The organism is Kocuria sp. LHG3120, from assembly GCF_049897445.1.
GTDB classification, from domain to species: domain Bacteria; phylum Actinomycetota; class Actinomycetes; order Actinomycetales; family Micrococcaceae; genus Kocuria; species Kocuria rosea.
The window spans coordinates 403780-617001 of sequence record NZ_JAFCWG010000001.1; the positions used below are offsets into that span (position 1 = coordinate 403780).

General features: G+C 74.0%; 185 protein-coding genes, 2 tRNA genes, 1 other RNA gene and 6 pseudogenes. 74 read left to right on the forward strand and 120 right to left on the reverse strand.

From position 1 onward, the window contains the following. Window positions 1–139: 139 nt before the first annotated feature. Complete coding sequence (locus tag ACP7CD_RS01870; RefSeq protein ID WP_031283102.1) at window positions 140–739, forward strand: GDSL-type esterase/lipase family protein; 600 nt, start codon at window positions 140–142, stop codon at window positions 737–739. A gap of 136 nt (window positions 740–875) precedes the next feature. Then, on the forward strand, window positions 876–950 hold the full coding sequence (locus ACP7CD_RS01875; protein WP_095343185.1) for a 50S ribosomal protein bL37: 75 nt from the start codon (window positions 876–878) through the stop codon (window positions 948–950). A 114-nt stretch (window positions 951–1064) separates the two neighbouring features. On the opposite strand, the gene rsrA is transcribed toward ACP7CD_RS01875, so the two are convergent. Next, the gene (gene rsrA / locus ACP7CD_RS01880; RefSeq protein ID WP_133411264.1) at window positions 1065–1331 is read right to left on the reverse strand and encodes a mycothiol system anti-sigma-R factor; all 267 of its coding nucleotides are present in this window, start codon (window positions 1329–1331) and stop codon (window positions 1065–1067) included. A 2-nt stretch (window positions 1332–1333) separates the two neighbouring features. Then, window positions 1334–2002, reverse strand: a complete 669-nt coding sequence (locus ACP7CD_RS01885) for a sigma-70 family RNA polymerase sigma factor (protein WP_035927301.1) — start codon at window positions 2000–2002, stop codon at window positions 1334–1336. A gap of 309 nt (window positions 2003–2311) precedes the next feature. Here ACP7CD_RS01885 and ACP7CD_RS01890 point away from each other — a divergent pair, with 309 nt between their 5' ends. From ACP7CD_RS01890 to hisN, 4 genes are all read left to right on the forward strand, one after another. Further along, window positions 2312–2851, forward strand: coding sequence for a DoxX family membrane protein (locus ACP7CD_RS01890; RefSeq protein ID WP_017833665.1), 540 nt, complete (start codon window positions 2312–2314; stop codon window positions 2849–2851). A gap of 20 nt (window positions 2852–2871) precedes the next feature. Then, complete coding sequence (aroA, locus tag ACP7CD_RS01895) at window positions 2872–4251, forward strand: 3-phosphoshikimate 1-carboxyvinyltransferase (RefSeq protein ID WP_426119034.1); 1380 nt, start codon at window positions 2872–2874, stop codon at window positions 4249–4251. Further along, window positions 4241–5350, forward strand: a complete 1110-nt coding sequence (gene rsgA, locus ACP7CD_RS01900) for a ribosome small subunit-dependent GTPase A (RefSeq protein WP_426118631.1) — start codon at window positions 4241–4243, stop codon at window positions 5348–5350. The genes aroA and rsgA overlap by 11 nt, the downstream gene beginning before the upstream one ends. A 71-nt stretch (window positions 5351–5421) precedes the next feature. Next, window positions 5422–6219 (forward strand): histidinol-phosphatase, encoded by a 798-nt coding sequence (gene hisN, locus ACP7CD_RS01905; protein ID WP_426118633.1) that lies wholly within the window; start codon window positions 5422–5424, stop codon window positions 6217–6219. Window positions 6220–6300: 81 nt separating this feature from the next. Here hisN and ACP7CD_RS01910 read toward each other — a convergent pair whose 3' ends face one another. The 3 genes from ACP7CD_RS01910 to smpB all read right to left on the reverse strand — a co-directional run bounded on the left by ACP7CD_RS01910 (window position 6301) and on the right by smpB (window position 8235). After that, on the reverse strand, window positions 6301–7113 hold the full coding sequence (locus tag ACP7CD_RS01910) for a DUF4190 domain-containing protein (protein ID WP_426118635.1): 813 nt from the start codon (window positions 7111–7113) through the stop codon (window positions 6301–6303). Window positions 7114–7275: 162 nt separating this feature from the next. Then, window positions 7276–7670, reverse strand: a transfer-messenger RNA (tmRNA) gene (gene ssrA / locus ACP7CD_RS01915). Window positions 7671–7758: 88 nt separating this feature from the next. Continuing rightward, window positions 7759–8235, reverse strand: coding sequence for an SsrA-binding protein SmpB (gene smpB, locus ACP7CD_RS01920; RefSeq protein WP_017833660.1), 477 nt, complete (start codon window positions 8233–8235; stop codon window positions 7759–7761). A gap of 178 nt (window positions 8236–8413) precedes the next feature. On the opposite strand from smpB, the gene ACP7CD_RS01925 reads away from it, so the two are divergent. Beyond that, on the forward strand, window positions 8414–9649 hold the full coding sequence (locus ACP7CD_RS01925; RefSeq protein WP_426118638.1) for a polysaccharide pyruvyl transferase family protein: 1236 nt from the start codon (window positions 8414–8416) through the stop codon (window positions 9647–9649). A gap of 75 nt (window positions 9650–9724) precedes the next feature. Here ACP7CD_RS01925 and prfB read toward each other — a convergent pair whose 3' ends face one another. Continuing rightward, window positions 9725–10846, reverse strand: coding sequence for a peptide chain release factor 2 (gene prfB / locus ACP7CD_RS01930; protein WP_017833658.1), 1122 nt, complete (start codon window positions 10844–10846; stop codon window positions 9725–9727). A gap of 88 nt (window positions 10847–10934) precedes the next feature. On the opposite strand from prfB, the gene ACP7CD_RS01935 reads away from it, so the two are divergent. Further along, window positions 10935–12095 carry a glucose-1-phosphate adenylyltransferase family protein gene (locus ACP7CD_RS01935; protein WP_426118640.1) on the forward strand — a complete coding sequence of 387 codons (1161 nt, stop codon included), beginning with the start codon at window positions 10935–10937 and terminating at the stop codon, window positions 12093–12095. 113 nt (window positions 12096–12208) lie between these two features. Here ACP7CD_RS01935 and ACP7CD_RS01940 read toward each other — a convergent pair whose 3' ends face one another. From ACP7CD_RS01940 to ACP7CD_RS01980, 9 genes and pseudogenes are all read right to left on the reverse strand, one after another. After that, window positions 12209–13354 carry a glycerol dehydrogenase gene (locus tag ACP7CD_RS01940; protein WP_133411270.1) on the reverse strand — a complete coding sequence of 382 codons (1146 nt, stop codon included), beginning with the start codon at window positions 13352–13354 and terminating at the stop codon, window positions 12209–12211. Window positions 13355–13536: 182 nt separating this feature from the next. Further along, on the reverse strand, window positions 13537–14430 hold the full coding sequence (locus ACP7CD_RS01945; protein WP_426118643.1) for a LamG-like jellyroll fold domain-containing protein: 894 nt from the start codon (window positions 14428–14430) through the stop codon (window positions 13537–13539). Between the two features lie 354 nt (window positions 14431–14784). After that, window positions 14785–15324 carry a pilus assembly protein TadG-related protein gene (locus tag ACP7CD_RS01950; RefSeq protein WP_426118645.1) on the reverse strand — a complete coding sequence of 180 codons (540 nt, stop codon included), beginning with the start codon at window positions 15322–15324 and terminating at the stop codon, window positions 14785–14787. Continuing rightward, the gene (locus ACP7CD_RS01955; protein WP_251356529.1) at window positions 15321–15746 is read right to left on the reverse strand and encodes a hypothetical protein; all 426 of its coding nucleotides are present in this window, start codon (window positions 15744–15746) and stop codon (window positions 15321–15323) included. Before ACP7CD_RS01955 ends, ACP7CD_RS01950 begins: the two co-directional genes overlap by 4 nt. A 121-nt stretch (window positions 15747–15867) precedes the next feature. Next, complete coding sequence (locus ACP7CD_RS01960; RefSeq protein ID WP_426118647.1) at window positions 15868–16275, reverse strand: TadE/TadG family type IV pilus assembly protein; 408 nt, start codon at window positions 16273–16275, stop codon at window positions 15868–15870. 2 nt (window positions 16276–16277) lie between these two features. Beyond that, on the reverse strand, window positions 16278–16502 hold the full coding sequence (locus ACP7CD_RS01965) for a hypothetical protein (RefSeq protein ID WP_284563569.1): 225 nt from the start codon (window positions 16500–16502) through the stop codon (window positions 16278–16280). A gap of 53 nt (window positions 16503–16555) precedes the next feature. Further along, the gene (locus tag ACP7CD_RS01970) at window positions 16556–17500 is read right to left on the reverse strand and encodes a type II secretion system F family protein (protein ID WP_133411275.1); all 945 of its coding nucleotides are present in this window, start codon (window positions 17498–17500) and stop codon (window positions 16556–16558) included. Further along, window positions 17497–18354, reverse strand: coding sequence for a type II secretion system F family protein (locus ACP7CD_RS01975; RefSeq protein WP_426118650.1), 858 nt, complete (start codon window positions 18352–18354; stop codon window positions 17497–17499). The genes ACP7CD_RS01970 and ACP7CD_RS01975 overlap by 4 nt, the downstream gene beginning before the upstream one ends. Further along, window positions 18351–18986: pseudogene (locus tag ACP7CD_RS01980) on the reverse strand (CpaF family protein); the annotation flags it as partial. The gene ACP7CD_RS01975 and the pseudogene ACP7CD_RS01980, both read right to left, overlap by 4 nt. Window positions 18987–19002: 16 nt before the next feature. Here ACP7CD_RS01980 and ACP7CD_RS01985 point away from each other — a divergent pair. Continuing rightward, window positions 19003–20409, forward strand: a complete 1407-nt coding sequence (locus tag ACP7CD_RS01985) for a recombinase family protein (RefSeq protein WP_426118652.1) — start codon at window positions 19003–19005, stop codon at window positions 20407–20409. Between the two features lie 184 nt (window positions 20410–20593). Here the strand turns inward: ACP7CD_RS01985 and ACP7CD_RS01990 are convergent, their stop codons facing one another. Next, window positions 20594–21373 carry a rolling circle replication-associated protein gene (locus tag ACP7CD_RS01990; protein WP_426118654.1) on the reverse strand — a complete coding sequence of 260 codons (780 nt, stop codon included), beginning with the start codon at window positions 21371–21373 and terminating at the stop codon, window positions 20594–20596. Between the two features lie 582 nt (window positions 21374–21955). On the opposite strand from ACP7CD_RS01990, the gene ACP7CD_RS01995 reads away from it, so the two are divergent. Then, on the forward strand, window positions 21956–22747 hold the full coding sequence (locus tag ACP7CD_RS01995; protein ID WP_426118656.1) for a hypothetical protein: 792 nt from the start codon (window positions 21956–21958) through the stop codon (window positions 22745–22747). Between the two features lie 292 nt (window positions 22748–23039). Here the strand turns inward: ACP7CD_RS01995 and ACP7CD_RS02000 are convergent, their stop codons facing one another. Beyond that, the gene (locus ACP7CD_RS02000) at window positions 23040–24281 is read right to left on the reverse strand and encodes an HNH endonuclease (RefSeq protein ID WP_426118658.1); all 1242 of its coding nucleotides are present in this window, start codon (window positions 24279–24281) and stop codon (window positions 23040–23042) included. A gap of 599 nt (window positions 24282–24880) precedes the next feature. Further along, a pseudogene (locus tag ACP7CD_RS02005) lies at window positions 24881–25516 on the reverse strand (ATPase, T2SS/T4P/T4SS family); the annotation flags it as partial. Window positions 25517–26024: 508 nt separating this feature from the next. Here ACP7CD_RS02005 and ACP7CD_RS02010 point away from each other — a divergent pair. Continuing rightward, window positions 26025–26252 (forward strand): annotated as a pseudogene (locus ACP7CD_RS02010) (glycerophosphodiester phosphodiesterase); the annotation flags it as partial. A 44-nt stretch (window positions 26253–26296) separates the two neighbouring features. Further along, window positions 26297–26803, forward strand: a pseudogene (locus tag ACP7CD_RS02015) (glycerophosphodiester phosphodiesterase family protein); the annotation flags it as partial. Window positions 26804–26819: 16 nt separating this feature from the next. On the opposite strand, the gene ACP7CD_RS02020 reads toward ACP7CD_RS02015, so the two are convergent. Beyond that, a complete protein-coding gene (locus ACP7CD_RS02020) occupies window positions 26820–27236 on the reverse strand; it encodes a DUF2304 domain-containing protein (RefSeq protein WP_336649728.1) in 417 nt (138 codons plus the stop codon). Between the two features lie 40 nt (window positions 27237–27276). After that, the gene (locus ACP7CD_RS02025) at window positions 27277–27921 is read right to left on the reverse strand and encodes a glycosyltransferase family 2 protein (protein ID WP_426118660.1); all 645 of its coding nucleotides are present in this window, start codon (window positions 27919–27921) and stop codon (window positions 27277–27279) included. A 164-nt stretch (window positions 27922–28085) separates the two neighbouring features. Here ACP7CD_RS02025 and ACP7CD_RS02030 point away from each other — a divergent pair, with 164 nt between their 5' ends. Beyond that, window positions 28086–30137, forward strand: a complete 2052-nt coding sequence (locus ACP7CD_RS02030; protein ID WP_426118662.1) for a DUF6541 family protein — start codon at window positions 28086–28088, stop codon at window positions 30135–30137. A 106-nt stretch (window positions 30138–30243) separates the two neighbouring features. Here the strand turns inward: ACP7CD_RS02030 and ACP7CD_RS02035 are convergent, their stop codons facing one another. From ACP7CD_RS02035 to ACP7CD_RS02060, 6 genes are all read right to left on the reverse strand, one after another. After that, window positions 30244–31011 (reverse strand): ABC transporter ATP-binding protein, encoded by a 768-nt coding sequence (locus tag ACP7CD_RS02035; RefSeq protein ID WP_133411281.1) that lies wholly within the window; start codon window positions 31009–31011, stop codon window positions 30244–30246. 2 nt (window positions 31012–31013) lie between these two features. Beyond that, window positions 31014–31874, reverse strand: a complete 861-nt coding sequence (locus ACP7CD_RS02040; protein ID WP_368796853.1) for an ABC transporter permease — start codon at window positions 31872–31874, stop codon at window positions 31014–31016. After that, window positions 31874–33877, reverse strand: a complete 2004-nt coding sequence (locus tag ACP7CD_RS02045) for a glycosyltransferase (protein ID WP_426118665.1) — start codon at window positions 33875–33877, stop codon at window positions 31874–31876. Before ACP7CD_RS02045 ends, ACP7CD_RS02040 begins: the two co-directional genes overlap by 1 nt. Continuing rightward, complete coding sequence (glf, locus tag ACP7CD_RS02050; RefSeq protein WP_133411283.1) at window positions 33874–35061, reverse strand: UDP-galactopyranose mutase; 1188 nt, start codon at window positions 35059–35061, stop codon at window positions 33874–33876. Before glf ends, ACP7CD_RS02045 begins: the two co-directional genes overlap by 4 nt. A 104-nt stretch (window positions 35062–35165) precedes the next feature. Then, a complete protein-coding gene (locus ACP7CD_RS02055) occupies window positions 35166–36344 on the reverse strand; it encodes a glycosyltransferase family 4 protein (RefSeq protein ID WP_426118667.1) in 1179 nt (392 codons plus the stop codon). Window positions 36345–36501: 157 nt separating this feature from the next. Beyond that, window positions 36502–36900: a hypothetical protein gene (locus ACP7CD_RS02060; protein ID WP_368796856.1), complete on the reverse strand. Its 399-nt coding sequence runs from the start codon at window positions 36898–36900 to the stop codon at window positions 36502–36504. A 312-nt stretch (window positions 36901–37212) separates the two neighbouring features. On the opposite strand from ACP7CD_RS02060, the gene ACP7CD_RS02065 reads away from it, so the two are divergent. Beyond that, window positions 37213–37461, forward strand: a complete 249-nt coding sequence (locus ACP7CD_RS02065; protein ID WP_017833636.1) for a WhiB family transcriptional regulator — start codon at window positions 37213–37215, stop codon at window positions 37459–37461. Window positions 37462–37534: 73 nt separating this feature from the next. Here ACP7CD_RS02065 and ACP7CD_RS02070 read toward each other — a convergent pair whose 3' ends face one another. Genes ACP7CD_RS02070 through ACP7CD_RS02080 form a run of 3 tightly spaced genes read right to left on the reverse strand, consistent with a single transcriptional unit; the run spans window position 37535 to window position 41174 of the window. Next, a complete protein-coding gene (locus tag ACP7CD_RS02070) occupies window positions 37535–39088 on the reverse strand; it encodes a sensor histidine kinase (RefSeq protein ID WP_426118670.1) in 1554 nt (517 codons plus the stop codon). 50 nt (window positions 39089–39138) lie between these two features. Then, window positions 39139–40521 carry an AAA family ATPase gene (locus ACP7CD_RS02075; RefSeq protein ID WP_426118672.1) on the reverse strand — a complete coding sequence of 461 codons (1383 nt, stop codon included), beginning with the start codon at window positions 40519–40521 and terminating at the stop codon, window positions 39139–39141. Further along, window positions 40521–41174 carry a hypothetical protein gene (locus ACP7CD_RS02080; protein WP_426118674.1) on the reverse strand — a complete coding sequence of 218 codons (654 nt, stop codon included), beginning with the start codon at window positions 41172–41174 and terminating at the stop codon, window positions 40521–40523. Before ACP7CD_RS02080 ends, ACP7CD_RS02075 begins: the two co-directional genes overlap by 1 nt. Before the next feature lie 240 nt (window positions 41175–41414). On the opposite strand from ACP7CD_RS02080, the gene ACP7CD_RS02085 reads away from it, so the two are divergent. Continuing rightward, window positions 41415–41630: a helix-turn-helix domain-containing protein gene (locus tag ACP7CD_RS02085; protein WP_017833632.1), complete on the forward strand. Its 216-nt coding sequence runs from the start codon at window positions 41415–41417 to the stop codon at window positions 41628–41630. A gap of 27 nt (window positions 41631–41657) precedes the next feature. On the opposite strand, the gene ACP7CD_RS02090 is transcribed toward ACP7CD_RS02085, so the two are convergent. Further along, window positions 41658–42221, reverse strand: a complete 564-nt coding sequence (locus tag ACP7CD_RS02090; RefSeq protein WP_426118676.1) for a hypothetical protein — start codon at window positions 42219–42221, stop codon at window positions 41658–41660. 210 nt (window positions 42222–42431) lie between these two features. Between ACP7CD_RS02090 and ACP7CD_RS02095 the strand changes: the two genes are divergently transcribed. Next, the gene (locus ACP7CD_RS02095) at window positions 42432–43256 is read left to right on the forward strand and encodes a LysM peptidoglycan-binding domain-containing protein (protein ID WP_426118678.1); all 825 of its coding nucleotides are present in this window, start codon (window positions 42432–42434) and stop codon (window positions 43254–43256) included. 64 nt (window positions 43257–43320) lie between these two features. After that, entirely contained in the window at window positions 43321–43842 is a 522-nt protein-coding gene (locus tag ACP7CD_RS02100; RefSeq protein ID WP_017833629.1) for an Rv3235 family protein, read from the forward strand. 103 nt (window positions 43843–43945) lie between these two features. Here the strand turns inward: ACP7CD_RS02100 and secA are convergent, their stop codons facing one another. The 10 genes from secA to ACP7CD_RS02150 form a co-directional block, all read right to left on the reverse strand. Beyond that, window positions 43946–46660 (reverse strand): preprotein translocase subunit SecA, encoded by a 2715-nt coding sequence (gene secA, locus ACP7CD_RS02105; RefSeq protein ID WP_109222181.1) that lies wholly within the window; start codon window positions 46658–46660, stop codon window positions 43946–43948. 190 nt (window positions 46661–46850) lie between these two features. Continuing rightward, window positions 46851–47537 (reverse strand): ribosome hibernation-promoting factor, HPF/YfiA family, encoded by a 687-nt coding sequence (hpf, locus tag ACP7CD_RS02110; protein WP_017833627.1) that lies wholly within the window; start codon window positions 47535–47537, stop codon window positions 46851–46853. Window positions 47538–47626: 89 nt separating this feature from the next. Further along, entirely contained in the window at window positions 47627–48421 is a 795-nt protein-coding gene (locus ACP7CD_RS02115; protein WP_109222101.1) for a ComF family protein, read from the reverse strand. A gap of 95 nt (window positions 48422–48516) precedes the next feature. Then, the gene (locus ACP7CD_RS02120) at window positions 48517–50211 is read right to left on the reverse strand and encodes an LpqB family beta-propeller domain-containing protein (protein ID WP_017833625.1); all 1695 of its coding nucleotides are present in this window, start codon (window positions 50209–50211) and stop codon (window positions 48517–48519) included. Beyond that, entirely contained in the window at window positions 50208–51962 is a 1755-nt protein-coding gene (gene mtrB, locus ACP7CD_RS02125; protein ID WP_017833624.1) for an MtrAB system histidine kinase MtrB, read from the reverse strand. The genes ACP7CD_RS02120 and mtrB overlap by 4 nt, the downstream gene beginning before the upstream one ends. Next, entirely contained in the window at window positions 51959–52642 is a 684-nt protein-coding gene (gene mtrA, locus ACP7CD_RS02130) for an MtrAB system response regulator MtrA (RefSeq protein WP_017833623.1), read from the reverse strand. Before mtrA ends, mtrB begins: the two co-directional genes overlap by 4 nt. A 184-nt stretch (window positions 52643–52826) precedes the next feature. Beyond that, entirely contained in the window at window positions 52827–53879 is a 1053-nt protein-coding gene (locus ACP7CD_RS02135) for a hypothetical protein (RefSeq protein WP_017833622.1), read from the reverse strand. Next, on the reverse strand, window positions 53876–54277 hold the full coding sequence (locus tag ACP7CD_RS02140) for a chorismate mutase (protein WP_017833621.1): 402 nt from the start codon (window positions 54275–54277) through the stop codon (window positions 53876–53878). The genes ACP7CD_RS02135 and ACP7CD_RS02140 overlap by 4 nt, the downstream gene beginning before the upstream one ends. Window positions 54278–54287: 10 nt before the next feature. Then, a complete protein-coding gene (gene mnmA, locus ACP7CD_RS02145) occupies window positions 54288–55490 on the reverse strand; it encodes a tRNA 2-thiouridine(34) synthase MnmA (RefSeq protein WP_081615777.1) in 1203 nt (400 codons plus the stop codon). Between the two features lie 160 nt (window positions 55491–55650). Next, window positions 55651–56856 (reverse strand): cysteine desulfurase family protein, encoded by a 1206-nt coding sequence (locus ACP7CD_RS02150; protein ID WP_095650626.1) that lies wholly within the window; start codon window positions 56854–56856, stop codon window positions 55651–55653. 58 nt (window positions 56857–56914) lie between these two features. Between ACP7CD_RS02150 and ACP7CD_RS02155 the strand changes: the two genes are divergently transcribed. Next, window positions 56915–57382 (forward strand): tRNA (cytidine(34)-2'-O)-methyltransferase, encoded by a 468-nt coding sequence (locus ACP7CD_RS02155; protein WP_017833618.1) that lies wholly within the window; start codon window positions 56915–56917, stop codon window positions 57380–57382. Window positions 57383–57416: 34 nt separating this feature from the next. On the opposite strand, the gene ACP7CD_RS02160 is transcribed toward ACP7CD_RS02155, so the two are convergent. Continuing rightward, a complete protein-coding gene (locus ACP7CD_RS02160) occupies window positions 57417–58892 on the reverse strand; it encodes a S1C family serine protease (protein ID WP_109243507.1) in 1476 nt (491 codons plus the stop codon). Between the two features lie 279 nt (window positions 58893–59171). Between ACP7CD_RS02160 and ACP7CD_RS02165 the strand changes: the two genes are divergently transcribed. Both ACP7CD_RS02165 and ACP7CD_RS02170 read left to right on the forward strand, forming a co-directional pair. Continuing rightward, entirely contained in the window at window positions 59172–61223 is a 2052-nt protein-coding gene (locus tag ACP7CD_RS02165) for a TPM domain-containing protein (RefSeq protein WP_109268249.1), read from the forward strand. Between the two features lie 154 nt (window positions 61224–61377). Then, window positions 61378–62121, forward strand: a complete 744-nt coding sequence (locus tag ACP7CD_RS02170) for a PspA/IM30 family protein (RefSeq protein ID WP_017833616.1) — start codon at window positions 61378–61380, stop codon at window positions 62119–62121. A 121-nt stretch (window positions 62122–62242) separates the two neighbouring features. On the opposite strand, the gene ACP7CD_RS02175 is transcribed toward ACP7CD_RS02170, so the two are convergent. From ACP7CD_RS02175 to ACP7CD_RS02185, 3 genes are all read right to left on the reverse strand, one after another. Beyond that, a tRNA-Met gene (locus ACP7CD_RS02175) sits at window positions 62243–62319 on the reverse strand. 46 nt (window positions 62320–62365) lie between these two features. Beyond that, window positions 62366–65353 carry a UPF0182 family protein gene (locus tag ACP7CD_RS02180; protein ID WP_426118685.1) on the reverse strand — a complete coding sequence of 996 codons (2988 nt, stop codon included), beginning with the start codon at window positions 65351–65353 and terminating at the stop codon, window positions 62366–62368. A gap of 157 nt (window positions 65354–65510) precedes the next feature. Then, window positions 65511–66590, reverse strand: a complete 1080-nt coding sequence (locus tag ACP7CD_RS02185) for a YlbL family protein (protein ID WP_017833447.1) — start codon at window positions 66588–66590, stop codon at window positions 65511–65513. Window positions 66591–66806: 216 nt separating this feature from the next. Between ACP7CD_RS02185 and ACP7CD_RS02190 the strand changes: the two genes are divergently transcribed. Then, entirely contained in the window at window positions 66807–68279 is a 1473-nt protein-coding gene (locus ACP7CD_RS02190) for a zinc-dependent metalloprotease (protein ID WP_426118687.1), read from the forward strand. Here ACP7CD_RS02190 and ACP7CD_RS02195 read toward each other — a convergent pair. After that, a complete protein-coding gene (locus ACP7CD_RS02195; RefSeq protein WP_035927587.1) occupies window positions 68255–68824 on the reverse strand; it encodes a M48 metallopeptidase family protein in 570 nt (189 codons plus the stop codon). The two genes, ACP7CD_RS02190 and ACP7CD_RS02195, sit on opposite strands and share 25 nt — an antisense overlap. 163 nt (window positions 68825–68987) lie before the next feature. Between ACP7CD_RS02195 and ACP7CD_RS02200 the strand changes: the two genes are divergently transcribed. Beyond that, window positions 68988–69809 (forward strand): hypothetical protein, encoded by an 822-nt coding sequence (locus ACP7CD_RS02200; RefSeq protein ID WP_426118689.1) that lies wholly within the window; start codon window positions 68988–68990, stop codon window positions 69807–69809. Here the strand turns inward: ACP7CD_RS02200 and ACP7CD_RS02205 are convergent. After that, on the reverse strand, window positions 69800–71632 hold the full coding sequence (locus ACP7CD_RS02205; RefSeq protein ID WP_017833443.1) for an ATP-dependent helicase: 1833 nt from the start codon (window positions 71630–71632) through the stop codon (window positions 69800–69802). The genes ACP7CD_RS02200 and ACP7CD_RS02205 overlap by 10 nt on opposite strands. Next, window positions 71626–72711: an NAD(+) diphosphatase gene (nudC, locus tag ACP7CD_RS02210; protein ID WP_232035276.1), complete on the reverse strand. Its 1086-nt coding sequence runs from the start codon at window positions 72709–72711 to the stop codon at window positions 71626–71628. Before nudC ends, ACP7CD_RS02205 begins: the two co-directional genes overlap by 7 nt. Window positions 72712–72814: 103 nt before the next feature. Here nudC and ACP7CD_RS02215 point away from each other — a divergent pair, with 103 nt between their 5' ends. Continuing rightward, window positions 72815–74008: a phosphotransferase gene (locus ACP7CD_RS02215; protein WP_172604858.1), complete on the forward strand. Its 1194-nt coding sequence runs from the start codon at window positions 72815–72817 to the stop codon at window positions 74006–74008. On the opposite strand, the gene ACP7CD_RS02220 is transcribed toward ACP7CD_RS02215, so the two are convergent. Together ACP7CD_RS02220 and ACP7CD_RS02225 are read right to left on the reverse strand one after the other, a co-directional pair. Further along, window positions 73984–77472, reverse strand: a complete 3489-nt coding sequence (locus ACP7CD_RS02220; protein WP_126346221.1) for an ATP-dependent helicase — start codon at window positions 77470–77472, stop codon at window positions 73984–73986. The genes ACP7CD_RS02215 and ACP7CD_RS02220 overlap by 25 nt on opposite strands. Window positions 77473–77531: 59 nt before the next feature. Continuing rightward, window positions 77532–80966 carry an ATP-dependent helicase gene (locus tag ACP7CD_RS02225; protein ID WP_017833439.1) on the reverse strand — a complete coding sequence of 1145 codons (3435 nt, stop codon included), beginning with the start codon at window positions 80964–80966 and terminating at the stop codon, window positions 77532–77534. 145 nt (window positions 80967–81111) lie between these two features. On the opposite strand from ACP7CD_RS02225, the gene ACP7CD_RS02230 reads away from it, so the two are divergent. Then, window positions 81112–81966 (forward strand): 3'-5' exonuclease, encoded by an 855-nt coding sequence (locus ACP7CD_RS02230; RefSeq protein WP_095650633.1) that lies wholly within the window; start codon window positions 81112–81114, stop codon window positions 81964–81966. Between the two features lie 43 nt (window positions 81967–82009). On the opposite strand, the gene hemL is transcribed toward ACP7CD_RS02230, so the two are convergent. From hemL to hemE, 8 genes and pseudogenes are all read right to left on the reverse strand, one after another. Further along, window positions 82010–83326, reverse strand: coding sequence for a glutamate-1-semialdehyde 2,1-aminomutase (hemL, locus tag ACP7CD_RS02235; protein WP_017833438.1), 1317 nt, complete (start codon window positions 83324–83326; stop codon window positions 82010–82012). A gap of 52 nt (window positions 83327–83378) precedes the next feature. Next, window positions 83379–84377: a porphobilinogen synthase gene (hemB, locus tag ACP7CD_RS02240; protein WP_031283009.1), complete on the reverse strand. Its 999-nt coding sequence runs from the start codon at window positions 84375–84377 to the stop codon at window positions 83379–83381. A 180-nt stretch (window positions 84378–84557) separates the two neighbouring features. After that, a pseudogene (locus ACP7CD_RS02245) lies at window positions 84558–85466 on the reverse strand (uroporphyrinogen-III synthase); the annotation flags it as partial. Between the two features lie 5 nt (window positions 85467–85471). Further along, window positions 85472–86431, reverse strand: coding sequence for a hydroxymethylbilane synthase (gene hemC / locus ACP7CD_RS02250; RefSeq protein WP_017833436.1), 960 nt, complete (start codon window positions 86429–86431; stop codon window positions 85472–85474). Next, a complete protein-coding gene (locus ACP7CD_RS02255) occupies window positions 86422–87630 on the reverse strand; it encodes a ferrochelatase (protein WP_284563539.1) in 1209 nt (402 codons plus the stop codon). Before ACP7CD_RS02255 ends, hemC begins: the two co-directional genes overlap by 10 nt. Beyond that, complete coding sequence (gene hemQ / locus ACP7CD_RS02260; protein WP_095650638.1) at window positions 87627–88379, reverse strand: hydrogen peroxide-dependent heme synthase; 753 nt, start codon at window positions 88377–88379, stop codon at window positions 87627–87629. Before hemQ ends, ACP7CD_RS02255 begins: the two co-directional genes overlap by 4 nt. A gap of 3 nt (window positions 88380–88382) precedes the next feature. Then, window positions 88383–89921 carry a protoporphyrinogen oxidase gene (gene hemG, locus ACP7CD_RS02265; protein ID WP_241975588.1) on the reverse strand — a complete coding sequence of 513 codons (1539 nt, stop codon included), beginning with the start codon at window positions 89919–89921 and terminating at the stop codon, window positions 88383–88385. Continuing rightward, a complete protein-coding gene (gene hemE / locus ACP7CD_RS02270; protein WP_017833432.1) occupies window positions 89918–91123 on the reverse strand; it encodes a uroporphyrinogen decarboxylase in 1206 nt (401 codons plus the stop codon). The genes hemG and hemE overlap by 4 nt, the downstream gene beginning before the upstream one ends. Before the next feature lie 149 nt (window positions 91124–91272). On the opposite strand from hemE, the gene ACP7CD_RS02275 reads away from it, so the two are divergent. From ACP7CD_RS02275 to ACP7CD_RS02295, 5 genes are all read left to right on the forward strand, one after another. Beyond that, window positions 91273–92598, forward strand: coding sequence for a glutamyl-tRNA reductase (locus ACP7CD_RS02275; protein WP_017833431.1), 1326 nt, complete (start codon window positions 91273–91275; stop codon window positions 92596–92598). A 50-nt stretch (window positions 92599–92648) separates the two neighbouring features. Continuing rightward, complete coding sequence (locus ACP7CD_RS02280) at window positions 92649–93266, forward strand: TetR/AcrR family transcriptional regulator (RefSeq protein WP_017833430.1); 618 nt, start codon at window positions 92649–92651, stop codon at window positions 93264–93266. Window positions 93267–93318: 52 nt separating this feature from the next. Then, window positions 93319–93555, forward strand: a complete 237-nt coding sequence (locus ACP7CD_RS02285; protein ID WP_017833429.1) for a DUF3107 domain-containing protein — start codon at window positions 93319–93321, stop codon at window positions 93553–93555. A gap of 349 nt (window positions 93556–93904) precedes the next feature. Next, complete coding sequence (locus ACP7CD_RS02290) at window positions 93905–95614, forward strand: DEAD/DEAH box helicase (protein ID WP_426118697.1); 1710 nt, start codon at window positions 93905–93907, stop codon at window positions 95612–95614. Further along, on the forward strand, window positions 95611–96468 hold the full coding sequence (locus ACP7CD_RS02295) for a DNA-methyltransferase (RefSeq protein ID WP_017833427.1): 858 nt from the start codon (window positions 95611–95613) through the stop codon (window positions 96466–96468). The genes ACP7CD_RS02290 and ACP7CD_RS02295 overlap by 4 nt, the downstream gene beginning before the upstream one ends. 31 nt (window positions 96469–96499) lie before the next feature. Here ACP7CD_RS02295 and ACP7CD_RS02300 read toward each other — a convergent pair whose 3' ends face one another. Next, window positions 96500–97351 carry a PHP domain-containing protein gene (locus tag ACP7CD_RS02300; RefSeq protein WP_031283018.1) on the reverse strand — a complete coding sequence of 284 codons (852 nt, stop codon included), beginning with the start codon at window positions 97349–97351 and terminating at the stop codon, window positions 96500–96502. A gap of 81 nt (window positions 97352–97432) precedes the next feature. Here ACP7CD_RS02300 and ACP7CD_RS02305 point away from each other — a divergent pair, with 81 nt between their 5' ends. Further along, window positions 97433–99007, forward strand: coding sequence for an aminopeptidase P family protein (locus tag ACP7CD_RS02305; RefSeq protein WP_035927404.1), 1575 nt, complete (start codon window positions 97433–97435; stop codon window positions 99005–99007). Between the two features lie 18 nt (window positions 99008–99025). Here the strand turns inward: ACP7CD_RS02305 and ACP7CD_RS02310 are convergent, their stop codons facing one another. Further along, window positions 99026–99901: a general stress protein gene (locus tag ACP7CD_RS02310; protein WP_426118700.1), complete on the reverse strand. Its 876-nt coding sequence runs from the start codon at window positions 99899–99901 to the stop codon at window positions 99026–99028. A 106-nt stretch (window positions 99902–100007) separates the two neighbouring features. Here ACP7CD_RS02310 and ACP7CD_RS02315 point away from each other — a divergent pair, with 106 nt between their 5' ends. From ACP7CD_RS02315 to ACP7CD_RS02325, 3 genes are read left to right on the forward strand one after another with little or no spacing between them, the layout of a single operon-like run. Beyond that, window positions 100008–101309: a magnesium transporter MgtE N-terminal domain-containing protein gene (locus ACP7CD_RS02315; RefSeq protein WP_017833422.1), complete on the forward strand. Its 1302-nt coding sequence runs from the start codon at window positions 100008–100010 to the stop codon at window positions 101307–101309. Next, window positions 101302–101931 carry a DUF1003 domain-containing protein gene (locus ACP7CD_RS02320; RefSeq protein WP_017833421.1) on the forward strand — a complete coding sequence of 210 codons (630 nt, stop codon included), beginning with the start codon at window positions 101302–101304 and terminating at the stop codon, window positions 101929–101931. The genes ACP7CD_RS02315 and ACP7CD_RS02320 overlap by 8 nt, the downstream gene beginning before the upstream one ends. Then, window positions 101924–103111, forward strand: a complete 1188-nt coding sequence (locus ACP7CD_RS02325) for an Mrp/NBP35 family ATP-binding protein (RefSeq protein WP_109268080.1) — start codon at window positions 101924–101926, stop codon at window positions 103109–103111. The genes ACP7CD_RS02320 and ACP7CD_RS02325 overlap by 8 nt, the downstream gene beginning before the upstream one ends. 40 nt (window positions 103112–103151) lie before the next feature. Here the strand turns inward: ACP7CD_RS02325 and ACP7CD_RS02330 are convergent, their stop codons facing one another. Both ACP7CD_RS02330 and ACP7CD_RS02335 read right to left on the reverse strand, forming a co-directional pair. Then, the gene (locus tag ACP7CD_RS02330; RefSeq protein ID WP_017833419.1) at window positions 103152–103505 is read right to left on the reverse strand and encodes a hypothetical protein; all 354 of its coding nucleotides are present in this window, start codon (window positions 103503–103505) and stop codon (window positions 103152–103154) included. 37 nt (window positions 103506–103542) lie between these two features. After that, entirely contained in the window at window positions 103543–104214 is a 672-nt protein-coding gene (locus ACP7CD_RS02335) for a hypothetical protein (protein ID WP_017833418.1), read from the reverse strand. A gap of 247 nt (window positions 104215–104461) precedes the next feature. Between ACP7CD_RS02335 and ACP7CD_RS02340 the strand changes: the two are divergent. Then, window positions 104462–105088 (forward strand): annotated as a pseudogene (locus ACP7CD_RS02340) (O-methyltransferase); the annotation flags it as partial. 8 nt (window positions 105089–105096) lie between these two features. Here the strand turns inward: ACP7CD_RS02340 and ACP7CD_RS02345 are convergent. The 3 genes from ACP7CD_RS02345 to ACP7CD_RS02355 form a co-directional block, all read right to left on the reverse strand. After that, entirely contained in the window at window positions 105097–105264 is a 168-nt protein-coding gene (locus ACP7CD_RS02345) for a DUF3117 domain-containing protein (RefSeq protein WP_017833415.1), read from the reverse strand. A 122-nt stretch (window positions 105265–105386) separates the two neighbouring features. Further along, window positions 105387–106610, reverse strand: a complete 1224-nt coding sequence (locus ACP7CD_RS02350) for a hypothetical protein (RefSeq protein ID WP_017833414.1) — start codon at window positions 106608–106610, stop codon at window positions 105387–105389. Further along, window positions 106607–106915, reverse strand: coding sequence for a DivIVA domain-containing protein (locus ACP7CD_RS02355; protein WP_035927412.1), 309 nt, complete (start codon window positions 106913–106915; stop codon window positions 106607–106609). The genes ACP7CD_RS02350 and ACP7CD_RS02355 overlap by 4 nt, the downstream gene beginning before the upstream one ends. Window positions 106916–107103: 188 nt before the next feature. Here ACP7CD_RS02355 and ACP7CD_RS02360 point away from each other — a divergent pair, with 188 nt between their 5' ends. The 4 genes from ACP7CD_RS02360 (at window position 107104) to ACP7CD_RS02375 (ending at window position 110433) form a co-directional block, all read left to right on the forward strand. Next, window positions 107104–107832, forward strand: a complete 729-nt coding sequence (locus tag ACP7CD_RS02360; protein ID WP_031282997.1) for an amino acid ABC transporter ATP-binding protein — start codon at window positions 107104–107106, stop codon at window positions 107830–107832. Window positions 107833–107885: 53 nt separating this feature from the next. Further along, entirely contained in the window at window positions 107886–108740 is an 855-nt protein-coding gene (locus ACP7CD_RS02365; RefSeq protein ID WP_017833411.1) for a glutamate ABC transporter substrate-binding protein, read from the forward strand. A gap of 134 nt (window positions 108741–108874) precedes the next feature. Continuing rightward, window positions 108875–109561: an amino acid ABC transporter permease gene (locus ACP7CD_RS02370; RefSeq protein ID WP_017833410.1), complete on the forward strand. Its 687-nt coding sequence runs from the start codon at window positions 108875–108877 to the stop codon at window positions 109559–109561. After that, a complete protein-coding gene (locus ACP7CD_RS02375; protein ID WP_017833409.1) occupies window positions 109561–110433 on the forward strand; it encodes an amino acid ABC transporter permease in 873 nt (290 codons plus the stop codon). Before ACP7CD_RS02370 ends, ACP7CD_RS02375 begins: the two co-directional genes overlap by 1 nt. 6 nt (window positions 110434–110439) lie before the next feature. Here the strand turns inward: ACP7CD_RS02375 and dapE are convergent, their stop codons facing one another. Next, entirely contained in the window at window positions 110440–111549 is a 1110-nt protein-coding gene (gene dapE, locus ACP7CD_RS02380) for a succinyl-diaminopimelate desuccinylase (RefSeq protein WP_017833408.1), read from the reverse strand. Window positions 111550–111600: 51 nt separating this feature from the next. Here dapE and dapD point away from each other — a divergent pair, with 51 nt between their 5' ends. The 3 genes from dapD (at window position 111601) to galE (ending at window position 114681) form a co-directional block, all read left to right on the forward strand. Beyond that, on the forward strand, window positions 111601–112566 hold the full coding sequence (dapD, locus tag ACP7CD_RS02385; RefSeq protein ID WP_031282996.1) for a 2,3,4,5-tetrahydropyridine-2,6-dicarboxylate N-succinyltransferase: 966 nt from the start codon (window positions 111601–111603) through the stop codon (window positions 112564–112566). Between the two features lie 133 nt (window positions 112567–112699). Next, a complete protein-coding gene (locus ACP7CD_RS02390) occupies window positions 112700–113623 on the forward strand; it encodes a hypothetical protein (RefSeq protein ID WP_426118706.1) in 924 nt (307 codons plus the stop codon). Between the two features lie 35 nt (window positions 113624–113658). Continuing rightward, window positions 113659–114681 (forward strand): UDP-glucose 4-epimerase GalE, encoded by a 1023-nt coding sequence (gene galE / locus ACP7CD_RS02395; protein ID WP_426118708.1) that lies wholly within the window; start codon window positions 113659–113661, stop codon window positions 114679–114681. 21 nt (window positions 114682–114702) lie between these two features. Here galE and ACP7CD_RS02400 read toward each other — a convergent pair whose 3' ends face one another. From ACP7CD_RS02400 to fdxA, 4 genes are all read right to left on the reverse strand, one after another. Further along, the gene (locus tag ACP7CD_RS02400) at window positions 114703–115068 is read right to left on the reverse strand and encodes an A1S_2505 family phage non-structural protein (protein WP_426118710.1); all 366 of its coding nucleotides are present in this window, start codon (window positions 115066–115068) and stop codon (window positions 114703–114705) included. Between the two features lie 100 nt (window positions 115069–115168). Further along, on the reverse strand, window positions 115169–116467 hold the full coding sequence (locus ACP7CD_RS02405) for a citrate synthase (protein ID WP_017833403.1): 1299 nt from the start codon (window positions 116465–116467) through the stop codon (window positions 115169–115171). A 164-nt stretch (window positions 116468–116631) separates the two neighbouring features. After that, complete coding sequence (dapC, locus tag ACP7CD_RS02410; RefSeq protein ID WP_426118712.1) at window positions 116632–117777, reverse strand: succinyldiaminopimelate transaminase; 1146 nt, start codon at window positions 117775–117777, stop codon at window positions 116632–116634. Beyond that, complete coding sequence (gene fdxA / locus ACP7CD_RS02415) at window positions 117774–118106, reverse strand: ferredoxin (RefSeq protein ID WP_017833401.1); 333 nt, start codon at window positions 118104–118106, stop codon at window positions 117774–117776. The genes dapC and fdxA overlap by 4 nt, the downstream gene beginning before the upstream one ends. Before the next feature lie 71 nt (window positions 118107–118177). Between fdxA and ACP7CD_RS02420 the strand changes: the two genes are divergently transcribed. Further along, window positions 118178–118468, forward strand: coding sequence for a hypothetical protein (locus ACP7CD_RS02420; RefSeq protein WP_241482874.1), 291 nt, complete (start codon window positions 118178–118180; stop codon window positions 118466–118468). A 35-nt stretch (window positions 118469–118503) separates the two neighbouring features. Here the strand turns inward: ACP7CD_RS02420 and ACP7CD_RS02425 are convergent, their stop codons facing one another. From ACP7CD_RS02425 to ACP7CD_RS02450, 6 genes are all read right to left on the reverse strand, one after another. Beyond that, entirely contained in the window at window positions 118504–119859 is a 1356-nt protein-coding gene (locus tag ACP7CD_RS02425; protein WP_232035273.1) for a PIG-L family deacetylase, read from the reverse strand. Between the two features lie 37 nt (window positions 119860–119896). Further along, on the reverse strand, window positions 119897–121810 hold the full coding sequence (typA, locus tag ACP7CD_RS02430) for a translational GTPase TypA (RefSeq protein WP_017833398.1): 1914 nt from the start codon (window positions 121808–121810) through the stop codon (window positions 119897–119899). Between the two features lie 274 nt (window positions 121811–122084). After that, entirely contained in the window at window positions 122085–122507 is a 423-nt protein-coding gene (locus ACP7CD_RS02435) for a glutaredoxin domain-containing protein (protein ID WP_251355351.1), read from the reverse strand. Next, window positions 122504–123202: a maleylpyruvate isomerase family mycothiol-dependent enzyme gene (locus ACP7CD_RS02440; RefSeq protein ID WP_095651615.1), complete on the reverse strand. Its 699-nt coding sequence runs from the start codon at window positions 123200–123202 to the stop codon at window positions 122504–122506. The genes ACP7CD_RS02435 and ACP7CD_RS02440 overlap by 4 nt, the downstream gene beginning before the upstream one ends. A gap of 75 nt (window positions 123203–123277) precedes the next feature. Continuing rightward, the gene (locus ACP7CD_RS02445; RefSeq protein WP_115162861.1) at window positions 123278–124384 is read right to left on the reverse strand and encodes a winged helix DNA-binding domain-containing protein; all 1107 of its coding nucleotides are present in this window, start codon (window positions 124382–124384) and stop codon (window positions 123278–123280) included. Next, complete coding sequence (locus ACP7CD_RS02450) at window positions 124381–125772, reverse strand: MFS transporter (protein WP_115162862.1); 1392 nt, start codon at window positions 125770–125772, stop codon at window positions 124381–124383. The genes ACP7CD_RS02445 and ACP7CD_RS02450 overlap by 4 nt, the downstream gene beginning before the upstream one ends. A 124-nt stretch (window positions 125773–125896) precedes the next feature. On the opposite strand from ACP7CD_RS02450, the gene ACP7CD_RS02455 reads away from it, so the two are divergent. Next, window positions 125897–127480, forward strand: a complete 1584-nt coding sequence (locus ACP7CD_RS02455; protein ID WP_426118716.1) for a cation:proton antiporter — start codon at window positions 125897–125899, stop codon at window positions 127478–127480. A 30-nt stretch (window positions 127481–127510) separates the two neighbouring features. Here ACP7CD_RS02455 and ACP7CD_RS02460 read toward each other — a convergent pair whose 3' ends face one another. After that, entirely contained in the window at window positions 127511–130306 is a 2796-nt protein-coding gene (locus ACP7CD_RS02460) for a cation-translocating P-type ATPase (protein ID WP_426118718.1), read from the reverse strand. 77 nt (window positions 130307–130383) lie between these two features. Here ACP7CD_RS02460 and ACP7CD_RS02465 point away from each other — a divergent pair, with 77 nt between their 5' ends. Then, window positions 130384–131136, forward strand: coding sequence for a YoaK family protein (locus tag ACP7CD_RS02465; RefSeq protein ID WP_017833390.1), 753 nt, complete (start codon window positions 130384–130386; stop codon window positions 131134–131136). Window positions 131137–131158: 22 nt separating this feature from the next. On the opposite strand, the gene ACP7CD_RS02470 is transcribed toward ACP7CD_RS02465, so the two are convergent. Beyond that, the gene (locus ACP7CD_RS02470) at window positions 131159–132046 is read right to left on the reverse strand and encodes an aminoglycoside phosphotransferase family protein (RefSeq protein ID WP_172604372.1); all 888 of its coding nucleotides are present in this window, start codon (window positions 132044–132046) and stop codon (window positions 131159–131161) included. Window positions 132047–132135: 89 nt separating this feature from the next. On the opposite strand from ACP7CD_RS02470, the gene zupT reads away from it, so the two are divergent. Next, the gene (zupT, locus tag ACP7CD_RS02475) at window positions 132136–132921 is read left to right on the forward strand and encodes a zinc transporter ZupT (protein WP_017833388.1); all 786 of its coding nucleotides are present in this window, start codon (window positions 132136–132138) and stop codon (window positions 132919–132921) included. Window positions 132922–132946: 25 nt separating this feature from the next. On the opposite strand, the gene ACP7CD_RS02480 is transcribed toward zupT, so the two are convergent. Further along, window positions 132947–133555 carry a mismatch-specific DNA-glycosylase gene (locus tag ACP7CD_RS02480; protein ID WP_051063768.1) on the reverse strand — a complete coding sequence of 203 codons (609 nt, stop codon included), beginning with the start codon at window positions 133553–133555 and terminating at the stop codon, window positions 132947–132949. Between the two features lie 6 nt (window positions 133556–133561). On the opposite strand from ACP7CD_RS02480, the gene ACP7CD_RS02485 reads away from it, so the two are divergent. The 5 genes from ACP7CD_RS02485 (at window position 133562) to arfB (ending at window position 136482) form a co-directional block, all read left to right on the forward strand. Continuing rightward, complete coding sequence (locus ACP7CD_RS02485; RefSeq protein WP_426118722.1) at window positions 133562–134302, forward strand: alpha/beta family hydrolase; 741 nt, start codon at window positions 133562–133564, stop codon at window positions 134300–134302. A 92-nt stretch (window positions 134303–134394) separates the two neighbouring features. Next, window positions 134395–134838, forward strand: coding sequence for a LapA family protein (locus ACP7CD_RS02490; RefSeq protein ID WP_426118723.1), 444 nt, complete (start codon window positions 134395–134397; stop codon window positions 134836–134838). Between the two features lie 131 nt (window positions 134839–134969). Then, window positions 134970–135263: a hypothetical protein gene (locus ACP7CD_RS02495; protein WP_035927458.1), complete on the forward strand. Its 294-nt coding sequence runs from the start codon at window positions 134970–134972 to the stop codon at window positions 135261–135263. 194 nt (window positions 135264–135457) lie between these two features. Further along, window positions 135458–135901 carry a hypothetical protein gene (locus ACP7CD_RS02500; RefSeq protein WP_426118725.1) on the forward strand — a complete coding sequence of 148 codons (444 nt, stop codon included), beginning with the start codon at window positions 135458–135460 and terminating at the stop codon, window positions 135899–135901. Between the two features lie 140 nt (window positions 135902–136041). Next, window positions 136042–136482 carry an alternative ribosome rescue aminoacyl-tRNA hydrolase ArfB gene (arfB, locus tag ACP7CD_RS02505; protein WP_035927467.1) on the forward strand — a complete coding sequence of 147 codons (441 nt, stop codon included), beginning with the start codon at window positions 136042–136044 and terminating at the stop codon, window positions 136480–136482. A gap of 29 nt (window positions 136483–136511) precedes the next feature. On the opposite strand, the gene ychF is transcribed toward arfB, so the two are convergent. Then, on the reverse strand, window positions 136512–137597 hold the full coding sequence (gene ychF / locus ACP7CD_RS02510; RefSeq protein ID WP_017833381.1) for a redox-regulated ATPase YchF: 1086 nt from the start codon (window positions 137595–137597) through the stop codon (window positions 136512–136514). 126 nt (window positions 137598–137723) lie between these two features. Here ychF and ACP7CD_RS02515 point away from each other — a divergent pair, with 126 nt between their 5' ends. From ACP7CD_RS02515 to ACP7CD_RS02525, 3 genes are all read left to right on the forward strand, one after another. Beyond that, entirely contained in the window at window positions 137724–138665 is a 942-nt protein-coding gene (locus ACP7CD_RS02515) for an ABC transporter ATP-binding protein (protein WP_017833380.1), read from the forward strand. A gap of 64 nt (window positions 138666–138729) precedes the next feature. Beyond that, window positions 138730–139491 carry an ABC transporter permease gene (locus ACP7CD_RS02520; protein WP_017833379.1) on the forward strand — a complete coding sequence of 254 codons (762 nt, stop codon included), beginning with the start codon at window positions 138730–138732 and terminating at the stop codon, window positions 139489–139491. Between the two features lie 89 nt (window positions 139492–139580). Beyond that, entirely contained in the window at window positions 139581–140915 is a 1335-nt protein-coding gene (locus ACP7CD_RS02525) for a DNA recombination protein RmuC (protein WP_031282984.1), read from the forward strand. A gap of 47 nt (window positions 140916–140962) precedes the next feature. Here ACP7CD_RS02525 and ACP7CD_RS02530 read toward each other — a convergent pair whose 3' ends face one another. Then, window positions 140963–142045, reverse strand: coding sequence for a 4-hydroxy-3-methylbut-2-enyl diphosphate reductase (locus ACP7CD_RS02530; RefSeq protein ID WP_017833377.1), 1083 nt, complete (start codon window positions 142043–142045; stop codon window positions 140963–140965). A 10-nt stretch (window positions 142046–142055) separates the two neighbouring features. Then, window positions 142056–143036 carry a hypothetical protein gene (locus tag ACP7CD_RS02535; RefSeq protein ID WP_426118731.1) on the reverse strand — a complete coding sequence of 327 codons (981 nt, stop codon included), beginning with the start codon at window positions 143034–143036 and terminating at the stop codon, window positions 142056–142058. A gap of 65 nt (window positions 143037–143101) precedes the next feature. Here ACP7CD_RS02535 and xseA point away from each other — a divergent pair, with 65 nt between their 5' ends. Both xseA and ACP7CD_RS02545 read left to right on the forward strand, forming a co-directional pair. Continuing rightward, the gene (gene xseA, locus ACP7CD_RS02540) at window positions 143102–144403 is read left to right on the forward strand and encodes an exodeoxyribonuclease VII large subunit (protein WP_017833375.1); all 1302 of its coding nucleotides are present in this window, start codon (window positions 143102–143104) and stop codon (window positions 144401–144403) included. Window positions 144404–144461: 58 nt separating this feature from the next. Beyond that, window positions 144462–144737 (forward strand): exodeoxyribonuclease VII small subunit, encoded by a 276-nt coding sequence (locus ACP7CD_RS02545; protein ID WP_017833374.1) that lies wholly within the window; start codon window positions 144462–144464, stop codon window positions 144735–144737. 31 nt (window positions 144738–144768) lie between these two features. Here the strand turns inward: ACP7CD_RS02545 and ACP7CD_RS02550 are convergent, their stop codons facing one another. From ACP7CD_RS02550 to ACP7CD_RS02565, 4 genes are read right to left on the reverse strand one after another with little or no spacing between them, the layout of a single operon-like run. After that, complete coding sequence (locus tag ACP7CD_RS02550) at window positions 144769–145638, reverse strand: PPK2 family polyphosphate kinase (RefSeq protein ID WP_109222037.1); 870 nt, start codon at window positions 145636–145638, stop codon at window positions 144769–144771. A gap of 49 nt (window positions 145639–145687) precedes the next feature. Next, window positions 145688–146905 carry an aminotransferase class I/II-fold pyridoxal phosphate-dependent enzyme gene (locus tag ACP7CD_RS02555; RefSeq protein WP_031282983.1) on the reverse strand — a complete coding sequence of 406 codons (1218 nt, stop codon included), beginning with the start codon at window positions 146903–146905 and terminating at the stop codon, window positions 145688–145690. Between the two features lie 56 nt (window positions 146906–146961). After that, window positions 146962–147987: a glycine betaine ABC transporter substrate-binding protein gene (locus tag ACP7CD_RS02560; RefSeq protein WP_035927497.1), complete on the reverse strand. Its 1026-nt coding sequence runs from the start codon at window positions 147985–147987 to the stop codon at window positions 146962–146964. Beyond that, window positions 147984–148457 (reverse strand): NUDIX hydrolase, encoded by a 474-nt coding sequence (locus tag ACP7CD_RS02565; RefSeq protein ID WP_426118736.1) that lies wholly within the window; start codon window positions 148455–148457, stop codon window positions 147984–147986. The genes ACP7CD_RS02560 and ACP7CD_RS02565 overlap by 4 nt, the downstream gene beginning before the upstream one ends. An 89-nt stretch (window positions 148458–148546) precedes the next feature. Between ACP7CD_RS02565 and ACP7CD_RS02570 the strand changes: the two genes are divergently transcribed. Continuing rightward, the gene (locus ACP7CD_RS02570; protein WP_017833370.1) at window positions 148547–149587 is read left to right on the forward strand and encodes a magnesium and cobalt transport protein CorA; all 1041 of its coding nucleotides are present in this window, start codon (window positions 148547–148549) and stop codon (window positions 149585–149587) included. A 9-nt stretch (window positions 149588–149596) separates the two neighbouring features. On the opposite strand, the gene ACP7CD_RS02575 is transcribed toward ACP7CD_RS02570, so the two are convergent. Then, window positions 149597–150352 carry a DedA family protein gene (locus ACP7CD_RS02575; RefSeq protein WP_017833369.1) on the reverse strand — a complete coding sequence of 252 codons (756 nt, stop codon included), beginning with the start codon at window positions 150350–150352 and terminating at the stop codon, window positions 149597–149599. 123 nt (window positions 150353–150475) lie between these two features. Here ACP7CD_RS02575 and ACP7CD_RS02580 point away from each other — a divergent pair, with 123 nt between their 5' ends. Next, window positions 150476–151486, forward strand: coding sequence for a mechanosensitive ion channel family protein (locus ACP7CD_RS02580; protein ID WP_017833368.1), 1011 nt, complete (start codon window positions 150476–150478; stop codon window positions 151484–151486). Next, the gene (locus ACP7CD_RS02585; protein ID WP_017833367.1) at window positions 151483–151815 is read left to right on the forward strand and encodes an antibiotic biosynthesis monooxygenase family protein; all 333 of its coding nucleotides are present in this window, start codon (window positions 151483–151485) and stop codon (window positions 151813–151815) included. Before ACP7CD_RS02580 ends, ACP7CD_RS02585 begins: the two co-directional genes overlap by 4 nt. 6 nt (window positions 151816–151821) lie before the next feature. On the opposite strand, the gene ACP7CD_RS02590 is transcribed toward ACP7CD_RS02585, so the two are convergent. Continuing rightward, window positions 151822–152715: a LysR family transcriptional regulator substrate-binding protein gene (locus ACP7CD_RS02590; RefSeq protein ID WP_426118739.1), complete on the reverse strand. Its 894-nt coding sequence runs from the start codon at window positions 152713–152715 to the stop codon at window positions 151822–151824. A 120-nt stretch (window positions 152716–152835) separates the two neighbouring features. Between ACP7CD_RS02590 and ACP7CD_RS02595 the strand changes: the two genes are divergently transcribed. After that, window positions 152836–152908 (forward strand) — tRNA-Ala (locus ACP7CD_RS02595). An 88-nt stretch (window positions 152909–152996) separates the two neighbouring features. On the opposite strand, the gene ACP7CD_RS02600 is transcribed toward ACP7CD_RS02595, so the two are convergent. The 5 genes from ACP7CD_RS02600 to galU form a co-directional block, all read right to left on the reverse strand. Beyond that, a complete protein-coding gene (locus ACP7CD_RS02600) occupies window positions 152997–153899 on the reverse strand; it encodes a tachylectin-related carbohydrate-binding protein (protein ID WP_144836057.1) in 903 nt (300 codons plus the stop codon). A gap of 299 nt (window positions 153900–154198) precedes the next feature. Next, window positions 154199–155845: a CYTH and CHAD domain-containing protein gene (locus ACP7CD_RS02605; RefSeq protein ID WP_017833364.1), complete on the reverse strand. Its 1647-nt coding sequence runs from the start codon at window positions 155843–155845 to the stop codon at window positions 154199–154201. 168 nt (window positions 155846–156013) lie between these two features. Then, window positions 156014–156916, reverse strand: coding sequence for a hypothetical protein (locus tag ACP7CD_RS02610; protein ID WP_426118742.1), 903 nt, complete (start codon window positions 156914–156916; stop codon window positions 156014–156016). Between the two features lie 155 nt (window positions 156917–157071). Then, complete coding sequence (locus ACP7CD_RS02615; RefSeq protein WP_017833362.1) at window positions 157072–157704, reverse strand: GNAT family N-acetyltransferase; 633 nt, start codon at window positions 157702–157704, stop codon at window positions 157072–157074. Between the two features lie 14 nt (window positions 157705–157718). Then, a complete protein-coding gene (gene galU, locus ACP7CD_RS02620) occupies window positions 157719–158633 on the reverse strand; it encodes a UTP--glucose-1-phosphate uridylyltransferase GalU (RefSeq protein WP_031282980.1) in 915 nt (304 codons plus the stop codon). Between the two features lie 161 nt (window positions 158634–158794). Here galU and ACP7CD_RS02625 point away from each other — a divergent pair, with 161 nt between their 5' ends. The 3 genes from ACP7CD_RS02625 to cpaB all read left to right on the forward strand — a co-directional run bounded on the left by ACP7CD_RS02625 (window position 158795) and on the right by cpaB (window position 160678). Next, window positions 158795–159436 (forward strand): 5-formyltetrahydrofolate cyclo-ligase, encoded by a 642-nt coding sequence (locus ACP7CD_RS02625; protein WP_426118744.1) that lies wholly within the window; start codon window positions 158795–158797, stop codon window positions 159434–159436. Window positions 159437–159499: 63 nt separating this feature from the next. Continuing rightward, complete coding sequence (locus tag ACP7CD_RS02630) at window positions 159500–159832, forward strand: FmdB family zinc ribbon protein (RefSeq protein WP_426118746.1); 333 nt, start codon at window positions 159500–159502, stop codon at window positions 159830–159832. Between the two features lie 129 nt (window positions 159833–159961). After that, on the forward strand, window positions 159962–160678 hold the full coding sequence (gene cpaB, locus ACP7CD_RS02635; protein ID WP_052132814.1) for a Flp pilus assembly protein CpaB: 717 nt from the start codon (window positions 159962–159964) through the stop codon (window positions 160676–160678). Here cpaB and ACP7CD_RS02640 read toward each other — a convergent pair. From ACP7CD_RS02640 to groES, 12 genes are all read right to left on the reverse strand, one after another. Beyond that, on the reverse strand, window positions 160647–160928 hold the full coding sequence (locus ACP7CD_RS02640) for a hypothetical protein (RefSeq protein WP_035924770.1): 282 nt from the start codon (window positions 160926–160928) through the stop codon (window positions 160647–160649). The genes cpaB and ACP7CD_RS02640 overlap by 32 nt on opposite strands. Next, window positions 160918–164712, reverse strand: a complete 3795-nt coding sequence (locus ACP7CD_RS02645; protein ID WP_109222030.1) for a hypothetical protein — start codon at window positions 164710–164712, stop codon at window positions 160918–160920. The genes ACP7CD_RS02640 and ACP7CD_RS02645 overlap by 11 nt, the downstream gene beginning before the upstream one ends. A gap of 132 nt (window positions 164713–164844) precedes the next feature. Then, on the reverse strand, window positions 164845–166452 hold the full coding sequence (gene guaA, locus ACP7CD_RS02650; RefSeq protein WP_051063763.1) for a glutamine-hydrolyzing GMP synthase: 1608 nt from the start codon (window positions 166450–166452) through the stop codon (window positions 164845–164847). 23 nt (window positions 166453–166475) lie between these two features. After that, entirely contained in the window at window positions 166476–167060 is a 585-nt protein-coding gene (locus ACP7CD_RS02655) for a DUF3817 domain-containing protein (protein WP_017833355.1), read from the reverse strand. Beyond that, the gene (locus ACP7CD_RS02660; protein WP_109243776.1) at window positions 167053–168027 is read right to left on the reverse strand and encodes an SURF1 family protein; all 975 of its coding nucleotides are present in this window, start codon (window positions 168025–168027) and stop codon (window positions 167053–167055) included. Before ACP7CD_RS02660 ends, ACP7CD_RS02655 begins: the two co-directional genes overlap by 8 nt. A 101-nt stretch (window positions 168028–168128) precedes the next feature. Beyond that, window positions 168129–169250 (reverse strand): GuaB3 family IMP dehydrogenase-related protein, encoded by a 1122-nt coding sequence (locus tag ACP7CD_RS02665; RefSeq protein ID WP_017833353.1) that lies wholly within the window; start codon window positions 169248–169250, stop codon window positions 168129–168131. 34 nt (window positions 169251–169284) lie between these two features. Next, entirely contained in the window at window positions 169285–170847 is a 1563-nt protein-coding gene (gene guaB / locus ACP7CD_RS02670) for an IMP dehydrogenase (RefSeq protein WP_109243775.1), read from the reverse strand. Between the two features lie 42 nt (window positions 170848–170889). Next, the gene (locus tag ACP7CD_RS02675) at window positions 170890–172989 is read right to left on the reverse strand and encodes an acyltransferase family protein (protein ID WP_426118751.1); all 2100 of its coding nucleotides are present in this window, start codon (window positions 172987–172989) and stop codon (window positions 170890–170892) included. A gap of 203 nt (window positions 172990–173192) precedes the next feature. Beyond that, window positions 173193–175295: an acyltransferase family protein gene (locus ACP7CD_RS02680; protein WP_426118753.1), complete on the reverse strand. Its 2103-nt coding sequence runs from the start codon at window positions 175293–175295 to the stop codon at window positions 173193–173195. After that, a complete protein-coding gene (locus ACP7CD_RS02685) occupies window positions 175292–177361 on the reverse strand; it encodes an acyltransferase family protein (RefSeq protein WP_426118755.1) in 2070 nt (689 codons plus the stop codon). Before ACP7CD_RS02685 ends, ACP7CD_RS02680 begins: the two co-directional genes overlap by 4 nt. A 172-nt stretch (window positions 177362–177533) precedes the next feature. Then, on the reverse strand, window positions 177534–179141 hold the full coding sequence (gene groL, locus ACP7CD_RS02690) for a chaperonin GroEL (RefSeq protein WP_035924783.1): 1608 nt from the start codon (window positions 179139–179141) through the stop codon (window positions 177534–177536). Window positions 179142–179299: 158 nt separating this feature from the next. Beyond that, window positions 179300–179596, reverse strand: coding sequence for a co-chaperone GroES (groES, locus tag ACP7CD_RS02695; RefSeq protein ID WP_017834525.1), 297 nt, complete (start codon window positions 179594–179596; stop codon window positions 179300–179302). A gap of 431 nt (window positions 179597–180027) precedes the next feature. Here groES and ACP7CD_RS02700 point away from each other — a divergent pair, with 431 nt between their 5' ends. From ACP7CD_RS02700 to ACP7CD_RS02730, 7 genes are all read left to right on the forward strand, one after another. Then, the gene (locus tag ACP7CD_RS02700) at window positions 180028–181023 is read left to right on the forward strand and encodes a siderophore ABC transporter substrate-binding protein (protein ID WP_095650567.1); all 996 of its coding nucleotides are present in this window, start codon (window positions 180028–180030) and stop codon (window positions 181021–181023) included. Window positions 181024–181104: 81 nt separating this feature from the next. Continuing rightward, window positions 181105–182091: an ABC transporter permease gene (locus tag ACP7CD_RS02705; RefSeq protein WP_109268102.1), complete on the forward strand. Its 987-nt coding sequence runs from the start codon at window positions 181105–181107 to the stop codon at window positions 182089–182091. Beyond that, complete coding sequence (locus ACP7CD_RS02710; protein WP_017834522.1) at window positions 182084–183151, forward strand: iron chelate uptake ABC transporter family permease subunit; 1068 nt, start codon at window positions 182084–182086, stop codon at window positions 183149–183151. The genes ACP7CD_RS02705 and ACP7CD_RS02710 overlap by 8 nt, the downstream gene beginning before the upstream one ends. Then, window positions 183148–183903, forward strand: a complete 756-nt coding sequence (locus ACP7CD_RS02715; RefSeq protein WP_017834521.1) for an ABC transporter ATP-binding protein — start codon at window positions 183148–183150, stop codon at window positions 183901–183903. The genes ACP7CD_RS02710 and ACP7CD_RS02715 overlap by 4 nt, the downstream gene beginning before the upstream one ends. 46 nt (window positions 183904–183949) lie before the next feature. Further along, the gene (locus ACP7CD_RS02720; protein WP_426118759.1) at window positions 183950–185221 is read left to right on the forward strand and encodes a THUMP-like domain-containing protein; all 1272 of its coding nucleotides are present in this window, start codon (window positions 183950–183952) and stop codon (window positions 185219–185221) included. Window positions 185222–185271: 50 nt separating this feature from the next. Then, the gene (locus ACP7CD_RS02725; RefSeq protein ID WP_035924797.1) at window positions 185272–186417 is read left to right on the forward strand and encodes a glutamate--cysteine ligase; all 1146 of its coding nucleotides are present in this window, start codon (window positions 185272–185274) and stop codon (window positions 186415–186417) included. 59 nt (window positions 186418–186476) lie between these two features. Further along, window positions 186477–187472 (forward strand): 2-hydroxyacid dehydrogenase, encoded by a 996-nt coding sequence (locus tag ACP7CD_RS02730; RefSeq protein ID WP_109268104.1) that lies wholly within the window; start codon window positions 186477–186479, stop codon window positions 187470–187472. Between the two features lie 15 nt (window positions 187473–187487). Here the strand turns inward: ACP7CD_RS02730 and tsaD are convergent, their stop codons facing one another. From tsaD to alr, 5 genes are read right to left on the reverse strand one after another with little or no spacing between them, the layout of a single operon-like run. Further along, on the reverse strand, window positions 187488–188585 hold the full coding sequence (gene tsaD / locus ACP7CD_RS02735) for a tRNA (adenosine(37)-N6)-threonylcarbamoyltransferase complex transferase subunit TsaD (RefSeq protein ID WP_426118763.1): 1098 nt from the start codon (window positions 188583–188585) through the stop codon (window positions 187488–187490). Continuing rightward, window positions 188582–189061 (reverse strand): ribosomal protein S18-alanine N-acetyltransferase, encoded by a 480-nt coding sequence (gene rimI, locus ACP7CD_RS02740; RefSeq protein ID WP_426119037.1) that lies wholly within the window; start codon window positions 189059–189061, stop codon window positions 188582–188584. Before rimI ends, tsaD begins: the two co-directional genes overlap by 4 nt. A 32-nt stretch (window positions 189062–189093) precedes the next feature. Continuing rightward, a complete protein-coding gene (gene tsaB, locus ACP7CD_RS02745; RefSeq protein WP_426118765.1) occupies window positions 189094–189771 on the reverse strand; it encodes a tRNA (adenosine(37)-N6)-threonylcarbamoyltransferase complex dimerization subunit type 1 TsaB in 678 nt (225 codons plus the stop codon). Between the two features lie 40 nt (window positions 189772–189811). Further along, a complete protein-coding gene (tsaE, locus tag ACP7CD_RS02750; protein ID WP_017833346.1) occupies window positions 189812–190351 on the reverse strand; it encodes a tRNA (adenosine(37)-N6)-threonylcarbamoyltransferase complex ATPase subunit type 1 TsaE in 540 nt (179 codons plus the stop codon). Further along, window positions 190348–191598 (reverse strand): alanine racemase, encoded by a 1251-nt coding sequence (gene alr, locus ACP7CD_RS02755; protein WP_426118767.1) that lies wholly within the window; start codon window positions 191596–191598, stop codon window positions 190348–190350. Before alr ends, tsaE begins: the two co-directional genes overlap by 4 nt. Window positions 191599–191659: 61 nt before the next feature. Here alr and ACP7CD_RS02760 point away from each other — a divergent pair, with 61 nt between their 5' ends. Both ACP7CD_RS02760 and ACP7CD_RS02765 read left to right on the forward strand, forming a co-directional pair. Further along, window positions 191660–192952: a glycosyltransferase gene (locus tag ACP7CD_RS02760; protein ID WP_237740437.1), complete on the forward strand. Its 1293-nt coding sequence runs from the start codon at window positions 191660–191662 to the stop codon at window positions 192950–192952. Beyond that, a complete protein-coding gene (locus ACP7CD_RS02765; protein WP_109268107.1) occupies window positions 192949–193737 on the forward strand; it encodes a phosphatase in 789 nt (262 codons plus the stop codon). Before ACP7CD_RS02760 ends, ACP7CD_RS02765 begins: the two co-directional genes overlap by 4 nt. A 67-nt stretch (window positions 193738–193804) precedes the next feature. Here ACP7CD_RS02765 and ACP7CD_RS02770 read toward each other — a convergent pair whose 3' ends face one another. The 11 genes from ACP7CD_RS02770 to ACP7CD_RS02820 form a co-directional block, all read right to left on the reverse strand. Then, window positions 193805–194890 (reverse strand): inositol-3-phosphate synthase, encoded by a 1086-nt coding sequence (locus ACP7CD_RS02770; RefSeq protein ID WP_272026017.1) that lies wholly within the window; start codon window positions 194888–194890, stop codon window positions 193805–193807. Window positions 194891–195006: 116 nt separating this feature from the next. Further along, on the reverse strand, window positions 195007–195684 hold the full coding sequence (locus ACP7CD_RS02775; protein WP_095650576.1) for a LysE family translocator: 678 nt from the start codon (window positions 195682–195684) through the stop codon (window positions 195007–195009). Window positions 195685–195703: 19 nt separating this feature from the next. Next, window positions 195704–196729, reverse strand: a complete 1026-nt coding sequence (locus tag ACP7CD_RS02780; RefSeq protein ID WP_051063761.1) for an aldo/keto reductase — start codon at window positions 196727–196729, stop codon at window positions 195704–195706. 107 nt (window positions 196730–196836) lie between these two features. Further along, a complete protein-coding gene (gene treZ, locus ACP7CD_RS02785; RefSeq protein WP_272026018.1) occupies window positions 196837–198711 on the reverse strand; it encodes a malto-oligosyltrehalose trehalohydrolase in 1875 nt (624 codons plus the stop codon). Window positions 198712–198716: 5 nt separating this feature from the next. Beyond that, the gene (treY, locus tag ACP7CD_RS02790) at window positions 198717–201074 is read right to left on the reverse strand and encodes a malto-oligosyltrehalose synthase (protein ID WP_109268110.1); all 2358 of its coding nucleotides are present in this window, start codon (window positions 201072–201074) and stop codon (window positions 198717–198719) included. Between the two features lie 84 nt (window positions 201075–201158). Further along, window positions 201159–203345: a glycogen debranching protein GlgX gene (gene glgX, locus ACP7CD_RS02795; protein WP_017833337.1), complete on the reverse strand. Its 2187-nt coding sequence runs from the start codon at window positions 203343–203345 to the stop codon at window positions 201159–201161. Window positions 203346–203480: 135 nt separating this feature from the next. Further along, a complete protein-coding gene (locus ACP7CD_RS02800; RefSeq protein ID WP_426118773.1) occupies window positions 203481–205049 on the reverse strand; it encodes an NAD(P)H-hydrate epimerase in 1569 nt (522 codons plus the stop codon). After that, entirely contained in the window at window positions 205046–205417 is a 372-nt protein-coding gene (locus tag ACP7CD_RS02805) for a holo-ACP synthase (RefSeq protein ID WP_035924832.1), read from the reverse strand. The genes ACP7CD_RS02800 and ACP7CD_RS02805 overlap by 4 nt, the downstream gene beginning before the upstream one ends. 77 nt (window positions 205418–205494) lie before the next feature. After that, entirely contained in the window at window positions 205495–207381 is a 1887-nt protein-coding gene (gene glmS, locus ACP7CD_RS02810; RefSeq protein ID WP_095650580.1) for a glutamine--fructose-6-phosphate transaminase (isomerizing), read from the reverse strand. A 124-nt stretch (window positions 207382–207505) separates the two neighbouring features. Beyond that, window positions 207506–208651, reverse strand: coding sequence for a mannitol-1-phosphate 5-dehydrogenase (locus ACP7CD_RS02815; protein WP_426118776.1), 1146 nt, complete (start codon window positions 208649–208651; stop codon window positions 207506–207508). Continuing rightward, complete coding sequence (locus ACP7CD_RS02820) at window positions 208651–210726, reverse strand: PTS mannitol transporter subunit IICBA (RefSeq protein WP_426118778.1); 2076 nt, start codon at window positions 210724–210726, stop codon at window positions 208651–208653. The genes ACP7CD_RS02815 and ACP7CD_RS02820 overlap by 1 nt, the downstream gene beginning before the upstream one ends. A 172-nt stretch (window positions 210727–210898) precedes the next feature. Between ACP7CD_RS02820 and coaA the strand changes: the two genes are divergently transcribed. Genes coaA through mscL form a run of 3 tightly spaced genes read left to right on the forward strand, consistent with a single transcriptional unit; the run spans window position 210899 to window position 213099 of the window. Then, on the forward strand, window positions 210899–211855 hold the full coding sequence (coaA, locus tag ACP7CD_RS02825; protein WP_031282962.1) for a type I pantothenate kinase: 957 nt from the start codon (window positions 210899–210901) through the stop codon (window positions 211853–211855). Beyond that, entirely contained in the window at window positions 211855–212697 is an 843-nt protein-coding gene (locus ACP7CD_RS02830) for a M15 family metallopeptidase (RefSeq protein ID WP_426118780.1), read from the forward strand. The genes coaA and ACP7CD_RS02830 overlap by 1 nt, the downstream gene beginning before the upstream one ends. 9 nt (window positions 212698–212706) lie before the next feature. After that, window positions 212707–213099: a large conductance mechanosensitive channel protein MscL gene (gene mscL, locus ACP7CD_RS02835; protein WP_031282960.1), complete on the forward strand. Its 393-nt coding sequence runs from the start codon at window positions 212707–212709 to the stop codon at window positions 213097–213099. Window positions 213100–213222 lie beyond the last annotated feature (123 nt).

Below are 213222 nucleotides of genomic sequence, written 5' to 3' on the forward strand. Positions count from 1 at the left end.
CCGCCCCCCGGCCGGGGGGGGGGGGGGCCGGCCCCCCGCCCCCCCCCCCCGCCCCCCGGGCCGCCGGGCCCGCCCCCCCCCCCCGCCCCCCCGCCGCTCGTCCCCCCGACATCCCGCACCCCCGACCAGAAAGAACGACGTGGAGCAACGAAGGATCAGAATTGTCGCAGTCGGTGACGAGCTGCTGGCCGGCGAGGGCGACCCCCGGGGCCTCGGCTGGTTCGGGCGGGTCATGGCCCGGACCCCGCACCACGTGGCCCCCGTGTCCGCCTACAACCTGGCGGCCCCCGGCGAGGGCAGCGAGTCGCTCAACGAGCGCTGGTTCGAGGAGGCGGCCCGCCGCTTCTCCCCCGGCCACGACAACCGCCTGGTCATCGCGCCCTCCACCCTGGACATCGACCTGTCCATCACGAGCGCGCGCTCCCGGCTGAACATGGCCAACATCATTGACACCGCCTCCCAGCACAACGTGCGGGTCCTCGTGGTCGGCCCCCCGCCCACGATGGACGCCGAGCGCAACCGCCGGATCGCGGACCTCTCGGCCGCCTACGCGGACGTCACGACCCGGCGCAACCACGTCTACGTGGACACGTTCAACCCCCTGCAGCACCACGAGCAGTGGCGCAAGGACCTCGCGGCCAACCACGGACACCCCGGCCAGGCCGGCTACGGGCTGATGGCATGGCTCGTGCTGCACCGCGGCTGGTACGACTGGCTGGACCTGCCCGAGCCCCGGTGAGCCCCGCCCGTCCCGCGTGTGAGAGAATGGCGGGCAGTGCCTCGTCCGGCCGCCGCTGACATCACCAGACCACGCGGGAACGGACGCCGACACCCACGATCCGCCGCGGGCGACCGCGGACAGACAGGAGGCTCGCATGAGCAAGCGCGGACGCAAGCGCAAGGACCGCCGCAAGGGCGGCGCCAACCACGGCAAGCGCCCCAACGCCTGAGGTCCTCCCCGGACCCCGGCGACGCCGTGACGGAAGGGCCCCGGACCGCGTCAGCGGTCCGGGGCCCTTCCGTGTGCCCGGGGGTCCTGCCGTGCGGGAACCGGGGCGCCGCGCTCAGGCGGCGGGCGGGTCCTGGCGCGCGCCGTGCAGCCGGGCGAGGATCGAGACCCGCAGGTCGGCGGGCGCGGTCTCCGCGCAGGACCGCCGGACCACGGAGCGGATCACGCACTCCAGGTCGTACTCGCGGGCGCACTCCGGGCACTCGAGGAGGTGGCCGTGGATCTCGTCGAGGTCCTCCGCCGGGAGCACCCCGTCGAGGTACTCGTAGATCAGGCGGATCCTCTCGTCCGTGCAGCATCCGAGGCTCTCGCAGTCGGCCATGTCTACTTGTCCTTTTCCTTCTTCTTGTCGCCGGTCACCCTGGACGTGTCGAAGCCGCGCTCGGCGGCGTAGTCGGCGAGCTTCTCGCGCAGCAGCTTCCGCCCGCGGTGCAGGCGGGACATCACCGTCCCGATCGGCGTGTCCATGATCTCGGAGATCTCCTTGTAGGCGAAGCCCTCCACGTCGGAGAAGTACACCGCCAGCCGGAACTCCTCGGGCAGCTCCTGCAGGGCGCGCTTGACGTCGCTGTCCGGCAGGTGGTCCAGCGCCTCCACCTCCGCGGAGCGCAGCCCCGAGGACGTGTGGGACTCGGCGCGGTGCAGCTGCCAGTCCTCGACGGTGTCGGTGTTCGCCTGCAGCGGCTCGCGCTGCCGCTTGCGGTAGAGGTTGATGTACGTGTTCGTGAGGATGCGGTACAGCCACGCCTTGAGGTTCGTGCCGGGCTTGTACTGGTGGAACGCGGAGAACGCCTTCGTGTAGGCCTCCTGCACGAGGTCCTCGGCGTCGGCCGGGTTGCGAGCCATGCGCAGGGCGGCGGCGTAGAGCTGGTCCACGTACTCCATGGCGTCCTGCTCGAAGCGCGCCTTCCGGTCCTCGGGGGACTCGGTCTCGACGTCGACGGGCGGCTCGGTGCGCTGGGGGGCGGCCCCCTGCTGGTTCTGCTCGTTCATCACGGACCAGTCTACGGGGACGCGCGCGCGGGCCGGGGCGGGCTCGAGAACGCTCGTGGGGGCGGTGATGACTGCTCCTCTCCCCCGCCGTGCGGGTCCCTCCGAAAACCTGTGCCGGTGACCTGCCCCGGACGGGGCGGCCGCTGTCCTGCACAACGGGTGTCACCGTCGCACCTATTCCCACCGCGCCCGGCCCGTGCTCGCCCCGGGCGCGGTCCCCGTGGCTAGGATGGGACGAGCGGCGCCGTCCGCCGATCCAGACCCGCCCGACACAGCCCCGCGGTACCGTCTGCCGCCGAGGAGGAACCCATGAGCATCGTCCGTCGCATCGCCCGCCCGCTGCTGGCCACCGGTTACGTCGCCAACGGGGTGGAGAGCTTCCGCAACTCGTCCCAGGCCGCCCAGCACCTCGCCCCGGCGATCTCCGCCGCCACGAAGGCCTTCCCCCAGGCCGGACCCGCGCTGCAGAACCACGCCGTGGTGGCCCAGGGCCTGGCCGCGGCGCAGCTCGGCGCCGCCGTGCTCTTCGGGCTGGGCAAGCTGCCCCGCCTCTCGGCCGGCGTGCTCGTCACCACCACCGCGCTCAACGCCTACGCCGACTACCGCGCCGCGGAGGCGAGCACCCCGGAGCAGAAGGCCGCCCGCCGCTCCACCGCCTTCAAGAACTCCTCCCTGGTGGGCGCCGTCATGCTCGCCGCCGTGGACACCGAGGGCAACCCGTCCCTGCTGTGGCGTGCCGAGCACCTCGCCGGGGACGTCCGCAAGAACGCCTCCAAGCTGGGCAAGGACACCCAGAAGCAGGTGGCCAAGGCCGAGAAGGCCCTCCAGCACGCCGTCAAGCAGGGCTAGGCCCCGGTCCCCCTGTCGTGATGCCGCCGGAGTCCTCCGCCCCCGCAGCCCGTCCCGACGCCGCGGAGCCGGCCCCGCAGCACGAGCTGTGGCCGGCTCCGTTCGTCGGGCCCCGTCCCGTCGTCGCCGAGCTGACGGTGCCGGGCTCGAAGTCCCTCACCAACCGGTACCTGCTGCTCGCCGCCCTGGCGGACGGTCCGTGCCGGTTGCGCTCGCCCCTGCACTCCCGCGACTCGCGGCTCATGGTCGAGGCCCTGCGGGCCCTCGGGGCCCGGGTCGAGGAGGTGGCCGGGGACGGCGGCTTCGGCCCCGACCTGCTCGTCGAGCCCGCCCCGTGGGACGCCACCGAGCCGGTCACGGTCGAGTGCGGGCTGGCCGGGACCGTGATGCGCTTCGTGCCGCCGGTCGCCGCCCTCGCACGGCGTCCCGTCACCTTCGACGGCGACCCGGGCGCCCGGGTGCGCCCCATGGGGCCGGTGATCGACGCCCTGCGCGCGCTCGGCCTGCGGGTCGAGGACGACGGCCGGGGCCGGCTGCCGTTCACCGTGCACGGCACCGGCGGCGTGCGCGGCGGGGAGCTGGAGATCGACGCCACCGGCTCGAGCCAGTTCGTCTCGGCCCTGCTGCTCGCGGGCGCCCGGTTCGGCGACGGGCTCGTGCTGCGCCACCGCAGCGCCGACGGCTCGGGGCGCGGTGTGCCGTCCATGCCGCACGTCGAGATGACCGTCGAGGTGCTGCGCGGCCTCGGCGTCTCCGTGGACGACTCCGTGCCCGACGAGTGGCGGGTCTCCCCCGGGCCGGTGCGGGCCTTCGACGTGACCATCGAGCAGGACCTCTCCAACGCCGGCCCCTTCCTGGCCGCGGCCGTGGTGACCGGCGGACGGGTCTCGGTGCCCCGCTGGCCCGACCGCACCACCCAGGGCGGCGACCACTGGAAGCACATCCTCCCGGCCTTCGGCGCGGCGGTGGAGCTCACGAACGGGACCTTCACCGTCACGGGACCGGACGCGGTGACCGGGGTCGACCTCGATCTCGGCGAGGCCGGGGAGCTCGCGCCCACCGTCGCGGCCGTGTGCGCGGTCGCCGGCACGCCCTCGCGGCTGCGCGGCATCGCCCACCTGCGCGGCCACGAGACCGACCGGCTCGCCGCGCTCGTCACGGAGATCAACCGGCTCGGCGGCGACGCCGAGGAGACCGCGGACGGGCTGCTGATCCGGCCGGCCCCCCTGCACGGCGGGACGTTCCACAGCTACGAGGACCACCGGATGGCCACCGCCGGCGCCGTGATCGGCCTCGTGGTCCCGGACGTCCGGGTCGAGAACATCGCGACCACCGCCAAGACCCTCCCCGAGTTCCCCCGGCTGTGGGCGGAGCTCACGGGCACGAGCCGTGACGCGTAGGGACTCCGTCCGGCGCGACTGGGACGAGTCGGACGTGCGCGTCCGTCCCAGCAAGACCGGCTCCCGCCCGCGCACCAAGGAGCGGCCGGCGCACGAGGACGCCGTCACCGGCCGCATCGTCACCGTGGACCGCGGCCGCTACACCGCGATCCTCGAGGAGGACACCCCCGGGGAGCGGCTGGTCGTGGCCGTGCGCGCCCGGGAGCTGCGCCGCCGGCCCGTGGTCGCGGGCGACCTCGTGGGTCTCGTCGGCGACGTCAGCGGCGCCCCGGACAGCCTGGCCCGCCTCGTGCGGATCGAGGAGCGCTCCACCGTCCTGCGCCGCAGCGCGGACGACACCGACCCGGTCGAGCGGGTCGTGGTGGCCAACGCCGACCAGCTCGTGGTCGTCGTGGCCGCCGCCAACCCCGAGCCCCGCACCGGGTTCATCGACCGCTCCCTCGTGGCCGCCTACGACGCCGGCATCGAACCGCTGCTGTGCATCACCAAGACCGACCTGCGGGACCCCGCCGAGCTGATCTCCCACTACACGGCGCTCGAGCTGCCCGTGCTCGTCTCGGGCCCCGCCCACGACGTCCCGGCCGACGACGACGGGACCACGCTGCCCCTCGACCCGGCGCTCGTCGAGGCCCTGCGCGAGCGTCTCGACGGCCACGTCTCGGTGCTGCTGGGCCACTCCGGCGTGGGCAAGTCCACCCTCGTCAATGCCCTCACGGGTGCCGACCGGGCCACCGGCGGGGTGAACGCGGTGACCGGACGGGGCCGGCACACGTCGTCGTCGGCCCTCGCCCTGAAGATCGAGGACGCCTCCCCCGGGTCCTGGATCATCGACACCCCGGGCATCCGCTCGTTCGGTCTGGCGCACGTGGACCACGACCGGATCGTGGAGTCCTTCGACGAGCTCGCCGAGGCGATCGCCGAGTGCCCCAAGGGCTGCCGGCACACGGGGACGTCCCCCGGCTGCGCCCTGGACGCCTGGGTGGCGCAGGGCCGCGCCGGGGAGGCGGGCGAGTCCCGGCTGGTCTCCCTGCGCCGGCTGCTCGGGGCCGGTGAGCGCCCCGGGGAGTCCCGCGAGGACAAGGAGCTCGGCGTCCAGTGAGCCGCCGGGCAGGGTGTCTCGCACCCCCGCCCGACCAGGCCCGGGACCGCGGTTCGGGGTAGGTTGGACCAATGCGCAGCCCCAGCAACTACACCGACGACCTCCGCCTCGCCCACATCCTGGCCGACGCCGTGGACCGCCTGACCATGCGCCGGTTCAAGGCCCAGGACCTCACGGTGGAGACCAAGCCCGACCTCACGCCCGTGACGGACGCCGACCGCGAGGCCGAGCAGCTCATCCGCACCCAGCTGGGGCGCGCGCGCAACCGGGACGCCGTGATCGGCGAGGAGTACGGCGCCACCGGCAGCGGCGCCCGGCAGTGGGTCGTGGACCCCATCGACGGCACGAAGAACTTCGTGCGCGGCGTGCCGGTGTGGGCCACCCTGATCGCCCTCGTCGACGAGGGCCGGCCGGTGGTCGGCGTGGTCTCCGCGCCGGCGCTCGGGCGCCGCTGGTGGGCGGCGGCCGGCACGGGCGCGTTCACCGGCAAGTCCCTGGCCAACGCCCAGCGGATCCACGTCTCCCAGGTGGGGCGGCTGTCCGACGCCTCGCTGTCCTACTCCTCGCTCACCGGGTGGCGGGACCGCGGGGTGCGCGAGCGTTTCCTGGAGCTCACCGACGAGGTCTGGCGGACCCGGGCCTACGGCGACTTCTGGTCCTACTGCCTCCTCGCCGAGGGCGCCGTGGACATCGCCTGCGAGCCCGAGCTCAGCCTGCACGACATGGCCGCGCTGGTGCCCGTGGTCGAGGAGGCCGGCGGCCGGTTCACGTCCCTCGAGGGCGAGCCCGGGCCCTTCGGCGGCAACGCGCTGGCCACCAACGGCCTGCTCCACGACGAGGTGCTGGGGATGCTGGCCACCGGTTCCTGAACCGCCGGCACCACGACGGGGGCCCGCACCGGCCGGTGCGGGCCCCCGTCGTCGTCAGTCGGCGTCCGTCGCCGGCAGGGGTCAGAGGTCCTGGCCGGTGAAGCCCATCTCCCGCTCGATGCACTGCTGGAACGCCGCCTGGTCCGAGGAGTACTGCGAGCAGGCCTCCATGGCCGGCCCGAACTCCCCGAACAGCGCCCCGAAGAGCACCAGGAAGAGGATGCTCGCCAGGATCGCCAGGACGCTGAGCACGATGCCGATGATCGGCAGGGCCTTGGACGCGCCGGGCGTCCTGCCCAGCTTGCGCAGCGCAACGATGCCCAGTACCAGGCCCACGAGGCCCGGGACGATGCCGAGCACGAACCAGCACGTCAGCAGCGCCACGATGCCCAGCACCAGGGAGGCGATGCCCAGCCCCGTGCCGGCGGGCCGCGGGCTCGCGCCGTACTGGTTCATGTCGTACTGCCCCTGGTAGCCCTGCTGCCCCTGGTAGCCCGGGCCGCCGTACTGGCCCTGGTCGTACTGGCCCTGGCCCTGGTAGCCCTGGCCGCCGTACTGGCCCTGGCCGTACTGACCCTGGTCGTACTGGCCCTGGCGGTACTGGTCCTGGTAGCCCTGCTGCCCCTGGCCGTAGGAGTCCTGGCCCTGGTGGCCCTGGCCGCCGTACTGGCCCTGGTCGTACTGGCTCTGGTAGCCCTGCTGCCCCTGGCCGTACTGCGGCGTGGCGTACGGGTCGCCGGCGCCGCCCTGGCCGGAGCGCGGCGGCTCGTAGGAGGGTCCCGAAGGCGCTCCCTCGACGCGCTGACCGTACTCGGGCGGGTCGTGGCGACCGGAGCTCGACGACCCGCCGGCACCGGTGCCGCTCTGGTCTGGCGTGTTGTCGTTGTGGCTCATGGCGTTGCCCTTTCGGTCGTCTGCGGTACGCCACCAGCTTGTCACACGGCCCGCCGGGACGTGCCCCTTCTGCGGGCGGCGGCACGGCGCCCGCCCTGCCCCGGAACGATCCGGGCACGAAAAAACCGGGGAGCGCCTCGCGGCGCTCCCCGGTCAGGGATCTCGTGGAGATGGGGGGAATTGAACCCCCGTCCGATGCAGCATTGTCAGGGCTTCTCCGGGTGCAGTCTGCGTGGCGTTTTCTCAGTCCCGGCCCTCGTGCAGACACGTGGCCGACGGACTCAGTCGCGAAAGTGTTCTCCAGACGCCCGCGACGAACGGCTGGAGCAGTGGCCTCCTGATTGATGCCAGACCCCGGGTCGAAGGCGAACCCGGGCCGACAGTCACCTAAGTAGTCTGGTTGCGCTTACGCCGCGAGGGCGAAGGCGTTCTGAGACTTGGCGACGTTGCTCTGAGAATTGGCAACTATTGTTTTACAGAGAGCGTTTACGAGATAACTCTGCGTCCTCGACCCGCTTCCCCTGTCTCAACTCACATCGTCGAAACCGATCATCCCCGTATTTTGTTGTCAAGCATCCCGCCGCAGCGGGATACACCACTCTACCGCGCGGTACTCGCCGACCGCAAGCATTCGCCCCGGGACGCTCAGCCCAGGTTCTTGTAGCGCATGGCCCGCTGGGCCTCGCGGTTGTCCTGCTGCTCCCGCAGGGTCTGGCGCTTGTCGTACTCCCGCTTGCCCTTGGCCACGGCGATCTCGACCTTGGCCTTCTTCCCGTCCACGAAGTAGAGGGACAGCGGCACAATCGTGAAGCCGGACTCCCGCGTCTTCTGCTGGATCTTGTCCATCTCGCTGCGGTGCAGGAGCAGCTTGCGGCGGCGGCGGGCGGAGTGGTTGGTCCACGACCCCTGCAGGTACTCGGGGATGTGGACGCCCTCGAGCCACAGCTCGCCGTCGGTGAACTGGCAGAACCCGTCCACGAGCGAGGCGCGCCCCATGCGCAGGGACTTCACCTCGGTGCCCATGAGCGCGAGACCGGCCTCGTAGGTGTCGAGGATGTGGTAGTCGTGCCGGGCCTTCTTGTTGTTGGCGACGACCTGGCGACCGGTGTCCTTCTTGGCCATGGGCCTCCTCCCTGGGGACGGTGCGGACGGAAACGCGCCGCGCACCGGGGCACGCGGCGGATCCTCCATCCTACGCCACGGCCGTCGCGCGGGACCACGGCCGGCACCCGGACCCGGCGGCGCCCCGCCCAGGAGCGTCGCCCCAGGTCACCCCCGCCGCACCCGGTAGGCTGGGCGGATGCTGGAGCCAGTCCCCACCGAGCGCCCGCCCGCCGCGGACGTCCTGTACCTCGTCGGCACGAGCGGTCACCCGAACTTCGGCGACGAGTTCATCGCCGCCTCGTGGCTGCGCTTCCTCGCCCGCGCCCGGCCCGGCGCCGAGGTGTGGCTCGACTGCCCCCACCCGGGGCTGGCGTCTCACCTCTTCGACGGCCTGCACCCGGGGCTGCGGACCACCGACACCCTGTGGCGGCTCGCCTTCGAGACGACCGGGATGGACCCGGCCGCGGCGGACGCCCACGTGGACCGGGTGGTGACGCACCTGGGGTCCCCGCGCTACGACCTCGGCCTGCTCGGCGCCCGTCGCGCGGGCTCCGTGCACTTCCTCGGGGGCGGGTACCTGAACTCCATCTGGCCGCACCACGCGCGCCTGCTCCGGGCGGCGCTGCGGCTGCGCGAGGTCTCCGGGGCGCGGCTGGCCGCCACCGGCCTGGGCCTGGCCCCCGCCACCGACGCCGAGGGCCTGCGCGCCGCGCTCGGCGCCTTCGACCACGCCACGGTCCGTGACGCGCCCAGCGCCCAGCTCGCCCGCGCCGACCGCGCCCCCGACGACGCCTTCCTCGGCCTGCCCGGCCTCGCGGGCTTCACCGGCGCGCCCGCCGAGGGGGCGGACGACGGCGACGTGTGGGTGTGCCTGCAGAGCGACATGACCGAGCCCGGGATCCTCGACGGCGCCGTCGCCGCCGTGCGGGCCGCGCTGACGGGTCCGGCACTGGCGGGCCGGACCGTGCGCTACCTCGAGGCGATCCCCGGCGCGGACCGCACGGCCCTCGACCGGCTCGCCGACCTCGTCCCCGAGGAGAACTTCGTGCCGTTCACGCGGCTCTGGCAGGAGGGCTTCCCGGCCCGGCCGGGTCAGACGTGGCTCACCTCGCGGTTCCACTTCCACCTGCTCGCCGCCGCGTGCGGCGCGGAGGGCACCGCGCTGGAGGTCAGCCCCGACTACTACCGCGTCAAGCACCAGTCGCTGCTCGAGGCCGGCACGGGGTGGTCCGTCACGCCCACCGGCGCCACGGAGCCGTCCCCGCCCGCCCGGTCGCACGCCTTCCCGGCCACGGCCGCGCGGCTGCACCGCACCAAGCTGCGGGAGGCGGAGGAGCTGTACCCGGCGGCAGCGGCCCCCGAGGACGGCCCCGCCGGGACGGAGCCCCGCACCCGGCCGGGACGGACGGTGGCGCGCTTCCTGCGCCGCTGAGCGCCCGCCCGCCAGAGCACGGGCCCCGGCCGGTCGCGGGACCGGCCGGGGCCCGGGCAGAAGTCCCGCAGGAGCTCAGGCGTCGGCCGGGGCGTGGCGCTGGTCGGCGCGCCAGCGGATCCCGGCGTCGACGAAGCCGTCGATCGCGCCGTCGAAGATCGCGGAGGGGTTGCCCTCCTCGTGGTTGGTCCGCAGGTCCTTGACCATCTGGTACGGGTTCAGGACGTAGGAGCGCATCTGGTCGCCCCAGGACGCCTTGACGTCCCCGGCCAGCTCCTTCTTCTTGGCGCTCTCCTCCTCCTGGCGCTGCAGGAGCAGCCGCGACTGGAGCACGCGCAGCGCGGCGGCGCGGTTCTGGATCTGGGACTTCTCGTTCTGCATGGACACGACGATGCCCGTGGGGATGTGGGTCATCCGCACGGCGGAGTCCGTGGTGTTCACGGACTGACCGCCGGGGCCCGAGGAGCGGAAGACGTCCACCTTGATCTCGGACTCGGGAATCTCGATCGAGTCGTCCTGCTCGATGAGCGGGATGACCTCCACCGCCGCGAACGAGGTCTGGCGCCGCCCCTGGTTGTCGAAGGGGGAGATGCGGACGAGCCGGTGGGTGCCGGCCTCGACGGACAGGGTGCCGAAGGCGTAGGGGGCCTTGACCTCGAAGGTCGCGGACTTCAGGCCCGCCTCCTCCGCGTAGGAGGTGTCCAGGACGGTGGTCGGGTAGCCGTGGCGCTCCGCCCAGCGCAGGTACATGCGCATGAGCATCTCGGCGAAGTCGGCGGCGTCCACGCCGCCGGCGCCGGAGCGGATGGTCACCACGGCCTCGCGCTCGTCGTACTCGCCCGAGAGCAGGGTCTGGACCTCCAGCCGGGAGAGCGCCTTCTTGACCGCGGCGAGCTCCTCCACGGCGAGCTCCAGGGTCTCCGCGTCGTCCTCCTCGGCGGCCAGCTGCACCATGACCTCGATGTCGTCGATGCGGCCGCCCAGCTTCTCGAGCCGCTCGAGGTCGGACTGCTTGTGGGAGAGCTTGGAGGTGATCTTCTGCGCCGCGGCCTGGTCGTCCCACAGGTCCGGGGCGGTCGCCTGCTGCGAGAGCTCGGCGATGTCCCGCTTGATGGCGTCGACGTCGCTCACGGCCTCGATGGACGCGAACGTGGAACGGAGGGCGGAGATCTCTGCCGGGAAGTCAAGGGAGGCCATGGAAGCCAAGATTATCCCATGGGGGCAAATCGCCCCGGCCCGGCCCGGCGCCCCTCTGGCAGGATGGTGCCGAGAGGAAGGAAGCACGATGCGCATCCCTCGCACGCTGGCCCTGGTCCTCGCCGGCGGGAAGGGCTCCCGGCTCGGCGCCCTGACCGAGAAGAAGGTCAAGCCCGCCCTCCCCGTGGCGGGCACCTACCGGCTCATCGACGTCGCCCTGTCCAACCTCGTGCACTCCCACCTCTCGGACGTGTGGGTCGTCGAGCAGTTCCTCCCGCACAGCCTCAACCAGCACCTGGCCAACGGGCGCCCCTGGGACCTCGACCGCACCCACGGCGGGCTCCAGGTCCTCCCCCCGTACCAGGGCACCGAGGGCGAGGGCTTCGCCGAGGGCAACGCGGACTCGCTCTACCGGCAGAAGGACCTGATCCGCGACTTCGCCCCGGACCTGGTCCTGGTGCTCAGCGCCGACCACCTGTACACGCTGAACTTCCTCGACGTGATCGACACCCACCTCGAGCGGAGCGCCGACCTGACCGTGGTCACCACGCTGGTCGACGAGGACCCCTCCCGCTACGGCGTGGTGCAGGCCGACGACGGCGGCCGCGTCACCGGCTTCGACTACAAGCCGGACGAGCCCCGGGGGCGGCTGGTCGCGGCCGAGATGTTCCTCTACGACGCGGAGAAGCTGCTGGAGGCCCTGGACCTCGTGCACGAGCAGGAGGGCGGGCTCGAGGACTACGGCAACGACCTGGTCCCGTGGTTCGTGGCGCACCGCACGGTGGTGGAGCACCGCCTGGACGGGTACTGGATGGACCTGGGCACCCTGCAGTCCTACTGGACCGCCCACATGCAGATGCTCGACGGCGACGGCGTGGCCCTGGACGACCCCGGCTGGCCGATCCTCTCGGCCCAGCCGCAGCGGGTGCCCGCCCGGATCGCCGGCAGCGCCGAGCTGCGCGGGTCGATGGTCGCCGCGGGCGCGACCGTGCGCGGCGCCGTGGAGCACTCGGTGCTCGGCCCCGGCGTCGTCGTCGAGGAGGGCGCCACGGTGCGCAGCTCGGTGCTGCTGGACGGCGTCCGGGTGGGGCCCGGGGTGACCCTCGAGAACGTCCTGGCCGACACGGGAGCCGACATCTCCGCGGGTGCGCACGGCGCCGCGGGCGCCGTGACCCTGATCGACGGCACGGGCTCCGTGGCGGCCACCGAGGAGTTCGACCGCGGGGCGGTCCTGCCCCGCGGTCACTGAGCCCTCCGCGGGGGGTCCTGCCCCGCGGTCACTGAGCCCTCCGCGGACCGGTCCCCCGGGGCGGGACCGGTTCGGGACGGAACCGCCCGGACGGATCGTGTCCGGACAGGACGCTAGTGGGCGTGGCGGTAGGGCTGCGGCTCGGGCAGGCCGGCGCGGGCACGCACCCGCCGGCCGAGGCGCTCGATGGAGGTCAGCGCCGCGGCGACGTCGTCCGCCCGCACGGTGAAGGGCATGCTGTGGATGGTCTCGCTCTCCACGGTCGCGGCCCGCGCCACGGCCCGGATCTCCTCGGTGTCCTCCGCGCGCAGCCCGATCTCCGTGAGGGTGGTCGGCAGCCCGACCCGGGTGGTGAACTCGATGAAGTCCACGATCTCCGAGCTCGGCGCGCCCTCCAGCACGAGCTGGGTGATGGAGCCGATGTTGACCTTCTGCCCGTGGGCCAGGCCGTGGGTCTGCGGCGCCGCGGTCAGGCCGTTGTGGACGGCGTGGGCCGCCGCCAGTCCGCCGGACTCGAAGCCGAGCCCGGAGAGCAGGGTGTTGGCCTCGATGACCTTCTCCAGTGCCGGGGTCACGACGTGGTCCCGGGCGGCGTCCATCGCCACGAGGGCGTTGTCCCACAGGACGTCCCAGCTCAGCCGGGCCAGGGCGGTGCCCGTGAGGGTGGCCGTGCCCCCGGCCATGGTCAGCGACCCCGAGGCGGCGGTGGCCCTCGCCTCGAGCCAGGTGGCCAGGGCGTCGCCGACGCCCGCCGCCAGGAACGTCGCCGGCGCGTTGGCCACCAGCTGGGAGTCGACGAGGACGAGGTCGGGGTTGCGAGGGAAGAACCGGTACTCCTCGAAGACGCCCTCGTCGGTGTAGACGACCGCCAGCGCCGAGGTCGGCGCGTCGGTGGAGGCGACGGTGGGGACGCTGACCCACCGGATCCCGGCGAGGAACCCCGAGGCCTTGACCGCGTCGATGGTGCTGCCGCCGCCCACGGCCACGGCCACGTCGGCCCCCGCCGCGCGGATGACCGCCGTGAGCCGGTCGATCTCCCCGGCCGAGGGGATGCCGTTGAAGGTCTCGCGCGTGGTCGCCATGCCGGCCCGCGTCAGGGACGCCTCCACGTCGTGGCCCACGAACCCCCAGACGACGTCGTCGGCCACCACCAGGGGTGTCTGCCCGACGGCGGCGAGATACTCTCCCAGGCGTGCGATGGCGCCCGGTCCCTGGACGTAGCGTCCTGGGCTGATGACGGAGCGGACGGGAGCGTCCATGGCCTTCTCCTTCGACGACGGGGCCGGCAGGTCGTTCCCCCTGCCGCCCGGGATGATCTCCCGGGTGCCCGCCAGCGTAGGAACGTCCCCGCGGCCGGCACCAGGGACGTTCTCGCCGGCTGAGAAACCGGGGACGCGTCGCGGTCGCCTCCCGCCGTCCGGGCCGAGCCGCGTCCCGGCCCTCACCGCGTGGTCATCACCCGGTAGTGCTCCTCCACCTGCCTCCTGGGCAGCTCCTTGGTGTAGACCGCCACCTTGCCGACGGCCCCGTCGAAGAACGACCTCAGGTCCCGGGTGCCCACGCGGAACGGCGCGCTGCCGCGCCGGGGCACGACGACCGTGCCGTCGTGCTTCAGGTCGTCCTGGTCCATGCGCTGCCCGTTGCGGTAGATCTTCGTGTAGCCGTTCGGATAGTCCCCGCCCTTGACGTCGGCATTGATGACGAGCACGTAGTGGATCCACTCCCCCTTGCGCACCGGTACCTGGAAGTAGGAGCCAGGCCCCTCTCCTCCGGACGGGTTGAACGCGTAGCCGGAGATGCGGTTGGGCCGGTTCTCGGAGTTGCTCTTCGAGTACATCCGCGCCACGTACTCGTGGTTCCTCGGCGCGCCCTTGCCCATCCAGTGCACGTACCCCGAGCCCTCCTGGGACCGGAAGTCCAGCGCGTCGGGGCGCATCCACGCCTCGACGGTGAGCACGCCGCGCGTGCCGGCGCTGACGGCTGCGGCGTCGGGCACCTGGAGGTACTGACCGGTGCCGTCGAAGTCCGCGGCCGTGTCGCCGTTGGGCAGGGTCGCCCGCTTCGGCTTGCCGTGGTAGCTGCCGTGGAGCCTGCCCACCAGGTCCTGCTCCGTGCCCGCACCGGGGCTGCGCATGGCCCAGTACGCGGCGGGTCCGTCCTTCCGGACGGTGTCGTCGTAGGAGAGCGGGCGGGCCGCGCTCCGCAGGACGTCCCCGGGATCGTCCCGGGCGGCCGACGGCGGAAGCCCTGCGATGCCCGGCGCCAGCGCGAGCAGCAGCGTCAGCACGCCCTGCACCGGCGCGCTCCACCGCCCCCGCGCGCGAACAGTGCTCATGTCGAGACCTCGATGTGGTGTCGGACGGGACCGCACGCACCGGTTGCTCCCGTGGTGCGCGTCCCGCTCACTGCGGTGCCGGCCGTGCGGCCGCACCGGACGTCGTCGCGACACCTCCTCCCCACCAGGATGGATGCGATCGTGCGGACCGGTCCGGAGGAACGTCCCTCGGCACCAGCGTGCGCTGCCGCGCCCGGCCGGTCAATGAGATCGCGCCGAACAGCACCCGAACGGTGATCATCCCCGGCGCCTGGTCCGGGGTCGGCCCTGACGCCCGGGCGGGCACCGTGCCTGCTGCGCCGGCCGTGCCGCCCCCCGGAGCGGCCGCGGGTCGGCGGGACCGGGTGGGCCGCGTCATCGCCCCAGTCGCGCGCGGGCCTCGCTCGTGGCGGTGATCGGGATGCCGTCGGGCACCAGGAGGTTGACCACCGGCGGGTGCACGACGGCGGCCAGGCTCACCTCGGCGGTCCGCCCGTCCGGGCTCCCGGTGGGTGCGGCCAGGGCCAGGCCCGGCGTCCCGGCCCAGGCGCTGACGGTGTCGAGGTAGGCGGTCGCGGCCCCCGCCACGGCGTCGTCGTCCAGGACCGTGACGGGCGGGGCGCCGTCCGTCCCCGGCTCCAGCGCCACGAACGTGTCGGCCGCGGCGAGCGCTGCGTTGTCGGCCAGCACCTGCAGCTTGCGCTCCCCCACGTAGACCGCCGTGACCCCCATGACCACGACCGTGAGCAGGAGCAGCACGACCGCGAAGCCGATGACCAGGATCGTCACCTGCCCGTCGTCCCGGTCCTCGCCCCGGTCAGTGCCCCAGTCGTGGTGCCGGGCGTGGTCCCGGTTCTGGCCCCGGTTCTGGTCCCGGCTCCTGTCCCGGCGCGGGCCGGCGGTCCGCCCGCTCATCCGTAGCGGCCGATCACGACCGTGGCCGAGGACGTCAGCACGGCCACGTCCAGATCGGTGAACCCGGGCACCAGCGGCAGCGGGACCTCCAGGGTGGCGTGCACCGTGGCCACCGCACCGGGCTCCGCGCAGGCCCCGTCGGAGCACTCGAGGCGGAGCGCCAGCCGGTCGGGGGCGAAGCCCTGGTCCGCGGCCGCCAGCTGCGCCGCCGCGGTCAGCCCGGTGTCCGAGAGCGCACCGGGCTCGGCCCGGGCCAGCACCTGGGACGCCTGCTGCGCGGCGGCCACCACCCCGAAGGCCCCGGCCTGGACCTGGGCCACCGCGAGCACGAAATAGACCACGGGGACGAGCAGCAGCGTGCCCAGCGCCACGAACTCCACGACCGCGCTGCCCTCGTCACCGCCCGCAGTCCTCCCGAGCACATCGGGCGGCCCGGCCGCACGGGCCGCCCCGGTCGCTCCGGTCGAGGCGGTCGAGGCGGTCGAGGCGGCCGTAGCCGTAGCCGTAGCCGTCGAAGCGGTTGCCCCGGTGGAGGCAGTGGCCTCAGTCGCCGAGGACGGCATGGCCGCGCACCTCCAGGGAGTCGGACGGACCGAACAGCGCCACCACGGGCAGGGGCGAGACCACCGTGATCTCCAGGGTCCGCAGCTCGCCCACCGCCGCGGTGGTCGCGACGACGTCCTGGGCGTACCGGGGGCCGAGGGCGCCGGTGACGATCCGGCGGGTCCGCTCGACCCCGTCCTCGGGCGAGCGGTCGGCCAGGGTGCCGTACCGGGCGCCCGCCGCGGCGGCGTCGATCAGCGTGTTGCGCACGTGCAGGGCCAGGGCCAGCTGCAGCGTGGCCGCGAAGATCATCGCCACGAGGCCGGCCACCATGACGTACTCGACCACCGCACTGCCCCGGTCCGTCTCCGGGGGCCCGGCGCCCGGCCGGGCGCGCTCCTCGTCCATCCTCAGTTCTGGCTCACGCGCGCCATCGCGTCCTGGAAGAGCCCCTCCAGGGCCGGCTGCGCCACCAGCAGCAGCCCGGCCACGAGCACCGCGGACATCAGGGTCAGCATCACCCAGCCGGGGACGTCCCCGCGGTCCGGATCATCGGCGGCGAGCCGCTCGCGCAGCGCGGCGAGGGCCAGGGCGAGGACGCCGAGCAGGGCGGCGAGCCGGTGGAGGTGTGTCATGGGGTGTGTCCTTTCCTGGAGGGCTGCCGGTCCCCGGCCGCCCGGATGAGAGGTCAGAAGCCGAGCTCCAGCACGGCGATCCCGGGGAACACGGCGAACACGACCGTCAGCGGCAGCACGCAGAACACGAGGGGCACCATCATGGCGATCTCCTTGCGCCCGGCGGCCTCCATCAGCTCGCGCTTGTCGTTGTCCCGCACGTCCTGGGCCTGGGCCCGGAGCACGTCCGCCAGGGGCGTGCCGCGCTCGATGGCCACGACGATGCCGTCCACGAACCGCCCGATGGGCGCCACCGGGGTGCGCGCGGAGAAGTCCTGGAGGGCGTGCACGAGTCCGGCGCCGGACCGGGTCTGTGCGAGCACCGCGCGGAACTCCGCCGTGAGCTCTCCCTCGGCGACCCGGCACACCCGCTCGAGCGAACCCACCGCGCTCTCCCCTGCGCCCACCGACAGCGCCATCAGCTCGGCGACGGCGGGGAACTCGGCCAGCATCCGGGCCTCGCGGAGCCGGATCCGCCGGCTCAGCAGGTGCCCGCGCAGCAGGTGCCCGGCGGCCGTGGCCGCGCCCACGGCCAGCAGCACCCCGCCGGGGCCCGTGCCCCAGCGCGCCTCGGCGGCCACACCGAGCAGGACGCCCAGCAGCAGGCCCCCCGTCGCGCACAGGAGCTGCTCGGCGCGGAAGTCCGCCGCCGTGGTGCTGACGCCCGCCCGGACCAGGCGTCCCTCCAGGGCCGCCGAAGGGGCGGCGTGCCGGAACACGCGGTGGGCCAGCCCGCGCACGACCGGGTCCAGCCCCGCTGCGGCCCGGCCGGGTGTCCGGGCGGAGCGGCGCCCGGGGCGGGCGAGCAGCGCCGACTCGACCTCCACGGAGCGCAGCTGCGGGGCGATCCGGGTCGCGAAGGACGGCCGGCCGGTGACCCGGGCACCGGTGAGCACCAGCCACAGCCCGGCGGCGTGCACCAGGCCGAGGAGCACCAGCAGGGCGGGGGAAGCACTCACCGCAGCACCCGCTCGGGCTCGGGCAGCGCCCCGATCCGCAGCATGAGGCGGTAGGCGATCGTGGAGACGAGCAGCCCGCCGATCAGCACCAGGGCGCCGGCCGGGGTGTCGTAGGCCCGGATCGCGGCGGGCTGGGTGGCCATCAGCGCCAGCACGATCCACGGTGCGGCCACCGCCAGCCGGGCGGCGTTGACCGTCCAGGACTGCCGGGCCTCCAGCTCTCCGCGGGTGCGGGTGTTCTCCCGCAGGAACTCGGACAGCGTGCCGAGCAGCCGGCCGAGGTCGGTCCCGCCCACCTCCCGGGTCACCCGCAGGGCCTCCACGATGTTGTCGGCCACGGGGTCGGCCAGCCGGTCCTTGAGCAGGGTGAGCGCGCCCTGCAGCTGCCCCGAGGCGCGGTAGTCGGCGGCGAACCGGGCGAAGGCCGGGCGCACCGGCTCGGGTCCGCGGTACTGCAGCTGGATCAGCGCCTCAGGCAGGGACATCCCGGCCCGGATCGCCGAGCGCAGGTGGTCGACCACGTCGGGCCACACCTCGCGCAGGGCGGCCGCCCGGCGCCGGGCCCGGTGCTGGACCACCGCCAGGGGAACCCATCCGCCCAGGACGGCGGCGCACAGGCCGAGGACCGCCGCGCCGGTGACCGCGGCGACGAGCAGTCCGCTCAGCGTCCCGGCCGCGGCGCAGGCCGCCAGCAGTCCCGCCGGACCGACCCGGGCCAGGTCCGCGCGCAGCAGCAGCTCGCGCAGCCGGCCGGGCCGGCGCGGGCCGGCCGCGCGCGGCGCCTCCTCGGCCCAGCAGGACCACCAGAGCAGGAACACGCCCGCCCCCAGCAGCACGCCCAGCGCCGCGCTCACCGCGCTGCTCCGGTCGGGCCGTCGTCCGCCAGCAGCTCGCTCACCCGGTGCCCGGCCCGCTCGAACTTCCACGCCGCCGGCGCCTCGGCGGCCACTGCCAGCAGGGCGCCGTCCGTCTCGGCGAAGACCGGGTACGTCTCGATCACGCCGTTCTCGACCCGGTTGCCGATCGCGAGGATCTCGCTCACCCGGCGGCGGCCGTGCCGGTCCCGGTGGCAGTGCACCACGAGGTCGAAGCACGAGGCCACCGTGGGCACCACGAACCCGGAGCTGATGTTCTCCCCCGCCAGCAGCGGCAGGGTGCAGATCTTGGTCACGGCGTCCCGGGCGGAGTTGGCGTGCAGGCTGCACATCCCCGGGAGTCCGCTGTTGAGCGCGATGAGCATGTCCAGGCTCTCCGCCTCCCGGACCTCCCCGACCACGAGCCGGTCCGGGCGCATCCGCAGCGCCTCCTTGACGAGCCGGCGCAGGGGGATCTCGCCCGTGCCCTCGAGATTGGGCTGCCGGCACTGCATCCCCACGACGTCGCGCAGCGGGACCTGCAGCTCGAAGATCTCCTCGACCGTCACCACCCGCTCCCGAGGGCCGATCGAGGCGCACAGACAGTTCAGCAGCGTAGTCTTGCCCACTTGACGCTAATCTACCCCCATGACCAAGACGCGCAGCGCTGTGGCGATCTACGCCCGCATCTCCCAGGACCGGACCGGCGAAGAGCTGGGGGTGAAGCGCCAGCTAGCGGATTGCCGGGCTGAGGCCGAGCGGCGCGGCTGGGTCGTGGCGCAGGAGTACGTGGACGACGACATCAGCGCCTACTCGGGCAAGACGCGCCCGGAGTACGAGCGGATGCTGCGCGACATGGAAGAGGGCCACCGAGACGGGGTGATCGTGTGGCACATGGACCGGCTGCACCGCCGCCCTGTGGAGCTGGAACGCTTCGTGGAGGTCTGTACCCGCGCCAGAGTGCGAGACGTGGTGACGCTGTCCGGGGACGTGGACCTGGTCAACGGCGACGGGCTGCTCATGGCCCGCCTGCTGGCGGCGGTGGCGGCGAACGAGTCCGACGCCAAGCGCCGTCGCGGGGCACGCAAGGCCCTGGAGATCGCCGAGGACGGCAAGCCCATGATGGGCGGGCCGCGCCCATTCGGATTCCTGGACGACCGCGTGACACACCATCCGGCCGAGGCGCCGGTGATCCGTGAGCTGGCCCGCCGCGCCCTGAGCGGGGAGACGCTGATCTCCCTGGCGACCTGGTTGCAGGACCAGGAAGTCACCACCTCCCAGGGCAAGGAGTGGCGCACGAACACGCTGCGGACGATGCTGACCAATCCGCGCATGTGGGGCATGCGGGTGCATCAGGGAAAAATCATCGGTAAGGCCATATGGGAGCCGATCATCACGGAGGATGAGGGAGAGCGATTGCGCCGGAAGCTACTGGACCCCGCGCGCCGGACCAACCGCAGCGCCCGCCGCTACGCGCTGAGCGGGATGCTGGTGTGCGGCAAGTGCGGCAACCGCCTGTACTCCCACCCGCGCGGGCAGTACCGCCGATATGCCTGCCTGAAAGGCCCGGACACGGGCGGTTGCGGCGGCATCTTCATCTACGCCGAGAAGCTGGAAGAATTCGTCGCCGAGGCCGTGCTGTACCGGCTGGACTCCCCCGAGCTGCACCAGGCACTCACCGAGGACACCTCCACCCCTGAACAGGTCCGCGCGTTGCGCGAGGCCATTGAGGCCGACACGACCCGGCTGGATGAACTCATGGAGATGTGGGCTGACGGGGACCTGACCCGCAAGCAGTTCAAGGATGGGCAGGACCGGCTGACTCGTCGCCTGGAGGAGAACACCCGGGAGCTGTCTCGGCTAACCCATCCGGCCGATGCTGCCGAGTACATCGGACACGGTGCCGAGCTGCGGGAGAAGTGGCAGACCCTGAACTTGTCCCAACAGGTCGCGATCATCAAGGCCGTCCTGCACAAGGCCACGATCATGCCCGCCACCAAGACCGGGGGACACGGATTGGACCCGTCCCGAGTCGTGCCCGAGTGGCGGCTGTAGGGGCCGGGGCGGGGCGGTTGCGTGCTCGGCGCCGGGGCGCCGTGCGCGCGCTACCGCTCCGCCCCTGCCCCCAACAGGGCACCAATCTGGCGCAGCGCGGCCGGATCGCTGACCTTCTCCGGCACTCCCTGGGCTTCACAGGAGGCACGCACCCACGCGGCGAGCACCTCAGGATCGACCCGGTTCACCGTTCACCGTCCCACTGCACCCAGATGGCCGGCGCGCCCGCCCACTGCTCCACCTCATCGGAGTTCCACCGCACCGCCGGCGCAGCCCCGAATACTGCCGAGGCTTGCTCAATGACGGACTCGGAGGTCGGCCCGAAGAACGGCATCATCTTCGGCTGGAAGCCCTGGGCCACCTCATAGCGGTGCATCCCGGGCACCCGGACCGTGGGATCGTCGAAGGTCTTGCCGACGTACTTGGACAGATAGCGGGACGCGATCCGCGCCTCCCCCAGCGCACCGGAGCCGATCGGCCCGCTCCCGAGGCGCTTGATGTGCACGAACCCACGCCCCCAAATGGCTTTGAGGCGAGGTTGTGCCACATAGCGGCCAATGGCGAAGTGGACGTGGAAGTGCACCCCGTCCTTGTGCAGCTCGGGCACCCAGACATAGGGCAAGGGGTCACCGCCCAGCTCGGCCCGCAGGTCTCGGAAGAACAGCCCGACATGCGCGCGCAGCTCTCGGGGATCGCTGCAACGCGGTTCGCCGTAGGTCAGGGTGCCCAGCCGGTTGAGCCGGTTTGCCGCGCAGTAGCGGCGCAGCTTCGCCCGCGCCCGCCGCGCCGCTTCCTCGGCGGCTCGTTTGGGATCGCGCCCCTTCCCCGGGGCGACATAGGAGCGATCGGGCTGGTAGGAGGAGACGAAACAGCCTCCACCTTCCCCGGCATCGGGATACAGGGACAGGCGCCACCCCGCACGAGGGGCAGCCAAAGCAGAAGAGGACTCGACAGAAACGGACACAGCACCTCCACAGACGGACACCAACAAGGGACCGCCGAGGGCTGTCGATCAAGAGAACAGGTCAAGCAACCGGACAGCACTCAGCATCCGGTCTCGCTCCGGATGGGCAACTAACTGGGGTGAGCTGTCGGTCTTGGTTATCCCCTGTGGTGGTTAAGGTGCTGTGCCTACCGCATCCACCGGCCCCCGGGAGACAGGGGCCACCAACCGCACCAGGAACAGGGACTACCCTGCCACCTCATGCGATTGCATTAGTAATACCACACGTGCACGCATGTCGTCTCGCCTACCTGCCCCGCCGTGGTCAAGTCGGTGCCCCGTGTCGCCGTCCCGGCTGCCGCGGGACCGTTCGTCCTCGCCCGCGGGGCGGGCTGCGGGCGCTGCGTCCCTTGCCCACGGGGCTCCGGCCTCGCCTCACAGCCCCACCAGAACCCCCGCGAGTTACGTTGCTAGTTCAAGTCAAGTGCGCGCCGCTACGCGCCGCGCCGCGCGCGATCCAACCATGCCAAACTCGGAACCATGCGAATTGCCAGGCGAAGGATCGTCCAGTTCAGAAGCTACCGAGAACACACGAGTCAACGGGTGGAGACCAACGACACCGTTATGGGTCTTCTTGCAGGCTCCAAGCTCGCTGCTCAGACGCTAAAGATAACGGAAGGTTCTCAACTTCAGTTGAGCAAAATATTCCCCCGTGTCGAACATATAGAAAGATTCAACCTGACAACTGACCACGCCCGCATCATCTTAGAAAATGCGGAAACACTATTGGGCACTATGGCAATACCCCAGATCTTGGCTCTCCACGAAGACATGATGATTGACATGCTACGGATGCTGGAGTTAGACAACCCATCCCGTGGAGATTTGTCCAAAGACGCAAAATCCGCCAACGTTCATGAACGCTTCATGGCCGCAACTGGCATCGAGTTCCAAGAAGATGTTCTCAAGCTTTTCCATCTCGTCCGACAGGCGCGCAATACTCATATTCACGAGGGACGCCGTGCGGACAGACGGCTCGTAAATGGCCTTAACAGCACCAAGCGCTCTGCATTGGAACTTTGGGCCATGATTACCAAGGAGGAATTCCCTAGATATAAGGTCAACGATCTCGTCCGTCTGGGGCTGCCGGAGCTAATTGGCATTCTGGCACTTACAAAAGTTTTGGCTGAGGAGGCCAACGAAGCTCTTCAATCAAGCATTTCGCACCAGACTTGGGCTGACACAATTGTTGCGGACTGGAAGGTCGATAAACGGCCAGGAAATCCCGACCAGCAGTTTAGGCAAATCACAGGACTGACCCGTCGAGAGTACAGCGTGTTAGAGATTCCTGAAGAAGAATTACGGGACGCTATGGTACGTGCGGGATTAAAGTAAAAAATGGGAGGGACTGACCTAAAGAGTCAGTCCCTCCCTACAAAGCGGGGGGCTCTGCCGATTGAGCTACGTCCCGACTGAGCCCGTGGACTCAGTGGGGCCGCCAGGAGTCGAACCTGGACCTACCCGTTCCGCGAAACGTCCGGTCACGAACCGGGAGTGGCCATAAACCATACGTTTCCTAACGCCTATCATCAGGCGCCATAACCGTAGCACACAGCGGCTCACCCTGGAAGTGCTGGCCATACATAAGACGAGTTAGCGTCGGCTTCGTTTGGCGACCCTCTTCCCGCTACGCGCTTCGATTCAGAGAGGACGCGTGTGCCATCTTCGCGACTCGCGCAAGCTCTCGGCGCCATCGCATGCTGTTGGCGCCGCGCGTCTTGGTTGCATGGCAGTTGGGACAGAGCGCAACCATGTTTATGGGGTGGTCATCTCCTCCAAGCGCCAGGTCTATCACGTGGTCTACATCCAGGATTGGCTCACCCCGACGATTAAGTTCGGCTGGCATGCCCGTGCATCGATCGCTCTCGCAGACTCCACCGCAGCGCACGAGCACCGCTCTACGAGCCGCCGCACTGCGTACAAAGTCAGTTCGTACCACTCCCGTGGGACGCTTCTTCTGTCCTCGACTCTCTACACGGCCGACTAAGTCAGCATATGAAGCATTGGCATTTGCCTCAGGAACGTTAGGTTCGTCTTCCGACGTACCGGCTACGTCCCGCAGTGATGATTCAACGTCATCAGGCCATTCGCTCTGCTCAGGGTTGTGCACGGGGCGCAGGTGCCAGTCGATTTCGCTCCTCAACTGCCCATCCTTGCCAACGCCAGGTGTCCAGCTTCGACCGAGGACCGCCGCCCATGTGAGGAACGTGAAATCGCCACCTTGAGGACGATACCAAAATCGAGCGGCTGTCTTGGTCTTCCAAGCATCCTCAAGGCGTGCGTTTCCGCCAAACTCCACTCGTTGATTCCCATTTAGTCCTTGACCGCGGTACCCAAAAGTTTCCGTGAGAGTCGGTGGATCGTCCGCATATGGGCCTTTAGCGTCCGAAAACATGTTGACCACACGTTCGCCAGGGAAATATATAATCCCCCCAACCTTATCTCCGCCGTATGCCTCGGAGATGGCAGTCCGATTGGCGTACTCGTCTCCGAGTCGCGGCGGCAGCAGCTGGACGCGCGTACCCACACGAAACCCGAGACGTTCTAGGACAGGAACAGCACCCGCCCGACCGCCGGAAAAATCCTTCCACGTCAAAGGTCCTCGTTCAGGGTATTGGAATCCGTAGGCAGCAGCAACAACGGGTTTCGTGTCGATAAGTGTATCGCCGTCTAGCAAGAAATACTCGGTACTTGCACTGAACCCATACTTTGTAAGGAAATCATCACGACCCAATTGCCGGAACTCCGCGATGGCGGTGGAGACGGCACCACGGTCCGAGATATCGGTAAGTTTCGCCAAGTTTCCCTCTTCCAGCATTCCAATTATTGGAGACGGGCCGACCAATTCGGAACAGCTCATGGTGTTCATGTCCGGGACCCCAGGAGCGCACGGAGCTTCAAGTCCCACTCTATTAGCGCACTTACACTCTAGGCCCAAAGGCAAGCCAAATGCACACAGCTAAATCGCGCCGGGCAACGCCTAGGCTTGCGCGTCTGGAACGATCACGAGGCAGAGTCTTGACGTCTTGTGGGATTGTCGTAGCGAGTGACTTGGACATTCCTCGATCAGCCCTGGGCTCGTGCCTTCTTCCACGGTGGGGTCTGCACACCGACCTTGGACGTGAGATGCCAGCATCGGCACGAGTTGCAGAAATACGCGCCCCTGGGCCCAACGAGGCCGCGTTTCGCATAGCTGCGGGCTATCGCTCGCATGGAGATCACGGCGGTCCGACGGCTGGCATAGGGCATTTTTGAGCATTCCGACATGTCGATCTTCCTCGACTTGTCGCACTCGGCGGGCTCATATCCTGCCCGGTGCGCGGTTCACGCCTCAAAGCGATCGACCACGAAGGAACCTGAGGGTTCCGATTGCTAACCACCATAGCCAAACAAACGCGTACATGCCGCCGGCTACTGATTACTACGAGGCACGGGCCATCAGACGGTGTCTTGGGGACTAGCGGGGTTGCCCGCCTGCGTGGCGCCGGAGACGAGGATGTTGAGCCCGCTGGCCACGGCCGCGTCGAGGAAGCGCGCGGCGCGCGGCGGCAGCGCGCCCAGCTCCACGAGGTCGTCCAGGCGCCGGGCCCGGGCCACGAACTTGCGGATGTTCACGGCCCAGTGCCGGCGCGTCACGTCCGGGATCACCACGTGCAGCCGGGACCCGTCCGGCAGCGCCGCGTCCACGAACGGGGAGGACAGGTCCAGGCGCCGGCCCGAGGACTTGAGCATCCGCTCCACCAGGTTGCGGATCTGGGCCTCGGTCAGCACGAGGCTCGTCAGCTCGGACTCCCCGCCGCGGGCGGCGTAGACCTCCGCGGGGCCGTTGATCCAGATCTCCTCGATCCGCGGGTCGTCGAGCAGCGGCTGCAGCGGGCCGAACCCGGCGACCAGGTCCAGCAGCACCCGCCGGGCGGCGTCCAGGTCCGCCAGGGCCGGCAGCACCCCGCGCGCCGAGCGCTGGTCGTAGTCGCGCACCGCGGCGTCCACCAGCTCCCGGGTCCGCTCCAGCTCGAGCACCGGGTCCAGCCCCCGGCGCCGGATCAGCTCCCGCACCTCGGCCTCGACCAGCCCGAGCGCGTCCTCGGAGAGCAGTGCCGTCATCCGTCCCCCTGTGCGTTCCCCGGCGCGGGATCCGCGCCGGCGGCGCTCCCCCCGGAGCGCATGCACAGGAACATAGGCCGATCCCATGTCGTCCCCACAACCCCCGTGCGGGCTCCTGTGGACAGCCGTCGCTGACCTGCAACGTTGTTCCCGTCCGGAAACACATGAAGTGTCACAGGATGCGGGCGCATGAAACCAGGTCGGCGAGGGCGACGTCCGGAGAGGGCGTGCAGGCCGGGCCGCCTGGCCGTAGGGTGGCGGGCGAACACGCTCCCCACCGGGCGTCCCCGTCACGGCACCGCCCGTGCCGCACGCGCTGCCCCCGATCGCAAGGACCGCCGTGACCCATGTGACCACCGAGCAGGATGGCACACGCCCCGCCGTCGCCGCTCGTCTCCGGGCGCTGCTCCGCGCGGGCGTCCCCTTCGCCGGGAACCTGCTCACGAGCGCGGCCGGAGCGGCCCTCGGCCGGCACCTGGTGGCCCCGTCGCCGATCCCGAGGGCAGCCGTGCCCCGGGACTGGCCGGCCGTCTTCGCGCACCGGGGCGGCGCCGAGGTCGCCCCGGAGAACACCCTCGAGGCGTTCCGGGCCGCCGCGGCCCTCGGGGACGTGGTGCTGGAGCTCGACGTGCAGGCCTCCGCCGACGGCACGGCCGTGCTGATGCACGACCTCACGGTAGACCGCACCACGGACGGGACCGGCGCCGTCGCGCTGATGTCCACCGCGGAGCTCCAGCGCCTGGACGCCGGGCACGCGTTCACCCTCGACGGCGGACCTTCCCGTGGCGGGGGCGCGGGGTGCACGTCCCCACGCTCGCGGAGGTCTACGAGGCGTTCCCCGAGCACCCCGTGGCGATCGAGCTCAAGGGCAACCGTCCCGGCGCCGAGGAGATCGTCTGGCGGGCCGTCCGGGCGGCGGGTGCCCAGGAGCGCACGCTCGTCGCGACGAACCGCACGGCCTCGATCCAGCGGTTCCGCCAGGTCTCGGGCGGGGCGGTGCCCACGGCGGCCTCCCCCACGGAGTTCGCGGCCTTCCGGCTGCTGTGCCTGCTGGGCCGGCACCAGCACCACACGCTCCCGTTCCAGGGCCTGCAGCCGCCGGACTCGCTCCTGGGCCTGCGCGTGCTCACGCCCGCACTCGTGCGCAGCGCCCAGCAGGCGGGTCTGCGGGTGGACGTCTGGACCATCGACCGGGAGGACGACATGCGCCGCCTGCTGGGGTGGGGGGTGGACGGCGTCATGACGGACCGGCCGGACCTGCTGTCCCGGGTGCTCCGGGAGGCCTGACCTGCGCCGGGGCCGGTCAGGCCGCGGGGCGCTGCGCCGGGGAGGTCTCGGCGAAGTCCTGCACCGAGGCGCGCTGGGCGTGCTCCGGAGCCGGGGCCCAGGGCCGCTCCGCCTCGGCGACGGCGATGTGCCGGGCCAGCCGGGTCACGTTGACCTCCTGCTGGCGGTTGCGCAGCGCGGAGGTGGCCTGGGTGATCATGAAGATCACCACGAAGCCGTACAGGACGAGGTCGGTGCCGCGTCCGATCCCGAAGAAGTGGGCCACGCCCGTGAGCAGGTCGGGGAAGAAGATGGACAGCGCCGCGAAGACGAAGAAGGCCAGGCCCACCACGCGGCGGATCGCCTGGTGCTTCGCGTTGGCCCCGCCGCGGATCAGGGCGAGCGCGCCGTAGCCCACGGCCAGGACCAGCAGGATCTGGACGGCGTAGATCATCGGACGGCTCTTCCCTTCGACGGTGCGGACTGGGTGCGGACTACTTGACGAACAGCTCGGCGAGGATGTTCACGCCGTTGAGCAGCGACTGCCCCTTGGACTTCGAGTAGTCCGTGTAGATGATCTCGACCGGGTGCTCGACCCAGCGGGGCCGGATGTCGGCCAGCTGGTCGACGATCTCCGAGGCGTGCGCCATCCGGTTCTGGGTCAGCCGGATCCGGGACAGGGTGCCCCGGTCGATGGCGCGCAGCCCGTTGTGGGCATCGGAGAGGTCCATGCCGGTGGACAGCTTCGAGAAGAACGCGGCGGTGCGCAGCACGACCCGCTTGAGCGGGGAGATCCGGGTGCGCCCGTCGAGGAAGCGGGAGCCCAGCACGACCTCGGCCTCGCCCGAGCGGATCCGCTCGACCATGTCCCACGCGTCGGTCACGCGGTGCTGGCCGTCGGAGTCGAAGGTGACCACGCAGTCCATCCCGGGGTCCTGCAGGGCGTACTCGAAACCGGTCTGCAGCGCCGCTCCCTGCCCCAGGTTGATGGGGTGCTGGACGACGACGGCGCCGGCCTCGGCGCAGATCCGGGCCGAGTCGTCGGAAGATCCGTCGTCGACGCAGACGACGTGCGGGAAGGTCTTCCGGAGCTCCTTCAGCACCTCTCCCACGACGGCCGCCTCGTTGTACACGGGCATGACGATCCACGAACGACTCACCCGGACATTCTCGCACAGCTCGCCGGACCCGCCCGTCAGGTCGGCGGCCGGACCCGGGCAGACCGCTATGATCGACCCGACCCTTCCCCCCACCGTGAGGACAAGACCGTGCCCGCTGCCAGGCAGAGCCCCGCAGGACCGACGTGCTGACGGACTGGGGACCCCATCTGCCGGCGTTCCTGGTCCTGCTGGCGTTCCTGTGGCTGCCGGGGCTGGCGCTGCTGTGGGCCTTCGGGCAGCGCGGGGGCCGGATCCTGCTGACGGCACCGGTCTTCAGCGTCGCCGTCGTCGGGCTCACGGGCGTGGTCCTGGACCTGGCGGGCATCCCCTACGGCGCGCTCACCCAGGTGGCCGCCGCGGTGGTGCTGGCGGTGCTGGCGTGGCTGGTCGGCCGGCTCCTCCCCCGGGGCGGCCACGTGCCCGGCTCGCACGGCGCCGGGGTGGACCCGGCCGGCCCGGCGGAGCGCTCCGGCGGCGCGGGCCGCTGGCTCTTCCCGGCGGGCGCGGCCGCCGGGCTGGCGATCGGGGCGGTGCTGCTGGTGCGCCGGATGGCGTCCGTGATTGGGCACCCGGAGGCGATGGCCCAGCGCTGGGACAACATCTTCCACCTCAACGCCATCCGCTACGTCGTCGAGACCGGCAACGGCTCGACCCTGACCCTGAACCGGATGGTCAGCCCGGAGAGCACCATCGCGCTGTACCCCGCGGCGTGGCACCAGCTGGCGTCCCTCGCGGTGCCCCTGGCCGGGGACAGCGTGCTCGTGGCCCACAACCTGACGCTGCTCGCTGTGGGCGGGCTCGTCTGGCCCGCCTCGTGCATCTTCCTGGTCCGCTGCCTCGTCGGCCCGTCCCCCGTGGCGGCCGTGGTCGCCGGCACGGCCGCCGCCGGGTTCAGCGTCTTCCCGCTGGGCCTGATGGCCTGGGGGCCGCTCTTCCCCAACCTCCTCGCCCTGGCGCTCGCCCCCGTGTCCCTCGGCCTGCTCGTACGGCTGCTCGGCCCCGGGGTGAGCGCGGACCGGACGGCGCGCACCCCGGACACGGCCGGACGGGTCCGGCTGGCCGCCAGCCTGGTGGTCACCCTCGGCGCGCTGTTCGTCTCCCAGCCCAACGCGTTCCTCGCCCTGCTCGTGGTCGCCGTCCCCCTGGCGGCCACGGCGTGGTGGCTCGGGCTGCGGGCGGCCGCGGGCGCCCGGCACCGTGGTCCCACCCTCGGGCTCGTGGCGGTCGCGGTCGTCGTGGTCACCACGTGGCTGCTCCTGTGGAACGTCCTGACCACGGACCGCGCGTGGGACCCCTTCACGTCCTTCGGCCGGGGCGTGGGCGAGGCCGTCATGTTCACGGCGAACGGCCGCGACGACGTCCCGTGGGTGCTCGTGGTGCTGACCGCGGCGGGGGTCTACGCCGCGATCAGCCGCCGCCGGCTGCGCTGGCTCGTGCTGGGGCACCTGTCGCTCGTGCTCCTGTACGCGGTCTCCGCCGGCGGGGAGGAGGGCCCGTGGCGGGAGTGGCTGACGGGAGGGTGGTACGTGGACTCCTACCGCCTGGCTGCGACCCTCCCGCTGACCGCGGTCCCCCTCGCCGCCCTCGGCACCGCGCACGTGGTGGAGGGCCTGGCGGCCGGCGCCACGGCGCTCGCCTCGTTCGCCGGCCGGCCCCGGGCCGCCCGCGCCGCCCTTCCCGTCGCGGCCGTCGTGGTGCTCGCCCTCGTGGTCCCCTACTCCCAGGTCGGGTCCCTGACCCAGGCCACGCGGTGGGGCAAGCAGTACTACGCGTGGGAGGGCGCCGAGAGCGTGCTGACCCGGGACGAGTACGAGCTCCTGGAGGACCTCGACGAGCTCACGGACCCCGAGGACGTCATCGCCGTCAACCCGTGGAACGGCGGCTCCCTGGCGTTCGCGGTCGGTGAGCGGCCCGTCACCCAGTACCACGTGGGGACGCCCGGCCCGGAGGTGCGGGAGATCGTGACGGGCATCGACGCCGCCGTCCCCGGCAGTCCCGCCTGCGAGGCCGCCGAGGAGCTCGACGTCCGCTACGTCCTGGACTTCGGGACCCAGTTCATCATCCCGGACGAGCCGTCCGCCCTCGCCTACACCGGGGTCAACGCCGTGGACCCGGCCGTGGACCTGAACCTGGTGCTGGTCGAGCGCAACGGGCAGGCCGCGCTCTATGAGATCGTCGGCTGCGACGGCGCCTGATCCTGCTGCGGCGGGACCCCCGTCCAGCGACGGACGACGGGCCGCCCGGTTCCTCGCGGAGCCGGGCGGCCCGTCGTCGTCCGCGGGGCGCGGGCAGGAAGGATCGTCAGCCGGCGTTCTCCGCGGCGCGGAACTGCTCGATCACCTCGTCGATGGGCCCGTCGCTGCGGACCCGGCCGTGCTCGATCCACACCCCGCGGTCGCAGACCTTGCGGACCACGTCGAAGTCGTGGCTGACGACGAGCAGCGTCTTGCCCTCCTCGGAGAGCTCCTTGACCCGGCCCAGGCTCTTGCGCTGGAAGGGCTCGTCGCCCACCGAGAGGATCTCGTCGATGATGAAGATGTCCGGGTCGGTGAACACCGCCACGGCGAAGGCCAGGCGCAGGTACATGCCGGACGAGTAGAACTTCACCTCGGTGTCGATGAACTGCTCGATCTCGGAGAACGCCACGATCTGGTCGAACTTCCGGTCGATGTCCTCCTTGGACATGCCGAGGATCGCGCCGTTGAGGTACACGTTGTCGCGGCCGGTGAGGTCGGGGTGGAAGCCGGCGCCGACCTCGATCAGCCCGGCCACGCGCCCGTTGACCACGAGCGAGCCCCCGTCGGGGCTCATCACGCCGGAGACCAGCTTGAGGAACGTGGACTTCCCGGAGCCGTTGAGTCCCACGAGCGCCACGCTCTCCCCCGGCCGGATGCTGAGGCTGAGGTCCTCGAGGGCGCGGAAGCGGTTGGAGATGTCCTGGCGCCGCCCCCGCGCGAGCCACATCACCGTCTCCTTGAGGGAACGGGCGTGGCGGAGCGAGAACTCCTTGGCCAGGTGCTCGGCCACCACGGCGGGCTCGGCCGGCGGGGTGGTGCGGTCGGTGCTCATCGTCACAGCTCCTGCGCGAATCGGCCCTCGAGGCGACGGAACAGCAGGTCGCCCAGGAACATGACGACCGTGACCACCAGCAGCGCCACCGGCGTCCAGAGGGAGAACAGGTGGGGCGGCACCTCGTGGGCGCCGGGGGTGGTGGTCGGCAGCCAGAACGCCGCGTGCGAGAGCTCCACGGCCACGGTCAGGGGGTTGAGCATGAACCCGGCGAACCACACCGGGCCCAGGACGTCCCGGACCATCGTCCACGAGTAGAGCACCGGGGCGGACCACGTGCTGACCATGACGATCAGGTCCACGAAGTTCTCGGCGTCGCGGAAGAACACGTTCGCCGCGCCGAAGAGCATGCCCAGCCCGGCCCCCAGCAGACCCACGATCAGCAGCGCCGCGGGCACGGCCAGCAGCGAGATCCACGTGGGCGACCAGCCCACGACGAGGGCGGCCAGGAGCATGACCACCAGCTGCGGCATGAGGTGCACGCCGGCGACCCACACGGAGGCCACCGGGAACATCTGCCGGGGCAGGTAGATCTTCTTGATCAGGCTCGCGTTGGCCACGATCGAACGCGCCGCGTTGCCGAAGGACTCCGAGAAGAAGTTGATCAGGATGATCCCGGAGAACAGGTACACGGCGTAGTTCTCCATCCCGCGCTCCAGGCCCAGGAAGATGCCCAGGGCCACGTAGAAGACCACGAACTGGATCCCCGGCTTGACGTAGGACCACAGCAGCCCGAGGACCGTGCCCCGGTAGCGGATCTGCAGCTCCTTGTCGACCAGCAGCTTCAGCAGGTAGCGCTGGCGGAACACCGCCGGCAGCCCCGTCCCGGGAGACGGCCTCCGGACGACCGTGGCAGCCGGCATCAGGCGCCGATCTCCGAGTGCTCGCGGAAGGTCGCCTCCCAGGCCGCCATGGAGGTGACCTCCGGCAGGGCGGCCCGGTAGCGGCGGGACAGCTCCGGCCAGCGCAGGGCCAGCTGGGCGTGCAGCCGCAGGGACTCCGCCATCAGGGCGCGGGCCTCCCGGGGCGAGCGCTTGTACCAGGTGTAGCCGGTGCCGTCCGAGGCGGAGACCAGGGCGCTGTCGTAGCGGGCGAGCCGCCACCACCGGGCGTCCTGGTAGGGCAGGTGCACCTGCGGGTGCTGCTCGGCCTGCTCCTGCGGGCGCACGGCGAGGTGGCGGACCACGGCGGTGGTCGCGGAGGTGAGCACCTTCAGCCCGTGCGGGGCGGAGAGCCGCCGGGTCCGCAGGGGCTTCGCCGACGCGACCGTGGGGTAGGCGTCGAGGTCCGCCTCGTAGACGGCGTCGGAGTGCTGGGTCATCATCCGGCGCACGTCGCGGATCCGCTGGGGCAGCAGCTCGTGCAGGGCCTCGGGCCCGGCGAGGACGTCCCGCAGGGCCAGGACCCGGGCCTCCTCCGCGAAGTACTGCATGGACAGCAGGTGCCGCAGGTCCTTGATCCCGTTGCGCCCGAGCACCTCGCCGCCGCGGTCGAACGGGGAGTGCAGCAGGGCGGCCACGAGCTGGTTGCGCTTGTGGAAGTACGCCTGCCAGCTGATGGTGTCGTCCTTGTCCGCCCAGGCCAGGTGCCACACGGCCACGCCGGGCAGGGACACGGTGCGGTAGCCGGCCGCCTTGGCGCGGATGCCGTACTCGACGTCGTCCCACTTGATGAACACGGGCAGCGCCAGGCCGATCTCGCGGACGACCTGCGTGGGGATGAGGCACATCCACCACGCGTTGTAGTCCACCTCGATGCGGCGGTGCATCCACGCGGTGCTGCGCAGGTTGCTGCGGCGGAAGTCGTGGCCGATCTCCACGCCCTCGCCCGCGGGGCCGTACTGGAAGCTGTACGGGTCCATGGCCTCGCCGAAGTTGTGGATCTTCGTCGGGTTGAGCAGGTCGATCATGTGCCCGCCGACCAGCGTGGGCCGCTTGCAGAAGTCGGCGAACACGCTGATCCGGCGCACGGCCTCGGGCTCGATCTCGACGTCGTCGTCCATGAGCAGAACGTAGGTGCTGTCGGCGCGCACGGCCTCGTACATGCCGCGGGCGAAGCCGCCGGCCCCGCCCAGGTTGCCCTGGTCGATGACGCGCAGCCGGTCGCCGAAGCGCTCCTGGACCTCGCTGAAGCCCGGCTCGTCGACGACCTTCTGGTTGCCCTGGTCCACGATCACGACCTGCGCGACCTGCGGCAGGTGCTCGCGCTGCTCGTCCAGGAGGCGGGCGTTGGTGAGGCAGTAGGAGGGCTTGTTCATGGTCGTGATCTGGAGGGTCACGGACCCCTCCGTGGTGCCCGTGCCGTCGCCCAGCCACTGGGCGCCCAGGACCTCGAGCTCCTGGTCCGCCGCGGTGGCGTCGAACCAGTACCACCCGCCGTCGGCGAAGGCCTTCAGCGGCAGCACGACCTCGGTCAGCCGCTCGGCGCCGGAGACCTCGTGCACCGACACGGGCACGGACTCGCCGCGCGCGTTGGAGCTGTGCACGTTCACCGAGCCGCGGCCCGTGGTGCGCACGCGCAGCACGACCTCGCGCAGGTGGGTGTTGTGCCGCCAGTAACTGGCCGGGAACGCGTTGAAGTACGTGGCGAAGGACACGGTGCTGCGGGCCGGCACGCGCACGGAGGTGCGGCCGAGGATCGCCACGCCGTTGGCGGTCCCGGTGTCGGAGGCCACGTTGACCACGATCTGGGGCCGCTGCTCCTTCGTGTCCTCCTGCTGGGCGGCGGTGCCCGTGTCCGCCCGGGAGTCCAGGTAGAGGGGCTGGGTCGGGAAACGGTCCTTGGCCGGGAAGACGAGCTCCTGCAGCACCCGGTAGGAGGTGCCCTCGGTGCCGGTCCGTTCGGTGTCCTGGGTCGTCGCGGTCACGCGTCCACTCCCCCGCTCTCGATGGTGGCCCCGCCGGTGAAGTGGGGCTTGAGCTTGTTGTCGACCATGGACAGCGCGGCCCCGATGGCCATGTGCATGTCCAGGTACTTGTAGGTGCCGAGGCGGCCGCCGAACAGGACCTTGTCCTCGCCGCGGGCGAGGTCGCGGTACTTGAGCAGCTTCTCGCGGTCCACCGAGGTGTTGACCGGGTAGTACGGCTCGTCGCCCTTCTCCGCGAAGCGGGAGAACTCGCGCATGATCACCGTGGCGTCCGTGGTGTAGTCCCGCTGCGGGTAGAAGTGGCGGAACTCCAGGATCCGGGTGAAGGGGACGTCGGGGTCCGGGTAGTTGATCACCGGGGCGCCCTGGAAGTCCTCGATCGGCAGGACCTCCTGCTCCAGGTCGATGGTCCGCCACGAGAGGTCGCCCTCGGCGTAGTCGAAGTACCGGTCCACGGGGCCCGTGTAGACGACCGGGACCTGCCCGGAGACGGCGGAGCGGGAGTAGTCGTGGCCCTCGTCGAAGAAGTCGGTGTCCAGCCGGACGTCGATCTTGGGGTGGTCCGCCATGCGCTCGAGCCACGCGGTGTAGCCGTCCACCGGCAGGCCCTCGTACTTGTCGTTGAAGTACCGGTTGTCGTAGGTGTAGCGCACGGGGAGCCTGTTGATGATCGAGGCGGGCAGGTCCTTGGGGTCCGTCTGCCACTGCTTGCCCGTGTAGTGCTTGATGAACGCCTCGTAGAGCGGCCGGCCGATGAGCTGGATGCCCTTGTCGTTGAGGTTCTGCGGGTCCGTCCCCGCGAGCTCCCCGGCCTGCTCCTGGATCAGCGCCCGGGCCTCGGCCGGCGAGTACGCCGCGCGGAAGAACTGGTTGATCGTGCCGAGGTTGATCGGCATGGGGAAGACCTCGTCGTGGTGCCGCGTGTAGACCCGGTGCACGTAGTCCGTGAAGTCGGTGAACCGGTTCACGTAGTCCCAGACCCGCTCGTTGGAGGTGTGGAACAGGTGGGCGCCGTAGCGGTGCACCTCGATCCCGGTCTGGGGCTCGTTCTCCGTGTAGGCGTTGCCACCGATGTGGGGCCGCCGGTCGATGATGGCCACGTCGAGGCCCAGCTCGTTGGCGGCCCTCTCGGCCACGGTCAGGCCGAACAGGCCGGACCCTACGACGACGAGATCTGCGTTCACGGGCTAACTCCTGGGGTTGGTGTCCTGGTGGGCCCGGCCGGCGTCCGGCCGGTGAGGGGGCGGCACGGGCGCGCCGGGCGTGCGCTGCGTACCAAAGTACCTGATCAGTCGGGGAAGCCCTGGAGCAGCCACTCGGCGGCGAGGCGACCGGAGGCCGCCAGGGAGGCGTTCTCGGCCGCCCACGCGGCCCGGCGGCGGCGCTCCCGGTCGTTGTCCTCGGCCAGCGCCGGGTCGAGCCGGCGGTCGAGGGCGGCGATCATGGCCTCGGCCACCGCGTCGGCGTCGTGGTCGACGGCCGCGCCCAGGCCGTTGTCCTGCACGAGCTCGGCCGCGACCCCCGCCCCCGCGTAGACGACCGGCGTCCCGCACGCGGCGGCGGCGTAGATCTTGGTGGGCTTGGTGAAGTCGTAGCCGATGCCCGGGAGCACCGCACCCAGGGCTGCGACGGACCCCCGGGTCCACTCCGCGGTCTCGGCGGCGGGGCGCAGCCCCTCGAAGATCACGCTCCCCGGGGCGAGCCGCTCGGCGATCTCCTGGACGCGGTCGATGTCGGAGCCCCTGCCGAAGAAGCGCAGGCGGGCGTCGGGGTGGGCCTCGAGGACGCGGGGCATGGCGCGGACGAAGACGTCGGCGCCCTGCCACTCGGACATCGACCCGGCGTAGACGAAGTAGGGGGCGCCGGGCTCGGCGACCGGTCCGTCGGGGCGGAAGACGTCGGTGTCGATGCCGTTCTCCGCCACGAGCACCTTCTCCCAGGCCACGCCGGTGACGGACTGCAGCTCGCGGCCCATGGCCTCGGACACGGTGAGCACGCCCGCGGCCCGCCGGGCCGCGAGGGTCTCCATGACGCGCATGGCCCGCTTCACCGGCGCGGAGACCTCCATCTTCTCGGCGGCGGTGGTCCAGATGTCGGGGGCGTACCAGATGTAGGGACGGCCCCGCAGGAGCGAGGAGACGAGCACGGCCATTCCCGTGGTGGGGGGCGGTTCGCTGACCACGAGGTCGGCCCGGGTGGCCAGCAGCCGGAAGAGGACGGGGACGTCGAAGCTGAGGTACTGGACGATCCCGCGCACGTAGTCGAACCGGTCGCGCAGGACGGGCCACCGGCGCACGTCGTAGGGCTCCGGCTCGATGACGGACCCGGCGGGCGGACGCGTGGTGAGGACCGTGACCTCCGCCCCCGCCTCGGTCAGGCCACGGGCCAGGGCCCGCAGCCGGAAGGACGCGGCCGCCGGCTCGGGGGCGAAGATGCGGCTGACGATGACGATGCGGCGGGGAGTCACGGGACCACCTGTTCGGAGCTGCTCGACGGGAGGGGACGAAACGGACGGGGCCCGGGCACGACGACGGCGGGCACGGGCGCTCCAACTGTACTGGTCCTGCCCGGCCGTCCCGGGCGGGCGCGCCCCGGGGCCGCGGGGGCCGGCCGGGCGGACCCGCTCACCGGACGGTGCGGCTCGTCCACGCCAGCACGCCCGGCCGGAAGAGCAGGACGAGCACGACGAGGGCCGGCACCGCCGTCGCGAGCCCGGGCCCCCACTGCCCCGACCGGAGCAGGGGGTAGGCGAGCACCAGGAGGAAGAGCTGGACCACGAGCGCGGCCGCGCGGGGCCACCGGAAGCCGCGCCAGAGGCCCCGGCCCACGCGCAGCAGCCACAGGGCGCCCCCGGCGAAGACCGCCGCGAGGAAGACCGTTCCGCCCACGGTCAGGGGCTCCTCGAACAGGAGGGACCAGACCAGCCGCAGGGCGGCCCCGGCGAGGACCAGGGCCTCGAGCAGCACCACGCCGGTCAGGACCGCGACCGCGCGGGGCCGGGCGTCCCGGGAGGGGGTGGGCATGGGGTTCTCCTTCCGGCCGGGCGGCGGGCCCCGGCGCTCCCCGCCACCCTAGTCCGCCCGCCGCCGGCGCGGCCCGCCGTGCGGATCGTGCGGCGGCCCGTCCCGGGCGTCCTGTGAGCAACGCCTCACCGACCCGGCTGTGACGCGCCACCCAAAGCCCTTGTCCGCACCCCTCCGGCGTGGGAAGGTGGACGTCAGTTCTTCACAAGGCCCGTGCGAATGGGCCTTTTCTCTTGTCCCGGACGCGGCCGCCGCAGGATCCTTCTGCCCTGCCCCGACGGGACCCACCCTTGAAAGGAGCGATCGCTGACCATGGATTGGCGTAGTCGCGCAGCATGCCTGGAGAAGGATCCCGAGCTATTCTTCCCCGTGGGCAACACCGGACCTGCTCTCCTGCAGATCGAGGAGGCGAAGGCCGTGTGCCGCAGCTGCCCGGTGATGGACACCTGTCTGCAGTGGGCCCTCGAGTCCGGCCAGGACGCGGGCGTCTGGGGCGGGATGAGCGAGGACGAGCGCCGCGCCCTCAAGCGCCGCGCCGCCCGCGCCCGCCGCGCCTCCTGAGCGCTCCGCTCGCACCGAGGACCGGGAACCCTGCGGGGTCCCGGTCCTCGCCGCTTCCCGGGCCCTCGCCGGATCAGTCGTCGAGGCGGGCGCACACCGTCACCTCGGTGCCCCCGCCCTGCCGCGGTTCCCAGCGGATCCAGCCCCCGAGCTCGCCCGCCACGAGGGTGCGCACGATCTGCATCCCGAGCCCCTCGCCGCCGCCCGCCCTGCGGAAGGCGCCGACCCCGGACTCCTCGATGACCACGTCGCCCATCCCGGCGCCGTCGTCGCTCACCACCACCTCGAGCAGCTGACCGGCGCCGTCCTCGTCCTGCACCCTGGACGCCTCCAGGGTGACCGTTCCGGTCCGCCCGGCGAGGCCGTGCTCGACCGCGTTCGTGACGAGCTCGTTGATCACGAGCGCCAGCGGGGTGGCCAGGCGGGTCGGCAGCTCCCCGAACTCCCCGATGATCCGCGTGTGCACCGTCTGCTCGGGCGCGGCCACCTCCGCCGCGAGCCGGAACTGCCGGGCGATGAGCTCGTCGAAGTCCACGTTCTGCGTGAACCCCTGGGAGAGCGTCTCGTGCACCATCGCGATGGTCGCGACCCGGCGCATGGCCTGCTCCAGCCCGTGCCGCGCCTCGTCCGTGGTCATCCGCCGGGCCTGCAGGCGCAGCAGCGCGGAGACCGTCTGCAGGTTGTTCTTGACGCGGTGGTGGATCTCCCGCACGGTCGCGTCCTTCGAGACGAGCTCCAGGTCCCGGCGGCGCAGCTCGGTGACGTCCCGGCAGAGCAGCACCGCGCCGAGCCGTCCGGACCGGTCCCGCAGCGGGACGGAGCGGAAGTTCACGCTCACGCGCGCGCCCTCCACCTCGCTGCGCCACGCCGTCCGTCCGCTGAGCACGGGGGCGAGGGTCTCGTCCGAGTCCGCCCCCGGCACCAGCACGGGAGGCACGAGGTCCATGAGCCGCTCCCCGAGCAGCTCCCCGTCGATCCCCAGCCGGCGCAGCGCCGACTCCGCGTTGGGCGAGACGTAGGTCACGCGGTCCTCGGCGTCGAGCCGGATCGCCCCGTCCCCGACGCGCGGGGCGCCGCGGCGCGAGCCCGTCGGGGCGGAGAAGTCCGGCCACAGGCCCTCGTTGGCCATCCGCAGCAGCGCGTCGGTGGTCTCGCGGTAGACGATCTCCTGCCGGGAGACCACCTGACCCGGTGCCCGTCCGGCGTGCAGGGTCAGCAGGGCGAGCGTCCGCCCCTTGCGCACGAGCGGGACCACCTTGACCGGGCCGGAGGCACCGGCCCCCTCCCCCGACGGGCGCACCCGCTCGATCCGCCGGCCGACCCAGGCGGCACGCAGGGGCCCGCTCAGTTCGTCGGGCAGCAGCTCGCCCACCATGTCCTTGTGGAAGACCGTGGGACCCGTTGCCGGCCGCACGTGGGCGAGCACCCGGAACGAGCTGCCGGGGACCGGCATGCCTCGCCCGTTGCCGCTGCCCGCGGCCGGGATGTAGTCGGCCGGGAAGCTGAGGATCAGGTCGCCGAAGGCGAGGTCGGAGATGAGCTGCCAGTCCCCCACGAGCAGGTGGAGCCACTCGTAGTCCCCGGGCCCGAAGTCCTTGGTGTCCCTGAGCGGTTCCGTGAACGCCACGTCGCCTCCGGTGGTCGCAGGTGGGGAGGGGCCGGACGGCGCCCCCGCGATCAGCGCCGCAGCCAGGCCCCGATCCTGCCGCCCAGCCTAGTACCGCGCACGAGCGGGCCCTCGTCCGCCCCCGCCTCCCCTGGCTCGGCGAGCACCCGGCCGGCCAGCTCCCGGAGCGCGGCCCGCACGGAGGATCCCGCCGCGGTCTCCGCGAGGACGGCCCCGGCCAGCAGCGCCTCGTCGCAGGCCTCCGGGTCCCACGGCACGAACAGCTCGACCGACGGGCCGGAGCCGAACCGCGCCCACGCCTCCCGGACCCCCAGCTCGGGTGAGCGTCCCGCCGCCGAGCGGCGCAGCTTGTTGACGGCGACGACGAGCCGGGCCCCGGGCGCGGCCGCGGCGACGTCCGGCAGCGCCTTCAGCAGCCTCGGCACGCCGATGGTGTCCGCGGCGCCCACGGCCACCACCACGTCGGCGCGCTCCAGGACCGTGAGGGCCGCCGCGTGCCGGCGGGGAGCCATGGTGTCGACGGTGAGCTCCTCGTCGGCCTCCAGCGCGAAGCCGCAGTCCACCACCGTGGTGCCGAACTCCTGCACCGAGCGCTCCAGCACCGCCGCCACGGCGCTCGAGCGAAGCTCCGGCCAGCGGTCCTGACGGGTCAGCCCCGTGAGCACCCGGACGGTGCGCCCGGCGACGGCCACGTCGGCGGCCGTCCGCCGCAGGTTTGCCCCGTCCAGCCGCCCCTGGTCGGCGAGCCGGCACGCCTGGGCGAGACCCGCCGCCTCGTCCAGCATCCCGAGGGCCGCGGCCACCGAGGGGCCGTAGGTGTCCGCGTCGACGAGTGCCGTGTCCTGCCCCAGGAGCGCGAGCTCCGCGGCGAGGTTGACGGCCACCGTGGTCCGGCCCGGTGCCCCGGTGGGCCCCCACACCGCCACGATCCGCCCGGCGCCCCGGGGAGCCGGGGACTCGGCGCCATCGTCGTCCTCCCCCTCCTGCGGGTGCCCGCCGGCCGCGGGGGCGGGCGCGCCGGGCACGGCGGCGGTTCCGTCGGCGCGGCCCGCCGCGACGACGTCGGCGTAGCCCACCCCGCTCGGTGCGCCCGACGCGGCGGCGACGGCCTCCTCGACGAGGCGGGCGGCGTCCTCGGGGGCCGCTCGCTCCGGGACGACCACGGCGCCGAGACCGGCGAGGCGGCGGTGGTCGTGGCCCTCCAGCACCAGCAGCGCCGCGCCGCCGAGCCGGATCTGCTCGAGCAGGCTCGCCGTGAGGTCCTCGGCGCCCTCCGCCACGAGGGCGGCCCGGCCGAGTCCGGCGCGCGCCGCGGCCAGCAGCTCCGTGAGATCGAGGCAGCGGCGGACCACCGTGACCGGTCCGTGCAGCCGTTCGATGCCGTCGACGAGGGGCCAGGTGGAGACCCCCAGGGCCATGACCGGGAGGACCATCACCGGCCGCTCGCGGGATTCCACACGAGCGTGACGCGGGCGTCGTTGCCGAGCGCGTCCACGAGCTCCTCCATCGGGTCCTCCTCGACCAGGACGTGCACCACGGTGCCGCGGCCCGCGCCGAGGGCGGTCTGCTCCGTCTGCACGCCGGCGATCTCGGCCGCCGGGAGCAGCAGGCGGGCCGGCTCGTGGCCGCGGCCGGAGGGCTTCTGGGCGGCGACCCAGACGTCCACGCGCGTCCCCGCCCCGGCGTCCTGGGGCAGCGGATGGTCCACCGGGACGGCGACCGGCTTGCGGTCCAGCCGGTCCGCGGTGCCCAGCGCGGACCCCGGCAGCAGCTGGCCCGCCGGGATCCGCTGCGTCGCGACCGTGCCCGGCCCCGGTGCCGCGTCCGCAGGGACGTAGTGGTCCGCCGCGTCCTGCAGCCGGACGTCGACGGCCATCAGGTCCTCCCCGGTCACGTCCTGGCCGACCTCGATGTCCCGGGCGGCCGCCAGGTAGGGGTCCGTGCGGTTCGTGGCGGTGACCACGGCGGTCACCCCGGCGACGGAGAGCAGCACGAGCAGCAGCCCGGTGAGCAGCCTCGGGTCCCGCCAGGTCGGTCTCCGGAACCGGGCCGACGGGGCGTCCGTGCCCCTGACCGTGCCGCTCATCGGCGACCGCCTCTCTCGTTGCCCGCACGGCCGTGGGGACCGTGCTCGTGGCCCACATTCTGCCCGCGGCCGTGGTGCCCCGGGAACCGGTCGGTGCACAACTGGGGACAGGATGCGCGCCCCGCCCCCCCGTGCCCGCCCGGGGCGGGCGGTGGCGACGCCGCATGTGGACGGGGAGCCGTTGCGCCTCTTCGGTGGCAGACTGGAACGGGAGAGCAACCACGAGCAAGGAGGCGGAGGATGGCGCAGCAGCGCTTCCTGACCTTGGCGGACGTCGCCGAGATCCTCAACATCTCGGCGACGCAGGCGAGGGCTCTCGTGCGCAGCGGGGAGCTGCCCGCTATCCAGGTGGGCGGCCGCGGCCAGTGGCGGGTCGAGACCGCCAAGCTGGAGGAGTACATCGCCCGCGGCTACGAGCGGACGGCGGAGGCGGTGCGCTCGGGCGCGCTCGACTGATCCACCGGGACGCCGCCGCCGACCGTCTCACCCCGCCGTGAGCGAGGAGACGCAGACCAGCGCGGGGAACGGCACGGCGCGCAGCGCGGTCACGCTGCCCCGTCTGCGGTAGTCGTCGTCGGGGTGCAGGGCCAGGTCGAAGAAGTCCGCGCCCACCTGGTCGACCGTCCCCTCGAGCTCGCCCAGCGGTCCACCGCCGGCGAGCCGGATCCGCACCCCGGCCCTGGCCCGGGCCAGGGCGCGCAGCGCGTGCCCCAGGCCGAGCCGCAGGGCCAGCAGGTCGTCACCGGGCGCCCACCCCCGGCCGAGGGACTCCCACCACAGGACGGCTCCCAGCGGCACCAGGTGCTCGGTGCCCCGGTCCTCGAGGACGACCCAGCCGGCGCCCACCGTGCGCACCCGGCCCTCGAGCGGGACGGCACCGGTGAGCAGGGCCCGAACGGGTTCGCCCTGCCGAAGGCGCAGCCGGTCGGTCAGGCGCACCCGGGAGTACTCCGCGCGGGCCTGCTCCGCCGCCTCCTCCTCCACGCCCTGCTGGTGCGCGGAGGCCAGCTGCGCCTCCAGGTCCGCGAACAGCTGCTCCCAGCGCACTGCAGGGCCTCCCCTTCCGGCTCCCGGGCCGTCCGGTCGCGCAGGGCCTCAACGTAGGCGTCCGCCCTGCCCTCGTCAAGGAACGTCATGTCCACCGCGGGCCGCTGAGACCTTTACACCGGCACCCAGGGGGTGCTAGCAATGCTTAACGACGTCAAACAGCAACAAATGCTGTCAAACGACATGAAGGCTCACTTTCAGGGAGATCAGATGATCGGCACCCCAGGATCTGCGAGCACCGCGTCCGCTCCGCTGTGGTCTGTGCTCCTGGTGCCCGCCCTGGGTGCGGCCACCGCGGCCTGCGGCGCAGCCCTGGCCGGTGCGGGCGGCGTCCGCACCGGCGGGGGCCCGGACACCGGGGCGCTGATCGGGCTCGCGGCGGCCGTGCTCGGCTGCGCCGTGGTGGCGGCCTGGATCCTGGCCACCGCCCTGGCGGTGCTCGCGGTGCTGGCAGGTCACCACCGCTGGGAGCGCCTGGCCGGGATCTGCGGGCGGTGCTCCCCCGCCCTGCTGCGCCGCGCGGCGGCCACGGCACTGGGCCTGCAGCTGCTCGCGGCCCCGGCGGCGGTCGCCGTCGATGCCCCCTCCCCGTTCTGGGGCGCCGGGGCGTCCGCGCAGGAGTTGGCCCCCGCCGCGGAGGGGACGACGTCCGCCCCGGAGGAGACGACCCCCGCCCCGGAGGCGCCGGGCCCGGCGCCCGCCCCCGGTGCCGGACCCCGGCCCGGCCCCGACCGCGAGCCCGCCCCGGGCGGGGAGTCCGCCCCCGCGCCGTCGACGGATCCGGATCCGGATCCCTGCTTCCCGCGGACCGGCCCCTCGGTGGCGGAGCGCACAGTGGACGGCGCCGTCACGGTCGTGCGCGGGGACACCCTGTGGTCCCTGGCCGCCGCCCACCTGGGCCCGGAGGCCTCCGACCAGCAGGTCGCCCGTGCATGGCCCCGCTGGTACGAGCTGAACCGGCCGGTGCTCCCGGACGGACCGCACCGGCTCCTGCCGGGTCAGCGGCTCGTCGTGCCCGGCGCCGGGGGGCCCTGACCCGCCCCGGCTCCGCGGCACCCCACCATCGACCCACCGCAGCACCGTTCCCAGGAGGCCCGTCATGAACGCACCCACCGCCGGTTCCGACCCCGTTGCCCGTCCGCTCGCGCCCGAGCGCGGACGCCCGGCGGCCGGGCCCTCCGCCCGCCGGGGGCGCCCGGCGCCGCCCACGGCCCCCGGCGGCTACACGTGGGGCGCCACGCGTGTGCTGGGCCACGACGCCGAGGACGAGCTGGGCCGGGTGACGGCCCTGGCCCGTTCCATCGGCCAGGCGGCCGTGGAGGTGCTGGGCGGGAGCCGGCCGGCGGCACAGCTGGGCCGCTGGACCACCCCGGAGATCGTGGAGCGCTTCCAGCAGCGCGCCGACATGCTCCGGCTGCTCCAGGAGCAGTTCGAGGGCAAGGCCGCGCTGCAGGAGCTGCACCGGAACCCCCACGTGCGCAGGTGCCGGGTCTGCCGGGTGGGCCGCGGGGTCTACGAGGTGGCCCTGGTGGTGGTGGAGCCGAGGCGCAGCCGGGCCGTGGCCATGCGGGTGGAGCGGCTGGGGCGGGGCTGGAGCGTGACGCAGCTCGAGGTCGGCTGACCCCGCCTCCCCGCCCCGGCGCGTTCGACCCCGGCGGACCGAGTCCCCGGCAGGCTCAGCCCCCGGCGGACTCAGCCTGGGGAGGAACCTGTCCTCGGCGGGCTCAGCCCTCCGCGGACTCGGCGCTGGCGGCCCGGGCGCGGGCCCGGCGCCCGGCCCGGTTGGCGGACGCCGCGGCGGCGTCCGCGTCGTCCTCGCCGCGGCCCGCCGCGGTGGGCTCCGTGCGGGTCTGCGTGCCGCCGGTCTCAGCGGGCGCGGTGTACTGCAGGAAGCTGGGCTGGCGCGGGATCTGCAGGTCGACGGGCCCGCCGTCGGCGCCCACGCGCTGGCGGCGGATCTCCATCCGGTACAGGGTCGAGACCGTCTCCTCGCGGATCGCGCCCATCATCTCCTGGAACATCGCGTAGCCCTCGCGCTGGTACTCCACGAGCGGGTCGCGCTGGGCCATCGCCCGCAGGCCGATGCCCTCCTTGAGGTAGTCCATCTCGTAGAGGTGCTCGGGCCACTTGCGCCCGATGACCGACAGCAGCACGCGCCGCTCCAGGTTGCGCATGGCCTCCGCGCCCACCTCCTCCTCCCGCTGGTCGTAGACGAGGCGGGCGTCCGAGAGGATCTGCTCGCGCAGGAACTCCGCCGTGAGCCGCGTGCGGCCCCCGGCCTCCTCCACGACCTCGTCGACCGACAGGGTCACGGGGTAGATGGTGCGCAGGGACTCCCACAGGCCGTCGAGGTCCCAGTCCTCGGGGTGGCCGACCGCCGTGCGGTCCTGGACCGTGGAGGTGACCACCTCGTCGACGAACTGGACGATCTGCTCCTGGAGGTCGTCGCCCTCGAGGACCCGGCGGCGGTCGCGGTAGACCGCCTCGCGCTGGCGGTTGAGGACGTCGTCGTACTTGAGGACGTTCTTGCGCTGCTCGGCGTTGCGCCCCTCGACCTGGCTCTGCGCGGAGGCGATGGCGCGGGAGACGATCTTGTGCTCGAGCGCGGTGTCGTCCGGCGCCCCCGCCATGAGCCGCTGGGCGGCACCGGCGTTGAACAGCCGCATGAGGTCGTCCGCGAGGGAGAGGTAGAAGCGGGACTCGCCCGGGTCCCCCTGCCGCCCGGAGCGCCCGCGCAGCTGGTTGTCGATGCGCCGCGACTCGTGGCGCTCCGTGCCCAGGACGTAGAGACCGCCGACGTCGACCACCTCCTGGTGCTCGGCGCGGGTCTCCTCCTCGCAGCCGGCCACCACGTCCGGCCACACGCGCTCGTACTCCTCCGCGTCCCGCTGCGGGTCCAGGCCCTTCTCCCGCATCCGGTCCACGGCGTTGAACTCGGCGTTGCCGCCGAGCATGATGTCGGTGCCGCGGCCGGCCATGTTGGTGGCCACGGTCACCGCGCCCTTGCGGCCGGCCTGCGCGACGATCGCGGCCTCCCGGGCGTGGTTCTTCGCGTTGAGGACCTCGTGGCGGACGCCGCGCTGGGCGAGCAGCTTGGAGAGGTACTCGCTCTTCTCGACCGACACGGTGCCCACGAGGACCGGCTGGCCCTTCGCGTGCCGCTCCTCGATGTCCTTGACCACCGCGGCGAACTTCGCGACCTCGTTCTTGTAGACGAGGTCGGGGCGGTCGATGCGGACGAGGGGGCGGTGCGTCTCGATGGACACGACGCCCAGCCCGTAGGTGTTCATGAACTCCGCGGCCTCGGTCTCGGCGGTGCCGGTCATGCCCGCGAGCTTCTCGTAGAGGCGGAAGTAGTTCTGCAGGGTGACCGTGGCGAGGGTCTGGTTCTCCGCCTTGATCTCGACCCCCTCCTTCGCCTCGATGGCCTGGTGCATGCCCTCGTTGTAGCGTCGGCCGGCGAGGATGCGCCCGGTGTGCTCGTCGACGATCATGACCTCGCCCTTGAGCACCACGTAGTCCTTGTTGGCGCGGAAGAGCTCCTTGGCCTTGATGGCGTTGTTGAGGAAGCCGATGAGCGGGGTGTTCTGGGCCTCGTAGAGGTTGTCGATGCCGAGCCAGTCCTCGACCTTCTCGATCCCGGACTCGAGCACGCCGACGGTGCGCTTCTTCTCGTCCACCTCGTAGTCGGTGCCCGCGTCGAGCCGCTGCACGAGGCGGCCGAACTCGGTGTACCACCGGTTGGCCTCGCCGGAGGCGGGCCCGGAGATGATCAGCGGGGTGCGGGCCTCGTCGATGAGGATGGAGTCCACCTCGTCGACGATCGCGAAGCTGTGGCCGCGCTGCACGAGCTCGTCGGGGCTCCACGCCATGTTGTCGCGGAGGTAGTCGAAGCCGAACTCGTTGTTCGTCCCGTACGTGATGTCGGCGACGTACTGCTGGCGGCGGGTCGCCGGGTCCTGGTTGGCCAGCACCACGCCGGTCTCCATGCCCAGGAACCGGTAGACGCGCCCCATGAGGTTGGCCTGGTACTCGGCCAGGTAGTCGTTCACGGTGACGACGTGGACGCCCTTGCCGGAGAGGGCGTTGAGGTAGGCGGGGGCCGTCGCCACGAGGGTCTTGCCCTCGCCGGTCTTCATCTCGGCGATGTTCCCGAGGTGCAGGGCGGCGCCGCCCATGAGCTGGACGTCGTAGTGGCGCTGGCCCAGGGTGCGGGACGCGGCCTCCCGGACCACGGCGAAGGCCTCGGGCAGCAGCCGGTCCAGGGACTCGCCGTCGGCGACCCGGGCGCGGAACGCGTCCGTCTCGGCGCGCAGCTCCGCGTCGCTGAGCTCCCGGAAGCCGTCCTCGAGGCTGTTGATGGCGGTCGTGTAGGACCGCAGCCTCGTCAGGACCTTCTTGTCTCCGGTCCTGAGGACTTTCTCCAGGAATGACGCCACGTGCACACGCTCCTCGTGTTCGACTGCCGTGCTGGGACTGATGGGGGGGGTGTCCGGCACCCGCTCCAGTCTACGGGAGCCGGTGCCGGTCTCCGGGCGCGGACGAGCCCGGTGGCCGCGACCACCGGGCTCTTCCGGGGCGGGACCCGGCCGGCACCCAGCCGGGCGGGCCCGCCGTCACGGGGTGGGGTCAGCCGGCGGGCTCGGGCTGGTAGGCCCGGACGCTCTCCTCGGACTCCTCGCCGTTCTCGCTCAGGCTGATGACGCCGTAGCTCCAGCCCTTGCGGCGGTAGACCGCGGAGGGCTCGCCGGTCTCCTTGTCGACGAAGAGGTAGAAGTCGTGGCCGACGAGCTCCATGTGGTCGACGGCCTCGTCGACGCTCAGCTCGGAGGCCGGGAACCGCTTGCGCCGGATCTCGACGGGGGTGACCGCGTCGGTGAGGCTCACGCTCTGGTCGAACGCCTCCTGCTCGGCGGTCGCGAGCTCCGCGGCGGTGGTGTAGATGGGCCCGGAACTGGGGACCACGGGCAGGGCGCCGGTGGCCTCGTGAACGGCCGTGGGACGGTGGGCGCCGCGGTGCACCTTGCGGCGGTCGCGGGCCCGGCGAAGGCGCTCGAGGAGCTTGCTGTAGGCCTCGTCGAAGGCGGCGAACTTGTCGTCGCCGCGCGCCTCGGCCCGCAGGACGGGGCCGCGTCCGGAGACCGTGATCTCCACGCCCATCCCCTGGTGGCCGGGCAGCGCGTGGTCCTTGGTGACCTTGACATCAATGCGCTGGACCTTCTCGCCCAGCTCCTCGAACTTGACGACCTTCTCGGCGGCGTACTCCTTGAACCGCTCCGGTACGGCGACGTTGCGCCCCATGACGTTCAGTTCCATGATGCCCTCCAAATCTCGGGGGTGACGTGGGCGGATGGGGCCGCCCACCCGGGAGGATTGTTGCGTCCCGTGACTCAACGTTAGTTGAATCACACGGGATATTCACCCGGCCGGGCCGGACCCGAATCAGCGGTGAGCGGAACTGCCGGCGGCCGCACGGCGGCGAGCACCACCGCCCCGAGCACCTCGGCCCCGCCGGCCCGCAGTGCGCGGGCCGCCTCGCCGAGGGTCGCCCCCGTGGTGAGCACGTCGTCGACGACGACGCACCGGGCGCCGGGGGCCGCGGCGGCCCGCATGGACCCCGCGGGGCGGGCCCGCCGGCCCGCGGTGCCCAGCCGCTTCTGCGCCGGCCCGGTCAGCGAGGCCCCGGCCGCCCGGTGCCGCAGCCCGCGGCTGACGAGCGTGCCGGCAGGGAGCGCGCCGCGGCGCGCGCAGTCCTCGAGCAGCAGCCGCACGGGGTCGAACCAGCGCCGCCGCAGGGCCGCGGGGCTGGTGGGCACCGGGACGAGCAGCACGGGCCCCGCCGGCCAGCCGGGGGCGGCCGCGTGCAGGGCCGTGGCCAGGCAGGCGGCGAGCACGGGGACCAGGTCGGTGCGCCCGGTGCTCTTGAGCGCGAGCAGACAGGTGGCGAGTCCGTGGGCGTAGCGGCCGGCGGCGACGACGGACAGCGGCGGGTCGAGCAGCGGTGCGGCCGAGGACGCCTCGAAGGGGCGGGCGCAGGACCGGCGCAGCACCAGGCGGCAGGCACGGCACAGCGCGGTGCCCGGGGCGCGGCACACGGCGCACTCCACGGGCAGGAGCACCTCGGCGGCCTCGGCCAGCCGGTCGAGGGCGCGTGCGGCCGCCCGGTCGAGGGCGCGGGCGGTGGGCGGGGTCGCGGGCATGCGGCCATGCTGGCCCGTGCCGGACGGCCCGGCCGGGGTGCGGCCGAGGATCCGGACGGCCGGGGCTGTGGACCGCGGTCGGGCCCGGCGGGTGGTCAGCCGGCGAACGCCGTGTCCAGGACGTCCTCGCTCTGCGGCGCCCAGGCGTTGCCGGTGAGCATGTGCAGCGTGCCGCCGGCCACGGCGTAGACGGAGGACGTGCCGTTGCCCCCGCTGAGCCCGGTGAGGCCCTCGATGCCGGGCAGCTCGCGGAAGCGCCCGGACACGTCGTAGACGCGGGGCCGGACGGAGCCGGTGCCGCCGAGCGGGGCCGCGACGAACTCGCGGTCGCTGAGCCACAGGGCCGCGTCCGCGTCGACGTCCGCGGCCACCCGGAACGGCTCGTTGAGCCGGCGGGGCGTGCCGTCTGGCTCGCGCACCACACCGGTCAGCCAGATCTGGGAGACCCCTTCGTCCTCGGTGACGACGAGCGCCCGGGTGCCCCCGCGCGAGACCCGCAGGGACGTCACGGTCCGCGCGGCGAGCCACGATGCCTCGACGCGGACCGGGCTCCCGGCGCCCGGGACGGCGCGCACGGCCCGGACGGTCCCGGCGGAGTCCCCGGTCCACACCCACCCGTGCTCGTCGAAGCTCGGTCGGGTCAGGCCGGTCCCGCTGAACTGCTCCACGGGCTCCTCCTCCCGCGCCACGGTCACGAGCGAGCCGGTGCCCGTGTCCACGAACGCGAAGTGCTCGGCGGCGGCGTCCATCGCGGGGCTGGACGGGTGGTGGCCGTCCAGCGGCGGGATCCCGTCCACGTTCTCGGTCTGGCCGCCCTGGTAGAACACGAGGTCGCCCTCGCGCAGCCCGACCTGGCGGGACGGGACGGTGACGTCCTGGACGGGCGCGGCGTCCGTCCACCCCGCGCCCAGCTCCACGGGCGCCCCCTCGACGAGCAGCTCCACGTCGTTCACCGCGGTCAGCGACCGGAGGCTCAGCGCGAGCTGGTCGTGCATCCGGCGGTTGATCTCGATGTTCGCCGGGTCGAACTCGGGCACGCTGAGCTCCACCGTGGCGGTGCCGTCCCGCACGGGCACCGCCGAGCGGGCGAGCGTGGTGCCCGGCGGGAAGGCCGAGGTCACGGCCCCCCGGAGGTAGGGCGCGGGGCCGCCGAGCAGGGCCCGCACGATCGACGTCGAGACGGGCACCCGGTCCGGGAACCAGCGGGGGTCGACCACCACGTTGGACAGGTCCTCGTCCGCGAAGTAGAGGTGGTGGGGCTCGAAGATGTCCTCGAAGTCGGCCGGGGTGAGCGCCGTGGCGTCGGGGGCGTCGGAGATCCGCCACTGGCCGTCCACCTGGACCACGTCGAAGTCGAGCACCTCGGTGGCGCCCGCCGGCTTGCGCTCGATCACGCCGCTGCCGTCCACCACGCTGTCCACCTCGAGGTTCACCCGGTACTCGTTGTCCTCGAGCCGGGGCACGGGCACGGCGTCGCCCCGGTGCACGAGGGTGCGCGCGTCGGGGTGCCAGGTGCCCGCGAGCTCGGGGGTGAGGTACTCGCGGGCCACGGAGTAGTCGTCGGCCACGCCCGTCCCGGCCGCGAGGAAGCCCCGCACGATCTGCTCCGGCGTCGCGCCCTCGCGGGGGCCGGCCGGCTCGACGTCGTAGCTCGGCTGGACCGCGGACCGGGTGGGCTCCGCGTGCCGGTGCACGGGTCCCGTCCGGGGAATGGCTCCGCAGCCGCCGAGCGCCACGGCCGCGGCCAGGGCCAGTGCTGCCGTGCGGGTCTGCCGCCGGGTCCTGCTCATGACCGGTCCTCCTCGACGTCGGTCGGCTGGGCCGCGGCGGGGGGCGCCGGCTCCGCCGCGGCCGCGGAGGCCAGGGCCAGGGTCCCCGTCCTGGTCACCACCGCGGTCTCCGGGTACGCGTCGGCGTCGGGCGGCAGACCGAGCGGGCTCTCGTCGTCGGGCACGAGCCGCCGTCCGCGGGTCCGGGGCAGGGTGAGCCGGAAGCACGCGCCCTCCCCCGGGGCGCCCCAGACGTCGAGCCGCCCGCCGTGCAGCCGCGTGTCCTCGGTGGCGATCGCGAGGCCCAGCCCCGTCCCGCCGGTCGTGCGGGCCCGGGCCGGGTCAGCGCGCCAGAAGCGGTTGAACGCCTTGGCGGCCTCCTCCTCGGTCATCCCGATGCCGTGGTCGCGCACCGCCACCGCCGCGGCCACCTCGGAGGCCCCCACCACGATGTCGATGGGCCGGCCCTCCCCGTGCTCGAGGGCGTTGACCACGAGGTTGCGCAGGATCCGCTCGATCCGCCGCTGGTCCCCCTGGACGGTGCAGCGGGACAGCTCCGAGCGCACCCGCACCGTGGAGCCGGACGAGACGGCGAGCGGGGCGGCGGCCTCCACGACGTCGTGCACGACCGAGAACAGCTCGACGCTGGCCACCTCGAGCCGCGCCGCCCCCGCGTCGAAGCGGGAGATCTCCAGCAGGTCGGCCAGCAGGGCGTCGAAGCGGTCCACCTGGTGGTAGAGCAGCTCGGCGGAGCGCCGGTTGACGGGGTCGAAGTCCTCGCGGGCGTTGAAGAGCACCTCGGCCGCCATCCGCACCGTGGTCAGCGGGGTGCGCAGCTCGTGGGAGACGTCCGAGACGAAGGTCTGCTGCATCGAGGAGAGCTGCTCGAGCTGGGTGATCTGGTCCTGCAGGCTGTCCGCCATGCGGTTGAAGGACCGGGCGAGACGGGCGACCTCGTGCGAGCCGCTGACGGGCATCCGCACGCCCAGGTCGCCGTCCGCGAGCTGCTCGGCCACGCGGGCGGTGCTGGACACGGGGCGGACCACTTCGCGGGTGACGTACCAGACGATCGCGCCCACGAGCAGCAGCAGGACGACCACCGACAGCAGCAGCACCGCGTGCATCGCGTCGAGGGTGCGCTGCGGCTCGGAGAAGTCGTAGACGAGGTAGAGCCCGTAGCGGCTGTTCTGGTAGAGGTCCACCACCGTGCCGACGACGATGACGGGGGCCTCCTCCCCGTTCTCCGTGACCCGGACCGAGGCGGGCTGCCAGAACACGCCGTCCTGCTCCGCGAGCCGCTCCTGCAGCTCCGGCGGCACGGTGCTCGAGGTCATCCAGGGGCTCTGGCTCTGCGCCGGGATGAGGGTCTGCCCGCTCGTGAAGTCCATCGGGAGCAGGATCCAGCGCTCCGTCTCCGCGCCGTCGACCGAGAGCGAGCCGAGGGTCGAGGCCACGAGCGCCTGCAGCTCGTCGCGGTCGGAGGCGTCCGAGGCGTCGAAGCTGGCCTGCACCTGCTCGAAGTCCGCGGTGGCCGAGGCGAGGACCTGGTCCAGCCGTTCCGAGAACAGCCGGTCCGCGATCTGGTGGGAGAGGAAGCTGCCCGTGACGAAGAAGGCCAGCGCGGTCAGGGAGAGGGACACGGCGATGGCCCGGAACTGCAGGGACTGCCGCCACCGGCGGGCCAGCAGGAGCCGCCCCAGCCGCAGCCGCCGGGTCGCGGCGCCGGCCGGCCCGCGGCGCCGGGAGGAGGCGGCGGCGTCCGGCGGGGTCATCGGGCGGACGTGCCCGCCTTGTAGCCGACTCCGCGCACGGTGACCACGATCTCGGGGCTCTCCGGATCCCGCTCGATCTTGGAGCGCAGCCGCTGCACGTGGACGTTGACGAGCCGCGTGTCGGCGGCGTGCTGGTAGCCCCAGACGTCGCGGAGCAGCATCTCGCGCGAGAACACCTGGTGCGGTGCGCGCGCCAGGGCGGTGAGCAGGTCGAACTCGAGCGGGGTGAGACCGATCTCGTGGTCCCCGCGGTGCACGCTGTGCCCGCTCACGTCGATGGTGAGGTCGCCGATCCGCAGCTCCTGCGAGTTGGCGCGCTCCACGGGGCGCAGCCGGGCCTTGACCCGGGCCACGAGCTCAGCGGGCTTGAAGGGCTTGGGCACGTAGTCGTCGGCCCCGGCCTCCAGACCGCGGACCACGTCGACGGTGTCCGACTTGGCGGTGAGCATGACGACCGGGACGTCGGAGATCGTGCGGATCTCGCGGCAGACCTGGATGCCGTCCTTGCCCGGGAGCATGAGGTCGAGCAGCAGCAGGTCCGGGCGCACGGCCCGGAAGGTGTCCACGGCGGTGGCACCGTCGTAGCAGAAGACGGGCTCGAAGCCCTCCGCGGTCAGGACGATCCCGATCATCTCCGACAGGGCGGCGTCGTCGTCGACGACCAGTATTCGCGCGTTCATCGCCTCTCCGGTGGTGTGGGGCGGGCCCGCCGGGGCGGGGGCCGCCGTGGCCCGGGGCGTCCGGGGCGTCGTGGCCAGGGTGTCCTGGGCGTCGTGGTGGACCGGGGTCCACCTGCATTGTGGCCGATTGCGGCCCGCCCCGCACCTCGGCGCGGAGTGTGTCGGTCCACCGGGTGGGACGGGCTCACGCGTCGGCGGCGGTCCGGGCCAGCGCGGAGGCGGTTCCGGTGACCCGCGCGAGGACCTCGCGCAGCTCGGCGGGGCCCAGGGCGTCGAGCTCCTCGCGCGGTGTGATCCGGACCCGGTCGAGGGCGGCGGCGGGCAGCCCGAGGTCCCGCCACACGGACCACACGTCCGCGGCGAGGGCGCGGGCCGTGCCGCCGGCCGCGGGGACGAGGCCCAGCCACAGCTGCATGCCGTCCTCGACGAGCGCGGCGAGCGGCTCCCAGTCGTGGACGGTGCCGGCGGGGGCCGGGACCTGCACGGCGTCCGCGCCGGTCTCCCGGGCGAGCCGGGGGTCGACCCCGGGCGGCAGCCGCAGGGTGACGCCGGCGGCGCCGGCCGACCGGCAGGCCTCGACGACGGCGGTGAGCGAGCGCCGTGCCTCCGCGGCGGGGACCGCGCGCAGCGTCCGGTAGCCGCTCATCGTGGGCAGGCCGCCCGCGAGCACCCGGGCGAGCTCGGGCTCGTCCAGCTGGACGAGGACGTCCCGACCGGGGGCCGCGGCGCGCACCGCGCGGACGTGCTCGAGGACGCCGGAGGCCAGGGAGTCCGCGATGTCGCGGCGGGCGCCGTGGTCCTTGAGCGCCCGCTCCCCCGCGTGCAGGTGGAGCCGGGCGGCCAGGCTGAGCGGGCCGACGAGCTGGGTCTTGACCGGGGCGTCGTCGGGGCCGCTCTCGGCGCCGATCACGTCGGCGAGCACGTTGACGTCGCCGGCCAGCAGCGCCCGGGCGGACCGGGAGTCCTTGCCGGGCACCCCGGAGACGCGCAGCCCGTGGGGCTGCCGGTCCGCGTACAGGTCGTCGAGCACCGCGGCGGTGCGGGCCACGGGGTCGGCGGCCGCACCGCGGGCGGGCAGGACGGGCAGGAACGAGATGTGCGGGGCCCCGAGCTCGCCGCGCAGCAGCGTGACGGACTCGACGACGTCCGTGCCCGGCATCGCGCCGAGGGCCGTGCCCACGACGCCGGGGACGTCGGGGTCGGTGCGCCGGGGGCCGGGCGGGGCGCTGCGGGTCACGGGCGGTCGTCGTCCTGCCGCCGGTGGTCCTCGGAGAGGGCCACGTGGTGGCGGATGACCTCGCTGATGATGAAGTTCAGGAACTTCTCCGCGAACTCGGGGTCGAGCTGCGCGGAGGCCGCGAGCGCCCGGAGGCGGCCGATCTGGGCGGCCTCGCGGTCCGGGTCGCCGGCGGGCAGGCCGTGGGTCGCCTTGAGGACGCCGACGCGCTGGGTCGCCTTGAACCGCTCGGCGAGCAGGTGCACCAGGGCCGCGTCGATGTTGTCGATGGTGCCGCGGATGGACTGCAGCTCGGCGAGCACGCGGGGGTCGGCCTGCTCCTGGAGCGAGGACGCGGTGGCGTCGAAGTCCTGGTGGGCCCGGACGTCGGCGGAGGCGTGGGGGTGCGGTGCGGTCATGGCCGCCAGTCTATCGGGCGGGATCGGGCCGGCCCGCACCACCCGGGACGTCGGGGCGGGCCAGCGAGTGGGCGCGGTCGACCGTGGCCTGGCCGAGGACCCGGGTGCCCTGGTAGAGCACGACCGACTGTCCGGGGGCCACGCCGCGCATCGGCTCCTCGAGCCGGACCACGAGCTCGGGCAGCGGGCCGCCGTCCCCCTCGACGAGCTCGAGATGGGCCCGGGCGGGGACGGGGTCCCCGTGCGCCCGGACCTGGGCGAGGACGGGGAACGGGGCCGACGCCGCCCCGGCCGCGGCCCCGGGCCGCAGGAGCGGCGCCGCCTCGGGCACGGGCGCCCCGGCCCAGGAGGGGCGGATCCCGCGCAGCTCGTCGACCGCCAGCATCGCCTGCGGGCCCACCACGACCTCGTTGGTCCGCGGCCGGATCTCCAGGACGAAGCGCGGCTTGCCGTCGGGGGCCGGGGTGCCGATGCGCAGGCCCTTGCGCTGGCCCACCGTGAACGCGTTGGCGCCGGAGTGGGTGCCGACCACGTTGCCCTCGACGTCCTTGATCTCGCCCTCGGTCATCTCGATGCGCTCCGCGAGCCAGCCGCGGGTGTCGCCGTCGGGGATGAAGCAGATGTCGTGGGAGTCGGGCTTGCTCGCCACGGACAGCCCGCGGCGGGCGGCCTCGGCCCGCACCTCGGCCTTGGACGGGGTGTCGGCCAGCGGGAGCAGCACGTGCTCGAGCTGCTCGGCCGTGAGGACGCCGAGGACGTAGGACTGGTCCTTCGCCCAGTCCGCCGCGCGGTGCAGCTCCCGGCCGCCGGCGGGGTCCTCGACCACCTTGGCGTAGTGCCCGGTGCACACGGCGTCGAAGCCCAGGGCGAGGGCCTTCTCGAGCAGGGCGGCGAACTTGATCTTCTCGTTGCACCGCAGGCACGGGTTGGGCGTGCGTCCGGCCGCGTACTCCGCGACGAAGTCGTCGACGACGTCGGCCTGGAAGCGCTCGGAGAAGTCCCACACGTAGTACGGGATGCCCAGGACGTCGGCGGCGCGCCAGGCGTCCCGGGAGTCCTCGATCGTGCAGCAGCCCCGGGAACCGGTGCGCAGGGTGCCGGGCGTGCGCGAGAGGGCCAGGTGCACGCCCGTCACGTCGTGGCCGGCGTCGACGGCGCGGGCCGCCGCCACGGCCGAGTCGACGCCGCCGCTCATGGCTGCCAGTACTCGCACGGTGAGATCGTCTCCAGGGGTCGGGGTCGGGGTCCGTGGCGTCAACGGGGCGCGGCCGGCCGGTATTCCCCGGCCCCGCACCGGCGGGTCCCGCGGTCCCCGCCGGTGCGGGATCGGAGCGGCGCGGGATCGGACCGGCGCGGGGTCGACCGGTGCGGGCTCAGACGGGCGCCGCGCCGGAGAGCCCGGCGCGCAGTGCCCGCCGGTGGACCTCGGGCAGCGCGGCGAGCAGGGCGTCGACGTCGGCGCCCGTGCTCGTGCGGCCCAGGCTGAAGCGCTGCGCACCGCGCGCGGTGGCCTCGTCCAGGCCCATGGCCAGCAGCACGGAGGACGCGCGGGGCACCCCGGCGTGGCAGGCCGAGCCGGTGGAGGAGGCGATCCCGGCGCCGTCCAGCAGGAACAGGAGGGAGTCGCCCTCGCACCCGGGGAAGGTGAAGTGGGCGTTGCCGGGCAGCCGGGCGCCCGTGTGCTCCCGGTCCTCCGGTCCGCGCAGCACGGCGTCCGGCACGATCCGGCGCACGCCCTCCACCAGCCGGTCGCGCAGGCCCGCGAGCCGCTCCTGCTCGGTCTCCCGCTCCGCGGCGGCCTCACGGGCCGCCACCCCGAAGCCGGCGAGCGCGGCGGCGTCGAGGGTGCCGGAGCGCACCGTGCGCTCCTGCCCGCCCCCGTGCTGGACGGGCGCCAGCCCCACCGTGCGCCCGGCCACGAGGGCCCCGGCGCCCACCGGTCCGCCCACCTTGTGGGCCGAGACGGCCAGCGTGGTGAGCCCGGGCAGGTGCGCGTCGACGGGCAGCGCGCCGAAGGCCTGCACGGCGTCGCAGTGGAAGGGGACCCCGAACTCCTCCGCGAGGGCGGCGATCTCCGCGACGGGCTGGACGGTGCCCACTTCGTTGTTGGCCCACATGACGGCCAGCAGCGCGGTGGCGCCCGGGTCGCGGGCCAGTTCCTCCCGCACGGCGGCCGGGTCCACGCGGCCGGCCGCGTCGACGGGCAGCCAGACGGCCTCGGCGCCCTCGTGGGCGGCCAGCCACTCGACGGTGTCGGACACCGCGGCGTGCTCCACCGCGGAGACGAGGACGCGGCGGCGGCGGGGGTCCTGCTCGCGCCGGTGCCGGTACAGGCCCTGGACGGCCAGGTTGTCGGCCTCGGTGCCCCCGGAGGTGAAGACCACCTCGACGGGCTCCGCGCCCAGGGCCGCGGCGACGTCCTCGCGGGCCTGCTCGACGACGGCGCGCGCCGCGCGGCCGGGGCGGTGCAGCGAGGACGGGTTGCCGCCGCGGGCCAGCTGCTCGGCGACCGCGGCGAGCGCGGAGGGCCGGAGGGGCGCGGTGGCGGCGTGGTCGAGGTAGACGGGCTCGTGCGGCACGGACTCCAGTCTAGGGCCCCGGCCCGGGCGTGCGTCCGGCGTCCGTAGACTGGCGGTCATGCTCCGCATCCTCTTCCACACCCCCGAGATCCCGGGCAACACCGGCAACGCGATCCGCCTCGCCGCGGTCACCGGGGCCGAGCTGCACCTCGTGGAGCCGCTGGGCTTCGACTTCGGCTCCGCGCACCTGCGCCGGGCCGGCCTCGACTACCACGACCTCGCGGTGCTGACCGTCCACCCGGACCTGGACGCGGCCTGGGCCGCCCTGGCCCCGGAACGGGTCTGGGCGTTCACCACCGACGGCGAGGTCTCGCACACGGACGTGGCCTACCGCCCCGGGGACGTGCTGCTGTTCGGACCCGAGTCGGTGGGCCTGCCCGCCGCGGTGAAGGCTGACCCGCACGTCACCGCGCGGGTCCGCATCCCCATGCTGCCGGCCCGGAGGTCGCTGAACCTCGCGAACTCGGCGTCCATCGCCGTCTACGAGGCCTGGCGCCAGCTGGGCTTCGCGGGCGCCGGGAGCTAGCCCCGGCGACCGGCCGCCCGCCGGGGCCCGCCGCTCACTGCTGCTCCTCGGCGTCCCCGACCGTCACGTCCGCGGTGCGCTCCTCGCCGTCCCGCACGAACGTCATCGTCCCGGTCCCACCGGCGGGCAGCTCACGCACGGCCGCCGTCAGGGAGCTCGCGTCCTGGATGCGGTGGCCGTCGAACTCCGTGATCACGTCGCCCACCTCCAGTCCGGCCTCGTCGGCCGGCGAGCCGGGCACGACCTGCTCCACCGCGGCGCCGTCGGAGAAGGCCCGGCTCCGGCCGTCCGCGCCCGGGGCGGCGCTCACGCTCGTGCCGAGGTAGCCGTGCGTGGCCCGGCCGTTGTTGATGATCTCCACGGCCACCCGCTGGGCGGTGTCGACGGGGATCGAGAAGCCCACGCCGATGTTGCCGGCCTCCGTGCCGGAACCGGCCGAGGCGATGGCCACGTTGATCCCGATCACCTCGCCGTCCGTGTCGATCAGCGGCCCGCCGGAGTTGCCGGGGTTGATGGCCGCGTCGGTCTGGATCACGTTGAGGAACACCGACGGCGAGGATCCCTGCGAGCGGCCGCCGGAGCCGCCGTCCTCGTCGGGGAAGTTGAAGAAGAAGTCGTTGCCGCCGCCCTGCTCCTCGCCCTCGCCGTCGCCCTCCGACGGCGTGGACGGCGCGGCGGAGGAGGCCACCGTGATGGTCCGGTTGAGGGTGGAGACGATCCCGTCGGTCACCGTGCCCGCGAGGCCCAGCGGCGCGCCGATCGCGATGGCCGTGTCGCCCACGTTCACGTCGTCCAGGGAGCCCAGGGTCGCCGGGGTCAGCCCCTGGGCGTCGACCTTGAGCACCGCGAGGTCGGACAGCGGGTCGGTGCCGACCACCTCGGCCGGCAGCACCCTGCCGTCGTCGAGCTGCACCTCGAGGGAGGGGCTGCTCGTGGTCCCGTCGAGGGTCACCACGTGCGTGTTGGTGAGGATGTGGCCCTCGTCGTCGATGATCACCCCCGAGCCGGAGCCGTTCTGACCGCCGCCGGACGCGGAGATCGTCACCACGGACGGGGACGCCTTCACGGCCGCCGCGGTGACCGCGTTCACCTCGTCCTGGTCGTTGACGATGACCGAGCTGGACGTCGACCCGCCCGCCGCCGGTGCCGCGCCGCCGCCGTCCAGCAGGGCGTCCGTCCCGACGGCCGCCCCCGCCCCCACCAGTGCGGCCAGGACCATGCCCGTCACGAGCGATCCCCCCGAGAAGCGCCGCCGCTCCCGGCGGCCCCCGGTGCCGCTCCCGGTGCCGTTCCCCCACGGGTGCCGGGCGGCGGGGTCCCCGGCGCCCTGCCACGCCCCGGCGTAGGGGCCCGCGTCCTGGCCGCCGGCCTGCGGTGCCCCGTGGCCGGCGCGCGCGTCCTGCTCGGCGCCGGACGCCCACGGGTCGTGGGCCGGACGGCCGTAGACGGGCGGGAGGGGCTGTGTGAGCTGTGGATCGGCACCGTACCGCGGGTCGCGGGGCTCGGACATGGGGGTCTCCTCCTGGAAACGGACGGGCCCGGCGGTCCCCGGTGCGGACGGGGTGGCACGGGCGGCTCTGTCCCCAAGTATCCACGTCCGCACTGAGACGACGCTGAGAGCCCTGGCCGTTCCCCGGGCGCCGCCCGGACGGCGGCCGGGGACCGCCGGGGCCCGCCCGCAGGTCATCAGCCGCCTTGTGGTTTCGCCCTGCGCGTAGGTCCGGCGCCGATCGCCACGCCGTGACGCCCTCGCCCTAGAATCGGGAGCACCGACCACGTGAGGGAGATCATGCACTGGCGCCCCATTGCCCGCCGGACCGCCGCCGGCTGCGGCCTGACGCTCGCCCTGTTCGTACCCGCGGGAGCGGCTCTCGCCCAGCCGCCCGTCGACGTGCCCCCGGGCGAGCGGATCGTCGACGAGTCCGGGGTGCTGGAGGATCCCTCCGCGCTGGCCGCGGACGTGCGCGAGCTCGCCACCCAGGAGGGGATCACCCTCACCGCCGTGTTCGTCGACACCTTCACCGACCCCTCGGATCCCGACGAGTGGCTGCAGGAGTTCGCCGAGCTCAACGGGCTCGGCAGCTCGGACGCGGTGCTGGTCGTCGCCACGGAGGACCGGCAGCAGCGCTTCTCCGCATACTCCACGGGGCCCCTCAGCACCGAGCAGCAGGAGCGCATCAACCGGCAGTTCATCACCCCGGCGCTCGCGGCCGACGACTGGGACGGCGCGGTCGAGGGGGCCGTCGAGGGCATCGAGACCGAGCTCTCCGGCGCCCCCGCCGGGACCGGGGAGAGCTCGGACGGGGGCGGCGCGGGCTTCGGCCTGCTCGGTCTCGGGGCGCTCGGCCTCGGCGGGCTCGCCGTCTACGGCATGGCCTCCCGCAACAAGAAGCGCCGGCAGCAGGGGTCCGCCCCGCAGGGCGGGCCCGGCGGCCGGGGCGCTCCGCAGGGTCCCGCCGGCCCCTACCAGGAGGTCCCGGTGCCGGAGCTGCGCAAGCGGGCCGGGGAGCTGCTGGTGTCCACCGACAACGCCATCCAGCACTCCGAGCAGGAGCTGGCCTTCGCCCAGCTGCAGTACGGGGACGAGCAGGTCGAGCCGTTCCGCCGCGCCGTCCAGGACGCCAAGAAGCACATGCAGGCCTCCTTCGCCCTCCAGCAGCAGCTCGAGGACCACATCCCCGACACCGAGGAGCAGCAGCGCGCCTGGCTCGGCGAGATCATCGCCCGCTCCCAGGACGCCCAGCGCCCGCTCCAGGAGCACCAGGAGGCGTTCAGCTCGCTGCGCCAGCTGGAGTCCCGCGCCCCGCAGGCGCTCGAGGAGGTGCGGCGCCAGGCCGAGGCCGTGCGCCCCCGCTTCGGCACGGCCGACGCCCGGCTGCGGGAGCTCACCGCCCGCTACAACGACACGGCGCTCGCCCCCGTCAAGGACAACATCGACCAGGCCCGGGACCGGCTCGACTTCGTGGACACCGCCGTGGAGGAGGCCCGCACCGACCTCGCCGCCGGGCGCACGAGCGACGCCGTGCTGGACATCCGCGCCGCCGAGGAGGGCGTGGGGCAGGCCGGGGGCCTGCTCGACGCCGTGGAGCACGCGGCCACCGAGCTCGCCCACGCCGAGGAGTCCCTCAAGGACGCCGTGACCATCGCCCAGCGGGACGTCGCCGAGGCGGACGCCCTCGTCCGGCGCGGCTCCAACCCGGAGCTCGCCGGGGCGGTCGCCGGCGTCGGCGCCGTCCTGCGCACCGTCGAGGAGCAGATGGGCGCGGGACGGATCGACCCGCTCGGCCTGAGCCGGCGTCTGGCCGTGGCCAAGGACGAGCTCGACAAGGGGCTCGCGTCGGTGCGCTCCCAGAACGACCGGGACCGCTCCGCGCGGGAGACCCTCGCCCACACCCTCGTCTCCGCGCAGGCGCAGCTGAGCTCGGCGAGCGAGTACATCTGGGCCCGCCGCGGCGGTGTCGGCCCGGAGGCCCGCACCCGCCTCGCGGAGGCCGAGCGCTACCTGGAGGCCGCCCAGCAGGCCCGGAAGTCGGACCCCTCCGAGGCGCTGACCTGCGCCAACGAGGCCGTCCGGCTCGCCGGCGAGGCCCAGTACATCGCCCAGCAGGACGTCGACTCCTTCTCCTACGGCGGCTTCGGCACGCCCGTGGGGATGGGCGGCCACCGGGGCCGCTCCAACAGCGGTCTGGGCGGCGCGATGCTCGGCGGCATCCTCCTCGGCTCGATCCTCAACGGCGGCGGAGGCTTCGGCGGTGGCGGCGGAGGCTTCGGCGGCAGCTTCGGCGGCGGGTTCGGCGGTGGCGGCGGAGGCTTCGGCGGCGGCATCGGCGGCAGCTTCTGATCCGCGCCGACGGGCGCCCGCCGCCGGACGGGCACCGCGCACCGCCGCCCCTCTGACCCTCGTCCGCCCCGTGACCCCTGACCGACCCACCGTCCCCGACCGACCCATGATCCCGGGAGCCCCTCCCGGGAAGCACCAGAGGAGAGAAGGAACCATGATCAAGCAGTCCATCTTCGGCCGCATCGCCCAGCTCGCGAAGGCCAACATCAACGGCATGATCGACGCCGCCGAGGACCCCCAGCTCATGCTGGACCAGATGGTGCGCGACTACACCGAGAACATCCGCGAGGCCGAGGCCGCCGTCGCGCAGACCATCGGCAGCCTGCGCCTGCTCGAGCAGGACCACGCGGAGGACGTGCGCGAGTCCCAGGAGTGGGGCAACAAGGCCCTCGCGGCCTCGAACAAGGCCGAGGAGTACCGGGGCGCCGGCAAGTCCTCCGAGGCCGAGAAGTTCGACAACCTCGCCAAGGTCGCCCTCCAGCGCCAGATCCAGTACGAGACGGAGGCGCGCGGCGCCGAACCGCAGATCCAGTCCCAGACCCAGGTCGTGGAGAAGCTCAAGGACGGGCTCAACAAGATGCGGGGCAAGCTCCAGGAGCTGTCCAACAAGCGGGACGAGCTCAACGCCCGGCAGAAGACCGCGCAGGCGCAGTCGCAGGTCCAGGACGCGCTCAAGGCCTTCGACGTGCTCGACCCGACGAGCGAGGTCTCCCGCTTCGAGGACAAGATCCGCCGCGAGGAGGCCCGTGTCCTGGGCCAGCAGGAGCTCGCCGCGTCCTCCCTGGACGCGCAGTTCGAGTCCCTCGAGTCCCTGGGCCAGCAGTCGGAGATCGAGGCCCGGCTCGCCGCCCTGAAGTCCCGCAACGCCGAGCGGATCGTCTCCTCCGAAGAGGTCTGACCCCGCCCCGTCCCCGGGCACGGAGGAGCCCCCACGGCCGCGGCCGTGGGGGCTCCTTCCCGCCCGGGGTCCTCCGGGCAAGGCGAAGGCCCCCGGACCGTGACGGTCCGGGGGCCTTCTGTGGTTGCGGGGGCAAGATTTGAACTTGCGACCTCTGGGTTATGAGCCCAGCGAGCTACCGAACTGCTCCACCCCGCGGCGACATGTATGACTATACGTGCCGCGGGGTGGACCCGCAAATCGGCTACTCGGCGGGCTGCTCGGCCGGCTCCTCGGGGGCCAGGGCGCCCTCCGCCTCGGGGGCGACGACGCCGTCCGCCTCGAGCGCCCGCTGGATGGCGTCCTGCAGCCGCTGCTGGGCCTCGCCGTAGGACGTCCAGTCGCCGTCCTGCAGGGCCTCCTCGGACTCCTGGATCGCCTGGTTGGCGTCGCTGAGGGCGTCCTCGAGGCTGGCGCCGCCGGACGGGGCCTCGGCCCCGTCCTCGCCGGCGCCGTCCGGGCTCCCGGCCTCCGCCTCGTCGACGCCCGCACCGGACGACGTCTGGGCCCCGGAGTCGCCCTGGAAGACCTCGTCGAGGGCCTCCTCGAGGGTCGGCGCGAAGCCCACCTCCTCGCCGAAGCCGACGAGCACGCGCCGCAGCGTCGGGTACGCGGCGTCGCCCGAGGACTGGACGTAGACGGGCTGCACGTAGAGCATGCCGCCGCCCGCGGGCAGGGTGAGCAGGTTGCCGTTGATCACCTCGGAGGCGCCCTGGCGGAGCAGGTTCAGCTCCGTGGAGACGTCCGTGTCCGAGTTGAACAGGTTCTGCGCCTGGCCGGGGCCGGGCACCACGGAGGAGCGCGGCAGCTCCAGGAGGCGCAGCGTCCCGTACTCGTCGCTCTTCACGCCGTCCTCGCCGGTGCCGGCGTCGGAGTTGGCGGAGAGGTACCCGTACATCACGTTGCGGGTGTTGCCCGTCTCCGACTGCTGCGGGATGAAGGAGGTGGTGAGCGAGAAGTTGGCCTCCTCCTCACCGGGCATCCGCATCGACAGGTAGTACGGGGGCAGCGCCACGTCCGAGTCCTGCGTCGGGTCGTTGGGCACGGACCACACGTCGTCGTTCTGGTAGAAGCTGCCGGAGTCCGTGACGTGGTAGCGGTTGAGCAGCTCCCGCTGGACCTTGAACATGTCCTGCGGGTAGCGCACGTGCGCCATGAGCTCCGCCGACATCTCGGAGTAGGGCTTGAGCGTGCTCGGGAAGACGTTCTGCCACGCCTTCAGCACCGGGTCCTGGTCGTCCCACGCGTACAGGTTCACCGAGCCGTCGTAGGCGTTGACCGTGGCCTTGACCGAGTTGCGGATGTAGTTGACCCGCTCCGGCGGCAGGGCCGCCGCGGCGCCCTGGGCGGTCTGCGTGTCCTGCGTCGCCTCCTGCAGCACCGACGGCGTCGAGTACGGGAAGGCGTCCGAGGTGGTGTAGGCGTCCACGATCCACTGGACCTGACCGTCGATGATGGCCGGGTACGGGGCGCCGTCGACCGTCAGGTACGGGGCGACCTTCTCGATCCGCTCGCGCGGGTCCCGGTCGTAGAGGATCTGCGACTCCGGGCGCACGGCGTCCGAGAGCAGCATGTCCGAGGACTGGAACTTGATGCCGTAGGCGAGCCGGTTGAAGAAGTTGCCGATGCTGGGCCCGCCGTTGCCGGCGAACGTCGTCTTGGCGTCGCCGGCCTCGTCACCGGCCGTCTGCGGACGGTCCAGCTCGAGGGGCTCGTCGCCCTCGGCGCCGCCCACGATGGAGTACAGCGGGGAGTTCTCGCCGAAGTAGATGCGCGGCTCGTAGTCGTCCGAGATCACGCCCCGGGACGGGATGCCGGACTGCATGAACTGCGGCTTGCCGTCCACCTCGACCCGGTTGCCGTAGGCGGCGACCACGCCGTAGCCGTGGGTGTAGACCACGTGCTGGTTGAACCACCCCTGGTTCTGGTCGGGGTTCAGCTCACGCGTGGCGATGACGGTGTCCTGGACCTCGCCGTCGATCTCGTAGCGGTCCACGTTGAGGGTGTCCGGGAACTGGTAGTAGGGGCGGAACTGCTGCAGCTGCGAGAACGCCGCCGAGACCACGTTGGGGTCCAGCAGGCGGATGTTCGAGGTGGTCTCGGTGTCCTGGCGCAGGGCGCCCTGCTCGGTCTCCGTGGTGGCGTCGTACGGCATGACCTCGGCCGCGTCCAGCCCGTAGGCCGACCGGGTGAGGTCGATGTTGCGCTGGATGTACTGGCTCTCCAGGGCCTGCTCGGTGGGCGTGACCTGGAAGCGCTGGACGATCCACGGGTAGATCCCGCCTGCCACGACCGCGACCACGAGCAGCATGGCGGTGCCGATGATCGGCAGCCGCCAGCGGCCGATGAAGGACGCGACGACGAAGAGGATCGCGACGATCAGCGCGGCCGCCGCCAGGATCGCCTTGGTGGGGATCACGGCGTTGACGTCGGTGTACAGCGCGCCGGTCCACGTCCCGGACGTGGACTGCAGCGTGGAGTACCGGTCCAGCCAGAAGTTCGCGGCCTGGAGCAGCAGGAACAGCGCGGCCAGCACCCCCAGGTGCACACGGGACGCCCGGGTGGTGCTGAGCCCCCGCTCGGTGATCCGGATGCCGCCGTAGACGTAGTGCATCAGGATCCCCGCCACGCCGGCCAGCAGGATCGCCGAGACCAGGAACCCGATGAGGAAGCGCAGGAACGGGAGGGTGAAGACGTAGAAGCCGATGTCGAGGCCGAACTGCGGGTCCTCCTGGCCGAACGGCTCCTGGTTGAGGAACAGCAGCACGGTGTCCCACTGGGTCATCGCCGTGCTCGCCGCGAAGAGCCCGAAGAGCACGGGCACCACCACGATGACGATCTTGCGGACCGGCTCGAGGGCCTCCTGGTAGCGGCGCAGGTTGTCGTCCACGATGGACTCGGCCGTGATGGGCCGGCTGCGGTAGGCGAGGAAGAGGCTGGCGAACATCAGCGCCGCCACGAGCACGGCGGCGACCACGAAGATCACGATCTTCGTGACGTTCTCGGTGACGAACACGCTGAGGTAGCCCAGCTGGTCGTACCACAGCACGTCCGTGTAGAGCTGCGTCAGTCCCACGAAGGCGGCCACGAGGACCAGGACGACCACGACCGTCGGCCACAGCGCACCCCGTTTCCGCCGCTGTCCTGCTGGCTGCTGCCTCGGTGGTCGGGGGGCTGTGGGTCCGGCGGTCACTGGTTACCTCTGCAATCGGGGTCGTTCGTCAGGTGTGGTGCGTGAAGTCGTGGGGTGCGGCCTGCGTCGAGGAGGAGCGCCGCCGGCGGGTCGCCGGGGCACCCCGTCCATTCTGCCCGCGGGCTTCTCGGGGGTGCAATCGTGCACACGGCGCCCGTCATCGGGCGGCGCACCCCGGCAGCGCGGAGAGGTCCCCGCCGCTCCCGGCGGCCTCGGCGGCGGCCACGGCGTCGTCGAGGGTGCGCACGGACACGACCGTCAGCCCCTCGGGGACGTGGCCCTGCGCCTCGGCGCAGTTGTCCGCCGGGGCGAGGAAGACCTCCGCCCCGGCCGCCGCGGCCCCCTCGAGCTTCTGCCGGATGCCGCCGATGGGCCCCACCTCCCCCTCCGGGGTGATGGTGCCGGTGCCGGCCACGTGCCGGTCCCCGGCGATCGAGCCCGGGGTCATCTCGTCGACGATCCCCAGCGCGAACATCAGCCCCGCGCTGGGCCCGCCGACCTCGTCGAGCTCGAACGCCACGTCGATCGGGAAGTCGTAGGCGGCCAGCAGGAACACGCCGAGCTGCCAGTTCCCCGACGCCTCGTCGCGCACGGTGTCCACCTCGACGTCGCGCGGCGACCCGGCCCGCTCGACCTGCAGGGTGACGCCGCGCTCCCCCGCCGCGTCGAGAGCCGACTTGAGGGACGGCAGCGACGAAACGGGCTCCCCGTCCACGCCGCGCAGGACGTCGCCGTGCTCGAGCACCCCCTCCGCGGGGCCGCCCGGGACCGTGTCCTGCACGGAGAGCCGGGTGCTGAAGTCCTGGCCCAGGTGCGTCAGCGCGGCGGCGACCGAGTCCTCCTGCGAGCTGCTCATCGCCGCCATGCTGTACTGGTCGGCCTCCTCCCCCGACACGTCCCGGGGGTAGAGGGTGTCGGCCGGCACCACGGAGGCGGACGGGTCCAGCCAGGACCCGAGCACGGTGAGCACGTTGACGTTCTTGTTGGGCCCGCCGGTCACGTAGACCGTGGTCAGGTCCAGGACGGAGTCGCTCGGGTAGGTCGGGGCGCCGGAGACCCCCAGCAGCTGCCGGCCGTCGTGCTCCCCCACCGTGTTGAACGTGGGCCCGGGAGCCTCGATCACGAACGGGGCGGGCAGCACCGTCCCGGCCAGCAGCAGCCCGGCGGAGCCCAGCAGCGCCCAGGACTCGAGACCGCGGCGGCGCAGGGCGCGGCGCGGGCGGGGGGATGCGGTCACGGGCGGTCCTCGGCGTCGTCGTCGGAGGGACCGGAGGCTGTGAGGCCGCACGGTCCGGACGGTCCAGCTTATCGCGCGCGACCCGGCCCTGAGCTTCCAGCGAACTGGGAGTTGGCTCATGGTCGGCCCCGTCCGGTGCTCGCTACGCTGGGAGCAGAGACGTCGGGCGCGCCCGTGCCGCCCGATCCCCCGACCCGATCGAAGAACGGTGGACCCATGACTCCCCAGCCTCCCAACGACCGCCCCGGGAACACCCCGGGCGACGACTCCGGCGACGGCCCCAAGGATCCCTTCCAGGAGATGCTCGAGCGCCTCATGGGGCAGAGCGGGATGAGCCCGGAGGACCTCCAGCGCGCCGGCGTGCCGGTGGACCCCCAGGCGATGTCGATGATGTTCCAGCAGATCCAGTCCATGATGGGCGCCGGGGAGTCCGAGGGACCGGTCAACTGGAAGCTCGCCCACGACCACGCGCGGCAGATCGCCGCCGCCGACGGCGACCCGTCGGTGACCCCCGCCCAGCGCGGCGCGGTCGAGGACGCGATGCGCCTCGCCGAGCTGTGGCTGGCCGACCACACCGAGTTCGGCCAGACCTCGATCCGGCCCCAGGCGTGGTCCCGCGCGGAGTGGATCGAGGCCACCCAGGAGACCTGGAAGGACATGACGGGCCCGGTCGCGGAGTCCGTGACGAAGGCGCTCACCGACGCCCTCACCCAGCAGCTGCCCCCCGAGCTGTCCGCCATGATGGGCGGGGCCTCGGGGATGCTCGCGGGCGCCGGCGGGATGCTGTTCGGAATCCAGCTGGGCCAGGCCATCGGCGGCCTGTCCCGCGAGGTGCTGTGCTCCACCGACATCGGCCTCCCGCTCGCGGAGGGCCGCTCCGGGCTGCTGCCCGCCAGCATCAGGGCGTTCGGCGAGGGCCTGGACATCCCCGCGCAGGAGATCATGCTCTACGTCGCCGTGCGGGAGGCGGCGCACGTCCGGCTGTTCGCGGCGAACCCGTGGCTGCGCCAGCACATCCTGGACCTCGTCAAGCGCTTCTCCGCGGGGATCCACATCGACATGTCCCGCATCGAGGAGGCCGCCCGGGACATCGACCCGATGGATCCCTCGAGCATGCAGGAGGCCCTGTCCTCCGGGATCTTCGCCCCGCAGCAGACCCCGGACCAGGAGGTCACCCTCAAGCGGCTCGAGACGGTGCTCGCCCTCGTGGAGGGCTGGGTGCACGTGGTCACCGTCGCCTCGACCGCCAACCTGCCCTCCGGGGAGGCCCTGTCCGAGACCGTCCGGCGGCGCCGCGCCGCCGGCGGGCCCGCCGAGCACGCGTTCGGCTCCCTCGTGGGGCTCGAGCTGCGCCCGCGCCGGCTGCGCGAGGCCGCGCAGTTCTGGGAGTACGTCGGCGAGCGCCGGGGGGTGGAGGACCGGGACGGCCTGTGGGACGCCGCGGAGCTGCTGCCCACCGACGAGGACCTGGACGACCCCGCGGGCTTCACCGAGCGCCGCGGGCTGCTCACCGCGTCCGAGGACGAGGTCGACGCCGCGCTCCAGCGGCTGCTCTCGGGCGGCTACGAGGGCCCCGACGGCGGGCCCGGCGCGGACGGCGGTCCGGCCACGGACCCTGCTCCCGGCGCGGACGGCGGTCCCGGGCGGCCGGAGGACGACGGGCCTCAGGACGGGGACGGCTCCCGCTGATCCGCGCCGGCGCGTCCTGCGTGCCGGTGCGCCCACGCGGCGCCGTCCAGGAACGCCCGGGCCTTCTCGGCGAGGGGGTAGCGGGCCTCGAGCTCCCGGAACCGGGGACTGTGGTCGGCCTCGAGCAGGTGCGCGAGCTCGTGCACCAGCACGAAGTCGAGCACCCACTCCGGGGCCTGCTGGAGCTGCGCCGAGATCCGGATGACGCCGGTGGCCGGCGTCGCGGAGCCCCACCGGGTGTGCTGCCGCCCGGACCACCGCACGTCCGAGGGCCGGGCCCGGCCGTCGAGGTGTCGCCGCGACAGCTCGTGGGCGCGCTGCAGGAGGTGGTCGTCGGAGCGCCGGTCGGCGCCCTTGGCCGCCTCGCGGCGCCGGCGCTCCACGACCCGGGGCACCAGCTCGCGGGTCCAGTGCTCGATCTCCCGCCGGGTGGCCGTCTGGGGGACCGAGAGCACCACCGTGTCCTCGCTCCAGTGGGCGGACACGGTCTTGCGCCGGCGGGCGGAGCGGCGCACGACGACCTCGGGCTGCGACGGTACGGGCATGGGGCCATTGAACACGCCGCGGGCACGGGCCGCGAAACGCCGGCCCGCGCCCATGTGCACGGCGCTCCGCCGTGCACTGTGGACGACCCGCCGGCGGGCGCGCCGCGGGCACGGTCCGGGCGAGAGTGACGACGTCCCGCCCGCGCGTCCCGGAAGGCGTCCCGTGCCCACCACTCCGTTCCCCGGCCCTCCTCAGGGTTCCCCGCACGACCCGGACCTGCGCCTGTCCTGTCTCGAGCGGCCCCGTCCGGACGAGGTGCACGTCCTGCTCCTGGGCCTGGACGGTCTCGCGGCGGCGCTGGCCGTGCGCCTGCTGCGCTGCGGCGTGCTCGGGCTCAACGTCAGCGACACCGCGCCCGTCGCGGCCGCCGACCTCGGGACCGGCGCGTACCGGCCCGCGGACGTCGGCCGGTCCCGCGAGGCGGCCCTGCGCCGGCGGCTGCGCGAGCTCGACCCCCGGTGCGCCCCCGTCAGCGCGCCGGAGCTGTTCCCCGGGGCGCTGCTGCCGGGCACGGTCGTGGTGCACAGCTCCGGGCGGCCCGCCCCGGACGGCCGGCTCCCGCCCGGAGCGGTGGAAACGGAGGCGTGGGCGGGGATCGACCCCCGCCACCCGGTGGTGTCGCTGCACCACGCCGACGGGGTCCTGCTGCGCTGGCCCACCGTGCCCTGGGCGCACCGGCCCTGCCCGGACTGCGTGCGGGCGACGCTCGAGCACACGCAGCCCCGCACGGCGCCGCACGGCACCGCCGCCGTCCTCGCGGCGTGGGCGGGCGCGGCCCACGCGGAGGCCGTCGCGGTCCGCCTGGCCGTCGAGGTGCTCGCGGTGGCCCTGGACTCGCTGTGCGGCGCCGGGGCCGAGGGGCACGGGCACCGGGAGCAGGGCGGCGCGGGACGCGCCGCCCTCTACGCCCCGCCGTGGCCGGACGCGGTGTCCTGGCCGGAGCCGGACCGGAGCCGGTGCCTGTGCGGGCTCGATCAGGCGTGAGCGCGGGCGCCGCCCGGGCGGGACCGGCGCGGGGCCGGGCGGTCTCCGCCGGTCTCCCGCAGGGCGTCGAGGAAGCGTGAGGGCTTGCGCGTGGGCCGGCCGCCCGGGGTGCGGGACAGGGTCCAGGACAGCACGAGGTGCTCCCGGGCGCGGGTGATGCCCACGTAGAGCAGCCGGCGCTCCTCGTCGATCTCGTCGGCGGTCTCGGCGAAGCCGATCGGCATGAGCCCTTCGCTGAGGCCCGCCAGGAACACGGCGTCCCACTCGAGGCCCTTCGCCGAGTGCAGGGACGCCAGGGTCACCCCGTTCATCACGGGGGCGTCCTGCTGGGCCATGCGCCGCTCGAGCTCCGCGGCGAAGTCGGGGAGCACGAACTGCTCCTCGCGGGCGGCGGCCTCCGCGGCCATCCGGTCCGCGAGGGAGACCAGCGCGGCCAGCGACTCCCACCGCTCGCGCACCGCGCCCGTGGAGCGCGGCGCGCGGTCCGAGTAGCCCAGCGAGGAGAGGATGTCGCGCACCAGGCGCGTGGGCTCGTCCGAGGCCTCGGCGGCCCGCGCCGCCGTGCGCAGCTGCACCACGGCCTGCTTGACCTCCGGCCGGTTGAAGAACCGCTCCGTGCCGCGCAGCTGGAAGCCGATGCCCGCCTCCGCGAGCGCGGTCTCGAAGGCCTGCGACTGCCCGTTGGTGCGGAAGAGGACGGCGATCTCGGACGCGGGCACACCGTCGTCGACCAGGTCCCGGATGCGCGCCGCGGTCCCCGCCGCCTCGGCCTCGTCGTCCGCGTACTCGTTCCAGGACGGGGGCGGCCCGTCCGGGCGCTGCGCCACGAGGCGCAGCGGCGTGGCCCAGGCGCCGGGGGTCGAGCCCCGCGCCGGCCGGCGGGCCGCGAGCAGACGATTGGCGGTCTCCACGACCTGCGGGGTGGAGCGGTAGTCGCGCACGAGCTCGATCACCCGCGCCTGCGGGTGCCGGGCCGGGAACTCGAGCAGGTGCCGGGAGGTGGCCCCGGTGAACGAGTAGATCGTCTGGGAGGCGTCGCCCACCACGCAGACGTCGTCCCGGCCCCCGAGCCAGGCGTCGAGGAGACGCTGCTGCAGCGGGGAGACGTCCTGGTACTCGTCGACCACGAAGTGCCGGTACTGCTCGCGCACGGTCGCGGCGACGCGCTCGTCCTCCTCGAGCACGGCCACCGTGAGCAGCAGGACGTCCTCGAAGTCGATCAGGTGCCGGTCGGTCTTGAGCTCCTCGTAGGACTGGTACAGGCGCTGGACCGTGCGCACGTCGTAGTTCAGCGGCATCTCCCGCCCGGCCGCCCGCGTCGGATAGGTGTCGGGGGTCAGCATCGAGACCTTGGCCCACTCGATCTCGGCGGCGAGGTCCCGCACGGCCGCGCGGTCCGTGGACAGGCGCATGTTCTGCGCGGCCTCGGTGATGAGCCGCGCCTTGTGCTCCACGAGCCCGGGCAGGGGCCCGCCCACGGCCTGGGGCCAGAAGTACTGCAGCTGGCGCAGGGCCGCGGCGTGGAACGTGCGCGTCTGCACCCCGGCGGCCCCGAGCTCGCGCAGCCGGTTGCGCATCTCGTTGGCGGCGCGGGCGGTGAACGTCAGGGCCAGGACCTTCTGCGGGGTGTAGACGCCCGTGGCGATGCCATAGGCGATCCGGTGGGTGATGGCCCGGGTCTTGCCCGTGCCGGCGCCCGCGAGCACGCACACGGGTCCGCGCAGCGTGGTCGCGACCTCCCGCTGCTCGGGGTCCAGGCCGGCGAGGATGCGCTCCTCGAGGGTCGACTCCACGTCCGTGCCGGTCTCGCTGCTGGTCACCACGCGGTCTCCGGCAGGTCCTCGCCGAGCCAGTGCGCGATGAGCGCGTGCGCGATCGAGACCCGCCCGGGCAGGGTCACGGACCCGGTGCGCGCCGCCTCCCGCAGCTGAGCCCGCGTGAACCAGCGCAGCTCCAGGATCTCCTGGCCGTCCGGGACGGCCGCGCCGGAGCGCACCACGGCGCGGCAGCCGAGCATCAGGGAGCGCGGGAACGGCCAGGGCTGGGAGCCCAGGTACTGCACGTCCCCCACGGTCAGGCCCGCCTCCTCGGCGACCTCGCGGACCACGGCCTGCTCCAGGGACTCCCCCGGCTCCACGAACCCGGCGAGGGTCGAGAACCGGTTGCCCTTCCAGAGCGCGGAGCGGCCGAGCAGCAGCCGCTCCTGGTCGGGGTCGGGGTCGCCGTCACTGACCGCCACGATGATCGCGGGGTCGGTGCGCGGGAAGTGCAGCGACTCGTCGTTGGGGCACCGCCGGGCCCAGCCGGACCGGATCACCTCGGTGGGCTCCCCGCACTGCGGGCACCGGGGGTGGTCCCGGTGCCACAGTCCCACGGACTGGGCGGTGACGAGCAGCGAGGTGTCCCCGGTCGGGAGCACCGGGCCGAGCTCCCGCAGGCCGGCCCAGCGCAGCTCCTCCCCGCCCCGGCCGGAGGCGAACGCGGTGACGGCCGCCACGAGGGGCTCGGGCACCGCGAAGGGCTCCGCCGCGGCGTCCTCGCTCCCGGGCTCGGGGGCGGCGACGGCGCGCAGCAGGACGCGGGGGCCGGGGGCCCCGTCGGCGCCGGGCAGCCGGCCCAGGTAGACCTCCGGCCGGCGCGGGTCGTGGGGCACGGCCGGGAGCTCGGCCGCGGGCACCAGGACCAGGGCGTCCCCGGCCACGGGGGCGAGACCGCCCGCGAGCACGAGCACGAGCGTGGTGGGGTCCTGCGCGGCGAGCACGCGCACGTCGTGGAGCTCACGGTCGACGGCGTCGCGGTCGAAGGCCGTCGCCGCGAACGGCAGGCGGGCCGGCGAGAGACGCTCGGGGGCGGGCACGGGGCGGGAGCCGGAAACGGGCTCGGAAGGGGTGGAGGCGGGCACGTCCCCCACTGTAGCGACCCGGGCGGACCACGGGTCCGGCGGGTGGGGACGGGGACGGCCGCCGGACCTCTTGCAGGGCCGGGCCTCTTGTAGGGTGGACGGCGTGAGCACGTCCCTCGAGCACCTGGCCGCCGTCGCCGCCGCAGGCGTCCCCGGACTCGCACCCGTGGCCGTGGGGCCCTCCCCCGACGACGACGCCGACTTCCGCTCCGCCGTGGTCCTCGACGCCTCCGGCCGGCGCTGGCGGGTGCGTTCCCCGCTGAGCCCCGAGGCGAGCGTCCGTCTGGAGACCGAGCACCTCGTGCTCCGCTCCTTCACCCCCGCCGTCCGGTCGCGTCTCCCGTTCCTGGTCCCCACCGCCGCCGGCTCCGTGGCGCACGGGGACCTGCACGCCTTCGTGCACTCCCACATCGAGGGCGCCCCGCTGGACATCGACGCGCTCGCCCGCATGGCCGCCGAGCCGGACCCCGAGCACCACCGGCACGTGCCGAGCGCCGAGCCGCCCCCGACGCTCACCGTGCAGCTCGGGCGGCTCCTGGCAGCGATCCACGCCCTGCCGACCGCGCTGGTCCTGGACGCCGATCTGCCCGGCTACACCGCCGAGCAGTGCCGGCAGCGGCGCCGCACGGAGCTGCGCCGGGCCGCCGACACGCGGCGCGTGCCGGCCGCGCTGCTGCACCGGTGGGAGCAGGTCCTGGAGGACCGTGCCGTGTGGCGGTTCCGGCCGCGCGTGGTCCACGGCGACCTGCAGGAGGACGACCTCGTGATCTCCCGCGGACGGGTGCGCGGGGTGACCGGGTGGACCGACCTGCACGTGGGGGATCCCGCCGAGGACTTCGCGTGGCTCTTCGCGGCGCGCGACGCCCGCCTCGCCGAGGGGGTGCTCGAGGCCTACGCCGCGGCCTGCCGCCGCACGTCCTTCCAGGCGCCCGACGGGGCACCGGACCCGCACCTGCTGGACCGGGCCCGGCTGGACGCCGAGCTCGCCCTGGCACAGTGGCTCGTGCGCGGCGTGGACCGCGGCGCGCAGGACCTGGTGGCCGACGCGGAGCAGATGCTCGCCACGCTCGAGCAGGACGTCGCCCGGCGCCCCGAGCCGGTCGCGGCCGCCCCGGAGACCGCGCCGGCGGCCCCGGGGCAGGACGACGCCTCCCAGGACGCGGCCCCGGACCGCGCGCCCGGGGACACCGCCCCGGAGGATCCCGCCCCGGCCGGCGGCCCAGAGGCCCCCTCCGGCCGGACGCCGCCGACGGGACCGGGCGGCGGCCCCGCTCAGGGGCGCAGCACCACGTCGTAGGCCTCCCGGACCACCGCCTCGAGCTCCTCGGCCCCGGACAGGTCGTGCGGACGGACGACCCGGTCCTCGGCCACGTAGTAGAACGCGGCGGTGACCTCCTCGAGCGGGACGGCCCGCAGCCGGGACCACGCGAGCCGGTACACGGCCAGCTGCGCCGACCGCTCCTGCAGCTCCCGGCCGGAGGGTGCCCGCCCGGTCTTCCAGTCGACCAGTTCCCACGTGCCGTCGCCGTTGCGGAAGACGGCGTCCACCCGGCCGCGGACCGTGACCCCGGCGATCGGGGTCTCGAGAGGGAACTCCACGGCGTACGGCTGGCGGTCGGCCCACGGGCTGGAGCGGAACGTCGCCGCGAGCTCGGGGAGGTCGTAGGCCGCGTCGACGTAGTCGTCGGCGGTCCCGGGCAGCTCCCCGACGTCGAAGATCGCGGAGCTGCCGTAGTACTGCTCGATCCAGGCGTGGAAGGTGGTGCCGCGCCGCGCCGCGGTGCCGGGCCGGCGCGGCATGGGCCGGCGCAGGCCCGACACGACCTCGAGCGGATCGCGCGCGAGCGCCACCAGGGTCGAGGCCGAGACGTGGGACGGCATGGGGACGGTCCGCTCGGCCCGGCCGTCCTCGTGCCGGGCGAGCAGGATCTTCGCCTCCTCGGACCACCGGCGCGGGTCCGGCGCGAGCCCGTCCCGCTCCGCGACGCCGAGCAGGTCCTCGACGTCGAGGTCCGCGGTGTCCTCGAAGCCGCGCTCCCGCACCGCGCGGGCGGCCCGCTCGAGCACGGCCCGGCGGCCCCGGTGCGGGGGCGGGCTCACGCGCACGGCGCTGTGCCCGTACTCGTCCGTCACGGTCTCGGTGACCTCGGGGCCCTCCAGCGGGTCGTACGGCCAGGGGGCGCTCAGCACGGTGGCGGCGGCCGGGTTGCGGGCCCCCTCCGGGACCTCGGCCCAGGGGCCCGGGCGGACGGACGGCTCGGGGCCCTCGGTGAGCGGTGCCAGCTCCGCGACGAACACGGAGGGCTCCTGGCCCTTCGCGGCCGTGCCCCGGAACACGGTGCAGGACAGTTCCAGGACCTCGCGGGCCCGGGTCACGGCCACGTAGGCGAGACGGCGCTCCTCGTCCTCGGCGTGCTGGGCGGCGAGCTCCAGGAACTCCGTGTGGGACTCCTCGAGGGCCTTGAGGTCGCTCGTGTCCACGGCCCACTGCGGCAGGAACCGGGCGTCACCGCGCAGCGGCCAGGCCAGGGTCCCGGTGTCGAGGGTCCAGCGGGAGGGCCGGTCGGTCGGGAAGTTCCCGGCGTTGAGTCCCGGGACGTAGACGTGGTCCCACTCGAGGCCCTTGGAGGCGTGGACCGTGACGAGCTGGACGGCGTCGTGCCGCGTGCGGTCGGGGCCGGGCTCGAGCCCGTTCTCCTCCGCCAGGGTGACGTCGAGCCACGCGAGGAACGCCGAGACGTCGCTGCTCGCGGAGAACGCGGTGAAGGACTGCGCGGCCTCGTGGAACGCGTCCAGGTTGCGCCGCGCCTGGTGGACGGGGCGGTGGGGGTGCGCGGCGACCTCGACGTCGAGGCCGAGCACCGTCTCCACCTCGTGCAGCAGGCTCGGCAGGTCGTCGGAGAGGAAGGAGCGCAGGTGGTCCAGCTCCGTCCGCAGCCGGATCAGGCGCTCCCGCGCGGTCTCGGACAGGGTGCGGGCGTGCGCGGACGTCCAGCCCGGCCACGGGAGGGTCTCGAGGGCCTCGATCAGCGACGCGTGGTCGGAGAGGTCGGGCTCGACGAGGGCGTCCTCCTGGGCCTCCTCCGCGGTGACCGGGCTCTCGAGGTCCTCGGCCCGGCCCGCCTGCGCGGCCTCCGTGCGGCGGCGTTCCAGGTGGGACGCCCAGTCGGCGAGGGCCATGAGGTCCCGGGTCCCGATCCGCCAGCGGGCCCCCGCGAGCAGCCGCACGAGCGCGTCCGAGCGGCCGGGGTCGTCCAGCACCCGGAGGGTCGCGACGACGTCGGAGACCTCCGGCGTGCTGAGCAGCCCGCCCAGGCCCACGACCTCGTAGGGGATGCCGCGGGCGGCGAGCTCCCGGCGCACGGGCTCGATCTGGGAGCGCTTGCGGCAGAGCACCGCCATGGTGGGCATCTGCTCCTCCGGGTCGCCGCGGTGCTGCTCCCGGCGCTCCCGGACGCGCTCCGCGAGCGCGACGGCCTCCTCGACGTCGGTCGCGTACCGGCTGATCCGCACCCGGCCGGTGCCCGCCCCGGGACGCGGGGTGAGCTCGGGGACGGCGAGGGAGGACGTGCTGCGCGCCCACGCCGGCAGGGTCCGCAGGGGCGCGGCGATGGTGTTGGCGACGTCCAGGATGCTCGCATCGTTGCGCCACGCCGTGGTGAGGAAGCTGGGCTCCCCGTCCTGGCCGGGCGCGACCGGGAAGGAGTCGTAGAAGCCGAAGAGCTGCCCGGAGGAGGCCCCGCGGAAGCCGTAGATCGACTGCTGGGGGTCGCCCACGGCCATCACGGAGTGCCCCTGCCCGAAGAGCGCGGCGAAGAGCCGCAGCTGGGCGTGCGAGGTGTCCTGGAACTCGTCGAGCAGCACCACCCGGTGTCGCTCCCGCTCGGTCCGGCGGGCTGCCGGGTCCTGCTCCGCGAGCCGGGCGGCGGCGGAGAGGAGGTCGCCGAAGTCCATGGCCTGGGCCTCGCGCTTGCGCCGGGCGAAGTCGGCCACGAGCTCGGCGAGGACCCACGCGGTGCGCTGGTTGTCCTCGACCTTCTTCAGCTGGGCGCCCAGGGTCTTCTTCCGGCGCCCCGGCGGTGTCGTGGCCAGCGCGCCGAGCAGCTCGGCCGCGAAGCGCTCCACGTCCGCCGGGTCCACGAGGTGCTCCGCGCACGCCGAGGCGAGGTCGAGGACGGCGGCGACCATGGTCGACTTCGCGGGCATGGTCTCGAGCAGCTCCCCGGTCCAGGCCTCCACGGTCTGCGCGGCGAGCTGCCACGTCCGGGCCTGGCCCAGCAGCGTGGTGTCCGGCTCGACCCCGATCCGCAGCCCGTAGTTGCGCACGAGCGTGTTGGCGTAGGAGTGGTAGGTGCTGACCGTGGGGTCCTGGGGAGCGGCCGGGAGGTCGTCCTCCTCGGCGTGGGCCGGAGCGACGAGCCCCTGGGCGCGCAGCCGGGCGAGCCGGGAGCGCATGCGCTCCCCCAGCTCGCCGGCGGCCTTGCGGGTGAAGGTCACGCCGAGGACCTGGTCCGGGGCGACGACCCCGTTGGCCACGAGCCAGACCACCCGGTCGACCATGGTCGCGGTCTTGCCCGAGCCCGCGCCCGCGACCACCAGCCGGGGGGTGAGCGGGGCCGAGATCACGGCCGACTGCTGGGCCGTGGGGAGGTTGCCGCCGAGCAGCTCGGCCAGCTCCTCGGGACTGTACCGGGGCTCGACGCCGCCGTAGGGGTGCTCGGCGGCGTCGAGCCGGGTGCGGTCGTCGGGGGCGTCGGCCATGGGCGCTGTCGTCTCCTGCTGTCCGGGTGGGACGGGGCCGGGATCCGTCCGAACGGTCCTCACGGTTCGCTCACCTGCCGCCCCTCGGCGCACAGCGGGCAGATCTGCGGCAGCTTGCACCCGTGCCCGTTGAAGGCGCCCTCGGCCTGGTCGTGGCGGGCGGTGAACCGTTCCCCGGCCACGAGCTCCGCGGCCCGGGTGATCAGGTCCCGCGCCCACGTGGCGTCCGGGTCGAGGGGGTCCTGCTGCTGCACGGAGGGGGACTTGGCCCGGGTGCCGAGCTGGACGAGCAGGGCGCCGCCGGAGAGCTCCGTCACGGTGCCGCCGGGCAGCTCGAGGACGGTCTCGTCCTGACCCGCGACCATGGCTGTGCCCGCTCCCGCCGTGAGCGCCACCTGGTAGGCCGCGAGCTGCGGGTGCTCGGCGATCTTCGCCCCGGCGGGCTGGTTCCGGCCGGTCTTGAGGTCGACGACGACGTAGCGGCCCTGCTCGTCGAGCTCCAGGCGGTCCACGCGGCCCCGGAGCAGGGCGTCGCGCGCCCGCCCCTGGACGAGCACGCTGAACGCCCCCTCCACGGAGGCCAGCCGGCGGCCGTGCTTGCTGCGGGCGTCCAGGACGTACTGGGCGAACTTGCGCAGCATCTGCCGGGCCCGTTCGAGCTGGACCGCGGACTCCCAGGTCTCCGGCAGCCCCAGCGTGGGCCAGCGGCGCTCGAGCTCGGCGACGAGCTCGGTGCCCGACGCCTCCGGCAGCTCCTCGGCGATGGCGTGCACGAGTGAGCCGAGGCTGCGGCTGAGGTCGGTCGCGGCCTCGGCCCGCGAGGCGGCCACGAACCAGTCGAGCGGGGACCGGTGGATGGTCTCGATCCGGGACGGGGAGACGGGCACGGGGACCCCGTCGTCGAAGACGGGCGCCGTGCTGGAGAGCTCCGCGGCGCCCCACCAGGTGTCGGGGTGGGCGCCGGGCACCGGGCGCGGGGAGGAGGAGATGCGGTGGAGCAGCCGGGCCGCGGCCTCCGAGCGCACGGGGTCCTCCTCGTGCAGCTGGACCCACTGCCGCAGCTCGGCCACGAGGGCGCGCAGGGTCATGGGCCGGGGGGCGTCCACCACGGCCCGGGCGCCGTCCCCGGGCCGCGAGCCCGGGGGGTCGACGAGGTCGAGGAACTCCGAGGGCTGCTCGTCCTCGCCGGAGGCCGCCGTGACCACGAGCGTGCCGCAGCTGCGGGAGACGGCGGCGGAGAAGGAGCGCAGCTCGTCGTGGCGGACCTCGCGCATGCGGGTGACCGGGGTGACCCGCGCGGCCTGGTCGACGCCGAGGTCGAGCGCGTCCGTGAGCAGGTCCGCGCCGAGCAGCTGCCCGCGCAGGCGGGTGTTGGGCCACACGCCCTCCTGCACGCCGGCGACGAAGACCACCGGCCACTGCCGGCCCGCGGCGGTGGCGGGCGTCATGATCTCGACCGTCTCGTCGGTCGGGGCGCGGGCGGCCAGGGTGTCCATGGGCAGCTCCTGGTTGTCGATGTAGTCCAGGAACTGGGCGGGGCCGGCCCCGGGAAGGTGGTCCACGTAACGCTCGGCGGACTCGAACAGGCCCACCACGGCGTCGAGGTCGCGGTCGGCCCGCTCCCCCGCCGGGCCGCCCTCCAGTGCCCGGCGCCGCCAGGACTCGGCGACCCCGGCCGCCTCCCACAGCGCCCACAGGACGGTCTCGGCCGTGGCGCCCTCCTCCCGGAGGGCACGGGTCCCGGCCGCGAGCATCCGGGCGATCCGGCGGGCCGGCACGGAGCGCACGCCGGCGGCGTCGAGCGCCCCGGGGGCCACGAGGGCCTCCACGAGCAGGTCGTCGCTGGTGCGCCGACCCCCCGCGGCGAGCTCCTCCGCCCGGAGCCGCTGGCGGAGCCGGCGGACGTCCATCGGGGAGGCGTTGCCGATCCGCGAGGAGAGCAGGTCGACGGCCGCCTGGACCGTGAGGGCGCCGAAGTGCGCGTCCTCCTCGCGGTCCGCGGCCGCCGCGGCGGCCTCGGTCACGATGCGCAGGGCACCCAGCAGCGGGCGCACCGCGGGCTCGTCGCGCACCGGCGTCTCCGCGGCGGAGGTGCTGACGGGCACCCCGAGGGCGGAGAGCTGGCGCTCGAGCCCCTCCAGGTAGCGGCCGTTGCGCACGACCACGGCCATGTCCGCCAGCGGGACGCCGTGCACCAGGTGGCGCTCCAGGACCTGGTGCGCGATCCAGCGGGCCTCGTGCAGCGGCGAGGAGAGCACCACCGTGGTGACCTCTCCGGGCGCCGCGCGGTCTCCGGTGCCGTCCACCGCGACGTCGGCCGGCGCGGTCGCGGTGTCCGCGCCGTGGCCCGTGTCCGCAGCGCCCGGGGCGCTCCCGGCGGGCCGGAGGGCGCGGGGGTGCCGGGCCCCGGCCACGGCGGGGATCCGCTCCGCCACGCGCTGCCACACCTCCGCGACGGCCCCGGGCATCCGCCGGCTCGTGCCCAGGGGGTGCCGCCGCAGGGGGCGCGCGGGCTCGGCGAGCCGGTCCTCGAGGGTGCGCAGCAGGTCCGGGCGGGCCCCGCGGAAGCCCTGGACCACGGTGTCCGTGCAGGCGGTCAGCACGGTGTCCCGTCCCCGGCACAGCACGGCGAGCAGCCGGTGGATCGAGGGCGTCGCCTCGTGCAGGTCGTCGACGAGCACGAGGTCGAGGCGCTCCTGCTCGGCCCGCAGGAACTCCGGCTGCTCCTCGAGGACCCGCGCGGCCTCCGTGACGAGGGCCGCCGGGTCGTAGGACTCCGGCATCCGCAGCCGGCGCACGGCCTGGTACTCGGCCTGCATCGTGGCGGCCGCCGCCCAGTCCGGGCGCTCCAGGCGCCGGGCGAGGCGGCGGAGGTCGTCGGGGGCGAGGTCGTACTCGGACATGCGGTCGAAGAGCTCGCGCACCTCCTGCCGGAAGCCGCGGGTGGCGAGCGCCTCCCGGAGGTCCGGGGGCCACACGACGGGGGCCCCGAAGCCGGCGGCGTGCCCGGCCATGAGCTCGCCGATCAGCACGTCCTGCTCCGGGCCGGACAGCAGCTTGGGTCCGTGCGCGACGCCCGGGAGCAGTCCCTGGTTCTGGGCCCGCCGGAGCAGGTCGAAGGCGTAGGACTGCCAGGCCCGCACGGGCGGGGAGCTCATGGTGGCCGAGACCGCGGCCGTGAGGTCGTCCCGCAGCCGGGCCGCCGAGAGCCGGGACGGCGTGAGCACGAGCAGCCGGTCCGGGTCCAGGCCCCCGCCGATCCGGCGGGCCGCCAGCTCCACGAGCACCCGGGTCCGCCCGGTCCCGGGGCCGCCGAGCACGAGCCGGGGGCCGCACCCGGCCGGGAGCCCGGCGATCTCCTCCTGCTCGGGGTTCGGCCGCCACGGGGCGCGCTCCGGCGCGGAGCCGTGCGGCGGCACCAGGGTCCAGCGCACCGGCCCCGCCCCGGGCAGGGCGGAGCTCGTGGCGTGGGTGCTGTCCTCGGTGTGCCGCATGGGTCTCATCTCATCACGGGACTCCGACGGTCTAAGCGCTCCGCGTCCGTGCGTACCCGGACGGTTCCGGACCGGTGCGCACGGAGGCGTCGGCCGGGGCGGCCGCGTCCGTGGCGGGTCGGAGGGGGCCGGTACGGTGGGAGCCATGTCCTCGCCCTCAGGCCCCGCCGGCCCCACCGACCAGCTGCCCCTGTTCGACGCCGCCCCGCTGCGCGCGCCGAGGCCCGCCCCGCCCGCGCCGGACGACGCCGCGGAGCAGGACGTGCTCTTCGACCTCGAGGGGTCCGCGGGCGCCCCGGGGGCGTCCCCCGCGTGGACCGAGGGTCCGCGCGCCTCCTTCGACCTCGAGACGACCGGCCGTGACCCGCACACGGCCCGCATCGTCACGGCGTCCGTCGTGCGCACCGACGCCGCCGGCGCCGTGACGGACGAGTGGGAGTGGCTGGCGGACCCGGGGGTGGAGATCCCCGAGGAGGCGGCCGCCGTGCACGGGGTGAGCACCGAGCGGGCCCGCGCCGAGGGCCGGCCCGCCGCGGAGGTGGTCGCGGAGATCGCGGGCGTCCTGGCCGGCCTCTTCGCCGCGGGCACGCCCGTGCTGGTGTTCAACGCCTCCTACGACTTCACGGTCCTCGCCCACGAGGGCCGGCGCCACGGGGTGGAGGTCCCGCAGCCCTTCCCGGTGCTGGACCCCTACGTCCTCAACAAGCAGGTGCACCGGTACCGGCGCGGCAAGCGCACCCTCGGGGCGCTGTGCGAGGAGTACGGGGTCGAGCTCACCGCGGCGCACACCTCGGCGGCGGACTCGGTCGCGACGGAGCGGCTCGCGGTGCTGATGGCCCGCCGCTTCCCGGAGCTGGTGCGCCCGGCGGCCGCGCTGCACGCCGACCAGGTGGGGTGGGCGGCCGAGCAGGCCGCGAGCCTCCAGGAGTACTTCCGCCGGACCCGCCCGGACGCGGTGGTCGACGGCGCGTGGCCGCTCCGCCGCCCCGAGGACGCCTGAGCGCTCCCCGGGACGGCGGCCGGCCGGGCCCCGGCGGCCGGGGTCAGGCGGCCGGCCGGGCCTCGGCGGCCGCGCGCGCCGCGGCCGGCAGGGCGGAGACGATCCGGTCCATCGCGGCGTCGTCGTGCGCGGCGGAGAGGAACCACGCCTCGAACACCGACGGGGGCAGGTAGACGCCCTGGTCGAGCATCGCGTGGAAGAACGCCGGGTAGCGGAACGTCTCCTGCGCCTTGGCCTGCGCGTAGTCGTGCACGCCGGCGGCGGAGGTGCCGAAGGCCACCGAGAACAGGTTGCCGGCCGACTGGATGGAGTGGTCGACCCCGGCCTCGGTCAGCGCCGCGCGCACCGCCTCCTGCAGCTGCGCCGAGCGCCGGTCGACGGTCTGGTAGGCGATCCGGTCCGCGGTGCGCAGGGTCGCCGCGCCCGCGGCCATCGCCACCGGGTTCCCGGACAGGGTCCCGGCCTGGTAGACGGGGCCCAGGGGCGCCAGGTGGTTCATGACCCCGGCCCGCCCGCCCACGCCGGCGACCGGCAGCCCGCCGCCGATGACCTTCCCGAACATGAACAGGTCGGGCTCCCAGCCGTCCTCGCCCGCGGCGGTGAGACCCCAGTAGCCGGCCTCGTGCACGCGGAACCCGGTCAGCACCTCGTCGAAGATCATCAGCGCCCCGTGCTCGCGCGTGAGCCGGCGCAGGCCCGCGTTGAAGCCCTCGCCGGGGGTGACCACACCCATGTTGGCGGGCGCGCCCTCGGTGATGACGGCGGCGATCCGGCCGGGGTGGGCGGCGAAGGCCTCCTCCACGGCGGCGAGGTCGTTGTAGGGCAGCACCAGGGTCTCGGCCGCGGTGGCCGCGGTGACCCCGGCGGAGCCGGGCAGGGCGAGGGTCGCCACGCCGGAGCCCGCCTCGGACAGCAGGGAGTCCACGTGCCCGTGGTAGCACCCGGCGAACTTCACGACGAGGTCCCGGCCGGTCACGCCGCGCGCCAGGCGGATCGCGGTCATGGCCGCCTCGGTCCCGGTCGAGACCATGCGCAGCTCGTCGATCGCGCCGATCCGCTCGACCACGAGCTCGGCCAGCTCGGTCTCCCCGCGGGTCGTGGCCCCGAAGGACAGGCCGCGCTCCACGGCCTCGTGCACGGCCTCGATGACGGCCGGGTGGGAGTGCCCGACGAGGGCGGGCCCCCACGAGCTGACGAGGTCGACGTACTCGCGGCCGTCGACGTCGGTGAGGTACGGGCCCTTGGCCGCGGTGATGAAGGGCGGGGTGCCGCCCACGGACGCGAAGGCCCGCACCGGGGAGTTGACCCCGCCGGGCATGACCTTGCGCGCGCGGTCGAAGAGTTCCTGGGAAACGCTCATGGGTTTGTCTGCTTCCTTCCGCCGGGGGTGCCGGCTCGGGGGACGGTGGGGGTCAGGAGAGGCCGTTCTCCTCGCGGAACCAGTCCGCGAGCTCGACGGCGAAGTAGGTGAGCACGGAGTCGGCGCCCGCGCGGCGGATGGACAGCACGGACTCCTGGATCGCGGCCCGGCGGTCGATCCAGCCGTTGGCGGCGGCGGCCTCGATCATGGCGTACTCGCCGGAGATCTGGTACGCGGAGACGGGCACCGGGGAGACCTCGGCCACGTCGCGGAGGATGTCGAGGTAGCTCATGGCCGGTTTGACCATGACCATGTCGGCGCCCTCGTCCAGGTCCAGCTGCAGCTCGTGCAGCGCCTCCCGGCGGTTGGCGGGGTCCATCTGGTAGCTGCGGCGGTCGCCCTGCAGCTGGGAGTCCACGGCCTCGCGGAACGGGCCGTAGAACGCGGAGGAGTACTTCGCGGAGTAGGCCAGGACGGCGACGTCGGGGTGCCCGGCCTCGTCGAGGGCGGAGCGGATCACGCCGACCTGGCCGTCCATCATGCCGGAGGGCCCGAGCACGTGGGCGCCCGCCTCGGCCTGGGCCACGGCCATCCGGCCGTAGATCTCCAGGGTCGCGTCGTTGTCCACGGTCCCGTCCTCGGCCAGGACGCCGCAGTGCCCGTGGTCGGTGAACTCGTCCAGGCACAGGTCGGCCATGACGACGAGGTCGTCGCCGACCTCGGCGCGCACGGCGCGCAGCGCCCGGTTCAGGATGCCCTCGGGGTCGCACCCGGCGCTGCCCTCGGGGTCCCGCTCGGCGGGCACGCCGAAGATCATGAACCCGCCGAGGCCCTTGGCCACGGCCTCGGCGGCGGCGCGCCGGAGCGAGTCCATGGAGTGCTGGACGACCCCCGGCATGGAGCCGAGCGGGGCGGGCTCGGCGAGGCCCTCGCGGACGAACACGGGCAGGATGAGGTCGGACGGATGGACCCTGGTCTGCGCGGCGAGCCGGCGCACGGCCGGGGTGGTGCGCAGGCGGCGGGGGCGGGACACCAGGTCGTAGCGGGGAATTCGGTGGGTCACGGAGTTCGTCTCCTCGGTCGCAGGGATCGGTGTCGTCGGGATCGGTGTGGTCGGTGCGGCCGGCGGCGGAGCCGCCGGCGTCGGGGTCGGGGCGGGCGCCCCCGCGGCCGCCCGGGAGGCCGCGGGTGCGGTGAGGGCCCGGGCGAGGGCGTCGCGGATCCCCTCCGGGGTGGGCAGGGACGCGGCCACGGACGGCAGGCCGCGCTCGGCGGCGGCGCGTCTCGTCGGCTCGCCGATGGCCACGAGGACGGTGCCGGCCAGGACGTCGGGGTCGTCGCGCACGAGCTCGGCGAGGTGGGACGGCGCCGTGAGCACCACGGCGTCGGCCTCGCCCGCGGCCAGGACCTGCAGCAGGTCGGACCGGTGGAGCTCGGCCACGCGCCCGTCCACGCCGCGATCCGTGTCGTCGTCCGTGCCGTCGACCGCGTCGTCGTCCGTGCCGTCGGCCTCCCCCTGGGCCGCGGCCCGCCGCACGAGGGGCGCGGGCGCCGGCCAGGGCACGGTCTCGTAGGCCGTGGCCGTCAGCACCCCGTACCCCCGCGCGGTCAGACCGGTCTCGAGGGTGGGCCGGGCCCGGGCGGAGAGCGGCAGCAGGACGGTGCCGGGAGCCGGCTCCGGCGGCCAGTCGGCGAGCAGCCCGGCGGCCGAGTGCACCGCGCCGGGCACGAGGTCCGGCCGCAGCCCGGCCGCCGTGAGGGCCGCGGCCGTGGCGTCCCCCACCGCGGCCACGCGCAGGCCGGCCCGCCGGGCCGCCGCGAACCGGTCGCCGAGTGCCGTGCCGGACGGCTCCCCCGCGACCGCGCGCAGGGCCCGGACGGTGGTGACCGAGGTGACCACCAGCCAGGACCCGGCGGCGGCCCCCGGGTCCGCCGCCCGGTCCAGCAGGGCGGCCACGGGACCGGTGTCCCCGGGGAGGGTGGCCTCGAGCAGCGGGGCGAGCCGGACCCGGGCCCCGTGCCCGTGCAGCAGCGCCACGAGCTCCCTGGCCCGGTCGGCGGAACGGGTCACGACGACCCTGGCCCCGCGCAGGGCGGCGGCCGGGTCGGCGGAGCGGTCGGCGGGGCCGGGGTGCGGCACGGGTCTCAGAGCGTCAACCGGGCCAGCCGGCCGGCGCCGTCGGCGAGCAGCTCGTCGCCCAGCCGGTGGCCGAGGGCGCGGGCGTCGTCGACGCCGCGCTCCGCGGTGCGGCCGCTGCGGCGCATGACCCGGCTGCCGTCCGGGTCGGCCACGACGACGTCGAGCACGAGCACGCCGTCCTCGATCCGCGCGAAGGTGCCCACGGGGGCCGCGCAGCCGGCCTCGAGCCGGGTCAGCAGCGCCCGTTCCGCGGTCACGGCCAGGCGGGTCTCCAGGTGGTCCACCGCGGCGAGGGCGGCGGCGAGCGGGGTGTCCCCCGAGGCGTCCTCGGTGCGGCACTCCAGGGCCAGGGCGCCCTGCCCGGGGGCGGGGAGCATGACGGACGGGTCGATCAGCTCGGTGATCGCATCCTCCAGCCCGAGCCGCCGCAGCCCGGAGGCGGCGAGCACCACGGCGTCGAGGTCGCCGGGGGCCACCCGCCCCAGTCGGGTGCCCACGTTGCCGCGGATGTCGACGATCTCCAGGTCAGGGCGAGCGGCGCGCACCTGCGCCGCGCGCCGCGGGGAGCCGGTGCCGACCTTCGCGCCGGCGGGCAGGCCGGCGAGGGTCAGCCCGTCGCGGGCGCACAGCGCGTCCCGGGGGTCCTCCCGCTCCGGCACCGCGGCGACCTCGAGGCCCGGCACGGGAGCGGTGGGCAGGTCCTTGAGGGAGTGCACGGCCAGGTCCACGGATCCCGCCAGCAGCGCGGCCCGCAGGGCCGTGGCGAAGACCCCGGTGCCGCCCATCTGGGACAGGGGCCCGGTCAGGACGTCGCCCTCGGTGCGGATCGTGACGAGCTCCGGCTCCAGCCCGCCCGCCGCCGCGACGGCCCGGGCCGCCGTGGTGGTCTGGGTGAGCGCGAGCCGGGAGCCGCGGGTCCCGACCCGCAGCACCGGGAGCCCCTGCGCCGCGGCCGTCACGACCACCGCACCTCCCCCGTCTCGTCGAGGGCGACCGGGAGGGGCTCGCCCTGGGGGCGCTGCGCGATGGTGGGGCGGGGCCCGGTGGCGCCGCGCAGCACCTTGACGCAGCAGTCCGGGGCGCAGTCGTCGAACCACGTGCCCTCGGCGCACGCGGAGAGCCGCGGCGGGGCGGCGCGCCCGGCGACGCGCTGCTCCACGAGGTCCGCGAGCCCGGCCACGAACGCCGGGTGGGTGCCCGCGGTGGGGGTGCGCACGGCCGGCAGGCCGAGCCGTTCGCAGGTCTCCAGGGCCTCCGTGTCGAGGTCCCACTTGACCTCCATGTGGTCGGAGACGAAGCCCAGCGGCACGAGGACCACGCCGGCGACACCGCGCTCGGCGAGCTCCTCGAGGGCGTCGTTGACGTCCGGCTCGAGCCACGGCACCTGCGGCGGCCCGGAGCGGGACTGGTAGACGAGGTCCCAGGTGTGGTCCCCGAGCTCCTCCGCCCCCACGCGCTCCAGCACGGTCCGGGCCACGGCCAGGTGCTGGGCGACGTAGGCGGAGCCCTCCTCGAAGTCCATCCGCGCCGGCCCGGAGGCCTCGGCGTCGGTCGTGGGGATGGAGTGGGTGCAGAACAGGACCGCGATCCTGCCGCCTTCGGCGCCGAGCCGGTCGCGCACCTGCGCGAGGCCCTCCCGGAGGCCCTCGACGAAGGGCTGCACGAAGCCCTCGGAGTCGTAGTACTGGTGGACCTTGTCGACCTGCATCTCGTCCGCGAGGCCGAGCTCCTCGAGCGCCACGCCGTAGTCCTCGCGGTACTGGCGGCAGCCGGAGTAGCTGGAGTAGGCGCTGGTGGCGAGCACCAGGAGCTTGCGCAGCCCGCGCGCGTGGCACTCCCGCACCACGTCCGCCACGTAGGGCGCCCAGTTGCGGTTGGCCCACAGCACGGGCACGCTCAGGCCCCGGCCGAGCAGCTCGGCCTCGAGGGCGGAGCGCAGCGCGCGGTTCTGGGCGTTGATGGGGCTGACGCCGCCGTTGGCCCGGTAGTGGGTGGCCACCTCCTCCAGCCGCTCGTCGGGGATGCCGCGGCCCTTCGTGACGTTGCGCAGGAACGGCAGGACGTCGTCCTGCCCCTCCGGCCCGCCGAAGGACGAGAGGACGACGGCGTCGTAGTGCTCCGGCGCGTGCGCGCGGGCCCGCGACAGGGCGTTCTCGGCGCTCATCGGAGCACCTCCGCGAGCTCCTCGGAGCGGATCCGGCGGCCCGTGTAGAACGGTGTCTCCTCGCGCACGTGCAGCCGGGCCTCCGTGTTGCGGAAGGCCCGCATGACGTCGACGAGGTCGACCAGCTCGGGGGCCTCGAGCGCGAGCAGCCACTCGAAGTCGTTGAGCCCGAAGCACGCGATGGTGTTGGCGAGGACCTGGGGGTAGTCGCGCGCCGCCATGCCGTGGTTGCGCAGCATCTCGGCGCGGCGCTGGGCGTTCATGTAGTACCACTCGTAGGAGCGCACGAACGGGTAGACGCAGACCCAGTCCTCGGGGGCGACGCCGCGGGCGAAGGACGGCGAGTGGTTCCGGGTGAACTCGGCGTCCCGGTGCACCCCCATCGCGTTCCAGGCCTGCGCGGTGCCGGCCAGGAGCTCCGTGCGGCGCAGCCGGCGGACCGCCGACTGGAGCGCCTGGGGGTCGTCGCCGTGCAGCCACGTGAGGACGTCGGCGTCCTCGCGCATCCCCGAGACGTCGTAGGCGCCGCGCAGCGTCACGCCCTCGGCCGCCAGCTGCTCGACGACACCGTCGAACTCGGCGGCCGCGGAGGCGTCGTCGCCGGCCGTGCGGGCCGCGGCCCCGCCGGCGGGGCGGGCGAACACGGACCAGACGGCCCAGTGCAGCCGCTCCGCGCCGCCGTCCTGCGTCGGCTCGGGCGTGGCTGCGGGGTGACCGCCGTGCTCGTGGGGGCTGGTGTCGTGGGACAAGGCTCAGTCCTTTCGTCGGGTGCTGGTCGGTGGGGTGCGTGCCGGTTCGGTGGCGGCCGGCGCGGCGTCGTCCGGGACGCCCGCCTCGGCGAGCAGGGCGCGGACCTGGGCCCGGGTGTCGGCGACGACGGAGGCGAGGCCCGTGCCCGCGAGCCACCCGCCGACCGCGACGGCGTCGGGCAGCGCCGCCAGCGCCCGCCGGAAGTCGGCGACCCGCCGGGCGTGCCCGACGCCGGTGCGGGGCAGCGCGGAGCGCCAGCGCACGATGTCCGCGCCGACGAGCTGGGCGGGCCGCAGGGGCATGCCCATGAGGGTCGAGGCGTCGGAGAGGGCCAGGCGGATGAGCTGGTCGTCGGGCAGGGCCACCTCAGGGGGCACGGCGGTGGCGTCGGGCTGGGCGCGCCCGTAGGAGAGCCGCAGCACGTGCCGGCCGGGGCCGGCCGCCTGCCGGACCCAGTCCCACTTGGCGCTCGCGTGGGTGAGGGCCTTGGCGCGCACGCCGCGGGCGTCCTCGCTCACGAGCAGGCCGGTGCCCCGGGGGGCGCCGTCGAGGCGCGGCTCGTCGACCACGAGCGTGGCCAGGGCCACCTGGGGCCCGGCCCCGGGGGCGAACCGCTGGAGCCCCTCCTCGTGGCTGGCGAGGAGCCGGACGGCGGTCGTGCCGTCGGTGGCCATCACGAGCAGCTCCCCGCGCGCCACGGCGGTCTTGTGGCCGAAGCGCGGCTGGCGCTGGATGACCATCCAGCCCTCGCGCCGGGGGTCGCGGTCGAGGGCGATGACGTCGTAGCCGGTGACGAGCTTCACGCCCGCCCGCTCGAGGTCGTGCACGAGGGTCTCGGACAGCGCGTTCATGCCGCCGCGCAGCCCGGCCACGTTCGCGCCCGCGGGCGCGGCGCGGCGCAGGGCGCCCGCCGCGGCGCCGAGGGACCCGTGCTCGCGCAGGGCCCGCCGCAGACCGGGGGCGACGGCGTCGACGTCGAGGTCGTCGGGGTGGGCGGAGTGCACGCCCGTGGCGAACGGCGCGACGAGCCGGTCCAGCACCCGCTCCCCCATCCGCGCCCGGACGAGGCCGCCGAGGGAGCGCTCGGTCATGCCGACGAAGGCCGGCAGCCGGCGGTCGAGGCTCGCGCGCAGCATGCCGGCACGGCCGAGGGCCGCCCGCAGCCGGGGGGCGGTCGGGTCGGCGGGGATGCCCAGGATCCCGGAGTCGGGGGCGGGCACGGCGCCCTCCGGCAGGAACAGCCACGAGCCGGAGCGGTTGGGGTGCACCACGCGCTCGCCGAGGCCGAGCTCGTCCAGGAGGTCGGGGACCGCCCGGGAGCGGGTCGCGAAGGACTCGGCGCCCGAGTCGAGGACGAGGCCCGCCACCTGGTGGGCGCCGACGGCTCCCCCGAGGTGGTCCTCGGCCTCGACCAGGGTGACGCGCAGCCCGCGGGCCGCCAGGTCGCGGGCGGCCACGAGCCCGGAGACGCCGCCGCCCACCACGAGGGCGGATCGGGGCGGGGTCCGGCGGGCGGGCCGGCCGTCCCGCTCCGCGCTCACGGCCTGCCGCCGCGAGGGGTCTGCTCCAGCGGCTGGTCGTGGACGAAGGACACGAGGTCCGTCAGCACCTGCGGGTCGGTGCCCGGCGGGACGCCGTGGCCGAGGTTCACCACGTGCCCGGGCGCCGTGGCCCCGCCGGCCAGCACCTCGCGCACGTGCTCGGCGAGCACGGGCCAGGGGGCGGTGAGCAGGGCCGGGTCGATGTTGCCCTGCAGCACGGTGGACCCGCCGAGCCGCCGGTTGGCCTCGGCCAGCGGGATCCGGTAGTCCACGCCCACCGCGTCCGCGCCGGCGTCCCGCATCGCGGCGAGCAGCTCACCGGTGCCGGTGCCGAAGTGGATCCGGGGCACGGCGAGGTCCTCGACGGCGCGCAGCGCGGCCGCCGAGTGCTCCACCACGTGCGCGGAGTAGTCGGCCAGGGACAGGGAGCCCGCCCAGGAGTCGAAGAGCTGCACGGCGGAGGCGCCGGCCTCGACCTGGGCGCGCAGGAACGCCCCGGACGTCCGGGCCGCCCACTCGGCGAGCGCCCGCCAGGCCGCCGGGTCGGCGTGCATCATCGTGCGCGGCAGCAGGTGGTCCCGGGAGGGCCCGCCCTCGACCATGTAGGCGGCCACGGTGAACGGCGCCCCGGCGAAGCCGATGAGCGGGGTCGCCCCGAGCTCCGCGACGGTGCGGGCGACGGCCTCGCGGATCGGGTCGAGGGAGCCCTCGGTGAGCTCGGGCAGGGCGGCGACGTCGGCGGCCGTGCGCACGGGGCGCTCCAGGACGGGACCGCGGCCCGGGACGATCTCGACGTCCACGCCGGCCACGCGCATGGGCACGACGATGTCGGAGAAGAAGATGGCGGCGTCGACGTCGTGCCGGCGCACCGGCTGGAGCGTGATCTCGGCGGCCATCGCGGGGTCCAGGCAGGCGTCGAGCATGGCGGTGCCCTGGCGCAGGGACCGGTACTCCGGCAGCGACCGGCCCGCCTGCCGCATGAACCACACCGGGCGGCGGCCGGGCGCGCGGCCCGTGAGGGCCTGCAGCAGCGGGGCGTCCAGTGTGCCGGCGGCCCGCAGCGGATGGCCCTGCGGCAGCGCCCCGAGCGATCCGGTCAGGCGCCGGAACGCCGCCGAGGGGTGGGTGCCGCCCGTGGGGTGCCCGGGAACGGCTGCGGTCGACGTGTCCGGCGTGCTCGCCGTCTCAGGGGTGGTAGGCATAGTGCTCCCATTGTGCCAAGGAACACCGACGTCGTTTACCGACGCAGCGTCACCGGGGTCCGGGAGGGGCCGGTCGGTGACGGACGTGAGCGGCCTCTCGGACGTCACTGAGGCGCGGATCCGCGGTGACCGTCTAGTATGAATGCACTGTGGTCCTCTTCGCTCTCGTCGCCTCCCATCAGAACGTCGATCTGAACACCGTTGCGCGTCTCAGCACCGGTGCGCTCGGGCTGTCCGAGGAGATGGTCCGCAGCGGCCCGCTCCGGGGCGCCGTGACCCTCTCGACGTGCAACCGGCTCGAGATCTACGGGGAGCTCGAGGACACGCCGGGCGTCCCGTCCGGGGCGGCGCTGGACCGGGTCCTGGCCGAGCTCGCCGAGCAGATCGGCTCCCGCGCCGGGCTCGACCCCGAGTTCGTGGCCGACTCCCTGCGGGCCTTCACCGACTCCGGCGCCGCACGCCACCTCTTCACCGTGGTCTCCGGGCTGGAGTCCGCCGTGGTGGGCGAGCGCGAGATCACCGGGCAGGTCCGGCGCGCCCTCAACGACGCCCAGCAGGCGGGGACGGTCTCCGGCAAGCTCCAGCGGCTGTTCGAGGCGGCCGCCCGCACCGCCCGCAAGGTGGGCACGCAGACCGCCCTGGGCGAGCGCGGCCGCTCCATCGTCTCCGTGGCCCTGGACCTCGCCGACGACGTCACGTCCGGCACCTGGACGTCGCGACGGGCCCTCGTGTTCGGCACGGGCGCCTACGCAGGGGCGACCATGGCGGCCCTGCGCGACCGCGGCTGCGCGGACATCGAGGTGTACTCGGCGTCGGGCCGGGCGGAGCAGTTCACCGAGAACCGCGGCGGCACCCCGGTGGGGACCGCGGAGCTGGCCGCGGCCCTGGAGCGCGCCGACGTCGTGATCGGCTGCAGCGGCGGCTCCGCCCCCATGGGCGCCGCCGCGTTCCCCGCCGGGTCCCGCACCGTGGTCGACCTGGCCCTGACCCGCGACTTCGACCCCGCCGTGGCGGACCTGCCCGGCGTCGAGCTCATCACCCTCGAGTCGGTGCGCGTGGCCGCCCCGGACGAGACCCGGGAGTCCGTCGACGCCGCGAGCGGGATCGTCGAGCGCGCCGCCCAGGAGTTCGCCGCGAGCCAGGAGGCCCGGGACATGGACGCCGCGATCGTCGCCCTGCGCAAGCACACCATGGCCGTCCTGGATGCCGAGCTCGAGAAGGTCACCTCCCACCACGGATGCACGGCCGCCCAGGAGCAGATCGAGCTCGCGATGCGGCGCATGGTCCGCTCCCTGCTGCACACCCCCACCGTCCGCGCGCGCGAGCTCGCCGCGCAGGGCCGGCAGGACGAGTACATCACCGGTCTGGCGGCGCTGTACGGCATCGAGGTCCCCGCGCCCGCCGCGGAGGAGAGCGCACCACCGGCGGCCGGGGCGCCGCCGGAAGCCGCCACCCGGTCCCAGGCCGCGGGGTAGGGCAGCATTCGTTCGGCCGGCGCCGCCGACCGGTTGAGGAGGAACGGTTCATGACTGAGACCAGGAGAGGCCGCCCGGCGCGCCTCCCGCGCGAGGCCCGCCGGCGGCAGCTGCTCGAGACGGCGCTGACCGTGTTCTCCTCGAACGGCTACCACGGGTCGTCCATGGACGACATCGCCGACGCCGCCCAGGTGAGCAAGCCCGTCCTCTACCAGCACTTCCCCGGCAAGCGCGAGCTGTACCTCGCCCTCGTGGACCACTACCTGCAGGAGCTCTCGCTCGGGCTCGTCACGGCGCTGCAGGGCAGCGACGTGAACCGCGAGCGGGTCGAGTCCATGCTGGACGTCTACTTCGGCTTCGTCGAGGCCAATCCGGAGGCCCACCGGCTGATCTTCGAGTCCGACCTGCTGGCGGACCCGGAGGTCGCGGAGCGCTTCGAGAGCTTCCACCTCGCCGTGGCGGACTCGATCGCCGGGGTCCTCGGGCCCAACGCGGGGCTGAGCCACCCGCACGCCGTGCTCGTCTCCCGCTCCCTCACCGGCATGGCGCAGACCGCCGCGGTGCACTGGATCCGCAACCCGGGCACCGGCGGCCGGGCCGAGGCCCAGCGCCAGATCTTCCGTTTAGCTTGGGGCGGAATCTCGATCATCGACGAGGACTGGCAGTAGCGCCCTCCTAGACTGGCCGGGACGCATCCCGCAGCCCCGACCAGGAGGAACCATGGAAATCAAGATCGGTGTTCAGCACGTCGCCCGGGAGATCGTCGTCGACTCCGCGCTCGAGGCGCCGGAGGCCGTGGAGCTGATCACCGCGGCCTTGTCCTCCGGGTCCCCCCTGACCCTGACGGACACCAAGGGCAACGTGACGGTCGTCCCCGCGGGCGTCATCGGCTACGCCGCCGTCGGCGCGGAGCAGAAGCGGGCGGTCGGCTTCACCCCCTTCGCCCAGGACGGCTGAGACCCCCTCCGCCCGGCACGGCGGACCCGGCCCGGCGACCGCACGGAGCGTGCGCGGTCGTCGGGCTACACTGTTGAGTGCACTGGATGACCGGTCGTACCCGCGATCCCACGAACGACAGACACCTACTCGCCCCCGCTCCCCGCGAACAGGCCCCCCACGGCGGCCTCGCGCAGGACCGGACCCGGGCGCCACGCTCCCGTGGCCCGCGCGGTCGAGGCGGCGCACGCTCACGATCGGCTTCCACCCACCGCACGCCCCCCGGCGCCCGCCAGCACGGCGGCCCGGAGGCCGGACCCCGAGGTCCCCTCCCTTCAGCGGGCGTGCCCGAGTCGTAAGGAAACCGACCGTGACCGACCACATCACCGACACCGCACCGGACGCCGCCGCGCCCGACGACGGGACCGTCCTCGACGGCACCCCCGAGGTGGTCGTCGAGACCACCGAGCACCCCGAGCCGCTGCCCCAGGACTTCGCCGAGTTCGGGGTGCGCCAGGACATCGTGGACTCCCTCGCCGCCGAGGGCATCGTCCACCCCTTCCCCATCCAGGCCATGACCCTGCCGGTGGCACTGTCCGGGCAGGACATCATCGGGCAGGCCAAGACCGGCACGGGCAAGACCCTCGGCTTCGGCATCCCCGTGGTCCAGCGCGTCGTGGGCCGCGGCGACGCGGGGTGGGACCAGCTGAAGAAGCCGGGCGCCCCGCAGGCGCTCATCGTGGTGCCCACCCGCGAGCTCGCCGTCCAGGTCGGCCACGACCTGGCCACCGCCGCGCGGACCCGCGACGCCCGGGTGGCCACCATCTACGGCGGCCGCGCCTACGAGCCCCAGATCGAGCAGCTGCAGGCGGGCGTCGAGGTCGTCGTCGGCACCCCCGGCCGGCTCATCGACCTCAACCGGCAGCGCCACCTCGACCTGTCCGCGGTGCGGGCCGTGGTGCTCGACGAGGCCGACGAGATGCTCGACCTCGGCTTCCTGCCCGACGTCGAGAAGCTGCTCTCGGCCGTGCCCGAGGTCCGGCAGACGATGCTCTTCTCCGCGACGATGCCCGGGCCCGTGGTGGCCATGGCCCGCCGCTACATGACCAAGCCCATGCACATCCGGGCCGCCGCGCCGGACGAGGGCGCCACCAAGAAGGACATCCGCCAGGTGGTCTACCGGGCGCACCACCTCGACAAGGACGAGGTCGTGGCCCGGATCCTGCAGGCCGAGGGCCGGGGGCGCACGATCGTGTTCACCAAGACCAAGCGGGCCGCGGCCAAGCTCGCGGACGAGCTGATCACCCGCGGCTTCGCCGCCGCCCCGCTGCACGGCGACCTGGGGCAGGGCGCCCGCGAGCAGGCGCTGCGCGCGTTCCGCAACAACAAGGTCGACGTGCTCGTGGCCACGGACGTCGCCGCCCGCGGCATCGACGTCGAGGACGTCACGCACGTCATCAACTTCCAGTGCCCCGAGGACGAGAAGACCTACCTGCACCGCACCGGCCGCACCGGCCGCGCGGGCAACAAGGGCACGGCCGTGACGTTCGTGGACTGGGACGACATCCCGCGCTGGCGGCTGATCGACAAGGCCCTGGAGCTCGGCATCCCCGAGCCCCGCGAGACCTACTCCTCCTCCGAGCACCTGTACGAGGAGCTGAGCATCCCGAAGGGCACCAAGGGCCGGCTCCCCCGCTCCAGGCGCACCCACGAGGGGCTCGGCGCCGAGGTCCTCGAGGACCTCGGCGAGCCCGGCGGGCGCAAGAGCGGCCCGCGCGGCGAGGGCCGGGACGGGCGCTCGCGCGACCGCGGCGCCGGCCGCGGCGAGGGGCGCGGCTCCGGCCGCGGCGGGTCCGGCCGCGGTGAGGGGCGCGGCGGCCGCGGCCGCCGCGACGACGCCGCGACGTCGTCCGCTCCGCGCGAGGACGCCCGGGCGCCCCGGGCGGCTGCGCGCGAGACGGCTCCCGAGGCGCCCCGGGAGACCTCGGTGGAGCGCACCTCGGACGGCACCACCCGGCGCCGCCGGCGCCGCCGCAGCAGCGCGGCCTCGCCGGAACAGAGCGGCACCGCCGGCGAGTGAGCCCCTTCGCCTTCGACGCCGAGGGCCCCGACGCGGTGGTCGCCGCGGAGAACCTGGATCTCCTGCGGCGGCTGCCCGGCGGGGCCTTCCGCATGATCTACGTGGACCCGCCCTTCAACACGGGCCGCACCCAGCGGCGGCGGGAGTCCACGGTGACCCCGGCCGCCGCCGGGGAGGGCGACCGCACCGGCTTCGCCGGCCGCTCCTACACGACCGTGCTGGGGGCCCTGCGCAGCTACGACGACGCGTTCGCCGACTACTGGGGGTTCCTGGAGCCCCGTCTGCGGGAGGCGTGGCGGGTGCTGGCCGACGACGGGACGCTGTACCTGCACCTGGACTACCGGGAGGTGCACTACGCGAAGGTGATGCTGGACGCGATCTTCGGGCGGGAGTGCTTCCTCAACGAGATCATCTGGGCCTACGACTACGGCGGGCGCTCCCGCCGCCGCTGGCCCGCCAAGCACGACAACGTCCTGGTGTACGTCAAGGACCCCGAGCGGTACCTGTTCGACAGCGCCGAGGTCGACCGGGAGCCGTACATGGCCCCGGGCCTGGTGACCCCGGAGAAGGTGCGGCTGGGCAAGCTGCCCACGGACGTGTGGTGGCACACCATCGTCTCCCCCACCGGCCGGGAGAAGACCGGCTACCCCACGCAGAAGCCCGTGGGCCTGGTGCGGCGGATGGTCGCCGCGAGCTCCGCCCCCGGGGACTGGGTCCTGGACTTCTTCGCCGGCTCCGGGACGCTCGGCGCCGCCGCCGGGCAGCTGGACCGGCGGTTCGTGTGCGTGGACCGCAACCCGGAGGCGATCGAGGTCATGCGCGCCCGCCTGCCGGGCGCGACCGTGTGGGACTGAGCACGGGCTCGCCCGGCAGGCGGCGGGGCCCTCAGGGGTAGCGCACGGGGACCCCGGAGCCGGCCTGCTCCTCGATCCGCACGAGCGACTGGACGGACGTCAGGTTCTCCCCCAGCCGGTTGGGCTTGCCGGCCCCGTGGTAGTCGCTCGCGCCCGTGACCACCAGGTCGTGCTCGGAGGCCATCCGGACGAGCCGGGCCCGGGCGTCGTCGGGGTTGTCCCGGTGCGCGACCTCGAGCCCGCCGAGGCCGGCGTCGATCATGGCCTCGAAGACCTCCGGGCCGACCACCCGGCCGCGGGCCGCGGCGAGCGGGTGGGCGAAGACGGGCACGCCGCCGGCGGCCCGGACGAGGCGCACCGCGTGCACCGGGTCCGGGGCGTAGTGGGGGACGTAGTAGCGGGAGCGGCTGTGCAGCACCGAGGCGAAGGCGGCGGTGCGGTTCTCCACGACCCCCACGGTGACGAGCGCGTCGGCGATGTGCGGGCGGCCCACGGTCGCGCCCTCGCGCACGTGGTCCAGGACCACGTCCCAGTCGATCGGGTAGTCCTCGGACAGCAGCTCGACCATGCGCTCGGCCCGGGTGCGCCGCGAGCAGCGGGAGGACTCGATCTCGGCGAGCAGCCGTGGCTCCCGCGGGTCGTGCAGGTAGCTCAGCAGGTGCACCGAGATCCCGTCCTCGGTGGTGCAGGAGATCTCCATGCCCGGGACGAAGGCGACCCCGAGGGCCACCGCGGCGTCCCCGGCCGCCTGCCACCCGGACGTGGTGTCGTGGTCGGTGAGGGCGAAGACGTCCAGGCCCGCCGCGTGCGCCGCGCGGGCCACGTCCGCCGGGCTCTCCGTGCCGTCGGAGTCGGACGAGTGGGTGTGCAGGTCGATCTTCACCCGCTCCACGATACCGGTCCGGGCCGGACGGCCCGCCGCCTCCCGTGGCACGATGAGACCGACGACGCGAGGAAAGGAATCATGACAGAGCACAGCAGCACACCCCAGGACGCGGCGCAGCCGCTCTCGGACCGGGTCGAGAACCGGTCCCAGCGCCCCGACTCCGCCGCCTTCCAGCAGTTCATGGCATCCCAGTGGGCGGAGGCGGAGCCCACCGAGGTGGAGCGGGCCCCGGTCGCGGACTTCGCCGCCGAGCGGCGCCGGCGGATCTCCGAGCGGTTCCCCGGCGAGCGGCTCGTGCTCCCCGCCGGGCCGCTCAAGGTCCGCTCCAACGACACCGACTACCGCTTCCGGCCGCACTCCGCGTTCGCGCACCTCACGGGTCTGGGCGTGGACCACGAGCCCGACGCCGTGCTGGTGCTCGAGCCCGTCCAGGAGGGCGCCGGCGACGACGGGGGCCACCACGAGGCCACCCTGTACTTCCACCCCATGGCCGGCCGGGACTCGAAGGAGTTCTACGCCGACGCCAAGAACGGCGAGTTCTGGGTGGGCCCCCGCCCCACCCTCGAGGAACTGGGCGCCGCCTACGGGCTGCGCACCCGGGACCTCGGGGGCCTCGAGGACGCGGTCACCAAGAACGCCGGGCCCACCGCCCTGGGCGGCCTGCGGGTCCGGCTCGTGCGCGAGGTGGACCTGAACGTCGACGCCCTGGTGGACACCTCCCGGATCAACACCGGGGTGGACCTCGAGTCCTCGGACGCCCTCGACGGCGAGCTCGCCGAGGCGCTCTCGGAGCTGCGGCTCGTCAAGGACGCCCACGAGGTCGGGCAGCTGCGCGAGGCCGTGGACGCGACCATCGCGGGCTTCACCGACATCGTGCACGTGCTGCCGGCCGCCGCGGGCCACCGCCACCGCGGCGAGCGCATGGTCGAGGGCGCCTTCTTCGCCCGCGCCCGCACGGACGGCAACGACCTCGGCTACGACACCATCGCGGCGTGCGGCAACAACGCCACGGTCCTGCACTGGATCCGCAACACCGGGAGGGTGATCCCCGGGGAGCTGATCCTCGTGGACGCGGGCGTGGAGGCCGACTCCCTCTACACCGCTGACATCACCCGCACCCTGCCGGTGAACGGCCGCTACTCGGAGGTGCAGCGGCGGATCTACCAGGCGGTCCTGGACGCCGCCGACGCCGCGTTCGACGCCGCGGTGCCCGGCAACCGGTTCCGGGACGTGCACGCCGCCGCCATGGAGGTCCTGGCCCGGCGGCTGGAGAGCTGGGGCCTGCTGCCCGTGCCCGCCGAGGTCTCGCTCTCCGCGGCGGGCCAGCACCACCGGCGGTGGATGCCGCACGGCACGAGCCACCACCTGGGCCTCGACGTGCACGACTGCGCGCAGGCCAAGCGGGAGCTGTACGTGGACGGGGTCATCGAGCCCGGCATGGTGTTCACCATCGAGCCCGGCCTCTACTTCAAGGCGGAGGACCTCGCGGTGCCGGAGGAGTACCGCGGGATCGGCGTGCGGATCGAGGACGACGTCCTGATCACCGAGGACGGCAACGTCAACCTCTCGTCCGGGCTGCCCCGCACCCCGGACGAGGTCGAGGCGTGGATGACCGGTCTGTGGCACGCCCGGGAGGGCGTCGACCCCAGCTGAGCCGGCGGCCGCCGGCCGTCAGCGGGAGGCGTCGGTGGACGTGCTCCCGCCGGTCGGCGGCCCGGACCGGTCCGGGGCCGCGTCCTGACCGGCGGCGTCCCCGTCGGGCTCCCCGGCGGGGAGCCTGATGCCGTACTGGGGCCGGCCGTCGGGCAGGTCCTGGAACATCGCGGAGCGGCCGGGCGCGTCGGCCTGCTCGCTCTGGCCCGCCGCGGGGACCGCGGGCGCGGGACCCGCGGGTCCGCCGGCCGGCTCCGGGGCGGCGCCGTGGGAGGGCCGCTGCCACGGGGCCCCCGCCGGGGGCCGCCCCGGCGTCCCGGGCTGCGGGGGGCCCTGCCGCGTCCCCTGCGGAGGACCCTGCTGCGGAGCGGGCCGCGGCGCGGGAGCGGTCCGCGGCAGGCTCTGCAGCCCGCGCAGCCCCTGGAGCACCTGCTGGGCGCGCTGGGCCACCTCGGGGGCGGCCACGACGTCGTAGGACGTGGCGACGATCTGGTTGGTCGAGGTGAAGTCCCGCTTCCCGCGCTGCATGGCGTAGGTGATGGTGGCGAGCAGCATCCAGAAGGCCCCGCCCATCAGCACCGACACGAGCAGCGTGGACAGCCACTGCTCCCCGCCCAGCAACGACAGGATCATCCCGAGGAACGCGCCGAAGACCATGCCGTTGAGCGCGCCCTGGCCCGCGACCTTCGGATAGCTCAGCCGGCCGGTCACCTGCTCCACGGACTTCAGGTCGTTGCCGACGATCGCGATCCGGTCCACCTCGAACTGCTCGTCCGCCAGGTGGTCCACGGCCTTCTGCGCGTCGGCGTACGTGGCGTAGCGCCCGATCACCTCCCCGCGGGGCAGACCGCGGACGGCGGGACTGGCAGGGGGCAGGGACCGTGGCGAGCTCATGCCCCCATTCTCCCCCATCCGCTCCCGCCACCGCGCCCCGACCCGGTCCCCTCACGGGCCCCGGTCCCCGGAAGGTGCCCGGGGAGCCGGTGGGTAGTCTTGTACGGTGAGCAGCCACATCGACAAGATCTTCATCGCGCGCCTGATCGGCCTCGACGTGTTCGACCCCCTGGGGGACCGTCTGGGGCGGTTGCGCGACGTCGTCGTGCTCATGCGCGGCAGCTCCCGGTACGGCCGCTCCTCCCGCCGGCCCCTCGTGGTCGGCCTCGTGGTGGAGGTCCTCGGCAAGAAGCGGGTGTTCGTGCCGATGACCCGCGTGACCAGCATCGACGCGGAGAAGATCATCAGCACGGGGCTCGTGAACCTGCGCCGCTTCGAGCAGCGCGGCGCGGAGACCCTCGCCGTCGGCGAGGTCTTCGACCGGACCGTGGTGCTGCGCGACGGCTCCGGCTCCGCCACGGTCGAGGACATGGCGATGGAGCGCAAGCGCAACACCGGGGACTGGCTGATCACCCAGCTCTTCGTGCGCCGCACCGGCACGGGCGGGGGCCTGATGCGCCGCCGCAACGAGACGCTGATCATCGACTGGGAGGACGCGGGGGACCCCTCCGCCGCGGGCCACCAGCCGGCCACCCAGTGGGTCGCCTCCCACGAGGAGCAGCAGCCCGCCGACCTCGCGGACGAGCTCCACGACATGTCGGCCAAGCGCATGCTCGAGATCGCCCACGAGCTCCAGGACGACCGGCTCGCCGACGTCCTCGAGGAGCTCCCGGAGGAGGACCAGGTCTACATCCTCACCAACATGGAGCCGGACCGCGCGGCCACGGTGCTCGAGGAGATGGAGCCCGACGACGCCGCCGACCTGCTCAACGAGCTGCCCGAGGCCCAGGCCGAGGAACTGCTCGCGCGGATGCAGCCCGAGGACGCCGAGGACGTCCGGCGCCTGCTGGAGTACGAGGAGGGCACGGCCGGCTCGCTCATGACCCCCGTGCCGATCATCCTGCCGCCGGAGGCCACGGTGGCCGAGGCGCTCGCGCACATCCGCCAGGAGGAGCTCAGCCCCGCGGTCGCGGCGGCCGTGATCATCTCCCGCCCGCCGCTGGAGACGCCCACCGGCAAGTACCTCGGCATGGTGCACACCCAGAAGCTGCTGCGCTATCCCCCGCCCGAGGCCGTGGGCAACCTCATCGACCGCTCGTTCGAGCCGGTCTCCGACCTCGCCTCCCTGCAGGACGTCGCGCGCGAGCTCGCGACCTACGACCTCACGATCATCCCGGTGGTCAACGACCACGACCGGGTGGTCGGGGCGATCACGATCGACGACGTCCTCGACGCCCTGCTGCCCGAGGACTGGCGCACCGCCGACGACGGGACCCCGATCCGGAAGGTGGGCAAGCGGTATGAGTGAGCGCGAGCCCCGGCGCCCCCGCGTCGGCACCCGCGGCAACGCCCTCGACCAGCCGCGCGAGCACCGGCCGGGACTGCTGGACCGGTTCCGGCCGAACCCCGACGCCTTCGGGCGGATGACCGAGGGCTTCGCCCGGTTCATGGGCACCCCGCAGTTCCTGCTGTGGATGACGGTGTTCGTGGCCCTGTGGCTGGGCTGGAACACCATCGCCCCCCGGGAGCTGCAGTTCGACTCGAAGGACCTCAACTTCACGCTGCTCACGCTCATGCTCTCGCTGCAGGCCTCCTACGCGGCGCCCCTGCTGCTGCTGGCGCAGAACCGGCAGGACGACCGGGACCGGGTGACCCAGGAGGAGGACCGCCGCCGGGCGCAGCAGAACCTCGCCGACACCGAGTACCTGACCCGGGAGATCGCCTCGCTGCGGATCGCGCTGCGCGACGTCGCCACCCGCGACTTCGTGCGCTCGGAGCTGCGCTCGGTGCTCGAGGAGATCCTGGAGTCCCAGGACGACGCCCCGGACGCCGACGAGCCGGGGGCCCCGCCGCGGCGGGGCGCCCGCCGCAGGAGCCGCAACCCCGACCGCCCCACCGCCCCCGAGACCCGAGGGAACCCCCGTGCCTGAGCCCCGCCCCGACGACGTCCTCGCCCCCGAGACCCTCGACCCCGCCCTGCGCGCGGCGCTCGACCGCGTGCTCGACCCGGAGCTGCGCCGGCCCGTGACCGAGCTGGGGATGATCCGCTCCGCCCGCCTCGACGACGCCGGCCACGCCGCGGTGCACGTGCTGCTGACGATCAGCGGCTGCCCCCTCCGCTCGACCATCGAGCGGGACGTCCGGGACGCCGTGGGGACCGTGGCGGGGGTGCGCACCGTGGACGTCGAGATCGGGGTGATGACCCCCGAGCAGCGCACCGCGCTGAAGGACCGGGTGGGCCACACCCGGACCGTCCCCTTCAACGACCCGTCCTCCCTGACCCGGGTGCACGCGGTGACCAGCGGCAAGGGCGGCGTCGGCAAGTCGACGGTCACCGTGAACCTCGCCGCCGCGCTCGCCGCGCGCGGCCGGTCGGTCGGCATCGTGGACGCCGACGTCCACGGGTTCTCCGTGCCCGGGCTGCTCGGCATCGACCGGGCGCCCACCCAGGTGGGGGACATGATCCTGCCCCCCGTCGTGGACGTCCCCGAGGAGGCGCGGGAGGACACCGGGCGCCCCGGGGTGCTCAAGGTCATCTCGATCGGGATGTTCGTGGACCCGGACCAGCCGGTGGCCTGGCGCGGGCCGATGCTGCACCGCGCCGTGGAGCAGTTCCTCACGGACGTGCACTTCGGCGACCTGGACCACCTGTTCCTCGACCTCCCGCCGGGCACGGGCGACATCGCGATCTCCGTGGCCCAGCTGCTGCCGTCCGCGGAGGTGCTCGTGGTCTCCACGCCCCAGCAGGCGGCGGTCGAGGTCGCCGAGCGCTCCGGGGCGCTCGCGGTGCAGACCGGCCAGCGGGTGGCCGGGGTGGTGGAGAACATGGCGGGCATGCCGATGCCGGACGGCAGCGTGCTCGAGCTCTTCGGCGCCGGCGGGGGCACCCGGATCTCGGAGTCCCTGACCCGGCGGCTCGGCTACGACGTGCCGCTGCTCGGCGCCGTGCCGCTCGACGTCGCCCTGCGCGAGGGCGGGGACGCCGGCCGCCCGGTGGTGTGGTCCGCGCCGGGCTCGCCCGCCGCGGTCGCCCTGCGTGCCGTCGCCGACGCGATGGGCGCCCGCCCGCGCGGGCTCGCCGGACGGCCGCTGGGCCTGGGACCGCGCTGACGCGCCGCCGGCCCCGCGCTCGGCGTGTGCGGGGGCCGGCTCAGGTGGCTTCGGTGTCGAAGGGGGCCCGTTCGCCGGGGGCCAGGCGGGTCAGCACCGGGCCGGGGCGCGGCCGGGGTGCGGCGGGCGCCGCCGGCTCGTCGTCCTCCAGGAGGGCCTGGCGCACGATGGTGCGGGGGTCGTACTGGCGGGGGTCGAGCCTGCGCCAGTCGACGTCGGCGATCTCCGGCCCGAGGGTCTCCTTGAGCTCCTCGGTGGCGCCGGTCGCGTAGCGCTTGGCGGCCTTGACCAGCTCCTTGAGCTTCTCCGCGTACTCCGGCAGCCGCTCCGGCCCGATGATGAACAGGGCCAGGAGCACCAGGATGATCGCTTCGCCGCCGTTGATGCCGAGCACAGGAAGTGATTTTACCAGTCCGGGAGCCGGTGGCCGGTCAGCCGAAGATCTCGCGCAGGCCGACCAGCACCGTCTCGACGACGCCGGGGTCCCCCGGGGACGGCTCCACCACGCGCCCCCGCTCGTCGGCCACGACGAGGCCCACGGTGTGGGCCATCGCGGACGGTCCGGAGTCCCCCGAGACGGTGTAGACGACCTCGTCCCCGACGAGCACCGCCCGCCACGGCGGCCCGGCGTCCACCCACAGCGGCACGCCCTCCACGGCGACGCGCTCGAGGCCCTCGGCGCTCACGGGCAGCCCGGTCAGTCCGTCCATGGGGTTCTCGCGGTCGACCCCCCCGCGCTGCTCCACCACGACGACCTCGTCCTCGCCGCGGTGCAGCCTGACGGCCACGACCGGGTGCCCGGACAGGGTGCCGCGGGTCATCGAGCCCACCCGGTAGCCGTCCGCGGCCAGGGTGGGCAGCGTCCAGCCCTCCGTGCGCAGCAGGTCCGCGGACACCTCGTCCGCGTGCAGCACCCCGTGCGTGCCGTGCCACGCCGAGACCGGCACCCGCTCCTCGGCGCTGTGCGCGGACTGCATCACGACCGTGCGCCCGACCGCGTAGCCGGAGCCCAGGACGAGGGTGAGCACCGCGCTCACGGTGGCCGCGGCCACGGGCACCGCGCTGCTGGGGCGGGCCGGCGCGGTGCGGTCCGGGCGGGGCATCGGTCCTCCTCGTGCGGTGGTCGGGCGGCGGGCTCCGGGTGGGCCCGTGCCCGGTCCCGTGCCGCGGTCGGCGTCGGGAGCGGGTGCACGGACCGCTCCGTGAGGAGGCCCGCGAACAGGTCCGTGGAAGACGTCGTGATCGTCTCCATGATCGACCGGGAAGCTGGATGCCGACTGGACGGTGGCCGGACGGACGGGCCCAGCCGGTAGGATGGCGCGCATCCACTACAGCGACGAAGGGCGGACCATGGGCGCGGACAAGACGACGAGCTGGTCGTACGCCGAGGCGTTCGCCGCCGAGGACGAGCTCGCCTACCGCGCCCGGGAGCGGTCCCTCGCCCTGCGCATCCCCCCGGTGACCCCGGGGACGGCCGCCGCCCTGACCGTGCTCGCCGCGGCGGCCCGGCCCGCCACCGTGGTCGAGGTGGGCACGGGGGCCGGGGTGTCCGGTCTCGCCCTGCTGCGCGGTCTGCCCGGCACGTCCGTGCTGACCACGATCGACACCGACATCCGGGCGCTGCGCGCGGCCCGCGACACGTTCCGGGAGGCCGGGATCCCGACGAGCCGGACCCGCACGATCCCCGGCCGCGCGTCCCTCGTGATGCCACGGTTGAGCGCCGGCGCCTACGACCTCGTGTTCCTCGACGCCGACCCCGAGGGGACCCTCGACTACGCCGAGGAGGCCGTCCGGCTGCTGCGCCCGGGCGGGATGCTCGTGGTCAACGACGCCCTGTCCCAGGACAAGGTGGCGCAGCCGGCCAACCGCGAGGAGAACACCCGGACGATGCGGGCCGTGCACCGGCTGTTCCGGGAGGACGAGCGCTTCAGCACCGCCCTGTTGACGACCGGCTCCGGGCTGCTGCTGGCCGTCCGCGCCGGTGGTCACTCGGTGACGCCGGCCAGGCACTCCTTGAGCTCCGCGGCCTCGGCCGGCTTCAGCTCGACCACCAGCCGTCCGCCGCCCTCGAGCGGCACCCGCATGATCAGGCTCCGCCCCTCCTTGGTGACCTCCATCGGTCCGTCACCGGTTCTCGGCTTCATGGCCGCCATGTGGGAACTCCTCTTCCTCGATTGGTGTGGCTCCCATCCTATCCGAGCCGCAACCGTGGACCCGGACCACCCCGGCGCCCGGGGGTCCGCGTCGGCGTGCCCGGCGCGGGGTGCGGACGGGATCAGGGCGGGTAGTCCCCGCCCCCGGGCAGCTGCTTCCAGTGCCACAGCCAGCCGACCCAGACGAGCTGGAGCAGCGCGCCGAACACCACGCAGGCCACCCGGTAGGCGCGCGAGTCCGAGACCGCGGCCAGCGGCAGGGCGAGGGGGAACAGCGGCAGCAGCAGCCGGAAGGTGCTGCTCTGGGGGTGCAGGAAGAGGAGCAGGTACACGGCGTAGCTCGCCAGCCACACGCGCGTGAGCAGGTCCAGCCGCTCCCGCACCACGCGGGTGCCCAGCAGCACCGTCCCGCCCGCGACCAGCAGCACGGGCGCGGCGAGCCCGAGCACGGGGCCGAACAGCCCGGCGGCGGCGTCGAACCAGGGCACCACCGGCTCCAGCCCTCCCCCGCCCCGCCACGCCGTCTCGGTGTCGGTGTACGCGGTCGGCTCGCCCGTGACGGCCCACGCGATCGCCGGCCAGGCGAGGGCCGCGCCGCACGCCAGGACCGCGAGGCCGAACAGCCCGTCGACGGCTTCCGCCGCGCGGCGCAGCTCCCCGGCCCGGTGCCGGCGCACGGAGCGCACGAGCCACGTGATCCCCAGGGCCGCCGCGAAGGGGACCCCCGCCGGGCGCGTCAGGCACATCAGGAGCACCACGGGGGCGGCCGCCAGGTGGTTCCCCCGGGCCACCAGCAGCAGGGCGCCCGCGAGCAGCAGCAGGTGCAGCGACTCGGCGTAGGGGACCTGCAGCACCGGGGCGACCGGGCTGAACGCGACGAACGCGACACCCCACAGGGCGGTGGCCGGAGGGGCGAGCCGGAGGAACAGCCGGTGGACGAGCAGGACGGCGCCCAGGCTCGCGGCCAGGGACACGGCCGACGCGGCCGCGTCCCACCCCGCGCCGGTGGCCGCCGAGACCACCCGCACGACCATCGGGAAGACCGGGTAGAACGCCCAGGCGTTCTCCTGCACCTGCCCGGCCGCGTCCCGGGGCAGGGACGCGGGATAGCCCTCCCGGGCGATGCGCTCGTACCAGTCCGAGTCCCAGGTCCCGGTGAACTCGAGGTAGCCCAGGGCGCCGTCCCCCCACGGACCGGGACCCTGCTGCCGGCCCACCGTGGTGAACACGGCCCAGGCCCAGAGCCGGGAGGCCGCCCAGACCAGCAGGGCCTGTGCCCACCAGGGAGCCCGGGTCCACCGGAGGGCCACGGCCGTCCGGAGGGCCACGGCCGTCCGGCCGCTCACGCCCCCGGCACCGGGCGGGACGGCGGGTCCTCCGGCGGCGGCAGCCGGTCCGCGAGGTGGGCCAGCACGGCGTGGACCTCCGCGGGGTCGTAGCCGCGGCGCCGTACGGAGAACGCGATCCGCTCCACGTCCTCCGCCGTCGGGTGCTCGGGCAGCACGAGCGGCGCCCCGGGGGCGCGCGCCACGGCGATCCCGTCCCGGGCGGGCACGACCCGCTCGGCGAGGCGGTCGCGGCCGAGGACCACGACGCCCACGACCGTGAGCAGCAGCACGAGCCCGGACAGCACCACGAGGATCTCGGTCATGTCCTCCAGGCTATGCGCCGCCGGGCGGGACGGGGCGCCGCAACATTTCTACGGACGGGTAAGCAATTAACACGATTGCAACGTGTTCGGCATCACACGGAACGAATCTGGGATATCTTTCCGGTATGTCACACGCCACTCCGCCGGCCGCCGCTCCGGCCTCCTCCACCGCGGGGACGGCCGAGGCCCTGGTCCGCATGACGCACGTCAACAAGCACTTCGGGGACCTGCACGTGCTCCGGGACATCAACCTGGAGGTGAAGCGCGGCGAGGTGGTGGTCGTGATCGGCCCCTCCGGCTCCGGCAAGTCCACCCTGTGCCGGGCCATCAACCGGCTCGAGAGCATCGACGACGGCGAGATCCTGATCGACGGGAAGCGGCTGCCCGAGGAGGGCAAGGCCCTCGCGAAGCTGCGCGCCGACGTCGGCATGGTCTTCCAGTCCTTCAACCTCTTCGCCCACAAGTCGGTCCTGCAGAACGTGACCCTGGGGCCCGTCAAGGTGCGGGGCAGGTCGGCGGCCGAGGCGAAGAAGCAGGCCATGGAGCTGCTGACCCGGGTGGGGGTCGACAACCAGGCCGAGAAGCTGCCCGCGCAGCTCTCCGGCGGCCAGCAGCAGCGCGTCGCCATCGCCCGCGCCCTGGCCATGGAGCCGAAGGTGATGCTCTTCGACGAGCCCACCTCCGCGCTGGACCCCGAGATGATCAACGAGGTCCTCGACACCATGGTCGCCCTCGCGAAGCAGGGCATGACGATGATCGTGGTCACCCACGAGATGGGCTTCGCCCGCAAGGCCGCCGACCGCGTGGTGTTCATGGCCGACGGCATGATCGTCGAGGAGAACACCCCCGAGGAGTTCTTCACGAACCCCCGCTCCGAGCGCGCCCAGGACTTCCTCGGCAAGATCCTCGGCCACTGACCGTCCCCCGACCCTCCGACCCACGCCACCACCTCCACAGCAAGGAGCACACCATGCGCAGCAGCAAGCCCCTCGGACTGGCCGCGATGGCCGCGGCCGCGGCCCTGACCCTCACCGCGTGCGGAGGTGGCGACGACGGCGGGTCCGGTGCAGGCGGCGAGGGCGGCGGCTCGGGCGAGTCCGTGCGGATCGGCATCAAGTTCGACCAGCCCGGCCTCGGCTACCGCGACGGCAGCGAGTACACCGGCTTCGACGTCGACGTCGCGAAGTACGTCGCCACCGAGCTCGGCTACTCCGAGGACCAGATCGAGTGGGTCGAGTCCCCCTCCGCCAACCGCGAGAACATGCTCTCCAACGACCAGGTGGACATGATCTTCGCGACCTACTCGATCACCGAGGAGCGCGACCAGACCGTGGACTTCGCCGGCCCCTACTTCGTGGCCGGCCAGGACCTGCTGGTGCGCACCGACGACTCCTCGATCGCCGGCCCCGACGACCTCGAGGGCAAGAACCTGTGCTCGGTGACCGGATCGACCTCCGCGCAGAAGGTCAAGGACGACCAGCCCGGCGCCAACCTCGTCGAGCAGCCCGGCTACGCCGACTGCCTCACGGCGCTCGAGTCCGGCCAGGTGGACGCCGTGACCACCGACGACATCATCCTCGCCGGCCTCGCCTCGACCGACGCCAACCAGGGCAAGTTCAAGGTGGTCGGCAACACCTTCTCCGAGGAGCGCTACGGCGTGGGCCTGCCCGACGGCTCCGACCAGTGCGAGGCCGTCAACGAGGCCATCACCAAGATGATCGACGAGGGCGCCTGGGAGGAGGCCGTCACGGCCAACACCGAGGGCGCCGACTACACCTACAACGCCGAGCTCAACCCGCCGGAGCCCGAGCCCTGCGGCGAGTGACCCCGGACGCGTGAGCACCCCGTGGCCGGCCGGCGACCGGCCGGCCACGGGACCGCGACCGCGCAGCACGCCGACCGATCCGCGACGAAGGGGCCTTCCGTGACCCAGGACCTGCCCGATCCCCGGGAGCTCCCGTGAACGACTATCTGACCGACTTCGCCAGTCTGTTCGCCCAGTACGACGTGCCGGGCGCGTTCTGGGTCAACCTGCAGCTGACCTTCTGGGCCGCGATCGGCTCGGCGGTCCTCGGCGCCCTGATCGCCCTGATGCGCATCTCCCCCATCGCGTCCCTGCGGCTGCTCGGCACCACGTACGTGAACCTGTTCCGCAACACGCCGCTGACGATCATCCTCGTGTTCCTGGTCCTGGGCGTGTGGAGCCAGCTCGGCATCAACCTCTCCTCGGACTTCAACCGGAACTTCTTCCTCTACGCCGTGATCGGCCTGAGCCTCTACCACGCGGCCTTCGTCTGCGAGGCCATCCGCTCCGGCGTCAACACGGTGCCGGCCGGGCAGGCCGAGGCGGCCCGGGCCATCGGGCTGAGCTTCCTGCCCGCGGCCCGGCTGATCGTCTTCCCGCAGGCGCTGCGCGGGGCGATCACCCCGCTCGGCAACACCCTGATCGCCCTGACGAAGAACACGACGGTGGCCGCGGCCGCGTCGGTCACCGAGATCTCCTCCCTCATGAAGACCATGATCGAGTTCCGCCCGGACGTGATCATCGCGATCTTCCTGGTGGTGGCGCTCGGCTTCGTCCTGATCGTCGTCCCGGTGGGCCTGCTGACCACCTGGGCCTCCCGGAAGCTGGCGGTGAAGCGCTGATGGCCAAGACCCAGAACGTCCTCTTCGACGTGCAGGGGCCGCGTGCCCGCCGGCTCACGCTGCTCTTCAACGTGGCGGGAGTCCTGCTGATCGCCGCGCTCGCCTGGGTCGTGCTCGGCGCGCTCGCCGAGCAGGGCCAGCTGGACGCCGACCGGTGGACCCCGCTGCTCACCGCCCGGGCCTGGGAGAACTTCCTGCTCCCGGGGCTGTGGGAGACCCTGCGGGCCGCGCTGCTGGCGGTGGCCCTCTCGATCGCCTTCGGCCTGGTCTTCGGTCTCGGCCGGCTCTCCCAGCTGGCCCCGGTGCGCTTCGTCTGCACCGTGGTGGTCGAGTTCTTCCGGGCCGTGCCCGTGCTGGTGATGATGATCTTCTTCTACCTGGGCATCGGCCGCGCCGGCCTGGTCGAGCCCGCCAACGTGCCGTTCTGGGCCGTGGTGCTGGGCCTGATGTTCTACAACGGGTCGGTCATCGCCGAGCTCATCCGCTCCGGCGTGCACCAGCTGCCCAAGGGCCAGCGCGAGGCGGGCCTGGTCATCGGGCTCACGCCCTCCCGGTCCCTGCGGATGATCGAGCTCCCCCAGGCCCTCACCGCGATGCTGCCCTCGATGGTCAGCCAGTTCGTGGTGATCCTCAAGGACACCGCGCTGGGCTACATCATCACCTACCCGGAGCTGCTCGCGAGCGCTCGGCGCCTGGGCTCCGGGGACGGCAACATCCTGCAGACGCTGTTCGTGGTGGCGCTGGTCTTCGTGCTCATCAACTACCTGCTGACCCTGCTGGCCGCGTGGCTGTCGCGGTTCCTCAGCTTCCGCACCGCGGGCCGGACCAAGCCGGCCGAGGGGCCCATGGCCGCCGAGGAGACGACCGTCTGACGCCGCTCAGGCCGTGAGCCACGCGGCCAGGGCCCGGCAGCACTCCCGGACCGCGTCGGCACTCACGTGCTCGTCGTCCGTGTGGGCCAGCAGGGCGTCGCCGGGGCCGAAGTTCACGGCGGGCACGCCCATCTGCGAGAAGCGGGCCACGTCCGTCCAGCCGTACTTGGGCTTGGGCTCCTGGCCCACCGCGGCCACGAACGCGGCGGCCGCGGGACGGTCCAGGCCGGGGCGCGCCGCCGGGGAGAGGTCCGTGAGCTCGATCTCGTAGCCGGCGAACACCTCCCGCACGTGCGCCACGGCGTCCTCGGGGCTCTTGTCCGGGGCGAAGCGGTAGTTGATCTCCACGTGGGCGGTGTCCGGGACCACGTTGCCGGCCACGCCGCCGCCGATCCGGATCGCGTTGAGCCCCTCGCGGTACTCGAGCCCCTCCACCGCCACGGTCCGCGGCTCGTAGGCCGCCAGACGGGCGAGGACGTCGGCCTGCTTGTGGATCGCGTTCTCCCCGATCCAGGACCGCCCCGAGTGGGCGGCACGGCCGGTGGTGGTGATGCGGAAGCGCATCGTGCCGTTGCACCCGCCCTCCACGGTCCCGTCGGTGGGCTCGAGCAGCACCGCGAAGTCCGCCTCGAGCAGCTCGGGGGCGTGGCGCTGGAGCCGGCCCAGCCCGCTCGCGTCGGCGTCGACCTCCTCGTGGTCGTAGAAGACGTAGGTGATGTCCCGGTTCGGCGCCGTCAGGGCCGCGGCCAGGACGAGCTGGACGGCCACGCCGCCCTTCATGTCGGTGGCACCCCGGCCGTAGAGCACCCGGTCGCCGTCGGCCCCCGTCCACGTGGCGGGCACGGTCCCCCGGGCGCCGGGCGCGGTCGGCAGGGGCACGGTGTCGAGGTGGCCGGCGAGCACCACCCGCTCGGCGCGGCCGAGGTCGGTGCGCGCCACCACGGCGTCCCCGTCCCGGTGCACGGTGAGGTGCGGGAGCCGGCGCAGCGCGGCCTCGACGGCGTCGGCCAGGGGACCCTCCGAGCCCGAGACGGACGCGATGTCGATGAGGGCGGCCGTCAGGTCGGCGGGGTCCGCGGCGAGGTCCAGCTCCGGTGCGATCATGGCTGCCAGCATAACGGGGAGGCCGCAGCCGCCCGTCGGCCCCGTCCCGGCTTCCCCCGTAGGATGGAGGCCATGACTTCTTCCACCTCTCGTCCCGCCTCCGGACTCGGCCTGGCCACCGTCGTGGCCTCGGGCCCCAAGGAGGGCACCGTCCTCGACGTCTGGTACCCCGCCCCGTCCCTCTCCGACGCGGTCGACACCTCCCTCGACGCGGACCTGCGGCTCGCGGCCACCGCCGACCCCGACCGCAACGTCCGCAGCGAGATCGTCGAGACCTCGATCGACCTCGACGCCGCGCCCGCCGACGCCGCGGACGCCTACCTGCGCCTGCACCTGCTCTCCCACCGCCTCGTGCGCCCCAACACCCTGAACCTCGACGGCGTGTTCGGCCTGCTCGCCAACGTCGCCTGGACGGACCGCGGGCCCGTGCTCGCCGAGGAGCTGACCTTCGCGCTGCTCCGGATGAAGGCCTCCGGCGGGCACGTGACCGTGCACAGCGTGGACAAGTTCCCGCGAATGGTGGACTACGTGGTCCCCGCGGGCGTGCGGATCGGCGACGCCAGCCGGATCCGGCTCGGCGCCCACCTCGCCGAGGGCACCACGGTGATGCACGAGGGCTTCGTCAACTTCAACGCCGGCACCCTGGGCCAGTCCATGGTCGAGGGCAGGATCAGCGCCGGCGTGGTCGTGGGCGACGCCACGGACGTGGGCGGCGGCGCCTCCATCATGGGCACCCTCTCCGGCGGCGGCAAGGAGCGGATCACCGTGGGCGAGCGCGTGCTGCTCGGCGCCAACTCCGGTGTCGGCATCTCCCTCGGCGACGACTGCGTGGTCGAGGCCGGCCTCTACGTCACCGCCGGCACCCGGGTGAGCGTGCACTCCGACGGCGAGCGGTCCACGGCCAAGGCCTCGGAGCTCTCGGGCCTGTCCAACCTGCTGTTCCGCCGCAACTCCCTCACCGGCGCCGTCGAGGTGCTGCCCCGCGCCGGCGGGACCGTGGAGCTCAACGCGGCGCTGCACGCCAACTGAGCGCGTCGGGCCCCGCCCCGCCGCCCGACGCCGCGCAGGACGGGCCCGCCCCGCCCTGCGCGGCGTCGCCCGTCCACCCGTCCCTGCCCGCCCGTCGCCCCCCGCCCGTCCTCCCGTCCGCCCAGGAGCGCCCGTGTCCTCCCCCGTCCCCGGCCGCCGCAGAAGGTCGCTGCGGCTGCCGCTGTTCGTGCTCCTGCTCGTCGGCGCCGTGCTCGCGGCGGGGGTCCTCGTGGCCGTGGAGCTGCGCGCGGGGCGGCCCTCTGCCGGGGAGCCCCGGTGCGTGGTCGCGAGCACGGACGGGGACGGGCAGCGGCAGCGGCACGCCCTGTCCGCGGAGCAGTCCGCCAACGCCGCCCTGATCACCGCGGAGTCCGTGGCGCGCGGCACCGACCCGTACGCGGCGGTCGTGGCCCTGGCGACCGCGATGCAGGAGTCGCAGCTGGTCAACATCGACTACGGGGACCGGGACTCCGTGGGGCTGTTCCAGCAGCGCCCCTCCCAGGGCTGGGGCACGGTCGAGCAGATCATGGACCCGGCCCACGCCACGGCCGCCTTCTACGACGGCCTCGCCGAGCTCGACTACCGGACGATGTCCGTCACCGACGCCGCGCAGGCGGTCCAGCGCTCCGGGCACCCCGAGGCGTACGCGCGGCACGAGGGCCTCGCCCGGGCCTTCGCCGGCAGCCTGACCGGCGCCACGGAGGGCTCGCTCAACTGCGTGCTCCACGACCCCGAGCACCCCGGGGACCCGCGCCGGGCGGCCGACGCCCTCCGCGACGCGTTCCGCACGGCGGTGCCCGCCCCGCGCACGGACGGCGACCGGGTGGTCGTGCCGGCGCCCGGGGAGCCGGCGGGCTGGGCCGCGGCGCACTGGGCGGTCGCGCAGGCGGACGCGCTGGGCGTCGCCGAGGTGTCCTTCGACGGGCGCAGCTGGGTCCGGGCGGACCAGCGCACCGCCCGCTTCGCGCCCGCCCCGGGGTGGGTGGACGCCGCCGAGGCGCACCCGGAGGGCGCTCCCCCGCCCGACGACGTCGTGGTGGTCCTCGCGAGCCGCTGACGGGACCGCCGCGGCCCGGCCGATACGCTGGGGCCATGAAGATTCTCGTCACCGGGGGAACCGGCTACATCGGCTCGCACACCGTCCTCGCCCTGCTGGGGGCCGGGCACGACGTCGTCGTGATGGACAACCTCGCGAACTCCTCGCGGACCTCGCTGGAGCGGGTCGAGGAGCTCGCGGGACGCGCCGTCGAGGCGTTCGCGGAGGTCGACCTCCTCGACCCCGCGGGACTCGACGCCCTGTTCGCGGAGCACCGCCCGGAGGCCGTGATCCACTTCGCCGGGCTCAAGGCCGTCGGCGAGTCGGCCGAGCTGCCCCTGTGGTACTACCGCACCAACGTGGCCGGCACCCTCAACCTGCTGGACGCCATGGGGGCCCACGGCTGCCGGTCCATCGTGTTCTCCTCCTCGGCCACGGTCTACGGCGCCCCCGAGGAGATGCCGCTGACCGAGAAGCAGCCCATGGACGCGCAGAACCCGTACGGGCGGACCAAGGAGCACATCGAGGACATGCTCGTGGACCTCGCCGCGTCGGACCCGTCCTGGAACGTGGCCCTGCTGCGCTACTTCAACCCGGTGGGCGCCCACGAGTCCGGCCGGATCGGCGAGGACCCCTCGGGCGTGCCGAACAACCTGCTGCCGTTCATCGCCCAGGTGGCCGTGGGCCGGCGCGAGAAGCTGAAGGTGTACGGCGCCGACTACCCGACCGCCGACGGGACGGGCGTGCGCGACTACATCCACGTGGTGGACCTCGCCGACGGGCACCTCAGGGCCCTGGACCACATCACCGAGCACGGCGGGGTGCGCACCTGGAATTTGGGCACGGGCAAGGGCTACTCGGTGCTCGAGGTGCACGCCGCCTTCGAGCGGGCCTCCGGGCGCAGCATCCCCTACGAGATCGCGGACCGGCGGCCCGGCGACGCCGCGGTGTCCTACGCCGATCCGTCGACGGCCCTGGCCGAGCTGGGCTGGTCCGCCGACCGGGACCTCGACACGATGTGCCGGGACCACTGGAACTGGCAGCGGAGCAACCCCGAGGGCTACGCCGCGGGCGCCTGAGCGCCGGTCCGGCCCCGGGGCTCACCAGCCCCGGGGCCGGACCACGTTGGGCGGGGCGTCGGCGAACAGGGCGGCCACCCGCCGCTCGTCGTGGCCGGCGATGCCCGTGCCCACCCGGGTGAGCCAGAACGTCAGCTCGGGGTGCTCCCGGGCGAAGGCCACGAACGCCGCCGCCTCCCGCTCGAGCTCCGGGAGCCCGCTCATGCTGTTGATCGCGTACGAGCGCCCCTGCAGGCCGTGCCCCCGGCCCGGGACGGCGCCGAAGCGCTCGACGGCCGTGCGCGCCGCGCCCGCGAGGTGGGCGCCCCGGGCGTTGGAGCCGAAGACGAAGACGTCGTCCGGGCCGAGCTCGGTGATCCGGTCCGGGGTGTGCCGCTGCTCGCTCATGCGACCACGCTACCGGGGCGGGGGCCGGCGCGGAACGGCGGACGCCGGGCCCGCGCCCCGCGAGGGGGACGGGCCCGGCGTCCGCCGGTGCCGGGACTGCTCAGCGCTGCGGGTAGTGCCGCTCGCCCTCGCCCACGTAGAGCTGGCGCGGGCGGCCGATCTTGGTCTCCGGGTCCTCGATCATCTCCCGCCACTGGGCGATCCAGCCGGGCAGCCGGCCGATCGCGAAGAGGACGGTGAACATCTTCTCGGGGAAGCCCATCGCCTTGTAGATGAGGCCCGTGTAGAAGTCGACGTTCGGGTAGAGCTTGCGCTCCACGAAGTAGTCGTCGGCGAGGGCCTTCTCCTCGAGCCGCATGGCGATCTCGAGCTGCTGGTCGTTGCCGCCCAGCTTCTCGAGGATCTCGTGGGCGTAGTCCTTGACGATGCGGGCCCGGGGGTCGTAGTTCTTGTAGACCCGGTGGCCGAAGCCCATGAGCCGGGCGCCGGACTCCTTGTTCTTGACCTGCTCCATGAAGTCCTCGGGCGTCACGCCCTGCGTCTCGATCCGGTTGAGCATCGCGAGCACGGCCTCGTTCGCGCCGCCGTGCAGCGGGCCGTAGAGGGCGTTGATGCCCGCGGAGACCGAGGCGAACATGTTGGCGTGGGAGGAGCCCACGAGCCGGACGGTGGAGGTGGAGCAGTTCTGCTCGTGGTCCGCGTGCAGCATCAGCAGCACGTCCAGGGCCTTCGCCATGGCCGGGTCGATCTCGTAGTCCTCGGCGGGCACGCCGAAGCACATGCGCAGGAAGTTCTCCGTGTAGCTGAGGTCGTTCTGCGGGTAGAGCATCGGCTCGCCCTTGGACTTCTTGTAGGCGTAGGCGGCCAGGGTGGGCACCTTCGCGAGCAGCCGGATGGTGGAGATCTCCACCTGCTCCTGGTCGAACGGGTCGAGGGAGTCCCCGTAGAACGTGGACAGCGCCGAGACGGCCGAGGACAGCACGGGCATCGGGTGGGCGTTGCGCGGGAACCCGTTGAAGAAGCTCTTGAGGTCCTCGTGGACCATGGTGTGCCGGCGGATCCGGGTGTCGAAGTCCTCGAGCTCGGACGGCGAGGGCAGCTCGCCGTAGATGAGCAGGTAGGCGGTCTCGATGAAGCTGGAGTGCTGGGCGAGCTCCTCGATCGGGTAGCCCCGGTACCGGAGGATGCCGTTGTTGCCGTCGATGTAGGTGATGGCGGAGCGCGCGTTCGCCGTGTTCATGAACCCGGGGTCGAAGGCGACGTTGCCGGTCTCCTTGAGCATGTTCGTGATCGCGTAGCCGCGGTTGCCCTCGGTGGCGTCCTGGAGGGGCAGCTCGAGGGGGCTTCCGTTCCCGTAGTCGAGCCGGGCCGTCCCGGTCTTCTGTGCAGACTCAGTCATGTTCGTCCTCCGCGAGTGGATGTCGGTGTCCGGTGCCCGTGGTCGCCGCGCCGGGCGCCACCGTCGGCGCAGCACGGCCGTGTCCCGGGACACAGCGATCGTCAGGGTCCAACCTACCTGCTCCGTCCGCGCCGCGACCAATCCCGGCGGCGCCGGGGACCGTGTCAGGCGCGGCCGAGCCGCTCCACGGCGGCGTCGATGCGCTCGTCGGTGGCGGTCAGGGCGAGACGCACGTACCCCTCGCCGGCCGTGCCGTAGAACACCCCCGGGCCCACCACGACGCCCCGCTCCGCGAAGCGCTGCACCGTGGTCCAGGTGTCCTCCCCCGCCGTGCACCACAGGTAGAGCCCGGCCTCGGAGTGCTCGACCCGCAGCCCGAAGGCCTCGGCCGCGGGGACGAGCCGCTCGCGGCGGGACCGGTAGAGCGCCTTCTGGGCGGTGACGTGGGCGTCGTCGCCCAGGGCGGCCCGCATGGCCTCCTGGATCGGGGCGGGCACGATCATCCCGGCGTGCTTGCGGGAGTTGACGAGGCTCGCCATGAGCCGGGGGTCGCCGGCGAGGAACGCGGCCCGGTAGCCGGCGGCGTTGGACTGCTTCGACAGGGAGTACGCGGACAGCAGCAGGGAGTGGTCCCCGCCGCTGACCCGGGGGTCGAGCACCGACGGGACCGGGGCGCCGCCCTGCTGGACGTCCCAGGCGCCCCAGCCGAGCTCGGCGTAGCACTCGTCGGAGGCGACCACGGCCCCGAGGGCGCGGGCCTGGTCGACCACCCGCCGCAGCGACGCCGCGTCCCGGACGATGCCGGTGGGGTTGGCGGGCGAGTTCAGCCACACCATGCGCACGCGGGAGCGCACGTCGTCGTCGAGCTCGTCGAGGTCCTCCGCGGCCACGGCCTCGGCGCCCGCCAGCTGGGCCCCGATGTCGTAGGTCGGGTAGGCGACCGTGGGCCGCACGACGACGTCGCCGGGGCGCAGGCCGAGCAGCAGCGGCAGCCAGGCGACCAGCTCCTTGGAGCCGACCGTGGGCATGACCGCGGCGGGGTCCAGGCCGGTCACGCCGCGGCGCCGCGCGTACCAGGCGACGACGGCCTCGCGCAGGGCGGGGGTGCCGTGGGTGGTCGGGTAGCCGTGGGCGTCGGCGGCGGCGGCCAGCGCGTCCTGGACGACCAGGGGCGTGGGGTCCACGGGCGTGCCGATGGACAGGTCCACGACCCCGCCGGGGTGCTCCGCGGCGACAGCCCGGTACGGGGCCATCGTGTCCCACGGGTAGTCGGGCAGGGCGAGGCCGAAGGAACGGTCCCCCTGCGTCACAGGGCGACGTCCTGGTTCTGCGGGGGCAGCGCCGCGATCATGGGGTGGTCCGTGTGCGTGTTGCCGAGCTTCGCGGCGCCACCGGGCGAGCCGAGGTCGTCGAAGAACTCGACGTTCGCCTTGTAGTAGTCGGCCCACTCCTCGGGGGTGTCGTCCTCGTAGTAGATGGCCTCGACGGGGCACACCGGTTCGCACGCACCGCAGTCCACGCACTCGTCGGGGTGGATGTAGAGCGAGCGCTCCCCCTCGTAGATGCAGTCGACGGGGCACTCCTCGACGCAGGCCTTGTCCTTCACGTCGACACAGGGCTGGGCGATGACGTAGGTCACGGCGGTTTGAACCTTTCTCCTGGGATTGCTTCGACCAGTCTAGCCACGGTGCCCTGGCTAGGATGACAGCCATGGAGCATCCGACATCCGGCTCAACATCGCCGTCCGGGACGTCATCTTCGGCGCTGGGCCTGCTCACCGGCCTGCCGGCTGGTACGCGCGTGAGCGTGCGCTACGCCCTGCCGGCCGACGACGCCTCCGGGCTGCCGCTCACCGACGCGCTGGGCGAGCTGCTGGCCGCCGACGAGGAGTCCGTCACGGTGCGGACCCGCCGGGGGGACGTGCTGATCGGCGCCGGCGGGATCCGGGCCGTCCGGGTGGTCCCGCCCGCGCCGCCGCGGCGCCGGCCCCGGGGGGCCTGAGCACCGGGCTCCGCCCAGGCGGGCGCCGGGGGGGCTCAGCCCGCGCCGGTCCTGCGCCGCCGGGCGCGCAGCCACCGGGCCGTGACGAGCACGGACAGCAGGGTCGTCGCGAAGACCAGCCCGAACCAGGCCAGCCCCAGGATCCCCACGGGCGTGCCGGGGTCCGTCACGACGATCACGGAACCGTCCCCGCCGTAGGCGAAGAGCCAGGAGACGAGGTAGCCGGTCAGCCCCGGCACGGCGGCGGCCCACACGCGGCGGGTCGCGGTGCCGACCCACAGGGACACGCTGAGCAGCAGGGCGGTCGCGAAGAGCAGCCCCCACGGGAGCCACCACCCGGCGGGCGCGTACCAGACGGCGCTGTGCAGCACCGTGGCCACGGACGCCGCCACGGCCCCGGCCGCGACGGACGTCACGAGGGCCGAGAGCACGGATGCCCGGGCGCGACCGGGCGTCTCCTCCTCCGCGGCGACCGCGTCCGGGTCCCCGGCGAGCAGCCGGTAGGTCTCGAGGGCGCTGAAGGGCTGCCACACCCCGTTCGAGAGGGCGAAGCGCGAGCCGTCCCCGGAGAGCACCAGCTGGGTGGCGTGGGCGGCCATGGCGGCCCGCTTGCGCCCGGCGGAGCCGTGCACCGCGGCCTGCGGCCGCGGGTCCTCGGACCGCGCCTCGCCCTCGACGGCCCACACGAGGGGGGTGTGCCAGGGGTCGACGGGCTCCCCGTCGGCGTCCGCGCCCGGACGGGCGGCCAGCTCGGCGCCGCGCACCGCGACGGCGGAGGTGCGGACGTGGTCGGGGTGGCCGTAGCCGCCGTCGTCGTCGTAGGTGACGAGCACGTGCGGGCGCACGGCCCGGACCGCCGCGGCGACGTGGGCGGCGGCCTCGTCGGCCGCGGCCGCGGTGAGGCTGTGCGGCGAGGAGTCCTCGGCGGGGGCGGCCCGCCCGTCCGGGCCCCAGGACATGCCGGAGTCGTGGTAGTGGCCCGTGCCGCCGGCGAAGCCCACGGCGGGGTCCAGGGCGGGGGGCTCCCCCGCGAAGAAGCGCTCGGCCACGCCCAGGCGGGCCGCGGCGGCGTCGAGCTCGCCGACCCGGTGGCGGCCCAGGGCCGTGCCGTCGTCGGTGCACCCCGGCCGGCCGACCTCGAGGGCGTGCAGCGGCTCGGGGATGACCTCGCCGCGCTCGCCGCGGGTCATGGTGAGCAGCACGACCCGCGCGCCGAGCTCCGCGTAGCGGCCCATGGTGGCGCCGGTGGCGATGGACTCGTCGTCGGGGTGGGCGTGCACGAACAGGAGCCGGGCGTCCTCCGGGCGCAGGCCCGGGGGCAGCAGCCCCGGCAGGGCGTCCTCGCGCACGAGGACGCCCTGCTCGGGGTAGTACGGGACGGGCTGGGTCACGGCCGGGCCTGCTGCGCGGTGCTGCTGCGGTCCGGGGTCAGGCGCGGGCCCGGGCCCGGTGCGCCTTCATCCGCTCGTTGGCGTCGAGGATCACCTTGCGGATGCGGATGGCGTCCGGGGTGACCTCCACGCACTCGTCCTCGCGGGCGAACTCGAGGGACTCCTCGAGGGTCAGCTTGCGCGGGGGCGTGAGGTTCTCGAAGGTGTCGGAGGAGGCCGCACGCATGTTGGTGAGCTTCTTCTCCTTCGTGATGTTCACGTCCATGTCGTCGGCACGGGAGTTCTCGCCCACGATCATGCCCTGGTAGACCTCGGAGGTGGGCTCCACGAAGAAGGACCCGCGCTCCTGCAGGTTGATCATGGCGAACGGGGTGACCACGCCGGCGCGGTCGGCGATCATCGAGCCGTTGGTGCGGTACTCGATGTCCCCGGCCCACGGCTCGTAGCCGTCGGCGTAGGAGGACGCGATGCCGGCGCCGCGGGTCTCGGTGAGGAACCGGGTGCGGAAGCCGATCAGCCCGCGGGCGGGGACCTTGAACTCCATCCGCACCCAGCCGGTGCCGTGGTTGGCCATGGCCTCCATGCGGCCCTTGCGCCCGGCCATCAGCTGGGTCACGGCGCCGAGGAACTCGTCGGGGACGTCGATCGTCATGTGCTCGTAGGGCTCGTGCACCTTGCCGTCGACGGTCTTGGTCACGACCTGGGGCTTGCCCGCGGTCAGCTCGAAGCCCTCGCGGCGCATCTGCTCCACCAGGATCGCCAGGGCCAGCTCGCCGCGGCCCTGGACCTCCCAGGCGTCGGGACGCTGGGTGGGGAGCACCTTGAGCGAGACGTTGCCGACGAGCTCCTTGTCGAGGCGGTCCTTGACCTGGCGGGCCGTGACCTTGGTGCCCTTGGTGCGGCCGGCCAGCGGGGAGGTGTTGATGCCGATGGTCATGGAGATCGCGGGGTCGTCCACCGTGATCAGGGGCAGCGGCTGCGGGTTCTCCGGGTCGGTGAGGGTCTCGCCGATGGTGATGTCCTCGATCCCGGCCACGGCCACGATCTCGCCGGGGCCGGCGGAGTCGGCCGGGACGCGGTCCAGGCCCTTGGTCGCCAGCAGCTCGGAGATCCGCACGTTCTTGAGCTCGCCGTTGGCGCGCGCCCAGGCCACGGTCTGGCCCTTCTTGAGGGTGCCGTTGAAGATGCGCAGCAGGGCGAGACGGCCCAGGAACGGGGAGGCGTCCAGGTTGGTCACGTGCGCCTGGAGCACGCCCTCGGGGTCGTAGGAGGGCGCGGGGACGTGCTTGATGATGGTCGCGAACAGCGGCTCGAGGTCCTCGTTGTCCGGCAGGCCGCCGTTCTCGGGCTGCGTCAGGGAGGCCCGGCCGTCACGGCCCGCGGCATAGACCACGGGCACGTCCAGGACGGCGTCCAGGTCCAGGTCCGGCTCGTCCTCGGAGATGTCCGAGGCCAGGCCCAGCAGCAGGTCCATGGACTCGTGCACGACCTCCTCGATCCGGGCGTCCGGGCGGTCGACCTTGTTGACCACGAGGATCACGGGCAGCTTGGCCTCGAGGGCCTTGCGCAGCACGAAGCGGGTCTGCGGCAGCGGGCCCTCGGAGGCGTCCACGAGCAGCACGACGCCGTCGACCATGGACAGGCCGCGCTCGACCTCGCCGCCGAAGTCGGCGTGGCCGGGGGTGTCGATGACGTTGATGGTGATGGTCTCCCCCTCGGCGGAGGGACCGTCGTAGAACACCGTGGTGTTCTTGGCGAGGATCGTGATCCCCTTCTCGCGCTCCAGGTCACCGGAGTCCATCACGCGCTCCTCGACCTCACCGTGGGCGGAGAACGCGTGCGTCTGCTGGAGCATCGCGTCCACGATGGTGGTCTTGCCGTGGTCGACGTGGGCCACGATGGCCACGTTGCGGAGGTCGGCGCGCTGGGCGGTGGTGGAGGTGACAGGCATACGCGTGGGTCTCTCTTCGGGTGGAGATGCGGGGGGAGGTGCAGCCCTCCCGATGGGTGCGGCCGGGGCGCCGCCGCGCACCCGGAGGGACCCGGGCGGGAGCGCCCGCTCAGCGGGCCGTAGACCATTCTACCCCGCGGCGCCGCCCCGGCGGCACCCCGGACGGCTGTGACCCCGCCGACTCCCCCCGTCCGCCCGTCCGGCGCGGCGCCTCGTCCCCGTCCCGGGGCGGGCGTCGATCCGTCCGGGGACGTGGAGCGCGCCGGGGGTCCGGTCAGGCCCGGTGCTCCAGCGCCGCCCGGACCGTGGCGGGGGAAGGGTTCGTGTGCGGGACGCCGTCGACGACGACGGTCGGCACCGTCGCGTCGCCCCCGTTGACCGAGCGCACGTAGGCGGCGGCGTCCGGGTCCGCCCAGATGTCCACCCAGCGGGCGCGCCTGGCGCGGGAGCCCAGGGACGCACGCAGGCGCAGGCAGTAACCGCAGCCGGGGCGGTAGTAGACGGTCACCGCGTCCGGGGCGGCGCCCCGGCGCGGGAAGACCAGCGGGGAGCACAGCGCGACGGCCACGGCGCCGGCGAGCACGGCGATCGTCGCCTCGCCGAGCTCGCCGCGCCCGAGCCGGACGGCGGCGGCGGCGGCGGTCGCGAGCACGACGAGCGCCGCGAGCCACCAGCTGCGCACGGGGCGTCCGGTCACCAGGAGGGCAGCACCGGCAGCGGGCCGTCGGCCTCGACGTTCTCGCCGTCGCCGCGGGCCAGCCACTCGAGCAGGCCCTCCCGGTCGGACTCGACGCGCAGGGCGCCGTCGCCGATCACCCACTCGTCGCGCTCCTCCGTCACCAGCGTCATGCCGGGGGCGCCCTTGGCGCGCATGGTGCGCACGGCGGCCTCGAGGGCGTTGAGCAGCGAGTCGGGATCGGCCTCCTCGATGGTCCAGGCGGTGTCGAGGTCGTGGTGGTGGACGACGACCTCGGCGATGCGCAGCGCCACGATCGAGGTCGCGGGGATCACCTTGCCGTGCAGGTGCACCTCCTCGACCGCGAGCTCCCCGGTCAGCCGCTGGGCCTGCTCGGCGAAGTAGGCGGCCGACTCGCGCGCCTTCTCGACCAGCTCCTGGCGGGGCAGGGCGGCCAGGTCGGCGATGTCCTGGTTCCGGGCCTCCATCGAGGCGTAGGGGGCCTGCTCCTGCCCGGTCACGGCCCAGTCGACGAGCTTGACGAGGGCGCGCCCGTTGGAGGCGAGGTGGGCGACGACGTCGGCGCGGCGCCAACCCTCGCACAGCGAGGGGGCGGCCAGCTCGTCGTCGGACAGGGACGCGGTGGTGGCCAGGAACATCTCGGTCTCGCGGCCGAGGCGGGAGAGGTCCGAGTGCAGGCGGGCGGGGTTGATCATGGCCTCACCCTATCGAGCGCCTGGTGAGCCGGACCACCTCCCGGGCCCCTGGACCCATACCGGCTTCGTCTCGGCTCAGAGCGCCGGCAGCCGCGCGAAGGCCCGCTCGGCGGCCTTGCGGCGGGTCGCCGAGAGCTCCTCGAACGGGTCGAGCACGAGCTCGGCTCCCCCGGCGCGGCGCACGCGCCCCCAGGTCCCCACGATCCGCCCGCCCGCCACGAGGGTGGGCTTGAAGACCCCGTTGCCGCCGGGGACGATCCGGGCCGCGTGGGCCGGGGCCAGCACGTGGGAGCGGTCCCCGTAGCCCAGGACGTACTCGTCGAAGGGCGGCAGCAGGAAGACCCCGGCGGCGCGGCGCCCGCCGGGTGCGGGGCCCTCGAGCACCTCGGGGGCGCACCACAGCTCGCGGCCGGCGCGGTCGTGCACCGCCACGACACCGTCGGCCCGGGTCAGCGCGGCGCGCACCGCGGAGCGCGGCAGGGCCGCCCACCGGGCGGCGTCCGCGACGGAGGCCGGGCCGTGGCCGCGCAGGTACCGGCGCACCCAGCGGGCGACGACGGGCGGGGTGCCGCCGGCGGTGCCCCCGGGCACGGCCGCCTCCTCCCCCGCGGCGGGGACCCAGTCCGCGACGGGCACCACGAGCTGGTCCCGGCCGTCCGCGGTCAGCGGGCCCAGGCACAGGGTCGCGTCCAGGTGCAGGGCGAGCATCAGGTGGTAGGCCCGGCCCGGCTCGCCCAGCAGCCCGGCCTCCTCCCACGCGGCGTGCAGGCGTTCACGGGGCTGCGGGCCGCGGCGCAGCGCGGCGAGGGCGGTCTCCCTGGCCGCGTCGAGCCGCTCGTCGATGCCCAGGGCCCGGCGCCGGGCGGCCGTCGAGGCGACGGTGCGGGGACCCAGGACCGCCAGCCACGCGCGCAGGTCCTCGGCGGGCACCAGGTGCAGGGTCCCGCGCATGGGCCAGGTGCGCACGATCCGGCCGTCGTCGAAGGCCTGCCGCAGGCCGTCGGACCCGCCGGCCCGCCGCAGGGCGACCGACACCAGGGCGCCGGGCAGGTCCTGGGCCTGGACGGCGCCAAGGGCGCGCACCACGTCCTCGGGCGCCACGTCCTCCGGGCGCACGAGCCCGTGGGCCGCGAGCCGGGCGAGGCCGATCTCGCGGTCCGTCAGGACGGCCGGGGAGCTCACTGCAGGGCCCGTCCCCGCTGCTCGGGCAGGGCGAACGCGGAGAGGGCGGCCACGAGGAAGGCGGCGCCGAAGACGGCGAAGACGGTGACGACGTCGTAGCGCTCCCCGCCGAGCGCGAGCAGCGCCGGCACGGCCAGCGGGGCGAGGATCGAGGCGACGCGGCCGAACGCCGCCGCCGCCCCGGTCCCCGTCCCGCGCAGCGCGGTGGGGTAGAGCTCGGGGCCGATCGCGTACAGGGCCCCCCACGCGCCCAGGTTGAAGAAGGACAGCGCCATGCCGGAGCCGATCACCTGCCACGGGAGCACGATGTCGCCCATCGAGACGATGCCGAAGAGCAGGGCGCTCACCGCGGAGCCCCCGAGGAACACGGCCAGCGTGATCCGGCGGCCCCAGACCTCGATGAGCCAGGCGGCCGCGGCGTAGCCGGGCAGCTGGGCGAGCGTGATGACCAGGACGTAGCCGAAGGAGGTCGTCAGCGTGAGGCCCTGCTGGAGCAGCAGGGTGGGCAACCAGGTGAACGCCCCGTAGTAGGCGAAGTTGATGCAGAACCAGACGGTCCACAGCGCCGCCGTGCGCCGCCGCAGGGACGGGGCCCAGATCCCGCTCGCGTCCTCCGCCGGGCGCTGACCGGCCGCCTCCGCCGCCCGGGGCTGCTCGGGGGTCTCGGCCCGGGAGCGGCCCAGCGGCCGCGCCCGCTCGAACCGGCGCACCGCGGCCTCGGCCTCGTCCGTCCGGCCCCGGTGCTCGAGGAAGCGCACGGACTCCGGCAGGGCCCGGCGCACCACCACGGCGTAGAGGGCCGGCACGAGTCCGACGACGAGCGCCCATCGCCAGCCGTCCGGGGAGGACGGCACCACGAAGTAGCCCACGAGGGCGGCGAGGATCCAGCCGACGGCCCAGAAGGACTCGAGGACCACCACCACGCGGCCGCGGATCCGCCGGGGCGCGTACTCGGAGACGAGGGTGGAGGCCACGGGCAGCTCGGCGCCGAGGCCGAGGCCCACCACGAACCGCAGGACCACGAGCGCGGTGAGGGACCCGACGAGCGCGGACGCGCCGGTGGCCGTGCCGTAGACCAGCAGGGTCAGGGCGAAGACCTGGCGCCGGCCGAGCCGGTCGGCCAGGAGCCCGCCGAGGCTGGCGCCCACGGCCATCCCCACGAAGCCGATCGAGGCGAGCAGGGACAGCTCCCCGGAGCCCAGGCCCCACTCCTGGGCGAGCGCGGCCATCACGAACGAGATCAGGCCCACGTCCATGGCGTCCAGGGCCCAGCCGACGCCGGAGCCGACGAGCAGCTTCCGGTGCTCGGTGGTGAACGGCAGCCGGTCCAGGCGCTGGGAGCGCGTCGGGGCGGACGCGGCGGCGCCGGGCCGCTGGCTCTCGTGCATGCTCCGGTCCTTCCCTCGCTGCGCTGTGCTGCGACCACTGTAGGCGCTCGGGGCCGCGCCGGTCCCCGGGGGCGCCCGCCCTAGACTGGAGGGACCACACCACCGGCCGGCGAGGGAGCTGACTGTGTCCACGGTTGCCATCTATCTCGTCGTCGCCTTCGGGGCCGGTGCCCTGGCCGTCCTCGCGCGGCTGCCGCCCCTGATCGGGTTCCTCGCGGCCGGCTTCGTGCTCAACGGCCTGGGGGTGGAGCGGCTCCCCGCCCTCGACCAGCTGGCCGACGTCGGCGTGACCCTCATGCTGTTCGGCATCGGTCTCAAGCTCGACGCCCGGTCGCTGCTGCGCCGGGAGGTCTGGGGGACGGCCGGGATCCACCTGGTCCTGAGCACGGCGCTCGGGGCGGGGCTCCTGGGCCTGCTGATGCTGGTGGGGCTGCAGCTGCCGGGCGAGAACCTCCACGCGCTGCTGCTGGCCGGGTTCGCCCTGTCCTTCTCGAGCACGGTCCTGGTGTTCAAGGTCCTCGAGGAGCGCAGCGAGACGACGTCGCTCTACGGGCGCGTGGCGATCGGCATCCTCATCATCCAGGACGTCGCCGCCGTCGCGTTCATCACCGTCACCAGCGAGCACCCGCCGAGCCCGTGGGCCCTGGCCCTGGTGCTGCTGCTGCCGGCGGCGTGGGTGTTCCGGCGGATCTGGGACGGCATCGGCCACGGGGAGCTGCAGGCCCTGTTCGGCGTCGCCATGGCCCTGGTGCCCGGCTACATCGCCTTCTCGGCCGTGGGCCTGAAGGGGGACCTCGGGGCGCTGCTCGTCGGCATGCTCCTGGCCTCGCACACCAACGCGGGCGAGCTGTCCCGCACCCTGTTCACGCTCAAGGACCTCCTGCTGGTCGCGTTCTTCGTCTCGATCGGCTTCCACGGGATGCCGACCCTCGAGATGCTCGCCATGAGCGTGCTGCTCCTGGGCCTCCTGCCGGTCCAGGCGATGCTGTTCGTGCTGCTGCTGTGGATGTTCGGGCTGCGCCGCCGCACGTCGCTGCGGACGGGCCTCGCGCTGGGCAACCACTCGGAGTTCGCCCTCATCGTGGGGGCCATCGGCGTCTCGGCCGGGATGTTCGACGGCGACTGGCTGGTGATGCTCTCCGTGGCCGTCGCCCTGAGCTTCGTGATCTCGGCCCTGGTCAACCGGCGCGGCTCCTCCCTGACCAGCACCCTCGCCCGGCGGCTCCCGGAGCACCCGGACGACCGGCTGCACCCGGAGGACCGTCCCATCGACATCAGCCACGCCACGGTGCTCGTGCTCGGCATGGGCCGGGTGGGGCAGGCGGCCTACCGGGAGCTCTCCGAGGAGCACGGCTTCTCCGTGGTGGGCATCGAGAACGCCACGGACCGCGTGGAGCGGCTGCGGGCGCAGGGGATCGACGTCCAGGAGGCCGACGCGACCGACCAGGAGTTCTGGGAGCGGGTGATCGCGACCGGCCACGTGCAGGTCGCCGTGCTGGCGATGCCCTTCCACGGCTCCAACCTCGTGGCCCTCCAGCAGCTGAGCGCCACGGGCTTCGACGGGGTCGTGGCCGCCGTGGCGCAGTACGACGACGAGGTGCAGGAGCTGCGCGGGCACGGGGTCCGGACGGTCTTCAACCTCTACAGCGGCGCCGGCATCGCCCTGGCCGCCGAGACCGTCGAGGCCCTCGGCCGCCGGCCCGACTGACCGCGCCGGTGCCGGCGGGCACCGGCCCCGTCAGCGCCGTCGCGCCAGGGCCCGGCGGACGAGCTTGTGCAGCTCCTCGACCCACAGGACGAGGGACGCCATGCCCACCGCGACCGCCCAGTGGACGAGGTCCAGCGGTGCGGTGCCGAAGGCGACCTGGAGGACCGGGACGTGCACCACGAGCACCTGCAGGGCGACGGCGAGGGCCAGGGCACCCCACAGCCAGGGGTTGACGAACAGCCGGTGGAAGGCGCTCGCGAGCTCGGAGCGGGAGTTCAGGGCGTTGAACAGCTGGGCGAGCACGAGCGTGGTGAACCCGGCGGTGCGGGCCACGTCGAGGGAGTCCTGGCCGGGCACCAGCCCGCCGGGGAGGAAGATGTCGATGGTGAGCAGGGTCGAGGCGCCCATCACCAGGCCGAGCAGCGCGATCCGCCCCCACATCGGCGCGTCGAGGATCCGTTCGTCGGGCCGGCGCGGCGGGCGGGCCATGACGTCGTCGATCTCGGGGTCCACGCCCATGGCCAGGGCCGGACCGGAGTCGGTGACGAGGTTGATCCACAGGATCTGGGTGGCCAGCAGCGGCACGGCGATCGCGCCGCCGGCCGCGTCCGTCAGCCCCAGGGCGCCGGCGAGGAGCACGCCGAAGAACACGGTGGCCACCTCCCCCAGGTTCGAGGACAGCAGGTAGCGCAGGAACTTCGTGATGTTCTCGAAGATGACCCGGCCCTGCCGGATCGCCACCACGATGGTGGCGAAGTCGTCGTCGCCGAGGATCATCCGCCCGGCCTCCTTGGTGACCTCCGTGCCCGTGATGCCCATGGCCACGCCGATGTCGGCGGCCTTGAGGGCCGGCGCGTCGTTGACGCCGTCCCCGGTCATGGCGACGACGTGGCCCTGGGCCTGCAGGGCGTCGACGATCCGCAGCTTGTGGCCCGGGGCCACCCGGGCGAAGACCGAGACGTCCCGCACGGCGTCGAGGAAGCCGTCCCCGGTGAGCTCGTCCAGCTGCGCCCCGGTGAGCGCGGGCGCTCCCGGCGGCACGATCCCCAGGTCCGCGGCGATCCGGGCGGCCGTCACCGGGTGGTCGCCGGTGATCATGATCGTGCGCACCCCGGCGGCCCGGGCCTGCGCCACGGCCGCCGCGGCCTCCTCCCGCGGCGGGTCGAGGACGCCCACCACGCCGAGCCAGACGAGGTCCCGCTCCGCCGCCTCGCCGAGCTCCGCGGCCTCGCGCTCCCGGACCCGCCGGCCGGCGACCGCCAGGGTGCGGAACGCCTGCCCGGACAGCTCCTCGACGGCCGCGGCGGCGTCCCGGCGTCGCGCGGCGTCGAAGGGCTCGACGGCGTCCCCGACGCGCACCCCGGTGCAGCGGTCCATGAGGACGTCCGGGGCGCCCTTGGTGAACAGGTAGCGGTGCCCGGAGTCCGTCTCGATCTCGAGGGTGGACATAATCCGGCGCTCGGAGGTGAACGGCATCTCCTGGGCCCGGGAGAAGTCGTCCGCCCGGTCGGCGGCGCCGTAGAGCTTGTGCACGGCGGTGAGGAACGCCGCCTCGGTGGGGTCGCCCTGCACGGTCCACACGCCGGCGGCCTCGTTGAGCTGGGCGTTGTTGGCGCGCGCCCCGCCCACCAGCACGCCCCGCGCCTCCTGCAGGACCTGCGCGGCGGGCGCGCCCCCGGTCACGACCCTGGCCTCGCCCTCCGGGGAGTACCCCGTGCCGGAGAGCTCCACCGTGCCGGACGGGGTCATGAGCACCTTGAGGGTCATCTCGTTGCGGGTGAGCGTGCCGGTCTTGTCGGAGCAGATCACCGAGGCCGCGCCGAGCGTCTCCACGGAGTGCAGGTCCTTGACCACGGCCTGCCGGCGGGCCATCGCCCGCACCCCGATGGCCAGGACCAGGGACAGGATCGCGGGCAGGCCCTCCGGGACGGCCGCGACCGCGAGGGAGACGCCCAGCAGCAGGACGGTCACGAGGTCCTGCACGCCGCGCACCCCGTTCACCAGGACGACCGTGGCCATGACCACCACGGCGACGCCGACCACGATGAGGCCCAGCGACCGGGAGACGGCCGTGATCTCGCGCTGCAGCGGCGAGGGCTCGGCCTCCGTGCGCTCCAGCATCTCGGCGATGGCGCCCACCTGGGTGTCCATGCCCGTGGCCACGACCACCGCGCGGCCCACCCCCGAGACCACGGCCGTGCCCTTGTAGACCATGTTCCGCCGGTCCCCGAGCGGGACCGGGGCGGGCAGCACGGCCGGGTCCTTGAGCTCCGCCTCCGACTCCCCGGTCAGGGACGCCTCCTGCACGCGCAGGGACGCGGCGGAGAGCAGGCGGGCGTCCGCCCCCACCGCGTCCCCCTCGGCGAGGGCCAGGACGTCGCCGGGCACCAGCTGGGCCGAGGGGAGCGTGGTCAGGCGCCCGTCCCGCACCACGGTCGAGTTCGCCGCCGTCAGCACGGCCAGCGCCGCGACCGCGTCCTCGGCCCGCCCCTCCTGGACGCGGCCCAGCACCGCGTTGGCCACCACGATCACGGCGATGACCACCGCGTCCACCGGCACCCCGCGGGCGCCCTCCGCGACCCAGGCGACCACGGACACGGCGATCGCGGTCAGGAGCAGGTAGATCAGCGGGTCCTGGAACTGGGCGAGGACCTTGCGCCACCGCGGCACCCGCGGGGCGGTGCGCAGCTCGTTGGGCCCGTACCGGGCCAGCCGGGCCCCGGCCTGCTCCGCGCTCAGCCCGAGGGCGGGCTCCACGTCCAGCTCGGCGAGGAGCTCGCCCGCCGCGCGGAGGGACGGGTCCTGGTGCACGCGCTCGGTGGCCACGCCTCCATTCTCGTCCCGCCGGCGGCGCCGCGGGCCCCGTGACGCCGCCGGCGGGCTCCCCGGACTAGGCTCGCGGCATGAGGGCCCGGATCGACCGCTACCTGCTCAACGTCGCGGGACCCCGCCGCACGCCCGCCCTCAACCGGCACCTCGCCTACCTGCTCGCCCTGGTGGCCGGGGTGCTCAACTCCGTGGGCTTCGTGGCCGTGGCCGTGTACACCTCCCACATGACGGGGCTCACCGCGATGGTCGCCGACCACCTCGTGCTGGGCGACCTGCGGCTCGTGGCGGTCGGCGTCCTGGCCGTCCTCGCCTTCACGGCCGGGGCCGCGTGCTGCGCGCTGATGTTCAACTGGGCGCGGCGCCGCGGGCTGCACAGCCGCTACGCCAACGTCCTGCTGCTCGAGGGCCTGCTCATGCTCGTCTTCGGCCTGCTGGCCGAGAGCCTGACCTGGGCGCACCGGGACCTGCTGTTCGTCCCGGTGCTCGCGTTCACCATGGGCCTGCAGAACGCGGTGATCACCAAGATCTCGGGCGCCCAGATCCGCACCACCCACGTGACGGGCATGGTCACGGACATCGGCATCGAGCTCGGCAAGTTCCTCTACCGCAACCGGCTCGCGGACGCGGACCCCGTGACCGGCGACGCCGGGAAGCTCAGGCTGCTGGCCGCGCTCGTGGGGCTGTTCTTCGCCGGCGGGGTGCTCGGTGCCCTGGGCTACCTGGCCGCGGGCTTCCCGGTCCTCGTGCCCACCGCGCTCACCCTGCTCGTGGCGGCGTGGCGCCCGCTCGCCGCGGACCTGGGCTTCCGCCGCTCCCCCACCTCCTGAGCCCGGGCGCGAGGACGGTGCCTCAGGCGCCCCGCTGCACGGCCTTGCACAGCTGGACCAGCCGGCCGACCTCGCGGTGCGGGGCGCCGGTGGGGCGGCGAGCCTCGTCCCGGGCCGCCACGGCGCACCGGACGAGCGTCCAGGCCCGGAGGCGCTCCTCGTCGGCGCCGGCCGCCAGGGCGAGGGCCTCCATCCGGTCCGCCAGGGCCGCGGCCAGGGCCCCGCCGTGCCCGGCCTCCTCCGTGCGGTGCCACAGGGCGGGGACCAGCGCGAACTCCGGGGTGCCGACCATCGCGTCGGCGCCGACGGCCAGCCACGGGGCGCGCGGCGACGCGCGGACCGCCCCGTGGTGCAGGTCCTGGTGCACGAGCGCCGCGTCCAGCTCGTCGCGCCGGAGCCGCTCGAGGCTCCTGACGGCCTGGAGCCGGAAGCGCCGCGGGAACCGGGCGTCCAGGTCCACGGCCCCCTCCAGCTCCGCCTGCCACCGCCGGGCCGTCTCCGACAGGCGCGGGAACGGGGGCCGCGGCGGCCGGGCGAGGACCCGGGTCAGCTCGCCGAGCACGCGGCATGCCTCGAGCACCGGCAGCTCGTGCAGGTCCCGGTCGGCGGTGCGCTCGAGCAGCAGCGCCCGGTCCGCCGGCTCCGCCCGGAGCAGCCGCACGGCCCCGCGCCCGGCCCACACGCGCAGGGCCAGGTGCTCGTGCTCGGCGCCGGGCCGCGGCGGGGAGAGCCGCAGCAGGGCCGGCTCCCCGGCGCGGGTGCGCACCGGCAGGACCAGGGCCCCGCCGTCGTCCCGCGCCCGCCCGTCGGGGACCAGCTCCCACGCGGCGGTGTACCGGTCGGCGAGCCCGGCGGGGACACCGGCCGGGCGGCCGCCGGCACCCGGGGCACGCGCGGAGGAGGTCGTCACCGGACCATTCTGGCGCACCGCCGGGGCGCACCCGCCGTTCGCTAGACTGCGAGCGCCCACCCCCGCCCAGGAACGGAGCCGACCCGGTCGTGAACGAGCTGCTCTTCGCCTTCGGCCTGACGCTGTTCGCGGGGCTGGCCACGGGTGTGGGCGCGTTCCTGGCCCTGGTCACCCGGCGCACCGATGCCAAGTTCCTCGCGGTGAGCCTCGGCTTCTCGGCCGGGGTGATGATCTACGTGTCCATGATCGAGATCTTCGTCAAGGCCCAGGTGGCCCTGGTCGCGGAGCTCGGGGAGCGCTCGGGGGCGTGGGCCACCGCCGGCGGGTTCTTCGCGGGGATCCTGCTGATCGCGGTGATCGACCGGCTGGTGCCCACGCGCGTCAACCCCCACGAGTACCCGCACGACGACGCCGGGCGGCAGCGCCGGCTCCTGCGGATGGGGACGATGACCGCGGTGGCCATCGCGATCCACAACTTCCCGGAGGGCTTCGCGACCTTCGTGGCCGCGATGCAGGAGCCGTCCGTGGCGATCCCGGTGGTCGTGGCCATCGCGCTGCACAACATCCCGGAGGGGATCTCCGTGGCGGTGCCCATCCACCACGCCACGGGCAGCCGCCGGAGGGCGTTCCGCTGGGCGTTCCTCTCGGGTCTTGCGGAGCCCGTCGGCGGGGTGCTCGGCTACCTCGTCCTGCTCCCCTTCCTCGACGACGTCCTCTTCGGCGTCGTGTTCGCGGGCGTGGCCGGGATCATGGTCTTCATCTCCCTGGACAAGCTGCTCCCCACGGCCCAGGAGTACGGCGAGCACCACCTGTCGGTCTACGGGCTGGTCGCCGGGATGGCGGTCATGGCCGTGAGCCTGCTGCTGTTCGTCTGACGCGGACGCGGCGCCCGTGACCGGGTCACGGCGGTGTCGGGGCGACCGGGAGGCCCGCCGCCCGCCCGGCCTCGGCGAACGCGGCGGCGAGGCTCGCCCGGGACGCGTGGGCGTTGAGCCCGCTCGGGCTCGGCAGCGCCCACAGCTGCGCCCCGGCCAGTTCCCGGTCCTGGCGCCCGAGCCGGGCTCCCGGGTCCGCGAAGGCGTGCCGGTAGGCGGTGACCCCGGCGACCGCGACGACGGCGGGGCGCAGCCCGGCGACGAGCTCGCCCAGCCGCTCCCGGCCGGCCACGAACTCGGCGGGGTCCAGCTCGTCGGCCCGGGCGGTGGCCCGGGGCACCAGGTTCGTGATGCCGAGACCCCGGCCCAGGACGTGCTCCCGGTCCTCCGCGCTCATCCCGGCCGCGCAGTCCACGAGCCGGCCGGTGAGCCCGGCGTCGTGCAGGGCCGGCCAGAATCGGTTGCCGGGCCGGGCGAAGTGCGCCTGCGTGGCCGCGGCCCACAGGCTCGGGTTGATGCCGCAGATCAGCAGCCGCACGTCCGGGCCGAGCAGGTCGGGCAGGGTCGCGCCCCGGGCGGCCTCGAGGTCCGCCCGGCTCGGCCGGGCGCCGCCGGTCGCGTTCGGGGAGGCCATGACCACATGCTAGGCCGCACCGCCGCCGCCGGGCACCACGGGCCGGCCGCGGGCGCCCGCCGGGCTACCGTGGTGGCCATGCCCCGATCGACCGAGCTCACCGTGCCCACCGAGAGCGGGCCGGGACGCCTGCTGGTCTCCCCCGCCGAGCACCCCGTCGCGCTGCTGTGGCTCGGGCACGGCGCGGGCGGGGGCGCCGGCGCCCCGGACCTCACCGCCCTCGCCGACGAGCTCCCCCTCCACGGCGTCACGGTCGTGCGCCACGAGCAGCCGTGGGTGCTCGCCGGCCGGAGGATCGCTCCCCGTCCGGCCGCCCTCGACACCGGGTGGCTGGCCGCCGCGCCGGCCGTGACCGGTCTGGCGGACGGACTGCCCCTGGTCATCGGGGGCCGCAGCGCCGGGGCCCGGGTGGCGTGCCGGACGGCCGCCGCCGTGGGCGCGTCCGCCGTCGTCTGCCTGGCCTTCCCCCTGCACCCGCCGGGACGCGCGGAGCGCTCGCGCGCCGAGGAGCTGCTCCGGCCCACGGTCCCCGTGCTCGTGCTGCAGGGCACGCGGGACGCCTTCGGCTCCGCGGACGAGGTCGCGGCCGCCGCGGACGGCGCGCCGGCCGTCGACGTCGTCCCGGTGGAGGGCGCCGACCACGCCTTGGCGGTCCGCCGGTCCGGGCCCGTGAGCCAGGAGGACACGCTCGCGCTGGTCACCGCCGAGGTGCGCCGCTTCCTCCGGCGGACGCGCACGACCCGCTGAGCACCGGCGGGACTTCAACGGCGCGCCGACCGGGACTACCGTGAGGAGCACAGGGTCACCGCGACCCGTCCGCGACCAGGGAGAGAACCGTCATGGCCCGCACCCCAGCATCCTCCGACCCGCTCCGGCCCGATCCCGCCCCCCGGGACGAGCCGCGGACCCCCGCCGCGGACGCGTCCGCCGCGGACCGGCCGGCGCCCGGCCGGGAGCCGGCCGTCCGGCCGCAGACGGCCACGGACCCCGCCCTGGACGGTCACCAGAAGCAGGGCGTCTCGGGCGCCGCGTGGACGGCCCTGATCCTCGGCCTGCTGATCCTGATCCTGCTGCTGGTCTTCATCCTGCAGAACAACGTCCCGGCGGACTTCAACTACCTGGGCTGGCAGTTCAGCCTCCCCCTCGGCGTCGCCATGCTGCTCGCGGCGGTCGCCGGCGCCCTCATCATGGGTCTCGTCGGCTCCGTCCGGCTCTTCAAGCTGGGCCACCGGGTGCGCAAGCTCGAGAAGGAGCGCGCCGACATCAAGCGCGCCCTGCGCTGACCCCCGCCGCCGCCTCGGCGGTCGCCGTCGGTCGCCGGCGGGTGTCTCATGACGTCAGTAACGGGTCGGCCCATTGTGCGGGCGGCAACAGGCAGTAGCCTGACAGCACCCCGAACGACAGGACGGTTCCCATGAGCTCCCCCGCACTCCCCGACGACCGCCCGGCCCCCGAGGACGTCGAGGTGGTCGCCCCCGCGACCGTCGTCGACCTCACCAGCGGCACCGCCCAGATCACGCCCGTGCTGGTCGACGGCGAGGCGCGCTACGCCGTGGACCTGCCCGACCAGCCCTTGGACGACGACGACGTGGCGAGTCTCGCCGTTGCGCTGCAGGCGGCGCAGGCCGGCCCCGCGGTGCTCGTGGACGTCGAGGACTACCTCGAGGCGGCGGCACCGCCGGAGGACGCCGCCGAGACCCCGCGGTAAGGGCCCGGTTCGGTCCGCCGGCACGACGAAGACCTCGGGCCGCGACGTCGAGAACGCCTCGACGTCGCGGCCCGAGATCTTTTCCGCGCCCGGAGGAATGATCTGCCGCACTGCGTGCGAGTCGCACGCGGGCTGACCGCCCCGCATTCCCTAAAGTGATGAACGGATCCCCCGCCCCCACCGGAGAGACGGCCATGTCACCGAACCCCCCGCAAGACGTCCACCAGAAGCCGCCCATCGGGCGACTGGGACTGGTCGCCCTGTCCCTGGCCCTGGTCACCGGGTGCACCACTCCCGACAGCGGCGGGATCGACGAGCCCGGCGCGTCTCCCAGCGCCTCGTCCTCCCCGACGTCCGGGGCCACCGGCAGCGCGGAGGCGACGCAGCCGGCCCCATCGCCGACCCCGTCGACGACCCCGTCGACGACCCCCGGGGCCACCCCGCCGCCCATGCCCGGGGCGCTGCCGGACCAGGACTTCACCTACGACGAGGCCTACGCGGCCTGGCAGGACGGGATGCCCTACTACGACGCCTTCTGCATCCACTACGAACCCGTCACACCGGCCGGGGTGTCGCAGTGCGAGGGCATCGAGAACGGCACCGTCGACAGCATCACCGGTGAGCCCCTCGGGCAGTAGGCAGGACGTGCCGGGCCGCGCGCCGAACCGCCATTGCGGCTGATTGGCGCGCCCGGCCGCAGACCTCGCCCGAGCAGCCGAAGATTCCCCACCGAGACCGAACGGAATGTGTCGCGTCGCCGGTGCGGGACAATCGTCGTGTGGACGATCTGCACGTGCCCCCGGGCCCCGGCGCGCCCCGCGGCCTCAGGGTGCCGGCGGGTGAACTGGTCGAGCAGTTCTCCCACGCCTCCGGGCCGGGCGGCCAGGGCGTCAACACCACCGACTCCCGGGTGCAGCTCTCTCTCGACCTGGCCACGACGACGGCGCTGAGCGACGCGCAGCGCGCACGTGCCCTCGATCAGCTCGCCGGCAGGCTCTCGGGCACCGTGCTCACCGTCAGCGCCGCCGAGCACCGCTCCCAGCGACAGAACCGCACCGCGGCGAGACAGCGTCTCGCCGCACTCCTGCGCGGCGCCGTGGTGCCGCCGGTGGTCCGGCGAGCGACCCGGCCCACCCACGGCTCGCGCCGTCGCCGTCTCGAAGGAAAACGCCGCCGCTCCGAGACCAAGCAGAACCGCCGGCGCCCCGGGCCGGAGTGATCTCCGCTGGCGCGGAGCACCCGCCCGGCTCAGACGTTGAAGCGGAACTCCACCACGTCGCCGTCGCGCATGACGTAGTCCTTGCCCTCGATCCGGACCTTGCCGGCGGCCTTGGCGTCGGCCATGGACCCGGCGGCGTCGAGGTCCTCAAAGGAGACGATCTCGGCCTTGATGAAGCCGCGCTCGAAGTCGGTGTGGATGACGCCGGCGGCCTGCGGGGCGGTGGCGCCCACGGGGATGGTCCAGGCGCGCGACTCCTTGGGCCCGGCGGTGAGATAGGTCTGCAGCCCGAGGGTGTGGAACCCCGTGCGGGCGAGCTTGTCGAGACCGGCCTCGTCCTGCCCGGACATCTCCAGCATCTCCTTCGCCTCCTCCTCGTCGAGCTCCACGAGCTCGGACTCGAGCTTCGCGTCGAGGAAGACAGCGTCGGCGGGCGCCACGAGCTCGCGCAGCTCCTGCTGCTTGGCCTCATCGCCGAGCACCCCGTCGTCGGCGTTGAAGACGTAGATGAACGGCTTGGCGGTGAGCAGGCTGAGGTCGCGCAGCTGGTCGACGTCCAGCTTCTCCTTCTCGGCCGCCCCGAAGATGGTGTCCCCGCGCTCGAGGATCGTCTGCGCCTGCTGCATGGCGGCGAGCTTGGCGGGATCGGCCTTCTTGATCTTGACCTGCTTCTCGAGGCGCGGGATCGCGTTCTCGAGGGTCTGCAGGTCGGCGAGGATCAGCTCGGTGTTGATGGTCTCCATGTCCGAGGCGGGGTTGATCTCGCCGTCGACGTGGATGACGTCCGGGTCGTCGAAGGCGCGGACCACCTGGGCGATCGCGTGCGCCTCGCGGATGTTGGCGAGGAACTGGTTGCCCAGGCCCTCCCCTTCGGACGCGCCCTTGACGATGCCGGCGATGTCCACGAAGGACACGGTGGCGGGCAGGATCCGGTCCGAGCCGTGGATGTCGGCGAGCCGGTCCAGCCGCGGGTCCGGCAGGTTGACCACGCCGATGTTCGGCTCGATGGTCGCGAACGGGTAGTTCGCCGCCAGGACGGTGTTGCGGGTCAGCGCGTTGAACAGGGTGGACTTGCCGACGTTGGGCAGTCCGACGATTCCGATAGTAAGAGCCACGGGAGACCATCCTACCGGGCACGGCGCCGGCACGCCGTGCCGCCCCCGGTGTCCCTGGCCGAGGTCGTGGGCGTGTCGTGGCCCGTGGGGCTTCCGGGACGGCGCGCGGTGGAGCAGAGTCGGAGCATGACGTCCTTCCCGGCCTCCCGCACATCGCCGCATCCGAGCCCCGCCGGCCCGTCAGCCGGTTCCCCGGCCGTCGACGTCTCCGGCGTCCACAAGGGCTTCGGGCGCGGCGAGCAGCGCGTCCGCGCCGTGGACGGCGTGAGCATGCGCATCGAGCGCGGCGAGGTCGTCGCGCTGCTCGGGCCCAACGGCGCCGGGAAGACCACCCTCCTCGACATGGTCCTGGGCTTCACCGACCCCGACGACGGCACCGTGCGCACCCTCGGCGCCGCCCCGCGCGAGAGCGTGCGGGCCGGGCGGATCGGCGCGGTCCTGCAGACCGGGGGGCTGCTCGACGACCTGTCCGTGCGCGAGACGGTCGCGATGGTCGCGACCCTGCACCGGGACCCGCTGCCCGTGGACGAGGCCCTGGGCCGGGCGGGGGCCGCCGGGTTCGCGCGGCGGAAGGTCTCCAAGTGCTCGGGCGGCGAGCAGCAGCGGCTGCGCTTCGCGCTGGCCCTGCTGCCCGAGCCGGACCTGCTGGTCCTCGACGAGCCGACCGCGGGCATGGACGTCGGCGCCCGGCGGGAGTTCTGGGCCGCGATGCACGCCGAGGCGGAGCGCGGCCGGACGGTCGTGTTCGCCACCCACTACCTCGACGAGGCCGAGGAGTTCGCCGCCCGCACCGTGGTGCTCAAGGGCGGGCGGGTGGTCGCCGACGCCCCCACCGCCGAGGTCCAGGCCCTGGCGGGCCACCGCGTGGTCAGCTTCCGCTGGGAGGGGCCCGGGCCCGTCGTCGTCCCGGGGGCGACCGCGCTGGAGCCCGCCGGCGGACGCCGGCGGCTCACGGGCCCCGACACGGACGCCATCGCCCGCCACCTGCTGACGACCACGGGCGCGAGCGAGCTCGAGATCACCCACGCCGGACTCGAGGAGGCCTTCCTGGGCCTCACCGCCGACTGACCGGCCCCGCTCCCCCCGTCCCGACCCCCCGCCCCTACTCCCCCGTCCCCGGAGGACCAGCACCATGAGCATCGCCTACGCCGCCCACGACCTGCGCCGCAACGTGCGCATGGTCGAGAACACCTTCTTCATCGTGGTCCTGCCCGCCGTGCTCTACGTGATGTTCACGGCGCTGGGGGACTTCTCCGACCTCCCGGTGGGCCACGGCAACGCCGGCGGTTACAACATGATCTCGATGGCGGTCTACGGGGCGGTCACCGCGACCACCTCGATCGCCGGCTCAGCCGCCGTGGAGCAGGCCCGCGGGTGGGGCCGGCAGATCGGGCTCACGCCGGCGCCGCGGCACGGGTACGTGCTGTCCAAGGTGGCCGTGGCCCTCGCCATGGCCGTGCTGCCCGTCCTCGTGGTCTACGCCGTGGGCGCCCTGACCGGTGCCGAGCTGGGCGGCTGGCGCTGGCCCGCCACGGCGGCGATCGTCGTGGCCGGCTCCTCGGTGTTCGCCCTCTACGGTCTGGCGGCCGGGCTGCTGTTCCGCTCCGAGTCCGCCGTGGGGGCGGCCTCCGGGATGCTCGTGGTGCTCAGCTTCTTCGGCAACCTGTTCGTCCCGCTCACCGGGGTGATGCTCGACATCGCGCGGTTCACCCCGCTCTACGGTCTGGCCGGACTCGCCCGCTATCCGCTCGTGGAGGGCGACGTCGTGGCGACCAGCGGCCCGCCGGTGGAGTCCGACCCCCTGTGGGCGCTGCTGCTCAACACCGGGCTCTGGACGGCGGTCTTCGTGGCCGTGGTGCTGCTCGCCGTGCGCCGGACCACGGTCCGGCGCTGACCGGGCGACACTCCGGGGAATGGGGCGGGGAGCGGGGCGGTGAGCGCCGCTGCCGTGCGGTGTCCGGGTGGCGTGCCACACTGCTGGGCATGACCGTCAGCCTCGTCGTCGTCCTCGTCCTGCTCGCCCTGCTGGTGGGCGCCCTCCTGGGCGCCGCCGTGGCGCGGGTCCGTGCCGCCCGGGAGGTTCGGGCGGCCGAGGAGGAGCGGGCCGGGCTGCAGGCCGAGCTCGCCGCCGTCCAGGACCGGCTCGTGGACCTGGCCTCCGAGCGGGCGGCGGCCGTCGAGGCGCGCGCCCAGCTCGAGGACCGGCTGCGGGACGCCGACGCCCGCTCCGTGCAGGACAACAACGTCCTGCGGGCCCTGGCGCCGGTGGCCCACCAGCTGCGCTCGGTCGAGGAGCACGTGACGGCGCTCGAGCGGGACCGGGCCGAGCAGTACGGGGGCATCACCCAGGCCCTCGCCCACACCCGCGAGGTCGGCGACCACCTGCGCACCGCGACCACCTCCCTGTCCTCTGCGCTGCGCTCGGGCTCCGCGCGCGGCCTGTGGGGCGAGGTGCAGCTGCGCCGGGTGGTCGAGTCCGCGGGGATGACCGCGCACGTCGACTTCCGGGAGCAGGTCGCCTCCAACGGCACCACCGCGGACGGCGAGCGCAGCGCGATCCGCCCGGACATGGTGGTGCACCTGCCGGGGGGCCGCGACATCGTCCTGGACGCCAAGGCGCCCATGACCGCCTACCTGCGCGCCCAGGACGCCGAGGACGACGCCGGGCGCCGGGCGCAGCTGGCCGGCCACGCGAAGGCCGTGCGCGGGCACGTGGACGCGCTGGCGTCGAAGAAGTACTGGGAGGCGCGGGACGCCTCCCCCGAACTGGTGCTGTGCTTCCTGCCCGCCGAGTCGGCGCTCTCCGCGGCCCTGGACGCGGACCCGACCCTGCTGGACCACGCCGCGAGCCGCAACGTGGCGATCGTGTCGCCGGTCTCGCTGCTCGCCTCGCTCAAGGCCGTGGCGTTCACGTGGCGGCAGAACGGGCTCACGGAGAACGCCAAGGAGCTCTTCGACCTCTCCCGCCAGCTCTACGAGCGGCTGGGCACGGTCGGCAAGCACCTCGACGACATGGGCCGGTCGCTGCAGAAGTCGGTGGAGACCTACAACCGGCTGACGGGCTCCGTGGAGACCCGGGTGTTCCCCACGGCCCGGCGGATCAACGACCTCGACCCCACGCTCGCGGAGGACGATCGGCTCACCACGCGTCCGCTCGTGGTGGCGCCGCGCCCGCTCACGGCGCCGGAGTTCACCGAGGCGGCGCAGCTGCCGCCGGCGCCGGAGGCGGTGCAGCTCCCGGAGCCGGCGGAGCGCCCGGGCCGCACCGCCCCGGACGGCGGCGTACCGGGGCAGCTCGACGAGCGCGCGGCGGGCTGAGCGGACGGGTCCGCCCGCGGCTCAGCGGGTGGGGCGGGCCCTGCGGCTCAGCGGGTGGGGCGGGCCCCGCGGCCGCCGAGCCGGTGGGAGGTGTCCCCGGCCGCGGTGAGCCGGGCGCGCAGCTCCTTGGGGAGGGAGAACAGCACGTCCTCCTCGGCGGTGACGACCTCCTCGACCTCGCCGTAGCCGTAGTCCGCGAGCAGGCGCAGCACGTCCTTGACGAGGACCTCCGGCACGGAGGCCCCGCTGGTGACGCCCACGGTGGCGACGCCCTCGAACCAGGACTCGTCCACCTGGTTCGCGAAGTCCACGCGCTCGGCGCGGCGGGCGCCGTACTCGAGGGCGACCTCCTTGAGCCGCACGGAGTTCGAGGAGTTCGCCGAGCCCACGACGATCACGAGGTCAGCGTCCGGGGCGATCTTCTTGATCGCGGTCTGCCGGTTGGAGGTGGCGTAGCAGATGTCGTCGCTGGGCGGGTCCTGCAGGGAGGGGAAGCGCTCGCGCAGCTTCTGCACGGTCTCCAGGGTCTCGTCCACGCTGAGGGTGGTCTGGGAGAGCCAGACGACCTTCTCCGGGTCGCGGACGACGACCTGGCCGACCTCGTCGGGGCTGTTCACCACCTGGATGTGCTCGGGGGCCTCGCCGGCGGTGCCCTCGACCTCCTCGTGGCCGTCGTGGCCGATCAGGAGGATGTCGTAGTCGCTCTTCGCGAAGCGCACGGCCTCGCGGTGGACCTTGGTGACCAGCGGGCACGTGGCGTCGATGGTGCGCAGCTCGCGGGACTTCGCGGACTCCACCACGGCCGGGGAGACGCCGTGGGCGGAGAAGATCAGCAGGGACCCCTCGGGGACCTCGTCGGTCTCCTCGACGAACACGGCGCCCTGCTCCTCGAGGGTGCTCACCACGAACTTGTTGTGCACGATCTCCTTGCGCACGTACACGGGGGCGCCGTAGTGCTCGAGCGCCTTCTCCACGGCGATGACGGCGCGGTCGACGCCGGCGCAGTAGCCGCGGGGGGACGCGAGCAGGACCTTCTTCGGTCCGGCCACGGGAGCGGCGGCGGCCACGTCCTCCGGCGAGCGCCGGGAACGGGGGACGGTGGGCATGGAGAGCGCAACGGTGGTCGGCATGGCCTCCATGCTACGCGGTGGGGCGGGGCCCGCGCCGTGATCCGCCCGACACGAGGATGGCCCCGACGAGGCCCACGACGCCCGTGATCCCGGCGGCCCAGGCGGCCGTGACCATCTGCTCGCCGAGGGAGTCGGTGAGCAGGAGGACGGCCCGGTCGGCGGCGAGCCGGACCACGGGGTCGCCGCCGAGCATGCCGGAGGCCCGCTGCACGCCCTGCTCCACGAGCAGCCACGCGACGCCCAGTCCGGCCAGGGTCCCCAGCCCCAGCACGGCGAGCACGGCGAAGCGGTGCCGGGTCACGAGCAGCGCGAGCACGGCGAGCACCGCGGCGGTCCACGTGAGCGGCACGGCCAGGTCGGTGACCCGGGTGCCCGCCTCGATCAGGCGCCCGGTGTTCGACCCCGGGACGGTGATCCGGCTCTCGCGCTCCGCCAGCCCGACGTCCACGCCGACGGCCCGCTGCACGGCCGCGTCGACCTCCCGGAGGACGGGGGCGATGTCCAGCACGAGGTCCTTCGGCGGCTCCTCCACCGCGCCGTCCACGGGGACGTTGGCCTCGTGGGTGCGGGTGAGCGCCTCCGTCCACGCGCGCTGGTAGGCGGGGTCGGCGGTGAGGTCCGCGGCGACGTCGGCCGCACGGCGGGCGGCGTCCTCGAGCATCCGGTCGAGGAACCCGACGCCGGTGGCCCGCTCCCCCACGATCCGGTCGGCCACCTGCCCCACCGCGGTGCGGGCCAGCTCCTCCTGGAACGGCCGGTCCTCGGCGAGGGTGCCCACCACCCGGGTGAAGCCGTCGCGGGAGACCAGGGTGTCCTGGGCCCAGTGCAGGGGCACGAGCAGCGCCACGAGGGACGCGGCGGCGAGGCCCAGGACGGTGCCGAGGCCGGTGCGCAGGACGGTCGTGGCGCGTCGTCGGGGGCGGGGCGCGGAACGGGGCGCGGAACGGGGCGCGGAGCGGTGTCCGGGGGCGGGGGGTGCTGAGAGGCTCACGGAACCACTGTACGCACGGGCGGAGCGCGTGCACGGGTGTCCCCGTCGGGTGGTAAGCATGAGGCATGACGTATCTGGAGCCGCAGCAGGACGCCCCGGCGGGCGGCGAGCGGGAGCTGCCGCAGCGGGCGGACCGGACCACCCCGGAGAACCCGTGGCCGCTGCGGATGCTCTCCGAGAACCTGCATGCCTACATCGCCCGCTGCGCGCCCACGTGGGTCGAGGGGCAGATCATCGAGCTCAACCGGCGCGCCCGGGTCACCTACGTGACCCTGCGGGACGTCGACGCCGAGATCTCCGTGCCCGTGACCCTCTTCGCCAACGAGACCGCCCACCTGGACCGTCCCCTGGAGAAGGGGATGCGGGTGGTCGCCCAGCTCAAGCCGGACTTCTGGGCCAAGACCGGCCGGCTGTCCATGCTGGGCCGCGGCATCCGCCCGGTGGGCCTGGGCGACCTGCTGGAGCGGCTCGAGCGGCTGCGGCGCGCCCTCGCCGAGGAGGGGCTCTTCGACGCCGCCCGGAAGAAGCCCCTGCCCCTGCTCCCCCGCCGGGTCGGCCTCGTCACGGGGCGCAACTCGGACGCCGAGAAGGACGTCATCCGCAACGCGTCCCTGCGCTGGCCGGCCGTGGACTTCGAGGTGCGGGAGGTCGCGGTCCAGGGCTCCGGCGCGGTGCGCGCCGTGACCCAGGCGATGCGCGAGCTCGATGCCATGGCCGAGGTGGACGTCATCGTGATCGCCCGCGGCGGCGGCTCCTTCGAGGACCTCCTGGCCTTCAGCGACGAGTCCCTGATCCGGGCCGTGGCGGCCGCCCGCACCCCGGTGGTCAGCGCCATCGGGCACGAGAACGACCAGCCGCTGCTCGACTGGGTGGCCGACCTGCGGGCCTCGACCCCCACGGACGCCGGCAAGCGGATCGTCCCCGACGTCGTCGAGGAGCGCGCCGGGGTGGCCCGGGCCCGGGCGGGCCTGGACCGCGCCGTGCGGGGCTTCCTGGATCGGGAGGCCGCCGGTCTGACCGCCGTGCGCACCCGGCCCGTCCTGGCCCAGCCGGAGGACATGATCCTGCTCCGGGAGGAGGACGTGGACCGGTGGCGCACCCGGGCGCTGTCCGCCGTGGACTCCCGGACCCTGCGGGAGCGGGACGCCGTGCGCTCCCTGCGCGCCCGGGTGCGGGCGCTGTCCCCCCAGGAGACCCTGCAGCGCGGCTACTCCGTGGTCCTGGACGCCTCCGGCGCCGTGGTCACCGACGCCGCCGCCGTGCGCGCCGGGGACCTGCTGGGGGTGCGCCTGGCCGCGGGCGAGCTCGGCGTGCGCACCGAGACCGTCTCCGCCCGGCGCCCGGGCGAGCACCCCGGCTCCCCCTGACCCACGGGGCACCGGCACCACCGCCGTCCCCGACCGTTCCGAACGAGAGGCGCCACCCATGGCGAGCACCGACCACCCCGCAGCACCCGACCTGTCCGACATCGCCGGCCTGGGCTACGAGCAGGCCCGCGAGGAGCTCGTGCAGGTCGTCTCCCGGCTCGAGGCCGGGGGCACGTCCCTCGAGGAGTCCCTCGCGCTCTGGGAGCGCGGCGAGGCCCTCGCCACCCGCTGCGAGCAGTGGCTCGACGGCGCCCGCGAGCGGCTCGACGCGGCCCGGAGCCGGCGCGCGGACGCCGACGGGGGCGACGCCGACGAGGGCGCCGGGCGCGGCTGAGCCCGCCCCGCCCGGTCCGCCGTGGCGCGGGTCAGAGCTCGGAGAGGCGCCGGCGCGCGTCCTCGACGTCGTAGCCGGGGTCCGGCCAGTCGAGCCGCAGGCCCGCGAGCGCGGAGATCAGCAGGTCCTGGACCACGGCACGGGCGTACCACTTCCGGTCGGTGGGCACCACGTACCAGGGCGCGTGATCGGCGTCGGTCGCGTCGATGGCCCGCTCGTAGGCGGCCATGTAGGTCTCCCACCGGCTGCGCGCCTCGAGGTCCGAGGGGTCGAACTTCCACTGCTTCGTCCGGTCGCTCATGCGGGCGAGGAGGTTCTCGCGCTGCTCGTCCAGGCCCAGGTGGAGGAAGACCTTGACGACCACCACCCCGTCGTCGGCGAGCTCCTGCTCGAAGTGCCGGATCTCGGTGTAGCGCCGCTCGAGCTGCCGGTCGTCGAGCACGTCGTGCACCACGGGCACCAGCACGTCCTCGTAGTGGGACCGGTCGAACGCGCCGATCACCCCGGGCCGGGGCAGCTGGCGCCGCACCCGCTGGAGGAAGTGCTGGGCGGCCTCCTCCTCGGTGGGCCGGCCGAAGCCGTGGGTGTGCACGCCGTGCGGGCTGAGCCCGCCCAGGACGTGCTGGATGACGCCGCCCTTCCCGGAGGTGTCCATGCCCTGCAGGACGAGGAGCACCCGGTGCCGGGCGCCCACCGTGGCGTTGGCGTAGATCTGGCGCTGCAGCCGGGACAGCTCGGCGTCCCGGGCGGCCCGCAGCGCCGTGCCCTGCTGCTTCTTCCCCCGGAACCCGGGGGTGGAGCCGGTGTCCACCGCGTCCAGGGACAGGCCCGGCCGGGCGCGCAGCAGAGGCCGTACGTCCTGCTCGAACCCGGTGCCGGGGCTCTGGTCGGCTGCGCTCATGCGGGACCTCCTGGGAGTGCGGGGCGGGCCGCGGGGCGCGGCCCGCCGGTCACTGGCGGTAGCTGCCGAGGAACTCCTCGATCCGGTCCAGCGCCGTGGCCAGCATCTCCACGGACGGCAGGGTGACGAGGCGGAAGTGGTCGGGCTCCGGCCAGTTGAACGCCCGGCCGTGGCTGACGAGGATCTTCTGCTCCTTGAGCAGGTCGAGGGCGAACTTCTCGTCGTCGACGATGTTGAACTTCTCCACGTCGAGCTTGGGGAACAGGTACAGGGCGCCGTCGGCCTGCCGGCAGGACACGCCGTCGATCTCGTTGAGCCGCCGGTGGGCGAGGTCGCGCTGGGCCTTGAGCCGCCCGCCCGGGAGGATGAGGTCGTTGATCGACTGGTAGCCGCCGAGCGCGGTCTGGATCGCGTGCTGGGCCGGGACGTTGGCGCACATGCGCATGTTGGCGAGCAGCTTGATGCCCTCGATGAAGCTCTCGGCCTTCCAGTTGGGCCCGGTGATCGCCAGCCATCCGGCGCGGTACCCGGCCACCCGGTAGGCCTTGGAGAGCCCGGAGAAGGTCAGGCACAGCACGTCCTCACCGGTGAGGGTCGCGGTGTTGATCATCTCGGCGTCGTCGTAGGTGATCTTCTCGTAGATCTCGTCCGAGAACAGGATCAGCTCGTGCTCCGCGGCGAGGTCCACGATGGTCTGCAGCACCTCGCGGGAGTAGACCGCGCCGGTGGGGTTGTTCGGGTTGATGATCACGATGCCCTTGGTGTTGGGGGTAATCTTCGCCGCGAGGTCCTCGAGGTCCGGGTTCCAGTCGTTGTCCTCGTCGCACCGGTAGTGCACGGGGGTGCCGCCGGACAGGGCCACCGACGCCGTCCACAGCGGGTAGTCGGGGGACGGGATGAGGATCTCGTCGCCCGGGTTGCACAGCGCCTGCAGCGTCATGGTGATGAGCTCGGAGACGCCGTTGCCCAGGTAGACGTCGTCGGTGTCGAGGTTCATGATCCCGCGCGTCTGGTAGTACTGCACCACGGCCGTGCGGGCCGAGTAGATGCCGCGGGAGTCCGAGTAGCCCTGCGCGTGGGGCAGGTTCTTGATCATGTCCACGAGGATCGCGTCGGGTGCCTCGAAGCCGAACGGCGCGGGGTTGCCGATGTTGAGCTTGAGGATCCGGTGGCCCTCCGCCTCCATGTGCTCCGCCTGCTCCAGCACGGGGCCGCGGATGTCGTAGAGGACGTTCTTGAGCTTGTCGGACTGCTTCACCACTGACATGCGGTACACCTTACCCCCGGGGTGCACGCCGTCCGGGGCACCCGTCGGTGCGCCGATCAGGTGTCGTCGCCGCCCTCGAGCCAGTACCGCGCGGCCTCCTCGGGCGTGTACGGGTCGCGGGCGGAGGTCATCCGGGTCATCAGCACGAGGTCCTCGGTGCCGATCTGCGCGGAGACCCCGTCGACGACGTCCGCGGCGGCGTCCGGCAGGTCCTCGGCCGCCACGGGGACCACCCGCTGCGGGACGAAGTTGTTGAGCGGGTCGGCCAGGACCACGAGGGCGTTGTCCTCGATGGCGGGCGAGGCCGTGAACAGGGCCGCGGCCTGCACCCGGTCCTCGAGCAGTGCGTCCACGAGGTCGTCCTGGTCGCCGAACGGCACGAACCTGCCGGGCACGCACTCGTAGGCGTCCTCCAGTCCCTCCGGGCCGTAGGAGCGGCCCGCGAAGTCGAGGTCGGTGCCCAGCGCCAGCTCGTCGCACACCGGGCCCAGGTCCTCCAGGTCGGTGAGCTCGTGCTCCACGGCGGTCGGCCGGGTCACGACGACCGCCACCGTGTTCTCCGCCGGGGCCGGCTCGAGGGTCCGCAGGCCCTCGGGCAGCACGTCCTGCACCCCGGCCAGCACGTCGTCGTCGTCCGCGCGCTCCTCCCCCAGTCCCAGCAGCTCGGAGAGGTCCTCGGCGAGCCCGCCGTCCTCGGCGTCCGGGGACGGCGTGGGGGTGGGCGTCGCCTCGCCCGTGGGCGCCGCGGAGGCCGGGCCCACCGGCGCCCGGCCGCGCAGGTACAGGTAGAGGTTGCCGGAGTAGTCCGCGGCGACCTCCACCTCCCCCCGCTCGAGGGCCCCGAGGTAGTCGGCGCGCTCGGTCCCGGCGTCGACCACGCTCGCATCGAAGCCGGCCTCCCGCAGCCGCCCGGCGTAGACGTGGGCGAGCACGGCCGTCTGCCCGGTGGGTCCCGCCGCGATCCGGACCGGCTCCGCGGCGGGGGACGCCGCGGTGGCCGGCGGCTGCTCCGGGGCCCCGCCGCCGCACCCGGTGAGCGCGGCGACGGCGAGCAGGCCCGCGGCGGCGCCACGGCGGCTCACCGGCCCTCCCCCGGTCCCGCGGGGCCCGCGGCCACGAGCCCGGCCAGCTCGAGGCCCACGGGCACGAGGCCGACCAGGGGCAGCTGCGGCAGCGCCGCCAGGGGGAACCAGCGGGCCTCGTCGGAGGAGCCGTCCTGCTCCGACGTGAGCGTCCCGCCGGTGATGTGGGCGCGGTAGATCACGCGCAGGGCGTGGAAGGGCCGGTCCCGGCCGTCCAGCCGCTCGCCGGCGTCCATGTGGCGGCTGTGCACGCCGAGCAGCTCGTCGAGCTCCACGGTGAAGCCGGTCTCCTCGTGCACCTCCCGCAGCGCGGTCTGCGCGGGCTGCTCCCCGATCTCCATGCCACCGCCGGGCAGGCTCCACGCCCCCCGCAGCGTGGGGTGGCGCGGGTTCCAGTGGCTGAGCAGCACCGCCCCGTGCTGGACGATCACGGCGTAGGCACCCACCCGGGTGTCCATGGGGAAACTCATGCCCCCCATTCTAGGAACGCCCGGGGCGGGGCGCCGACAGCGCGCGCGGCGGGCGGGCCGGTGGATCGGCCCCCGGGGATAATGGGCGCGTGAGCATCGTCGACAACGCCGTCTACCGGGGCGGACAGCGCATCGCGTCCCCCGCCACGCTCGAGGAGACCTACCGGCTGCTCGCCCGGCTGCGGACCGAGGACCCCCGCTGCACCGAGGCCGGGGAGCACTGCGTCCTCGTCTGGATCGGCCTGTACCGGCCCTCCGCGGACGAGCTCGACTCCCTGGCCGAGCAGTTCGGCCTGCACGAGCTCGCCGTGGAGGACATCCGGCAGGCCGAGCAGCGGCCCAAGCTCGACCGCTACGGGAGCACCCTGTTCACGGTTCTGCGCCCCGCCGTCTACCAGGACGCCACCGAGACGGTCGACTTCGGGGAGATCCACATCGTCACGGGACCCGGCTTCGTGATCACCGTCCGGCAGTCCGAGCACGGGCGGGTCGGGCGGGTCCGGACCCGGGTGGAGTCGCAGCCCGCCCTGCTGGTGACCGGCGCGGAGGCCGTGCTCTACGCGGTGCTCGACCAGACCGTGGACGACTACTACCCGGTGGTCGAGGGGCTCGAGAACGACATCGACGAGATCTCGGACGCCCTGTACTCCGGCTCCGGGGACGGCGTCGTCTCCCGGCGCATCTACCAGCTCACCCGGGAGGTCAGCGCGTTCCACCGGGCGGTCGCCCCGCTGGAGCTGGAGCTGCGGCAGTTCCTCGAGGAGCTCGCCGGGGCCGGCGCGCCCCGGGAGCTCCAGCATGTCCTGCGGGACGTCCTGGACCACCTGATCTTCGTCAACAACAAGGTCGAGTCCTTCCAGGCGTCCCTCACCAACGCCCTCATGCTGGACTCCACGCAGCTCGCCGCCCGGCAGAACGAGGCCGCGATCGAGCAGAACGAGCAGATGAAGCGGATCTCCTCCTGGGCGGCGATCCTGTTCGCGCCCTCGATCATCGGCTCCGTGTACGGGATGAACTTCAGGTTCATGCCGGAGCTGTCCTGGGTGTGGGGCTACCCCATGGCGCTGGGGCTGATGCTCGTGACGGGCGTGGTGCTCTACGTCGTGTTCCGGTTCAAACGGTGGCTGTGACCGCCGCGGTCACTGCTGCCCGCGCTCGCGGCGGGCGGAGTCGGACAGGCCCCGGCGGTTGCGCAGCACCCGCTTGAGCACCCACCACGCGATCAGGACCGCCACGGTGACGACCACGATCCGGGAGAAGATCCCGGCGTACTGCTCGGCGACGTGCCAGTTCTCGCCCAGGTAGAACCCGGCGAGCACGAAGATGGTGTTCCAGATCAGGGACCCCGCCGTGGTGAGCAGGACGAACGCGCTGAACGACATCCGCTCGATGCCGGCGGGGACCGAGATCAGCGACCGGAATACGGGGATCATGCGCCCGAAGAAGACGGCGGCCTTCCCGTGCCGCTCGAACCACGCCTCGGTGCGGTCGAGGTCGTGCAGGTCGACCAGGGGCATCCGGTCCACGATCGCCCGCAGCCGGCGGCGGCCGAGCGCGGCACCGATCCAGTAGAGGGCCACGGCGCCGACCACCGAGCCCAGGGTCGTCCAGAAGATCGCCCCGCCGAGCGAGAAGCTGCCCTGGCTCGCGGTGAACCCGGCCAGCGGGAGGATCACCTCGGACGGCAGCGGCGGGAAGAGGTTCTCGAGCGCGACGAGCAGACCGGCGCCAGGAGCGCCGATGGCCTCCATGACGTCGACGGCCCAGCCGGCGACCCCGCCCAGCGTCTCGGCGCCGGAGTCCTGGGCCCCGGTGATCCGGGCGGCCAGGACGGCCGCGTCCGGGGCGGCGGTGAGGTCGGGGGCGGCGGTCGGGGCGGGGCTGGGTGCAGTCATGGGTCCTCGGCGGTGGGCGGGGCGGGGCGGGGCCCGGCGGGTGCGACCACCATTGTGCCCGACGCACCTCCGGATCGGCTGGACGGCTGACGGGTCGCGGACGTCGTTGGTTACGCTTCCTCCATGCTCCTCCCTGCCCCCCTCCTGATGTCCACCCCCGTGCCGGCCCTGGACCCGGTGTGGGAGTTCTGGCTCGACAAGCCGCTGCGGATCCTCCTGGTGCTGCTCGGCGCCTCGATCCTGGCCGCCGTGGTGCGGCTGCTGATCCGCCGGGTCACCGGGGGGATCGCGAAGGGCACCCGGTCACGGATCGTGCGCCGGATGGAGCGGGGCAGGCCGCGCTGGGTCGAGGACGCGGGACTGGCCGGCGCGCGGCAGTCCCAGCGCGCCCACACCATCGGCTCGGTGCTCTCGTCCGTGGGGACGGTGGTGATCTGGGCCGTGGCCCTGGTGATGATCATCTCGGAGCTCGACTACGACATCGGCCCGGTCCTGGCCTCCGCCGGCATCGCCGGGGTGGCCCTGAGCTTCGGGGCGCAGTCCCTCGTGAAGGACTACCTGTCCGGGATCTTCATGGTCGCCGAGGACCAGCTCGGCATCGGGGACGTCGTCGACCTCGGCGAGGCGAGCGGGACCGTGGAGTCCGTGGGGCTGCGCGTGACCCAGGTCCGGGACGTCAACGGCACCCTGTGGCACGTGCGCAACGGGGAGATCCTGCGCGTGGGCAACCAGTCCCAGGGCTGGGCCCGCTGCGTGCTGGACCTGCCGGTGCCCTACGACACGAACATCGAGCTGGTCACGGAGCTGATCCTGCACGAGGCGGGGCTGCTGCGGGACGACCCGAAGGTCGGCGAGTACATCACCGAGGACCCGGAGGTGTGGGGCGTGGAGGCCGTGACCGGGGAGTCCGTCACCGTGCGCGTGGCCGTCCGCACGGTCCCCCTCAAGCAGTGGGACGTGGCCCGGGCGCTGCGGCTGCGGATCAAGAAGATGCTCGACCGCGAGGGCCTGCACGTGCCCCTGCTGAACCAGACCGTGATCCGGCAGGCCGAGGCCGGGGTCGCGGCGCCCGGTCCGCCGGAGACGGGACAGGTCCGGTCGGTCCGGCGCGATGTGCCAGGATCGGACGCATGAGCATCGTCAAGATCAACGCCATCACCGTCCCGGCCGACTCCGGCGACGAGCTGGGCCGGCGCTTCGCCGCCCACAGCGGCTCCATGGCCGGGGTCGCGGGCTTCGAGGGCTTCGAGCTGCTGCGACCCACGGACGGGCGCACGCAGTGGCTCGTGCTCACCCGGTGGGCCGACGAGGACTCCTACGACGCCTGGCGGTCCTCGCAGGACTTCGCCCGGTCCCACGGCGGCCCCGCCGGGGAGGGCGAGCGCCCCCGGCCCGTGGGCACCGCCTCGGAGCTGTGGTCCTACACGGTGGCCGTCGAGCAGCAGTCCCCCGGACAGCAGTAGGCGCCCTCAGCGCCGGCCACGGCCGCCGGACCGGCGGCCGCCCTTGGGCCCGCCGCGACCGGACCGCGCCCCGCCCCGGGGCGCGCCCGCCCGCCGCGCCCCCTGCGGGGGCTGTCCCCCACGGCGCGACGACGGGGCCCGTGCCGGACCCGCTTTGGCGGCCGGCCGGTCCTCCGCGGCCGGGGACGCCGGTGCGGCAGCACCCCGGGAGCTGTTGAGCCCCCTGCCGCGGACGACGCCCACGAAGTCCTGCACGAGCTCCTCCTGCTCCTCCGGCAGGTCCTGCGGCCACACCAGCGCCACGGGGACCGTGGCGGCATCGGGCACCACGCGGTGGACGAGGTCCTTGCGGTGGTGCAGCCGGGCGAGCGACATGGGCAGGACGACCAGCCCCAGGCCCGCGGCGACGAGCTCGACGGCGTCCCGGGCGTGGCGCATCGGGGGCAGCGGCGCGTCCGCGGCGACAGCCTCCGGGGAGCGCAGCCGGTGGCGCTCGGGGAGGGTCGCCGGCTCCTGCAGCAGCACCTCGTCCACGAGCTCCGCGACCGGCACCTCGTCGAGCAGGGTCAGCTCGTGGTCCCGGGGCAGCACCACGACCTGCTGCTCCGCGTAGAGCTCCACCGCCCGGTACTCCTCGCGCAGCGTGGCGAGGTCGTCGACCCCGGGGCGCGGGTGCGCGGGCAGCCGCACGAAGCACGCGTGGGCGCGCCCCGCTCCCAGCTCCTCCTCCCACGCGTCCGTCTCGAGCGGGCGCTCGGCGAGGACGCGGCCGGGGTTGCGGTCCCGCCACCGGAAGAACCACTTGCCGGGCATCACGCCGGGGACGAAGGCGACCGCCAGGTCTGCCGTCTCGCCGGCCTCGTCGGCTGCGGGGTCGTGGGGTCCGGGCGCGTCGTCCATGCCGGTCAATCTACCCACTGCCGGCCCTGCTCCCCGACCACCGGCGGGAACCGCCCCGCACGCGCCGGGCGCCCGAGATGCGAAACCGGCGCGGGATGTATACGATGGAACGGTTGCTCCGGGGCTATAGCTCAGTTGGTAGAGCGTTTCGTTCGCAATGAAAAGGTCAGGGGTTCGATTCCCCTTAGCTCCACCGGAGGCGAAGGCCCCCGCTCGGCACAACGCCGGACGGGGGCCTTCGTCGTGCGCGGGCCGTCGTCGTGCGGGCCGGGAGCCGCTCGCTAGTTCCCGTAGAGGACGTGCTCGAAGTTCCACCCGTTGCCGATCCTGCGCCCGGTGCCGTTGTTGGCCCAGCGCGGCGTGCCGTTGTTGCGCCCCTCGTGGCGGTACCAGAACAGGTCTCCGTCGAACGCGACCGCGTAGACGATCCCGCCTCCACCGCCGAAGACGTGGGCGAAGTCCCACCCGCTGCCGACCTTGCGCCCGCGTCCGTTGTTGGCCCAGCGCGCCGTGCCGTCGCCGCGTCCCTCGTGGCGGTACCACAGCAGGTCCCCGTCGTGCTCCACCGCGTAGATGATCCCGTCGCCGCCGGCGAAGACGTGGGCGAAGTCCCACCCGTTGCCGATCTTGCGTCCGCGGCCGTTGTTGGCCCAGCGCGGCGTGCCGTTGCTGCGCCCCTCGTGGCGGTACCAGAAAAGGTCACCGTTGCCCTGCACCGCGTAGAGGACCCCGGCGCCGCCGGAGAAGACGTGGGTGAAGTCCCACCCGCTGCCGACCTTGCGCCCGCGGCCCCGGTTGGCCCAGCGCGCCGTGCCGTCGGCCGCGCCGTCGTGGCGGTACCACAGCAGGTCCCCGTCGTGCTCGACCCCGTAGAGGACCCCGGCGCCGCCGGCGAAGACGTGGGCGAAGTCCCACCCGCTGCCGACCTTGCGCCCGGTGCCGTTGTTGGCCCAGCGCGGCGTGCCGTTGCTGCGGCCCTCGTGGCGGTACCACAGCAGGTCCTTGTCGTCCTCGACCCCGTAGATGACGCCGTTGGTGCTGGGTGCGGCGGCAGCCGCCGTCGGAACGGCCCCGACGGCGACAGCGGAGGCCACGGCGGTGCCGGCCGTCAGCAGTCCGCGGCGGGACATCACCAGGGAGATCCCGGACGGGGTCGGCCCGTCCGGCTGGGTGTGCTCGGTCATCACGCACTCCTCGGGTGCTGGAAGCCGTCCCGGCGGCCGTCCTCACCGGCCGACCGGGCAGTCGAGTCCGGGCCGGGAAACGCGCGAGAACGCGAACGGCCCGTCGACTGCGACCATCGTCCCCCGTCCCCGTGACCCGGGCATGACTACTGCGACGGAACCGGACAGGCCGGCCCCGGCCGCCCGCCGCCCCGGGTGCAGACGGGGCCGGGGCGGCTCCGGCAGGGCTCAGGCGGGTCGTGGCGCGCCCCGCCGGAGCCTCTCGGGAGGCGTCCGCGCGGTGGCGTCCGGAGCGCCGCTCAGGCGAGGTCCTCCCGCAGCTGGGACAGGAGCACCCCCACCACGTCCGCCCCGCCGTCGGTCCCGGCCCGCAGGCGGAGGACCTCGGCGCCGTGCAGCGCCCCCACGGCGTAGCGGTCCGCACCGGAGCGCCCGAGGGCGGCCGCCGTGCCCGCGAGCCACCGCTCCACCACCGCGGCGTCCATGATCCGGCCCAGCTCGTCCTGGTAGTCCTCCGCGTCCCGGGCCGCGCGCCGCAGCTGCTTGCCCGGCCGGTGCCCGGTCCGGCCGAGGACGGCGTCGACGTAGCGCACGCGCTTGACGGCCTTGCGGACATCGTGCAGGTGCTCCAGCTGCCCCTCGCCGCCCGGGCCACCGGCCAGCTCCGCCTCGGCCACGCGCACCACCTTCCGCAGGGCCCGGTGCACCACTGCGTCGGCGACCTCACGCCCCGAGAGCCGGGTGCACTCCTCGGTCAGCGGCGGACGGGCGGCGAAGTCCTGGACGTCCGCCAGGAGCCGCAGGTGCTCCTGGCCCGTGACGTGCCGGCGCACCTTCGCGGCCGCCGTCCGTGCCTCCTCCTCGGCCCGCTGCCGCAGGCTCTCCGCCGCGGCCGGCCCCACCCGCCCCTCGAGCGCCTCCACGCGCCCGGCCAGCAGCTCCGCCGTGACCTCGGCGTCCCGGGCCGCGGACAGCGTCCGGGCGAGCTCCCGCAGCCGGGCGTCCAGCTCCTCCGCCGCCGCGCCGTCGAAGAACGGCTTGGCCGCCCTCAGCACGCTGCGCAGGGAACGGGAAGTCACGCGCATCTGGTGCACCGCGTCCGGGACGTCGAGGCGGACCCTGAAGTCCCAGAGCACCAGCTGTTCGGCGAGCTCCCCGAGCACCGCGCGCAGCACGTCCGGCCCGCCCGCCGGCTTCCCCTTCCTTCCCGCCTTGTTCTTGTTCTTCTTGTTCTTCTTGTTCTTCGTGCCGCTCCCGGCCTTCTTGCCGCTCCTGCCCTCCGGCTGCTTCTCGTCCTGCTTCCGGCCGGGCCCCGCCGGGGCGTCGTCGTCCTCGCCGAGCGCGCGGGCGATCTTCGCCCGGGAGGTGGACGGCTTCCCGCCGGCCGCGAAGACCACGGCCTCGACCGCGGCGAAGATCTGTTCCTGGCGCACCTCGGGCACCGTGCCGTCGAGGAGCTCGACCTCCCACTCCGACCAGGACCGCGCCGTTCCCGTGCGCTCGTCGACGGCGTCCACGACGTCCACGGCGAGCTCCGCGACCGCCGCCCCCGTGCTGTCGCTGATCCGGTGCACCTGCCGCACGGTGCGGAGGGTCGCCACCGGCCGCAGCTCCTGTCCCCCGGTCAGCCCGGCGAGGAGGTTCCGCACGGACGCGGGCATCCGGTCCGGGGTGCGCAGCAGCGGCACCTGCAGCTCGTGGCGTCCGTCCGCGCCCTGGAACTTCACGTGCCACCCGTCGTCGGCCCCGCCCCGGCGGCGGCGCAGCGCGACCAGGCGCCGCCCCAGGGCCATGTCCTCGGTGTCGTGGTAGACGGCCTCCATGCGGTGCTCCACGGGCTCGGCCGAGACGGTGCACCCCTCCAGCGTGCTCCAGTCCACCCGGGCCTCGGCGCCCTCCGGGAACTCGTACTTGCGCTCGACCTCGCGGTGGGCGACGGCGGTCATGGGTGTCCTCCTGGTCGGGGCCACCGGCCGCCGGAACCGGCGGCCGGCCGTTGCGGCGATGATACCGGGGCCGTGCACGGCCCCCGGGGACGCGAACCGCCGCGCGCCCCGGTGGGGGCGCGCGGCGGTTCGTGCGGCCCGGTCGACCGGGCCGGCTGGTGCGTGCGCTCAGGCGCGGCGGCGCTTGAGGACGTCGTCGAGGTCGAGGGCGGCGCGGCCCTGCTCCTCGCCCGTGCGCACGGCGTCCTTGAGGCTCGCGGAGCGGGCGGCGGGCTGCTCCGGCACCGGCAGCGGCTCCGGCTCCGGGCGCTGGACCACGGGCGCCTCGGCGTAGGTCGGACGCGGCACGGGCACCGGCTCCCACGTCCGGGCCGCGGCGGCCGGTGCGGACTCTCGGGCCACGCGGAGCGCCTCGGCCCGCAGCTCCTCGACCGTGAAGGCGGCGGGTGCGGGCATCCGGGGCTGCTCCTCGGGGGTGGGCAGGTCGAGGTCCTCAGCCGTCCGGCGCGACTGCTCGCGGACCTCCTCCGCCACGACGTGCTCGTTGTCGAACAGGGCGACGTCCTCGCGGGGGGCGTGCGGCTCCGCATCCGCCTCCGGCGCCCGGACCGCGGGGCGCGACGCACGGCGGGCGGCCCGGTCCTGGACGGCCAGGTAGCGCAGGGACAGGACGGCGCCGACGCCGAGCAGCAGCAGGAAGACGGGCCACGGCCAGCTCACCGCGGCGGAGAACGGTGCGACCACGGCGGTGACGAGTGCGGCCAGGAGGGCGGCGCACCCGGCGAGGAGGATCACGGCGCGGTCCCGCCTGATGCGCAGGTGCCCTCTGCCGGTGCGTCCGGGGTCGCCGTCGGCGGGCCGGGGGACGGTGTCGGTGGTCGCCATGATGTTCCTTCGTCGGCGGGACGCGGGTGGGGGCTGCTCGATCGGCGCGGGGAGACCGTCGGGGCCGGCCGTCTCGGCCGGCGCCTCGACGGGGAGCTCCCGGCGGCGCTGCAGTCGCGGCGCGACCCAGAACAGCGACAGCGCGCACACCACGGCCAGCACGGCCGAGCTGCTCACCCAGATCATGGTCGCGGTCCTGCCTTCGTGGTCGCCGGATCGAGCGGACGGGGGACGCCGGCGCGCTGCGCCGGCGTGTCCGGGGCCCGGGCTCGGGCCGTGAGGAACAGCCTACTACCGCGGGGGCGCGCCTGTGGGTATCCCTGTGGACACGCCCGGCCGGGTCACTGCCACACGGCGGGGCGGTCCGATCCCGTGAACCGGCGGACGAGTCCCTCGGGCGCCTCCGGCGCGGTGAGCGCGAAGCTGCGGTGGTCCGTCCAGCGCCCGTCGATGTGCAGGAAGTCCTTGCGCAGCCCCTCGTCCCGGAACCCGAGCTTCTCCACCACCCGCAGGGACTTGGTGTTCTCCGGCCGGATGTTGATCTCGATCCGGTGCAGCCCGAGGCCCTGGAAGCAGTAGTCGGTGGCCATGGCCACCGCCATGGGGGCCACGCCGCGTCCCGCCTGGTCCCGGTCCACCCAGTACCCCAGGGTCGCGGACAGGAACGACCCCCACGAGATCCCGGAGACGGTCAGCTGGCCGACGAGACCGAACCGCTCCGTCCCCGGGACCCGCTCCGTGATGAGGAAGGGCAGGGCCGTGCCCTGCCGGGCCTGCTGGTCGAGGGTGCGCACGAACTGCCCGAACGTGGGCGGGGCCCCGCCGGGTGCGGGGTTCGTGGCCTCCCACGGGTCGAGCCAGTCCCGGTTGCGGGCGCGCACGACGTCCCACTCCCGGCGGTCCCCCCGGGCCAGCGGACGCAGCCGGAGGTCCCCCCAGGAGACGGTGACGGGCCACCGGAACTGTCCGGCCACGGGAGCGCGGTCTCTCAGCCGACCGGCAGGGTCCGGGTGTACTCCCTGAGCCACTCGCACAGCTCGGGCCCGAGGTCCTCGCGCTCCGAGGCCAGGATGATGTTGGCCTTGAGGTAGCTGAGCTTGTCGCCGGTGTCGTAGCGACGGCCCTTGAAGACCACCCCGTACACCCCGCCGCCCTCGCCCTCGCGCTGGGCGAGGGTCTGCAGCGCGTCGGTGAGCTGGATCTCGTTGCCGCGCCCGGGGGCGGTGTTCTCCAGCACCTCGAACACCTCCGGCACCAGCACGTAGCGCCCGATCACGGCCAGGTTGGACGGAGCGTCCTCCGGGGCCGGCTTCTCCACCAGCCCGTTGATCCGCACGTAGTCCTCCCCCTCCACCGCGGTGACGTCCGCGCAGCCGTAGGCGCTGATCTGCTCGGCCGGGACCTCCATCAGCGCGACCACGGAGCCGCCGGTGCGCTCCTGCACGGCGATCATCTCGGTGAGCAGCTCGTCCCGGGCGTCGATCAGGTCGTCGCCCAGCAGCACCGCGAAGGGCTCGTCACCGATGTGGATCTTCGCCCGCAGCACCGCGTGCCCCAGTCCCTTGGGGTCCGCCTGGCGCAGGTAGTGGATCTCGCCGAGCTCGGAGGCGTGCTCCACCGCCCGCAGCAGATCGGTCTTGCCCGACTCCTCGAGCTGGTGCTCCAGGGCCGGCACCCGGTCGAAGTGGTCCTCCAGCGCCCGCTTCGAGCGCCCGGTGATCATCAGGACGTCCTGGAGACCGGCGTCGACCGCCTCCTGGACCACGTACTGGATGGCCGGCCGGTCCACGACCGGCAGCATCTCCTTGGGCATGGCCTTCGTCGCGGGGAGGAACCGGGTGCCGAGCCCGGCGGCAGGAATGACGGCCTTCCGGACCGTCCGGGGGTTGCTGTTTCCACTCATGCGCTCAGGCTAACGGATCGGGGGCTCCCACCAGCGGATTCCCGCCCGGGCACGCTTGCCCGCCGCGGTGGTGCGCGGCTAGCCTCGCACCACCGGCCCGCCAGGGCCGGCGCGTCCGGGCGCCGCCCGGGCCGAGCGTCGGACGAGGAGCGGACACGACGATGACCGACCCCCGCGGTCCCGCCGAGGCCAAGACCCGGCTGCGCCGGCAGCTCGTGGCGGCCCGCGCGCGGCGCTCCCGGGCCGCCCGCGATCACGCCGCCGTGGCCTTCGACCGGCACCTGACCGAGCTGCTGGCCGACCGCCCGCACCTCGACGTCGCCGCGTACCTGCCGCTGGCCACAGAGCCGCCCCTCGAGCCCGCTCTCGTCACGGCTCACCACCGCGGCCACCGGATCTGGGTGCCCGTGTGCGAGCCCGGGCGCCGGCTCTCGTGGGCGCGGTGGACGCCGGACACCCCCGAGCGGTCCGGCGGCGCGGGCGGACTGCGCGAGCCCGTGGGCGCCCGCCACGGCGCGGAGGTGATGCACGCGGTGGGTCTGCTGCTGGTGCCCGCGCTCGCCGTGGCGCCCGGCGGCGCGCGGCTGGGCTTCGGCGGCGGCTACTACGACCGCTTCCTCGCCACGCTGCCGCGCACGGCGCACCCGGAGCTGCGCACCGTGGTGTGCGTCTTCGCCGACGAGGTCCTCCCGGCCGGGTCCGTGCCGGTCGAGGAGCTCGACGCCCCCGTGCCGCTGGCCCTCACGGAGAACGGGACCGTGCGGCTGGAGGGGCCCCCCGGTCCGGCGCGGGGAACACGGTAGAATCGGCAGTCGACCCCTTCGAGTGCCAACGAGCGCGCTCGTCGACCCTTCCCAGGAGGACCCATGCCCGTCTACGCCTACGCCTGCAAGGACTGCGGCCACGCGTTCGACATCCGCCAGTCGTTCAGCGAGGACGCCCTGACCGTCTGCCCGGAGTGCGACGGGGGTCTGCGCAAGAAGTTCAACACGGTGGGCGTGGTGTTCAAGGGCTCCGGCTTCTACCGCAACGACTCGCGCTCCGGCGGCGCGGACGCGGGCGCCTCCACGTCCTCCGCGTCCTCCGCGTCCTCCACCGCCGAGCCGGCGGCGCCGGCGAAGACCGCGACCCCGGCGACCGCCGGTGCGGGCGCGTCCTCCTCGTCCGCCTCCGCGACCGCGGGCGGGTCCTCCGACTGAGCCGGTCCCCGGACGCCGCCCCGGCGTCCGCACTGCACGGGAGGCACCTCCCGGGCGGCGCTGCCCGCCCCTCCCCAGGCGGCCCCGGAACGGCGGGGTCCCGGGCACCCGGCCCGTAGCGTGCCCGGCATGAGCCGCCGCCCCCGGACCGTCCGACGCCGCTACCCGCTGTCCCTGCACCTGCGCTCGGCACTGTCCCGGCGCCGCCGGCTGGTGGCCGCGCTGCTCCTCGGGCTCGCGGCGGCCCTGGTGGTCCTGCGGCTCGGCCCGCCCCAGACCAGGACGGTGCCGGTGGTCACCGCCGCCGAGGCGCTGCCCGCGGGCACGGTGGTCACCCCGGAGCGGCTCGCGGTGGCCGCCTATCCCCACGGGCTGGCGCCGGAGGGTGCCGTGGCCGACCCCGCGGAGCTGTCCGGGCGCGTCCTGGCGGGCGCCGCGGGCCCCGGGCAGCCGCTGACGGAGACCGCGCTCGTGGGCCCGGGACTGCTGACGGGACAGGACGGGGGCGTCACGGCGGTGACGCTGCGCATCGACGACCCCGGTGTGCTGCGGCACGTGCGCGCGGGCGACCACGTGGACGTCGTCCACCTGCCCGACGGCGCCGCGCCGGGCGGGCGTCAGGTCCTGGGCCGGGGCCTGCCCGTGCTGTGGGTCTCCTCCGCGGACCCCGGCGGGGACGGCGGTCTGCTCGCCGGGCCCGGCACCTCCGAGGAGGAGGGGCTGCTGGTGGTGGGGGCCCCGCACGAGGGCGCCGCGCAGCTCGCGGGCGCGGACGGCACCGGGCGCACCACCGTGGTCCTCGTCCCGGCGCCGGTCAGTCCCAGTGCGGAGGCCGCTGGGCCCTGAGCCAGTCCTCGTGGGCCCGCTCGGAGGCCTCGTCCGCCCGGTCCGCGTCCGCCGCGGACGCCCGCCCGTCCAGGCCGGGCAGGCGCGGCTCCGCCCCGGTGGACGTGCCGTCGGTGAACGTGCCCCCGGTGGCACGCCTCGGCCCGCGCCGGCGGGGGCGCGGGGCGGCGGGCACGTCCCGCCGGGGGGCGCGGTCCGGCTCGGCGGGCCCGGGGTCCCCGCCGGACGCCGGGCCCGGCTCAGCCGGCACGGTCACCCCGCTGCGGGGCGGCGGGCAGGCCGAGATAGCGCCGGATCAGCTCGGCGACGGTGTCCGGGTCGGTGAAGACCTCGATGGTCCACAGCGTGAGGTAGTTCCAGCCGGTGCGCTCGAGCTGCTGGGGCCGCAGCCGCGAGCGCTCCCGCACGGACAGGGCGGCGTTCTCCGGCGAGCCGTCGGACTGCCCGGCCACGGGGATCCGCAGCGGCCGGCCCTCGGCACGGGTGCGGCCCGGGACCACGGCCCCCGCGGACAGCGACTCCGTGCCGGCCCAGGCGACCAGGTCGAGGACGCCCGCGTAGTCCAGCCGCACCGAGGCACCGCGCTCCACCAGCCGGCGGGCGAGGTCGACCACCAGGGCGTCGTCGTGGGTGTCCCGGGCCTCCTCCTCCCCCGGCGACAGGCCGCCGAGGTGCGCGGCGAGCACACGGGCGAAGTCCCGCGCGCCGTGCTGGAGGCCCTTTCCCTCCATCTCCCCCGGGTGCAGGGAGGTCACGATGCGGGTGCTGTGGCGGGCCCGGGTCATGCCGAGCACGAAGTGCTGGCGGCCGTGCCGCTCCGACAGCGCCCCGAGGTACGGCACGGTGCGCCCGTTGGCCGTCTTGCCGAAGCCCAGCGAGAAGATGACGGTGTCCCGCACGATGCCCGCCGCCCGGTGCAGGTCGACCACCCGGAAGGACTCGGGGCCCGGGGCGAAGAAGGCCGCGGCGGCGGGCTCCTCGCGCATCCGCTGCCGGACGGCCTGCGCGATCCGCGCGGCGTGCACCGCGCTGGCCGTGACCACGGCCAGGGACCGGCGCGGGTGGCGCGCGGCGTGCTCGAAGACGAGCTCCACGACGCGCCGCACCTCGGCGGCGGGCGCCTGGATGCCCTCGATCCCGGCGGTCAGGGCGCCCACGCCGTCCGGGACGTACTCGACGTCGAGGACGGGGGTGGCCCCGGTGACGGACTCACCGTGCGGGAGCCTGCTCAGGCGCCCGCCGTAGAACTGCTCGTTGAGGTGGCGGAAGACCTGCTCGTCCATGGACCGGTACACGGTCCGCAGCGTCCGTTCCGGCACCACGCGGGAGAGGGCGTCGAAGGCGCTGTCCACCTCGACCACCGGCTGGGCGCCCGGGGCGGGCACCGCGGTGGGCGCCACCGTGAACGGCTGAGGGCGGCCCAGGTGCGGGTCCCCGAACGCGATGACCTGCCCGCACCGGGTCAGCGCCGGCAGCACCGCCGCGAGCGGGGAGCTCTCGGCGTCCAGCACCACCACGGCGTCGAAGTCGTGGTCCTCGGGCAGCGCCGCGGAGAGCACCAGGGGGCTGGCCGTCCAGACGGGCACCAGCGAGCCGATCAGCTCGCCCGCCGAGGCGCTGACCTCCTCGAGCGGGGCGGCCCCCGCCCGGAGCATGCGGCGCAGGGCGGCCGCCGCGCGCGGGGAGCGCCGGACGGAGCGCTGCCAGCGGTCGGCGAGCTCCCAGAGGAGCCGGCCGGCCCCGGAGGCCACGTGCGCCGCGTCGGCGCGGCGGAACACGGACTCCACCTTGCGCAGGGTGTGCCCCTCCGGCATCGCCAGGAAGTCGTCGCCGGTGATCATGGCCTCGAGCGTGGACTGCCACCACGCGAGGTCGAACTCCCCGGAGACCTCCGCGCGGGGCACGGTGCGCCGCACGAGGTCGTCCACGAGCTCGCCGAGGCCCTGGCCGCGCAGCTCGTCGAGCAGGACGGTGCGCTCGGGCAGCACGGCGAGGTTCTCCTCGTCGTTGATGAGCCCGTCCAGGGTCTCGCGCAGCCGGTCGATCGGCAGCCCCAGGAGGTCGGCGCCGGTGGACGAGCCCTCGAGGGCGATGGCCAGGCCCTCGAGGTCCTCCACGAAGCGGGCCTGCACGGCCGCGAGCTCCTCGACCCGCTCGGAGACGACCGGGTGCGTGGACGAAGTGGCCCACTCCCGCCACCGCTCCCGCTCCGACTGCACGCGCAGCAGGGCGGCGTGCAGATCCGAGAGGTGCACCCCGTGCCGGATGTACTCCTTCGCGGCCTTGCGCAGCCGTGAGCGCTGCAGCCCGGTCATCTCGATCCCGTGCTCCCGCCGCCAGCCCGACCCGGCGGTCGCGGCGACCAGGTCCGTCACGGGCCGGTCGTAGATGTCGGGCGTGAAGCGGGTCAGGGAGTCCTGGACCTCCTGCAGCAGCCGCAGCTGCCGGCCCCACTCGGGCACGGTCGTGCCGCCGCGCAGCCCGCTGGTGGCCAGGACGTGCCGCATCCCGGTCTCGAGGGTGGTGAGCTCCAGGAGCAGGGACTGGGCCAGCCGGTGCGCCTGCCGGGCCTCGTCCTCGTTGACCAGGCGCGCCCCGGTCCAGGGCCCGGCCAGGGTCCCGGCGTCGAAGGCCCCGAGCTCGGCGGCGCGCTCGAGCCGGGCGACGGCGTCGCCGCGCTCCGTGACCGCGTCGAGCACGGAGCGCGGGAACCGCACGGCCGTGGCGGGCGCCGGCCGGCGGGAGGTCAGCTCGGCGAGCGCCTGCACGGCCCGGTACGGGGAGACGGACCACCGGGGCCGCACGGTGTGCAGGGACCGCACGTGCTCGGCGAGCTGGTCCCGGCTGGTGCGCAGCGTCTCGTGCAGCTCGGCGAGGTCCGGGCGCTCGGCGCGCTCGTTGCGGGCCACCGCCCGGACGAGCTGCTGGGCCACGTCGGCGTCGCTGAGCTGGGAGGACAGCGGCAGGACGGCGGTGCCCAGGCCCAGCCCGTCCATCCGCCGCCCGAACGCGGCGAGCGTGGTGCGCCGCTCGCCCAGGACCAGGACGGTCCGGCCGGCGGCCACGAGGGTGCCCACCGTGTTGACGGCGGTGTCGAGCTGCCCGGTGCCGGGGGCCGCGGTCACCACGAAGGAGTGGCCCTGGGCGGCGAGGTCGAGGACCTCCTGCTGGGGGCCGTCGGCGTCGAGCAGGAGGAGCTCGTCGGCGGGGTCGCGCTGGTCGAGCGGGGGCGCGTCGTCCGTGATCTCCTCGACCTGGGGGATCCGTCCGACCGCGGAGTCCTTGAGCCGGGCGAGGTCCCGGACCACCGCGGTGCGGGCCACGACCGACAGGTCGGCGGGCCGGTCGTGCAGATCGGCGAACGTGGAGACGAGCAGCTTGTGCTCGACGTGCATCCCGGGCACCGCCCCGGCGAGGGTGCGCAGGGTCTCGAGGGCGGGGGCCGGGTCGAGCCGGCGGGTGCCGTAGGCGAGGCGGGCGAGCTCGCCGGAGGTCAGGTCCACGCCGTGGTCCGCGGCCAGCCGGCGGACCATGGCGGGGTTGAGCCGGGCGGGGCCGACGAGCTGGAGCTCGAAGTCGTCGAGGTCCGGGCGCGGCTTCAGGGCGAGGGGCGCGAGCAGGACGGGGGCGATCCAGCGGCGCTGTCCGGCGCCGGTCGGGTCGGAGCCCCGGGGCCGGGCGAGCCAGGACGCGGTGCCGGCGGCGAGGTACGCGGCGTCCAGCCCGTGGTTGACCGACAGCTCGTGGGTCTTGGTGCGCAGGGACCGGGCCGCGCGCACGGCGTGCCCGTAGGCCTCGGGGTCGTGCACGATCGTGGACAGGCGGGTGGGGCGGCCCATGAGCAGCTGGGCCTGCCCCGAGGAGTTCGCCTCGGTGAGGTCGATGCAGACGTTGTCGACCTGGTTGAAGTCCAGCAGCGTGTCCGGGCCGGTGTAGGCGTCCATCTGGCGGGTCCAGGGCTGCAGCGAGACGCGCGGGGGCTGCGCCCGGGAGGTGTCCGACTCCTGGGGGGTGCGGTCGGCTCCGATCGACATGGTTCTCCTCCTGCGCCTCGGCCCGGGGGCCGGGCACCGCTCACGCACGGGTCGAGCGGTCCGTGCGGACCGCTCGACCCCGGCTGCTCGTGTACCGCCCGTGCGGGGCGGGCCCTGGGCCCGCCCCCGGGCCTACTCCCACTCGATGGTGCCCGGGGGCTTGGACGTGACGTCCAGGACCACCCGGTTGACCTCTTCGACCTCGTTGGTGATGCGGTTGGAGACGCGGGCCAGCAGGTCGTAGGGCAGGCGCGACCAGTCGGCGGTCATCGCGTCCTCGCTGGACACGGGACGCAGCACGATGGGGTGCCCGTACGTGCGGCCGTCGCCCTGCACGCCCACCGAGCGCACGTCCGCCAGGAGCACGACCGGCATCTGCCACACCTCGTCGTCGAGCCCGGCGCGGGTCAGCTCCTCGCGGGCGATGGCGTCGGCGCGGCGCAGGACCGCGAGGTTGGCCTCCGTGATCTCCCCGATGATGCGGATGCCCAGCCCGGGGCCGGGGAACGGCTGGCGGCCCACGATCTCGTGGGGCAGGCCGAGCTCGCGCCCCACGGCGCGGACCTCGTCCTTGAACAGCGTGCGCAGCGGCTCCACGAGCTCGAACTGCAGGTCCTCGGGCAGCCCGCCCACGTTGTGGTGGCTCTTGATGTTGGCGGCGCCCTCCCCGCCGCCGGACTCCACCACGTCGGGGTAGAGGGTGCCCTGGACGAGGAAGCGCACGGGCTCGCCCTCCTGGGCGGCGGTCTTGGCGACCTCCTCCGCGGCGGCCTCGAAGGAGCGGATGAACTCCCGGCCGATGATCTTGCGCTTCTGCTCGGGGTCGGTGACGCCGGCGAGCGCGGTGAGGAAGCGCTCCTTCTCCTCGGCCACGTAGAGGTTGACGCCGGTCGCGGCCACGAAGTCCTGCTCGACCTGCTCGGCCTCGCCCTCGCGCAGCAGCCCGTGGTCCACGAACACGCAGGTGAGCTGGTCGCCCACGGCCCGCTGGACCAGGGCGGCGGCCACGGCGGAGTCCACGCCGCCGGAGAGACCGCAGATCACGGACGCGGAGCCGACCTGCGCGCGGATCCGCTGGACGTGCTCCTCGATGATGTTGCCGGTCGACCAGGTGGGCTCGACCCGGGCGCCGTCGAAGAGGAAGTGCTCGAGCACCTGCTGCCCGTGCACGGAGTGCTTGACCTCCGGGTGCCACTGCACGCCGTAGAGCCGGCGGGCGTCGTCGGCGAACGCGGCCACCGGGGTGGTCTCCGTGGAGGCGAGCACCTCGAAGCCGGCGGGGGCCTCGACGACCGAGTCGCCGTGGCTCATCCACACGGTCTGGGTGCCCGGGGAGCCCTCCAGGATGGAGGCCGTGGGGCCGCCGACGGCGGTGGCGGTGGTGGCCCCGTACTCGCGGGCGCCGGTGTGCGCGACGGTCCCGCCGAGGGCCTGCGCCATGGCCTGGAAGCCGTAGCAGATGCCCAGGACGGGCACCCCGGCCTCGAAGAGCGCCGCGTCCTGCTGCGGTGCGTCCTCGGCGTAGACGGAGGAGGGGCCGCCCGAGAGGATGATCGCCGCCGGGTTCTTGGCGAGGATCTGCTCGGTCGACCAGGTGTGGGGGACGATCTCGGAATAGACACTGGCCTCGCGGACCCGGCGGGCGATCAGCTGCGCGTACTGCGCGCCGTAGTCGACCACCAGGACCGGGCGCTGCTCCAGATCGGTGCGGGTCTCAGCTGTTTCGGTCACGCCCTCCATCCTAGGCCAGGCGCGGGGAGGGCTCAGTACCGCTTCGCGGCCTTCGGGTTGGCGCGCAGCTCGGCGGTGGTGGAGGCGTGGATCTTGCGCTCCACCACGAAGGACAGGAACGGCACCACGCCGCCCAGGGCCATCACCACGAGCTGCGGGAAGGGCCAGCGCATGAGCGTCCAGATCCGGAAGCAGGAGATGAGGTAGACCACGTAGAACCAGCCGTGCACGATGAGGATCCACGTGGAGATGTTGACCCCGCCCGCGAGGTTCTCGAGCTCGAGGTCCTGCCAGCCGAGGGCCACGGTCTCCCCCGTGGCCCGGTCGGTGCCGCCCGCGACGAGGTCGTAGCCCAGTCCGTAGCGGGTGATCATCTCGGCCACGAGCAGGAGCAGGAAGGTCCCGGAGATCCACGCACAGACCATGTAGAAGCCCAGGGCCCCGCGGATCTGGGCCTCGGTGCCCCCGAAGCGGCGGCGCGGCTGCAGGGCGGCCGCCCGGCGCGGGACGCGGCCCGGGGACGCCGCCTCCGCGGGGCGGGCGTCCGGCGGGAGGGAGACCCGCACCCCGTCGGTGCGGTCCTTCGGGGCGGGGGTCGGCTGCGTGGGTTCAGTCATGGTGGGCTCCGGTCCTGTCCTGGGTCCTGTCGTGGGTGCTGGGCTCGCCCGCCCGGGCGCCGGGCTGGTCGTCGAACCAGTAGTACTCCCCCGCCTCGGGGTCGTAGTAGTAGTAGCGCCCGGCCGCCTCGTCGTAGTAGTACTCGCCCTCGAAGTAGAAGTACTCCTCGGGGTTCTGCTCGCGCTGCCACTCGTCGCGCACGAACCGCCACCAGATGTAGAGGGCGAACCCGGCGAAGACCACCCACTCGACCGCGTAGAAGAGGTTGAGCAGGTTCACGGACTCGTCCGTGGGCTGCTGGTCGATGTCGAGCCGGGACAGCCCCGGGCTCAGCAGCGCGGCGTCCGGGGCGAGGGTCCCGTCCCCGGCGAGCTGGAACGGCGCGGACGCGGGGTTCTCGGCGAAGGCGGCCAGGTACCCGGACCACAGCGGGGCGTCCCAGCGGTTGGTGAGCTGCGCCGGGGACACCGTGCCCACCTGCCCCGCGGGCAGGTCGGCGCCGGGCACCGGGCCCTCGGCGGGCAGGTACCGGCCGACGACGTCGACGGCGCCCGCCGGCTCCTCCGGCACGGCGGCGGGATCGGCGGTCCAGCCGCGGGCCACCGCGAGGGTGAGCTCCCCGCCGGCGTCCGGCCACAGCTGCCCGGTGTCCGGGACGTCGAGGGCGGTGACGGCCCACCAGCCCTCCGTCCCGTCCTGCAGCCGGCCCGGGACCAGGACGGTGGACCCGTCCCGGTAGTCGCCGGTGACGGTGACGAGCTGGTCGGCCTGCGCGGCGGTCACGGGGGTGCCGGCCTCGGCGGCCTCGGTGAGCGGGACGGCCACGTCCTTCGCGGGGTCCGCGACCGTGCGGGACTGCTCGCTGGACTCCAGCTGCCACTGGCTCAGCAGCACGAAGCCCACGGCCAGCCCGAGGCTCACGATCAGGGCGAGGATCGAGCGGGGGCGCAGGGCGGTCGTGAGCACCCGTCAAGGCTAGTGCGCCTTCCTGGGCGTTCGCCAGTTGCGGCGGGGGCCCGTGCCGGGCCGGCGGGGCGCGGCACTGGCCCCCGCGGGGCGGTCGCGGGTCAGCCGCGGATGACCACCTCGGCGCGCTGGAACTCCTTGAGCTCCAGGTACCCGGTGGTGGCCATCGAGCGGCGCAGCGCGCCCACGAGGTTGGAGGTGCCGTCCACGTGGCGGGACGGCCCGAAGAGCACCTCCTCGAGGGGGCCCACGGTGCCCACGCGGGTGCGGAGCCCGCGCGGCAGCTGCCCGTGGTGGGCCTCCGCGCCCCAGTGCCAGCCCTGCCCGGGCGCCTCCTCCGTGCGGGCCAGCGCGGTGCCGAGCATCACGGCGTCCGCGCCCATGGCGAGCGCCTTCACGATGTCCCCGGAGACCCCCACGCCGCCGTCGGCGATGACGTGGACGTAGCGCCCGCCGGATTCGTCGAGGTAGTCCCGGCGGGCGGCCGCGACGTCGGAGATCGCCGTGGCCATGGCCGCGTGGATCCCCAGGGTGTTCTGGATGCGCATGGACGCGCCGCCGCCGAAGCCCACGAGCACGCCGGCCGCGCCCGTGCGCATGAGGTGCAGCGCCGGCGTGTAGCCCGCGGCGCCGCCCACGATGACCGGGACGTCGAGGTCGTAGATGAACTTCTTGAGGTCCAGCGGCTCCTGGTTGCGGGAGACGTGCTCCGCGGAGACCGTGGTCCCGCGGATCACGAAGACGTCCACGCCGGCGTCCAGGACGGTGCGGTAGTGCTCCACCGTGCGCTGCGGCGTCAGGGACCCGGCGACGATGACGCCCGCCTCGCGGATCTGCGCCAGCCGGGCCGTGATCAGCTCCGGCTGGACGGGCGCCTCGTAGAGCTCCTGCATCCGGCGCGTGGACGCCGGGGCGTCCTCGCCGGAGAGCGCCGCGATCTCGTCGAGCACCGGCTGCGGGTCCTCGTAGCGGGTCCACAGCCCCTCGAGGTCCAGCACGCCCAGTCCCCCGGCGCGGCCGAGGGCGATGGCCGTCTCCGGGGACGTCGCCGAGTCCATCGGGGCGCCCAGGAACGGGATGGAGAACCGGTAGGCGTCGATCTGCCAGTCCGTGGACACGTCCCGGGGGTCGCGGGTGCGGCGGGAGGGGACGAGGGCGATCTCGTCCAGGGAGAAGGTGCGGCGGGCGCGTTTGGAGCGGCCGATCTCGATGTCGTAGCTCATGGTGTCCTTTCCGAACGGTGCTGCGGACGGTCGCTCAGCGCTGGTAGTTGGGGGCCTCGACGGTCATCGTGATGTCGTGCGGGTGGGACTCCTTGAGCCCGGCCGGCGTGATCCGCACGAACCGGCCCTCGTGCTTGAGCTCCTCGACGGTGTGGGCGCCCACGTAGAACATCGTCTGGCGCAGGCCGCCGTCGAGCTGGTGGACCACGGCCGAGAGCGGGCCGCGGTACGGGACCTGGCCCTCGATGCCCTCGGGGATGAGCTTCTCGTCGCTGGCGACGTCGGCCTGGAAGTAGCGGTCCTTGGAGTAGGAGGTGTTCTTGCCGCGGGACTGCATGGCCCCCAGCGAGCCCATCCCCCGGTAGGTCTTGAACTGCTTGCCGTTGACGAAGATCAGCTCGCCCGGGGACTCGTCGCAGCCCGCGAGCAGGGACCCGACCATCACGGAGTCCGCGCCGGCCACGAGCGCCTTGCCGATGTCGCCGGAGTACTGCAGGCCGCCGTCGGCGATCAGGGGCACGCCCGCCGGGATCGCCGCCTTCGCCGCCTCGTTGACGGCGGTGATCTGGGGGACGCCCACGCCGGCGATGATGCGGGTGGTGCAGATCGAGCCGGGGCCCACGCCCACCTTCACGGCGTCCGCCCCGGCGTCCACGATGGCCTGCGCGCCGTGGCGGGTGGCCGCCTGCCCGCCGATGACGTCCACGTGCGCGGCGGCGGTCTCCGCCTTGAGCCGGGCGATCATGTCCAGCACGCCCTGGGAGTGCCCGTTGGCGGTGTCGATGAACAGGGCGTCCACGCCGGCCTCGACGAGGGTCATGGCCCGTTCGAAGCCGTCGCCGAAGAAGCCGACGGCGGCGCCGACGCGCAGCCGGCCCTCGTCGTCCTTGGTGGCGTGGGGGTACTGCTCGGCCTTGGTGAAGTCCTTGATCGTGATCAGGCCGGTGAGCCGGCCGGCGTCGTCGACGAGCGGCAGCTTCTCGATCTTGTTGGTCGCCAGGAGCCGGTGCGCGTCGTCCTTCGCCATCCCGACCTTGCCGGTGATCAGCGGCATGGGCGTCATGATCTCGTGCACCCGGCGCCGCGGGAACTCGCTCTCCGGCAGGTACCGGGTGTCGCGGTTGGTGATGATCCCCAGCAGCTTCTGCTCGGCGTCCACGACGGGCAGCCCGGAGACCCGGTAGTAGCCGCAGAGCCGGTCCAGCTCCTCGAGGGTCGCCTCCGGGGAGATGGTGACGGGGTCGGTGATCATCCCGGACTCGCTGCGCTTCACCCGGTCCACGTGCTCGGCCTGGTCCTGGATCGAGAGGTTGCGGTGGATCACGCCGATGCCGCCCTGGCGGGCCATCGCGATCGCCATCGAGGACTCGGTGACGGTGTCCATGGCGGCGGACAGCAGCGGCACCTCCAGGTCGATTCGCCGGGACAGGCGGGTGCGCGTCGACGCCTCGGACGGGATGACGTCCGTGTTGCCGGGCAGCAGCAGCACGTCGTCGTAGGTCAGCCCGGTGAACCCGAACGGGTCCTCGGACAGGGCGGTGGGGACGGCGGTATCCGACACGGTGGGGCCTTTCAGCTTCGAGGGAGTCGCGATCATTCTACGGGCCGGGTCCCGGCCGGCGGACGGCTGTGGCCGCTCTCACGACCCGGCGGGGAACCCTGCCCCGTCCGCGCGCAGGGCCTCCTCGACGCGCTCCGCGAAGAGGGGCGCCAGGCTCCGCACGTACTCGACGGTGAGGTGGTTGTTGTCCCAGTACGTGAACACGTTGCCGACGACCGGGACGCAGGTGCCGTCCGGGCAGATGAGGTCCCCCATGTCCACCATCGTGACCTGCGGCAGCTCGGCCACCGGGGCCAGCGGGCTGTCCGGGCCCAGGATCACGTGGGAGGCGGCGCACTCGGGGGCGTCGGCCCCGTGGTCCGCGGCGCAGCGCGCGGGGACGAAGTCGAACCGGGCGTTGTCGCGCAGGCCGAGGACCTGGATGCCGCGCTCCGCCAGCCCGCGGATGCGCTGCTCCATCCCGGGGGTGAACAGCTCCCGGTCATCGTCCGTGCTGCGGGTGCCCTGCACCAGCACCAGGTCCGGGTCGACGGCCTCCACCACGGGGTCGGTGCCCTCGAGCCAGCGCGTGCACTGCTCGGGGTCGGCCACCTGCTCCTCGGGCAGGGCGTACAGGCAGTTGCCGCGGATGTAGGTGACCACGCGCCAGTCGTTGCGCTCGGCCAGGAGCTCGACGGCCGGGATCCACTGGTGCATGTGGCTGTTGCCGATCACCAGCATCGTGGCGGCGGGCTCGGGGTTCGGGACGGTCTCGAAGCACCACTGCCGGAAGCGCTCGCCGACCTCTGTGCCGGGCGGGCAGGGCTCGCCGAGCGGCGGCTTGGCGTACGGCTCCCCGGTGATCACGGGGACGGTCTCGGCGTCCGGGTCGCCCTCGTACCGGAAGCCCGGCAGCAGCGCCGCCGCCCCGGGGTTGTTGCGGTCGGCCGACGCCGCGATCTCCACCGCCCGCCGCTCCTCGGCCACCCGGGCCGCGGTCACCGGGACCGCGACCGCGGCCAGGCACACCACGATCACCGCCGCCAGCCGCAGCCGGGACCGCTCGGGCCAGGCCCAGCGCTTGAGCGGGTCCTCGACCAGCCGGGTGGCCAGCACCGCGAGCACCAGGCACACCAGCACGATGGCCGCCCCCGACCACGGACCGGCCATCGGCCGGTCCCGCAGCACGAGATAGGTGATCAGCACGGGCCAGTGGATCAGGTACAGCGCGTAGGCGGAGTCCCCCAGCCGCACCAGCGGCGCCGAGGCCAGGATCCGGTCCAGCCCGAAGCGCGACCCGGACTGCCCGGCCACGATGATCGCCGCGGCCGAGAGCAGCGGCCACAGGGCGATCCACCCGGGGAACGCCCCCTGCACGTCGACCAGCACCCCCACCGAGACCATGCTCACCAGCCCGGCCCAGCCCAGGACCACGCGCACCCTGCGGCCGGGCCGCAGCCAGGGCACCGCGAGGGCCAGCAGGGACCCGAGGGCGAACTCCCACAGCCGGGTGCGGGTGTCGAAGTAGGCGAACTCCTGCTGGACGGCCGTGCTGTGCACCGACCACGCCAGGGAGGCCGCGAAGACCACGCCGAAGACGACCGCCAGCACCGGCACGGGGCTCCACCGGGTCCGCCGGGAGATCAGCCAGGCGGCGGCGAAGATCAGCGGCCACAGCAGGAACACCTGCCCCTGGACCGACAGGGACCAGAAGTGCTGGAACGGCGAGGCGGTCGAGTGGTCGGCGGCGTAGTAGTCCACCGCGTTGAGCGCCAGCGCCCAGTTCTCCGCGTAGAACACCGAGGCCAGCGCCTCGGCGCGCCACTGCCCGGCGTCGTAGCCGGGGTAGAACAGCTCCACCAGCACCAGGGTGCCCAGGATCGTGAGCACCGCCAGGGGCAGAAGCCGCTTGAACACGTGCAGCCAGTACCGCCCGATCGCCAGGGGCCGCCCGGCCTCGAGCTTGCGCACGAAGGAGAGGGTGAGGAAGAACGCCGAGATCAGCAGGAACACGTCCACGCCACCGGACACCCGCCCGAGGAACACGTGGTAGACCACCACTAGCAGCACCGCCACCGCGCGCAGGCCCTGCACCTCGGGCCGGAAGCCCGAGTACCGTCCTCCCCGCCGCTGCGCCACAGTTCCGCTGTCGGAGGTCCCGGTGGACGGGTGCGGTGCGATGGAGTGCACGGTGGCCACGAGGTACCTCCAGGGACTACGTCGGCGCGGCCGCGGGAGGGCGCCGGGGGGGGGGGGGGGAGAAGCGGGGGGCGGGGCGTCTGCTGCCAACTTATCGCACGCCCGGCACCGCGCCGGGACGCACCGCGGGGCGCAGTCGCCGCCTGACAGCACAGCGCAGGGCGTCGCATGCTCCAGGTTCCGGCGCCACCGCCGGGTGTCCGTCAGGGGCGGAGGCCGTCGCCGGCGAGGGCCTCGCGGAAGCGATCGGCGAACCGCGCAGAGAGACTCTCCACGTAGGGAACGGTGAGGTGGTTGTCGTCCCAGTACACGTAGACGTTCCCGACCACGGGCAGACAGGCACCGTCCGGGCACACGAGGTCCGTCATGTCCACCGTCGACACCAGCGCGAGCTCGTCGGCCAGGGCCTGCACAGGGCTGACCGTACCCAGCATCGGATGCTGATCGGCGCACCCGGGGTCGGCGAGGCCGGACTCGACTGCGCACCGGGCAGGAGCGTAGTCGAAACGGGGGGTGTCGCGGACCGCGACGACGGGAACGCCGCGGGTGTCCAGTGCGCGCATGCGCGTCTCCATCCCCGCCGGGAGCTGCTCCCCCGTGGTGGTGGCGAGCGTGCCCTGCACCATGACAAGATCCGGGTCCACCGCGTCGAGCACCGTGTCCGTGTCCTCGAGCCACGGAGCGCAGTCATCGGGACGCATCTGTTCCTCCACCGTGGAGTAGAAGCACGCGGGCCGGATGTAGGAGACGACCCGCCATCCACGTTGCTCGGCGAGCGAGCGCACCGCCGGGGCCCAGTGCTGGACGTGGCTGTTGCCGATGAGCAGCAGGGTCGCCGACGGATTCTCCTGGGTCACAGTCTCGTGGCACCATCGCTCGTTGACCTGGGCGAGCCCGAGGGGCTCGGTACACGGCCCCCCCAGGGAAGCCCACCTCTTGCTCTCGTCGGAGAGCAGGGGCAGGGTCGGGGCGTCCGGGTCGCCCCGGAACTCGAAGCCGGGCTCGAGGACGGCGGCCCCGGGGTTGTTCCGGACGGCCTCGGCCTGGATCCGGTCGGCACGCCGGTCCTCGACGTGCTGCCAAGCGAGCACGGGGGCGGCGACCAGGACGAGACAGAGCACCACGACCCCGGCGAGGCGCCGCTTGTTCTGCTCGGGCCAGGCCCACTTCTTGAACCGGTCCTCGACCAGCCGGGTGGCCAGCACGGCGAGCACCAGGGAGACGACGATGATCACCGCCCCCGACCGCGGCCCGGCCATGGGCCGGTCCCGCAGCACGAGGTAGGTGACCAGCAGCGGCCAGTGGATCAGGTACAGCGCATAGGCCGAGTCCCCCAGCCGCACCAGGGGCCGCGAGGCGAGGATCCGGTCCAGTCCGAACGGGGACCCGGAGCGGCCGGCCACGATGATCGCCGCGGCCGAGAGCAGCGGCCACAGCGCGATCCACCCGGGGAACGCCCCCTGCACGTCGACCAGCACCCCCACGGAGACCATGCTGAGCAGCCCGGCCCAGCCCAGGGCCACGCGCGCGGTCCGCGGCAGCTTCAGGTAGGGCAGGGCGAGGGCGAGCAGCGACCCGAGGGCGAACTCCCACAGCCGGGTGCGGGTGTCGAAGTAGGCGAACTCCTGCTGAACGGCGGTGCTGTGCACGGACCACGCCAGGGAGGCCAGGAACACGGTGCCGAACATCGCGACCAGGACGGGGACCGGCCGGAGGCTCCCCCGCCGCGTGAGCAGCCAGGCGGCGGCGAAGATCAGAGGCCAGATCAGGAACACCTGCCCCTGGACCGACAGGGACCAGAAGTGCTGGAACGGCGAGGCGGTGGAGTGGTCGGCGGCGTAGTAGTCGACGGAGCTCAGCGCGAGCGCCCAGTTCTCCGCGTAGAGCACCGAGGCCAGCGCCTCGGTGCGCCACTGCCCGGCGTCGGAGCCGGGGTAGACGGCGGCCACCAGGACGAGGGTGCCGAGGATGGTGAGCACCGCCAGCGGCAGCAGCCGCTTGAACACGTGCAACCAGTACCGTCCCAGGGCCAGGGGCCGGCCGGCCTCGAGCTTGCGCACGAAGGACAGGGTCAGGAAGAAGGCGGAGATCAGCAGGAACACGTCCACGCCCCCGGAGACCCGCCCGAGGAACACGTGGTAGACCACCACGAGCAGCACCGCGACGAACCGCAGCCCCTGCACCTCGGGGCGGAACCCGGAGTACCGGGCCACCCGCCGGACCGTGTCCGGCTCGACGCCGCCGGGGCCGCCCGGGGAGGTGACCCCCGGGTCCGGGCGCGGGACGCCGGCCTGCACCGTGCTCACGAGGGCACCCCCTGGAGGAGCGTGCCGGGGAGCCGGGTCTCGAGGGCCGGCGCCATCGTCCGCGCGTAGGTCCAAGTGAGGTGGTGCGGGTCGAAGAAGACGTGCACGTTGCCCACCACGGGACGGCACAGCCCCTCCGGGCAGATGAGATCGGTGAGGTCGAGCGAGGAGAAGCCGTTCCGGTCCCGGAGGGCGTCGGCCGGGTTGACGGGCGCCAGGACCTGCTCGACGGGCACGCGGCACCGGTCGGCGTCCTGGCCGTGGCGCACGGCGCACTCGTAGGGGTTGAAGTCGAACCGGGGATTGTCCCGGAAGCCGACGACGTCGATGCCCTGGCCCGTGAGGCGGTCGACCAGCTCCGGGAACCCCCCGACCATGGCCTCGGCGGGACCGTCCATCCGGGCGGCGTAGGTCGAGGTCGTCATGACCGCGTCCGGGGCGAGCCGCTCCACGTACTCGATCGCCGCGGCGTTCCCCTCGTGGCACGCGTCCCCCTCCGGGCGCACCGCGAAGGCGCAGCCCGGCTGCAGCACGGCGACGAGCTGCCAGTTGCGCTCCTCAGCGAGGGGGATCACCGCGCCCATGAACTGCTCCATGTGGGAGTTGCCGACCACCGCGATCGTCCGCTCGGGGTCCGGCAGGGCCGGGGTCTGGCGGCAGTACTGCTCGAGGACCTCCTGCTCGGGGGCGAACGCCCCGGAGCAGGGCTCGGGCAGACCGACCCACTCGTCGCCCAGCGCGGAGGCCAGGGGCAGGGCGGGGGCGTCCGGGTCGCCCCGGAACTCGAAGCCCGGGTCCAGCACCGCCGCCCCGGGGTTGTTGCGGGCGGCGTCCTCCGCCAGCGCGGCCTCCCGCCGTGCGTCGGCCTGCTGCCACGCCAGCACCGGCACCGCCACGAGCGCCAGGCTCACCGCCACCGACACGGCCAGCCGCCGCTTGTCCCGCTCCGGCCACGCCCACCGCTGGAACGGGCGCTCCACGAGCTTGGTGGCGGCCACCGCCAGCAGCAGGGAGACCAGGATGATCGCGACCCCCGACCGCGGCCCGGCCACGGGCCGGTCCCGCAGCACCAGGTAGGTGATCAGCAGCGGCCAGTGGATGAGGTAGAGCGCGTAGGAGGCGTCCCCCAGCCGCACCAGCGGCCGCGAGGCCAGCAAGCGGTCCAGGCCGAAGGGCGAGCCGGAGTGCCCGGCCACGATGATCGCCGCGGCCGAGAGCAGCGGCCACAGGGCGATCCAGCCGGGGAAGGCCCCCTGCACGTCGATCAGCACCCCGACCGAGACCATGCTGAGCATCCCGGCCCAGCCCAGCACCACCCGCACCGACCGCGGCGGCTTCAGGTACGGCACCGCGAGGGCCAGCAGGGATCCGAGGGCGAACTCCCACAGCCTGGCCCGGGTGTCGAAGTAGGCGAACCCTTGGTCCGTGGCGGTCGTGTGCACCGACCAGGCGAGGGAGACCGCGAAGACCAGCCCGAAGATCACCGCCAGCACCGGCACCGGCCGCCGGCGCCCGCCCCGGCACACGAGCCACGCCGCCCCGAACACCAGCGGCCACAGCAGGAACACCTGCCCCTGCACCGACAGGGACCAGAAGTGCTGGAACGGGGAGGCCGTGGAGTCGTCGGCGGCGTAGTAGTCCACCTCGGCCAGCGCCAGCGCCCAGTTCTCCACGTAGAACACCGAGGCCAGCGCCTCCGTGCGGACCCGGTCGATCCGCGCCTCCGGGAAGAACCACCACGCCAGCACCAGGGTGCCCAGGATCGTGAGCACAGCCAGCGGCAGCAGCCGCTTGAACACGTGCAGCCAGTACCGCCCCAGCGCCAGCGGCCTCCCCGCCTCGAGCTTGCGCACGAAGGACAGGGTCAGGAAGAACGCCGAGATCAGCAGGAAGATGTCCACTCCCCCGGACACCCGGTCCAGGAACACGTGGTAGACCACCACGAGCAGCACGGCGACGAAGCGCAGCCCCTGCACCTCCGGACGGAACCCGGCGTACCGGGCCACCCGCCGGGCCGTGTCCGGCTCGACGCCGGCGGGAGTGCTCTGCGCACCGAGGGTCGTCATGGGCATCTCCTGGGAACACCGTGCCGCCGGGGGCGCGGCAGTGGTCGGACGGACCCCCGCACTCTACCGGAGGACCCGGCGCGGACCCCGGAACGGACGCGGACCCGCCCCACCGGTGGTGGGACGGGTCCGCGGGGCGAGCCGGCTCGGCGCCGGCCGTCAGTGCCGGCCGTCAGTGCTGGTGGCCGTGGCCGTGCCCCTCGTCCTCGGCGGGCTTGTCCGTCACGAGCGTCTCAGTGGTCAGCACGAGCGCCGCGATGGACGCGGCGTTCTGCAGCGCCGAGCGGGTGACCTTGACGGGGTCGATGATGCCCGCGCCGACCATCTCGACGTACTCGCCGGTGGCGGCGTCGTAGCCGTGCCCGGCCTCGAGCTCGGCGACGCGGGAGGCGACCACGGCCCCGTCCTGACCGGCGTTCTGGGCGATCCAGTACAGCGGCTGCCGCAGCGCGCGGCGGACGATGCCGAGCGCGGTCGCGGCGTCCCCGGTGAGCCCGAGGTCGGACTCGTCGAGGACCTTCGCGGCCTGCACGAGGGCGGTGCCGCCGCCGGCGACGATGCCCTCCTCGAGGGCCGCGCGGGTCGCGGAGACGGCGTCCTCGATGCGGTGCTTGCGCTCCTTGGCCTCGACCTCGGTGGCGGCGCCGACCTTGATCACGGAGACCCCGCCGGCCAGGCGGGCGAGCCGCTCCTGGAGCTTCTCGCGGTCCCACTCGGAGTCGGTGCGCTCCACCTCGGCGCGGATCGTGGCGACCCGGTCCTGGATCTCGGCCGGGGTGCCCCCGCCGTCGACCAGGGTGGTGGTGTTCTTGGTGACCGTGACGCGCCGGGCGGTGCCCAGCTGCTCCAGGGTGACCTGGTCGAGGCTGATGCCCAGCTCGCTGGTGATGAGCTGGCCGCCGGTGAGGACGGCGAGGTCCTGCATGATCGCCTTGCGGCGGTCGCCGAAGCCGGGGGCCTTGAGGGCCACGACGTCGAGGGTGCCGCGCAGCCGGTTGACCACGAGGGTGGACAGGGCCTCGCCCTCGACGTCCTCCGCGATGATGGTCAGCGGCTTCTTGGCCTGGAGGACCTTCTCCAGCACGGGCATGAGCTCGGGCACCGAGGAGATCTTGCCCTGGTACAGCAGCACCAGGGAGTTCTCCATGACCGCTTCCTGGCGCTCGGCGTCGGTCACGAAGGACGGGGACAGGTAGCCCTTGTCGAACTGCATGCCCTCGGTGACGTCGAGCTCCACCTCGGTGCTCGAGCCGTCCTCGATCGTGATGACGCCGTCCTTGCCGACGGTCTCGAAGGCCCGGGCGATGAGCTCGCCGATCGCCGGGTCCTGCGCGGAGATGGTCGCCACGTGGGCGACGTTGGTGCCCTCCACCGGGCGGGCGTTCTCGAGCAGGCGCTCGGAGACGGCCTCGACGGCCTTCTCGATGCCGCGCTTGAGGCTCAGCGGGTCGGCGCCGGCGGCCACGTTGCGCAGGCCCTCCTTGACGAGCGCCTGGGCGAGCACGGTGGCGGTGGTGGTGCCGTCGCCGGCGACGTCGTTGGTCTTGGTCGCCACCTCCTTGGCGAGCTGGGCACCGAGGTTCTCGTACGGGTCGTCGAGCTCGACCTCGCGGGCGATGGTCACGCCGTCGTTGGTGATCGTGGGGGCGCCCCACTTCTTGTCGAGCACCACGTTGCGCCCGCGCGGGCCGAGGGTGACCTTGACGGTGTCGGCGAGCTTGTTGACGCCGTTCTCGAGGGACTTGCGGGCGGCGTCGTCGAACGCCAGCTGCTTGGCCATGGGCGAAGAGCTCCTTCTGGGGTGGCTGGGGTCGCCAGCGGGTTTCGGGGTCTGGATCGGCGAAGGGTGCCCGCCGCGGGCCCGCCGGAACAGCGGGGCGTGCGGCGGGCACCCTTCGTCAGGACTGCGCGGTCTGCGCCGGGTCGGTGCGGCCCGGTCTACTTGACGACGACGGCGAGCACGTCGCGGGCCGGGAGGACCAGGTACTCCTCGCCGTTGTACTTGACCTCGGTGCCGCCGTACTTCGAGAAGATCACGACGTCGCCCTCCTGGACGTCGACCGGGATGCGGTTGCCGGAGTCGTCGACACGACCGGGGCCGACCGCCAGGACCTTGCCCTCCTGGGGCTTCTCCTTGGCGGTGTCCGGGATGACGAGACCGGACGCGGTGGTCTGCTCAGCGGCGAGCGGCTGGACGACGATGCGATCCTCGAGAGGCTTGATGGAGACCGACACGATCTCTCCTTGTCTGTAGGGGTGGAAAACGGTGGGCGACCGCGGGCGGAGCCCGCCGTCGAGCTTCGGGCCGATCGGCGCACCGACCGTCGTCGCGGTGCCGGTCGATCGCCTGGCCCTTAGCACCCTCACCCGGAGAGTGCCAAGGCCAACTGTAGGAGCGGGCTGGCAGTCGGTCAAGGCGAGTGCCAGCGCGCCGACCCCCGCGGGAACGTCCGGCGGGAATTAGGGCACGCCTGTGTTCGCCAATGATTTGCCTCACGCCCGCCCGACCCTCTAGGTTGAGCGGTAAGGCAACCCTTACCTCGGCCGAGCAGCGGTGCCCTCCTCGACGTCCCCGCACATCCGTGCGCAGGTCCGTCGCGCCCATCGGATCCTGCCGGCGTCCTCCACCCCGGAGCACGCCGGCGCCCTCTGCACGAAGGAAGACCATGAACCGCACCCAGCACCCGGCTGCCCTCCTGGCCGTCGCCGGTGTCCTCGCCCTCACCGCCTGCGGCACGGCCCAGGGCGACGAGGCCGCCTCCGCGGAGTCGTCCGCCCCCTCCGCCGCCACGGTCGAGGTCGAGGACAACTACGGCACGCAGACGGTCGAGGCCCCGCCGGCGTCCGTCGTCGCCACCGACAACCGCACCTTCGAGACGCTCGCCGAGTGGGGCGTCGAACTGGCGGCGGCCCCGCGCGCCCTCATGCCGGACACCATCGCCTACGCCGACGACGAGTCCGTCGTCGACCTCGGCAACCACCGCGAGCCCGACCTCGAGGCCGTCGTCGCCGCGGACCCCGACCTCATCGTCAACGGCCAGCGCTTCGCCGACTACCGCGAGGACTTCGCCGACCTGGTGCCGGAGGCCACCATCGTCGAGCTCGACCCGCGGGAGGACGAGCCCTTCGACGAGGAGCTGAAGCGGCAGACCTCCGTCCTGGGCCAGGTCTTCGACCGCGAGGACGAGGCCGAGCAGATCAACGGCGACTTCGACGCGGCGATGCAGCGCGTCGTCGACGGCTACCGGCCCGGCGACACGGTCATGGCCGTCACCGTCTCCGGCGGCGAGATCGGCTTCATCGCCCCGGGCAACGGACGCACCCTGGGCCCGCTGTTCGAGATCTTCGACTTCGCACCGGCCCTCGAGGTCGAGGGCGCCAGCGACGACCACCAGGGCGACGACATCTCCGTGGAGGCGATCGCCGACTCGAACCCCGACTGGATCCTCGTGCTGGACCGCGACGCCGCGATCTCCGCCGAGGACCCGGAGTACACCCCGGCGCAGGAGGTCATCGAGAACGCCGCGGCCCTGCAGAACGTCACCGCGGTGCAGGAGGGCCAGGTCGTCTACATGCCCCGGGACACCTACACCAACGAGGGCATCCAGACCTACACCGAGTTCTTCGACACCCTGGCCGACGCCATGGGCGCGCAGGACTGACCCATCGTCCGGACGGCGGTGGCGGGGTCCGCCCCACCACCGCCGTCCGCCGGGCACGAGGCCGGAGGAAGGACTGACCCCATGTCGACGATCGTGTCGAGACCCCCCGCGGCGAGCAAGGGCTCGCTGTTCGACTGGAAGCTGCTGCTCGGTGCGCTCGGCGTCCTCGCGCTGCTGGCCGCGTCCCTCCTCACGGGGGTCTACGACGTCTTCGGCGCCGAGGACGGCGACGAGATGTTCGCGATCACGCGGATCCCCCGCACCATCGCCTTGGTCCTGGCCGGCGCCGCCATGTCCATGTCCGGCCTGGTGATGCAGCTGCTCACGCAGAACCGCTTCGTGGAGCCCACCACCACGGGCACCACCGAGTGGGCGGGGCTCGGGCTGCTGCTCGTCGTGCTCCTGATGCCCACCGCCACGGTCCTCACCCGGATGCTCGGCGCCGTGACCGCGGCCTTCATCGGGACCATGGTCTTCTTCCTCTTCCTGCGCCGCGTCTCCCTGCGCTCCTCCCTCATCGTGCCCATCGTCGGCATCATGCTGGGCGCGGTGGTCGGGTCCGTCTCGACGTTCCTGGCGCTGCAGACGGACATGCTGCAGAACCTCGGCGTCTGGTTCGCCGGCAGCTTCACCTCGGTGCTGCGCGGTCAGTACGAGGTGCTGTGGATCGTGCTCCTGGTCGGGATCGCGGTGTTCCTCGTGGCGGACCGGCTCACCGTCGCCGGGCTCGGCGAGGACGTCGCCACCAATGTCGGGCTGAACTACCACCGCACCGTCCTGCTCGGGACCGGGCTGATCGCGGTGGCCACCGGCGTCGTCACCGTCGTCGTCGGCAACCTGCCCTTCCTGGGCCTCATCGTGCCGAACATCGTCTCGATGGTCCGCGGCGACGACCTGCGCAGCAACCTGCCGTGGGTGTGCCTGCTCGGCATCGCCATCGTGACGCTGTGCGACCTCATCGGAAGGATCATCATCATGCCGTTCGAGATCCCCGTGTCCGTGATCCTCGGGATCGTCGGCGCCGTGGTTTTCGTCTGCCTGCTCCTGAGGCAGCGTCGTCGTGTCTGAGGCCGTGCTCAGCACTCCCGCACCCGCACCGGCCGCGGCGCCGGCGGCCCCCGCCGCACGGGGCCGCGCCGGGGCCTTCCCCACCCCGCGGGCCCGGCGGCGGTACTGGACGGTCGTCGCCGTGCTGGCCCTCGCCTCCGCGGGCTTCGCCTTCGGCCTGCTGGCCTGGGACAACCCGATGCCGGTCGGCTCGGACGGCTTCTGGCGGATCGCGGACCGCCGGGTGACGAGCGTGGTCATCATGGCGGTCGTGGCCTTCTGCCAGGCGATCGCGACCGTGAGCTTCCAGACGGCCACGAACAACCGGATCATCACCCCGTCGATCATGGGCTTCGAGTCCCTCTACGTGGCGATCCAGACGTCCACGGTGTACTTCCTGGGCGCCGCGGGGATCCTCGTCCTGCAGGGCGTGCCGCAGTTCCTGCTGCAGGTCGCCCTCATGGTCGCGCTCTCCCTCGCGCTCTACGGCTGGCTGCTCTCCGGCCGGTACGGGAACCTGCAGGTGATGCTGCTCGTGGGCATCATCATCGGCGGGGGCCTCGGCTCCGTCTCGACCTTCATGCAGCGTCTGCTGTCCCCCAGCGAGTTCGACGTGCTCTCCGCCCGGCTGTTCGGCTCCGTGACGAACGCCCAGGCCGACTACCTGCCGGTGGCCGTCCCGCTGTGCCTGCTGGCCGGCGGCGCCCTGTGGCTGAGGTCCTCGCGCCTGAACGTGGTCGCCCTCGGACGGGACGTGAGCCTGAACCTCGGCCTGCGGCACCGCGCCGAGATCATGGGCACCCTCTTCCTCGTCTCCGTCCTGATGGCCGTCTCCACCGCCCTGGTGGGCCCCATGACGTTCCTCGGCTTCCTGGTGGCGACGCTCGCCTACCAGTTCGCCGACACGTACGACCACCGCCACCTCTTCCCCGTGGCGGTCCTCACCGGGTTCCTCGTCCTGACGGGCGCCTACTTCGTCCTGAACCACGTCTTCTACGCCCAGGGCGTCGTCTCGATCATCATCGAGCTCGTCGGCGGCTCCGTCTTCCTCTACGTCATCCTCCGAAAGGGCCGGCTGTGATCACCCTGACCAACGTGCGCAAGGACTACGGCGGTGAGGTCACGGTCGGACCCGTCGACCTCGAGATCCCGTCGGCCGGCATGACCGCCCTGGTCGGCCCCAACGGGGCGGGCAAGTCCACGCTGCTGACGATGATCGGACGCCTGCTCGGCCTCGACGACGGCAGCATCGACATCGCCGGCTACGACGTGGCCCGGACCCGGTCCAAGGACCTCGCCCGGATCGTCTCCGTCCTGCGCCAGGAGAACCACTACATCACCCGGCTCACCGTGCGGCAGCTGGTGGGCTTCGGCCGCTTCCCCCACAGCCGCGGCCGGCTCACCGCCGTGGACGACGAGATCATCGGCAGGTACATCGACTTCCTCGGCCTGGCGCCGCTGGAGCACCGCTATCTCGACCAGCTGTCGGGCGGCCAGCGCCAGCGCGCGTACGTCGCCATGGTCCTCGCCCAGGAGACCGACCACGTGCTGCTGGACGAGCCCCTCAACAACCTCGACATGCGGCACGCCGTGTCGATGATGCAGCACCTGCGGCGGGCCTGCGACGAGATGGGGCGCACCATCGTCATCGTGCTCCACGACATCAACTTCGCCAGCCACTACGCGGACCGGATCTGCGCCGTCAAGGACGGCCGGGTCGCCGAGTTCGGCGAGCCGCACGAGATCATGGACGGCGCGGTCCTCACCCGGGTCTTCGAGACCCCGGTGACCGTCATCGACGGCCCCCGGGGCCGTCTCGCCGCGTTCTACTGACCGGTGCCCGCCCGGACGGGCGGGCGGGGGCGGATAGGGTGGACCGATGCAGAACGAGGCGACCGACATCGCACCCCTGCTCACCGCCGAGGGGAGTCGCCTGCTGGAGGCCGTGGGCCCCTACGACGCCGACGACGCCCTGGGGGCCGCGACCCGCCTGCGCGCCGCGGGGCACGATCCCCGGCTCGTCTCCGCGGTGCTCACCCAGGCCCGGCTCCGCGCCAGGGCGCGGGAGAAGTTCGGCGACTTCGCCGACCGCATGCTCTTCACCCGGGCCGGCCTCGAGCAGGCCACCCGGCTGCGGGTGGCCGCCCTGCACGCCCGGCGCTTCGCCGACGCGGACCTGGTGCACGTGGCCGACCTCGGCTGCGGCATCGGCGCGGACGCGCTCGCGCTGGCCTCCCTGGACCGCCGGGTCACCGCCGTGGAGCTCGACGAGACCACGGCCGCGGTGGCCACGCTCAACCTCCTCCCCTTCCCCGAGGCCACGGTGCTGCAGGCCGACGTCGAGCGGCTGGACCTCACTACCCTGCCCGGCGGACCGCCGGACGGGGTGTGGCTGGACCCGGCCCGGCGCACCACGTCGTCGTCGGGCACCCGCCGGATCTTCGACCCCGAGGCGTTCTCCCCGCCCCTGTCCTTCGTCGAGGCGCTGGCCGGGCGCGGCCTGCCCGTCGGGGTGAAGCTGGGGCCGGGCATCCCGCACGAGGCGGTCCCCGCCGGGTGCGAGGCGCAGTGGGTCTCCGACCGGGGCGACGTGGTCGAGGCCGTGCTGTGGTTCAACGCGGTGGCCCGCCCCGGCGTGCGGCGGGCGGCGCTCGTGCTCTCCGAGCACGGGTCCGCGGAGCTCACCAGCCCCGAGGACCACGACCCCGCCCACGCCGACGCCGTGGTCGGACCCGTGGGCGCGTACCTCTACGAACCGGACGGCGCGGTGATCCGGGCGGGGCTCGTCACGGACCTCGCCCGGCAGCTGGGCGCGCGGCTGATCCACCCCCGGATCGCCTACCTCACCTCCGACGAGCTCGTGCGCACCCCGCTGGCCCGGGCGTACCGCGTCCGGGAGGTGCTGCCGCACACCGTCAAGGTGCTCAAGCGGTGGGTCCGGGAGCACGAGGTCGGCACGCTCGAGATCAAGAAGCGCGGCACGGACGTCACCCCGGAGGAGCTGCGCCGCCGGCTCGCGCCGAAGGGCCCCGGACGGGCCACGCTCGTGGTCACCCGGACGGCCCCGGGCCCCGGCCCGGGAGGCCCGGGGCGGGGCGGCGCGGGGCCCGCGGAGCAGCGCGTCGTGATCGTCGTGGAAACCGTAGACTGATGGCTCCGCGGGCCGACCGGCCCGCCCCCAGAGCACGGAGGACCTGCCGCGTGGAGATCTCGTTCGCCCGCTCCCACCAGTCGACGCTGGGCGTCGAGTGGGAGATCGCCCTCGTGGACGGCACCACCGGGGATCTCGTCCCCCGGGGCCGGGAGACGTTCGAGGCCGTCCTGGACGCCCACCCCGCCTGGGGCACGGACGGCGACCACCCGCACCTGACCGGGGAGTTCCTGCTCAACACCGTCGAGCTGGTCACCGGGGTGTGCCGGGACGTCGCCCACTCCACCGAGCAGCTGTCCACCATGCTGGACGAGATCCGCAAGGTCACCGACCCGCAGGGCCTCGAGGTCTTCGCCGCCGGCACCCACCCGTTCGCCCGCTGGCAGGACCAGCAGGTCACCGACAAGCAGCGCTACCACAAGCTCGTGGACCGCACCCAGTACTGGGGCCGGCAGATGGTCATCTACGGGGTGCACGTGCACGTGGGCCTCGACTCCCGGGCGAAGGCGCTGCCCGTGCTGGACGGGCTGCTGACCTACTACCCGCACCTGCTGGCGCTGTCCGCGAACTCGCCCTTCTGGGCGGGCGAGGACACCGGCTACGCGTCCCAGCGCTCCATGATCTTCCAGCAGCTGTCCACGGCGGGGCTGCCGTACCACTTCCCGTCCTGGGACGCCTACGAGCAGTGCATCACGGACATGATCGCCACCGGCATCATCGAGGAGATGAGCGAGGCCCGCTGGGACGTGCGCCCCGTGCCCCGGCTGGGCACCGACGAGGTGCGCTTCTGCGACGGGCTCTCGACCCTGTGGGAGGTCGGGGCGCTCACGGCGCTCACCCAGTGCCTCGCGGAGTCCATCTCCCGGGACGTGGAGGCGGGCCGGCCCCCCGCCCGCCTGAAGCCCTGGCACATCCAGGAGAACAAGTGGCGCGCCGCCCGCTACGGCCTCGACGCCGAGGTCATCACCGACCCGCGCAACGTCGAGCGGGACCTGCGCACGGACCTGACCGCGCTGCTCGACCGGCTGGAGCCCGTGGCCGCGCAGCTGGGTTGCTCCCGGGAGCTCGCCGACGTGGAGCGGATCCTGGAGCAGGGCGCCGGCTACCAGCGCCAGCGCGCGGTCGCCCGGGCCCACGACGGGGACCTGCACGCCGTCGCCCTCGACATCGTCCGCCGCACCCGGGAGAACGACTGACCCGCCCGCCCCGCACGCCCCGCTGGACGCGGGGACCTGTTCGTCCCTAGGTTGCAGGCATGACGAACACGACCGGCACCGGCCCGGACCCCTCCGCCCGCCACGCCCCGCAGGACCACGGGGTGCTGCAGCTCGGCGCCCTGCACCCCCTGCTGGAGGAGGCGCTGGCCGCCGAGTTCTCCGCCCTGCGCCTGCCCGAGGACCCCGCCGAGCAGGACCGCTTCCTCGAGCGGCACGCCGGCGACGTCAGGGTGGCGGTCGGCTCCGGGCGCACCGGCGTGGGCGCGGACCTGATGCGGCGGCTGCCCCGGCTCGAGGCCGTCGTCCACTTCGGCGTGGGCTACGACGGCACGGACGCCGCCGGGGCCGCCGCGCGCGGCATCGTGATGAGCAACACCCCCGACGTCCTGACCGACGCCGTGGCGGACACCGCGCTGGCCCTCTACCTGGACGTGCTGCGCCGCTTCTCCGCGGCGGACCGCTACGTCCGGCGCGGGCAGTGGGAGAGCACGGGGAACTTCCCGCTGGGCCGGCACGCCTCAGGACGGCGGGTGGGCGTGCTGGGCCTCGGCAGGATCGGCCGGGCGGTCGCCGTCCGGCTGGAGGCGCTGGGCTGCGAGATCCACTACCACAACCGGCGCCCGGCCACCGGCAGCGGGTACGCCTACCACGGGTCCGCGGCGGAGCTGGCGGCCGCCGTCGACGTGCTCGTGGTCGCCGTCCCCGGCGGCCCGGACTCCGCCGGGACGGTCGGCGCGGAGGTGCTGGACGCCCTCGGCCCGGACGGGTTCCTCGTCAACGTCGCCCGCGGCTCGGTCGTCGACGAGCGGGCCCTGGTGGCGGCGCTGCAGGAGGGCCGGCTCGGCGGGGCCGGCCTGGACGTCTTCGCCGATGAGCCCCGCGTGCCGGCCGCCCTGCGCGAGCTCGACACGGTGGTGCTCCTGCCGCACGTGGGCAGCGCGACCGTGGAGACCCGCCGGGAGATGGCCGAGCTCGCCCTGCGCAACCTCCGCAGCTGGCTGGCCGACGGCACCCTGGTCACCCCCGTGCCGTGAGCGGCCCCGGCCGGCTCAGACGGAGACGGTGGTGACCGGCAGCGAGGAGTCGGCGGCGAAGTCCAGCCCGGAGGGCGCACGGCCCTCGGCCACGACCCGGGCGGCCAGCGCGGCGACCATCGCCCCGTTGTCCGTGCACAGCGGCAGCCGGGGGATCACCAGCTCGATCCCGTGCGCGGCGCAGCGCTCGGCGGTGAGCTCGCGCAGCCGGGAGTTCGCGGCCACTCCCCCGCCGAGCAGCAGCGTCCCGAGCCCCTGCTCGGTGCACGCGAGCACGGCCTTGCGGGTGACCACGTCGGCCACCGACTCCTGGAAGGACGCCGCGACGTCGGCGACCGGCACCGTCTCGCCCCGCGCCTCGTAGCCCTCGACGACCCGGGCCACGGCGGTCTTGAGCCCGGAGAAGGAGAAGTCGTAGCGGTGCGGGCCGGGGCGCTCGGCGGAGCCCATGTACTTGCCCGCGCTCAGCCCGCGGGGCAGGCGGAAGGCGGTGGGGTCCCCGTCCCGGGCGGCGGCGTCGATGGCCGGGCCGCCGGGGTAGTCGAGGCCCAGGACGCGGGCCACCTTGTCGTAGGCCTCACCGGCCGCGTCGTCGATCGTGGCCCCGAGCAGGCGCACGTCCCGGGAGAGGTCCTCGACGGCGAGGATCTCGGTGTGCCCCCCGGAGACCAGCAGCGCCCCGAGGCCGGGCGGCAGCCCGTCGTCGAAGTCGCCCTGGAAGCCCTCGATCCCGGAGTCCTCGAGCAGGCCCACGCTGACGTGCGCCACGAGGTGGTTGATCGCGTAGAGGGGCTTGCCCGTGGCCACGGCGAGGGCCTTCGCGGCGGCCGTGCCCACCATCAGGGCCCCGGCCAGGCCGGGTCCGGAGGTCACCGCGAGCGCGTCGAGGTCCGCCAGGCCCACGCCCGCCCGGTCCAGGGCCTCGCGCAGGGCGGGGACGATCGCGTCGAGGTGGGCGCGGGAGGCGATCTCGGGGATCACGCCGCCGAAGCGCACGTGCTCGTCCATCGAGGAGGACACCACGTTGGCGAGCAGGGTGCGTCCCCGGACGATGCCCACGCCGGTCTCGTCGCACGAGGACTCGATGCCCAGCACGAGGGGTCCGTCGGTCATGGGGTCTCCTCCGTCGGGGCGGCCGGGGTGTTGGTGGCGGCCGGGGTGTCGGTTCCGGTGAGGTCGAGGCGCATGATCAGCGCGTCGGCGCCGTCCCGGTAGTAGCGGGGGCGGGTGTGGATCTGTTCGTAGCCGAAGCGGCGGTAGAGCTGCTGGGCGCGCGGGTTGTCGGCGCGGACCTCGAGCAGCACCTCGGTGGCCCCGAGCTCCCGGGCCTGCGCGTGCAGGGTGCGCAGCAGGGCGGAGCCGATCCCGCGTCCCTCGTGCTCGGGGACCACGGCGATGGTCTGCACGTCGCCCACTGGACGGATGCACATGAGCCCCGCGTAGCCGACGATCACGCCGTCCTGCTCGGCGACCCAGTACCAGCACACGGGCTGGGCGAGCTCGGCGAAGAACATCTCGAGCGGCCAGGCGTCGACCGGGAAGAGCCGCCGCTCGAGCGCGTGCACCGCCGCGACGTCCGCGGGGACCATCCGGCGCAGCGTCCAGGAGCCGGGGGCGGGGCTCACGCGCCCGCCCGCTTCCGGGGGCCGGGGACCTTCGCGTCGGACTCGCGCAGGTACAGGGGGGTCGTGTCCGGGGACAGCGCCTCCCCGCGGGCCGTGCGGCGCGCGGCGGCGAGGCCCAGGGACGACGCCGTGGGCTGCGCCGCGGCGAACTCCGGCACGGGCCGGGCCAGCCGGTCCGCGTAGATCCCCGCCCCGCGGCCGTAGGCGGGCAGCGCCGGGAGCTGCTCGGCGGCGGCCACGCCGGGGCCCCCGGTGCGCCGCGGGCCGTCCTCGGCCGCGGCGTACCGGGCCCAGTAGACCTCCCGGCGCCGGGCGTCGGTGAGCACGAGGAACTCCTCGTGACCGGCCGCTCGGGCGGGCCCGGCCGCGTCCTGGGCGAGGGCCTCGAGGCTCATGAGACCGTGCAGCGGCACGTCCCACGCGAAGGCGAGCGCCCGCGCCGTCGCGATCCCCGCGCGCAGGCCGGTGAAGGGCCCGGGGCCGGTGCCGACGAGGACCCCGTCGAGGTCGGCGCCGGTGACGCCGCGGCCGGCCAGCAGGTCGCGGACCGCGGGGGCCAGGACCTCGGCGTGAGAGCGGGTGTCCGGGCTCGCGTAGGAGCCGAGGACCTCGCCCGCACCGGTGACGAGGGCGGCGGAGGCGACGGCGGAGGAGTCCAGGCACAGGAGGAGCACCCGACCAGTGTAGTGCCCGCCCCCGGGGGCGCCTCCCGGCTCAGTCGAGCCGCGGGGGCCCGTCCGCCCAGCGCGGGCCGATCCCCGTGAGGGTGATGCGGCGGGGCTCGTCGTCCTCGTCCGGGTCCTCGTCCCCGGCCGCGCCGGGGACGAGGGGGTCGGTACCCACGGCGCGCTCCAGCACGATCTCGAGGCGGGAGTCGGCCAGGTGCTCGACCTTCCCGGCCCCCCACTCGACCACGGTGACGGCGGTGTCGGCCGTGTCCTCCAGGTCGATGTCGTCGACCTCCGCCGCGGAGCCCAGCCGGTAGGCGTCGACGTGCACCAGGTCCGGGCCGCCGGGCCGGGGACCGTCCGGGACGTTGGGGTGCCGGCGGACCAGCACGAACGTGGGCGAGATGATCCCCGCGCGCACCCCCAGGCCCCGGCCCAGCCCCTGGGTGAACGTGGTCTTGCCCGCGCCGAGCTCGCCGGTGAGGACCAGCAGGTCCCCGGCGCGCAGCTGGGCGCCCAGCCGCTCGGCCAGGGCCTGGGTGCGCCCGGGCCCGTCCACGGTCACGGTCCGGGTCCACTCGCTCATGCCTGCTCCTCCGCCGCGCCCGCCGGGTCCTCCGCGGCGTGCAGGTGCACCCGGGGCACGCGGGGCGAGACGCGGGTGACGATCTCGTAGTTGATGGTGCCGGCGGCGTCCGCCCACGCGCTCGCCGAGGGGTTCTCCCCCGCCCCGAACAGCACGGCCTCCGCCCCGAGCAGCCCGTGCTCGGGGGCGGAGCGTCCCGGCGCGCCGAGGTCGACCACGATCTGGTCCATCGCGACCCGGCCGACCTCCGGGTAGGTGCGGCCCTGGATCCGCACGGGTCCGCCGGTGCCGGAGCGCGGGACGCCGTCCGCGTAGCCGAGCGGGACGAGCGCCAGGGTGGTGGGGCGGTCGGTGACGTAGCTCAGCCCGTAGGAGACGCCCTGGCCCGCCGGCACCTCCTTGACCGCGCTGACCGTGCTCCGCAGCGTCATGGCGGGCACGAGACCGAGCTGCTCCGGGGTGCGGTCCGCGAACGGGGAGAGCCCGTAGAGGGACACCCCCACCCGGACCATGTCCAGGAGCATGTCCCCGGGGCGCTCGAGCCCGGCGGCGGAGAGGAGACCGGGCGAGTTCGCCGCGTGCCGCAGCCCGGGCCGGAGCCCGGCGGCCCGCGCCGTGGCCACGGCCGCGCGGAAGCGCTCGAGCTGCTCCCGGGTCTCGGGCCGGGACGGCTCGTCGGCGACGGCGAGGTGGGTGAAGACGCCGACCACCCGCACGAGCCCCTCGGTCTCGGCCTGCGCGGCGGCCCGCACGAGCTCGGGCCAGAGGGCCTCCGGCGCGCCGTTGCGGCCCAGGCCGGTGTCGATCTTGAGGTGGATCCGGGCGGTGGTCCCGAGCGCGCGGGCGGCCGCGGCGATCGGGGCGAGCTCCCAGCCGCTGACGCCCAGCTCGACGTCGGCGGCGAGCGCCGCCCGGAAGTCGGTGTCGACGGTGTGCAGCCACGCGAGCACGGGCGCCCCGATCCCCGCGGCGCGCAGGGCGAGGGCCTCGCCGACGTGGGCGACGCCCAGGGCGTGGGCGCCGGCCTCGAGGGCCGCCCGGGCCACGGGCACCGCACCGTGGCCGTAGGCGTCGGCCTTGACCACGGCCATGAGCCGGGCGGGGGCGGCGAGGTCACGGAGCCGGCGCACGTTGGCGCGGACGGCGGCGAGGTCGACCACGGCGCTGCGCTCGCAGCGGGGCGGAGGGGGGAGGGCGGATCCGGACGGGGCGGCCGGGACGGGGTCTGGACGGTTCACGGCTCCCATTGTGGCACCGCCGCCCCCGGGCCCGGACCGGGTCCCCGGGCCCGGCGGCTAGAGTTGAGCCGTGTCCGCCGCGCCCCGCCACGTCCTGCTGATCAGCCTGCACACCTGTCCCCTCGAGCAACCGGGGTCGGGGGATGCGGGCGGGATGAACGTCTACGTGCGCCACCTCGCCGAGGCCCTCGTGGACGCCGGCCACACCGTGGACATGGCCACCCTCGACCGGGGCCGCGGCGCCCCGGCCGTCGCCGGCGTGCGGCGCACCCGCATCCGCGAGGGGCTGCGGCTGCTCACCGTCTCGCTGCCGGGTGCCGCCGGGGCGAGCAAGGAGGACCTGCCCGGGTTCACCGCGGCCTTCGCGGAGGTGCTCCGCGCGGAGGCCGACCGGCCCGACGTCGTGCACGCCCACTACTGGCTCTCCGGTGCCGCGGGCCGGGAGCTCGCCGACGGCTGGGGCGTCCCCCTCGTCCTGACCCTGCACACCACGGCGCTCGGGAAGAACCTGCGCGCCCGGACCGGGGAGGGCCTCGAGCCGGCCTCCCGCGCCGAGGCCGAGGCCGGGCTGATCGCCCGGGCCGAGGCCACGGTGGTGAACACCCGGACCGAGGCGCTGCAGATGATCGAGCTCTACGACGCCGACGCGGGGCGCCTGACCGTGATCACCCCCGGAGTCGACCTCTCGGCCTTCTCCCCGGACCCCGCCCCCGGCGAGCCGCGCCGCGCCGACGAGCCGCCCCCCGGCTCACCGGGGCGCCCGCTGCGGATCCTGTTCGCCGGGCGCCTGCAGGCGCTCAAGGGCCCGCACGTCCTCGTCGACGCGCTCGCGCGGATCCGGCGGACCGACCCGGGCCTGCCCGTGGAGCTGGACGTCGTGGGGGTCGGCACCCGGGGCTTCACGGCCGCGCTCCGGGAGCGCGTGCGGGAGCTGGGGCTGGAGGACGTCGTGCGCTTCGGGCCCGCCCTGCCGGCCCCGCAGCTCGCCGCCCGGATGCGCCGGGCCGACGTCGTGGCCGTCCCCTCCTCCTCCGAGACGTTCGGCCTCGTGGCCCTGGAGGCGCAGGCCTGCGGCACGCCGGTGCTCGCCACGGACGTGGACGGGCTGCGCACCGCGGTGCTCGACGGGCTCACCGGCCGGCTCGTGCCCGACCGCGACCCCGGCTCGTGGGCGCGGGCCGTGGTCGAGCTCGCCGGCGACCCGGCCGCCCTGGAGCGCATGGGCCGGGCCGCCGCCCGGCGCGCCGAGGGCCACTCCTGGGACCGCACCGCCCTGGCCACCGCGGAGGTCTACGCCCGGGTCCGCGCCCGGGCGGGGGTACGCGACGGTAGCGGCCGGCGCCTGAATACACTCGAACGGTGACGACCTCCCCCCTCTCCCCCGCAGACCTCGCCCGCCACCTCGACGACCACCGCATCACCGGAGCGGTGGCGACCTCCCGGGAGGCGAACCTGCGCAACATCCAGGGCTTCCTCGACGGCGACCAGCACCAGCACATGGGCGTGGTGCGCACCCTGGAGTGGAGCTTCGACGACGTGTTCGCGCTGATGCGCGACCGCGTCGGCATCTCCCCCGACCGGGCCCACGCCGAGGGCCAGGACACGATCTCCGCGGAGCTGGCCGTCGCCGGGCTGGAACGCTACGCGCGGGTCCTCGGCGAGGTGGTCGCCGCCGGCGGGCGCGTGCTCTTCGCCACCGGCCACCCGGCCGGCCTGTTCCCGGTCTACGCGCAGCTGGCCCGGGTGGCCCGCCGCGCCGGGGCGCACGTGGTGCAGGTCCCGGACGGCTTCCCGTTCGAGGACGGCGACGTCCGGCAGATCGAGAGCGTCGTGATGGTCGAGCAGTACGGCGGGCTGCGGCACACCCACTTCCCCGGGCCGATGTCCCTGACCCTGGAGAAGCTGCGCCGGGACGGGCAGAACCCGCCCGACCTCGTGGTCGCCGACCACGGCCTCGCCGGGGCGGCCGGGTCCCGGGGGCTGCGGACCATCGCGGTCGCCGACTGCAACGACCCGGGCGTGTTCGTGGCGGAGGCGCAGGGCCAGGTCGAGGTCGCCGTGCCGCTCGACGACAACCTCCCGCCGCGCGTCTACGAACCGGTCACGGCGTTCGTGCTCCACCGCGCCGGCCTGGCCGACTACCTCTGAGCCCCCGGAGCACGGGACCCCCGCACCGGCAACGGTGCGGGGGTCCCGTGCTCCGGGGGCGGCGGGCTCAGCGCTCGCGGTCGCCGCGGATGAAGGCCTCCAGGTCCGCCCTGGCCACGTCGTCGGGCAGCTGCTCGGCCGGGGACTTCATGAAGTACGCCGACGCGGAGGTGAGCGGGCCCCCGATCCCGCGGTCCGCCCCGATCTTCGCGGCCCGGATCGCGTCGATGATCACCCCGGCCGAGTTCGGGGAGTCCCACACCTCCAGCTTGTACTCCAGGGAGATCGGGGCGTTGCCGAAGCCGTGGCCCTCCAGGCGCACGAAGGCGAACTTGCGGTCCTCCAGCCACGGCACGTGGTCCGAGGGCCCGATGTGCACGTCGCGCGTGCCGAACTCCCGCTGGACGTTGGAGGTCACCGCCTGGGTCTTGGAGATCTTCTTGGACTCCAGCCGGGTGCGCTCGAGCATGTTCATGAAGTCCATGTTCCCGCCCACGTTGAGCTGATACGTCCGGTCCAGCACGTAGCCGCGGTCCTCGAACAGCTTCGCCAGCACCCGGTGGGTGATCGTCGCCCCGATCTGGGACTTGATGTCGTCGCCCACGATCGGCACTCCGGCGTCGGTGAACTTCTGTGCCCACTCGTCGGTGGAGGCGATGAACACGGGCAGCGCGTTGACGAAGGCCACCCCGGCGTCGATCGCGGCCTGGGCGTAGAACCGGTCGGCCTCCTCCGAGCCCACCGGCAGGTAGGACACCAGCACGTCCACCTGCGCGTCCTTCAGGGCCTGGGCCACGTCCACGGGCTCGACGGCCGACTCCTGGACCATCTCCCGGTAGTAGGATCCGAGTCCGTCCAGGGTGGGCCCGCGCTGGACGGTGACCCCGGTGTGCGGGACGTCGGCGAAGACCAGGGTGTTGTTCTCCCCGGCGCCGATCGCCTCGGAGAGGTCGTACCCGACCTTGGCGGCGTCGACGTCGAAGGCGGCCACGAACTCGATGTCGGACACGTGGTAGTCGCCGAAGACCACGTGCATCAGCCCCGGCACGGTGGCGGCCGGGTCGGCGTCGGCGTAGAAGTGCACGCCCTGGATCAGTGAGGAGGCGCAGTTGCCGACACCGGCGACGGCCACGCGAATGGGATGGTGGGACACGGGACTCCTTTGTCTGGTCGTCTGGGTCCCGTCCCCGGCGCCCGGCCGGGCAGGACCCAGCGCTCCAGTCTAGTGCCCGCCGCGGGCGGGTTCGGCCCCGGGGCCGGCCGGCGGGCTCACAGCGCACTGAGCAGCAGGCCGAGGGCCAGCACGAGGAACAGCACGCCGGCGGCGAGCTCCACGGCCGCCCCGTGCCGCCGGAAGCCCGCGGCCAGCCGCTCGACCGAGCCGACCCACGCGACCGCGGTGAACCAGGCGAGGCCCACGGCCACCAGCAGCGCGAAGACCAGGGCCGCCTCCCACCACAGCGCGCCCACGGGGACCACGTTGGCGAACAGCGCCACGAAGAAGATGATGGCCTTCGCGTTCGAGAGGTTCGTCACGAGTCCGAGCACGAAGGCCCGGCCGGGGGTGACGGAGCGCCCCGGCGGGGCCTGCGGCTCCCCCGGGACGCTGCCGGGCCCTCCGCCCGCCGCGCTCGGCACCCGGTCCGGCACGGCCCGGGCGGCGAGACCCGCCCGGATCCCGCTCACGCCCAGCCAGCCGAGGAACAGCGCCCCGGCCACCTGGATCAGTCGCTGGAGCGTGTCCGCCTGGCCGATCAGGACGGTCACCCCGGTGAGGGAGAGCGTGATCCACACGAGGTTGCCGGTCATCACCCCCACCGCGGTGAGCACGCCGGCTGCCCGGGAGCCCAGCGACGCGTTGCGCAGGATCACCAGGACGTCCGGGCCGGGGGCGACGATCCCTGCGATCCACAGCCCGAGCAGGGCGAGGTACTGCGAGGCCTCCACGGCTACCGGGCCCCGCCGCTCACGCGGTCTTGGAGTCGCGGGCGCCCGCCCAGATGTTGATGTCGGAGTCCGTGGCCAGCCGGTCGATCGACTCCAGCTCCTCCGGGGTGAAGGAGAGGTGGTGCACGGCGCCCACGCTGTCCTCGAGCTGCTGCGGCGAGGACGCGCCGACGAGCGCGGTGGTGACCTGGCCGTCCGCCTGCTCGCGCAGCACCCACGCGATCGCCATCTGGGCCAGGCTCTGCCCGCGGGCGGCGGCGATCTCGTGCAGACCGCGGACCTTCTCCAGGGTCGTGCCGGTCAGCCACTCCGGGTTCAGGGACTTCTCCGCGGCGGCCCGGGAGCCCTCCGGGACGCCGTCCAGGTACCGGTCCGTGAGCATGCCCTGGGCCAGGGGGGAGAACACGATCGAGCCCATCCCCGTCTCCGTCAGGGCGCCCAGCAGGGAGGTCCCCGACGGTCCGGGGGACTCGATCCACCGGTTGAGCATCGAGTAGGACGGCTGGTGGATCAGCAGCGGCGTGCCCAGCTCCCGCATGATCTGCTGGGCGCGCAGGGTCAGCTCGGCGTTGTAGGAGGAGATCCCCACGTACAGGGCCCGCCCGGAGCGCACGATGTGGTCGAGGGCCCGCATCGTCTCCTCGAGCGGGGTGTCCGGGTCCGGGCGGTGGTGGTAGAAGATGTCCACGTGGTCCAGGCCCATCCGTTGCAGGGACTGGTCCAGGGAGGACACGAGGTACTTCCGGGAGCCGCCGAAGTGGTACGGGCCCGGGCCCATGGTCCAGCCGGCCTTGGAGGAGATCACGAGCTCGTCCCGGTACGGCGCGAGGTCCTGCGCCAGGATCCGCCCGAAGTTCAGTTCCGCGGCGCCGGCCGGCGGGCCGTAGTTGTTGGCGAGATCGAAGTGGGTCACGCCGAGGTCGAAGGCCCGGCGCAGCGTGGCGCGCTGGGTGGCGAGCGGCTTGTCGTCGCCGAAGTTGTGCCACAGCCCGAGCGAGATCACGGGCAGCTTCAGCCCGGAGTCGCCCACGCGGCGGAAGGGCATGGTCTCGTAGCGGTCGTCGGCCGGGAGGTAGGGGACGTCGGGTCCGTAGGTGCGCACGGGGGCCTTTCGAGGGTCGGGGAGGTCGTTCGGTGGACGGCGGAGAGGGCTCAGTAGCGCACCACGGCGGCGCCGTGGGCGGGCAGCGCGGCGACGCCGCCGCCGCCGGAGCCCGCGGTCAGCGACACGTCGCCGGAGCGGTAGAGCACCTCGGCGTCCGGGCGGCCGGGGAAGGGCACCTGCGCGGGCCCGGCGCCGAAGTTCAGCAGCACCGCGACCCCGTGGTCGGAGCCCGGGGCCGTGGCACGGCGCAGCACGAACCAGCGGGCGTCCTCGTCGAGGTCGGTGCCGATCGTGTCGAAGCGCGGGTCGGTGAGCTCGGGCACGGCGCGCCGCAGCGCGATGAGCTCGCGGTAGGCGCTCAGCACCCGGGCGTGGTCGTCCCGGCCGAGTTCGTCCCAGTCGAGCTTCGAGTTCGTGAACGTGCTCGGGTCCTGGGGGTCCGGGACCGTGTCCTCGTCCCAGCCCATGGACGCGAACTCCGCCTTGCGGCCCTTGGCCACGGCCTCCCCGAGCTCGGGCTCGGGGTGGGCGGTGAAGAACTGCCACGGTGTGGACGCGCCCCACTCCTCCCCCATGAACAGCATGGGGGTGAACGGCTGGGTGAGGAGCAGTGCGGCGCCCAGCACGAGCTGGTCCGGCGTGAGGCTCGCGCTGATCCGGTCCCCCGCGGCGCGGTTGCCGATCTGGTCGTGGTTCTGGATGCACGTGACGAACTGCCACGGGCGCACCCGCTGCTTGTCGACCGGCCGCCCGTGGTGGCGGCCGCGGAACACCGACATGGTGCCGTCGTGGTAGAACGCGTCCCGCATCACCTTGTCGAGGGTGCCGAGGGCGGCGAAGTCTGCGTAGTAGCCCTGCGTCTCCCCGGTGAGGGCGACGTGCGCGGCGTGGTGGAAGTCGTCGAGCCACTGCCCGGTCATGCCGAGGCCGTGGGCCGTGGTCGGCGTGATCATCCGGTGGTCGTTGAGGTCGGACTCCGCGACGGTGAACAGGGGCTTGCCGGTCTCCACGCCCACGCGCTCCACGAGCTCGGCGATCTCCTCGAGGATGTGCACGGCCCGGTGGTCCTGCAGGGCGTGCACCGCGTCGAGGCGGAACCCGTCCACGTGGTAGTCGCGCAGCCACATCTCGACGTTGTCGAGGATGTAGTCCCGCACGCCGTCCGAGCCCCAGCCGTCGAGGTTGATGAGGTCGCCCCAGGTGCTGGAGCCGGGCTTGAAGTAGTCGGCGAACAGGGGCAGGTAGTTCCCGGACGGGCCCAGGTGGTTGTAGACGACGTCCTGGATCACGCCGATCCCGCGCTGGTGGCACGCGTCCACGAAGCGCTGGTAGGCCGCGGGCCCGCCGTAGGACTCGTCCACGGTGTACCAGAGGACACCGTCGTAGCCCCAGTTGTGCTCGCCGTTGAAGCCGTTGACGGGCAGCAGCTCCACGAAGTCCACGCCGAGCTCCACGAGGTGGTCGAGCCGCTCGACCGCCGAGTCGAGGGTGCCCTCCGGGGTGAACGTGCCGGGGTGCAGCTCGTAGACGACGGACCCGGCCAGGGTCCGCCCGGTCCACGCGGCGTCCCCCCACCGGTGCGCGGAGGGCTCGAACGTGCAGGAGAGGTCGTGCACGCCCTGCGGCTGGCGGCGGGAGCGCGGGTCCGGCAGGACCTCGGAGACCTGCGAGCGCTCCTGCGCCGTGCCCTCGTCGAAGGTCTTGCCCAGGAGGTAGCCGTAGCGCACGGTGCCCTCGGGGACGTCCGCGCCGTCGGGCAGGGTCCACCAGCCGTCGCGGCGTGCCGCCTTGCCCGCCGGGGAGTCCTCGGGCAGGTCCGCGGCGGGGATCATGTCGTGGTCGTCGCCCTCGATCCGCACGGTCACCGTCCTGGCGTGCGGGGCCCAGACGTCGAAGCGGTTCAGGTGCTCGCGGGTGTTCATGGGGCTCAGGAGTCCTTCCGGCGCAGCAGCGCCACGGGGTAGTCGGCGAGCAGCCGGGACAGCGCCACGGTGCCCGAGTGCGTGCGGCGGGTCAGCAGGTCCTCGAACCCGCCCGCGGGCAGCTCGAGGGTCTCGCCGTCGAAGCCGCCCGCGGCGGCGAGGCCGAGGGGCAGGCGGGTGGCCACGGTCACGGCGCCGCCGCGGTCGAACGCGAACACGTGCCCGGCCAGCGGGCCGGACGCGGTCAGCGGGGTGTAGCCGGTGAACAGCTCGGGGTGGTCCCGGCGCAGCCGCAGGGCGCGGCTGGTGACGAGCAGCTTGGCCGCGCCGTCCGGTCCCACGGCGGGGATCCCGTCGGCGGTGCCGCCCACGGGGGTGTCCAGCCGGGCGAGCCCGGCGGCCCGGGCCCCGAAGTCGACGGGACGGCGGTTGTCCGGGTCCACGAGGGACTCCGCCCACAGCTCGGAGCCCTGGTAGACGTCCGGGACGCCGGGCATCGTGAGCTGGACGAGCTTGGCGGCGAGCCCGTTCGCCCAGCCGGCCGCGGTGACGTGCTCGGCGAAGCCCTCGACGACGGCCCGCATCTGCGGGTCGTGGTGGACGAGCTCGACGAACCGGGTGAGCCGCTGCTCGAACCCGGCGTCCCCGTCGACCCAGGCGGTGGAGTTGCCGGCCTCGCGAGCGGCCTTGAGGGCGTAGTCCAGCACGCGCTCCTGCGAGATGGGCCAGGCGCCCACCACGGCCTGGAGCACGAGATTCACGAGCGGGCCGTCGCCCACGAGGGCCCCGGCCTGCTCGGCGAGCTTCTTGACGGTGCCGACCACGCCGGCCCACTGCTCCCCCGCCTCGGCGAGCACGGTGATCCGTGCCCGCACCGCCTCGGAGCGCTTGGTGTCGTGCGTGGACAGCGTCGTCATCGCGAGGGGCTCCTCGGCGGCCCGGCGGGCGAGCTCGGCGTGCGCCTCCTCGGGGGTCACGGCGAAGTGCGACGGGTCGCCGCCCACCTCGGTCAGCGAGGTCAGGCGGGGGAAGCGGTAGAACGCGGTGTCCTCGACGCCCTTGGCCATCACCATCCCGGAGGTCTGCTGGAAGCGGCGGGCGAGCTCCCCGAGCCCGGCCTCGTCCGTGGCGTCGACCCCGAGCAGCCCGCCCAGGGTCCCGATCGCGCCGGCGAGGTCCGGGCGCTGCTCCCGGGCGGCGTCGAGGGCAGCCCGCAGGTGCTCGGCGCCCTCGGGCAGGTAGCTGCGATAGACGGGGAAGTTCGCGAGGATCTCCGCCAGGGCGTCCTCGGCGACGGCCCGGTCCAGGCCGGCGTCCCCGGGCACGAGGCGGGCGAGGCGCCGGACCTCGGCCAGCAGCGCGCCGTCGGCCATGGCGCGCTTGGTGCCGTGGATCATCTCGTCCCAGTGCACGGGCTCCCCGCCCCGCAGCCGGGCGTCCAGGCTGGTGAGCGCGTACTCCCCGGCCGGGTCGGTGAGCAGCCGGTCGATCACGCCGAGGGCGTCGTAGCCGGTGGTGCCCGCGGTGGCCCAGTCGCGGGGCAGCCGCTCGCCGGGCTCGAGGATCTTCTCGACGACGACGTAGGCGCCGCCCGTGAGCTCCTTCAGCTGCTCGAGGTACTGCCGCGGGTCGCGCAGCCCGTCGGGGTGGTCGATGCGCAGGCCGTCGACGAGGCCCTCGTCGATCCACCGCTTGATCTCCGCGTGGGACTCCTCGAAGACCTCCGGGTCCTCGACGCGCACGCCCGCGAGCGTGGCGACGGTGAAGAACCGGCGGTAGTTGAGCTCGGCGTCGCCGCGGCGCCAGTTCACCAGCTCGTAGTGCTGCCGGTCGTGGACGTCTTGCGGGTCATCGCCCTCCGCCCAGGTGCCCTCGGCCAGCGGGTAGACGTTGTCGTAGTAGCGCAGCGTGCCGTCCTCGACCCGCAGCTGCGCGAGCTCGTCGTCGCCGTCGCCCAGCACGGGGATCAGCACCCGGCCGCCGCCGGACGCCCACTCGACGTCGAAGGCCTTCGCGTACGGCGAGGCCTGGCCCTGCGCGAGCAGCGACCACCACCAGGGGTTCTGCTCCGGGGCGGCGACGCCCTGGTGGTTGGGGACGATGTCCACCAGCACGCCCATGCCGCGGGCGTGGGCGGCGTCGGCGAGCGCCTTGAGCCCGGCGGCGCCGCCCCGGACGGGGTCCACCTCGGCGGGGGACGCGACGTCGTAGCCGTGGTCGGAGCCGTCGACGGCCCGGAGGATCGGCGACAGGTAGACCCAGTCCGCGCCGAGGTCGTGGAGGTAGTCCACGAGCCCCGCGGCGCGGTCGAGCGTCAGGTCGGAGGTGATCTGGAGTCGGTAGGTCGAGATAGGTGTGCGCACCGCACCAGTCTGTCGGCCCGGCCCCGGAAACGCCAGCAGGCTGTCGACCCGTGTCCGGGTCGACAGCCTGCCGGGGCCGTCAGCTCACTGGTCCTGCGGCGTCTTCGCGTACGCGGCCACGGAGGCGGCGACCGACGCGTCGGGCTCCTCCTCGGGGGCCTCGTAGGCGCGCAGCACGACCATGGACTTGCCGTCCAGGGTGATCGAGGTGCGGGCCTTGCGGATCTGGCCGTCGGCGTACTTGCCCGCGGTGTCGATGACCTCCTCCCACTGCCGGCCGTAGCGCACCGGCGGGAGCTTGACCTTCACGGGCTCCGGGTTGGAGTTGAAGTACACGATGAAGTTCACGTCCGTGATGGGCCGCCCGCGCATGTCCACGCCGGCGATGCCGTTGCCGTTGAGCCACATCCCGAAGGACCGGGACAGGGGCTCGTCCCAGTCGGCGGGCTTCAGCGGCGCGCCGTCCGTGGTCAGCCACGCGATGTCGGGCATCGGGCGGCCGGTGTCGTCCGCGTCCATCTCGACGGGACGGCCGTCGAAGAACTCCGAGCGCCGGAAGGACGGGTGGTCGTGGCGCAGGTGGGTCACGGCGGCGACGAACTCGGTGAGCGGGCCGTCCATGGTGTCCCAGTTGATCCACGACAGCTCGTTGTCCTGGCAGTACGTGTTGTTGTTGCCGTCCTGCGTGCGGCCCAGCTCGTCGCCGTGCAGCACCATGGGCGTGCCCTGGGACAGCAGCAGCGTCGCGAGGTAGTTGCGCTGCTGGCGGGAGCGCAGGGCCAGCACCTCGGGATCGTCGGTGGGGCCCTCCACGCCGCAGTTCCAGGAGCGGTTGTGGGACTCGCCGTCGTTGTTGCCCTCGCCGTTGGCCTCGTTGTGCTTCTCGTTGTAGGAGACCAGGTCCCGCAGCGTGAAGCCGTCGTGGGCGGTGACGAAGTTGATCGAGGCGAACGGCCGGCGGCCGCTGTGCTCGTAGAGGTCCGCCGAGCCGGTGATCCGGGAGGCGAACTCGCCGAGGGTCGCGGGCTCCCCGCGCCAGAAGTCGCGCACGGTGTCCCGGTACTTCCCGTTCCACTCCGTCCACTGGGGCGGGAAGTTGCCCACCTGGTAGCCGCCGGGGCCCACGTCCCACGGCTCGGCGATGAGCTTCACCTGGGACACGACCGGGTCCTGCTGGACGAGCTCGAAGAACGTGGCCAGCTTGTCCACGTCGTAGAACTCGCGGGCCAGGGCGGAGGCGAGGTCGAAGCGGAAGCCGTCCACGTGCATCTCGGTCACCCAGTAGCGCAGGGAGTCCATGATGAGCTGCAGCGAGTGGGGGTGGCGGACGTTGAGGGTGTTGCCGGTGCCCGTGTAGTCCATGTAGAACTTCTGGTCGCCCTCCACCGTCCGGTAGTAGGCCTGGTTGTCGATGCCCTTCATGGACAGCGTGGGGCCCATGTGGTTGCCCTCGGCCGTGTGGTTGTACACCACGTCGAGGATCACCTCGATGTCGGCCTGGTGCAGGGCGCGCACCATGGCCTTGAACTCCTGGACCTGGCCGCCGAGGTCGTTGGTGGAGTGGTACTCGTTGTGCGGGGCGAAGAACCCGATGGTGTTGTAGCCCCAGTAGTTGCGCAGCCCCTGGTCGAGCAGGGTGCTGTCCTGCACGAACTGGTGCACGGGCATGAGCTCGATGGCGGTGACGCCGAGCTTTTTCAGGTGCGCGATCACCGCGGGGTGGGCCACGCCGGCGTAGGTGCCGCGCTGGTCCTCCGGCACCTCGGGGTGCTGCTGGGTGAGGCCCTTGACGTGGGCCTCGTAGATCACGGACTTGTGGTACGGCGTGCGGGGGGTGCGGTCGCCCTCCCAGTTGAAGAACGGGTTGATCACCACGCCCATCATCATGTGGGGGGCGGAGTCCTCGTCGTTGAACGAGTCCTCGTCGCCGAAGTCGTAGGAGAACAGCGCCTGGTCCCAGTCGATCTGGCCGGAGACGGCCTTGGCGTAGGGGTCGAGCAGCAGCTTGGCGGAGTTGAAGCGCTGGCCCTCGGCGGGGTTCCACGGTCCGTGCACGCGGTAGCCGTAGCGCTGCCCGGGCTGGACGGTCGGGAGGTAGCAGTGCCAGACGTAGCTGTCCTGGGCCGCGACGTCGATGCGGGTCTCGGTGCCGAGCTCGTCGAACAAGCACAGCTCGACCTTCTCGGCGCCCTCGCTGAAGAGGGCGAAGTTCGTGCCGGTCCCGTCGAAGGTGGCTCCGAGGGGATAGGGCTGACCTGGCCAGACTTCCATGGGGGATCTCCTGTCGTACCGCCGGGCAGGGGTCACCGTCAGCGGGCTGGGTGTTGGGGCAAGTGGGATCGATCTTAGCCCGGACCGGAGGCGCCCGTGTCCCCGGGGCGGTCCGCCGGGGCCGGGACCGCCGGCTCAGCGGTCCCGGCGCAGGACCGTGCGCACGTTCGCGGACAGCGCCGTGGGGGGCACGGGGCCGAGGCCCTCCAGCCGGGAGGCGTAGCCGTGCACGGCCACGGCGAGGGCGGCGGCCACCGCGCGGCGGGTGTCCCCGCGGGCCCAGTCCCCCGCGGCGGCGAACGCGTCCGGGTCCTCGGCGCTGCCGGCGAGCGCTGCGCCCATGATGCCCGCGAGGGTGTCCCCGCTGCCGGCGGTCGCCAGCCACGGGCTGCCGTCGGCCTGGGAGAACAGCGTCCCGTCGGGGGACGCCACCAGGGTGGTGGCGCCCTTGAGGACGACGACGGCGCCGGTCGCCTCCGCGGCCGCGCGCGCCCACCGGGCGGGCTCGGCCTCGATCGCCGCCCGGTCCGGCGCCTGCCCGCCGCCGCCGAGGGCAGCGAGCCAGGCGAGCACCTGCTCGAGCTCCCCGGCGTGCGGGGTGAGGACCTTGCCGGGGCCGAGGGCGCCGTCGGCGGCCGCCCGGGCCGCCGCGTCGAGGGCGCCGGCGTCGACGACGGCGGGGATCGGGCCCGCGAGCACGGCGCCGATCCGGGACTCCTGGGCCGCGTCGCCCACCGCGCCGGGGCCCACGACCCACGCCTGGACGTGGACGTCGTCGGGGTGGTCCTCGGAGGCGACCACTTCGGGGCTGGTCAGGCACACCAGGGAGCGGGTGGCGGCGTCGCCGAGGTGGCGGACCATGCCGGCGCCGGCGTCCACGGCGGCGCGCGTGCACATCAGCGCCGCCCCGGGGTAGGTCGGGGAGCCGGCCACGACGCCCACCACGCCCCGGGAGTACTTGTGGGAGGCCGCCCCCGGCCGCGGCCACAGCGCCGCGACGTCGTCGGGCTCCAGGCGCCGCAGCGCGGGGGCGGGCAGGGCGTGCTCGATCCCGAGGGGCACGGTCCGCACCTCGCCGCACCACCGGTCCCCCGGCGGCAGGAACAGCCCGGCCTTGGCCCCGCCGAACGTCACGGTGACGTCCGCGGCCAGGACCGGCCCGGCCACCGCGCCCGTGTCCGCCGAGACGCCCGAGGGGACGTCGCACGCCACGACCGCGGGGGCCCCCTCCGGGGGCCACCGGTCCAGGACCGCGCGGACGAGCTCCGCCGCCGGCCCGCGCAGCCCGCCCCGGGCGCCGGTGCCCAGCACGGCGTCGAGCACGAGGTCGGCGCGGAGCACCTGCTCGGCCGCCTCCTCGAGGGCGGGCCCGCCGTCCCCGGCGCGCAGCACCCGTCCCCCCGCGGCCTCGAGGGCGGCCCCGCCCTCGGGGTGCAGCCGGTCGCCGAGCGCCACGGCGAGCACGGAGGCGCCGCGGCCCGCCAGCTCCGCCCCCGCCCACAGCCCGTCCCCGCCGTTGTTGCCGGTGCCGGCGAGCACGACCACGCGCGCTCCGGCGACCCGCCCCCGGCGCCCGCGCAGGCGCTGCGCGCCGACGAGGGCCAGGCCGTGGGCGGCGCGCCGCATCAGCGCGGGGCCCTCCCCGCGCTCGAGGAAGGGCGTCTCGGCCGCGCGCACCTGCGCCCCGGTCCAGGCGGCGATCACGCCTGCCCCCCGTCCCCGGTGCGCTCGGCGATGACCATGGCCATGGCGATCCCGCCGTCGTGCGTCATGGTGAGGTGCCACCGGTCGATGCCCTGCCGGCGCGCCTCCTCCGCCACCGTTCCCTCGGTGCACAGCAGCGGGGCACCGGAGGGGTCCTTCTCGATCCAGCAGTGCTGCCAGATCATCCCGGGCGGCGCCTTGAGCGCCTTCGCCGCCGCCTCCTTGGCGGCGAAGCGCGCGGCGAGCGAGCGCACGTGCAGATCCCGCTCGAGCGGGGTGAACAGCCGGGCCACGAGGCCGGGGGTGCGGGCGATCTGCTCCTCGAAGCGGGCGATGTCCACCACGTCGATGCCGGTGCCGATGATCATGGTCCCCAGCCTAACGACCGCCGGCCCGCCGCCCGGGAGGAACCGGGGCGGCGGGCCGGCGCAGCGGCGGGCGCGGACTACTCGACGGTGACGGACTTCGCGAGGTTGCGGGGCTGGTCGACGTCGTAGCCCTTCGCCGTGGCCAGCTCGCACGCGAAGATCTGCAGCGGGACCGTGGTCAGCAGCGGCTGGAGCAGCACCGGGGACTGCGGCACGCGGAAGATGTGGTTCGCGTAGTCGGCGACGGCCTCGTCCCCCTCCTCCGCGATGACGATGGTCACGGCCCCGCGGGCACGGATCTCCTGGATGTTGGAGACCACCTTCGCGTGCAGCGAGTCCCGTCCGCGCGGGGAGGGGACGATGACGAACACCGGCTGGCCCTCCTCGATGAGGGCGATCGGCCCGTGCTTGAGCTCGCCGGCGGCGAAGCCCTCGGCGTGGATGTAGGCGATCTCCTTGAGCTTGAGCGCGCCCTCGAGGGCCACCGGGAAGCCGACGTGGCGGCCCAGGAAGAGCACGGACGAGGCGTCCTTCATGGACTGCGCGAGATCCTTGACCGCGGCCTGCGCGTCGATGACCTGCTGGATCTTGGCCGGCATGGCCTCCAGCTCGGCGAGGATCTCCCCGATCTCGTCCTTGTACTTGTTGCCGCGCAGCTGGGCCAGGTAGAGGCCCAGGAGGTAGGCGGCGGTGATCTGGGCCAGGAACGCCTTGGTCGAGGCGACGGCGATCTCGGGTCCGGCGTGCGTGTAGAGCGCGGCGTCGGCCTCGCGCGGGATCGTGGAGCCGTTGGTGTTGCAGATCGCCACGACCTTGGCCCCCTGCTCCTGGGCGTGCCGGACCGCCATGAGGGTGTCCATGGTCTCGCCGGACTGGGACAGGGCGACCACCAGGGTCCGCTCGTTGACGATCGGGTCCCGGTAGCGGAACTCGTGGGCGAGCTCGACCTCGGTGGGGATCCGGCACCAGTGCTCGATCGCGTACCGGGCGACCTGCCCCGCGTAGGCGGCGGTGCCGCAGGCCACGACGACGATCTTGTCCACGGCGCGGAGCACCGCCTCGTCGATCCTGAGCTCGTCGAGGACCAGGTTCCCGTCCGGATCGGTGCGGCCCATGAGGGTCTGCTCCACGGCGGCGGGCTGCTCGTTGATCTCTTTCTCCATGAAGGACGGGAAGCCGCCCTTCTCGGCGGCGGCCGCGTCCCACAGCACCTGGAAGGGCTTGCCGTCCGCGTGGTTGCCGTGGAAGTCGGTGATCTCGTAGTCGTCGGCCGTGATGGACACGACCTGGTCCTGCCCCAGCTCCACGGCGCTGCGGGTGTAGTCGATGAACCCGGAGACGTCGGAGCCGAGGAAGTTCTCGCCCTCGCCCAGCCCGAGCACCAGCGGCGAGTTGCGGCGGGCGGCGACCACGCGGCCGGGGTGGTCGACGTGCACGGCGAGGAGCGTGAACGCGCCCTCGAGCCGGCGGCACGCGACCTGCATGGCCGCGGTGAGGTCCTGGTCGCCGAGGTCGTTGTAGGTGTCGGCCAGGAGCACGGCGGCGACCTCGGTGTCGGTCTCCGAGCGGAACTCGTGGCCCTTCTCGATCAGCTCGCGCTTGAGCTCGGCGAAGTTCTCGATGATGCCGTTGTGGATCACGGCGAGCCGGCCGCCGTCGACGACGTGCGGGTGGGCGTTGACGTCCGACGGCCCGCCGTGGGTGGCCCAGCGGGTGTGCCCGATGCCGGTGGTGGAGCGGGGCAGCGGGCTGTCGCGCAGCTCCTGCTCGAGGTTGAGCAGCTTGCCGGCCTTCTTGCGGAAGCCGACGGTGCCGTCCGCGACGACGGCCACGCCCGCGGAGTCGTAGCCGCGGTACTCGAGGCGCCGGAGGCCCTCGACGAGGACGTCCAGGGCGTCGTGCCCGGAGCCGGGCACGTCCGAGCGCTGGGAGGAGGGGCCCACATATCCAACAATTCCACACATGCGCTTCACAGTACCGCATGGATCTCGCCCGGCCGGGTGTGCCGGACCCGGCGGGCCGGGCCGTGTTCTCGCCTCTTCTGGGGACACGGCCCGGCCCGCCTGGGGGCCCTTCCGTGGGGCTCGGTCAGCCCCGGCGCTCCCGGACGGCGTCGGCCACCAGCGCCTCGAGCGGCGGGAAGAGCGGGTGCCCGGCGTCCAGCCCCGTGATCTCCCGGACGGCGTCGGCCGGCTCCAGCGTGTCGAGGAGCTCGCCCAGCCGGACGGCCTCCGGGTCGTCGGCCGGGTCGAAGCGCAGGGCGGCCCCGACGGCCGCCTGCAGCCCGTCGGTGCCGAGGCCCCGTTCGGCCAGCTCGGCCGCCGGGCCCACGAACCGCTCGTGCCGGCCGAGCTTGCGCAGCGGGGCGCGGCCCACGCGCTCCACGGTGTCGGGGAGGTGCTCGTTGGCGAAGCGGTCGAGGATCTTCGCGACGTAGCGCCCGTGCTCCTGCTCGTCGAACCCGTGCTTGGCCACGAGCAGCGCCTGCGTCTCCGCGAGCGCCGCCGCGACCCGCTCCCGGATCCCGGGGTCGGCGATCGCCTCCGCGATGCGGTGCCGGCCGGCCCGGTAGCCGAAGTACGCGCACGCGGCGTGGCCGGTGTTGACCGTGAACAGCTTCCGCTCGATGTAGGGCACGAGGTCGTCGACGTAGGTCGCCCCCTCGATGGCCGGCTCGCTCCCCGCGAACGGGGTGCGGTCGATGACCCACTCGTGGAACTGCTCCACGACCACGTCGAGCCCGCCGCCGTCCTGCTGGGGCACGATCCGGTCGACGGCGGTGTTGGCGAACACCGCCCGGCGGTCGAGGTCCCCGCCGCCGTACTCGGCGCGGACGGCCTCGGCGAGCAGGTCCGTGGCGGACAGGGCGTTCTCGCACGCCATGACCGCCACGGGGGCGACGCCGTCCGGGCGCGCGGCGATGCCGCGCGCCACGAGCGGCGCCACGAATCGGAGGATGTGCGCGCCCACGGCCGTGGTGACCACGTCCGCCGTGGCGATCTCGGCGACCACGGACTCCGGGTCGTCCGCCGAGTTGAGCGCCCGGTACCCCTCGACGACCGTGTCGCGGGAGCCGGCGCCGACCTCGTGCACGGTGTAGCTGGGAGTGGACGCCAGCGCGTCGATCAGCGGGGCCGCCACGTCGGCGAACACGACCTCGTAGCCCGAGCGGTGCATGAGCAGGCCGACGAAGCCGCGGCCGATGTTGCCCGCCCCGAAGTGGACGCACTTCATCAGTCGTTCACCTTCCCCAGCAGGTCGAGCACTTCGTCGGCGGTCCCCGCCTCGTCCAGCTGGCGCACCTTCTCCTTGTTGCCGAAGATCTTCGCGACCCGGGAGAGGATCGCGAGGTGCTCGTTGTCCTTGCCGGCGATGCCGATCACCCAGGTGACGGGCTTGCCGTTCCAGTCCAGGCCCTCGGGGTAGCGCACGACCGACAGGGCCGAGGAGCGGATGCTGTCCTTCGCCTGGTTGGTGCCGTGCGGGATGGCGAGACCGTTGCCCATGAAGGTGGACACCGACTTCTCGCGCTCGTGCATGGAGGCCACGTACGCGTCGGTCACGGCACCGGCCGCCACCAGCAGGCCGCCGGCCTCGTCGATGGCCTGCGCGGCGTTGCGCGCGCCGCCGTCCATGACGATCCGGTCCCTGGTGAGGATGGTGGCGTCCCCGGACGTCCCGGCGCCCTCGCCCGGGTCCGCGGCCACGGTGTCGCCGCCGGAGGCCGCTCCCCCGCCGCCGGCCGTGGCCGCCGCCGCGCCGCCGCCCGCCGGGACGGCGGCGCCGTTGCGCTGCTGCACGGCCTCGACGATCTCGTCGTAGCGGGGGCTGCCCATGAAGTTGTCGACGGTCACCACCGAGGCGCTGGGCACCTTCGGCCGGGCCCGCGTGGCCAGGTCCTGGTGGGTGACCACGATGTCGAAGTCGTCGGTGAGGTTGGCGATCGCCGCGTTGGTGACCTTGACGTCGGCGAACCCGGCCGCCTTGACCTTGTTCCGCAGCACGGAGGCGCCCATCGCGGAGGAGCCCATGCCGGCGTCGCACGCGAACACGATGCGCTGCACCGGTCCGCCGTCGGCCAGGTCGCGGGCGGGGGTCCCGCCGGTGTCCGCGCCGCCGCTGGTGCCGACGATCGCGGAGGACACGGAGCTCTTCTTGCCCTTCATCCCCTCCATCCGGGAGGTGGCCTCGGTGAGGTCCCCCTCGCCCTTGTCCTTGGAGGCCTTGAGGATGATCGAGGCCACGAAGAAGGACACGGCGGTCGCGGCCGTCACCGCGAGGGCCACGCCCACGTAGCTGTCGGTGGTGGCCTGGGCGAAGACGGCGATGATCGAGCCCGGGGCGGCCGGGGCGCGCAGGCCCGCGTCGAAGAGGGTCAGCGTGAAGATGCCCGTCATGCCTCCCGCGATCGCCGCCAGGATCAGCGCGGGCTTCATCAGCACGTACGGGAAGTAGATCTCGTGGATGCCGCCCACGAAGTGGATCAGGGCCGCGCCGGGGGCCGAGGCGCGCGCGGCGCCGCGGCCGAAGACCGTGTAGGCCAGCAGGATGCCCAGACCGGGGCCGGGGTTGGCCTCGAGCAGGAACAGGATCGACTTGCCCTCCTCCAGGGCCTGGGCGGTGCCCAGGGGGGTGAGGATGCCGTGGTTGATCGCGTTGTTGAGGAACAGCACCTTCGCGGGCTCGATGAGGATCGAGGTCAGCGGCAGCAGCCCCCGGGTGACCAGGAAGTCCACCGCCGAGGCGGCCGCGTTGGAGAAGGCCAGCACGGCGGGGCCGATCAGGAAGAAGCCGAAGATGGCCATGGCCGCGGCCAGGATGCCGGCGGAGAAGTTGTTCACGAGCATCTCGAAGCCGGGCTTGATCTTCCCGTCCCAGATGGCGTCGACCTTCTTCATCACCCACGCGGTCAGCGGGCCCATGAGCATCGCCCCGATGAACATGGGGATGTCGGTGCCCACGATCACGCCCATCGTGGCGATCGCCCCGACCACGCCGCCGCGGACGTCGTAGACCATCCGCCCGCCCGTGTAGGCGATGAGCAGCGGCAGGAGGTAGGTGATCATCGGGCCGACCAGGCCCGTGTACGGCTCGCCCTCGGCGTTCTCGCCGAACCCGCCCAGCGGGCCGAAGGGGGTGAAGCCCGCCTCGATGAAGAACGCGGTGATCAGCCCCCAGGCGATGAACGCCCCGATGTTGGGCATGATCATCCCCGAGAGGAACGTGCCGAAGCGCTGCACGTGCGCGCGTGCCGCCGTCGATCGCCCTCCCGCCGGTGCTGTGGTCTCTGAGGTCGTTGCCGTCGCCATGGTCCTGTCCTGACTCTCGAGCGGGGTGGTCCTCCACCGGCGGAGCGCACGCGCCGTGCACTGCTGTGAGTTCTCTCACGGCGAATACCGGATCGAGACCAAATCTACACCCGGGTACGGGGCCTGTCTCCGGTACACCTCGGGCGCCGGGGTGCGGTCTAGACTGTGGTCGATGACCGCATCTACGCTGAGCGAACGCGCCTCGCCCTTCGTGGAGCTCGACCGGCAGACCTGGTCGAGACTCTCCCACGAGATCGACGTTCCCCTCACCTCTCGGGAGATCGAGAACCTGCGCGGCCTCGGCGACCGGCTCGACGTCGCGGAGGTCCGCGAGGTGTACCTCCCCATCTCGCGGCTGCTGACCCTCTACGACGAGTCGTCGAACCGGCTCAACGCCTCGACCAACGCGTTCCTCGGCGAGGAGCACGCCCGGACCCCGTTCGTGATCGGCATCGCCGGCTCCGTGGCCGCCGGCAAGTCCACCACGGCCCGCCTCCTGCGCGAGCTGCTGTCCCGGTGGCCGTCCACCCCCCACGTGCAGCTCATCACCACGGACGGGTTCCTGTACCCCAACGCGGAGCTGCAGCGCCGCGGGCTCATGGACCGCAAGGGCTTCCCGGAGTCCTACGACCGCCGCGCCCTGCTGCGCTTCGTCGCGAAGATCAAGTCGGGCGCCCCCGAGGTGCGGGCGCCCAAGTACTCGCACCACAGCTACGACATCCTGCCCGGCGAGGAGGTCGTGGTGACCCGCCCGGACGTGGTCATCATCGAGGGGCTCAACGTGCTCGCCCCCGCCAAGGTGGGCCCCGGGGACCGGGCCGCCCTCGCCCTGAGCGACTTCTTCGACTTCTCGATCTACGTGGACGCCCGGCCCGCGGACATCGAGCGCTGGTACGTGGAGCGGTTCCAGGCCCTGCGCTCGTCCGCGTTCGCCGACCCCGGCTCCTACTTCCACCGCTACGCCGACCTCTCCGACGAGAAGGCCGTGGCCACCGCCACCGGCATCTGGCGGCGGATCAACGAGCCCAACCTGATCGAGAACGTGCAGCCGACGCGCGGCCGCGCCCGGCTGATCCTCTCCAAGGACTCCGACCACTCGATCCGACGCGTGCTGCTGCGCAAGAACTGATGGACGCCCTGCGCGCCGGCGCCCTCCTGCTCGCCGCCGCGGTGCTCGTGGCCGGGTGCGCACCTGATCCCGGGGACGCTCCCCCGGCCCCGCCGGAACCCTCCGGCACCACCGCGGCACCGGCCGCGCCCGCCCCGCCCGGGTCCGGTCCTGCGTCCGTGCCGGCTCCGGCGTCCCCGTCCGGGCCGGCGTCCGCCTCCGGCACGGCGTCGCCGGCACCGGCGCCCACCACCGGCCGGGGGCCGGGACCGCGTCCGGAGCTGGACGACCCCGCCTCGCTCGCCGTGGTGGTCAACAAGCGTCGGCCCCTGGACCCGCAGGACTGGGCACCCGCCGCCCTCGAGGACCTCGAGGGGCACCTGCTGCGCCCCGAGGCGGCCGCCGCGGCGCGCACGCTGCTGGCCGCGGCCCGGGCGGACGGCGTGCCGGTCCGGATCGTGTCGGGCTACCGCTCCTTCACCGAGCAGTCCCGCACGTACGCCGGGTGGGTGGCGCAGAAGGGCCCGGAGGCCGCCGACACGGCGTCCGCCCGCCCGGGTCACTCGGAGCACCAGACCGGGCTGGCGGTGGACGTCGGCGAGGGCTCCGGGTGCGACCTGCGCGTGTGCTTCGACGGGACGGCCACCGCCGCGTGGGTGGCCGAGCACGGGCCGGAGCACGGCTTCGTGGTCCGCTACCCCTGGGGCGAGCACGGCACCACCGGCTACTGGTACGAGCCGTGGCACCTGCGCTACCTCGGGACGGAGCGGGCCCAGGAGCTCGCGTGCTCGGGCGCCGCGACGCTCGAGGAGTTCTCCGGCCTGCCGCCGGCCCCGGACTACGGACCACCCGCGCCCGGCTAGTCTGTGGCCATGCTCAAGGGATTCCGGGAATTCATCATGAAGGGCAACGTGCTCGACCTGGCCGTCGCCGTGATCATCGGCGCGGCGTTCGCCCAGGTCGTCAACGCCATGGTCGAGGCGGTGCTCATGCCGCTCATCTCCGCGCTGGTCGGCTCGCCCAACTTCGACTCGTTCGCGGTGCTCACCGTCAACGGCAACGACATCAGGTTCGGCGTGCTGCTCACCGCGCTCGTCAACTTCCTGCTCGTGGCCGCCGCCGTGTACTTCGCCATCGTGCTGCCGATGAACAAGATGATCGAGGCCCGCAACCGCCGGCTCGGCATCGATCCCACCCAGGAGGAGGCCGACGCCCAGGTGCAGCTGCTCACCGAGATCCGCGACGCCCTGCGCCGACGCACCTGATCCCGGTCCCGCCGGTCCCGCCGGTCCCGCCGGGCGCCGCGGGCCCCCCCCCCGGCCCCCGGGGGGGGCCCCCGCCCCCCGCGCCCCGCGCACAACGTGGGGGGCCGCACCCCCCGCCCCAAC

Excerpts from the sequence above, each read along its gene's own strand:
- rsrA (WP_133411264.1), bottom strand. The coding sequence starts at position 1,331 with ATGGCCGACTGCGAGAGCCTCGGATGCTGCACGGACGAGAGGATCCGC.
- ACP7CD_RS01885 (WP_035927301.1), bottom strand. The coding sequence starts at position 2,002 with ATGAACGAGCAGAACCAGCAGGGGGCCGCCCCCCAGCGCACCGAGCCG.
- ACP7CD_RS01890 (WP_017833665.1), top strand. The coding sequence starts at position 2,312 with ATGAGCATCGTCCGTCGCATCGCCCGCCCGCTGCTGGCCACCGGTTAC.
- aroA (WP_426119034.1), top strand. The coding sequence starts at position 2,872 with ATGCCGCCGGAGTCCTCCGCCCCCGCAGCCCGTCCCGACGCCGCGGAG.
- hisN (WP_426118633.1), top strand. The coding sequence starts at position 5,422 with ATGCGCAGCCCCAGCAACTACACCGACGACCTCCGCCTCGCCCACATC.
- ACP7CD_RS01910 (WP_426118635.1), bottom strand. The coding sequence starts at position 7,113 with ATGAGCCACAACGACAACACGCCAGACCAGAGCGGCACCGGTGCCGGC.
- smpB (WP_017833660.1), bottom strand. The coding sequence starts at position 8,235 with ATGGCCAAGAAGGACACCGGTCGCCAGGTCGTCGCCAACAACAAGAAG.
- ACP7CD_RS01925 (WP_426118638.1), top strand. The coding sequence starts at position 8,414 with ATGCTGGAGCCAGTCCCCACCGAGCGCCCGCCCGCCGCGGACGTCCTG.
- prfB (WP_017833658.1), bottom strand. The coding sequence starts at position 10,846 with ATGGCCTCCCTTGACTTCCCGGCAGAGATCTCCGCCCTCCGTTCCACG.
- ACP7CD_RS01935 (WP_426118640.1), top strand. The coding sequence starts at position 10,935 with ATGCGCATCCCTCGCACGCTGGCCCTGGTCCTCGCCGGCGGGAAGGGC.
- ACP7CD_RS01940 (WP_133411270.1), bottom strand. The coding sequence starts at position 13,354 with ATGGACGCTCCCGTCCGCTCCGTCATCAGCCCAGGACGCTACGTCCAG.
- ACP7CD_RS01945 (WP_426118643.1), bottom strand. The coding sequence starts at position 14,430 with ATGAGCACTGTTCGCGCGCGGGGGCGGTGGAGCGCGCCGGTGCAGGGC.
- ACP7CD_RS01950 (WP_426118645.1), bottom strand. The coding sequence starts at position 15,324 with ATGAGCGGGCGGACCGCCGGCCCGCGCCGGGACAGGAGCCGGGACCAG.
- ACP7CD_RS01960 (WP_426118647.1), bottom strand. The coding sequence starts at position 16,275 with ATGGACGAGGAGCGCGCCCGGCCGGGCGCCGGGCCCCCGGAGACGGAC.
- ACP7CD_RS01965 (WP_284563569.1), bottom strand. The coding sequence starts at position 16,502 with ATGACACACCTCCACCGGCTCGCCGCCCTGCTCGGCGTCCTCGCCCTG.
- ACP7CD_RS01985 (WP_426118652.1), top strand. The coding sequence starts at position 19,003 with ATGACCAAGACGCGCAGCGCTGTGGCGATCTACGCCCGCATCTCCCAG.
- ACP7CD_RS02000 (WP_426118658.1), bottom strand. The coding sequence starts at position 24,281 with ATGAACACCATGAGCTGTTCCGAATTGGTCGGCCCGTCTCCAATAATT.
- ACP7CD_RS02020 (WP_336649728.1), bottom strand. The coding sequence starts at position 27,236 with ATGATCTACGCCGTCCAGATCCTGCTGGTCCTGGCCGTGGGCTACGGC.
- ACP7CD_RS02025 (WP_426118660.1), bottom strand. The coding sequence starts at position 27,921 with ATGCCCGTGTACAACGAGGCGGCCGTCGTGGGAGAGGTGCTGAAGGAG.
- ACP7CD_RS02035 (WP_133411281.1), bottom strand. The coding sequence starts at position 31,011 with ATGAGCACCGACCGCACCACCCCGCCGGCCGAGCCCGCCGTGGTGGCC.
- ACP7CD_RS02040 (WP_368796853.1), bottom strand. The coding sequence starts at position 31,874 with ATGCCGGCTGCCACGGTCGTCCGGAGGCCGTCTCCCGGGACGGGGCTG.
- ACP7CD_RS02060 (WP_368796856.1), bottom strand. The coding sequence starts at position 36,900 with ATGCCCACCCCCTCCCGGGACGCCCGGCCCCGCGCGGTCGCGGTCCTG.
- ACP7CD_RS02065 (WP_017833636.1), top strand. The coding sequence starts at position 37,213 with ATGGATTGGCGTAGTCGCGCAGCATGCCTGGAGAAGGATCCCGAGCTA.
- ACP7CD_RS02075 (WP_426118672.1), bottom strand. The coding sequence starts at position 40,521 with ATGGTCCTCCCGGTCATGGCCCTGGGGGTCTCCACCTGGCCCCTCGTC.
- ACP7CD_RS02080 (WP_426118674.1), bottom strand. The coding sequence starts at position 41,174 with ATGAGCGGCACGGTCAGGGGCACGGACGCCCCGTCGGCCCGGTTCCGG.
- ACP7CD_RS02085 (WP_017833632.1), top strand. The coding sequence starts at position 41,415 with ATGGCGCAGCAGCGCTTCCTGACCTTGGCGGACGTCGCCGAGATCCTC.
- ACP7CD_RS02095 (WP_426118678.1), top strand. The coding sequence starts at position 42,432 with ATGATCGGCACCCCAGGATCTGCGAGCACCGCGTCCGCTCCGCTGTGG.
- ACP7CD_RS02100 (WP_017833629.1), top strand. The coding sequence starts at position 43,321 with ATGAACGCACCCACCGCCGGTTCCGACCCCGTTGCCCGTCCGCTCGCG.
- hpf (WP_017833627.1), bottom strand. The coding sequence starts at position 47,537 with ATGGAACTGAACGTCATGGGGCGCAACGTCGCCGTACCGGAGCGGTTC.
- ACP7CD_RS02115 (WP_109222101.1), bottom strand. The coding sequence starts at position 48,421 with ATGCCCGCGACCCCGCCCACCGCCCGCGCCCTCGACCGGGCGGCCGCA.
- ACP7CD_RS02120 (WP_017833625.1), bottom strand. The coding sequence starts at position 50,211 with ATGAGCAGGACCCGGCGGCAGACCCGCACGGCAGCACTGGCCCTGGCC.
- mtrB (WP_017833624.1), bottom strand. The coding sequence starts at position 51,962 with ATGACCCCGCCGGACGCCGCCGCCTCCTCCCGGCGCCGCGGGCCGGCC.
- mtrA (WP_017833623.1), bottom strand. The coding sequence starts at position 52,642 with ATGAACGCGCGAATACTGGTCGTCGACGACGACGCCGCCCTGTCGGAG.
- ACP7CD_RS02140 (WP_017833621.1), bottom strand. The coding sequence starts at position 54,277 with ATGACCGCACCGCACCCCCACGCCTCCGCCGACGTCCGGGCCCACCAG.
- ACP7CD_RS02155 (WP_017833618.1), top strand. The coding sequence starts at position 56,915 with ATGCTCCGCATCCTCTTCCACACCCCCGAGATCCCGGGCAACACCGGC.
- ACP7CD_RS02160 (WP_109243507.1), bottom strand. The coding sequence starts at position 58,892 with ATGTCCGAGCCCCGCGACCCGCGGTACGGTGCCGATCCACAGCTCACA.
- ACP7CD_RS02165 (WP_109268249.1), top strand. The coding sequence starts at position 59,172 with ATGCACTGGCGCCCCATTGCCCGCCGGACCGCCGCCGGCTGCGGCCTG.
- ACP7CD_RS02170 (WP_017833616.1), top strand. The coding sequence starts at position 61,378 with ATGATCAAGCAGTCCATCTTCGGCCGCATCGCCCAGCTCGCGAAGGCC.
- ACP7CD_RS02190 (WP_426118687.1), top strand. The coding sequence starts at position 66,807 with ATGACTCCCCAGCCTCCCAACGACCGCCCCGGGAACACCCCGGGCGAC.
- ACP7CD_RS02195 (WP_035927587.1), bottom strand. The coding sequence starts at position 68,824 with ATGCCCGTACCGTCGCAGCCCGAGGTCGTCGTGCGCCGCTCCGCCCGC.
- ACP7CD_RS02220 (WP_126346221.1), bottom strand. The coding sequence starts at position 77,472 with ATGGCCGACGCCCCCGACGACCGCACCCGGCTCGACGCCGCCGAGCAC.
- ACP7CD_RS02225 (WP_017833439.1), bottom strand. The coding sequence starts at position 80,966 with ATGCGGCACACCGAGGACAGCACCCACGCCACGAGCTCCGCCCTGCCC.
- ACP7CD_RS02230 (WP_095650633.1), top strand. The coding sequence starts at position 81,112 with ATGTCCTCGCCCTCAGGCCCCGCCGGCCCCACCGACCAGCTGCCCCTG.
- hemL (WP_017833438.1), bottom strand. The coding sequence starts at position 83,326 with ATGAGCGTTTCCCAGGAACTCTTCGACCGCGCGCGCAAGGTCATGCCC.
- ACP7CD_RS02255 (WP_284563539.1), bottom strand. The coding sequence starts at position 87,630 with ATGAGCGCCGAGAACGCCCTGTCGCGGGCCCGCGCGCACGCGCCGGAG.
- hemE (WP_017833432.1), bottom strand. The coding sequence starts at position 91,123 with ATGCCTACCACCCCTGAGACGGCGAGCACGCCGGACACGTCGACCGCA.
- ACP7CD_RS02280 (WP_017833430.1), top strand. The coding sequence starts at position 92,649 with ATGACTGAGACCAGGAGAGGCCGCCCGGCGCGCCTCCCGCGCGAGGCC.
- ACP7CD_RS02285 (WP_017833429.1), top strand. The coding sequence starts at position 93,319 with ATGGAAATCAAGATCGGTGTTCAGCACGTCGCCCGGGAGATCGTCGTC.
- ACP7CD_RS02305 (WP_035927404.1), top strand. The coding sequence starts at position 97,433 with ATGACAGAGCACAGCAGCACACCCCAGGACGCGGCGCAGCCGCTCTCG.
- ACP7CD_RS02310 (WP_426118700.1), bottom strand. The coding sequence starts at position 99,901 with ATGAGCTCGCCACGGTCCCTGCCCCCTGCCAGTCCCGCCGTCCGCGGT.
- ACP7CD_RS02320 (WP_017833421.1), top strand. The coding sequence starts at position 101,302 with ATGAGTGAGCGCGAGCCCCGGCGCCCCCGCGTCGGCACCCGCGGCAAC.
- ACP7CD_RS02335 (WP_017833418.1), bottom strand. The coding sequence starts at position 104,214 with ATGCCCCGCCCGGACCGCACCGCGCCGGCCCGCCCCAGCAGCGCGGTG.
- ACP7CD_RS02345 (WP_017833415.1), bottom strand. The coding sequence starts at position 105,264 with ATGGCGGCCATGAAGCCGAGAACCGGTGACGGACCGATGGAGGTCACC.
- ACP7CD_RS02355 (WP_035927412.1), bottom strand. The coding sequence starts at position 106,915 with ATGACCGAGATCCTCGTGGTGCTGTCCGGGCTCGTGCTGCTGCTCACG.
- ACP7CD_RS02365 (WP_017833411.1), top strand. The coding sequence starts at position 107,886 with ATGCGCAGCAGCAAGCCCCTCGGACTGGCCGCGATGGCCGCGGCCGCG.
- ACP7CD_RS02375 (WP_017833409.1), top strand. The coding sequence starts at position 109,561 with ATGGCCAAGACCCAGAACGTCCTCTTCGACGTGCAGGGGCCGCGTGCC.
- dapE (WP_017833408.1), bottom strand. The coding sequence starts at position 111,549 with ATGCTGGCAGCCATGATCGCACCGGAGCTGGACCTCGCCGCGGACCCC.
- dapD (WP_031282996.1), top strand. The coding sequence starts at position 111,601 with ATGGAGGCCATGACTTCTTCCACCTCTCGTCCCGCCTCCGGACTCGGC.
- galE (WP_426118708.1), top strand. The coding sequence starts at position 113,659 with ATGAAGATTCTCGTCACCGGGGGAACCGGCTACATCGGCTCGCACACC.
- ACP7CD_RS02400 (WP_426118710.1), bottom strand. The coding sequence starts at position 115,068 with ATGAGCGAGCAGCGGCACACCCCGGACCGGATCACCGAGCTCGGCCCG.
- ACP7CD_RS02405 (WP_017833403.1), bottom strand. The coding sequence starts at position 116,467 with ATGACTGAGTCTGCACAGAAGACCGGGACGGCCCGGCTCGACTACGGG.
- ACP7CD_RS02420 (WP_241482874.1), top strand. The coding sequence starts at position 118,178 with ATGGAGCATCCGACATCCGGCTCAACATCGCCGTCCGGGACGTCATCT.
- typA (WP_017833398.1), bottom strand. The coding sequence starts at position 121,810 with ATGCCTGTCACCTCCACCACCGCCCAGCGCGCCGACCTCCGCAACGTG.
- ACP7CD_RS02440 (WP_095651615.1), bottom strand. The coding sequence starts at position 123,202 with ATGATCAACCCCGCCCGCCTGCACTCGGACCTCTCCCGCCTCGGCCGC.
- ACP7CD_RS02450 (WP_115162862.1), bottom strand. The coding sequence starts at position 125,772 with ATGCACGAGAGCCAGCGGCCCGGCGCCGCCGCGTCCGCCCCGACGCGC.
- ACP7CD_RS02465 (WP_017833390.1), top strand. The coding sequence starts at position 130,384 with ATGAGGGCCCGGATCGACCGCTACCTGCTCAACGTCGCGGGACCCCGC.
- ACP7CD_RS02480 (WP_051063768.1), bottom strand. The coding sequence starts at position 133,555 with ATGGCCTCCCCGAACGCGACCGGCGGCGCCCGGCCGAGCCGGGCGGAC.
- ACP7CD_RS02485 (WP_426118722.1), top strand. The coding sequence starts at position 133,562 with ATGCTAGGCCGCACCGCCGCCGCCGGGCACCACGGGCCGGCCGCGGGC.
- ACP7CD_RS02490 (WP_426118723.1), top strand. The coding sequence starts at position 134,395 with ATGGCCCGCACCCCAGCATCCTCCGACCCGCTCCGGCCCGATCCCGCC.
- ACP7CD_RS02495 (WP_035927458.1), top strand. The coding sequence starts at position 134,970 with ATGAGCTCCCCCGCACTCCCCGACGACCGCCCGGCCCCCGAGGACGTC.
- ACP7CD_RS02500 (WP_426118725.1), top strand. The coding sequence starts at position 135,458 with ATGTCACCGAACCCCCCGCAAGACGTCCACCAGAAGCCGCCCATCGGG.
- ACP7CD_RS02515 (WP_017833380.1), top strand. The coding sequence starts at position 137,724 with ATGACGTCCTTCCCGGCCTCCCGCACATCGCCGCATCCGAGCCCCGCC.
- ACP7CD_RS02520 (WP_017833379.1), top strand. The coding sequence starts at position 138,730 with ATGAGCATCGCCTACGCCGCCCACGACCTGCGCCGCAACGTGCGCATG.
- ACP7CD_RS02525 (WP_031282984.1), top strand. The coding sequence starts at position 139,581 with ATGACCGTCAGCCTCGTCGTCGTCCTCGTCCTGCTCGCCCTGCTGGTG.
- ACP7CD_RS02530 (WP_017833377.1), bottom strand. The coding sequence starts at position 142,045 with ATGCCGACCACCGTTGCGCTCTCCATGCCCACCGTCCCCCGTTCCCGG.
- xseA (WP_017833375.1), top strand. The coding sequence starts at position 143,102 with ATGACGTATCTGGAGCCGCAGCAGGACGCCCCGGCGGGCGGCGAGCGG.
- ACP7CD_RS02545 (WP_017833374.1), top strand. The coding sequence starts at position 144,462 with ATGGCGAGCACCGACCACCCCGCAGCACCCGACCTGTCCGACATCGCC.
- ACP7CD_RS02550 (WP_109222037.1), bottom strand. The coding sequence starts at position 145,638 with ATGAGCGCAGCCGACCAGAGCCCCGGCACCGGGTTCGAGCAGGACGTA.
- ACP7CD_RS02555 (WP_031282983.1), bottom strand. The coding sequence starts at position 146,905 with ATGTCAGTGGTGAAGCAGTCCGACAAGCTCAAGAACGTCCTCTACGAC.
- ACP7CD_RS02565 (WP_426118736.1), bottom strand. The coding sequence starts at position 148,457 with ATGAGTTTCCCCATGGACACCCGGGTGGGTGCCTACGCCGTGATCGTC.
- ACP7CD_RS02575 (WP_017833369.1), bottom strand. The coding sequence starts at position 150,352 with ATGACTGCACCCAGCCCCGCCCCGACCGCCGCCCCCGACCTCACCGCC.
- ACP7CD_RS02580 (WP_017833368.1), top strand. The coding sequence starts at position 150,476 with ATGCTCCTCCCTGCCCCCCTCCTGATGTCCACCCCCGTGCCGGCCCTG.
- ACP7CD_RS02585 (WP_017833367.1), top strand. The coding sequence starts at position 151,483 with ATGAGCATCGTCAAGATCAACGCCATCACCGTCCCGGCCGACTCCGGC.
- ACP7CD_RS02590 (WP_426118739.1), bottom strand. The coding sequence starts at position 152,715 with ATGGACGACGCGCCCGGACCCCACGACCCCGCAGCCGACGAGGCCGGC.
- ACP7CD_RS02600 (WP_144836057.1), bottom strand. The coding sequence starts at position 153,899 with ATGACCGAGCACACCCAGCCGGACGGGCCGACCCCGTCCGGGATCTCC.
- ACP7CD_RS02605 (WP_017833364.1), bottom strand. The coding sequence starts at position 155,845 with ATGACCGCCGTCGCCCACCGCGAGGTCGAGCGCAAGTACGAGTTCCCG.
- ACP7CD_RS02610 (WP_426118742.1), bottom strand. The coding sequence starts at position 156,916 with ATGATCTGGGTGAGCAGCTCGGCCGTGCTGGCCGTGGTGTGCGCGCTG.
- galU (WP_031282980.1), bottom strand. The coding sequence starts at position 158,633 with ATGAGTGGAAACAGCAACCCCCGGACGGTCCGGAAGGCCGTCATTCCT.
- ACP7CD_RS02625 (WP_426118744.1), top strand. The coding sequence starts at position 158,795 with ATGACCGACCCCCGCGGTCCCGCCGAGGCCAAGACCCGGCTGCGCCGG.
- ACP7CD_RS02630 (WP_426118746.1), top strand. The coding sequence starts at position 159,500 with ATGCCCGTCTACGCCTACGCCTGCAAGGACTGCGGCCACGCGTTCGAC.
- cpaB (WP_052132814.1), top strand. The coding sequence starts at position 159,962 with ATGAGCCGCCGCCCCCGGACCGTCCGACGCCGCTACCCGCTGTCCCTG.
- ACP7CD_RS02645 (WP_109222030.1), bottom strand. The coding sequence starts at position 164,712 with ATGTCGATCGGAGCCGACCGCACCCCCCAGGAGTCGGACACCTCCCGG.
- guaA (WP_051063763.1), bottom strand. The coding sequence starts at position 166,452 with ATGGAGGGCGTGACCGAAACAGCTGAGACCCGCACCGATCTGGAGCAG.
- ACP7CD_RS02655 (WP_017833355.1), bottom strand. The coding sequence starts at position 167,060 with ATGACTGAACCCACGCAGCCGACCCCCGCCCCGAAGGACCGCACCGAC.
- ACP7CD_RS02665 (WP_017833353.1), bottom strand. The coding sequence starts at position 169,250 with ATGAGCTACGACATCGAGATCGGCCGCTCCAAACGCGCCCGCCGCACC.
- guaB (WP_109243775.1), bottom strand. The coding sequence starts at position 170,847 with ATGATCGCGACTCCCTCGAAGCTGAAAGGCCCCACCGTGTCGGATACC.
- ACP7CD_RS02685 (WP_426118755.1), bottom strand. The coding sequence starts at position 177,361 with ATGACGACCCTCGGTGCGCAGAGCACTCCCGCCGGCGTCGAGCCGGAC.
- groL (WP_035924783.1), bottom strand. The coding sequence starts at position 179,141 with ATGGCCAAGCAGCTGGCGTTCGACGACGCCGCCCGCAAGTCCCTCGAG.
- ACP7CD_RS02700 (WP_095650567.1), top strand. The coding sequence starts at position 180,028 with ATGAACCGCACCCAGCACCCGGCTGCCCTCCTGGCCGTCGCCGGTGTC.
- ACP7CD_RS02705 (WP_109268102.1), top strand. The coding sequence starts at position 181,105 with ATGTCGACGATCGTGTCGAGACCCCCCGCGGCGAGCAAGGGCTCGCTG.
- ACP7CD_RS02720 (WP_426118759.1), top strand. The coding sequence starts at position 183,950 with ATGCAGAACGAGGCGACCGACATCGCACCCCTGCTCACCGCCGAGGGG.
- ACP7CD_RS02730 (WP_109268104.1), top strand. The coding sequence starts at position 186,477 with ATGACGAACACGACCGGCACCGGCCCGGACCCCTCCGCCCGCCACGCC.
- tsaD (WP_426118763.1), bottom strand. The coding sequence starts at position 188,585 with ATGACCGACGGACCCCTCGTGCTGGGCATCGAGTCCTCGTGCGACGAG.
- rimI (WP_426119037.1), bottom strand. The coding sequence starts at position 189,061 with ATGGTCCCCGCGGACGTCGCGGCGGTGCACGCGCTCGAGCGGCGGCTC.
- tsaE (WP_017833346.1), bottom strand. The coding sequence starts at position 190,351 with ATGAGCGAGTGGACCCGGACCGTGACCGTGGACGGGCCCGGGCGCACC.
- alr (WP_426118767.1), bottom strand. The coding sequence starts at position 191,598 with ATGGGAGCCGTGAACCGTCCAGACCCCGTCCCGGCCGCCCCGTCCGGA.
- ACP7CD_RS02780 (WP_051063761.1), bottom strand. The coding sequence starts at position 196,729 with ATGCCCTTCCGCCGCGTGGGCGACTCCGGGCTGAAGCTGCCCGTGATC.
- treZ (WP_272026018.1), bottom strand. The coding sequence starts at position 198,711 with ATGAACACCCGCGAGCACCTGAACCGCTTCGACGTCTGGGCCCCGCAC.
- glgX (WP_017833337.1), bottom strand. The coding sequence starts at position 203,345 with ATGGAAGTCTGGCCAGGTCAGCCCTATCCCCTCGGAGCCACCTTCGAC.
- ACP7CD_RS02805 (WP_035924832.1), bottom strand. The coding sequence starts at position 205,417 with ATGATCATCGGCACCGGCATCGACGTGGTGGACATCGCCCGCTTCGAG.
- glmS (WP_095650580.1), bottom strand. The coding sequence starts at position 207,381 with ATGTGTGGAATTGTTGGATATGTGGGCCCCTCCTCCCAGCGCTCGGAC.
- ACP7CD_RS02815 (WP_426118776.1), bottom strand. The coding sequence starts at position 208,651 with ATGAAGTGCGTCCACTTCGGGGCGGGCAACATCGGCCGCGGCTTCGTC.
- ACP7CD_RS02820 (WP_426118778.1), bottom strand. The coding sequence starts at position 210,726 with ATGGCGACGGCAACGACCTCAGAGACCACAGCACCGGCGGGAGGGCGA.
- coaA (WP_031282962.1), top strand. The coding sequence starts at position 210,899 with ATGACCGCATCTACGCTGAGCGAACGCGCCTCGCCCTTCGTGGAGCTC.
- ACP7CD_RS02830 (WP_426118780.1), top strand. The coding sequence starts at position 211,855 with ATGGACGCCCTGCGCGCCGGCGCCCTCCTGCTCGCCGCCGCGGTGCTC.
- mscL (WP_031282960.1), top strand. The coding sequence starts at position 212,707 with ATGCTCAAGGGATTCCGGGAATTCATCATGAAGGGCAACGTGCTCGAC.